Origin of the sequence: Rhodococcus sp. NPDC003318 (assembly GCF_042879035.1) — a bacterium.
GTDB lineage: Bacteria > Actinomycetota > Actinomycetes > Mycobacteriales > Mycobacteriaceae > Rhodococcus_G.
Map to the genome: position 1 here is coordinate 113,553 of NZ_JBIAOU010000001.1, position 230,686 is coordinate 344,238.

Annotated in this window: 175 protein-coding genes, 1 tRNA gene, 4 pseudogenes and 1 riboswitch (2 of these 181 only partly in view); of the genes and pseudogenes, 94 read left to right on the top strand and 86 right to left on the bottom strand. The window is 71.1% G+C overall.

The annotated features are described in order from the left end of the window. The 4 genes in view from pabB to ACFYVR_RS00600 are tightly spaced (at most 29 nt apart) and all read left to right on the top strand, a layout consistent with a single transcriptional unit that may run on beyond the window. Positions 1–1,665 carry the 3' portion of an aminodeoxychorismate synthase component I gene (pabB, locus tag ACFYVR_RS00585; RefSeq protein WP_387468657.1) on the top strand. The gene continues 408 nt to the left of window position 1, outside the view, so only the last 1,665 of its 2,073 coding nucleotides appear in the window; its start codon lies beyond the left edge, outside the window; it ends in the stop codon at positions 1,663–1,665. Then, a complete protein-coding gene (locus tag ACFYVR_RS00590; protein ID WP_387468658.1) occupies positions 1,662–2,534 on the top strand; it encodes a prephenate dehydrogenase/arogenate dehydrogenase family protein in 873 nt (290 codons plus the stop codon). Before pabB ends, ACFYVR_RS00590 begins: the two co-directional genes overlap by 4 nt. Further along, complete coding sequence (locus tag ACFYVR_RS00595) at positions 2,531–3,472, top strand: diiron oxygenase (protein ID WP_387468659.1); 942 nt, start codon at positions 2,531–2,533, stop codon at positions 3,470–3,472. The genes ACFYVR_RS00590 and ACFYVR_RS00595 overlap by 4 nt, the downstream gene beginning before the upstream one ends. 29 nt (positions 3,473–3,501) lie before the next feature. Beyond that, the gene (locus ACFYVR_RS00600; RefSeq protein WP_387468660.1) at positions 3,502–3,753 is read left to right on the top strand and encodes a hypothetical protein; all 252 of its coding nucleotides are present in this window, start codon (positions 3,502–3,504) and stop codon (positions 3,751–3,753) included. A gap of 47 nt (positions 3,754–3,800) precedes the next feature. Here the strand turns inward: ACFYVR_RS00600 and ACFYVR_RS00605 are convergent, their stop codons facing one another. Next, complete coding sequence (locus tag ACFYVR_RS00605; protein WP_387468661.1) at positions 3,801–4,478, bottom strand: PAS and ANTAR domain-containing protein; 678 nt, start codon at positions 4,476–4,478, stop codon at positions 3,801–3,803. A 217-nt stretch (positions 4,479–4,695) separates the two neighbouring features. Between ACFYVR_RS00605 and ACFYVR_RS00610 the strand changes: the two genes are divergently transcribed. Then, positions 4,696–5,046, top strand: a complete 351-nt coding sequence (locus ACFYVR_RS00610; RefSeq protein WP_387468662.1) for an STAS domain-containing protein — start codon at positions 4,696–4,698, stop codon at positions 5,044–5,046. On the opposite strand, the gene ACFYVR_RS00615 is transcribed toward ACFYVR_RS00610, so the two are convergent. Beyond that, positions 5,043–31,799, bottom strand: a complete 26,757-nt coding sequence (locus ACFYVR_RS00615) for a non-ribosomal peptide synthase/polyketide synthase (protein ID WP_387468663.1) — start codon at positions 31,797–31,799, stop codon at positions 5,043–5,045. The two genes, ACFYVR_RS00610 and ACFYVR_RS00615, sit on opposite strands and share 4 nt — an antisense overlap. 170 nt (positions 31,800–31,969) lie before the next feature. Then, positions 31,970–32,302 (bottom strand): hypothetical protein, encoded by a 333-nt coding sequence (locus ACFYVR_RS00620; protein WP_387468664.1) that lies wholly within the window; start codon positions 32,300–32,302, stop codon positions 31,970–31,972. A 138-nt stretch (positions 32,303–32,440) separates the two neighbouring features. Here ACFYVR_RS00620 and ACFYVR_RS00625 point away from each other — a divergent pair, with 138 nt between their 5' ends. Beyond that, positions 32,441–32,779 carry an RNA polymerase-binding protein RbpA gene (locus ACFYVR_RS00625; RefSeq protein ID WP_050064362.1) on the top strand — a complete coding sequence of 113 codons (339 nt, stop codon included), beginning with the start codon at positions 32,441–32,443 and terminating at the stop codon, positions 32,777–32,779. A gap of 59 nt (positions 32,780–32,838) precedes the next feature. Here the strand turns inward: ACFYVR_RS00625 and ACFYVR_RS00630 are convergent, their stop codons facing one another. The 5 genes from ACFYVR_RS00630 to ACFYVR_RS00650 form a co-directional block, all read right to left on the bottom strand. Then, the gene (locus ACFYVR_RS00630; protein WP_387468665.1) at positions 32,839–33,615 is read right to left on the bottom strand and encodes a polyprenol monophosphomannose synthase; all 777 of its coding nucleotides are present in this window, start codon (positions 33,613–33,615) and stop codon (positions 32,839–32,841) included. Further along, positions 33,612–35,234: an apolipoprotein N-acyltransferase gene (gene lnt / locus ACFYVR_RS00635; RefSeq protein ID WP_387468666.1), complete on the bottom strand. Its 1,623-nt coding sequence runs from the start codon at positions 35,232–35,234 to the stop codon at positions 33,612–33,614. The genes ACFYVR_RS00630 and lnt overlap by 4 nt, the downstream gene beginning before the upstream one ends. Next, entirely contained in the window at positions 35,224–36,801 is a 1,578-nt protein-coding gene (locus tag ACFYVR_RS00640) for an amidohydrolase (protein ID WP_387468667.1), read from the bottom strand. Before ACFYVR_RS00640 ends, lnt begins: the two co-directional genes overlap by 11 nt. 6 nt (positions 36,802–36,807) lie before the next feature. Then, a complete protein-coding gene (locus ACFYVR_RS00645) occupies positions 36,808–37,377 on the bottom strand; it encodes an FxsA family protein (protein WP_387468668.1) in 570 nt (189 codons plus the stop codon). 89 nt (positions 37,378–37,466) lie between these two features. Then, complete coding sequence (locus ACFYVR_RS00650) at positions 37,467–38,663, bottom strand: GNAT family N-acetyltransferase (RefSeq protein ID WP_387468669.1); 1,197 nt, start codon at positions 38,661–38,663, stop codon at positions 37,467–37,469. A gap of 65 nt (positions 38,664–38,728) precedes the next feature. Here ACFYVR_RS00650 and ACFYVR_RS00655 point away from each other — a divergent pair, with 65 nt between their 5' ends. From ACFYVR_RS00655 to ACFYVR_RS00675, 5 genes and pseudogenes are all read left to right on the top strand, one after another. Continuing rightward, complete coding sequence (locus ACFYVR_RS00655) at positions 38,729–39,469, top strand: TSUP family transporter (RefSeq protein WP_387468670.1); 741 nt, start codon at positions 38,729–38,731, stop codon at positions 39,467–39,469. Positions 39,470–39,478: 9 nt separating this feature from the next. Then, positions 39,479–40,993, top strand: coding sequence for a TldD/PmbA family protein (locus ACFYVR_RS00660; protein WP_387468671.1), 1,515 nt, complete (start codon positions 39,479–39,481; stop codon positions 40,991–40,993). Next, entirely contained in the window at positions 40,990–42,354 is a 1,365-nt protein-coding gene (locus ACFYVR_RS00665) for a metallopeptidase TldD-related protein (RefSeq protein WP_387468672.1), read from the top strand. The genes ACFYVR_RS00660 and ACFYVR_RS00665 overlap by 4 nt, the downstream gene beginning before the upstream one ends. Continuing rightward, on the top strand, positions 42,351–42,740 hold the full coding sequence (locus ACFYVR_RS00670) for a YchJ family protein (RefSeq protein WP_387468673.1): 390 nt from the start codon (positions 42,351–42,353) through the stop codon (positions 42,738–42,740). Before ACFYVR_RS00665 ends, ACFYVR_RS00670 begins: the two co-directional genes overlap by 4 nt. Positions 42,741–42,820: 80 nt before the next feature. After that, positions 42,821–42,982 (top strand): annotated as a pseudogene (locus tag ACFYVR_RS00675) (alpha/beta hydrolase); the annotation flags it as partial. Between the two features lie 129 nt (positions 42,983–43,111). On the opposite strand, the gene ACFYVR_RS00680 reads toward ACFYVR_RS00675, so the two are convergent. After that, positions 43,112–43,726: a dihydrofolate reductase family protein gene (locus ACFYVR_RS00680; protein WP_387468674.1), complete on the bottom strand. Its 615-nt coding sequence runs from the start codon at positions 43,724–43,726 to the stop codon at positions 43,112–43,114. A gap of 98 nt (positions 43,727–43,824) precedes the next feature. Here ACFYVR_RS00680 and ACFYVR_RS00685 point away from each other — a divergent pair, with 98 nt between their 5' ends. The 3 genes from ACFYVR_RS00685 (at position 43,825) to ACFYVR_RS00695 (ending at position 46,047) form a co-directional block, all read left to right on the top strand. Beyond that, on the top strand, positions 43,825–45,255 hold the full coding sequence (locus tag ACFYVR_RS00685; protein ID WP_387468675.1) for a lipase maturation factor family protein: 1,431 nt from the start codon (positions 43,825–43,827) through the stop codon (positions 45,253–45,255). Positions 45,256–45,273: 18 nt separating this feature from the next. Then, positions 45,274–45,654 carry an RNA-binding S4 domain-containing protein gene (locus tag ACFYVR_RS00690; protein WP_387468676.1) on the top strand — a complete coding sequence of 127 codons (381 nt, stop codon included), beginning with the start codon at positions 45,274–45,276 and terminating at the stop codon, positions 45,652–45,654. Between the two features lie 120 nt (positions 45,655–45,774). Continuing rightward, entirely contained in the window at positions 45,775–46,047 is a 273-nt protein-coding gene (locus ACFYVR_RS00695; RefSeq protein WP_387468677.1) for a hypothetical protein, read from the top strand. Here ACFYVR_RS00695 and ACFYVR_RS00700 read toward each other — a convergent pair. After that, the gene (locus ACFYVR_RS00700; RefSeq protein WP_387468678.1) at positions 46,034–46,414 is read right to left on the bottom strand and encodes a PPOX class F420-dependent oxidoreductase; all 381 of its coding nucleotides are present in this window, start codon (positions 46,412–46,414) and stop codon (positions 46,034–46,036) included. The two genes, ACFYVR_RS00695 and ACFYVR_RS00700, sit on opposite strands and share 14 nt — an antisense overlap. Before the next feature lie 139 nt (positions 46,415–46,553). Here ACFYVR_RS00700 and ACFYVR_RS00705 point away from each other — a divergent pair, with 139 nt between their 5' ends. Beyond that, complete coding sequence (locus ACFYVR_RS00705; protein ID WP_387470248.1) at positions 46,554–47,960, top strand: MFS transporter; 1,407 nt, start codon at positions 46,554–46,556, stop codon at positions 47,958–47,960. On the opposite strand, the gene cobN is transcribed toward ACFYVR_RS00705, so the two are convergent. After that, a complete protein-coding gene (gene cobN, locus ACFYVR_RS00710; protein ID WP_387468679.1) occupies positions 47,957–51,574 on the bottom strand; it encodes a cobaltochelatase subunit CobN in 3,618 nt (1,205 codons plus the stop codon). The two genes, ACFYVR_RS00705 and cobN, sit on opposite strands and share 4 nt — an antisense overlap. A gap of 31 nt (positions 51,575–51,605) precedes the next feature. After that, positions 51,606–51,746: riboswitch (cobalamin riboswitch) on the bottom strand. Between the two features lie 3 nt (positions 51,747–51,749). On the opposite strand from cobN, the gene cobG reads away from it, so the two are divergent. Genes cobG through cobJ form a run of 3 tightly spaced genes read left to right on the top strand, consistent with a single transcriptional unit; the run spans position 51,750 to position 55,039 of the window. Beyond that, entirely contained in the window at positions 51,750–52,907 is a 1,158-nt protein-coding gene (gene cobG, locus ACFYVR_RS00715) for a precorrin-3B synthase (protein ID WP_387468680.1), read from the top strand. Between the two features lie 18 nt (positions 52,908–52,925). Continuing rightward, positions 52,926–53,552 (top strand): precorrin-8X methylmutase, encoded by a 627-nt coding sequence (locus tag ACFYVR_RS00720; protein WP_387468681.1) that lies wholly within the window; start codon positions 52,926–52,928, stop codon positions 53,550–53,552. Beyond that, the gene (cobJ, locus tag ACFYVR_RS00725; protein ID WP_387468682.1) at positions 53,552–55,039 is read left to right on the top strand and encodes a precorrin-3B C(17)-methyltransferase; all 1,488 of its coding nucleotides are present in this window, start codon (positions 53,552–53,554) and stop codon (positions 55,037–55,039) included. Before ACFYVR_RS00720 ends, cobJ begins: the two co-directional genes overlap by 1 nt. 27 nt (positions 55,040–55,066) lie before the next feature. Here the strand turns inward: cobJ and ACFYVR_RS00730 are convergent, their stop codons facing one another. Further along, on the bottom strand, positions 55,067–55,366 hold the full coding sequence (locus ACFYVR_RS00730; RefSeq protein WP_387468683.1) for a hypothetical protein: 300 nt from the start codon (positions 55,364–55,366) through the stop codon (positions 55,067–55,069). A gap of 111 nt (positions 55,367–55,477) precedes the next feature. Further along, positions 55,478–58,762 carry a protein kinase gene (locus ACFYVR_RS00735; protein ID WP_387468684.1) on the bottom strand — a complete coding sequence of 1,095 codons (3,285 nt, stop codon included), beginning with the start codon at positions 58,760–58,762 and terminating at the stop codon, positions 55,478–55,480. A 244-nt stretch (positions 58,763–59,006) separates the two neighbouring features. On the opposite strand from ACFYVR_RS00735, the gene ACFYVR_RS00740 reads away from it, so the two are divergent. After that, positions 59,007–59,363, top strand: a complete 357-nt coding sequence (locus ACFYVR_RS00740) for a YciI family protein (RefSeq protein ID WP_387468685.1) — start codon at positions 59,007–59,009, stop codon at positions 59,361–59,363. A gap of 49 nt (positions 59,364–59,412) precedes the next feature. After that, positions 59,413–60,651 (top strand): RNA polymerase sigma factor, encoded by a 1,239-nt coding sequence (locus tag ACFYVR_RS00745; protein ID WP_387468686.1) that lies wholly within the window; start codon positions 59,413–59,415, stop codon positions 60,649–60,651. On the opposite strand, the gene ACFYVR_RS00750 is transcribed toward ACFYVR_RS00745, so the two are convergent. The 4 genes from ACFYVR_RS00750 to ACFYVR_RS00765 are packed head-to-tail and all read right to left on the bottom strand — an operon-like array spanning position 60,613 to position 64,058. Continuing rightward, positions 60,613–61,359 carry a cobalt-precorrin-6A reductase gene (locus ACFYVR_RS00750; RefSeq protein ID WP_387468687.1) on the bottom strand — a complete coding sequence of 249 codons (747 nt, stop codon included), beginning with the start codon at positions 61,357–61,359 and terminating at the stop codon, positions 60,613–60,615. The genes ACFYVR_RS00745 and ACFYVR_RS00750 overlap by 39 nt on opposite strands. A gap of 1 nt (position 61,360) precedes the next feature. Further along, positions 61,361–62,110, bottom strand: a complete 750-nt coding sequence (gene cobM, locus ACFYVR_RS00755) for a precorrin-4 C(11)-methyltransferase (RefSeq protein WP_387468688.1) — start codon at positions 62,108–62,110, stop codon at positions 61,361–61,363. Further along, entirely contained in the window at positions 62,107–63,321 is a 1,215-nt protein-coding gene (cbiE, locus tag ACFYVR_RS00760; RefSeq protein ID WP_387468689.1) for a precorrin-6y C5,15-methyltransferase (decarboxylating) subunit CbiE, read from the bottom strand. The genes cobM and cbiE overlap by 4 nt, the downstream gene beginning before the upstream one ends. Continuing rightward, complete coding sequence (locus tag ACFYVR_RS00765) at positions 63,321–64,058, bottom strand: SDR family NAD(P)-dependent oxidoreductase (protein ID WP_387468690.1); 738 nt, start codon at positions 64,056–64,058, stop codon at positions 63,321–63,323. The genes cbiE and ACFYVR_RS00765 overlap by 1 nt, the downstream gene beginning before the upstream one ends. Positions 64,059–64,103: 45 nt before the next feature. Between ACFYVR_RS00765 and ACFYVR_RS00770 the strand changes: the two genes are divergently transcribed. Both ACFYVR_RS00770 and ACFYVR_RS00775 read left to right on the top strand, forming a co-directional pair. Then, positions 64,104–64,517, top strand: a complete 414-nt coding sequence (locus tag ACFYVR_RS00770; protein WP_387468691.1) for a pyridoxamine 5'-phosphate oxidase family protein — start codon at positions 64,104–64,106, stop codon at positions 64,515–64,517. A gap of 75 nt (positions 64,518–64,592) precedes the next feature. Then, a complete protein-coding gene (locus ACFYVR_RS00775; protein ID WP_387468692.1) occupies positions 64,593–65,045 on the top strand; it encodes a hypothetical protein in 453 nt (150 codons plus the stop codon). Positions 65,046–65,049: 4 nt separating this feature from the next. Here ACFYVR_RS00775 and ACFYVR_RS00780 read toward each other — a convergent pair whose 3' ends face one another. Together ACFYVR_RS00780 and ACFYVR_RS00785 are read right to left on the bottom strand one after the other, a co-directional pair. Further along, the gene (locus ACFYVR_RS00780) at positions 65,050–66,006 is read right to left on the bottom strand and encodes a R2-like ligand-binding oxidase (RefSeq protein ID WP_387468693.1); all 957 of its coding nucleotides are present in this window, start codon (positions 66,004–66,006) and stop codon (positions 65,050–65,052) included. A gap of 74 nt (positions 66,007–66,080) precedes the next feature. After that, complete coding sequence (locus ACFYVR_RS00785; protein ID WP_387468694.1) at positions 66,081–67,229, bottom strand: M24 family metallopeptidase; 1,149 nt, start codon at positions 67,227–67,229, stop codon at positions 66,081–66,083. A 38-nt stretch (positions 67,230–67,267) separates the two neighbouring features. Here ACFYVR_RS00785 and ACFYVR_RS00790 point away from each other — a divergent pair, with 38 nt between their 5' ends. Further along, positions 67,268–68,212, top strand: a complete 945-nt coding sequence (locus ACFYVR_RS00790) for a 5'-3' exonuclease H3TH domain-containing protein (RefSeq protein ID WP_387468695.1) — start codon at positions 67,268–67,270, stop codon at positions 68,210–68,212. Positions 68,213–68,232: 20 nt separating this feature from the next. Here ACFYVR_RS00790 and ACFYVR_RS00795 read toward each other — a convergent pair whose 3' ends face one another. The 7 genes from ACFYVR_RS00795 to pafA all read right to left on the bottom strand — a co-directional run bounded on the left by ACFYVR_RS00795 (position 68,233) and on the right by pafA (position 76,489). Further along, positions 68,233–68,967 (bottom strand): DUF4333 domain-containing protein, encoded by a 735-nt coding sequence (locus tag ACFYVR_RS00795; protein ID WP_387468696.1) that lies wholly within the window; start codon positions 68,965–68,967, stop codon positions 68,233–68,235. 103 nt (positions 68,968–69,070) lie between these two features. Beyond that, positions 69,071–71,782 (bottom strand): DEAD/DEAH box helicase, encoded by a 2,712-nt coding sequence (locus ACFYVR_RS00800; RefSeq protein ID WP_387468697.1) that lies wholly within the window; start codon positions 71,780–71,782, stop codon positions 69,071–69,073. Positions 71,783–71,827: 45 nt separating this feature from the next. Then, positions 71,828–72,751, bottom strand: a complete 924-nt coding sequence (gene tatC / locus ACFYVR_RS00805) for a twin-arginine translocase subunit TatC (RefSeq protein WP_387468698.1) — start codon at positions 72,749–72,751, stop codon at positions 71,828–71,830. A gap of 74 nt (positions 72,752–72,825) precedes the next feature. Then, positions 72,826–73,080: a Sec-independent protein translocase subunit TatA gene (tatA, locus tag ACFYVR_RS00810; RefSeq protein WP_387468699.1), complete on the bottom strand. Its 255-nt coding sequence runs from the start codon at positions 73,078–73,080 to the stop codon at positions 72,826–72,828. Positions 73,081–73,152: 72 nt separating this feature from the next. Then, complete coding sequence (locus ACFYVR_RS00815; protein WP_387468700.1) at positions 73,153–74,121, bottom strand: helix-turn-helix transcriptional regulator; 969 nt, start codon at positions 74,119–74,121, stop codon at positions 73,153–73,155. Then, positions 74,118–75,104, bottom strand: coding sequence for a helix-turn-helix transcriptional regulator (locus ACFYVR_RS00820; RefSeq protein ID WP_387468701.1), 987 nt, complete (start codon positions 75,102–75,104; stop codon positions 74,118–74,120). Before ACFYVR_RS00820 ends, ACFYVR_RS00815 begins: the two co-directional genes overlap by 4 nt. 26 nt (positions 75,105–75,130) lie before the next feature. Then, on the bottom strand, positions 75,131–76,489 hold the full coding sequence (gene pafA / locus ACFYVR_RS00825) for a Pup--protein ligase (protein ID WP_387468702.1): 1,359 nt from the start codon (positions 76,487–76,489) through the stop codon (positions 75,131–75,133). A gap of 117 nt (positions 76,490–76,606) precedes the next feature. On the opposite strand from pafA, the gene ACFYVR_RS00830 reads away from it, so the two are divergent. Beyond that, positions 76,607–78,022, top strand: a complete 1,416-nt coding sequence (locus ACFYVR_RS00830; RefSeq protein ID WP_387468703.1) for a bifunctional phosphatase PAP2/diacylglycerol kinase family protein — start codon at positions 76,607–76,609, stop codon at positions 78,020–78,022. Here ACFYVR_RS00830 and prcA read toward each other — a convergent pair. From prcA to ACFYVR_RS00855, 5 genes are all read right to left on the bottom strand, one after another. Continuing rightward, on the bottom strand, positions 78,019–78,777 hold the full coding sequence (gene prcA / locus ACFYVR_RS00835) for a proteasome subunit alpha (protein ID WP_387468704.1): 759 nt from the start codon (positions 78,775–78,777) through the stop codon (positions 78,019–78,021). The two genes, ACFYVR_RS00830 and prcA, sit on opposite strands and share 4 nt — an antisense overlap. Beyond that, positions 78,774–79,658, bottom strand: a complete 885-nt coding sequence (gene prcB / locus ACFYVR_RS00840; RefSeq protein ID WP_387468705.1) for a proteasome subunit beta — start codon at positions 79,656–79,658, stop codon at positions 78,774–78,776. Before prcB ends, prcA begins: the two co-directional genes overlap by 4 nt. Next, complete coding sequence (locus ACFYVR_RS00845) at positions 79,655–79,849, bottom strand: ubiquitin-like protein Pup (protein ID WP_387468706.1); 195 nt, start codon at positions 79,847–79,849, stop codon at positions 79,655–79,657. The genes prcB and ACFYVR_RS00845 overlap by 4 nt, the downstream gene beginning before the upstream one ends. A gap of 137 nt (positions 79,850–79,986) precedes the next feature. After that, complete coding sequence (gene dop, locus ACFYVR_RS00850) at positions 79,987–81,486, bottom strand: depupylase/deamidase Dop (RefSeq protein WP_387468707.1); 1,500 nt, start codon at positions 81,484–81,486, stop codon at positions 79,987–79,989. Positions 81,487–81,649: 163 nt separating this feature from the next. Then, positions 81,650–82,030, bottom strand: coding sequence for a nitroreductase family deazaflavin-dependent oxidoreductase (locus ACFYVR_RS00855; RefSeq protein WP_387468708.1), 381 nt, complete (start codon positions 82,028–82,030; stop codon positions 81,650–81,652). A 35-nt stretch (positions 82,031–82,065) separates the two neighbouring features. Between ACFYVR_RS00855 and ACFYVR_RS00860 the strand changes: the two genes are divergently transcribed. Then, complete coding sequence (locus tag ACFYVR_RS00860; protein ID WP_387468709.1) at positions 82,066–82,602, top strand: NUDIX domain-containing protein; 537 nt, start codon at positions 82,066–82,068, stop codon at positions 82,600–82,602. A 57-nt stretch (positions 82,603–82,659) separates the two neighbouring features. Here ACFYVR_RS00860 and arc read toward each other — a convergent pair whose 3' ends face one another. Beyond that, positions 82,660–84,435, bottom strand: a complete 1,776-nt coding sequence (gene arc / locus ACFYVR_RS00865) for a proteasome ATPase (RefSeq protein WP_387468710.1) — start codon at positions 84,433–84,435, stop codon at positions 82,660–82,662. Positions 84,436–84,607: 172 nt separating this feature from the next. On the opposite strand from arc, the gene ACFYVR_RS00870 reads away from it, so the two are divergent. Then, on the top strand, positions 84,608–85,108 hold the full coding sequence (locus ACFYVR_RS00870; RefSeq protein WP_387468711.1) for a nuclear transport factor 2 family protein: 501 nt from the start codon (positions 84,608–84,610) through the stop codon (positions 85,106–85,108). An 18-nt stretch (positions 85,109–85,126) separates the two neighbouring features. Here the strand turns inward: ACFYVR_RS00870 and ACFYVR_RS00875 are convergent, their stop codons facing one another. Then, positions 85,127–85,978 (bottom strand): tRNA (adenine-N1)-methyltransferase, encoded by an 852-nt coding sequence (locus tag ACFYVR_RS00875; protein ID WP_387468712.1) that lies wholly within the window; start codon positions 85,976–85,978, stop codon positions 85,127–85,129. Between the two features lie 88 nt (positions 85,979–86,066). On the opposite strand from ACFYVR_RS00875, the gene ACFYVR_RS00880 reads away from it, so the two are divergent. From ACFYVR_RS00880 to ACFYVR_RS00890, 3 genes are read left to right on the top strand one after another with little or no spacing between them, the layout of a single operon-like run. Beyond that, on the top strand, positions 86,067–86,942 hold the full coding sequence (locus ACFYVR_RS00880; protein ID WP_387468713.1) for a RecB family exonuclease: 876 nt from the start codon (positions 86,067–86,069) through the stop codon (positions 86,940–86,942). Next, the gene (locus tag ACFYVR_RS00885; RefSeq protein WP_387468714.1) at positions 86,939–87,070 is read left to right on the top strand and encodes a hypothetical protein; all 132 of its coding nucleotides are present in this window, start codon (positions 86,939–86,941) and stop codon (positions 87,068–87,070) included. The genes ACFYVR_RS00880 and ACFYVR_RS00885 overlap by 4 nt, the downstream gene beginning before the upstream one ends. After that, positions 87,067–87,795: a thioesterase family protein gene (locus ACFYVR_RS00890; RefSeq protein WP_387468715.1), complete on the top strand. Its 729-nt coding sequence runs from the start codon at positions 87,067–87,069 to the stop codon at positions 87,793–87,795. Before ACFYVR_RS00885 ends, ACFYVR_RS00890 begins: the two co-directional genes overlap by 4 nt. A 52-nt stretch (positions 87,796–87,847) precedes the next feature. On the opposite strand, the gene hisG is transcribed toward ACFYVR_RS00890, so the two are convergent. The 6 genes from hisG to metH all read right to left on the bottom strand — a co-directional run bounded on the left by hisG (position 87,848) and on the right by metH (position 95,201). Then, positions 87,848–88,699 carry an ATP phosphoribosyltransferase gene (gene hisG / locus ACFYVR_RS00895; RefSeq protein ID WP_387468716.1) on the bottom strand — a complete coding sequence of 284 codons (852 nt, stop codon included), beginning with the start codon at positions 88,697–88,699 and terminating at the stop codon, positions 87,848–87,850. Between the two features lie 51 nt (positions 88,700–88,750). Continuing rightward, a complete protein-coding gene (locus tag ACFYVR_RS00900) occupies positions 88,751–89,014 on the bottom strand; it encodes a phosphoribosyl-ATP diphosphatase (protein ID WP_387468717.1) in 264 nt (87 codons plus the stop codon). A 45-nt stretch (positions 89,015–89,059) separates the two neighbouring features. Then, entirely contained in the window at positions 89,060–90,010 is a 951-nt protein-coding gene (locus tag ACFYVR_RS00905; protein ID WP_387468718.1) for a pseudouridine synthase, read from the bottom strand. A gap of 6 nt (positions 90,011–90,016) precedes the next feature. Beyond that, entirely contained in the window at positions 90,017–90,868 is an 852-nt protein-coding gene (locus ACFYVR_RS00910) for a rhodanese-related sulfurtransferase (RefSeq protein ID WP_387468719.1), read from the bottom strand. Positions 90,869–90,943: 75 nt separating this feature from the next. Next, the gene (locus ACFYVR_RS00915; RefSeq protein ID WP_387468720.1) at positions 90,944–91,639 is read right to left on the bottom strand and encodes an HAD family hydrolase; all 696 of its coding nucleotides are present in this window, start codon (positions 91,637–91,639) and stop codon (positions 90,944–90,946) included. Then, positions 91,632–95,201, bottom strand: coding sequence for a methionine synthase (metH, locus tag ACFYVR_RS00920; RefSeq protein ID WP_387468721.1), 3,570 nt, complete (start codon positions 95,199–95,201; stop codon positions 91,632–91,634). The genes ACFYVR_RS00915 and metH overlap by 8 nt, the downstream gene beginning before the upstream one ends. 51 nt (positions 95,202–95,252) lie before the next feature. On the opposite strand from metH, the gene ACFYVR_RS00925 reads away from it, so the two are divergent. The 17 genes from ACFYVR_RS00925 (at position 95,253) to ACFYVR_RS01005 (ending at position 119,690) form a co-directional block, all read left to right on the top strand. After that, complete coding sequence (locus tag ACFYVR_RS00925; protein WP_387468722.1) at positions 95,253–96,185, top strand: PAC2 family protein; 933 nt, start codon at positions 95,253–95,255, stop codon at positions 96,183–96,185. Further along, positions 96,182–97,318: an MFS transporter gene (locus ACFYVR_RS00930; protein ID WP_387468723.1), complete on the top strand. Its 1,137-nt coding sequence runs from the start codon at positions 96,182–96,184 to the stop codon at positions 97,316–97,318. Before ACFYVR_RS00925 ends, ACFYVR_RS00930 begins: the two co-directional genes overlap by 4 nt. A 60-nt stretch (positions 97,319–97,378) precedes the next feature. Continuing rightward, complete coding sequence (locus ACFYVR_RS00935; RefSeq protein ID WP_387468724.1) at positions 97,379–97,939, top strand: STAS domain-containing protein; 561 nt, start codon at positions 97,379–97,381, stop codon at positions 97,937–97,939. A gap of 37 nt (positions 97,940–97,976) precedes the next feature. After that, positions 97,977–98,417, top strand: a complete 441-nt coding sequence (locus tag ACFYVR_RS00940; RefSeq protein ID WP_387468725.1) for a helix-turn-helix transcriptional regulator — start codon at positions 97,977–97,979, stop codon at positions 98,415–98,417. Positions 98,418–98,427: 10 nt separating this feature from the next. Then, the gene (locus ACFYVR_RS00945; protein WP_387468726.1) at positions 98,428–98,841 is read left to right on the top strand and encodes a VOC family protein; all 414 of its coding nucleotides are present in this window, start codon (positions 98,428–98,430) and stop codon (positions 98,839–98,841) included. After that, positions 98,838–99,464, top strand: a complete 627-nt coding sequence (locus ACFYVR_RS00950; RefSeq protein ID WP_387468727.1) for a glyoxalase — start codon at positions 98,838–98,840, stop codon at positions 99,462–99,464. Before ACFYVR_RS00945 ends, ACFYVR_RS00950 begins: the two co-directional genes overlap by 4 nt. Positions 99,465–99,514: 50 nt before the next feature. Beyond that, positions 99,515–101,899 (top strand): ATP-binding cassette domain-containing protein, encoded by a 2,385-nt coding sequence (locus ACFYVR_RS00955; RefSeq protein ID WP_387468728.1) that lies wholly within the window; start codon positions 99,515–99,517, stop codon positions 101,897–101,899. A 123-nt stretch (positions 101,900–102,022) separates the two neighbouring features. Further along, positions 102,023–104,521: a nitrite reductase large subunit NirB gene (nirB, locus tag ACFYVR_RS00960; protein WP_387468729.1), complete on the top strand. Its 2,499-nt coding sequence runs from the start codon at positions 102,023–102,025 to the stop codon at positions 104,519–104,521. After that, positions 104,518–104,838, top strand: a complete 321-nt coding sequence (locus ACFYVR_RS00965) for a Rieske (2Fe-2S) protein (RefSeq protein WP_387468730.1) — start codon at positions 104,518–104,520, stop codon at positions 104,836–104,838. The genes nirB and ACFYVR_RS00965 overlap by 4 nt, the downstream gene beginning before the upstream one ends. 46 nt (positions 104,839–104,884) lie before the next feature. Next, positions 104,885–108,583 carry a nitrate reductase subunit alpha gene (locus ACFYVR_RS00970; protein ID WP_387468731.1) on the top strand — a complete coding sequence of 1,233 codons (3,699 nt, stop codon included), beginning with the start codon at positions 104,885–104,887 and terminating at the stop codon, positions 108,581–108,583. Positions 108,584–108,593: 10 nt separating this feature from the next. Continuing rightward, positions 108,594–110,231 carry a nitrate reductase subunit beta gene (narH, locus tag ACFYVR_RS00975; RefSeq protein WP_387468732.1) on the top strand — a complete coding sequence of 546 codons (1,638 nt, stop codon included), beginning with the start codon at positions 108,594–108,596 and terminating at the stop codon, positions 110,229–110,231. Next, a complete protein-coding gene (narJ, locus tag ACFYVR_RS00980) occupies positions 110,231–110,935 on the top strand; it encodes a nitrate reductase molybdenum cofactor assembly chaperone (RefSeq protein ID WP_387468733.1) in 705 nt (234 codons plus the stop codon). Before narH ends, narJ begins: the two co-directional genes overlap by 1 nt. Continuing rightward, on the top strand, positions 110,932–111,666 hold the full coding sequence (gene narI, locus ACFYVR_RS00985; RefSeq protein WP_387468734.1) for a respiratory nitrate reductase subunit gamma: 735 nt from the start codon (positions 110,932–110,934) through the stop codon (positions 111,664–111,666). Before narJ ends, narI begins: the two co-directional genes overlap by 4 nt. 140 nt (positions 111,667–111,806) lie before the next feature. Continuing rightward, complete coding sequence (locus tag ACFYVR_RS00990) at positions 111,807–112,550, top strand: MspA family porin (RefSeq protein ID WP_387468735.1); 744 nt, start codon at positions 111,807–111,809, stop codon at positions 112,548–112,550. Between the two features lie 156 nt (positions 112,551–112,706). Next, complete coding sequence (locus tag ACFYVR_RS00995) at positions 112,707–114,146, top strand: TIGR02677 family protein (RefSeq protein ID WP_387470250.1); 1,440 nt, start codon at positions 112,707–112,709, stop codon at positions 114,144–114,146. Continuing rightward, on the top strand, positions 114,143–115,513 hold the full coding sequence (locus ACFYVR_RS01000) for a TIGR02678 family protein (protein WP_387468736.1): 1,371 nt from the start codon (positions 114,143–114,145) through the stop codon (positions 115,511–115,513). The genes ACFYVR_RS00995 and ACFYVR_RS01000 overlap by 4 nt, the downstream gene beginning before the upstream one ends. A 13-nt stretch (positions 115,514–115,526) precedes the next feature. After that, positions 115,527–119,690 (top strand): TIGR02680 family protein, encoded by a 4,164-nt coding sequence (locus ACFYVR_RS01005; RefSeq protein WP_387468737.1) that lies wholly within the window; start codon positions 115,527–115,529, stop codon positions 119,688–119,690. Positions 119,691–119,868: 178 nt separating this feature from the next. Here ACFYVR_RS01005 and ACFYVR_RS01010 read toward each other — a convergent pair whose 3' ends face one another. Beyond that, complete coding sequence (locus tag ACFYVR_RS01010) at positions 119,869–120,228, bottom strand: Rv2640c family ArsR-like transcriptional regulator (protein WP_387468738.1); 360 nt, start codon at positions 120,226–120,228, stop codon at positions 119,869–119,871. A gap of 94 nt (positions 120,229–120,322) precedes the next feature. Between ACFYVR_RS01010 and ACFYVR_RS01015 the strand changes: the two genes are divergently transcribed. Continuing rightward, entirely contained in the window at positions 120,323–120,802 is a 480-nt protein-coding gene (locus tag ACFYVR_RS01015) for an ArsI/CadI family heavy metal resistance metalloenzyme (protein ID WP_387468739.1), read from the top strand. A 173-nt stretch (positions 120,803–120,975) separates the two neighbouring features. On the opposite strand, the gene ACFYVR_RS01020 is transcribed toward ACFYVR_RS01015, so the two are convergent. Genes ACFYVR_RS01020 through ACFYVR_RS01030 form a run of 3 tightly spaced genes read right to left on the bottom strand, consistent with a single transcriptional unit; the run spans position 120,976 to position 122,854 of the window. Beyond that, positions 120,976–121,392, bottom strand: a complete 417-nt coding sequence (locus ACFYVR_RS01020) for an arsenate reductase ArsC (protein WP_387468740.1) — start codon at positions 121,390–121,392, stop codon at positions 120,976–120,978. A 2-nt stretch (positions 121,393–121,394) separates the two neighbouring features. Continuing rightward, a complete protein-coding gene (arsB, locus tag ACFYVR_RS01025) occupies positions 121,395–122,471 on the bottom strand; it encodes an ACR3 family arsenite efflux transporter (protein WP_387468741.1) in 1,077 nt (358 codons plus the stop codon). Beyond that, positions 122,468–122,854, bottom strand: a complete 387-nt coding sequence (locus ACFYVR_RS01030) for an ArsR/SmtB family transcription factor (RefSeq protein ID WP_387468742.1) — start codon at positions 122,852–122,854, stop codon at positions 122,468–122,470. Before ACFYVR_RS01030 ends, arsB begins: the two co-directional genes overlap by 4 nt. A gap of 147 nt (positions 122,855–123,001) precedes the next feature. Between ACFYVR_RS01030 and ACFYVR_RS01035 the strand changes: the two genes are divergently transcribed. From ACFYVR_RS01035 to ACFYVR_RS01045, 3 genes are all read left to right on the top strand, one after another. Further along, positions 123,002–125,959 carry an ATP-binding protein gene (locus ACFYVR_RS01035; RefSeq protein WP_387468743.1) on the top strand — a complete coding sequence of 986 codons (2,958 nt, stop codon included), beginning with the start codon at positions 123,002–123,004 and terminating at the stop codon, positions 125,957–125,959. A 91-nt stretch (positions 125,960–126,050) separates the two neighbouring features. Then, positions 126,051–126,473 carry a PPOX class F420-dependent oxidoreductase gene (locus tag ACFYVR_RS01040; RefSeq protein ID WP_387468744.1) on the top strand — a complete coding sequence of 141 codons (423 nt, stop codon included), beginning with the start codon at positions 126,051–126,053 and terminating at the stop codon, positions 126,471–126,473. Positions 126,474–126,587: 114 nt separating this feature from the next. Then, complete coding sequence (locus ACFYVR_RS01045; RefSeq protein ID WP_387468745.1) at positions 126,588–127,979, top strand: FAD-binding oxidoreductase; 1,392 nt, start codon at positions 126,588–126,590, stop codon at positions 127,977–127,979. A gap of 12 nt (positions 127,980–127,991) precedes the next feature. Here the strand turns inward: ACFYVR_RS01045 and ACFYVR_RS01050 are convergent, their stop codons facing one another. Then, a complete protein-coding gene (locus ACFYVR_RS01050) occupies positions 127,992–128,234 on the bottom strand; it encodes a hypothetical protein (RefSeq protein WP_387468746.1) in 243 nt (80 codons plus the stop codon). 158 nt (positions 128,235–128,392) lie between these two features. Between ACFYVR_RS01050 and ACFYVR_RS01055 the strand changes: the two genes are divergently transcribed. The 3 genes from ACFYVR_RS01055 (at position 128,393) to ACFYVR_RS01065 (ending at position 129,945) form a co-directional block, all read left to right on the top strand. Continuing rightward, complete coding sequence (locus tag ACFYVR_RS01055) at positions 128,393–128,836, top strand: DUF4383 domain-containing protein (RefSeq protein ID WP_387468747.1); 444 nt, start codon at positions 128,393–128,395, stop codon at positions 128,834–128,836. Positions 128,837–128,851: 15 nt separating this feature from the next. Continuing rightward, positions 128,852–129,325, top strand: a complete 474-nt coding sequence (locus ACFYVR_RS01060) for a DUF4383 domain-containing protein (protein ID WP_387468748.1) — start codon at positions 128,852–128,854, stop codon at positions 129,323–129,325. 92 nt (positions 129,326–129,417) lie between these two features. Then, entirely contained in the window at positions 129,418–129,945 is a 528-nt protein-coding gene (locus ACFYVR_RS01065) for a hypothetical protein (protein ID WP_387468749.1), read from the top strand. Positions 129,946–130,153: 208 nt separating this feature from the next. Here the strand turns inward: ACFYVR_RS01065 and ACFYVR_RS01070 are convergent, their stop codons facing one another. After that, positions 130,154–130,393, bottom strand: a complete 240-nt coding sequence (locus ACFYVR_RS01070; protein WP_387468750.1) for a hypothetical protein — start codon at positions 130,391–130,393, stop codon at positions 130,154–130,156. Between the two features lie 154 nt (positions 130,394–130,547). Between ACFYVR_RS01070 and ACFYVR_RS01075 the strand changes: the two are divergent. Then, positions 130,548–131,362: pseudogene (locus ACFYVR_RS01075) on the top strand (ornithine decarboxylase); the annotation flags it as partial. A gap of 13 nt (positions 131,363–131,375) precedes the next feature. Here the strand turns inward: ACFYVR_RS01075 and ACFYVR_RS01080 are convergent. Beyond that, complete coding sequence (locus ACFYVR_RS01080) at positions 131,376–131,687, bottom strand: hypothetical protein (protein ID WP_387468751.1); 312 nt, start codon at positions 131,685–131,687, stop codon at positions 131,376–131,378. Positions 131,688–131,853: 166 nt separating this feature from the next. Between ACFYVR_RS01080 and ACFYVR_RS01085 the strand changes: the two genes are divergently transcribed. The 11 genes and pseudogenes from ACFYVR_RS01085 (at position 131,854) to ACFYVR_RS01135 (ending at position 138,110) form a co-directional block, all read left to right on the top strand. After that, positions 131,854–132,600 (top strand): hypothetical protein, encoded by a 747-nt coding sequence (locus ACFYVR_RS01085; protein ID WP_387468752.1) that lies wholly within the window; start codon positions 131,854–131,856, stop codon positions 132,598–132,600. A gap of 5 nt (positions 132,601–132,605) precedes the next feature. Further along, positions 132,606–133,802, top strand: a complete 1,197-nt coding sequence (locus ACFYVR_RS01090; protein ID WP_387468753.1) for an SRPBCC family protein — start codon at positions 132,606–132,608, stop codon at positions 133,800–133,802. Next, the gene (gene gvpJ, locus ACFYVR_RS01095) at positions 133,799–134,203 is read left to right on the top strand and encodes a gas vesicle protein GvpJ (RefSeq protein ID WP_387468754.1); all 405 of its coding nucleotides are present in this window, start codon (positions 133,799–133,801) and stop codon (positions 134,201–134,203) included. The genes ACFYVR_RS01090 and gvpJ (ACFYVR_RS01095) overlap by 4 nt, the downstream gene beginning before the upstream one ends. Next, positions 134,200–135,003 carry a GvpL/GvpF family gas vesicle protein gene (locus ACFYVR_RS01100; RefSeq protein ID WP_387468755.1) on the top strand — a complete coding sequence of 268 codons (804 nt, stop codon included), beginning with the start codon at positions 134,200–134,202 and terminating at the stop codon, positions 135,001–135,003. The genes gvpJ (ACFYVR_RS01095) and ACFYVR_RS01100 overlap by 4 nt, the downstream gene beginning before the upstream one ends. Positions 135,004–135,005: 2 nt before the next feature. Next, on the top strand, positions 135,006–135,152 hold the full coding sequence (locus ACFYVR_RS01105) for a hypothetical protein (RefSeq protein WP_387468756.1): 147 nt from the start codon (positions 135,006–135,008) through the stop codon (positions 135,150–135,152). A gap of 7 nt (positions 135,153–135,159) precedes the next feature. Beyond that, the gene (locus tag ACFYVR_RS01110; protein WP_387468757.1) at positions 135,160–135,486 is read left to right on the top strand and encodes a gas vesicle protein; all 327 of its coding nucleotides are present in this window, start codon (positions 135,160–135,162) and stop codon (positions 135,484–135,486) included. After that, positions 135,483–135,818 (top strand): annotated as a pseudogene (gvpJ, locus tag ACFYVR_RS01115) (gas vesicle protein GvpJ); the annotation flags it as partial. The gene ACFYVR_RS01110 and the pseudogene gvpJ (ACFYVR_RS01115), both read left to right, overlap by 4 nt. A gap of 136 nt (positions 135,819–135,954) precedes the next feature. Then, complete coding sequence (locus ACFYVR_RS01120) at positions 135,955–136,743, top strand: GvpL/GvpF family gas vesicle protein (protein ID WP_387468758.1); 789 nt, start codon at positions 135,955–135,957, stop codon at positions 136,741–136,743. Beyond that, positions 136,740–136,931, top strand: a complete 192-nt coding sequence (locus ACFYVR_RS01125; RefSeq protein WP_387468759.1) for a gas vesicle protein — start codon at positions 136,740–136,742, stop codon at positions 136,929–136,931. The genes ACFYVR_RS01120 and ACFYVR_RS01125 overlap by 4 nt, the downstream gene beginning before the upstream one ends. Beyond that, the gene (locus ACFYVR_RS01130) at positions 136,928–137,227 is read left to right on the top strand and encodes a gas vesicle protein K (RefSeq protein ID WP_387468760.1); all 300 of its coding nucleotides are present in this window, start codon (positions 136,928–136,930) and stop codon (positions 137,225–137,227) included. Before ACFYVR_RS01125 ends, ACFYVR_RS01130 begins: the two co-directional genes overlap by 4 nt. Positions 137,228–137,258: 31 nt before the next feature. Further along, a complete protein-coding gene (locus ACFYVR_RS01135) occupies positions 137,259–138,110 on the top strand; it encodes an SDR family oxidoreductase (RefSeq protein WP_387468761.1) in 852 nt (283 codons plus the stop codon). A gap of 31 nt (positions 138,111–138,141) precedes the next feature. Here the strand turns inward: ACFYVR_RS01135 and ACFYVR_RS01140 are convergent, their stop codons facing one another. Together ACFYVR_RS01140 and ACFYVR_RS01145 are read right to left on the bottom strand one after the other, a co-directional pair. Next, positions 138,142–139,731, bottom strand: coding sequence for a phytoene desaturase family protein (locus ACFYVR_RS01140; protein WP_387468762.1), 1,590 nt, complete (start codon positions 139,729–139,731; stop codon positions 138,142–138,144). Beyond that, a complete protein-coding gene (locus tag ACFYVR_RS01145; protein WP_387468763.1) occupies positions 139,728–140,216 on the bottom strand; it encodes an SRPBCC family protein in 489 nt (162 codons plus the stop codon). The genes ACFYVR_RS01140 and ACFYVR_RS01145 overlap by 4 nt, the downstream gene beginning before the upstream one ends. A 181-nt stretch (positions 140,217–140,397) precedes the next feature. Between ACFYVR_RS01145 and ACFYVR_RS01150 the strand changes: the two genes are divergently transcribed. After that, positions 140,398–140,793, top strand: a complete 396-nt coding sequence (locus ACFYVR_RS01150) for a low affinity iron permease family protein (RefSeq protein ID WP_387468764.1) — start codon at positions 140,398–140,400, stop codon at positions 140,791–140,793. A gap of 10 nt (positions 140,794–140,803) precedes the next feature. Here the strand turns inward: ACFYVR_RS01150 and ACFYVR_RS01155 are convergent. From ACFYVR_RS01155 to ACFYVR_RS01175, 5 genes and pseudogenes are all read right to left on the bottom strand, one after another. Then, positions 140,804–141,071, bottom strand: a pseudogene (locus tag ACFYVR_RS01155) (glutathione-dependent formaldehyde dehydrogenase); the annotation flags it as partial. 279 nt (positions 141,072–141,350) lie between these two features. Continuing rightward, positions 141,351–141,677, bottom strand: coding sequence for a PRC-barrel domain-containing protein (locus ACFYVR_RS01160; RefSeq protein WP_387468765.1), 327 nt, complete (start codon positions 141,675–141,677; stop codon positions 141,351–141,353). Further along, positions 141,664–142,068 carry a hypothetical protein gene (locus ACFYVR_RS01165; RefSeq protein ID WP_387468766.1) on the bottom strand — a complete coding sequence of 135 codons (405 nt, stop codon included), beginning with the start codon at positions 142,066–142,068 and terminating at the stop codon, positions 141,664–141,666. Before ACFYVR_RS01165 ends, ACFYVR_RS01160 begins: the two co-directional genes overlap by 14 nt. Continuing rightward, positions 142,065–143,291: an NRAMP family divalent metal transporter gene (locus ACFYVR_RS01170; RefSeq protein ID WP_387468767.1), complete on the bottom strand. Its 1,227-nt coding sequence runs from the start codon at positions 143,289–143,291 to the stop codon at positions 142,065–142,067. The genes ACFYVR_RS01165 and ACFYVR_RS01170 overlap by 4 nt, the downstream gene beginning before the upstream one ends. Further along, positions 143,288–143,752 (bottom strand): hypothetical protein, encoded by a 465-nt coding sequence (locus tag ACFYVR_RS01175; protein ID WP_387468768.1) that lies wholly within the window; start codon positions 143,750–143,752, stop codon positions 143,288–143,290. The genes ACFYVR_RS01170 and ACFYVR_RS01175 overlap by 4 nt, the downstream gene beginning before the upstream one ends. A gap of 168 nt (positions 143,753–143,920) precedes the next feature. On the opposite strand from ACFYVR_RS01175, the gene ACFYVR_RS01180 reads away from it, so the two are divergent. Continuing rightward, positions 143,921–144,886: an AraC family transcriptional regulator gene (locus ACFYVR_RS01180; RefSeq protein WP_387468769.1), complete on the top strand. Its 966-nt coding sequence runs from the start codon at positions 143,921–143,923 to the stop codon at positions 144,884–144,886. A gap of 140 nt (positions 144,887–145,026) precedes the next feature. Next, positions 145,027–145,407 (top strand): STAS domain-containing protein, encoded by a 381-nt coding sequence (locus ACFYVR_RS01185; RefSeq protein WP_387468770.1) that lies wholly within the window; start codon positions 145,027–145,029, stop codon positions 145,405–145,407. Between the two features lie 336 nt (positions 145,408–145,743). On the opposite strand, the gene ACFYVR_RS01190 is transcribed toward ACFYVR_RS01185, so the two are convergent. From ACFYVR_RS01190 to ACFYVR_RS01215, 6 genes are all read right to left on the bottom strand, one after another. Then, positions 145,744–172,635 carry a non-ribosomal peptide synthase/polyketide synthase gene (locus ACFYVR_RS01190; protein WP_387468771.1) on the bottom strand — a complete coding sequence of 8,964 codons (26,892 nt, stop codon included), beginning with the start codon at positions 172,633–172,635 and terminating at the stop codon, positions 145,744–145,746. A gap of 143 nt (positions 172,636–172,778) precedes the next feature. Continuing rightward, a complete protein-coding gene (mshC, locus tag ACFYVR_RS01195; protein ID WP_387468772.1) occupies positions 172,779–174,020 on the bottom strand; it encodes a cysteine--1-D-myo-inosityl 2-amino-2-deoxy-alpha-D-glucopyranoside ligase in 1,242 nt (413 codons plus the stop codon). 51 nt (positions 174,021–174,071) lie between these two features. After that, the gene (locus ACFYVR_RS01200) at positions 174,072–174,887 is read right to left on the bottom strand and encodes an SCO1664 family protein (protein ID WP_387468773.1); all 816 of its coding nucleotides are present in this window, start codon (positions 174,885–174,887) and stop codon (positions 174,072–174,074) included. A 3-nt stretch (positions 174,888–174,890) separates the two neighbouring features. After that, complete coding sequence (locus ACFYVR_RS01205; RefSeq protein ID WP_387468774.1) at positions 174,891–175,478, bottom strand: DUF3090 domain-containing protein; 588 nt, start codon at positions 175,476–175,478, stop codon at positions 174,891–174,893. A 50-nt stretch (positions 175,479–175,528) separates the two neighbouring features. Then, positions 175,529–176,239, bottom strand: a complete 711-nt coding sequence (locus ACFYVR_RS01210; RefSeq protein ID WP_387468775.1) for a histidine phosphatase family protein — start codon at positions 176,237–176,239, stop codon at positions 175,529–175,531. 9 nt (positions 176,240–176,248) lie between these two features. Then, a complete protein-coding gene (locus ACFYVR_RS01215) occupies positions 176,249–177,082 on the bottom strand; it encodes an undecaprenyl-diphosphate phosphatase (protein ID WP_387468776.1) in 834 nt (277 codons plus the stop codon). 192 nt (positions 177,083–177,274) lie between these two features. Between ACFYVR_RS01215 and ACFYVR_RS01220 the strand changes: the two genes are divergently transcribed. The 6 genes from ACFYVR_RS01220 (at position 177,275) to ACFYVR_RS01245 (ending at position 182,375) form a co-directional block, all read left to right on the top strand. Then, positions 177,275–178,195 carry an aldo/keto reductase gene (locus tag ACFYVR_RS01220; protein WP_387468778.1) on the top strand — a complete coding sequence of 307 codons (921 nt, stop codon included), beginning with the start codon at positions 177,275–177,277 and terminating at the stop codon, positions 178,193–178,195. 84 nt (positions 178,196–178,279) lie between these two features. Then, entirely contained in the window at positions 178,280–178,717 is a 438-nt protein-coding gene (locus tag ACFYVR_RS01225) for a TIGR03668 family PPOX class F420-dependent oxidoreductase (protein ID WP_387468780.1), read from the top strand. 40 nt (positions 178,718–178,757) lie between these two features. Then, positions 178,758–179,441, top strand: a complete 684-nt coding sequence (locus ACFYVR_RS01230) for a heme oxygenase (biliverdin-producing) (protein ID WP_387468782.1) — start codon at positions 178,758–178,760, stop codon at positions 179,439–179,441. Positions 179,442–179,446: 5 nt separating this feature from the next. Continuing rightward, the gene (locus tag ACFYVR_RS01235; protein ID WP_387468784.1) at positions 179,447–180,463 is read left to right on the top strand and encodes a hemin ABC transporter substrate-binding protein; all 1,017 of its coding nucleotides are present in this window, start codon (positions 179,447–179,449) and stop codon (positions 180,461–180,463) included. A gap of 32 nt (positions 180,464–180,495) precedes the next feature. Beyond that, a complete protein-coding gene (locus ACFYVR_RS01240; RefSeq protein ID WP_387470252.1) occupies positions 180,496–181,533 on the top strand; it encodes a FecCD family ABC transporter permease in 1,038 nt (345 codons plus the stop codon). Continuing rightward, positions 181,488–182,375 (top strand): heme ABC transporter ATP-binding protein, encoded by an 888-nt coding sequence (locus tag ACFYVR_RS01245; RefSeq protein WP_387470254.1) that lies wholly within the window; start codon positions 181,488–181,490, stop codon positions 182,373–182,375. The genes ACFYVR_RS01240 and ACFYVR_RS01245 overlap by 46 nt, the downstream gene beginning before the upstream one ends. A gap of 6 nt (positions 182,376–182,381) precedes the next feature. On the opposite strand, the gene ACFYVR_RS01250 is transcribed toward ACFYVR_RS01245, so the two are convergent. Next, a complete protein-coding gene (locus tag ACFYVR_RS01250; protein WP_387468785.1) occupies positions 182,382–182,756 on the bottom strand; it encodes a hypothetical protein in 375 nt (124 codons plus the stop codon). A 196-nt stretch (positions 182,757–182,952) separates the two neighbouring features. Here ACFYVR_RS01250 and ACFYVR_RS01255 point away from each other — a divergent pair, with 196 nt between their 5' ends. Next, positions 182,953–183,963 carry a hypothetical protein gene (locus tag ACFYVR_RS01255; RefSeq protein ID WP_387468787.1) on the top strand — a complete coding sequence of 337 codons (1,011 nt, stop codon included), beginning with the start codon at positions 182,953–182,955 and terminating at the stop codon, positions 183,961–183,963. 51 nt (positions 183,964–184,014) lie between these two features. Then, entirely contained in the window at positions 184,015–185,085 is a 1,071-nt protein-coding gene (locus tag ACFYVR_RS01260; RefSeq protein WP_387468789.1) for a quinone-dependent dihydroorotate dehydrogenase, read from the top strand. 114 nt (positions 185,086–185,199) lie between these two features. Here ACFYVR_RS01260 and ACFYVR_RS01265 read toward each other — a convergent pair whose 3' ends face one another. Both ACFYVR_RS01265 and ACFYVR_RS01270 read right to left on the bottom strand, forming a co-directional pair. Continuing rightward, entirely contained in the window at positions 185,200–185,733 is a 534-nt protein-coding gene (locus ACFYVR_RS01265) for a YbhB/YbcL family Raf kinase inhibitor-like protein (RefSeq protein WP_387468792.1), read from the bottom strand. A 23-nt stretch (positions 185,734–185,756) separates the two neighbouring features. Next, positions 185,757–187,103, bottom strand: a complete 1,347-nt coding sequence (locus ACFYVR_RS01270) for a M20/M25/M40 family metallo-hydrolase (RefSeq protein ID WP_387470256.1) — start codon at positions 187,101–187,103, stop codon at positions 185,757–185,759. A gap of 180 nt (positions 187,104–187,283) precedes the next feature. On the opposite strand from ACFYVR_RS01270, the gene ACFYVR_RS01275 reads away from it, so the two are divergent. Next, positions 187,284–187,369 (top strand) — tRNA-Leu (locus ACFYVR_RS01275). Between the two features lie 105 nt (positions 187,370–187,474). Here the strand turns inward: ACFYVR_RS01275 and ACFYVR_RS01280 are convergent. Further along, complete coding sequence (locus ACFYVR_RS01280) at positions 187,475–188,626, bottom strand: S8 family serine peptidase (protein WP_387468794.1); 1,152 nt, start codon at positions 188,624–188,626, stop codon at positions 187,475–187,477. Between the two features lie 223 nt (positions 188,627–188,849). Here ACFYVR_RS01280 and ACFYVR_RS01285 point away from each other — a divergent pair, with 223 nt between their 5' ends. The 5 genes from ACFYVR_RS01285 (at position 188,850) to ACFYVR_RS01305 (ending at position 195,576) form a co-directional block, all read left to right on the top strand. Next, the gene (locus ACFYVR_RS01285; RefSeq protein WP_387468796.1) at positions 188,850–190,292 is read left to right on the top strand and encodes an SDR family NAD(P)-dependent oxidoreductase; all 1,443 of its coding nucleotides are present in this window, start codon (positions 188,850–188,852) and stop codon (positions 190,290–190,292) included. A 40-nt stretch (positions 190,293–190,332) separates the two neighbouring features. Further along, positions 190,333–191,832, top strand: a complete 1,500-nt coding sequence (locus ACFYVR_RS01290; protein ID WP_387468798.1) for a glutamate-cysteine ligase family protein — start codon at positions 190,333–190,335, stop codon at positions 191,830–191,832. Between the two features lie 31 nt (positions 191,833–191,863). Beyond that, on the top strand, positions 191,864–193,129 hold the full coding sequence (locus ACFYVR_RS01295; protein WP_387468800.1) for a saccharopine dehydrogenase family protein: 1,266 nt from the start codon (positions 191,864–191,866) through the stop codon (positions 193,127–193,129). A 63-nt stretch (positions 193,130–193,192) separates the two neighbouring features. Next, positions 193,193–194,527 carry a CoA transferase gene (locus ACFYVR_RS01300; RefSeq protein WP_387468802.1) on the top strand — a complete coding sequence of 445 codons (1,335 nt, stop codon included), beginning with the start codon at positions 193,193–193,195 and terminating at the stop codon, positions 194,525–194,527. A 23-nt stretch (positions 194,528–194,550) separates the two neighbouring features. Then, positions 194,551–195,576 (top strand): nucleoside hydrolase, encoded by a 1,026-nt coding sequence (locus ACFYVR_RS01305; protein WP_387468804.1) that lies wholly within the window; start codon positions 194,551–194,553, stop codon positions 195,574–195,576. A gap of 63 nt (positions 195,577–195,639) precedes the next feature. Here ACFYVR_RS01305 and meaB read toward each other — a convergent pair whose 3' ends face one another. Genes meaB through ACFYVR_RS01320 form a run of 3 tightly spaced genes read right to left on the bottom strand, consistent with a single transcriptional unit; the run spans position 195,640 to position 200,751 of the window. Beyond that, positions 195,640–196,635 carry a methylmalonyl Co-A mutase-associated GTPase MeaB gene (gene meaB, locus ACFYVR_RS01310; RefSeq protein ID WP_387468806.1) on the bottom strand — a complete coding sequence of 332 codons (996 nt, stop codon included), beginning with the start codon at positions 196,633–196,635 and terminating at the stop codon, positions 195,640–195,642. Continuing rightward, complete coding sequence (scpA, locus tag ACFYVR_RS01315) at positions 196,622–198,874, bottom strand: methylmalonyl-CoA mutase (RefSeq protein WP_387468808.1); 2,253 nt, start codon at positions 198,872–198,874, stop codon at positions 196,622–196,624. The genes meaB and scpA overlap by 14 nt, the downstream gene beginning before the upstream one ends. After that, entirely contained in the window at positions 198,871–200,751 is a 1,881-nt protein-coding gene (locus tag ACFYVR_RS01320; RefSeq protein WP_387468810.1) for a methylmalonyl-CoA mutase family protein, read from the bottom strand. Before ACFYVR_RS01320 ends, scpA begins: the two co-directional genes overlap by 4 nt. Before the next feature lie 125 nt (positions 200,752–200,876). Between ACFYVR_RS01320 and ACFYVR_RS01325 the strand changes: the two genes are divergently transcribed. Genes ACFYVR_RS01325 through ACFYVR_RS01340 form a run of 4 tightly spaced genes read left to right on the top strand, consistent with a single transcriptional unit; the run spans position 200,877 to position 203,510 of the window. Continuing rightward, positions 200,877–201,683, top strand: a complete 807-nt coding sequence (locus ACFYVR_RS01325) for a hotdog fold thioesterase (RefSeq protein WP_387468812.1) — start codon at positions 200,877–200,879, stop codon at positions 201,681–201,683. Further along, complete coding sequence (locus ACFYVR_RS01330) at positions 201,677–202,369, top strand: TVP38/TMEM64 family protein (protein ID WP_387468814.1); 693 nt, start codon at positions 201,677–201,679, stop codon at positions 202,367–202,369. The genes ACFYVR_RS01325 and ACFYVR_RS01330 overlap by 7 nt, the downstream gene beginning before the upstream one ends. Before the next feature lie 59 nt (positions 202,370–202,428). Then, complete coding sequence (locus ACFYVR_RS01335) at positions 202,429–203,004, top strand: hypothetical protein (RefSeq protein ID WP_387468817.1); 576 nt, start codon at positions 202,429–202,431, stop codon at positions 203,002–203,004. Beyond that, positions 203,001–203,510, top strand: a complete 510-nt coding sequence (locus tag ACFYVR_RS01340) for a hypothetical protein (RefSeq protein WP_387468819.1) — start codon at positions 203,001–203,003, stop codon at positions 203,508–203,510. Before ACFYVR_RS01335 ends, ACFYVR_RS01340 begins: the two co-directional genes overlap by 4 nt. Before the next feature lie 13 nt (positions 203,511–203,523). On the opposite strand, the gene ACFYVR_RS01345 is transcribed toward ACFYVR_RS01340, so the two are convergent. Genes ACFYVR_RS01345 through ACFYVR_RS01355 form a run of 3 tightly spaced genes read right to left on the bottom strand, consistent with a single transcriptional unit; the run spans position 203,524 to position 206,050 of the window. Then, positions 203,524–204,699, bottom strand: coding sequence for an SPFH domain-containing protein (locus ACFYVR_RS01345; RefSeq protein ID WP_387468821.1), 1,176 nt, complete (start codon positions 204,697–204,699; stop codon positions 203,524–203,526). Between the two features lie 43 nt (positions 204,700–204,742). Next, complete coding sequence (locus ACFYVR_RS01350) at positions 204,743–205,174, bottom strand: NfeD family protein (protein WP_387468823.1); 432 nt, start codon at positions 205,172–205,174, stop codon at positions 204,743–204,745. 51 nt (positions 205,175–205,225) lie between these two features. Beyond that, entirely contained in the window at positions 205,226–206,050 is an 825-nt protein-coding gene (locus ACFYVR_RS01355; protein WP_387468825.1) for a DUF3097 domain-containing protein, read from the bottom strand. A gap of 67 nt (positions 206,051–206,117) precedes the next feature. On the opposite strand from ACFYVR_RS01355, the gene ACFYVR_RS01360 reads away from it, so the two are divergent. Further along, positions 206,118–206,930: a hypothetical protein gene (locus ACFYVR_RS01360; RefSeq protein ID WP_387468827.1), complete on the top strand. Its 813-nt coding sequence runs from the start codon at positions 206,118–206,120 to the stop codon at positions 206,928–206,930. Between the two features lie 15 nt (positions 206,931–206,945). On the opposite strand, the gene ACFYVR_RS01365 is transcribed toward ACFYVR_RS01360, so the two are convergent. Together ACFYVR_RS01365 and ACFYVR_RS01370 are read right to left on the bottom strand one after the other, a co-directional pair. Next, complete coding sequence (locus ACFYVR_RS01365; RefSeq protein WP_387468829.1) at positions 206,946–207,884, bottom strand: SAM-dependent methyltransferase; 939 nt, start codon at positions 207,882–207,884, stop codon at positions 206,946–206,948. 37 nt (positions 207,885–207,921) lie between these two features. Beyond that, complete coding sequence (locus ACFYVR_RS01370) at positions 207,922–208,707, bottom strand: thioesterase family protein (RefSeq protein ID WP_387468832.1); 786 nt, start codon at positions 208,705–208,707, stop codon at positions 207,922–207,924. A gap of 113 nt (positions 208,708–208,820) precedes the next feature. Here ACFYVR_RS01370 and ACFYVR_RS01375 point away from each other — a divergent pair, with 113 nt between their 5' ends. Further along, entirely contained in the window at positions 208,821–210,122 is a 1,302-nt protein-coding gene (locus ACFYVR_RS01375; protein ID WP_387468834.1) for a glutamine synthetase, read from the top strand. A gap of 10 nt (positions 210,123–210,132) precedes the next feature. Here ACFYVR_RS01375 and ACFYVR_RS01380 read toward each other — a convergent pair whose 3' ends face one another. The 8 genes from ACFYVR_RS01380 to ACFYVR_RS01415 all read right to left on the bottom strand — a co-directional run bounded on the left by ACFYVR_RS01380 (position 210,133) and on the right by ACFYVR_RS01415 (position 216,797). Beyond that, positions 210,133–210,441: a hypothetical protein gene (locus ACFYVR_RS01380; RefSeq protein ID WP_387468836.1), complete on the bottom strand. Its 309-nt coding sequence runs from the start codon at positions 210,439–210,441 to the stop codon at positions 210,133–210,135. 48 nt (positions 210,442–210,489) lie between these two features. Further along, positions 210,490–211,536, bottom strand: coding sequence for a ferrochelatase (locus ACFYVR_RS01385; protein WP_387468838.1), 1,047 nt, complete (start codon positions 211,534–211,536; stop codon positions 210,490–210,492). Positions 211,537–211,546: 10 nt separating this feature from the next. Beyond that, positions 211,547–212,383 (bottom strand): NADH-dependent enoyl-ACP reductase InhA, encoded by an 837-nt coding sequence (gene inhA, locus ACFYVR_RS01390; protein ID WP_387468840.1) that lies wholly within the window; start codon positions 212,381–212,383, stop codon positions 211,547–211,549. Positions 212,384–212,440: 57 nt separating this feature from the next. Continuing rightward, positions 212,441–213,163, bottom strand: coding sequence for a 3-oxoacyl-ACP reductase FabG1 (gene fabG1, locus ACFYVR_RS01395; protein WP_387468842.1), 723 nt, complete (start codon positions 213,161–213,163; stop codon positions 212,441–212,443). Between the two features lie 100 nt (positions 213,164–213,263). Continuing rightward, a complete protein-coding gene (locus ACFYVR_RS01400; protein ID WP_387468845.1) occupies positions 213,264–214,244 on the bottom strand; it encodes a VWA domain-containing protein in 981 nt (326 codons plus the stop codon). Continuing rightward, positions 214,241–215,221 (bottom strand): DUF58 domain-containing protein, encoded by a 981-nt coding sequence (locus tag ACFYVR_RS01405; protein ID WP_387468848.1) that lies wholly within the window; start codon positions 215,219–215,221, stop codon positions 214,241–214,243. Before ACFYVR_RS01405 ends, ACFYVR_RS01400 begins: the two co-directional genes overlap by 4 nt. After that, complete coding sequence (locus tag ACFYVR_RS01410) at positions 215,218–216,357, bottom strand: AAA family ATPase (protein ID WP_387468850.1); 1,140 nt, start codon at positions 216,355–216,357, stop codon at positions 215,218–215,220. Before ACFYVR_RS01410 ends, ACFYVR_RS01405 begins: the two co-directional genes overlap by 4 nt. A 50-nt stretch (positions 216,358–216,407) precedes the next feature. Continuing rightward, positions 216,408–216,797 carry an NlpC/P60 family protein gene (locus ACFYVR_RS01415; protein WP_387470258.1) on the bottom strand — a complete coding sequence of 130 codons (390 nt, stop codon included), beginning with the start codon at positions 216,795–216,797 and terminating at the stop codon, positions 216,408–216,410. On the opposite strand from ACFYVR_RS01415, the gene ACFYVR_RS01420 reads away from it, so the two are divergent. Then, the gene (locus ACFYVR_RS01420; RefSeq protein WP_387470260.1) at positions 216,789–217,640 is read left to right on the top strand and encodes a pentapeptide repeat-containing protein; all 852 of its coding nucleotides are present in this window, start codon (positions 216,789–216,791) and stop codon (positions 217,638–217,640) included. The genes ACFYVR_RS01415 and ACFYVR_RS01420 overlap by 9 nt on opposite strands. A gap of 716 nt (positions 217,641–218,356) precedes the next feature. On the opposite strand, the gene ACFYVR_RS01425 is transcribed toward ACFYVR_RS01420, so the two are convergent. Beyond that, on the bottom strand, positions 218,357–218,863 hold the full coding sequence (locus ACFYVR_RS01425; protein WP_387468853.1) for a DUF6676 family protein: 507 nt from the start codon (positions 218,861–218,863) through the stop codon (positions 218,357–218,359). Positions 218,864–219,265: 402 nt separating this feature from the next. Between ACFYVR_RS01425 and acnA the strand changes: the two genes are divergently transcribed. Together acnA and ACFYVR_RS01435 are read left to right on the top strand one after the other, a co-directional pair. After that, positions 219,266–222,070, top strand: a complete 2,805-nt coding sequence (gene acnA, locus ACFYVR_RS01430) for an aconitate hydratase AcnA (RefSeq protein WP_387468855.1) — start codon at positions 219,266–219,268, stop codon at positions 222,068–222,070. Positions 222,071–222,334: 264 nt separating this feature from the next. Then, on the top strand, positions 222,335–222,901 hold the full coding sequence (locus ACFYVR_RS01435; protein WP_387468856.1) for a TetR/AcrR family transcriptional regulator: 567 nt from the start codon (positions 222,335–222,337) through the stop codon (positions 222,899–222,901). Between the two features lie 29 nt (positions 222,902–222,930). Here the strand turns inward: ACFYVR_RS01435 and ACFYVR_RS01440 are convergent, their stop codons facing one another. The 3 genes from ACFYVR_RS01440 to ACFYVR_RS01450 all read right to left on the bottom strand — a co-directional run bounded on the left by ACFYVR_RS01440 (position 222,931) and on the right by ACFYVR_RS01450 (position 225,277). After that, on the bottom strand, positions 222,931–223,158 hold the full coding sequence (locus ACFYVR_RS01440) for a helix-turn-helix domain-containing protein (protein ID WP_387468859.1): 228 nt from the start codon (positions 223,156–223,158) through the stop codon (positions 222,931–222,933). Between the two features lie 79 nt (positions 223,159–223,237). Further along, positions 223,238–224,869, bottom strand: coding sequence for an ABC-F family ATP-binding cassette domain-containing protein (locus ACFYVR_RS01445; protein WP_387468861.1), 1,632 nt, complete (start codon positions 224,867–224,869; stop codon positions 223,238–223,240). Positions 224,870–224,875: 6 nt separating this feature from the next. Beyond that, complete coding sequence (locus ACFYVR_RS01450; protein ID WP_387468863.1) at positions 224,876–225,277, bottom strand: DUF1622 domain-containing protein; 402 nt, start codon at positions 225,275–225,277, stop codon at positions 224,876–224,878. 65 nt (positions 225,278–225,342) lie between these two features. Between ACFYVR_RS01450 and ACFYVR_RS01455 the strand changes: the two genes are divergently transcribed. Beyond that, positions 225,343–226,470, top strand: coding sequence for a lycopene cyclase family protein (locus tag ACFYVR_RS01455; protein ID WP_387468865.1), 1,128 nt, complete (start codon positions 225,343–225,345; stop codon positions 226,468–226,470). Continuing rightward, a complete protein-coding gene (locus ACFYVR_RS01460; RefSeq protein ID WP_387468867.1) occupies positions 226,467–227,519 on the top strand; it encodes a TIGR03617 family F420-dependent LLM class oxidoreductase in 1,053 nt (350 codons plus the stop codon). The genes ACFYVR_RS01455 and ACFYVR_RS01460 overlap by 4 nt, the downstream gene beginning before the upstream one ends. Here ACFYVR_RS01460 and ACFYVR_RS01465 read toward each other — a convergent pair. Then, positions 227,482–228,291, bottom strand: a complete 810-nt coding sequence (locus ACFYVR_RS01465; RefSeq protein WP_387468869.1) for a metal-dependent hydrolase — start codon at positions 228,289–228,291, stop codon at positions 227,482–227,484. The two genes, ACFYVR_RS01460 and ACFYVR_RS01465, sit on opposite strands and share 38 nt — an antisense overlap. A gap of 123 nt (positions 228,292–228,414) precedes the next feature. Beyond that, entirely contained in the window at positions 228,415–229,077 is a 663-nt protein-coding gene (locus tag ACFYVR_RS01470; RefSeq protein ID WP_387468871.1) for a TetR/AcrR family transcriptional regulator, read from the bottom strand. 350 nt (positions 229,078–229,427) lie between these two features. Here ACFYVR_RS01470 and ACFYVR_RS01475 point away from each other — a divergent pair, with 350 nt between their 5' ends. After that, positions 229,428–230,579, top strand: coding sequence for an acyl-CoA dehydrogenase family protein (locus tag ACFYVR_RS01475; protein WP_387468874.1), 1,152 nt, complete (start codon positions 229,428–229,430; stop codon positions 230,577–230,579). A 31-nt stretch (positions 230,580–230,610) separates the two neighbouring features. On the opposite strand, the gene ACFYVR_RS01480 is transcribed toward ACFYVR_RS01475, so the two are convergent. Continuing rightward, positions 230,611–230,686, bottom strand: partial view of a hypothetical protein gene (locus ACFYVR_RS01480; RefSeq protein ID WP_387468876.1) — the 3' portion only. The gene runs 50 nt beyond the window's last position; the window shows 76 of its 126 coding nt (coding positions 51–126); its start codon lies off the right edge, out of view — the gene reads right to left on this strand; its stop codon occupies positions 230,611–230,613.

Genomic DNA, 230,686 nt, shown 5'->3' on the forward strand with positions numbered 1-230,686 from the left:
CTGCGGGAACCGCTGGACCCGCAGGCATGGGCGGACGACGGCGTGCTGATGGCGGTGCGACACCGGGACCGGCCGATGTGGGGTGTGCAGTTCCACCCCGAGTCGATCTGCACGGAACACGGGCGCCGGTTGCTGGAGAACTTCGCCGCCCTGACCCCGGTGCGCAGGCGGCCGCGACCGCCGGCCGCCCCGCCTGCGTCGCCGCCGGTGACCGAGCCGGTCCACCGGTACCGGGTGCGTCACGTCCGGGTCGACCGGGCGGTCGACCCGACGGTGGTGTACGATACGCTGTTCGCGAACGGCCCCGACAGCTTCTGGCTGGACGGGTCCGCGGCGTCCGACGCCGACGGGCGGTTCTCGGTGATGGGCAACTGTTCGGGGCCGCGCGCGGAGTTCGTCACCTACCGGGTCACCGAGACGACGGTCCGGGTCCGCCGCTCGGACGGATCGACCGAGTCGGTGCGCACCACCCTGTTCGACTATCTGGACGCGCAGCTGCGCGCGCGGGCGGTGCCGCCGCGGTCGGACCTGCCGTTCGGGTTCTGCCTCGGTTACGTCGGTTATCTCGGCTACGAACTCAAGGCCGACACCGGCGGCCAGTTGGCGCATGCATCCGAACAGGCCGATGCCGCAGTCGTTTTCGCCGACCGGGCCCTGGTTGTCGACCACGGCACCGGGTGCTGCCACCTGCTGGCCCTCGACGACGGCACCGACGACCCGGAGACCGTGCGCTGGTTGAGGGAGACCGCGACCGCGTTGCGTGTGCTCGAGGAGACACCGGTACCGCGGCCGGCCGCACCGCCGCTCGTGCCCGGCGCCGCCGACGTCCCGATGGTGTTCCGGCACGACCACGAGGTGTATCTGCGGCTGATCGAACAGTGTCTCGCCGAGATCCGGTCCGGGGAGTCGTACGAGGTGTGCCTGACGAACGCGGCGACGGTTCACCGCAGGCTCGATCCGCTGGCCGGGTACTCGTGCCTGCGGGAGATCAGTCCGATGCCGTACAGCGCCCTGCTGTGCTTCGACGGCATGTCCGTGCTCAGTGCGTCACCGGAGCGGTTCCTGCGGGTCGGCGCGGACCGGGTCGTCGAGTCGAAACCGATCAAGGGGACACGGCCGCGGTCCGGTGATCCGGAGCGCGACCGGGCCCTGCGCCACGACCTGCTGCTCAGCGAGAAGGACCGCGCGGAGAACCTGATGATCGTCGATCTGGTGCGCAACGACCTGTCCCGGGTGTGTGTCCCGGGGTCGGTGCACGTGCCGAAGCTGTTCGCCGTCGAGACCTACGCGCCGGTGCACCAGCTGGTGTCGACGGTGCGGGGCACCTTGCGGGAGGGTGTGTCGGCGGTCGAGTGCGTGCGGGCGGCTTTTCCGGGCGGGTCGATGACCGGGGCCCCGAAGGTCCGCACGATGGAGATCATCGACAAGCTCGAGAACGGTCCCCGCGGGGTGTATTCCGGTGCGATCGGCTACTTCTCGCTGACGGGGACGGCGGACCTGTCGATCGTGATCCGGACGATGGTGGCCACCGCGGACGAGGTCACGTTCGGGGTCGGCGGCGCGATCGTGGCGCTGTCCGACCCGGACGAGGAGTTCGAGGAGACGATGGTCAAGGCGCTGTCGATGCGGCGTTGCCTGTCGGTCGCGAGCGAGCACGAACCGTGACGGAGCAGCTCGCGACCACGGTGCGGTCGGTGGTGGTGGCCGGCGGCGCCGGCGCCGTCGGGTCGATGTTCGCGGACCTGTGGTCCGCTGCCGGCGCGACGGTGACGGCGGCGGACCCGGCCACCGACCCGGCGGGCGACATCCGGGACCCCGGGGACGCGCTGCGGACCGCGATCGGGCACGCCGATGTGGTGATGCTGGCGGTGCCCGAGGACGTGGCGTTGGCGGCGGTGGACGCCCTCCTGCCGCTGCTGCGGGGCGACGCCGTGCTGGTGGAGACGTTGTCGGTGAAGTCTCGGTTCGCGGCCGCGGTCGCGCGGGCGCCGGCCGGTGGACAGGTCGTCGGGGTCAATCCGATGTTCGCTCCCGCGCTCGGGCTGCCGGGGCGGTCGGTGTTGGCGGTGGTCCACCGCGGCGGACCGGACGCCGACGCGGTGCTCGACCGGATGCGGGCGTGGGGTGGCCACGTCGAGGTCACCGGCGCCGACCGTCACGATCGGCTGTGCGCGGCGATGCAGGCCCTCACGCATGCGGCGGTGCTGGCGTTCGGCCTGGCCCTGGCCGACCTCGGGATCGAGTCAGACGACCTCGCTCACCTCGCGCCGCCGCCGCACCGGACCTTGTCGGCGTTGCTGGCGCGGATCACGCTCGGCACCCCGGAGGTGTACCGGGACGTGCAGACCGCGAATCCCTATGCAGCCCAGGCCAGGTCGGCGCTGTCAGAGGCGCTCGCGCGGCTCGACGCGGTGTGCTCCGGCGAGCCCGCCCGGTTCGCGGACCTGCTCGCCGCCGCCCGCGCTCCCCTCGGCGACCGGGCCGACGACGCCGCCGCGCGGTGCGCGAACCTGTTCGAGGGCCTGCTCCGATGACCGTCCGGCTGCCAGAGCACGACCCCACCGACCCGGTGGAGTCGGCGGTGATCCGCGGACTGGTGCGCAGCTGGCCGCGCCGCGCGACGGTCCGCCGCAACGAGGCCGCGCTCGACGGGCCGACGATGGACGACCTGTTCGATCCCGATCACGCCGACTACCCCGAGCAGCTGCTCCCGTTCGCGGGGCATCCCGGGTTCGAGGGGCTAGACGCGACCGTGCGCGCCCGGATCCTGGCGTGGGCGTGGATCGCCTACAACAAGAACGTCGTGGACATCGAGCAGGACGTCGTGACACCCGGTTTCGGTGTGCTCTTCCGCGACGGTCTCGGTGCCGGGCTGTCCGACACGTCGCGGGCGGCGGCGGTGCAGGCGATGGTCGACGAGGAGTACCACACGCTGATGCACCTGAACGCGTCCGCGTTGACCCGCCGTCGGCGCGGTTGGCCGCTGCCCGATGCGGCGTTGCCGGACGGGGTGACGGTCCGGCGCCACCGGGAGGCGGTGGCGGCCGCGGACGGTCCGCGGGCGGCGGCGCTGACGACGGTGGCGTACGCGACGGTCGCGGAGACGTCGATTCCCGACTACCTGGCGCTGATCGCGAACGACGAGTCGATCCAGCCCGTGAACCGCGCGACGGTGGTGTTGCACCGCCGCGACGAGTGCGCGCACGCGTCGGTGGCCGGGGAACTGATCGTCCTGGTCCACGACACGCTCGACGCGCGGGACCGGCGCGTCCTCGAATCCGCCATGCGGGACGGCGCCGACGCGTTCACGGCCACCGACACGGCCGTCTGGTCGGCGATCCTGCGGGCCGAGAACGTCCCGGACGCGGACGCGATCCTGCGTGAGGTCACCGCCGATCCGACCCGCCGCCGCTTCCTGCAGGACTGCAGCGCCGTCGAGCGGCTGTTCGCGCGGTTCGGCGTGGGAGCGTGACGGGAGCCGATTCGGGGTATCCCCGGAGCATGCGACTGGCCGTCCTCGACATCGGTTCCAACTCGGCGCAACTCCAGGTGGTCGACGCCGGCCCCGGCGCGCCCCCGCTGCCGATCCACGGGCTGCGGATCCCGGTCCGGCTCAGCGAGCACATCGAGGACGACGGCTCGATCGGCGAGGGCGGAATCGAACGGGTCGTCGCCGCCGTGGCCAGCGCTGTCGACGCAGCACTGTCGACGTCGCGCTGCAGCAGAACGTCGAACAGTGGTACCCGTCCGTGACGGCCGCGATCCGCGACGCGACGAACGGGGACACCCCGAGAACGCGGTCACGCTGGGCGTTCTGGCCGGATCCGTTCATGCACTGTCAACAGGAGATGGTCGAACAGCGAACGCAGCCCGCTCGGCGCGTTGACCGCCTCGGTGAACTCCGCGACCAGCTGCTGGGCGAGGAGACGCAACTTGACGTTGCTCTCCTGTGAGCGCCAGGTCAGGACGTCGAAGGCGCGGTCCGCGTCGATACCGTACACCAGCATCAACGCCCCCTTGGCCTGTTCGATGGCCGCCCGGGACGCGAGCAGGTCGGCCAGCATCGTCTCGTCCGGGGCCGCCCGGCCGTCGCCGGGGCGCGGCTCGTCCTGGGTGTCGAGTTCGACGTAGAACCCGGCGGTGCCGAGAAGGTCGCCGTGATCGTCGAATTCCCGGTCCGCGACGACCAGGACGTGCCGCGTGCGGCCCGCGGTGTCGACGATGCGATGGCGACTGCAGAACGGTTCACCCTTCTCGACGGTGTCGGCGAGCGCGCCGGACACCCGTTCCCGGTCGGCGGGATGCTTGTGCGAGAGCAGCAGTTCCGTCGTCGGGGTGACCTCGCCGGGTGGGTAGCCGTGCATCGCGGCGACCTCGTCGGACCACTCCCACCGTCGGTCCCGCAGGGTGAACCGGAAACTCCCGACCCGATGGCAGCGACCCGTGCCGAGGACCCGGTCGACGTCCGATGGCTTCACCGCAACCTCCCTTGTCGAGTGGGCGCCGAGACGGCGCTGCCGTCGGAGTACCCAATCGGGGTGCGGTGCACGCGCGGCACGCTGCCACCGTCACCGGGCCGGCTTGCTAGACTGGCAGGTGGTTGAGAACACAGCCGAGCGGCCCTATCGGTCCGGTGGCTCTCGACCGTACCCATGTCGATCCCCCGTCCCGCGGAAGAGACGGAGCGTGTGCGACATGGATTCCACACCCGGCCCCACTCACACCGGCCCCGGAGTGCACCTGGTCGTCGACGTCGAGAAACCCTGCGCGGGATACGCTCTCGTGCGGGTCCTCGGGGATCTCGACGTGACCACCGCGGCGCATCTCGGCTCCCGTCTGGGCGAATGCGTCGTCGATCCGTGCACGATCGTGCTCGACCTGCGTGAGGTACCGTTCGTCGGGTGCGCTGCGCTGTCCGTGATCGACGCCGCCGCCGACTTCCTCCACTCCCGCGGTGAACGGTTGGTCGTGATCTGCGGTCCCCAGGCCCGCCGGGCCCTCGCGGTCAGCGGGGTTGATCGGCGCGTCGCCGTGCTGTCGGTCTAGTGGCTGGTCAGGTACTCGTCGAGCACGGGACCGACGGCGGCGAGGACGTCGGGTTCGATCATCTGGTTGTGCTCACAGTCGATCTCGATCTCGCGGATGCCGCCGGTGACGGCGCCCTCCCACTCCCGCGGGGTGTGCCGGTTCTCGGTGGTGCGTCCGGCGCGGAAGAACAGCATGTCGCCGTCGAAGACGTCGGGGGCGAAACTGCGCATGATCCGCGCGGAGTCGGTGAATCCGGCGTTGATGCGTTGCAGGTGGACGGCGGTCAGGCCGGTGTTCTGGCCGAACGATTCGTCGAGCAGTTCGACGGCCCGGTCGTAGGTGAGGGTCCCCTCGTCGGCGTCGGGTAGGTCGAGGCCGAGCCCGTGCAGCAGTTCGGCGACGGTCAGCGAGTCGGGGGTGTCCTCGTCGAGGTCGACGTAGCTGTCCATCACGGCGAGGGTGGCGACCTGTTCACCCCGCGAGCGCAGTTCGACGGCGATCGCGTGGGCGATGACACCGCCGAGCGACCAGCCGAGCAGGTGGTAGGGGCCGTGCGGCTGCACCGAGACCATCTCCTGGACGTACCGGTGTGCGAGTTGCGTGACGGACGTGAAGCTCGGTCCCCCGCTGATGACGGGCAGTTGCAGTCCGTAGGCGGGGCGGTCGGCGGACAGGTGCCGGATCAGACCGGCGTATCCCCACGACAACCCGATCCCGGGATGGATGCAGAACAACGGGGCCTTGTCACCGCTGGTCCGCAGCGGGATCAGGACGCTCAGCGCCGCGTCGACCGGTGCGGCCCGGCTCGGTTCGTCGACGGCCAGTGCCAGCCCACGCGGGGTCGGGTCGAGGAACACCGCCTGCAGCGGCAGCCGCCGCCCGAGCCGGTCGGCGATCGCGGCGACGAGGCGGGTGGCGACGATGGAGTTGCCGCCGAGGTCGAAGAAGCTGTCGGCGACCCCGACCCGGTCGACGCCGAGCACCTCCTCGAACACCGCGACGACGGCGTGTTCGGTTGCGGTGCGCGGAGGTTGGTAGAGGTCGGCGCGGGTCCCGAAGTCGGGGGCGGGCAGCGCCCGGCGGTCGAGCTTACCGACCGGGGTCATCGGGACGGAGTCCATCACGGTGACCGCGGCGGGCACCATGTGGGCGGGCAGGCGGGCCGCGGCGTAGGCGCGGATCTCCCCCGGGTCCGGGGTGAGTCCGTCGCCGCCGACCACATACGCGGCGAGCAGGGTCGAACCGGACGGCGCGGTGTAGCCGATGGTGGCGGCGAACGTGAGCGCCGGGTGCCCGGCGAGGACCGCGTCGATCTCGCCGAGTTCGATGCGGAAGCCGCGCACCTTGACCTGGAAGTCGCTGCGCCCCAGGTACTCCACGGTGAACCGGCCGTCGCCGGCGCGACGCCACCGCACGACGTCACCGGTGCGGTACATCGTCGTGCCGGGGTCGCCGAACGGGTTGGCGACGAACCGGCCCGCCGTCAGGCCCGGACGGTGGTGGTAGCCGCGCGCGAGTCCCGGCCCCGCGATGTACAGTTCGCCCGGCACCCCCACCGGCACCGGCTGCATCCGGGTGTCGAGGATCATCTCCTCGAATCCGATTGCGGGGCGGCCGATGTCGACGGGTTCGTCGGCGCGCATCGCGTCGCTGACGCTGGCCTGGATGGTCGTCTCCGTCGGCCCGTACCCGTTGAACATGCTGCGCCCGCGTGCCCATTTCGCGACCAGTTCGGGTGGGCAGGCCTCGCCGGCGACCGCGAGCACGGTCAGGTCGTCGAGACCCCGGTCGTCCATCGACGACAGCGCGGTCGGCGTGATGAACGCGTGGGTGACGCGCTCACGGCGCAGCAGGTCGGCCAGCTCGGTGCCGCCGAAGACGGTGGGCGGCACGATCACCACGCGGGCGCCGGCCCCGAACGCCATCATCAGTTCGAACACGGAGGCGTCGAAGCTCGGCGACGCCAGGTGCGAGACCCGCGACTGCGGCGTCACCTTGAACCGGTCGTGTTCCTCCGCGGTGAGGTTCGCGATGCCGCGGTGGGTGATGACGACTCCCTTGGGCAGACCGGTGGAGCCGGACGTGTAGATCAGGTACGCCGGGTGCGCCAGGTGCAGCGGTGTCGTCCGGTCGGCGTCGGTGACCGGTTCGGCGGAGCGCCGGGTGAGTTCGGCGTCCAGGGTGTCGTCGAGGTGGAGCCACGGCACCGTGCCGGGCAGGCGGTCGCGGTGTTCGGCGACGGTCAGTCCGAGGACGGCCGCGGAGTCACGGAGCATGTAGTCGATGCGTTCGCCCGGGTACGTCGGGTCGACCGGGACGAACCCGGCGCCCGCCTTGGCCACCGCCCAGATGGCGAGGATCTCCTCCACCGACCGGGACAGCCCCAACGCGACGAACGTTTCCGGTCCGACGCCGCGCGCGATCAGGGCGCGTGCCAACCGGTTCGAGCGGGCGTCGAGTTCCCGGTAGGTGACCCGGCGGCCCGCGAAGGTCACCGCGACCGCGTCGGGGTCGACCTCGGCCGCCGCCGACAGCAGCTCCGGCCACAGGCGGGGGGTGCCGCCGGCGCGGCCGTGGGCCGGTGCGTACTCGGCGAGTTCGGTGGCGCCGAGGATGCCGATGTCGCCGACGGCGCGGGCCGGGTCGCGGGTGACGGCGCGCAGGATCCGCAGGAACCGTTCGGCGAGGGCGTGCACGGTGCCCGGGTCGAACAGGTCGGTTGCGAAGTCGAACGCGGCGGTCATGCCCGCCGGGTTGCGGTCGTCGTCGAATCGTTCGGCGAGGATCAGCTCGAGGTCCTCCTTCGCAACCCGCGTCGACAGGTCGACGGCCTCGGCGGTCAGTCCGGGCAGGTCGAGCCGCGGCGATTCGGTGTTCTGGAATTCGAGCGAGACCTGGAACAGCGGCGAGTAGGCGGTCGAGCGGGGCGGGTTGAGCTTCTCGACGAGCAGTTCGAACGGCAGGTCGGAGTGGGCGAACGCGTCGAGGTCGACCTCGCGGACGTGGTCGAGCAGTTCGGTGAACGAGGTCGCCGCGTCGATCCGGGTGCGCAGCACCAGGGTGCCGACGAACATGCCGATCATCTCGTCGAGGGCGGGGTCGCCGCGACCGGCGATCGGGGTGCCGATCGCGATGTCGTCGGTGTCGCCGAGCCGGGCGAGCATCAGTGCGTACGCGGCGTGCACGGCCATGAAGACCGTGGCGCCGTGGTCGCGAGCCAGGTCGGTGATCGCGCGGTGCAGGTCCGCGGGGACGGTGAACTCGACGCGGTCGCCGCGCAGCGTCTGCTGCAGCGGACGTGGCCGGTCGGTGGGCAGCGCGATCACGTCGGGCAGCCCGGCCAGGGCGTCACGCCAGTGGTGCCACTGCCGCGCGAGCAGGGACCGCTCGTCGTCCTCGGAGCCGAGCACCCGGTGCTGCCACAGCGTGAAGTCAGCGTACTGCACGGGCAGCGGCGCCCACTGCGGGGTGCGGCCGGCGGCGCGGGCGACGTAGGCGCTCATCACGTCCCGGGCGAGGGTGGCGAGGGAGGCGCCGTCGGCGCTGATGTGGTGTACGACCACGACGAGTGCGTGTTCGCGCGGTGACAGGGTGTACAGGGCCGCGCGGATCGGGGCTCCGGCGGTGACGTCGAAACCGCGGACCGCGAATTCGGTGATCCGGGTGAGCAGTTCCGCCTCGGCGACGTCCTCGATGGCGAACTCCGTGAGGGCCTCGGTGGTCGGGACGACGACCTGGCACGGTTCGCCGTCGACGACGGGGAACTTGGTGCGCAGCGCCTCGTGCCGGTCCAGGACGTCGGCGACCGCGGCGTGCAGAGCGGCCACGTCCAGTTCGCCGGTCAGCCGCACGGCGAGGGGGATGTTGTAGGCCGGGGACGTGGTGTCGAACTGGTTGAGGAACCACATCCGTTGCTGGGCGAGGGAGATCGGGATCCGGTCGGGTCTCGGTCCGGCGGTCAGGGCGAGGCGTTCGATGCCGCGGTCGCTCTCGTCGATGCGGCGGGCGAGGGCACGCACCGTCGGCGCCTCGAACAGGGCCCGGACCCCGACGCTCACGTCGAGTTCGGTGCCGAGGCGGGCGGTGACGCGGGTCGCGACCAGGGAGTTGCCGCCGATCTCGAAGAAGTTGTCGTCGATGCCGATCCGTTCGAGACCGAGGACCTCCGCGAACACGTCGGCGACGGTCCGCTCGAGGTCGGTGCGGGGCGCGGTGTAGGCGGCGGCCACCGGAGCGAACCGCGGGGCGGGCAGGGCCGACCGGTCCAGTTTGCCGACCGCGGTCAGCGGGATCTCGTCGAGCACGGTGATGCTGGTGGGCACCATGTGGGCGGGCAGTCGGCGGGACAGTTCCGCCGTCAGGTCCCCGGGGTCGACGTGGTGGCCGGTCGCGGGCATCACGTATCCGGCCAGTGCGGTGTCGCCGGCCGGGCCGGGGACGGCGAGGGTGACGGCGAAGCCGACGCCGGGATGGGCGGCGATCGCGGTGTCGATCTCGCCGAGTTCGATGCGGAAGCCGCGGATCTTGACCTGGAAATCGCTGCGGCCGAGGTACTCGAGGGTGTACTCACCGCCGTCGCCGTGGGTCCAGCGGACGATGTCGCCGGTGCGGTACATCCGCTCCCCCGGCGCGTACGGGTTGGCGACGAAGCGGGTCGCGGTGAATCCGGGGCGGCGGTGGTAGCCGCGGGCCAGGCCGACGCCGCAGATGTACAGCTCACCGGGCGCCCCGACGGGGACGGGTTGCAGGTGGGTGCCGAGGACCAGTTCCTGCACGCCGCGGACCGGGCCGCCGAGGGTGATCGGCCGGTCCGGCGACATCGGGGTGCTGATGTTCGACATGACCGTCGTCTCGGTGGGCCCGTACGCGTTGTGCAGTTCGCGGCCCGGCGCCCAGCGGGTCACCAGGTCCGGCGGGCAGGCTTCGCCGCCGACCACGACGTGGGTGAACGCGTCGAGACCGGCCGGGTCGACGGTGGCCAGCGCCGCGGTGGTGACGAACGCGTGGGTGACGCCCTCGGCCTTGATCAGGTGCGCGAGTTCGGTGCCGCCGTAGACGGTCGGCGCCGCGAGCACCATCGTGGCGCCCGCGCCGAACGCCTGCAGGTACTCGAACACGGCGCCGTCGAAGCTGGGGGTGGAGAAGTGCAGGGTGCGGGATCCGGGCCGGGCGCCGAAGCGGTCGATCTGGTCGCGGGCGAAGTTGTCGAGGCCGGTGTGGGTGACCACCACCCCCTTCGGGGTTCCGGTCGACCCCGACGTGTAGACGAGGTAGGCGGTGTTGGCGAGGTCGATCGGGGCGAGCCGGTCGGCGTCGGTGACCGGCGCCGAGGACCGGTCGGCGCACCGCTGCGCGAAGTCCGGTGCGTCGAGGTAAAGCCACGGCACCGAGTCGGGCAACCGCCCCCGGTGGGCGGTCGTCGCGAGCCCGACGGTGGCACCGGAATCGGTGAGCATGTGCGCGATCCGGTCGGCCGGATAGTTCGGGTCGACCGGGACGAACGCGGCCCCGGTCTTGGCGACCGCCCACATGCACAGCACCGACGAGACGGACCGGGCGACGCCGACGGCGACGAACGTCTCCGGTCGGGCGCCGAGTTCGATCAGCATGCGCGCCAACCGGTTCGACTCCTCGTCGAGCTGCCGGTAGGTGACCTCGCGGTCGCCCAGTCGCAGCGCGATCGCGTCGGGGTCGATCGCCGCGCCGTCGGTGAGGATCTGCGGCAGGCTGCGGTCGGACCGCCCGTCCGGGCCGGTGACGGGTAGCAGGTCGGCGAGTTCGGTCGCGTCGAGCGCGTGGGTCCGCGCCACCGGGAGGTCGGGCCGGTCGGTCAGCAGCGTGAGCACCCGCCGGACCCGGTCCGCGATCACCGCGACCTCGCCCGCGCCGAAGGCGTCGGAGTACTCGAACTTCAGGTGCAGGCGCGTGTGGCCTTGCTCCGCAACCGATTCCGATGCCACCAGCGCCAACGGGTAGTGCGCCGAGTCGCGTCCGCTGATGCCCGTGACCCGGAGGCCGGCGATGTCGGTGTCCGCGGTGAGGCCGGCACGGTCGACGGGGTACGACTCGAACACGGTCAGGGTGTCGAAGGTGGCGCCGGGGCCGGCGGCCCGCGCGATCGCGGGCAGCCCGAGCAGGTGGTGGTCGAGCAGGGCCGCCTGTTCGGACTGGATCCGGTCGAGGAGGGCGCCGAGCGTCTCGGCGGGGTCGAGGGTGACCCGGACCGGGACCGTCGTGATGAACAGGCCGACCATCTCCTCGATGCCGGGCAGTTGCGGCGGTCGACCGGAGACGGTGGCACCGAACGTGACGTCGCTGCGGCCGGTCAGCGCGCCGAGCACCAGCCCCCACGCCGCCTGGACCACGGTGTTGACGGTGACGCCGCGACTCCGGGCGAGGGCACGCAGGCGCTCGGTGTCCGCACCGGCGAGGGTGACGGCGTACTCGCGGGACCCGGCGGGCGCCGGATCGCCCGGCGCGGTCGGGACGAGCAGGGTCGGGTCCGCCAGGTCGGCGAATCCGGCGCGCCACGCGGCGGCCGATTCCGCGTGGTCGCGGCCGGCGAGCCACTGCAGGTAGTCCCGGTAGGGCCGCACCCGCGGCAGGTTCGAGGAATCCGCGTCGGTCGCGTAGAGGGTGAGCAGGTCCCGCAGGATCAGCGGCGTGGACCAGCCGTCGAGCAGGATGTGGTGGTTCGTCAGCACCAGCCGGTACTCCCCCGGCGCCAGGGTCACGAACAGCATCCGCAGCAGCGGCGGGCGGGTCATGTCGAAACCGGCGGTGCGGTCGGCGTCGAGGAGCGCGGCGAACTCGGCCTCCGCGGCCGCGCGGTCGGTGGCGGTCAGGTCGACCGCCGCCCACGGCAGGGTGGTGTGGCGGGGGATCACCTGGACGTCCGGGTCGTGCAGGAACGCCGCCCGCAGGTTCGGATGCCGGTCCAGCAGCGACTGGCCGGCGCGGCGCAGCCGGTCCGCGTCGACGGCGCCGCCCAGCTCCAGGGTCAGCTGGACGACGTAGGGGTCGACGGTGTGTTCGGCGAGCCGGGTGTGGAACAGCAGACCGGACTGCAGCGGTCCGAGGGACCAGACGTCGGACAGGTCCGGGTAGCGCGCCTCGAGCCGGTCGATCGTCGGCTGGTCGAGGTCGACGAGGTCGAGGTCCGACGGGGTCAGCCCGCCGGCGTCGGGGTCGGCGGCGTGCCGGGCGACGGCGGTGAGCGCGTCGACCCACAGGTCCGCGAGCAGGGTGACCTCCTCGGCGGACAGGACTCCGGTCGGGAAGTCCCAGGTGGCCCGCAGGTGGGGGCCGTCGGGGCCGGTGAGGGTGACGGCGTTGACGTCGAGGACGGTGGCGACGGGCAGATCGGGGCTCGGGGTGTCGTCGAGGTCGATGTCGGAGACGGGCAGCCATCCCGTGCCGGTGTCGGGGACGGAACCGCCGAGCCGGCCCAGGTAGTTGAAGCCGACCTGCGGGCTCCGCAGATCGGACAGCGCCGACTCCCCGGTCGCCGGGTGCCGCAGGAGCCCGAACCCGACGCCGTGGTCCGGGACGGTCAGCAGCTGTTCCTTGACCGCCTTGATCGCGGCGCCCGTGGACGGTCCGGCGTCGAACGCGCGGTCCAGGTCGATGCCCGCGAGGTCGAGCCGGACCGGGTAGAGGGTGGTGAACCAGCCGACGGTGCGGGCCAGGTCGGCGCCCGGCGCCGCGGCCTCCTCCCGGCCGTGGCCTTCGAGCGCGACCAGGGCGTCGGTGTGCGTCTGTCCGCGGTCGGCGCGCCACTGCGTCAACGCCAGCGCCAGCGCGGTCAGCAGGCCGTCGGTGACGGTGCCGTGGAACGATTCCGGCACCGCGGTGAGCAGTTGCTCGGTGACGTCGGCAGGCACCTGAACGCGGACCCGTCCGAGCGTGCCCGCGACGTCCACGGCCGGGTCGAGGGGCCGGCTCCCGAGAACCGGGTCGGGTGCGGCGAGCACCGACCGCCAGTGGTCGAGTTCGGCGCTGCGGTCGGCCGCGGCGAGGGCGTGCGCCCAGGTGCGCATCGAGGTGCCGACCGCGGCGAGGTCGGGGTCGCGGTCCTCCCCGAGGTGGGCCCACGCGATTGCCAGGTCCGGCACGAGGACCCGCCAGGACACACCGTCGACGGCGAGGTGGTGCAGGACGAGCAGCAGACGCCCGGAGCCCCGGGGCGGGTCGAACCACACCGCCTGCAGCACGTTTCCGGCTTCCGGATCGAGCCGGTCGGCGGCCTCGGCGAGCGCGACGGACGCCACCCGCTCGAAGTCGGGGCCGGTCACGGCGCCCACCGACACCCGGGTCAGGACCGCGGCCGGGTCGACGGAGCCGGGCACGGCGACCGTCACGGTCGCGCGGTCGCGGTGCAGCCGGGCCCGCAGCATGTCGTGGCGGTCCAGGACGGCGCCGAGGGTGCGTTCGAGCTGTTCGCGCCGCGCCCCGGCGGGCAGCGTCAGCAGGGCGGACTGCGTGTAGTGCGACAGATCGCCGGCGCCGGCCCGGTCGAGGAACCAGCGGACGATCGGCGTCGCGGGGAACTCCCCCACCCCGCCGCCGGGCAGCTCCGCGAGCACGGGTCCGGTGGCGACGGCGCGTTCGGCGACCGCGGCGAGGGCGGCGACCGACTTGTGTTCGAACACCTGCCGCGGGGTGAGCAGGAGCCCGGCGTCCTTGGCGCGGGCGACCAGCTGGATCGACATGATGCTGTCGCCGCCGAGGGCGAAGAACGAGTCGTCGATGCCGACGTGGTCGATGCCGAGGACCTCCGCGAACAGCGCGGCGAGCACCGTCTCGGTGGCGCTGGCCGGGTCCCGTCCCGCGCCGGCCAGTTCACCGAAGTCCGGTTCCGGCAGCGCGGTGCGGTCCAGTTTCCCGTTCGCGGTCAGCGGCAGCCGGTCGAGTTCGACGAACGTGGCGGGCACCATGTGCGAGGCGAGTTCGCCGGCGAGGTGGTCACGCAGCGCGGCGCGGTCGAGCGCGGCAGCGGGTTCGGGGACCACGTACCCGACCAGCCGGGTCCGTCCCGCGCCGTCCTCGTGGACGGTCGCGACCGCGGCCGCGATCCCGGGGAACCGCAGTGCCGCGGCCTCGATCTCGCCGAGTTCGATGCGGAAGCCGCGGATCTTGACCTGCATGTCGCTGCGGCCGAGGTACTCGAGCCGACCGGCGTGGCTCCAGCGGGCCAGGTCACCGGTCCGGTAGCGGCGCCGGCCGTCCGCGGTGGCGACGAACCGGGCGGCCGTGAGGTCGGGCCGGCCGAGGTAGCCGCGGGAGACCTGGTCGCCGGTGACGTACATCTCCCCGACCACGCCGGGCGGCACCGGCCGCAGGCGCCGGTCGAGGACCGCCACGTGCAGCCCGTCGACGGCCCGGCCCACGACGCTCGCGGAACTCGTCTCCGCGAGCACCGGGTCCAGCGGCAGCCGGGTGACATGGACGGTGGTCTCGGTGATGCCGTACATGTTCACCAGTTCCGGCGCGGACGGGTCGTGGCGGCGGTACCACCGTCCGAGCTGGGCGAAGTCGAGTGCCTCGCCACCGAAGATCACGTACCGCAGGGCCGAGAGCAGGTCCGCGCCACCGGCCGCCCGGTCGGCCTCGGCGAGTTGGTAAAACGCGGTCGGCGTCTGGTTGAGGACGGTGACCCGTTCCCGCTCGAGCAGGTCGAGGAACAGTTCCGGGGACCGGGCGGTGTCGTGGTCGACGACGACGAGGCGACCGCCGTGCAGCAGCGGTCCCCACAGCTCCCACACGGAGAAGTCGAAGGCGTACGAGTGGAACATCGTCCACACGTCCGTGGCGTCGAAGGCGAACGCGTCGCGGGTGTTCTCGAACAGGGTCAGCACGTTCCGGTGCGCGACCTGCACGCCCTTCGGTCGTCCGGTGGACCCGGACGTGTAGATGACGTAGACGACCGCGGCCGGGTCCAGCGGTGCGGTGCGGTCGGCGTCGGTGACGGGATCCGGTGCGGCCGCGCCGATCCGACGGATCACCACCGGGTCGTCGAGGAGCACCGTCGGGACCGCGGAGTGCGGGACCCGATCGGCCTCCGCCGCCACCGTCAGGGTGCACACCGGGTGCGCGTCGGCGAGCATGTACGCGAGCCGGTCGGGTGGGTAGCCGACGTCGAGCGGCAGGTAGCCGGCGCCGGCCTTGATCACCGCGAGCAGCGCGACGATCAGCTCGGCGCTCCGCGGAAGTGCCACTGCCACCAGGGTTTCCGGTCCCGCGCCGCGACCGGCGAGGACCCGGGCGAGCCGGTTGGCGCGGGCGTCGAGCTCGGCGTAGGTCAGCGCAGCATCGGGGGCGGTGACCGCGACGGCGTCCGGGTGGGTGGCCGCCGCGTCGGCGAACAGGTCGGCGAGGGTGCGCGGCGGGGCGACGCGTCCGGGCCGGTTCCACTCGGTGTCCATCACCGCCTGTTCGCCCTCGGTGCACAGGTCGAGGTCGCCGACCGGGCGGTCCGGGTGGGTGGTGAGCGTGCCCAGCAGCCGGCCGAACCGGTCGGCGAGCGACTGGGCGGTGCTCGGGTCGAAGATGTCGGTGGCGTAGGTCAGGGCGCCGCTCATGCCGGCGGGCGCGCCGTCCTCGGTGAACGTCTCCGCCAGGGTCAGTTGCAGGTCGAACTTGGCGACGGGCAGGTCGGGTTCGACCGGGGTCACCGTCAGCCCGGGCAGCCGCAGTACCGGCAGTTCGTTGTTCTGGAACTCGATGAGCACCTGGAACAGCGGGGTGTGGCTGGTCGAGCGGTCGCCGGCGAGGGCGTCGACGAGCACCTCGAACGGCAGGTCGGTGTTCTCGAACGCGGTGACGTCGCGGGCCCGCAGCGCTGCGATCAGGTCCCGGAACGAGTCCTCCGGGGGGACGGGGCTGCGCAGCACGAGGGTGCCGACGAACATGCCGACCATCTCGTCGAGCGCGGCCTCCCCGCGGCCCGCGACCGGGGTGCCGACCGCGAGGTCGTCGACGCCGCTGATCCGGGCCAGCAGCACCACCAGGGCCGCGTGCATCGTCATGAACATCGTCGCGCCGCGGGAGCGGGCCAGGTCCGCGAGCGCGGTGTGGGTGTCGGCGTCGATCCGCAGCGGGATCCGGGCGCCGTGCAGCGACCGCTGCACCGGCCGCGGCCGGTCCGTCGGCAGCGGCAGCACCTCGGGCAGGCCCGCGAGTTCCCGTGTCCAGTGGTCGAGTTGGCGCGCGAACCGGGACCGCGGGTCGTCGGGATCGCCGAGCAGGCGTCGCTGCCACAGCGCGAAGTCGGCGAACTGCACCTCGAGCGGGACGCGTTCGGGGACGCCGCCGAGCCGCCGGATCGCGTAGGCGGCCATCACGTCCCGGGCGAGCGGCGCCATGGAGAAGCCGTCCGCGCAGATGTGGTGCACGACGATCGTGAGGACGTGCTCGCGCGGTCCGGTGGTGAACAGGGCCGTCCGGATCGGCACCGCCGCGGTCACGTCGAAGCCGCCCGACACGAAGTCGGCGAGCCGGTCGGTCAGCTGGTCGTCGGTCACCGGGTGGACCTCGAGACCGACGGTCTCGGGCACCGCCAGGACGACCTGTTCGGGTTCGCCGTCCGGGCCGAGCGGGTAGACGGTCCGCAGCGACTCGTGTCGTTGCGCGACGTCCCGCAGGGCCGCGGCGAGCGCGTCGACGTCCAGGTCGCCGGAGAGCCGGACCGCGAGGGGAATGTTGTAGGCCGGGGATTCGGGGTCGAACTGGTTGAGGAACCACATCCGCTGCTGCGCCGGCGACAGCGGCAGCCGCGCCGGCCGGTCGCCGGCGACGAGCGCGGGCCGGCCGGTGCCCGCGGCGACCCCGGCGGCGTCCCGGGCCACCGCGCGGACGGTCCGCGCCTCGAACAGGGTCCGCACGCCGACGGTGGCACCGAGCGTGGCCCCGAGCCGGGCCGCGACGCGGGTCGCGATCAGCGAGTTGCCGCCGAGGTCGAAGAAGTCGTCGTCCGCGCCGACGCGGTCGACGCCGAGCACCTCGCCGAACAGGTCCGCCACGGTCTGCTCGAGTGGGGTGGCCGGCGGGGTGTACTCCGCGGTGAGGGTCGCGAGGTCCGGGATCGGCAGCGCGGCGCGGTCCAGCTTCCCGACCGGGGTCAGCGGGATCTCGTCGAGGACGGTGACCGTGTCCGGAACCATGTGCCCGGGCAGGCGGTCGCGGACGAACGCGCGGATCGCGGCGGGAGTGGGTCTCGGCTCGCGGGTGGTGACGTAGGCGGCCAGGTGTGTGCTCTCCCCGACCCGGTGCGCGAGGGTGACCGCGAAGTCCACGTCCGGGTGGGCTGCGACGGCCGAGTCGATCTCGCCGAGTTCGATGCGGAAGCCGCGGATCTTGACCTGGAAGTCGCTGCGGCCCAGGTATTCCAGCTCACCCGAGTCGGTCCACCGCACGAGGTCGCCGGTGCGGTACATCCGCTCCCCGGGTTCCCCGAACGGGTTGGCGACGAACCGGCCCGCGGTGAAGCCGGGCCTGCGGTGGTAGCCGCGCGCCAGGCCCGGCCCGCACAGGTACAGCTCGCCGGGTACGCCGGCGGGTACCGGTTGCAGCCGCGGGCCGAGCACCAGTTCCGACGACCCGAGGACCGGACCGCCGATGCTCACCGGTTCACCGGGCGCCAGCGGGTCGCTGATGTCGGCCATGATCGTCGCCTCGGTCGGCCCGTACCCGTTGAAGAACCGGCGCACCGGGTCGGCGGCCCAGCGGGCGACGAGTTCCGGCGGGCACGCCTCGCCGCCGACGAGCACGGCGGTGAACTCGCCGAGCCCGGCCGGGTCGACGGTCTCGAGCCCGGCGGTGGTGACGAACGCGTGCGTGACGTGCTCGGCGGCGATCAGCCCGGCGAGTTCGGCGCCGCCGTACACGGAGGCGGGCGCGATGACCATCGTCGCCCCCGTCCCGAAGGCGAGCAGGTAGTCGAGGACGGCGCCGTCGAAGCTCGGGGACGCGAAGTGCAGTGTGCGACTGTGCCGGTCGGGGCGAAGACGCTGCTCGAGTTCGTGGGCGAAGTTGTCCAGGCCGCGGTGGGTGACGACCACACCCTTGGGTACGCCGGTCGACCCCGACGTGTAGATGACGTACGCGGCGTCGTCGAGACGCAGCGGGGTGCACCGGTCGGCGTCGGTGACCGCGGCGGCCGGGACCGACGCGAGCACGTCGGCGGTGTCGGGGTCGTCGAGGACGAGCCAGATCACCCGGTCCGGCAGGAGTTCCCGGACGGCGCCGACGGTGACGCCCAGGGCCGCACCGGAATCGGTGAGCATGTGCGCGACCCGCTCCGGCGGATAGTGCGGGTCGACGGGCACGAACGCGGCGCCGGACTTGGCGACCGCCCACATCGCGGTGACCGAGTCGATCGACCGGGCCAGGCACAGCGCGACCGCGGTGTCCGGGCCGGCGCCGTGCGCGATCAGCACCCGGGCCAGTCGGGTCGACGTCTCGTCCAGCTCCCGGTAGGTGACCGACCGGTCCCCGTACCGCAGGGCGACGGCCTCCGGGTCGACGGCCGCGGCGTCGGTGAGGATCTGCGGCAGTGTCCGGCGGGGCGTGGCGGCGGCGCCGCGGGCGGGCACGAGATCGGATTCCTCCTCGGCGGACAGCAGGCGCAGCCGCGTCAACGGCAGGTCCGGGTCCTCGACCAGGGTGGTGAGGACCCGCGCGACCCGGTGCGCGAGCCGGCGGGCGTGGTCGGGGTCGAACAGTTCCGGGAAGAACTCGACCTTCAGGGTCAGGGCGTCGTCGTCGGAGGCGATCAACGCCAGCGGGTAGTGCGCCGCGTCGGCGGTGTCGTGGATGCCGGTGACGTGCATGCCGGCGATGTCGGTGTCGGCGGTCAGCGCGGCCCGGTCGATCGGATACGACTCGAACACCGTCAGGGTGTCGAACACGGCGCCGGGGCCGGCGGCCCGCACGATGTCGGAGAGCCCGACGTAGTGGTGGTCGAGCAGCGCCGACTGCTCGCCCTGGAGGCGTTCGAGGAGGCCGACGAGGGTGTCGTGCGGGTTCAGGGTCACCCGGACGGGGAGGGTGTTGATGAACAGCCCGACCATCTGTTCGATACCGGGAATCTGCGGTGGCCGCCCGGCGACGGTGCCGCCGAAGACGACGTCGTCGCGTCCGGTCAGCTCGCCGAGGACGATTCCCCACGCCGCGCGGATCATCGTGGACACCGTCGCGCCGCGGTGGCGGGCCAGGTCGCGCAGCCGCGCGGTGACCTCCGGGCCCAGCTCGACGAGTACCTCGTGCGCGTGGGCACCGGCCGCGGTGCCGTGGTCGAGCAGTGTCGGGTCGGTGACGCCGGCGAGCGCCGACTCCCAGGCGTGGACGGACTCGTCGGCGGGCCGCCCGGCCTGCCACGCCAGGTAGTCCCGGTACGGCTGCACCCGCGGCAGGTCCGACGCGTCCCCGTCGGTGGCGTACAGCGTCAGCAGGTCGCGCAGGACCAGGGGCATCGACCAGCCGTCGAGCAGGATGTGGTGATGGGTGAGCACGACGCGGTGTTCGTCGGGGCCGGTGCGCACCATCGTCATCCGCAGCAGCGGCGGGGTGTCCATGTCGAACCCGCGGGCCCGGTCGTCGTCCATCAGCCGGGCCAGCGCACCGTCCCGGCGCTCGGCGCCGACGTCGGTGAGATCGGTGTACTGCCACGGCAGTTCGACGCCGTCGACGACCACCTGCAGCGGTGCGCCGCGGTCGTCGACGGTGAACGCGGCCCGCAGGTTCGGGTGCCGGTCCAGCAGCGCCTGCCCGGCGCGCCGGATCCGGGCGGGGTCCGCGCCGCGCACCGCGAGTGTCAACTGCACGGTGTAGGAGTCGACGGATCGCTCCGCTCCCCCGTCCAGCGCTACCCCGCCCTGCGCGGCCTCGGCGTGGAAGAGCAGCCCGGACTGCAGCGGCGCCAGGGACCAGACGTCCCGCAGTCCGGGGTAACGCTGCTCGAGCCGGTCGATCGTCGGCTGGTCCAGCTCGACCAGGTCCAGGTCGGAGGGGGTGAGCCCACCGGCGTCGGGGGTGGCGGCGTGCCGGGCCAACGCCGCGAGCGCGTCGGTCCACAGCGCGGCGACGGCGCGGACCTCGTCGGCGGTGACGACGCCCGACGGGAACGCCCAGGTGGCGCGCAGCCGCGGACGGCCGCCGACGAGGGTGGTCACCGCGTTGACGTCGAGGACGGACGCGACCGGCATGTCCCGGTTCTGCACCCGCTCCATGTCGACGTCGGAGGTCGGGGTCCACGCCGCGTCGGCGCCGGCGTCCGCCAGGTCGGTGGCGAATCGGCCCAGGTAGTTGAAACTGACCTGCGGGGCGGGATACGCGGCCAGCTCGTCGCCGGCGTCGCGGTCGAGGTACCGCAGCAGCCCGTAGCCGACCCCGCTGTCGGGGATGGCGAGGAGTTGCTCCTTGACGGCCTTGACGGCGGCGCCGGCCGCGCGGCCGCCCGCGAACGCGTCGTCGAGGTCGATGTCGGGCAGGTGCAGCCGCAGCGGGTGGATCGAGGTGAACCAGCCGACGGTGCGGGACAGGTCGGCACCACCGACCACCTGGTCCTCACGGCCGTGCCCCTCGAGCCCGAGCAGCGTGCCGCCGTCGACCGGTTGGCCGTGGTCGCGCCGCCACCGGGTCAGGGCCAGCGTCAACGCGGTCAGCAGGCCGTCGGCGACGCTGCCGCGGTACTTCTCCGGGATGGCCGTCAGGACACCGTCGCTGACGTCGGCGGGCAGTTCCACCGTCACCCGGTCCACCGTCGACTCGACGTCGACCTCGGGGTCGAGCGGCCGCGACCCGATCAGCGGGTCGTCGCCGGTGTGCACGGCGCGCCACAGGTCGAGCTCGTCGCGCCGGTCCGCGGCGACGTCGGCGAGAGCGTGCGCCCACCGGCGCATCGAGGTCCCCACCGGGGGCAGCGTCGGGGCCCGGCCGGCGGCCACGTGCGCCCACGCGATCGCGAGATCGGGTACCAGTACCCGCCACGACACCCCGTCGACGACCAGGTGGTGGACCACCACCATCAGGCGGTCGTCGCCGGACGTCGAGTTCAGCCACACCACCTGCACCATCACCCCGGCCTCGGGGTCGAGCCGGTCCTGTGCGGCGTCGAGGACGGCCAGCGCGGTCCGCGTGTACTCCCGGCTGCCCGGGGCCGACCGGACCGCGACGCGACGCACGCACGTCGCGGCGTCGACCGCACCCTGGGGGCGTACCTCGAGCACGGCGCCACCGGGCGCGGCCTCGTCGATCCGCAGCCGGGCCCGCAGCATGTCGTGCCGGTCGAGCAGGGCCTGCACGGTGGCGACGAGTGGTTCGAGATCGGTCAGGTCGTGCGGTGCCCGCAGCAGCGTCGGCTGCGACATCCGGCCGAATCGCAGTGTCTGCGTGTCCTCCTCGACGCCGCCGCGCCGCAGCAGCCACTGCACGATCGGTGTCGGCGGCATGTCGCCGACGCCGCCGCCGGGCAGTTCCTCGAGGACCGGCGACTCCGCCTCGCAGGTCCGGGCGACCGCGGCCAGCGCCGCAACGGTCTTGTGTTCGAACACCTCGCGCGGCGAGAGGTGCAGACCGGACGCCTTGGCCCGCGCGACCAGCTGGATCGACATGATGCTGTCGCCGCCGAGCGCGAAGAACGAGTCGTCGACGCCGATCTCGTCGACACCGACGCCGAGGACCTCCGCGAACAGCGCGGCGAGCACGGTTTCCGCGGCACCCGCCGGGGCGCGCCGGATGCCGGTGCGGGGCGTGAAGTCCGGCTCGGGCAGCGCCGTGCGGTCGAGTTTGCCGACGGGGCTGACGGGCAGCTCGGTCAGCACCATCAGCGTGGCGGGCACCATGTAGGGCGCGAGCCGGGCCGCGACGAACGTCAGGACCTCGGCGACGTCGACGGTGGCGATCGAGCCGTCCGCGCGGACCGCCGGCACGACGTACCCGACGAGGCGCGGCCGACCCGATCCGTCGTCGCGGGCGGTGACCACAGCGCGGGCGATCGCGTCGTGCCGCAGCAGGGCCGACTCGATCTCGCCGAGTTCGATCCGGAACCCGCGGATCTTGACCTGGAAGTCGCTGCGCCCGAGGTACTCGAGCTCACCGAGGTCGTTCCACCGCACCAAATCTCCGGTGCGGTACATGCGGCCGCCGGTGAACGGGTCGGCGACGAACCGCTCCGCGGTGGTGCCGGGACGGTTCCGGTAGCCGCGGGCGATGGACGGGCCGGTGACGTACAGTTCGCCGGTCACCCCGACCGGGACCGGGTGCAGCCGGTCGTCGAGGACGGTGACGGCGCAGCCGACCGGTGGGCCGCCGATCGTAACCGGCCGGTCCGGGTCCATCGGGCCGGTCACGGTCGCGACGACCGTCGCCTCGGTGGGGCCGTACGCGTTGAACATCTTCCGGCCCGGACGCACCCACTGCCGGACCAGTTCCGGTGGGCAGGTGTCGCCGCCGGTCGCCACGCACATCAGGTCGGGCAGGTCGTCGGCGGCGACGGAGGCCAGTGCGGCCGGGGTGATGAACGCGTGGGTGACCCGTTCGCGGCGGAGCAGGTCGGCGAGTTCGTCGCCACCGACCAGCTGCGGCGGCGCGATCACCATCGTCGCGCCCGCACCGACGGCGAGGAGCAGTTCGAGGATCGACGCGTCGAAGCTCGGCGACGAGAAGTGCAGGGTCCGGGAGTGTTCGGTGATCGCGTACCGGCGGCGCTCGTCCTCCGCGAGATTCGCCAGGCCGCGGTGCGTGACCACGACCCCCTTCGGGACGCCGGTCGACCCCGAGGTGTAGATCAGGTACGCGGGGTGGTCGAGGCTCAGCGCGCCGGTGCGATCGGGATCGCCGATCGCACCGGCGTCCGCCGCGTCGACGGCCGCCACGGTCCGGGGATCGTCGAGGACGACACCGACGATCCCGTCGGGCACGATGCCGCGGTCCCGGTCGAGGGTGATCGTCAGTGCCGCACCGGAGTCCTCGAGCATGTGCAGGATCCGGTCCTGCGGATACCGCGGGTCGACCGGGACGAACGCGGCCCCGGTCTTGGCGACCGCCCACACCGCCGACACCGACGCCGCCGACCGCGGCAGTGCCACCGCGACCACCGTCTCCGGTCCGGCGCCGAGGCCGGCGAGGATGCGCGCCAGCCGGTTCGAGCGCGCATCGAGGTCGCGGTAGCTGCACCGTCCGTCCTCGGCGACCAGGGCGTCGCTGTCGGGCGCGGCGGCGACCGCCGCGGCCAGCAGCTCCGGCAGGGTGGCCTCGGGCACCGGCGGCGGTCCCCACACCGGCGCCAGCGACGCCGCGGTGTCGGCGTCGAGGACCGTCACGTCCCCGACCGGGAGGTCGGGGTTCGCGGTCACGGCGTCGAGGATCCGCACCAGCCGCCGGGCGAACTCGGCGACCGTGTCCCTGTCGAAAAGGTCGGTGGCGTAGGTTAATCCGGCGGAGATGCCGGCCGGGGCGCCGGCGGTGTCGAATTCCTCCGCGCAGGTCAGCTGCAGGTCGTAGTTCGCGATGTCGGTGCCGAGGTCCAGCGCGGACACCGCCAGGGCCGGCAGTTCCAGCCGGGGCCGTTCGTTGTTGCGGAACTCGAACATCACCTGGAACAGCGGCGAGTGCGCGGTGGTGCGTTGCGGGGCCAGCGCGTCGACGAGCCGTTCGAACGGCAGGTCCGAGCGGTGGAACGCCTCGAGGTCGGTCTCGCGGACGGTGCCGAGCAGCTCGGTGAACGACACCTCCGGCGGTACGTGGCTGCGCAGCACCAGGGTGTTGACGAACATGCCGACCATGTCGTCGAGCTCGGGTTCACCGCGGCCGGCGATCGGGGTGCCGACCGCGATGTCGGTGGTGCCGGACGAGCGGGCCAGCAGCGTCGCGAGAGCGGCGTGCATCGCCATGAACACCGTCGTGCCCCGCTCGCGCGCGGTCGCGACGAGACGGTGGTGCAGGTCGGCGTCGAGGACGAAGGGGTACGCCGCGCCGCGCAGCGACTGCTCGGGTGGACGCGGCCGGTCCGTCGGCAGCGGCAACAGGTCCGGGAGCCCGTCGAGGGCCCGGGTCCAGTAGGCCAACTGTTCGGACATCAGGCTGTCCGGGTCCTCGGTGTCCCCGAGGACCCGGCGCTGCCAGATCGTGAAGTCGGCGTACTGCACCGGCAGCGGCGCCCACTGCGGCACCAGCCCGGCGGTGCGGGCCCCGTACGCCGACATCACGTCCCGGGCCAGCGGCGCCATCGAGAATCCGTCCGCGCAGATGTGGTGGACGACGATCACCAGCACATGGTCGTCGGGGGCGCACTCGAACAGCGCCGCCCGCAGGGGCGCCGCGGCGGTGACGTCGAAACCCGTGCCCGCCAGGTCCGCGATCCGCTCGTGCAGCGTCTCCTCCGGCACCCGGGTCGGCGTCAGGTCGGGGGTCACGTCGTCGACCGCGAGCACCTCCTGCGCGGGCGTTCCCCCGGTGAGCGGGAACCGGGTGCGCAGCGCCTCGTGCCTGCCCAGGACGTCGGCGACCGCGGTCCGCAGGGCGGCGACGTCGAGCGTGCCGGCCAGCCGGATCGCCATCGCGATGTTGTAGGCGGGCGAGGTGGTGTCGAACTGGTTGACGAACCACATCCGCTGCTGCGCCAGCGACAGCGGAATCCGGTCGGGCCGCAGTGCCGGCCGCAGCGGGGGGCGGTCCGCGGCCACCGCGGTCGCCGACTCGACCCGCAGCGCCAACGTCGCGACCGTCGGTGCGTCGAAGATCTCCCGGACCCCGATGCCGCCGCCGAGCGCGGCGTTGGCGCGGGCGACGAGCCGCGCCGCGATCAGCGAGTTGCCGCCGAGGTCGAAGAAGTTGTCGTGCACGCCGACCCGCGGCAGGGACAGCAGGTCCGCCACGATCGAGCAGAGGATCTCCTCCACCGGGTTCCGCGGGGCCACGAACTCCGCCGACGACACCAGGAACTCCGGCTCCGGCAGGGCCCGGCGGTCGAGCTTGCCGGTCGCGCCGAGCGGGAACTCGCCGAGCGCGATGATCTGGGCGGGCACCATGTACGCGGCGAGTTCGGCGGCCGCGGTGGCCCGCACCGCGGCCGGGTCGACCTCGGCCCCGGCCTCCGGGACCACATACCCGATCAGCGACTCGCCGGTGATGTCGTCGCGGTGGACGGTGACCACGGCCTGCGCGACGTGCGGCGCCGCGAGCAGTGCCGCCTCCACCTCGCCCAGCTCGATGCGTTGACCGCGCAGCTTGACCTGGAAGTCGGTGCGGCCCAGGTACTCGAGCACGCCGCTGCTCGGTCGCCCGGGGGCACGGCTGGGCCGCTCGAGCCAGCGCACGACGTCACCGGTGCGGTACATGCGCGCACCGAGCTGGCCCTCCGCGGCGGCGAACGGATCCGCCACGAACCGGTCGGCGGTCAGGTCGGGGCGGGCGACGTAGCCGCGGGCCACCTGCACGCCCGCGAGGTACAGCTCGCCGCGGACCCCGACCGGAACCGGGTGCAGCCGCGAATCGAGAACGTAGAGGCGGGTGTTCCACACCGGGGCACCGATCGGCACGGTCGTCGTGTCGGCCGCGGACGTCTCCCAGGCGGTGACGTCGACCGCGGCCTCGGTGGGGCCGTACAGGTTGTGGAGTGCGGCCCCGCAGAACCGACGGAACGCCTGCGCGGTCGACGGCGGCAGCGCCTCGCCGCTGCAGAACACCCGCAGCAGTCCGGCGCAGTCGTCGGGGCGGGCCGCGGACAGGAACGTCGCCAGCATCGACGGGACGAAGTGCGCGGTGGTCACGTGCTCGGACGCGATGACCCGGGACAGGTAGTCGGGGTCCCGGTGACCGTCCGGGGCGGCGATGACGAGCCGGGCCCCGGTCTGCAACGGCCAGAACAACTCCCACACCGACACGTCGAACGTGACCGGTGTCTTCTGCAGCACCACGTCGGTGGCGTCGAGCGGGTAGCTCGACTGCATCCAGCGCAGCCGGTTGACGATGGCCCGGTGGGTGATCGCCACACCCTTGGGCCGGCCGGTCGAGCCGGAGGTGTAGAGCACGTAGGCGAGCGAATCGGGATGCGGGACAGGAAGTTCCACCTCACCGTCGGCGGTGAGGGAGTCGACCTCGAGCGCCGTCACGTCCTCGGGCAGTGCCGCGCGTTCGGCGGCGGTGCACAGCACGCACACCGGCGACGCGTTGTCCAGGACGTGCCGGATACGGGCGGGCGGGTTGTCGGGGTCGAGCGGCACGTACGCGCCCCCGGCCCGCACGACCGCGTAGATCGCCAGCAGCATGTCGTCGGAGCGGCGCAACGCCACCGCCACCCGGGACTCCGGCCCCACCCCCGCCGCGACCAGCGCGCGGGCCATCTCGTCCACGCGGGCCGCGAACTGCGCGTAGGTCCACCTGCGGTCCCCGAAGGTGACCGCGGGGGCGTCGGGGGTGCGGGCGACCTGATGCGCGAACACCTCCGGCAGCGTCTCACCGGGTAGCGGGACGCCGGTGTCGTTCCAGTCCTGGACGACCCGCCGGTACTCGTCGGCTCCGACGACGGGCAGGTCCCCGACGACGGCGGCAGGGTCGGCGACCACCGACTCGAGGATGCGCACGAACCGGTCCGCCATCGCGGACACCGTCGTGTGCTCGAAAAGGTCCAGGGCATAGGAGAACTGGGTCTCGAGCGGTCCGGGCTCGCCGGCGGCGCCGGTGTGTTCCGTCGCGATGACCTGCAGGTCGAACTTCGCGGTGCCCGTGTCGACGTCCTCGATGTCCGCGGTGACGCCGGGCAGGTCGAGGTGCGCGTCGACGGCGGGCTGGAGCACCAGCATCACCTGGAACAGCGGCGAGTGCGCCGTGGTGCGGGTCGGGTGCATCGCGTCGACGAGCACCTCGAACGGCAGGTCGACCCGGCCCATCGCCGCGAGATCGGCGGTGCGGATGCGGTCGAGCAGGTCCGCGAACGGTTCCGCCGCCTCCACGCGTGACCGCAGGACCAGGGTCCCGACGAACATCCCGACCAGGTCGTCGAGCCCGGCTTCGCCGCGCCCGGACACCGGGGAGCCGACCGAGATGTCGGATTCGCCGCTGGAGCGGGCGAGCAGCACGGCCAGCGCGGCGTGCAGCACCATGAACAGGCTCGTCCCCCGCTCGTGCGCGAGATCCTGCAGCCGCGCGTGCAGCGCCGGGTCGAGGGTGACGTCGACGGTGCCGCCGCGCATCGACGCGTGCGGGGGGCGCGGCCGGTCGGCGGGCAGCGACAGCACCTCGGGGGCGCCGTCGAGCGCGTCGGTCCAGTACCGCAGTTGCCGGGCCATCAGGCTGTCGAGATCGTCGGCGGAGCCGAGCAGCTCCCGCTGCCACAGTGCGTAGTCCGCGTACCGGACCGCCAGCGGCGGCCACTGCGGCACGGTGCCCGCCACACGCGCCGCGTACGCGGTCAGGACGTCCCGCGCGAGCGGGCCCATCGAGAGTCCGTCCGCGGCGATGTGGTGCACGACCAGCACCAGGACGTGGGTGGTCGGCGCGAGTCGGAGCAGGCTCGCCCGCAGCGGGGTGTCGGTCGTGACGTCGAAACCGGCCGTCGCCAGCGCGCGGACCCGCGGCCGCAGCACGTCGACGGGAACGTCGACCGGCCTCAGGTCCGGTGCCGCGTCGGCGACCGCCCGGACCACCTGCACCGGCCCGGTGGGGCTGTTCGGGAACACCGTGCGCAGGGTGTCGTGGCGCTCGAGGACGTCACGCAGCGCGGCGGACAGCGCGGTGACGTCCAGCGCCCCGCCCAGCCGGACCGCGATCGGGATGTTGTAGACCGCGGACGTGGTGTCCAGTTGGTTGACCACCCACATGCGCTGCTGCGCCATCGACACCGGCACCGGTCCGGTGTGTTCGCGCCGGGCCAGGGCGGGCCTGCGGGTCGGCCCGGTGCCGGTGGCGTCGGCGCGCGCCGCGAGCGCGGCCACGGTCGGCGCCTCGAACAGGTCCAGGACTCCGAGGGACGTGCCGAGCGCCGCGTTGGTCCGCGCCACCACCCGTGTCGCGATCAGCGAGTCGCCGCCGAGGTCGAAGAAGCTGTCGTCGGCACCGACGCGGGGCACGGTGAGGACGTCGGCGAACACGGCCGCGACGCGGGCCTCGGTGTCGGTGGACGGCGAACGGTACTCGGTGGCGGCGGTGTCGAAACTCGGTTCCGGCAGCGCCTTGCGGTCCACCTTGCCCGCCGGGGTCAGGGGCACCGCGTCGAGCACGACGATCGCGGACGGCACCATGTGCGCCGGCAGGGACTCGCCGGCGTGCGCCAGCAGGGCCGATTCGGTGACGGTGGCACCCTCGGCGGGCACGACGTATCCGACGAGGGCGACGTCACCGGAGGGACGGGCGCGCCCCGCGGTGACGGCGAACGCCACGTCGGGATGATCCTGCAGCACCGCGTCGACCTCGCCGAGTTCGATCCGGAACCCGCGGATCTTGATCTGGAAGTCGCTGCGCCCGAGGTACTCGAGCTCACCGAGGTCGTTCCACCGCACCAGATCTCCGGTGCGGTACATGCGGCCGCCGGTGAACGGGTCGGCGACGAACCGCTCCGCGGTGGTGCCGGGACGGTTCCGGTAGCCGCGGGCGATGGACGGGCCGGTGACGTACAGTTCGCCGGTCACCCCGACCGGGACCGGGTGCAGCCGGCCGTCGAGGACCATCGACCCGCTGCCCCGGGAGGGCCCGCCGATCGTCACCGGCGAGCCCGGCGCCAGCGGCGAACTGACACCGGCCACGACCGTCGTCTCCGTCGGCCCGTACGCGTTGAACAACCGCCTCCCCTGCCCCCACGTCGCGACCAGGTCGGGCGGGCACACGTCTCCACCGGTGACGACGCAGCGCAGGTCGTCGAGGCCGGTCGGGTTCACCGACGCGAGCGCCGCGGGCGTGATGAACGCGTGGGTGACCCGTTCCCGTCGCAGCAGGTCGGCGAGTTCGGCGCCGCCGTAGATCGTCGGCGGTGCGACCACCATCGTCGCCCCCGCCCGGACGGCCATCAGCGTCTCGAGGATCGACGCGTCGAAGCTCGGCGAGGAGAAGTGCAGGGTGCGGGACCGCTCGGTGATGCCGAAGCGCTCGCGGGTGTCCTCGGCCAGGTTCGCCAGTCCGCGGTGGCCCACCGCCACACCCTTGGGCACGCCGGTCGACCCGGAGGTGTAGATCAGGTAGGCGACGTCGTCGATCCGTGCGGGCCGGGCCGGCGGGGCGTCGCCGTCGAGGTCCCGGTCGAGGTCCAACTCGTCGACGTCGATCCAGTCCACCACGTCGGGAACCTGCTCGCGGTGCGCGCGGACGGTCAGCCCGAGCGCCGCCGACGAGTCGGTCAGCATGTGCTCGATGCGATCGGGCGGGTAGTTCGGATCGACGGGCACGAACGCGGCCCCCGAGCGCACCACGGCCCACATCGCCGTCACCGACTCCAGTGAACGCGCAATGGACAGCGCGACAACGGAATCCGGTCCGACACCGCGCCGGACGAGAAGCTGCGCCAGGGCTGCCGCGCGCCGGTCGAGTTCGCGGTACGTCAGCCGCCGGTCCCCGGCGACGACCGCGTCCCGGTCCCCGCCCGCCGCCACCGTCTCGGCGAAGATCGACGCCAGCGTGCGCGGGGGAACAGCGGGCGCACCCCACACCGGGGTCAGGGCCGCCGCCTCCGCGGGCACGACGACGGGGACGTCGCCGCACGCGATCATGGGGTCGGCGACGACCGCGGCGAGGACCTGCTCGAGCCGCCCGACCAGCGCGGGCACGGCATCCGGCTCGAACACCTCGTTGGCGTGGTGCACGATCACCGCGGGGGCACCGGTGGCGGCGTCGGGACGGAACTGCACGATCAGGTCGGCCTGCGTGGGTTCGGACTCGGCCAGCGGGTCCGAGTCGGGCGCGGCGACGGCGATCGGGACGGTCGGCAGGTCGAGGGTCTGCGCGATCCGGCGGAACGGGGTCCGCGAATGAGCGGCGGCGGCGCGCTCGCGGTCGTCGACACGACGGAGGTGGTCGGCGAAGGTGACGACCGGGTCGATCGTGGTGCGCAGGGGCACCAGGCGGCGGTCCGGGGTGCCGTCGGGGGGCTTGTCCGCCGCGTACGACACCGCCGCGGCGACCTCCACGTCGCCGGAACCGAGCAACCGGCCGACCAGCAGGGTGAGCGCGCCGTGCAGCACGGTCGCGGCGTCCACCCCGAACCGGGTGGCGAGGGCGGCGACGCCCGCCGGCAGTTCCGGCGCCACCACGAATTCTGTTGTGGTGTATCCGGGTTGACGAAGACGAGGATGGGCGCCGGGCAGCGCCGGAGCGGCGGGCACGCCCGACAACTCGGCCCGCCAGAACTCGAGGTCGTCGGCCTCCCGGCGCCGTTCGTCGCCGATCTCGGCGGACGCCCGATGGATCGCGCGGACCGGGGTGTCGGGGTCGGCGGCGAGAAGCTCCTCGGTGAGCGCGACGAACGACTGGTGGTGGTCGCGCAGTTCCTCGGGTCCGTACCGGTTCGGGTTGCCGCGGAAGTCGACGAGGATCTGTGTGGGCGCCCCGCTCTGGTAGATGTTCACCAGCAGGTCCTGGACCGGGCCGGAGGTGACGATGCGGTACTCACCCACCACGGACCCGAGGGTGATCTCCTGACGGAACAGCATCACGTTGACCATCGGGCCCTGCAGACCGTCGCGTGCCCCGGTCAGGCCGGCGTCCCGCCGGATGTCCTCGACGCTGCACCTCTGGTGCCGCAGCGCCCCCATCAGTTCCAGCTGTACGCGTTGGACGAGTTCGCCGATCGTGTCGTCCTCGCCGACGGTGATCCGCAGGGGCGCGACGTTGACGAGCATGCCTCCTGACCGCTGCAGCGGTGCCGTGGTGCGGGCGGACACCGGCAGGTTCACCAGCACGTTGCGGCGGCCCGTCATCCGGGAGAGGTAGCAGGCGAAGCCGGCGATCAGGACGGCGGCCGGCGTTCCGCCGAGCACCTCGTCGGACGACTCGATCCGGTGGTGTGCGGTCGCCGTCAGGGCTGCGCTCTCGAGACGGCTGCGGGCGGCGGCGGGCCCCTCGCGGGTGGCGAGGGTCGATCCGGACTCGATGCCCCTGATGTGCTGCGCCCAGTACTCGCGGTCGGCGGCGAACCGGCTCGACGCCCGGTACTTGACGTCGAGCTCGTACAGGTCGCGCAGGTCCAGCGCGCGGCTCGGCTCCGGCTCGACGCCCTTGGCCGCCGCGGTGTAGAGCGCCGCGATCCGGTTCACCATGGTCATGCCGCTGTAACCGTCGAGCGCGACGTGGTGAATCCTGGTGTACCACAGGTAATCGCGATCGCCGACCTGGAGAATCGTCATGTCGACGAGTCGGTCCCGGGTCAACCGGATCGGCGTCACGTAGTCGGTGTCGATCCAGGCGTGCGCGGCCGCCATCGGGTCACGCTCGGCGCGCAGGTCGATGACCCCGATGCTCGTGTCGATGGACGGATCGACGATCTGCCGTGGCTCGCCGTCGATCTCGACGAGGGTCAGGAACGGGGACTGGTACTCACCCGCCGCGGTGAGGGCGGCCTCGCGCAGCAGTGGGATGTCGATCTCGCCGTGCAACTCGACGTACTGTGCGATGAAGGTGGGGACGGTCGGGCTGAGTTGCTGCGCGAACCACATCGTGCGCTGCACAGCCGACAACGGGAACGGGACAGATGAACCGCTCGGTGTGTCTCCGCTCGGTTTGCTGCCGCCTCCCGGCCGTGTCGTCGTGCCACCTTCGTGTTTCGGATCAACAGAGGAAGAATCCTTCATTGTAATCCTCACGGATGAGATCGGTTCGATGCGGCTCGGCAAGTCGTCACTCGATCTTCAGCGTAATGGCGTCCCCACCCACTGGAGGCCGTTTTGCCGCGTCTGTGCCCTTGTCGGTCAAACGATCGACATCGTTACTCGGTTCACCCGACGGGGGGGTTGCCGGCCGATCACCGCAGGCGTTCGGCGTCGCGCGCCAGCTGCACCAGCGTCGCGCACAGCTCGGCCAGCTCCTCCGGTGACGCCCCCTCCGCCGCGGCCGTGGCGACGTCCTCGGCCGCGCACCGCACCTCGAACATCCGATCCATCGCCGCGGCCGCCTCCGCCGCGGTCAGTACGGTCGAGTCGGGCGCGATGGACGTCCCCTTGACCGACGCCCGCTGCTCGTAGGCACGCTGCCGACACGACTGCCTGCAGTAGCGACGACGGCGGCCGACCCCCACGGCGGGTACCTCGCGGCCACACCACACGCACGATTCCGGTCTGCGTGTCGTTCCAGCCACGGGATCCACCTTACTGGTGCGGCCGGACCCCACCGACCCGGTAGCATCGTTCGGTAACTCTGCGCTGCGCACGGGAACCATTCGAGGTGCCGTGACGTTGAGACGGGTGAGAACGGGCTTGAAGGAGAGGACACCACCATGGCAGATCGCGTACTTCGAGGGAGCCGCCTCGGAGCGGTGAGCTACGAGACGGACCGGGATCACGACCTTGCTCCCCGCCGGATCGCGCGGTACCGCTGCGACAACGGCGAGGAATTCGACGTGCCGTTCGCCGACGAGGCCGAGATCCCGGGTACCTGGCTGTGCAAGAACGGGCTCGAAGGCACCCTCCTCGAGGGCGCGGCCCCCGAGGTCAAGAAGGTCAAGCCGCCGCGCACCCACTGGGACATGCTGCTCGAGCGCCGCTCCGTCGAAGAGCTCGAGGAACTCCTCAAGGAGCGCCTGGACCTCCTCAAGACCAAGCGACGCGGAGCGTAGACAACCGAGAAGAGCCCCGGAGACAGTTCTCCGGGGCTCTTCTCGTATCCGCCTGCTTACTACTTGCCGAACACACCCTCGAGCCGCTCCCAGCGGGCGCGCATGCCCCAGCCGAGGACCTTGGTGAACGCCTCGGTGATGATGTTGCCGGACATCTTCGACTCGCCGAATTCGCGTTCGGTGAAGGTGATCGGCACCTCGACCATCGTGAACCCGGCCTGCAGTGCCCGCCACCCCATGTCGATCTGGAAGCAGTAGCCCGCCGACTCGATGGCACCGAGGTCGAGGGTCTCGAGCACCACGCGGCGGTAGGCGCGGTAGCCGCCGGTGATGTCCTTGATCTTCACGCCGAGCGCGAGCTGGGAGTAGATGTTGCCGCCGCGGGAGAGGATCTCGCGGCGTCGCGGCCAGTTGACGACGCTGCCACCGGGCACGTAGCGGGACCCGGCGACGACGTCGGCACCGGCGTCGATCCTGTCGAGGAGCCGGTGCAGCTGTTCAGGGGCGTGGCTGCCGTCGGCGTCCATCTCGACGACGACCCGGTAGTCGCGTTCGAGCGCCCACCGGAATCCGGCGATGTACGCGGCGCCGAGTCCGTTCTTCTCGGTGCGGTGCATGACGTGGATGCGGCCGTGGGCGTCGTCGGCGGCAAGTTTGTCGGCGATGTCGCCGGTGCCGTCCGGACTGCCGTCGTCGGCGACCAGGACGTGCGTGGTGGGCAGTGCCGCGTGCAGGCGGCCGATGATCAGGGCGATGTTCTCCCGCTCGTTGTACGTCGGAATGATCACCAGCGTGTGGTCGCTCGGCTTGTCCCCTGTCGGCGTGCCCGCGCTCATTCGATCCTCTCCCCCAGCCGAGGCTGGTTCTTCCCGTGAACATCCGCACCGCCAGTCGGGGGCGGGACCGGCCGGCGGCGGCGGGCTGCGGTGCGCAGTCCTGCGGCGGCGACGGCCAGGGCGGCGACGATGCACAGAGCGAACTCCGGAATCGCGCCGAGCCGAGTAGCCAGCGTAGTGGAGGTCCGCAGCGGAACCTGCTTCACCAAGGTCGTGGGGGTGAAAAGTGACGAAGATTCCGCCACCGTCCCGTCCGGTGCCACGATGGCGCTGACCCCGGACGTCGCCGCGACGACGACGGCGCGGCCGTGTTCGACCGCCCGCAGCCGGGACATCGCGAGCTGCTGGTAGGTCATCTCGGTGTCGCCGAACGTGGCGTTGTTGGTGGGCACCGCGATGAGCTGGGCACCGGCGCGGACGGCGTCGGTCAGTGCGCGGTCGAACGCGACCTCGTAGCAGGTGGCGACGCCGACCGGGATTCCCGCGGCGTGGACGACGCCGTCGCCGGTGCCGGGGACGAAGTTGCCGGCCCGGTCGGCGTACTGCGAGAAGTGCCGGAAGAAGTCGCGGTACGGCAGGTATTCGCCGAACGGCTGGATGATCTTCTTGTCGTGCTGTTCGCCGGGCCCCTCGGCGGGGTCCCAGACGATGACCGAGTTGGTGGTGGTGCCGTCGCCGTGCACGAGGACGGTACCGACCAGGATCGGGGCGCCGACGGCGCGCGCGGCGGCCGTGATCGACGCCGCCGCGTCCGCGTTGCGGTACGGGTCGATGTCGGAGGCGTTCTCCGGCCAGATCACGATGTCGGGCTGCGGGACCCGGCCGGCGTCGACGTCGGCGGCGAGGTCGAGGGTTTCGCGGACGTGGTTGTCGAGGACGGCGCGGCGCTGGGCGTTGAAGTCGAGTCCGAGCCGCGGTACGCCGCCCTGGACCGCGGCGACGGTGATGCTGCCGGCATCGGCGGAGTCCATGTCGGGCAGGGTCGGGGTGAGTGCGACCGCCAGCACGGGCATCGCGACGGTCAGTGCGGCGACGCCCGCCCAGTCCCGCGGGCGCCGGCGGCCCCCCGTGGCCAGGGCGGCCAGCCCGGCCCCGGTGAGCGCGACCGCGAAGCTGAGCAGCGGCGCCCCGCCGACGCTCGCGACCGGCAGCAACGCACCGTCGGACTGGCCGAAGGCCAGTCGACCCCACGGGAACCCGCCGAACGGCACCGACGAGCGCAACCACTCGGCCAGCGACCACGTGCACGCGATCCACAGCGGGGCCAACGGCAACCGCGACACCGCGACCGCGAGTGTGCCGAACAGCCCGATGAACAGCGCCTCGACCGCCGACAACGCCAGCCACGGCACCGGACCGACGTACTCGCCGACCCACGGCAGCAGCGGCAGCAGGAACCCGAGACCGGCGAGGTACCCGTACCCGAACCCGGCGCGCAGCCGGAGGGTGCGCCGACCCCAGCCGGTGAGGACGGCGACCAGCAGGCCGACACCGATCGGCGCGAGGAACCACAGCGGCCGGGGCGGGAAACTCGCGACCAGCAGCAGTCCGGCCGCCAGCGCCGCCGACGCGTCCCGCAGCACCGGCAGCGCCCGCCGGCGCAGGCGCTCAGCGCTCATAGACGGTGACGCCGCGGTGAACGGTCCGCAGGCACACCGGGTTCGGTGCGTCGTCGTCGAGGCGGGGCATCGCGGGCACCCGCGAGCGCGGGTCGGTGGACCAGCGCTGCACGGTGTCCTTGGCGGCGGTGACGACGAGCTCACCGGCGTCCCACACGGCGTACGAGGCGGGGGCCCCGGGCACCAGGGTGCCGGCGAGACCGTCCCGGACTCCCCCCGCCCGCCAGGCACCGCGGGTGGCGGCGGCGTAGGCGGCCCGCGGCGAGATCCCGCTGCCGTCGGTGCGGTGGTGGGCGGCGGCGCGCAGCGAGTCCCACGGGCTGAGCGGGGTCACGGGCGCGTCGGATCCGATGGCGAGGGAGACACCGGCCGACGCCATCGCCGCGAACGGGTTCATCGCCGCGGCCCGCTCGGCACCGAGTGCCTGCGCGTACATGCCGTCGACGCCGCCCCACTGGGCGTCGAACCCGGGTTGGACGCTGGCCACGACGCCCCAGGCGGCCAGTTGCGAGGCCTGGTCGGGGCCGATCATCTCGACATGCTCGAGGCGGTGCCCGCAGGACGCCACGGCCGGCCCTCCGAGTTCGGCGACCACCCGGCCGAATCCCTCGACGGCGGCCGCGACCGCACCGTCGCCGATGGCGTGGAATCCGGCCTGGACACCGGCGAGCGTGCAGGCCCGCAGGTGCGCGGTGACGGCGTCCACGTCGAGGTAGCTCGTACCGGAGTGCGGACGGTCGGCGTACGGCTCGGTCAGCCACGCGGTGCGGGACCCGATCGCCCCGTCGATGAACAGGTCGCCGCCGAGGGCGTGCGCGCCGGTCGCGGCGAGCAGCGCCGTCGCCTCCTCGGCGTCGCTCACGGCCTGACCCCAGTAGGCGCGCACCTGCACCCCGTGCCCGGTGGTGAGCAGTTCGGTGAGGTCGACGCGCCCGGCGATGTCCGGTCCGGAACATTCGTGGACCGCGACGATGCCGTGCGCGGCGGCCCGGTCGAGCGCCGCGGTGCGGGCGCGGGCCCGCTGCTCGGTGGTGAGCAGGTCGCGGGCGGCGGCGCGCACCCGATGGTGCTCGTCGGCGGTCACCGCATCCTGGCCGGGCACCCCGGCGGTCGCGCGCAGCCGCGACGAGCAGGCAGCCGAGTGCGCATCGATCCGCGCCAGGTACACGGCCCGGCCGGGCGCCGCGTCGTCGAGTTCGGCGGTGCTCGGTCCGCGGTCGGAGTCGGGCCAGCCGGTCTCGTCCCAGCCCTGCCCCCAGATCACCGCGTCGTCGCGGGTGGCGGCGTACGCGCGGACCAGGTCGAGGCATTCGCGCAACGACCGCGCGCCCGCGACGTCGAGGCCGGTCAGGGTGAGACCGAGCGCGGTCGTGTGGACGTGGGTGTCGACGAATCCGGGTCCGACGAACGCGCCGTCCAGGTCGACGATCTCCGCATCGGGGTGCAGGGCGCGTCCGGGGCGGTCCTCACCGACCCAGACGACGGTCCCGTCGGTGACGGCCATCGAGGTCGCGTCCGGTGCGGCCGGACTGTAGATGCGGCCACCGACCAACAGTTGGGTACTCACGAGGGTTCAGTGTGCCCCGCCGCCTCCCGAACGGGGTGCACCGGGATCGGGAAGCACGACCTCGCCCTCGATCGCGAGTGGTGCCGCCCGCCGCGCCGCGGCGGAGTCGTCGACGGTCACGTCGTCGAGCCACGTTTCCTCCACCACGACCCCGTCGACGACGGTGCCGCCGCGGGTGCGCGAGTACACCCCGGCGCCCGCGGCGCCGGTCGCCGTGACGACCGCGAGCCGTCGGCCACCGAGCAGTACGGCCAGCGGGCGCAGCACCCGCCGGGTCAGCGGCATCAGCATCAGCAGTCCGAGGGCGCTGGTCACCAGGCCGGGCACGATCAGCAGTGCGGTGCCGGCGGCGACGAGGGCTCCGTCCGCGACGGCGCCGCCGACAGCCGCGGAGTTCCGGCCGGCGTCCCGGAACTGCGCGAACACGCGACGGAACTGCGACCGGACCAGCCACAGGCCGACCGCCCACGTGGCGAGGAACAGCAGGATCGTCCAGCCGACACCGATGGCGCTGCCGATCCAGACCACCGCCGCGACCTCGACGACGAGGTACAGCACGAAGAGGGCGGGGATCATGACGGTCCTTTCGCTGGGAGGTACTTGTCTCCTTCAACGTCCGAGACGCCCGATTTTCTCCCGGATGCCGTCGACACCACTGTCGCCCGTCAGAACCAGAACCCGGCAAACGGGGCCCGCGGCCACCCGAACAGGTCGTCCGCGTCCGCGAGGGCGGCCGGGTCGACGACGCGGGCCCGGCCGGAGTCGGCGAGCTGGTGCCAGCGCACGCCGCCGAGCAGGACCGATCCCAGCGCGGCAGCGCCCACCGCGAGCTGCGCGTCGTCGACGGTGGCCGTCGCCCCGTCCGGCGTGATCCGGTACCGGCCGCTGTTCTCGGGCAACAGGTCGTCGACGACCTCCACCACGACGGCGGCACTGCCGCGGTACCGGCGTCCGGCGAGGACTCCGGTCACGTCGAGCGGCCGCAGCCAGGTCTCGTCGCTCACCGACAGTTGCCTGGCTGCGCGCCGGTCGGTGAGCAGCCACGGCAGCGCGGTGTCGACGGGCAGCGCGGTGAACACGAGCCGGTCCACCAGATCGAGGGTGAGCAGGAACCGAAGCAGCGCCGCGAAGGTCGCGGGCGTGTCGGCGACGAGGTCCTCGACGACGACGGTGCGTTGACCGGAGGTGAACCAGGCGCCGGTGTCGACCGGGCGGTACCGGGCGTATCCGGTTTCCGTGCCCGGCTCGCCGCACAGCGCGAGATAACCGGGGTGCTCGCTCCCGTTGCGCCGGCGGAACGCCCACCATTGCGGTGACCGGTCGATCGTGCCGGGCCGCTGCCCCAACGTTTCGGTGTGGATGCGAGCGCACAGGTCGGGGTCGGGTGCGACGAGGCGAACCGGACGGTCGGCGTCGCCGCGCAGGTGCGCACGCCGGGTGATCACTTCCCAGCTCGTCGAGTGACTCGCCACCCCGTACCCGAAACGTTCGTAGATGGTCGCTTCGGACGCCCGCAGTGTGGCGACGACGTCACCGCGGTCGCGGGCGTCGCGCAGCTGCGCGGTCACCAGGGCACGCAGGATGCCGCGCCGGGTGTGCGTGGGCAGCACCCCGATGTGGGTGACCGCCGCATGCGGCACCCTCGCGCCGCCGGGCAGGGTCAGTACACCGCCGGTGGAGTCGGCGGTCCCGACCATCGCACCGTCGTGGAATGCTCCCAGCGTGCGCCCCGGCTCGAGGAGTTCGGTGATCTCCCCCGGCCCGAGGTCGCCGAGGTGTGGCAACCCGACCATCGCGGTGCGGAAGATGTCGTTGGCGCGCAGCAGGTCTGCCTCGTCGTGCAGGATCCGGACATCGGTCATGGCCGGAATGCTACGAGCCGGTGTGGTTGAGTCGGCGGGTGGTGTGGACCGACTGGGGTGTGCTGATGACCGCGGCGTTGGCCGCCGGCTGGGTCGACGCCGTGGTCGGCGGCGGCGGGCTGATCCTGCTGCCCGCGATCCTGCTCACGATGCCGCAGCTGTCGCCGCAGATGGCCCTGGCCACGAACAAGCTGACCGCCGTCACCGGCACCACCGCGGCGGTGGTCACGTTCGCGCGCAGGGTCCGCCTCGAGTGGCGGCTGATGGCGCCGGCGGCGGTGCTCGCCGCGCTGTGCGCGGCGGCCGGCGCGGCCACGGTCTCGCTGATCGACAAGGACCTGTTCGTCCCGATCATCATGGGGCTGCTCGTCGCGGTCGCGGTGTTCGTCACCCTCCGCCCGACGGTCGGCACCACGCTGGCGCATCATCGCCCGACGCGACTGCGCGTGATCACCACGGTGCTCGTCGCGGCGGGGGCACTCGGCTTCTACGACGGACTGTTCGGCCCGGGCACCGGCACGTTCCTGATCATCACGTTCGCGGTGATGCTGGGCACCGAGTTCGTCCGCAGCGCCGCGATGGCGAAGGTGATCAACCTCGGGTCGAACATCGGCGCCCTGACGTTCTTCGCCGTGACCGGCAGCGTGTGGTGGTCGCTCGGCCTGGCGATGGCGGTCTGCAACGTGATCGGCGCCGTCGTCGGAGCGCGGATGGCGTTGGCGAAGGGCGCCGAGTTCATCCGCATCGTGCTGCTGGTGGTGGTCGTGGTCATGGTGATCCGGCTCGGATGGCAGCAATTCGGCTAGGTTGACCGGGTGGGTACACATGCCGTCGATCCGGATTTCCTGGCGCTGCCACTGACGTCGCTCGCCGATGCCGCGTTGTCGGCGGCACGAGCGGCCGGGGCGGGTCACGCCGACGTGCGGGTGCACCGCCTGCTGACCCAGTCGATCCGGCTGCGGGACGGTGCCGTGCAGTCCGTCGTCGACGGCGACGAACTGGGGCTGGCGGTGCGGGTGATCGTCGACGGCACCTGGGGTTTCGCCTCGCACGCGGAGTTGACGCCGGAGACCGCCGCCCGGACCGCGGCACGTGCGGTCGAGGTGGCGCGGGCGCTGCGCGCACTCAACCGCGACCCCGTCGACCTGGCCGAGGAGCCGCGGTATCCGAGCGCGGTGTGGGTGTCGGAGTACGACACCGATCCCTTCGCCGTACCCACCACCGACAAGGTGGAGCTGCTCGGCGAGTACTCGGGCCGGCTGGCGGCCGCGGACGGTGTCGACCACGTCACCGCCGGTGTCCTGCAGGTCAAGGAGCAGACGTTCTACGCCGACCTCGCCGGATCCCGGATCACCCAGCAGCGGGTCCGCCTGCATCCCGAGCTCGAGGCGACCGCGGTCGACGCGGCGGCGGGCAACTTCGAGACGATGCGCACCCTCGCGCCCCCGGTCGGGCGCGGCTGGGAGTACCTCACCGGAACCGGATGGGACTGGGACACCGAACTGACCCGGATACCCGAGTGGCTGGCGGAGAAGGCGAAGGCCCTGTCGGTGACCGCGGGAGCGACGGACCTCGTCATCGACCCGACGAACCTGTGGCTGACGATCCACGAATCCATCGGCCACGCCACCGAATACGATCGCGCGATCGGCTACGAGTCCGCGTACGCGGGCACCTCGTTCGCCACGCCCGACAAGCTCGGCGCTCTGCGCTACGGCACCCCGATCATGCACGTCACCGCCGACCGCACACAGGTACACGGTCTGGCCAGCGTCGGTTACGACGACGACGGGGTGGCCGCGCAGAGTTGGGACCTGGTGCAGGGCGGCGTCCTCGTCGGCTACCAGCTGGACCGGGTGTTCGCGCCGCGGCTCGGCCTGACCCGGTCCAACGGCTGCTCGTACGCCGACTCGCCGCACCACGTGCCGATTCAGCGGATGGCGAACGTGTCGCTGCAACCCGATCCGGTCGACGACGCCTCTACCGAGGACCTGATCTCCCGTGTCAACGACGGCATCTACGTGGTCGGCGACAAGAGCTGGTCGATCGACATGCAGCGCTACAACTTCCAGTTCACCGGGCAGCGGTTCTACCGGATCCGCGGCGGCAAGCTGGACGGGCAGGTGCGCGACGTCGCGTACCAGGCGACCACGACCGACTTCTGGGGTTCGATGGAGGCGGTGGGCGGACCGTCGACGTGGCGGCTCGGCGGCGCGTTCAACTGCGGCAAGGCGCAGCCCGGTCAGGTCGCCGCGGTCAGCCACGGCTGCCCGTCCGCCCTGTTCCGCGGCGTCAACGTTCTCAACACCCGAGAGGAGTCCAGCCGGTGATTCCCGCACAGGACGTGGTCGAGAAGGCACTGTCGCTGGTCACGGTCGACGACGCGATGGTGATCGTCACCGACGCGGCGGAGACGTCCCTGCGGTGGGCGGGCAATTCGATGACCACCAACGGTGATTCCCGGTCCCGCAGCTGGACGGTCGTCGCGGTCGTGCGCGACGGCGACGGCGCCCGGGTCGGCTCGGTGACGTCGTCGAGTGTCGATCCCGACGCGATCACCGGTGTGGTGCGCGCCGCCGAGGACGCGGCCCGCGGCGCCCGCCCCGCCGAGGACGCGATGGACCTGATCACACCGTCCGGCGCCGCCGACCCCGGGTGGTCCGACGGCCCGGCGGAGACCGGGGTCGAGGTGTTCGGCCGACTCGCCGGCGCCCTCTCGGACGGCTTCGACGGCACCGACCGGCTGTACGGGTTCGCGCACCACCAGATGCACACCACCTGGCTGGGCACCACGACCGGGGTGCGGCGCCGGTTCACCCAGCCGACCGGGTCGGTGGAGATCAACGGCAAACGCGGCGACGCGAGCGCCTGGGTCGGCGCCGGCACCCTCGACTTCACCGACGTGGACGTCCCGGACCTGGTGGCGCAGCTGAGCACGCGCCTGGGCTGGGCGGACCGGACGGTGCAACTGCCCGCGGGGCGTTACGAGACACTGCTGCCGCCGTCCGCGGTCGCGGACCTGATGATCTACCTGATGTGGACGATGGAGGGCCGCGGCGCACAGGAGGGGCACACCGCGCTCGCGCGTGCCGGCGGTACCCGGGTCGGTGAGCGGCTCACCGACATCCCGCTCACCCTGTTCTCCGATCCCCGTGCCCCGGGACTCGAGTACGCGCCGTTCGTCTCGACCGCCGCGTCGAGCGAGTCGGTGTCGGTGTTCGACAACGGCATGGACACCGGGCGGGTCGACTGGGTCCGCGACGGTGTCATCACCGCACTCGCCTATCCCCGGCACGCCGCACGCGAATTCGACGTGCCGGTCGCCGTACCCGGCGACAACCTGCTCCTCACCGGTGGCAGCGACACCACCCTCGACGCGATGGTCGCGAACACCGAACGCGGACTGCTGCTGACCACCCTCTGGTACATCCGGGAGGTCGATCCGGCGACGCTGCTGCTGACCGGACTGACCCGCGACGGCGTGTACCTCGTCGAGAACGGTCGGGTCACCGGCGCCGTCAACAACTTCCGGTTCAACGAGAGTCCTCTCGACCTGCTGCGTCGCGTCACCGAAGTCGGGGCCACGCAGCCGACGCTGCCGCGGGAGTGGAAGGACTGGTTCACGCGCACGGCGATGCCACCGGTCCGGATCCCCGACTTCCACATGTCGTCGGTGAGTGCAGCGCAATGACTCTCGCCGACGACGCCCGCTGCCCCTGCCCGAGCGGGGACACCTACGGCAACTGCTGCGGCAGATTCCACTCCGGCGCCGCCGAGGCCCCGACCGCGGAAGCACTGATGCGGTCACGCTATTCGGCGTTCGCGGTCGGTGACGCCGACTACCTGCTGCGCACCTGGCATCGACGTTCCCGCCCGACGTCCCTGGAGCTGGATCCCGAGCAGCAGTGGGTGGGACTCGACATCCTGTCCCGCTCCGGCGGCAGCCCCCTCGAATCCGCCGGCACCGTCGAGTTCGTGGCGCACTATCGGATCGGCCGCCACCGCGACTCCCTCCACGAACACAGCCGCTTCGTCCGCGAACACGGCCGCTGGCTGTACGTGGACGCACTGGGCTGAACGGGTCCGGGCGTGGGGAAAATTGGTTGGACGGTGTTCGATTCGGGTTGGTCGCGTCTGCGCGACCGTGACGGTACACGAGCATGTCCGTCGCCGAGCGCGCCGATCCGGAACGGCAGGCGAGCCTGGACACGCTGCAGGCGCTGCCCGAGATCGGCGCCGCAGCACCGATCGGCTGCGGCGGCGTGATGCTGGGCGTCGCGACCGGGCTGATGTTGACGGCGGTCGAATCCCGGATCGCCGGCGATGGCGATCACGCATACCACCCTAGAACGGTGCGGGTTCGTTCCGACGCTCCCGCCGAGCGTGTCCGTGGCGCTCGGAGCGTTGGTACCCGTCGTCGACGGTGACGGGCACCAACGGTTCCCAGGTCATGGTGCAGCCGGGTACCGCGGCCTTCCTGCCGGCCGGTAGACCTGGATCGTCACGCCGTTCGAGTCGGCCCGGGAGTCGACCAGGTCGAGCGCGATGTCCGGTCCGGTCTCGGGGAACAGTCTCGTGCCCTGGCCGAGAATCACGGGGACGACGAGCAGGATCATCTCGTCGACCAGGTCGTTGTCGAGGAGCCATCGGGTCAGGGTGCCGCTGCCGTGCACCTGCAGTTCCCCCGCAGAGGTGTCTTTCAGCTCTCGCACGGTCGCCGCGAGGTCACCCCGGAGGGCGGTCGTGCCGTGCCACCGTGGTGCGGTGAGCGTGGTCGAGGCGACGTACTTGGGCGTTCGGTTCAGCGTCACACCGATGGGGTGGCTGCGCATGTCGTCGACAGTTCCCCAGGACGCGGCGAAGAGCTCGTAGGTCCGCCGGCCGAACAGGAACCCGTCGGCGCGTCGGTAGGTCTGGGTGATGAACGACCTGGTCTCCTCGTCGCCCGCCCCCATGGCCCATCCGCCGCGTTCGAATCCGTTCCTGCGGTCCTCGTCGGTCGCACCGCCGTTTCCCTGCACCACCCCGTCGACGGTGATCTGCGTGATGGTGGTCAGTTTCACGGCCGCGTTCCCTTCACCGGTGTGGTCCAGCGCTTCGCGTCGTCGAAGGAAGAGTAGCGTCCGAATCGGATGTCCAGGGCGGGTGTCCGCACACGGTGATGGACTGGTTCGGCGTCGGCTACGTCGGCCGGTGGCTCTTCACGGAGGGGCTCGCGGCCGTGTATCTGGTCGCCTTCGTGGCGGCGGCCCGCCAGTTTCGGGCGCTGCTGGGCAGCGACGGGATGTTGCCGATTCCCCGCTATCTGGCGGGTGGGTCGTTCCGTCGGTCGCCGAGCATCTTCCACTGGCACTACTCGGATCGGTTCTTCGCCGCGGTCGCGTGGACGGGCGCCGGGTTGGCGGCGGTCACGGTCGCCGGGGTGACGGCCCGGTTGCCGTTGCCGCTGTGCATGCTGGTGTGGCTGCTGTTGTGGGTGCTGTACCTGTCGATCGTCAACGTCGGTCAGCTCTGGTACGGCTTCGGGTGGGAATCGCTGCTGTTGGAGACCGGCTTCCTCGCGATCTTCGTCGGTAACGCCGACGTCGCGCCTCCACTGGTGATGATGGTGCTGCTCAGGTGGCTGCTGTTCCGGCTCGAGTTCGGCGCCGGGCTGATCAAGATCCGGGGCGATCCGTGCTGGCGGCGGCTGACGTGCCTGTACTTCCACCACGAGACGCAGCCGATGCCGGGCCCGCTGAGCTGGTACTTCCATCACCTGCCGAAGCCACTGCACCGCATCGAGGCGGCGGGGAACCACGCCACGCAGCTGGCGGTGCCGTTCCTGCTGTTCGCGCCGCAGCCGGTGGCCGCGGGCGCGGCGATCGTGATGATCGTGACGCAACTGTGGCTGGTCGCGAGCGGCAACTTCTCGTGGCTGAACTGGCTCGCGATCGTCCTGGCCTGTTCGGTGCTGCCCGATTCGCTGTTCGAGCCCGTTCTGCCGTTCGGGATCCCCGAAACCTCGCCGGCGCCGGTGTGGTTCACGGCCCTGACGCTGGCGGTGGGAGCGGGTGTCGTCGTCCTCAGTTACTGGCCGGTGCGCAACATGCTCGGGCACCACCAGTTGATGAACGCGTCGTTCAACCCGTGGCACCTGGTCAACACGTACGGCGCGTTCGGGACGGTCACCCGGGTCCGGACCGAGATCGTGGTCGAGGGCACCCGGGACGCGGTGCCGACCGCGGCGACGCAGTGGCACGAGTACGAGTTCAGGGGCAAGCCGGGCGACCCGACACGGCGCCCACGTCAGTACGCCCCGTATCACCTCCGTCTGGACTGGTTGATGTGGTTCGCGGCGCTCTCCCCCGGCTACGCGGACCGGTGGTTCGGCGAGTTCGTCCGCAGACTGCTCGAGAACGACCGGGACACTCTGAAACTGCTGCGTCACAATCCGTTTCCCGACGACCCTCCCGCGTGGGTGCGCGCGAGGTTGTACGAGTACCGGTACACCGACCGCGCCACGCGCCGGGCTACCGGACGGTGGTGGGATCGGGACCTGCTCAGTGTGTGCATGCGTCCGGTCAACCTGGCCCGATTCGGGTCGATGTGACGTCGGTAGGGTGGGTGCGTGTCTGAGATCTCGGGTGTGCGACTCGACAGTTGGGTGTGGTCGGTGCGCCTGTTCAAGACCCGCTCCGCCGCCGCCGCGGCCTGCCGTTCCGGGCACGTTCGCGTCAACGGGGTCTCGGCGAAGCCGGCGCACCTGCTGCGCGTCGACGACGAGGTGCGCATGCGGGTCGACGGCCGGGAGCGGATCGTCGTGGTCGCCCGACTGATCCGCAAACGCGTCGGAGCGCCCGAGGCGGCACTGTGCCTGATCGACAAGTCGCCGCCGCCCCCGCCCCGAGAGGTTCTGCTCGCGGTCCCGCAACGCGACCGCGGTGCGGGGCGACCGACGAAGCGTGAACGGCGGGAACTGGATCGGCTGCGCGGATTCAACGAGGACTGACCCGCCCCCGGTTGGACGGATGTCCACGAATTCCGGGTCGCGGCCGGCCGCAGCGTGGCAAGCTACCTGCCGCCGACGGCGTCCGCTTCTGCACGGGGCTCGGGCTGTGAGGGTGAATTCATGGACGGTGGGTACTGGCAGGCGGGTGCGACACGGCTGCGCCGGGCGGTGGGCTTCGCTGCGGCGGTGGGCGTCACGACCGCGACCGCGTTGGCGGCGGGCACCGGGGTTGCGTCGTCGGCCGACTTCTCGGTGGGCTGCGCGCAGTCGGGTCCGTTCGTCACCTGCGGCTACCTGGGCACCCCGGCCTGGACGACCTGGTCGACGGCGGCAGCACCGCACGACTGTTCGCCTCCTGACCCGGACGGGCCGGCGCGGTCTACGGAGCGGTGATCGCCACACCCACCGTGCCGGTCCGCCCGCGGCGCAACAGACTGCCCTTCATCGTGAGCCAGCCGAGGATGCCGTAGCGCTTGACGATGGCATCCCGGGCGTGGTCGCTGCCGGGAAGGTCGAGGATCTCGGCGACCGCGTCGATGGCCTCCCCCTTCGGGTTGCCGCGCGCATCGCAGGCCGCGATCGTCACGCGCGGGTTCCGGCGGATCCGCTTGACCTTCCAGGAGTCGGTGACCGTCCACATCAGCAGCCGGTCACCGTCGGCGGCGGCCCACAGGGGCGTCGGTACCGGTGTCCCGTCCTTGCGGAAAGTCGTCAGCAACACGTACTTGGCGGCGGCGATCTCACCGAGAGTGGAGGTCATGACACGCAGCCTACGTGTGGTCTCGATCACCGGGAGCGCGGCTGCGGACCGGCCGGCCGCGTCGTAGCTTCGGGCGATCCGAGTTCCGGCGGCAGACAGGCATGCAGTGACAGCGACACCCGACATCGGCGCGCAGGACATGCGCATCGGCTCGACCCGATCCGGGCGGTACACCCGTCGACGACCCGTCTGGGTGATCGTCGCGGTCCTCGTGGCCGTCGAGGTCATCAGTGCGTTCGAGACGTCGATGGTCTACGCCGCGATCCCCACGTTCATCGCCGAGTTCCACAGCGACGCGGCCACGGTCGGGTGGGCCGTCACCGCCTTCCTGTTGGTGGCGGCCGCCTCGGCGGCGGTGTGCGGGCGGCTCGGCGACATGTACGGACGCGAGCGCGTCCTGATCGTGCTGCTCGTCGCGGCCGCGACCGGGTCGCTCATCAGCGCCGTCGGCGACAGCATCGGCAGCATCGTCGCCGGTCGCGCCGTCCAGGGCGTCGCGGGCGCCATCCTGCCGCTGTGCATCGGGCTCGCCCGGGAACACCTGCCCGCCGCGAAGGTGCCCGTCGCGGTGGCGGTCATCTCCGGTTCCGCGGTGGCCGCCGGCTCGGCGTCGCTGCTGGTGGCCGGCGTGATGCTCGACCACGCGAGCTGGCACCTGATCTTCGTCGTCGCGGCGGCCTACGCGGTCGGCGCCGTCGCGTTGGTGGCGTTCGTCCTGCCGTGGCGCCCGCCGACGGGCACGACGGAGAAGGTGGACTACCTGGGTGCGGTCGCCTTCGTACCCGCGATCGCGGCGGTGCTGCTCGGCGTCAACAAGTCCACGGCGTGGGGCTGGTCCGACCCGGCCACCCTCGGCCTCGTGCTCGGTGGCCTGGCGGCGCTGGCGCTGTGGGTGCTGTGGGAGCTGCGGGCGACGTCCCCGATCGTGAACGTCCGGCAGTTCCGGGACCGCAAGTTCTCCCTGACCATGCTGGCGACGCTGGCGATCTCGGTCGGTCCCGTCGGCGTGACGACAATGATCGTCCCGATCGTCCTGCAGTCCCCGACCAGCGCTCCGGTCGGTCTGGGACTGACCCCCACCAACGCCGGCTGGCTCTCGTTCGTCGGCTCGATGTTCGGTTTCGTCTGCACCCCGCTCAGCGGTCGCATCGCCGCCACCGTCGGCGCCCGCACGTCGATGCTGATCGGCAGCGCACTGTTCCTCGCAGGCAACGCGCTGTTGCTCGTCGTCCACGACTCCGTCGCCGGGATGATGGTCATGGTGGTCACCGTGTCCGTCGCGACGGCGTTCGCCTACACTGCGCTGCCGAATCTGCTCGTCGAGGCGGTCCCGGAGCGCGCCACCAGCGAGGCCGCGGGCACCAACGCCGTGATCCGCACCGGCGGCAGCGGCATCGGTGTCTCGATCGCGACGATGCTGCTGTCGAGCACGGCCCTGGCCGGGGGCCTGAACACCCTCGGCGGGCTGAACGCGATCGTCGTGATGCTCAGCGTGACCTCGCTGGCGGCGATCGGGTTCACCCTGCTGATCCCGCGCCGGCGCTAACGGTCCTCGAGGTCGCCCTCCGTCTCGAGGTACACCTGCCGCAGGCCGTCGAGGACGTCCGGGGACGGCTCCCCCCACATGTCCCGCTCGGCGGCCTCGAGCAGTCGCTCCGCGATCCCGTGCAGCGCCCACGGATTCGACTTCGTCATGAACTCGCGGTTCTGCTCGTCGAGCACGTACGTCTGCGCGAGCTTCTCGTACATCCAGTCCGCGACGACGTTGGTGGTGGCGTCGTAGCCGAACAGGTAGTCCACCGTCGCGGCCATTTCGAACGCGCCCTTGTAGCCGTGCCTGCGCATCGCCTCGAGCCACCGCGGGTTCACCACCCGGGCCCGGAACACCCGCGACGTCTCCTCCGACAGGGTGCGGGTGCGCACGGCGTCGGGGCGGGTGCTGTCCCCGATGTAGGCCTCGGGGTCCTTGCCGGTCAGCGCGCGCACGGTCGCGACCATGCCGCCGTGGTACTGGAAGTAGTCGTCGGAGTCGGCGATGTCGTGCTCGCGGGTGTCGGTGTTCTTGGCGGCCACCGCGATTCGCTTGTAGGCACTGCGCATGTCGTCGGCGGCCGGCGCCCCGTCGAGTCCGCGGCCGTACGCGTAGCCGCCCCACGTGGTGTACACCTGCGCGAGGTCGGCGTCACCGCGCCACGACTTCGAGTCGATCAGCTGGAGCAGGCCGGCGCCGTACGTGCCGGGCTTGGACCCGAAGATGCGGGTGGTGGCCCGACGTTCGTCGCCGTGGTCGGCGAGGTCGGCCTGCGCGTGGGCGCGGACGAAGTTGCGGTCGGCCGGCTCGTCGAGCGCCGCGACCATCCGGACGGCGTCGTCGAGCAGGGCGAGGACGTGCGGGAACGCGTCGCGGAAGAACCCGGAGATGCGGACCGTGACGTCGACGCGGGGGCGGCCGAGTTCGGCGAGGTCGATCACCTCGAGCGTCGTGACGCGCCGCGACGCCTCGTCCCACACCGGTCGGACACCGAGCAGCGCAAGCACTTCGGCGATGTCGTCGCCCGAGGTGCGCATCGCTGACGTGCCCCACACGCTCAGCCCCACCGACGTCGGGTACTCGCCGTGGTCGGCGAGGTAGCGGGCGAGCAGCGACTCCGCCATCGCCTGCCCGGTCTCCCACGCCAGCCGCGACGGGACGGCCTTCGGGTCGACGGAGTAGAAGTTGCGGCCGGTGGGCAGCACGTTGACCAGGCCGCGCAGCGGCGACCCGCTCGGTCCGGGTTCGACGAACCGGCCGTCCAGGGCGCGCAGCACCTGCTCGATCTCGCGTCCCGTGCCGCGCAGCCGCGGGACCACCTCGGCGGCGGCGAACTCGAGCACCCGGATCACGTCCGATCCGTGGGCGGCCCCGATCTCCGCGGCGGCGGCGGGATCCCAGTCGGCCTTCTGCAGCGCGGCCACCAGGCCGTGTGCGGTCTGCTCGATCTCGTCGACGCGGCCGCGGTTCTCGTCGCCCGCCTCGCTGAGCCCCAAGGCTTCCCGAAGGCCGGGCACGGTGCGCTCGCCGCCCCACATCTGCTTGGCGCGCAGCACCGCGAGCACCAGCTCGACCTCGGCGTCCCCGTCCGGGGCCTGCCCGAGGACGTGCAGTCCGTCGCGGATCTGGACGTCCTTGATCTCGCACAGCCAGCCGTCGACGTGCAGCAGCATGTCGTCGAACACGTCCTCCTCCGGGCGTTCGGCGAGCCCGAGGTCGTGGTCCATCTTGGCCGCGCGCATCAGCGTCCAGATCTGCTGGCGGATCGCGGGCAGCTTCGACGGATCGAGCGCGGAGATGTTCGAGTGCTCGTCGAGCAGCTGCTCGAGCCGGGAGATGTCGCCGTACGACTCGGCCCGCGCCATCGGCGGAATCAGGTGGTCGACGAGGGTGGCGTGGGCGCGGCGCTTGGCCTGGGTGCCCTCGCCGGGGTCGTTGACGAGGAACGGGTAGACCAGGGGCAGCTCCCCGAGCGCGGCGTCGGTGCCGCACGAGGCGGACATGCCGAGGGTCTTGCCGGGCAGCCACTCGAGGTTGCCGTGCTTGCCGAGGTGCACGATCGCGTCGGCACCGAACCCGCCCTGCTCGGTCGCGGCGGCGATCCACCGGTAGGCGGCGAGGTAGTGGTGGCTCGGCGGCAGGTCGGGGTCGTGGTAGATCGCGACCGGGTTCTCCCCGAAGCCGCGGGGCGGTTGGACCATCAGCACGACGTTCCCGACCCGCAGGGCGGCGATGACGATCTCGCCCGCCGGGTCGGCGCTGCGGTCGACGTACAGCTCGCCCGGGGCGGCGCCCCAGTGCTCCTCGACGGCCTCCCGGAAGTCGGCGGGCAGCGTGGCGAACCACTCCCGATAACGTGCCGCGGAGATGCGAATCGGGTTGCCCTCCAACTGTTCCGCGGTCAGCCAGTCCGGGTCCTGACCGCCGGCCGCGATCAGCGCGTGGATCAGCGCGTCACCGTCCCCGGACGCCAGCCCGGGCAGCGCGTCCTCGCCGTCCGCCGGGCCGAGGTCGTAACCGGCGTCCCGCATCGCGGTCAGCAGCGCGATCGCGCTCGCCGGGGTGTCGAGTCCGACGGCGTTGCCGATCCGCGCGTGCTTCGTCGGGTACGCCGACAGCATCAGCGCGATCCGCTTGTCGGGGTTGGCGACGTGACGCAGTCGCGCGTGCCGCACCGCGATCCCGGCGACCCGGGCCGCCCGTTCGGTGTCGGGCACGTAGCTGGTCAGTCCGTCTGCGTCGATCTCCTTGAACGAGAACGGCACCGTGATGATGCGGCCGTCGAACTCCGGCACCGCGACCTGGGTGGCGACGTCCATCGGCGAGAGCCCGTCGTCGTTGGCCTCCCACGCCTCCCGGCTGCTGGTCAGGCACAGGCCCTGCAGGATCGGCACGTCCAGGGCGGCGAGGGCGGTGACGTCCCACGACTCGTCGTCCTCGCCGGCGGACGCGCTCGCCGGCTTCGTGCCGCCGGCCGCGAGGACCGTGACGACCATCGCGTCCACGGTGCCGAGCACGTCGAGCAGTTCGGGTTCCGCGGTGCGCAGAGACGCGCAGAAAATCGGCAGCGGCCGGGCGCCCCGATCCTCGACGGCCCGGCACAGCGCCTCGACGTACGCGGTGTTCCCGGCCAGGTGCTGCGCGCGGTAGTAGAGCACCGCCACCACCGGTGAGTCCTTCCGGTCCGTCTGCGGGCCGGAAGGACTCACGGGGGCGAATCCCCAGGTGGGGGTGTGCACCGGCGGTTCGAACCCGACACCGGTGAGCAGCACCGTGTCGGACAGGAAGCCGTACAGGTTCGTCAGGTTGTCCGCGCCGCCCTCGGCCAGATAGTTGTGGGCCTGCGCCGCGACGTTGCCCGGCACCGTGGACAACTCCATCAGCTCGGCGTCGGGTGCGAGTTCACCACCGAGGACGACGGTGGGTGTGCCCGCTGCCAGCACCGCGTCCAGGCCGTCCTCCCACGCACGACGTCCGCCGAGGATCCGGACGATCACCAGGTCGACGCCGTCGAGGAGGGCCGGCAGGTCGTCGACGAGCAGGCGCGCGGGGTTCGCCCACCGGTAGTCGGCGCCGCTGGCGCGGGCGCTGAGCAGGTCGGTGTCGGACGTCGACAGCAGCAGGATCACGATGCCTCCTCGGGGTTTCGCGCCCCACTCGGTCTGGGACGGCAGCGTCGGAGGGTCTGACTCCCCGGAGTCCGGGTCACAGTGGCGCGACCGCACCGGAATCGCACCGGTTTCCTCTCGAGCTGCCGCAATCGCCGCTGATCGTACCGGTGCCGTCACCGTAGGCTGGAGGGCGATGTCCGATATCGAATCCCCGGCCCCCCGGTCCCGCCCCGACGCGTGCCCCGGCGCGTTGCAGGTGCACGAGGCCGCCGACGGCGCACTGTCCCGGGTCCGACTGCCCGGCGGTGCACTCACCCACGCTCAGCTCCAGGTCCTCGCCGATGCCGCCCGCGACCTGGGCAACGGCGAACTCGAACTGACGTCCCGCGGCAACATCCAGCTTCGGGCCGTGACCGATCCCGCCGCCTTCGCCGACCGGCTCGCCGCGGCGGGACTGCTGCCCTCGCCGACCCACGAACGGGTCCGCAACATCCTCGCCTCCCCGCTGTCGGGTCGGATCGGCGGAATCGCGGACGTCCGCGGGTGGGCCTCGGCTCTCGACGCCGGTCTCATGGCCGATCCCGACCTCGCCGACCTGCCGGGCCGCGTCCTGTTCACCCTCGACGACGGCCGCGGCGACGTGACGGGGCTGCAGGGCGACCTCGGGCTGCACGCCGTCACGGCGACCGAGGTGGCCCTGACACTCGCCGGTGCCGATCACGGCGTCCGGCTGACCGCCGAGGGTGCGGTCGCGACCCTGCTCGACGCGGCCCGGGCGCTGCGCGAGATCCGCGGCACGCAGTGGCGGCTGCAGGAGATCGAGGACGGCCCGCGCCGGGTGCTCGCCCGGTTGGGTGTGACCGCCACGGCGGACCCCGTCGACCTGGCGGCGCCGGAGTCGGCGGGCCCGATCGGGTGGCTCGACCAGCCCGACGGCACGGTCACCCTCGCGGCAGGCCTGAGGTTCGGGGTGCTGCCCGCCCGGCTGGCGGACTTCCTGGTGGCCGTCGAGCATCCGATCACGGTCACTCCCTGGCGGTCGGTGCTGCTGCACGACCTTGACGAGGGCGTCGCCGAACAGGTGGTGCGCATCCTCGCGCCGATGGGGCTGATCTTCGACGCGAACTCCCCGTGGCTGCAGGTCACTGCCTGCACCGGACGTCCCGGCTGCGCGAAGTCCCTCGCCGACGTCCGCGGGGACGCCGTCGCCGCGGTCGAGTCCGGTGCGCTGCCCGCCGACGGCCGCCAGCACTGGGCCGGCTGCGAGCGGCGGTGCGGGCGCCCCCGCGGTGAGGTGACCGATGTGGTCGCCACCGGCGACGGCTACCGGGTGGACCCGCCGACACCCTGACCCCATATCGTTGGGTGCATGACCGACTACATCCGCGACGGCGCCGAGATCTACCGCCAGTCGTTCGCCACGATCCGGGCCGAAGCCGACCTGTCGAGGTTCCCCGCGGACGTTGCCCAGGCGGTCGTCCGGATGATCCACGCGTGCGGCCAGGTCGATCTGACCGACGACGTCGCGTTCAGCCCCGGGGTCGTCTCCGCGGCACGCGCCGCGCTCCGCGACGGGGCGCCGATCTTCTGCGACGCGACGATGGTCGCGTCCGGGGTGACGCGAAAGCGCTTGCCCGCGCACAACGATGTGGTGTGCCTGCTGGGTGACCCGCGCACGCCCGTGATCGCCGAGAAGCTCGGCAACACCCGATCCGCTGCCGCGCTGGAACTGTGGGGTCCGAAGCTCGAGGGTGCCGTCGTCGCGATCGGCAACGCCCCGACCGCGCTGTTCCACCTGCTCGACATGCTCGATCAGGGTGCGCCCCGGCCCGCGGCGATCATCGGCTGCCCGGTCGGGTTCATCGGCGCCGCAGAGTCCAAGGAGGACCTGATCGTTCGCGCCGGCGACATCGACTACCTCGCGGTACGGGGGCGCCGCGGTGGCAGCGCCATCACCGCGGCCGCGCTGAACGCGATCGCGACGGAGGTCGAGTGATGGCGGGCACACTCTGGGGCATCGGACTCGGGCCCGGCGACCCGGAACTGGTCACGGTCAAGGCCGCCCGGATCATCGGCGAGGCGGACGTCGTCGCGTTCCACAGCGCCCGGCACGGCCGCAGCATCTCCCGGGCCGTCGCCGCGCCCTACCTGCGCGAGGGCCAGATCGAGGAACACCTCGTGTACCCGGTGACCACCGAGACGGTCGACCACCCCGGCGGTTACCAGGGCGCGATCGACGACTTCTACGCCGAGGCGTCCGAGACCCTCGCCGCGCACCTCGCCGCAGGTCGGACGGTCGCATTGCTCGCCGCGGGCGATCCGCTGTTCTACAGCTCCTACATGCACATGCACAAGCGGCTGTGCGACCGCTTCGACGCCGAGGTGATTCCCGGGGTGACCTCGATCAGCGCCGCCTCCGCCGCGCTCGGGGTGCCGCTCGTCGAACGCGACGAAGTGCTCACGATCCTGCCCGGCACCCTGCCCGCCGAGGAGCTGACCCGACGACTGCGCGCCACCGACTCCGCCGCGATCCTCAAGCTCGGCCGCACGTTCCCGGCGGTGCGGCAGGCCCTCGCGGACTCCGGTCGACTCGCCGAGGCCTCGTACGTGGAGCGGGCCAGCACCGACAAGCAGCGGGTGCTCGCCGCCGCCGACGTCGACGACGCCGATGTGCCGTACTTCTCCATCGCGATCGTCCCGAGCCCGTCCAACAATCCGGCCGCACAACGAGATTCGGAGCCGGGGTCGGTGACCGTCGTCGGTCTCGGACCCGGCGACGACGCCTGGACCACCTCCGAGGTCCGCGACGAACTGGCCCGCGCCACCGACGTCGTCGGCTACACCACCTACGTCGACCGGGTGCCGGTGCGGCCCGGGCAGAACCGGCATGCCAGCGACAACAAGGTCGAATCCGAGCGCGCCGCAATGGCATTGGATCTCGCCAGGCGCGGTGCCCGCGTCGTCGTGGTGTCCTCCGGCGACCCCGGCGTGTTCGCGATGGCGGCCGCGGTGATCGAGATGGCCGCCGACGAGCAGTGGCGCGACGTGCCGGTGCGTGTCCTGCCGGGCATGACCGCCGCGAACGCCGTCGCCAGCCGAGTCGGCGCACCGCTCGGGCACGACTACGCGATGATCTCGCTCTCCGACCGGCTCAAGCCGTGGGACATCGTCGCCACCCGGATCTCCGCGGTCGCCGCCGCCGACATGGCGATGGCCATCTACAACCCCGCGTCGAAATCGCGCACCTGGCAGGTCGCCGCGATGAAGGAGCTGATCCTCGAGCACCGCTCCCCCGACACCCCGGTCATCGTGGGGCGCGACGTCGCCGGGCCCGAGGAACGGGTCCGGATCGTGCCGCTCGGCGACCTCGAGCCGTCCGAGATCGACATGCGGACACTGCTGATCATCGGCTCGTCACTGACGACCGTGGTCGAATCCGGCGGGGAGCGAAAGGTGTTCACGCCGCGGCGCTACCCGGGCTGACCCCACCGGCACCGCTCCCGGGCGGTGTCAGTGCTCGTCGTAGTGGTCGCCGTGCTCGGCGTGGCGATGCCCGTCGTGGATGTAGTCGACGTGGTCGCCGTGCGGGACGGACACGTGCCCGCACCCCTCGCCGTGGTGGTGGTCGTGGGCGCCGTGTTCCGTGTGCCCCGACGTCTCGCACTCGTCGACGTGGTCGCCGTGCACCTTGTGCAGGTGCCCGTCGTGGACGTAGTCGACGTGGTCGCCGTGTGGCACTGACACGTGCCCGCAGCCCGGTCCGTGAACGTGGGTGTGCTCGGTGTGCGGATGGTGCTCGGTCACCGTCATCGGAACTCTCCCGCCACTTCGTCGGTCGGATCCTGGTGACATCGACGCTAGCCCGGGGCTCCGAGCGCCACAACCGCACCGCGTCGGCCGTCGGTGGACTTCCCGCGCGGGTCAGGCGGATGCGCCGTCCGCCTGCTCGACAACCCAGGCGGCGATCTGCGCCCGCGACGTGAAGCCGAGTTTGGTCAGGATGTGCTCGACGTGGCCCTCGGCGGTGCGCTGCGCTATCACGAGTTGGGCGGCGATCGCCCTGTTGGTCAGTCCTCGGGCCACCAGATCGGCCACCTGCCGTTCACGTTTCGTCAGATTCGATCTGCTGTCGGCGGGGGTCGACGCAGCAGGGGGCGACTCCCGGAGTGCGTAGGTGACCGCGCCGGCGAAATTCAGCGCCCTGCCCGTGCGCTGGGCCGCCTCGAACGCCCGCGTCCCGAGCGCGGCGCGGACCCGACGCTCGCACTGCTCGTGGTGTACGAGCAGGTGCAGGAACAGGAGGGTGGAGCTGCCCACGGCTCGGCGCAGCGACTCGGCTGCTCCCAGGAGCACGGCGGCGCGCTCCGGCTCGCGGCCCTCGCTCTCGATCCACGCCAGTGCCTCCAGATCGGCGGCGGCGATCAGTGCGTCGTCCACCATCCGGGTGAGCCGCAGGCCCTGCTCCAGCAACCGTGCGGCCCGAGTCCGGTCGCCCTGCCTCCACACGGCCACACCCAGCCCCCACAGCGAATACGACCGATACACCGATTCGTGACGCGCCCGGGTCGTTTCGAGCACCTGCTCGTGGCAGGCGGCGGCGCGCGTGGCATCGCCCTGCAGTTCGAGGGTCCACGCGAGCGCTTGCAGGACCGCAACCCCCACCCGGGAGAGCTCGTCCTGTGCGGCGAACCACTCGTGGGCGTCGCTCAGCCGGGTGTGTGCGCGGGGCAGGTCACCGCCGTAGAGCGCCAGCATTCCGTCGCCGCCGGCGATCAGTGCGTAGGCCGCTCGGTCGCCGCCGCGCGCGGCCAGTTCCTGTCCTTCGTCCATGAGAGCCTTCCCGGCGGGCAGGTCGCCCTGCATGCCGGCGAGCACACCGGCGGCGTACAGGGCGCGGATCCGTTCTTCGACCGGCAGCGGTGGTCGACGAGCGAGTGCCCGGCCCAGCCAGTTCCGTCCCTCACTGAGCCGGCCGCGCGCAGCCCAGAACGGAAACAGGCCGACGGCGATCAGCGGCCCGGCCGTGCTCGTCTCGTCCGAGTGGGTCAGGCCGAACTCCATCGCCTCACGTAGGTTCGACTGCTCCCGGTCCAGGCGCTCGATCCACTCCACCTGCCGGGGGCCGATCCAGCCGGCCTCCGCATCCGACACCAGCTGCCGGTACCACTCGTGGTGCCGGCGGTGCAGCGCCCCGAGTTCACCGGCCTGCTCCGCCTTCTCCCGGCCGTAGGCTCGCAGGGTTTCGAGCATCCGGTAGCGCACGGCGTCACCGCTCTGCCCGCGGATCACGATCGACTTGTCGACCAGCGACGCGACGGTGTCCATCACCTCCTCGGGGTCCAGATCTCCCGCGCACACGTCGTGCGCCGCATCGAGTTCGAAGCTGCCGGCGAACACCGCCAGGTGCGCCCACAGCCGTTGGTCCTGCTCGGTGCAGAGCTCGTAACTCCAGTCGACCGACAGCCGCAGCGTCTGCTGGCGCGCCGGCACACCGCGAGGACCGCGGGTCAGCAACCGGTACCGGTCGGACAGTCGCTCCAGGACCTGCTCGGGCGACATCGCCCGCAGTCGCGCCGTCGCCAGCTCGATCGGCAGCGGCAGGCCGTCGAGACGACGGCAGATCTCGGCCACCGTCGCGCGGTTGGCGTCGGTGACCTCGAATCCCGGCACCGCGGCGGCCGCCCGCTCCTCGAACAGCGTGATCGCGTCGTACGCCCGCGCGCCCTGGGCGGAGGGACCGTAGTCCGGGTCGGGAACGGTGAGTGGTGGCACCGCCAACACTGATTCCCCGCCGACGCCCAACGCCTCGCGGCTGGTGGCCAGGATCCGCAGTTCCGGGCAGCTGCGAAGCAGGTTGCCGGCGAGTTCGGCGGCCGCGTCGACCACCTGCTCGCAGTTGTCCAGTACGAGCAGCAGCTGCCGGGAGGCGAGAAACTCCACCACCACGTCCTCGAACGGCCGCGCCGACGGGTTCCGCACTCCGAGCGCGGTGGCGACGACGTGCACGAGCAGCGACCGGTCTCGCAACTCGTCCAGCTCGACCCGGCACACCCCGTCCCGGAATCCGCGTCGCAGGTCCGCCGCGGCGCGGAACGCGAGACGCGTCTTCCCCACCCCGCCGATCCCGGTCAACGTCACCAGACGCGAGGTCGACAGCGTCTCCTTGACCTCGGTCAGTTCACGACGGCGCCCGACGAAGCTGGTGAGCTCGAGTGGCAGCTCGCCGGTCGCGCTCGTCGCGGCGGCGAGCGGGCGCACCGGCGGCGTACCGGGCGGTCGCTCTTCTCGCCGCGGGCTGCCCGGCGCGGGCAGCAGGGCCATGTCGTCGGGAACGAGACCGCGCCCGACCTGGACCCTGCGCAGTTCGTCACCGAGATCCGCGGCGGTGGCCGGACGCCGGTCGGGGTCGGCGGACATCGCCCGCTCGACGACCGCGCTCACGTCGTCGGCGATGCCCCGTTCACGCAGATCCGGGACGGGTTCGGTGGTGATCCGCAGGAACTGCGCCACCACCTGTTCGCCGACGCGGCGTTCGAATGCGGCGTGGCCGGTGAGAACGCTGAACAGGGTCGCGCCGAGACCGTAGACGTCCGATGCGGCGCTCGGCGGATCCCCCTCGAGCACCTCGGGTGCCGTGAACGCCGGGGATCCGGTGACGGTGCCGGTGGCGGTCGTGAACCCGCCGAGGATGTGGGCGATCCCGAAGTCGGTGAGTGCCGGCTCGCCGTAATCGGTCAGCAGGATGTTCGCCGGTTTGACATCGCGGTGGACGACGCCGAGTCGGTGAGCGGTCTCGAGGGCCCCGGCGATCCTCACACCGAGGCGAAGCGTCTCGGCGAGGTCGAGCGGTCCGTCGCGGCGGAGGTGGGCATCCAACGAATCGCGCTCGTGGTACTGCATCACGATGTAGGGGCGACCCCGGTCGGTGGTACCGGCCTGCAGGACACCGACGATGTTCGGATGTCCGGTCAGCCGGCCCATCGCCCGCTGTTCCCGGACGAAGCGCGCCAGCGTCTCCTCGTCGAGGTCGGCCATGAGGACCTTCACGGCCACGGTGCGGTCCAGCGACGGCTGCACGCAGCGGTAGACCACGCCGAATCCCCCGCGCCCGATCTCCTCCGCGTCGTCGAATCCGGCGAGGCTCAGCTCCGCCGCGACCGCGGGGGTCACGGTGCGTTGGGTCCGGAGCGGATCGCTGTCGGCCATCTCACCGCGCCGCCGTGAATCTTCCGGACACCGCATCGGGCGGGCACGGCCCGTACACGTGCACCTGTACTCACCTCGCAAGGACGTGTCATCCAGAGTATCGCCGCCGCGGTCGGGCCCGGATCCCGCGAGTGGTGTGGGCTCCCGGAGAGAAAGTCTCCGGGACGTGTCGATTTCGGGTACGGCCGTTCGACTCACAGGTAGCGGCGGGGAACGGCCCCGCCGGAGAACCCGAGGAGCCGTCATGCCCCGCTACCTTTCCCTGATCAGGGTCGACGAACGTACCGCCCCCGCCGACGGACCGAGCCCCGAACTGATGGAACGGATGGGCGCGCTGCTCGACGAGGTGACCAAGGCCGGTGTCATGCTCGACACGCAGGGCCTGACCCCCAGTTCGGAGGGCACCCGGATCACCTGGTCGGGCGGCGAGCTCAGCTACACCGACGGACCGTTCACCGAGAGCAAGGAGGTGATCGGCGGCTACGCGATCATGCAGTGCAAGGACAAGGCCGAGGCGCTCGAATGGTCCCGGCGGTTCCTGCAGGTGCACGAGGACTACTGGACCGTGACCCTGGAACTGCGTCAGATCGCCGAGGACTGACCACCCGGTGTCCTTGACCCGCCCCCACGGGTTTGCTGTCATCGGACCCGTGGGGACGCAGCCGGTCGACGAGGCGATCGAAACGGTCTTTCGGATCGAATCGCCGCGGATCATCGCGGCCACCACCCGCATCGTCCGCGACATCGGCCTCGCCGAGGAACTCGCGCAGGACGCCCTCGTCGCGGCGCTCGAGCAGTGGCCGCACACCGGCATCCCCGACCGCCCCGGGGCGTGGTTGATCGCGACCGCTCGGCATCGCGCAGTCGACCTGGTGCGTCGTGAACAGACGTACAACCGCAAGCTCGCCGAACTGGGCCGTGACCTGGGAGACGTACCGGCGCCGGACCTGCCGCCGGATCCGGACGACATCGACGACGACCTGCTGCGGCTGATCTTCGTCGCATGCCATCCGGTGCTGTCCACGCCGGCGCGGATCGCGTTGACCCTGCGCCTGCTCGGCGGACTGACGACCGCGGAGATCGCCCGCGCGGTCCTCGCCCCGGAATCGACCGTCGCGCAGCGGATCGTGCGCGCGAAGCGGACACTGGCCGCGAAACAGGTGCCGTTCGAGGTGCCCGTCGGCGCCGACCGCGCGGGTCGGCTGGCGTCCGTGCTCGAGGTCGTCTACCTGATGTTCAACGAGGGCTACTCGGCGACCGCGGGTGACGACCTGCTGCGGCCCGCGCTGTGCGACGAGGCGTTGCGGCTGGCGCGGGTGCTCGCCGCGCTGATGCCCGACGAGCCCGAGGTGCACGGTCTGCTCGCGCTGCTGAGTCTGCAGGCGTCGCGCACCGCCACCCGCGTCGCCGCCGACGGGTCGCCGGTGCTGCTGGCCGACCAGGACCGGGCCCGCTGGAACCGGCTGCTGATCCGGCTCGGTCTCGAGTCACTGCTGCGCGCCGGCACGGGGCCGTACTCGCTGCAGGCCGCGATCGCGGCCTGTCACGCCCGCGCTGCACGGTACGAGGACACCGACTGGGCGGCGATCGCCGCCCTGTACGGCCACCTGTACACGGTGACCCCCTCCCCGGTGGTCGAGCTGAACCGGGCCGTCGCGGTCGCCAAGGCGCAGGGGCCGCAGGCGGCGCTCGTCATTGTCGATTCGCTCACCGAGAACCCGGCACTGCGCGGCTACCACCTGCTGCCGAGCGTCCGCGGCGACCTGCTCGAGCAGCTCGGCCGGCGCGACGACGCGCGCTCGGAGTTCACCCGTGCCGCCGGACTGACCTCGAACCAGCGCGAACGCGAACTACTGCTGCGCCGCGCCGACGCGGTGAACCCAGGCTGACGCCTCGGTGACGGCGCCGACGACGGGCACCCCCGCGGGCAGCGCGGGCCGCTCCACCACGACCACCGGTATCCCCGACTCGCGGGCGGCGACCAGCTTCGCCTCGGTGAGCGGCCCGCCGCTGTTCTTCGTCACGACGACCTCGATGCGGTGGTCGCGGAGCAACGCGATCTCCGACTCGACGGTGAACGGACCGCGATCGAGCAGCAGTTCCGTCTCGGCCGGCAGGGCCCCTTCGGGAGGGTCGATGGCGCGGATCAGGTACCGGCCCGGTGCGTCGGCGAACGCGTCGACGCCCTGCCGTCCGATGGTGAGCAGAATGCGCTCGCCCAGGGTCGGCACCGTGCGCGCGGCCGTCGCCAGGTCCGGAACCGGGTGCCACCGGTCGCCCGCGACCGGAACCCACGCGGGCCGGCGCAGCACCAGCAGCGGTGTCCCCACGCGTGCCGTGGCGGCAGCGGCGTTCGCGGTGATCCGCGCGGCGAACGGATGGGTCGCGTCCACGACGGCGTCGACGCCGTTGTCGCGCAACCACGTCGCGAGCCCGTCGACGCCCCCGAAACCGCCGACGCGGACCTCTCCCGCGGGCAGCCGCGGTTCACGGACCCGGCCCGCCAGCGAGGAGACACACTCGATCCCGGGCTCGTCGACCAGCACGCCGGCCAGTGCACGCGCCTCCGACGTCCCGCCGAGGACCAGCAGACGCACGTCAGTGCGTGATGCGACTGCGCGTCGCCGAGTAGAGGTAGCTGTCCGGGAACCCCTCCGCGGCGAGCACCCGACCCACCACGATCACGGCCGTCTTGGTGACACCGGCGTCGTGGACCTGCGCCGCAATCGAATCCACGGTGCCGCGCAGCACGATCTCGTCGGGACGGCTGGCGTACGCCACGACCGCGACCGGGCAGTCGCCGCCGTACGGGCCGCGCAGCTCGTCCGCGACCTGGTCGATGCGGTGCGCGGCGAGGTGGATCACCACCGTCGCGCCGCTCGCACCGAGCGTGGCCAGGTCCTCGCCCTCGGGCATCGCGGTGGACAGGGTGGACACGCGGGTGAGCACGATCGACTGCGAGACGCCCGGCACAGTCAGCTCCCGGCCCAGGGTCGCCGCGGCCGCCGCGAAGGCCGGGACGCCGGGCACGATCTCGTAGGCGACACCGGCGGCGTCGAGGCGCCGCGCCTGCTCGGCGACCGCACTGTAGATCGACGGGTCGCCGGAGTGCAGTCGCGCCACGTCCTTGCCGGCCCGGTCGGCGGCGACGAGTAGCTCGGTGATCCGATCGAGGTCCAGGCGGGCGGTGTCGACGATCTCGGCCCCCTCGGGGCACAGGTCGAGCAGTTCGGTCGGTACCAGGCTGCCCGCGTACAGGCACACCGGGCTCTGCCCGATGATCCGGGCACCGCGCACGGTGATCAGATCGGCCGCGCCGGGGCCGGCACCGATGAAACGAACGGTCACGGGGTGTTCTCCTTCGTCACGATCCACTGCGAGACCGGCAGTTGGGGGCGCCAGGCGGTGAATCCGCCGAGCGCGCCGCCGCGGTAGATCTGGAACTTGCGCAATGCACCGCCGTGCTCGGCGTGCCAGCGCAGCAGCAGCACCTCGGATTCGGCGGTGACGGCGTTGACGACCATGCGGCCGCCGACGGGCAGCGCGGCCCAGCACGACTCGAAGACACCCGGCACGGTGACGCCGCCGCCGAGGAAGATCGCATCGGGTTCCGGTGCGCCGGACAGCGATTCGGGTGCGGCGCCGCGGACGTCGAGCTGCGGGACACCGAGCCGGGTCGCGTTCGCGGCGATCCGGTCCCGGCGGGTGGCGTCCAGCTCGAACGTGACCGCGCGACAGGTGGGGTCGGCGCGCATCCACTCGATCGCGATGCTGCCCGAACCGCCACCGACGTCCCACAGCAGCTCCCCCGGCTCGGGAGCCAGCGCACCGACGGTGAGGGCGCGGACCTCCTGCTTGGTCAGCTGCCCGTCCGAGTCGAACGCGTCGTCCGGCAGTCCGGGTGTCCTGGTGAGGCGCACCGCGTCCGGCCCGCGTCGGCACTCCAGCGCGAGCAGGTTCAGCGGATCGCCCGCGGTGCGGGACCACTGCGCGGCCGTACCCGAGAAGGTCGACTCGAGCCGGCCGCCGAGCTGCTCGAGCACGGTGACCGTCGTGTCGCCGAAGCCGTGGTTCCGCAACAGTTCCGCGACCAGTGCGGGGGTTCCCGCGTCCCGGGACAGGACCAGCAGCCTGCGACCCTGCGCGAGGTGCGGGAGCAACGTCGCCGCCGGCGCCGTCACCAGCGACACCACCGGCGTCTCGTGCATCGCCCACCCGAGGCGCGCGCACGCGAGCGACGCCGACGACGGCTGCGGCAGCACCCGGACCCGGTCCGCGCCGAGCAGCCGGACGAGCGTCACCCCGATGCCGTGGAACATCGGGTCGCCGCTGGCCAGCACGCAGATGCGGCGGCCGTCGTGCTCGGCGAACAGCGCAGGCAGGGCCGGAACCAGGGGTGTGGGCCACGGCACCCGGACCGCGGACGAGTCGGGTACCAGCGAGAGTTGCCGCGCCGAACCGACGAGTACCTCGGCGTCCTCGACCGCGCGACGCGCGTTGGGCGACAGCCCGTCCCAGCCGTCGGCGCCGATGCCGACGACGGTGACCACACCGCCCATCAGCGGGGCATCCGACGCCAGATCGCCTGCGGCAGCAGCCGCATCACGAAGAACGCCGGGCGCAGCAGCCCCGGAACCCACACCCGCGCGCGTCCCTTGCCGAGCGCGGTGACCACCGCGTCCGCGACCTGACCGGGGGTGCTCGACATCGGCGCCGCAGTCATGCCCTCGGTCATCCGGCCGATCACGAAACCGGGCCGTACCAGCAGCAGCGACACCCCGCTGCCGTGCAGGGCGTCACCGAGTCCGCTGGCGAACCCGTCCAGTCCTGCCTTCGCGGACCCGTACACGTAGTTGGCGCGACGCACCCGGATGCCGGCGACCGACGAGAACACCACGATCCGACCCGACCCCTGCGCTCGCAGCAACTGCGCCAGGTGGGTCAGCACCGACACCTGCGCGACGTAGTCGGTGTGGATGACGTTCACGGCGTGCTGGGCGTCGGTCTCCGCGCGCGTCTGGTCGCCGAGGATCCCGAACGCGAGCACCACGGTGTCGATCGGTCCCAGTTCCACGATCTCCGACAGCACCCGCGCGTGATCGGCGATCCGGTCGGCGTCGAACTCCACGGTGTGCACCTCGGACGCACCGGCGCCGAGGACCGCCGCGCGCTCGGCGTCGAGTCGGTCGCTGCGCCGCGCCGCCAGCACCACGCGGCGACCGGCCGCCAGCCGGGTCGCGACCTCGACACCTATCTCGCTGCGTCCACCGAGGACGACCACCGAACCGACACTCATGTGTCCAGTGTGCCGGGCCCGAACGGCATGTCCTAACGTCGGGTCATGTCCCGCTCCCCCGCCGGCCCCGCCGCCCTGACCGCCGACGCGCTCGCCTTCCTCACCGATCGGCACCTCGCGTCCCTGACGACATTGCGCCGCAACGGCACCCCGCACGTGGTCGCCGTCGGGTTCACGTGGGATCCCGAGCGCGGGCTGGTGCGGGTGATCACCAGTGGCGGCTCGCAGAAGGCACTCAACGCCGCCCGCGGCGGCTACGGTGCGGTGACGCAGATCGACGGTCCGCGCTGGTTGACGCTCGAGGGGCCCGCCCGCGTCAGCGACGATCCCGAGGACGTCGCCGAGGCCGTCGCCCGGTACGCGCGTCGGTACCGGCAACCGCGGGTGAACCCGACTCGCGTGGTCATCGAGATCACCGTGCAACGAGCGTTGGGCGTGGCGGGGCTACTGGGCCGCTGATCGAGCCTCGACTCGACCCCGACCCCGGCGATACTGTGGATTGGATCACGGGGGAACCCGACCGAGGGGTGAGTCATGAGCGTTTCACGCACGACATCTCGAGTTTCGATCCTGGCAGGTGTGGCGGTCGCCGGCCTGCTCGCGGCAGGACCCGCACAGGCGTTGCCGCCACACCCGTTCGGCCCGCCGGCCCTGACCATCGGCTGCCCCAACCAGGGCAGTCTGATGTCGCTGACCGGGGCCACCGGACAGTCCGGTCCCGAACCGGGCATCAACCCGGGCGAGATCCGGTTCCAGACCTTCCCCGCGGCGCCTCCGATCCCGGCCGCAGGTCAGGTGACCGTCGCGTGGATCAACCTCGACACCGGCCAGACCGGGATCGCGAACCTGGAAGGCACGTACCCGTACTACTCCAAGACGGTGTACACCGGGCGCGGCAACGTCATGGCGACGGTGTTCGGGTCGATCAACCTCGGCAGCATGCCGCTGTGTCAGTCGAACCCGACCTTCGGCAACTTCATCGCCTGAGGGGTCACTTCGCGGCGTCCGCGAAGGCCGCCGCGTCCTCCGCTCCGAAGCGGTCCTCGAGCGCCTCGGGGCTGTAGTCGACGTCGATCTCCTCGAGCGGGCGGCCCCGTGCGGACTCGATCGCCCCGAGCCTGCGCTGGGCCCGGTCCGCGGCGTACGCGAGGAACTCGTCGTTGTCCAGGCCGAACGGCTGCACCTCGAACTGGTCGTTGTTCCAGTTGATCAGCCCGAGCGCCAGCGGCATCAGTTCGGCCATCCGCTGCTGGACGACCTCCCAGTTGCGGTCGTCGGCGGCCACGTGCCGACGGCAGGTGAACGTGCCCCACGCCATGTGTCGCCGCTCGTCGGTACCGATCAGCCGGATCAGCTCCTGCATGCCGGGCAGGATCTCCCATTCGGTGCAGACCTTCTGCCAGGCGAAGTACCCCGTCAACGCCAGGCTGCCCTCGATGACGTGGTTGTAGGTGACGGAGGCCCGCACCTGGTTCGACGGGCTCGGATCGGACTCGAGGGTGCGCAGCGAACTGGGCAACTCCTCGTAGAACAGTTGCCGGTACGACGGGTTGTCGGCGACGAAGGCGTGCATGTCGTCCTTCAGACCGACGGCGTCCATCCACAGCCGGAAGATCTGCGTGTGTTTCGCTTCCTCGAAGCAGAACTGCGTCAGGTACATCTCGTCGCCGAGCCGGCCTTCCGCCGACATCGCGCGCATGAACGGCTGGATGTCCTCGGTGACGGCTTCCTCCCCGGCGATGAACTGGGTGCACAGGAGGCTGGCGCTGCGCTGCTGCTCGCTCGTCAGCCCCACCCAGTCCTCGGCGTCCTGGGCGAAGTCCACGTCCGCCGGATCCCAGAAGTGTGCGTTTCCCTTGGCGAACAGGCGCAGCGGGAACGACTGCCAGTTGAGGCCCCCGGACCTGATGGAGCCGAACCCCTGCCTGCCGAGCGCTGAAGCGGTCATGACTGCACGTCCTCACGACGGATTGATGGTGACCTGAGTCACACACTATGCCCGTGCGGGTCTCGCGGGTGCGGTCAATTCGCGGGCAGCACCGTCAACCCGTGCGGACGGGTGTTCATCGGTTCGCATCCGTCCGCCGTCACCACCACGATGTCCTCGATCCGGGCGCCCCAGTCGCCCCGGAAGTAGACGCCCGGCTCGATGCTGAACGCCATCCCCTCCGCGAGTTCGATCCGGTTGCCCGCCACGATGTACGGCTCCTCGTGCACCGACAACCCGATCCCGTGGCCGGTGCGGTGCACGAACACTTGACCGAGGCCCTCCGCGGCGAGCAGATCGCGCGCCGCCGCGTCCACCGACTCGGCCGTCACACCGGGACGCACCGCCTCCACCGCCGCCTGCTGGGCACGCTCGAGCACCGCGAAGGTCGCGGCCACTTCCGGGCTCGGCTCCCCGAGGCTGTAGGTGCGGGTGCTGTCCGAGTTGTAACCCGGCGCGACCGGTCCGCCGATGTCGACGACCACGACATCGCCGGCCTCGATGACCCGCTCCGACACCTCGTGGTGCGGGTCCGCGCCGTGGGGCCCCGATCCGACGATCACGAACTCGGCGCCGGTGTGACCCTCCTCGACGATCGCCGCGGCGATGTCGGCCGCGACCTCCGCCTCCGTGCGGCCGGGACGCAGCCACTCACCCATCCGCGCGTGCACGCGGTCGATGGCCGCCCCGGCGCGACGCAACGCCTCGATCTCGGCCTGGTCCTTGACCATTCGCAGTTCCCGGAGCACACCGGTGGCGAGCACCGGCGGAGCGCCGAGCGCCGCGGTCAGCGGGATCACGTGCAGCGCGGGCATCGCCTCGGCGACCGCGGTCCGTCCCGGTGTCGGCAGCAGCGAGCCGACGACGGCGTACGGGTCGACACCGTCCACCCAATCCCGCACCGTCAGACCGAGATCGGCGATCGCGGACTCCCCCAGACCGGCCAACTCCAGGGTCGGGACCACCACCGACGGGGTCGCGCCGTCCGCCGGGACGACCAGACACGTGAGCCGCTCGAACGACGCCGCGCCGGACCCGACCAGATACTTCAGGTCCGGGCCGGGCGTGATCAGCAGCGCGTCCAACCCGGAGGCCGCGGTCAGCTCGGCGGCGCGGCGCAGACGGTCGGCGTAGACGGCGGTGGGGAAACGCGCGGCGGAATCGGACTCGCTGTGTGCACTCATGTCACCAGAGGCTAATCCGGTTTGGCAGGATGAGCGGTATGACCGGCCCACTGCTTCTCCTCGACGGCGCGAGCCTGTGGTTCCGCGCGTATTACGCGCTCCCCGAATCGTTCACGGCCCGCGACGGGAGGCCGGTCAACGCGGTGCGCGGGTTCACCGACATGGTGGCCTCGCTGATCACCCGGCACCAACCGGGCCGCCTGGTCGTGTGCCTCGATCTGGACTGGCGGCCCCAGTTCCGCGTCGACCTGGTGCCGTCCTACAAGGCCCACCGCGTCGCCGAGGAGCACGAGGCCGGTCCCGACGTCGAAGAGGTTCCCGACACCCTCACCCCGCAGGTCGACATGATCATGGACGTACTCACCGCGGCGGGCATCGCCACCGCGGGCGCCGTCGGATTCGAGGCCGACGACGTACTCGGCACCCTGGCCGCCCGCGAACGCGAGGACACCGCCGTCGTCGTCAGCGGCGACCGCGACCTGCTGCAGGTCGTCAGCGACGACCCCGTCCCGGTACGCGTGCTGTACGTCGGGCGCGGACTGTCGAAGGCAGAACTGTTCGGTCCCGCCGAGGTGGCCCAGAAGTACGGAGTCCCCACCGACCGGCCGGGCCCCGGCTACGCGGAACTGGCACTACTGCGCGGCGACCCGTCCGACGGCCTGCCCGGCGTCAAGGGGGTCGGAGAGAAGACCGCGTCCACCCTGCTCCTCCAGTACGGTTCCGTCGAGAACCTGCGCGCGGCGGCACTCGACCCAGAATCGGCTCTCGCCAAGGGTGTTCGGAGCAAGCTCGCCGCCGCGGCCGACTACCTCGACGCGGCGCTGCCGGTCGTACGGGTCGCCGTCGACGCACCCGTCGAACTGTCCGGACCCGACAAGCTCCCCACCACCCCGCACGACCCCGACCGGCTCGCGGCCCTCGCCGAGGAGCTCAACATCGGCGCGTCCGTGGGACGACTGACGGTGGCGCTGGCCTCCCGCTGAGCCGGTGACGGACCGGCCGATCAACGCGAGGTCGGCCGGCTCACCTCGTACTTGCCCTCGGAGTCGGTGAACGTCGCGGTCACCGACTGCGGCTTCCCGTTCACCGTCAGGGTGCAGGTGAACGTCGCCCCCTGCTCGACCTTCCGGCCCGCCGGGCAGCTGACGTCGTCGATGCCGGTGATGCCGTACGACCCGGTCAGCACCTGCTCGACGCCGCGCTCGGCCGCCGCCTGGTCCAAGGTGGTGTCGCCCCCGACGAGGACGACGGCGAGGATCACGCCGATCACCAGGACCGCCGCCGCGCCGAGGCCGATCCAGAGCGGGGTCTTCGACGTCGGCGCGGCCCCGGCGGGCGGCGCGTACTGCGGGTAGGGTTGCTGACCGTACTGCGCCTGACCGTACTGCGGCTGGCCGTACGGCGAGTAGGGCTGCTGCGGGTACTGGGCCGCCGGGAACTGTCCGGTCGGACCCTGAGCCGGGTACTGGTACTGCTGCCCCTGAGCCGGGTACTGGTACTGCTGCCCCTGAGGCGGGTACTGGTACTGCGGTTGCTGCGGATAGGCCTGGGGGTACTGGCCCTGCTGCGGATACTGCTGGTACTGCTGCGGGTACGGCTGCGGCTGCGCGCTCCACGCCTGCTGTCCCCACTGCTGGGGGTTCGACTGCTGCTGCGGGATCGCGGTCGTCGGCTGGGGCGCTCCCGGGGGCGTCACCTGCTCGCCGGTGCCGTTCGATCGGTCATCGGGGCCGCTCATCCTTGCCTCCACTCACCCTCCGGTGCCGTCCTCGTGTCGCCCCCGTCCCAGGTCCCCCCTGAAGTCCGGCAGAGCGTCAGCCATCCAATCACACAACCACCGCTCAAGCCGCGTCCACCGCCACCACGCCACGCCGGATGGCCCCGACCGCCTTCGCCGCCGCCGACCGCGTCTCGCTGTCGGGAGCGGTCTGGTGAACCTGATCCAGCAGGTCGATCACCTGACGGCACCAGCGCACGAAATCGCCGGCGGACAGCGCCTGGCCCCGGTCGCCCGCCGCGACCAGCGCATCGACCAGAGGCTCACCACGCGCCCACTTGTGGATCGCGGTCACGAACCCGAAGTCGGGCTCCCGCGTCAACGCCAGTTTGTGCCGAACCTCGTCCGTCCGCAGCGCCGACCACAACTGCACCGTCTCGCCGAGCGCATGCCGGACCGGCGCGGTCGGACCGCGGTCGGCGACCGATGCGTCCTGACGGGACTCGAACACCAGCGCCGAGACGACCGCCGCCAACTCTGCCGGCGCCAACCCCTTCCACGTTCCGCGGCGCAGGCATTCGGCGACGAGCAGATCGCTTTCCGAGTACAGCCGCATCAACCGGCGGCCGTCGTCGGTCACCGCGCCCGCGGCATCCGTGTACCCGCGCTCGGCGAGAAGCTTCAGGATCCGGTCGAACGTGCGGGCCAGCGAGTTGGTGGTCGCCGCGACCTTCTGCCGTTTCGAGTCCGTCTCCCGCGACAACCGGTTGTACTTCTCCCCGATCCGGCTGAGCCGGTCCCGATCCGGATCGGTGTGGCAGGGATGCGACCGCAGTGCACGCCGCAGCGACGCCAGTTCGCGATCGCTCGCCGCCGGTGACTTGCGCTTCGAGTAACGGCCGGGCGCGACGATCCCGGTGCTGCGCAGCGCCGACGCCAGGTCGCGGCGGGTGCGAGCGGTGCGGTGTTCGATGTGTCGTGGCAGCCGCATCGTGCCGAGCGCTTTCGCCGGACTGGGGAAATCGGCCGCCGAGATCCGCCCCGCCCACTTGTCCTCGGTCAACACGAGAGGACGCGGATCGGTCGGGTCGGTGTCGGTCTCGAGCACCACCGCCAGCCCGGACCGCCGGCCCGTCGGGATGGCGATGACGTCGCCGCGTCGCAGGGCGGTCAGCGCGGACACCGAGTCGTTGCGCCGGTCGGTGCGGCCCTGACGTTCCAGCTGGCGCTCCCGTTCCCGCAGCCGCTCCCGCAACCGCGCGTACTCGAAGAACTCGCTGTCCTCACCACCGAGCTGCTCGAGCAGCTCGGCGATCGCCTTCTCGTCCTTGTCGATCGAACGCACGAGCCCGACCACCGACCGGTCCGCCTGGAACTGCGCGAACGACCGCTCGAGGAGCGAGCGGGACTCGGCGGCACCCATCCGGTCGATCAGGTTGATGGACATGTTGTAGGACGGCCGGAACGAGCTGCGCAGGGGGAAGGTGCGCGTCGACGCGAGGCCCGCGACCTCGGTGGCCTCGACACCCGGCTGCCACAGCACCACGGCGTGCCCCTCGACGTCGATCCCGCGCCGGCCCGCGCGGCCGGTGAGCTGCGTGTACTCGCCCGGCGTCAACTCGGCGTGGGTCTCCCCGTTGAACTTGACCAGCCGTTCGAGCACCACCGTCCGGGCCGGCATGTTGATGCCGAGCGCGAGGGTTTCCGTCGCGAAGACCGCCCGTACCAGACCCTTGACGAACAGTTCCTCGACCGTGTGCCGGAACGCGGGCAGCATCCCCGCGTGGTGGCCGGCGATACCCCGCTCGAGGCCTTCGCGCCACTCCCAGTACCCCAGAACCGCCAGGTCCTGTTTCGGCAGATCGCCGGTGTGCTTCTCGATGATCTCGGCGATCTCGTCGGCCTGGTCCTCGGTGGTCAGCTGCAGCCGCGACCGCAGACACTGGGTGACCGCGGCGTCGCAGCCCGCGCGGCTGAAGATGAAGGTGATCGCCGGGAGCAACCCCTCGGCGTCGAGGCGGGCGATCACCTCGGGGCGCGGCAGCGGACGGTTCGCCGCACTCGGGGGCCGGCCGCCGCCGCGCCCTCGGCCGCGCGGCTGCCAGGTCTCGAACCTGTCGAGGGCCTGACGTTCCTTCAGGTGCCGGACCAGGTTGCGATCGACGACCAGTCGGGCCGACGGGTCCGCGTCCTGCGCGGAGGTGTCGAACAGGTCGAACATGCGCTTGCCGACCATCACGTGCTGCCACAACGGGACGGGACGGACCTCGTCGACGATGACCTTCGTGTCGCCGCGGACGGTCCCCATCCAGGAGCCGAACTCCTCGGCGTTGCTGACCGTCGCGGACAGGCTGACCAGCCGGACGTCCTCGGGCAGGTGCAGGATCACCTCTTCCCACACCGCGCCGCGGAAGCGGTCGGCGAGGAAGTGCACCTCGTCCATCACCACGTGCGACAGTCCGCGCAGCGTCGGCGAGTTCGCGTACAGCATGTTCCGCAGGACCTCGGTGGTCATCACCACGACGGGGGCGTCGGAGTTGATGCTCACGTCACCGGTGAGCAGCCCCACCGACGCCTTGCCGTACCGCTCGACCAGGTCGGCGTACTTCTGGTTGCTCAGCGCCTTGATCGGGGTCGTGTAGAAGCACTTGTGTCCGGACACCAGCGCGAGGTGAACGGCGAATTCCCCGATCACCGTCTTGCCCGCACCCGTCGGTGCGCACACCAGGACACCGTGTCCGGATTCCAGGGCGCGGCACGCCTCCACCTGGAACCCGTCCAGGGGAAAGCTCAACTGCGCGGCGAAGAGGTCGAGTTCCACAGCGTGAGGATCCACACCCCCAAGGCTATCGACACCGTCGGACAGTCGACGCCCCGCGGCCTAGAGCGTGTCCGAGTAGTCCTCGACGCGCCCCGGTCGGTCGATGTCGGTGACATCGTCGAGCGGGGACGCCTCGTCGTCGCTGAGCGCACCCCACCCCTCGGACTCCTTGCGGGCCTTGCGCTTGTCGTGGAGTCGGGCGGCCTGGATCGCGACCTCGAGCAGCACGGTGAGGGCAACCGCGAGCACGAGCATCGAGAACGGATCCTGGCCCGGGGTCGCGATCGCCGCGAACACGAACATGCCCATCACGAGGCCACGCCGCCACGCCTTGAGCTTCTCGTAGGACAGGATGCCCACGGAGTTCAACGCGACAATGAGCAGGGGGATCTCGAAGCTGACACCGAAGATGACGAGCAGGTTGATCACGAAGCCGAAGTACTCGGCGCCGCTGAGCGCGGTGACCTGGACGTCGCCACCGATGGTCAGGAGGAAGTGCAACGCCTTGGACACGACGAGGTAGGCGAGGACGGCACCGGCGACGAACAGTGCCGCCGCGGAACACACGAATCCGATCGCGTAGCGGCGTTCCTTGGCGTACAGGCCGGGAGTGATGAAGGCCCACAGTTGGTACAGCCAGACCGGGCACGCGAGGACGATGCCCGCGGTCAGCGACACCTTGAAGCGCAGCATGAACTGCTCGAACGGCGCCGTCGCGAGGAGGCGACACGAGCCGTCGGAGGTGAGGTCGGCCCGCGATTCCGGTGGCAGCGAGCAGTACGGTCCGCGAAGGATCTCACCGAGACTTTCGAGGCCGAAGATCTGGTGCGAGTACCAGAAGAAGCCGAACGCGGTGGTCACCACGATCGCCAGCAGCGACCACAGCAACCGCGTCCGCAGCTCGTACAGATGGTCGACCAACGACATCGTGCCGTCGGGATTGACCCGGCGCCTGCTGCGCCGCGGGTCGAAGGGGATACGCACTGATTCGGGCCCTGCTTCTGGTCAGCCGTGATCCGGGGCGCTCACCGCACCCCGAACTCACCTGGTCGTTCTGGCTACGACGCCTTCGTCTCGGTCTGCGGGGTCTCGGCGACGGTGGCCTGGACCTCCGGCGTGGTGGGGAGCTGCGCCGGCTGTGCGGGCGCGGCAGCGGACGAGCCGCCGTCGGTCTGCATTTCCTTCATCTCGCTCTTGAAGATCCGCAGCGACCGGCCGAGTCCGCGGGCCGCGTCGGGAAGCTTCTTGGAACCGAACAGAATCACGACAACCAGCGCCACAATGGCCCAGTGCCAGGGGCTCATTGCACCCATGTCAACCTCCAGAGATCAGTTGGCTCGATGCTACCGGACCAGGACGGCACGGGCAGGGCCGATTGCTGGGAGTCAGCTGCCGACCTGCTGGTGGTACATCTCCAGGGCGGCCCGCGCCCGACTCCGGACCGACTCGGACAATTCCGGTGGCCCCAACACCTGCACCCCGATCCCGAACCCGGCCATCAACCGGGCCATCCAGTCGAGTGTCGCAAATCTCATCGACGCCTCGACCGACCCGTCCGCGCGGACCACCACGTCCGTCATCGGGTAGTAGTCCATCACCCACACGTGATCCGCGGCGATCAGCAGCCGGGCCTGCGGCAGCGTGTCGTCGTCGTGGAACAGGTCCAGCGAGGACGACTCGGTCAGAGCGTCCTCCGGGGGCCGCGACGGCTCGTCCAGTTCGACCGCCGCGTCGATCCGGTCGTATCGGAACAGCCGTACGCCACCGGCGAGCCGGCACCACGCCTGCAGGTAGCTGTGGTTGTCCACCAGGACCACCCGGACCGGGTCGACGACCCGCCGGGTCACCGCGTCCCGCGACGCGGAGAAGTAGGTGATGTCGAGCGCGTTCCCGTGCCGGACCGCCGACCGCACGGCCCTGACCGCCGGGCTCTCCGGCCCCGGATCGGCGCTCGCCGGGGTGACCACGCCGCCGGCGGCGACTCCGGCGGCCGATTCGATCTTCGCGATCGCGCCCCGCACCGACGACGGGTCCGCCGTGCCGGGCAGTTCGACCAGCGCGCGCAGGGCGATGAGCAGGGACATGGCCTCGGTCGAGGTGAGCCGCAACGGTCGGTCGATTCCGGCCGAGAAGCTGACCTGAACGGTCTCCTCCTCGAACGACAGGTCGATCAGGTCGCCCGGGCCGTATCCGGGCAACCCGCACACCCACAGCTGATTCAGGTCGGTGGTCAGCTGCGTCTCGGTGACTCCGAGTTCCGCCGCCGCCTCCGCCTTCGTGATACCGGGGTTGGCGACGAAGTACGGGACCATGTTCAGCAACCGGGACAGCCTCTGGGACAGTCGCTGGCTCATCTGTCCTCCCCTGCCGCGACGGTCAACCGCGTCACGACGTCCTCGACGAGTTCCGGTGGGGTGAGCGCGACGGCGTCCTCGCCGTATCCGGCGATCAGCCGCGACAACCAGGGCCGGGATCGCACCGGAACCTCGAGAACCGTTCCCGCTCGCCCACCGACGGTGGCGGCACGGTCCTCCCGGCCGAGCCGCCGCAGTTCCTGCGCCCGGCCGTCCCGTACCCACACGGTCGCGGTGCCGGTGACATCCCTGGTTCCGACCACCCTCCGGACGATCGCGCGCAGGTCCGTTCCCGCCGGTTTGTGGACGGCGCCGCGCTCACCGACGGCGGTCACCTCGCCACCGATGCGGGACAGCCGGAACGTGCGGACGGCGCCCCGGTCGGTGTCGTGACCGACCAGGTACCACCGGCCGTCGTGGGTGACGACACCCCACGGCTCGACGTTCCGGGTGACGAACGGGGCGTTGGGCGCCGACCGATGCTCGAACCGGACGGCCTGGCCCGCTTCGATCGCGGCGAGAACCTGCTCGAGCGCGGGCTCGGATCCCCGAACCCGGGCGGGCAGCGCGGTGAACAACGCCGACGCGGATTCCTGGTCGACCGCGATCCCGGCGGCGCGAAGCTTCAACACCGCGCCCTGCGCGGCCGACGTGAGCTCCGGCGACTCCAGCAACCTCACAGCGATCGCCACGGCGCCGGATTCCTCACTGGTCAGGTCGATCTCCGGCAGCGCGTACGCCTCCGGGCTGATGCGGTATCCCTCGACCGATCCGTACCGCGACGCCTGCCCGGTCTCCAGCGGCACACCGAGGTCACGCAGTTCGTTCTTGTCCCGCTCGAACATCCGGCTGAACGCCTCGTCGCTCGCCGACTCGTCGTAGCCCGCAACGCTGCGGCGGATCTTGTCCGCGGTCAGGAACTGCCGGGTCGAGAGCAGGCAGATGACGAGATTCATCAGCCGCTCGACTTTGCTGGTCGCCACGAATCAGCAGCCTAACGGCACCGCCGTCACATCGACGCGATGAGCCTCTCGACGCGTTCGTCCACAGCCCGGAAGGGGTCCTTGCACAGCACCGTCCGCTGCGCCTGGTCGTTCAGCTTGAGGTGAACCCAGTCGACGGTGAAGTCGCGGCCCGCGTCCTGCGCGGCGGCGATGAAGTCGCCCCGCAACTTCGCCCGCGTGGTCTGCGGCGGGGTGTTCACCGCAGCGTCGATCTGCTCGTCCTCGGTGACACGCTTGGCGAGCCCCTTGCGCTGCAACAGGTCGAAGACCCCACGACCACGTTTGATGTCGTGGTAGGCCAGGTCGAGTTGCGCGATCTTCGGATCCGACAGCTCCAGGTTGTGCTTGTCCTGGTAGCGCTGGAACAGCTTGCGCTTGATCACCCAGTCGACCTCCGTGTCGACCTTCGCGAAGTCCTGCGACTCGACGGCGTCGAGCACCCGCCCCCACAGTTCGACGACATGCGCGACCTGGGGGTCCGGCTCCCGATTGTGAAGGTGTTCGACGGCGCGGGCGTGGTATTCGCGCTGAATGTCGAGTGCGCTCGCCTGGCGTCCGCCCGCCAACCGCACGGGCCGTCGGCCGGTCAGGTCGTGGCTGACCTCACGGATCGCGCGGATCGGGTTGTCGAGCGCGAAGTCGCGGAACGACACGCCGGCTTCGATCATCTCGAGAACGAGCGACGCGGTGCCGACCTTGAGCATCGTGGTGGTCTCGGACATGTTCGAGTCGCCGACGATGACGTGCAGCCGGCGGTACTTCTCGGCGTCCGCGTGCGGCTCGTCGCGGGTGTTGATGATCGGGCGGGACCGCGTGGTCGCGGAGGACACACCCTCCCAGATGTGCTCGGCCCGCTGCGACAGGCAGAACGTCGCCGACTTCGGGGTCTGGAGTACCTTGCCCGCGCCGCAGATCAGCTGCCGGGTGACGAGGAACGGGAGCAGTACGTCCGAGATGCGGGAGAACTCGCCCGCCCGTACGACGAGGAAGTTCTCGTGGCAGCCGTACGAATTGCCGGCGGAGTCGGTGTTGTTCTTGAACAGGTAGATGTCGCCGCCGATGCCCTCCTCGGCGAGCCGCTGCTCGGCGTCGATCAGGAGGTCCTCGAGGACGCGCTCACCCGCGCGGTCGTGGGTGACGAGCTGGACCAGGCCGTCGCACTCGGCCGTCGCGTACTCGGGGTGCGAACCGACGTCGAGGTACAGCCGGGCCCCGTTCCGCAGGAACACGTTGGAGCTGCGACCCCACGACACCACCCGGCGGAACAGGTACCGGGCCACCTCGTCAGGGCTCAGTCGCCTGTGACCGTGGAAGGTGCAGGTCACACCGAACTCGGTCTCAATTCCCATGATTCGTCGCTGCACACTTCGACAGTACAACGCCGGACGGCTTTGCCACCCGGTTCACGACGCGCCTCCGGGCTCTACTGTGGGAACGTGGCCGAAGTGAGACTTTTTCCCGAGAAAACCGACCGTGCGGTCATGCGGCTGAGCGCCGAGCTGCCACCGTCCCAACTGGACGGGGCCCTGCGCGCGCTGAGCAACGCGGCGAACCACAGCGCAGTGTGGATGGGGGTGTCCGTCGGGCTCGGTCTGGCCGGCGGACGCGCCCGACGCGCCGCGGTCCGCGGCATGCTGTCGGTCGCCGCGGCCAGTGCCCTGTCGAACGCGGTGCTCAAACCGTTGCTGCCGCGGCGGCGGCCACCGGCGGGGACACCGGAGTTCCACAGTCGACGCGGGCTGCCCGCGCCGCGCTCGTCGTCGTTCCCGTCCGGACACTCCGCGTCGGCCGCGGCGTTCGCCACGGGTGTCGCGCTCGAGTACCCGGTGGCAGGAGCCGCGATCGCCCCGCTCGCTGCCGCCGTCGCCTACTCACGTGTCCACACCGGCGTGCACTGGCCCTCGGATGTCGCGGTCGGTCTCGCGGTCGGCAGCGCGATCGCCCTGTCGACCCGACGCTGGTGGGCCCTGCGGACCGAGGAGCCCGCGACGCTCGGCCCGGACCATCCCGCCCAGGCCCTGCCCGACGGCGACGGCATGGTCGTGTTCGTCAATCCCGACTCCGGCGCCGACGACGGCACCCGCGCGGAAGTCGAAGCGGCGCTGACCAGGGCACGCGTGGTCGAGTTCGACGCCGAGCGGGACTTCGGCGAGCAGATCGACGACGTCGTCACCACCCTGTCCCCGAAGGCCCTCGGCGTGTGCGGCGGCGACGGAACGGTCGTGACAGTGGCCGCGGCCGCGGCGCGGCACGACCTGCCGCTGGCCGTCTTCCCGGGCGGCACTCTCAACCACTTCGCCCGCGACGCCGGGGTCGGGGACATCGCATCGACGGCCGGTGCGATCGGCGACGGCAGCGCCGAACTCGTCGATCTCGGCACGGTCGCCGTGGACGGCGAGCCGCCGTTGACGTTCGTCAACACGGCGAGCCTCGGCGGCTACCCGGACTCCGTCCGGTTGCGCGAACACTGGGAACCCCGGCTGGGCAAGTGGCCGGCGGCCGCGCTGGCGATGGCCCGGGTCCTGGCCTCGGCGACGCCGCTCCCCGTCACCATCGACGGCGAACACCACTCGGTGTGGATGCTGTTCGTCGGCAACGGCCGCTACTCCCCCGCCGACCAGGTCCCGATGTCACGCCCGGAGATCCACCGCGGCACCATCGACGTGCGGTATCTGCTGGCCGACCGACGCTTCTCCCGGCTGCGCCTGGTGGCCGCGGCCGCCACCGGCACACTCGGATCGTCGCCGACGTACGTCCAGAAGAACACTCGGTCCGTCACCGTCGAGATCGACGGCGAGTCGATCGCGCTGGCGACCGACGGCGAGGTCATCGCCGACGGTCGCCGCTTCGACTTCCGGAGCGAGCCCCAGCAGGTGGCGCTCTATCGCGCGACCTAGGCGGGGTCTCCGGACTGCGGGGCCGCCTCCCCGGGCTCCGGGACGGCCGGCAGGAGCGCCTCGAGCGCGGCACCGGTGATCCGGCGGAACGCCCGACGTGGACGGGACTGGTCGAGCACCGCGACCTCGAGGCTGGACACGCCCAGCGCACGACGCTCCGCCTCCCCGTTCCCGGTGGGTGTTCCGTCCTGGAGTGCCGCAATCGCGACTGCCACGGCGGAGCCGAGATCCATTCCCGGCCGGTACGACTCTCGCAACGCGGTGAGAATCGGCTCGGTCGCCCCGCCCATCACCACGAACTGCTGCTCGTCGACGATCGAGCCGTCGTAGGTGATCCGATACAACTGCGCATGGTGCGGCTGATCGCTGCGTCCCACCTCGGCGACACACAACTCGACCTCGTACGGCTTCGGCTGCTCGGTGAAGATCGTGCCGAGCGTCTGCGCGTACGCATTGGCCAGCGACCGGCCGGTGACGTCGCGGCGATCGTACGAGTACCCGCGCATGTCGGCGTGCATGATGCCCGACCGGCGCAGGTTCTCGAACTCGTTGTACTTCCCGACGGCCGCGAAACCGAGCCGGTCGTACAGCTCACTGACCTTGTGCAGCGACGACGACGGGTTCTCCGCCACGAACAGCACCCCGTCCGCGTACGTCAGCGCGATCACGCTGCGGCCACGGGCAATTCCCTTGCGCGCCAACTCCGAGCGATCCCGCATGATCTGCTCGGCGGAGGCGTAGTAAGGCATCGTCACGGCGTGTCACCTGCCTTCCCCGTGCGGTCCGCGATCACGGCGCGGGCGATCTCGGCAAGCCTGTCCTCCGGCATCTCCACGGCGCCGGCATCGGTGATCACGACCGCGGTGGGATAGATGCCCCGCGTCAGATCCGGTCCGCCGGTCGCGGAGTCGTCGTCGGCAGCGTCGTACAGCGCCTCCACGGCGGCCCGGAGAGCACCCGTTTCGTCGGCCGACGCATCGTAGATCTTCTTCAGCGCCGACTTCGCGAACAGCGAACCCGAACCGACCGCGTGGTACCCGGATCGCTCCTCGTACCGGCCACCGACCACGTCGTAGGACACGATCCGGCCGGCCTGCGCGGGCCCGGCGGCGTCCAGGTCGTAGCCGACGAGCAGCGGGACCACCGCGAGGCCCTGCATCGCGGCCCCCAGGTTGCCGCGCACCATCGACGAGAGCCGGTTGGCCTTGCCGTCGAAGGTGAGCGGGACGCCCTCGATCTTCTCGTAGTGCTCGAGTTCCACCGCGAACAGACGGACCAGTTCGATCGCGACGCCCGCAGTGCCCGCGATTCCGGCAGCCGAGTAGTCGTCGGTGACGTAGACCTTCTCGACGTCCCTGCTGGCGATCAGGTTGCCCATCGTCGCGCGGCGATCGCCGGCGAGCACGACACCCTCCGCGAAGGTCAACGCGACGATCGTGGTGCCGTGCGGGGCGATGTCGGAGCGGCCGTGCATCGGCTCACCCCGACCCACGGGCGAGGCGAAGTCGAAACGGTTCTCCGGCAGCAGTTCCGGCGCGTGCGCACGCAGATGCTCGGTGAACGAGGACAGCCGCGAATCGAACCGCAGCAGCTCGCCACCCATCACCGAACGCGACGCCGGGGAATCGGCCGTCACTGGCCGCCCTTTTGCACGTACGCGCGCACGAAGTCCTCGGCGTTCTCTTCCAACACGTCGTCGATCTCGTCGAGCAGGTCGTCGGTCTCCTCCGCGAGCTTCTCCCGACGTTCCTGCCCCGCACCACCGTCACCGGTGATCGCATCGTCGTCGTCGCCACCGCCGCCGCGTTTGGTCTGCTCCTGCGCCATAGCCGCCGACCTCCTCGTTCTCTTGCACTGCTACCCGCACACCAGTGTGCGCTCGTGCGTGGACCTTCACCCTACCGATCACAGTCGACACCCGGATGATTCACGTTCGTGGCGGACGCGAACGTGTCGTGCCCCGGTCAGGTGGTCAGCTGGTCGACCAGGTCGGACGCCGACTCCGCCGCCTCCAGCAACGCACCGACGTGCGCCTTGCTGCCGCGCAGCGGCTCCAGCGTCGGAATCCGGACCAGGGAGTCGCGACCGAGGTCGAAGATCACCGAGTCCCAGCTCGCGGCCGCGATGTCGGCGCCGAACCGGCGCAGGCACTCGCCCCGGAAGTAGGCGCGGGTGTCCGTCGGCGGGTTGGCGATCGCGTCGAGCACCTCCTGCTCGGTGACCAGACGCTCGATCGAGCCACGGGCGACCAGCCGGTTGTACAACCCCTTGTCGAGCCGGACGTCCGAGTACTGCAGGTCGAGCATGTGGAGCTTCGGCGCCGACCAGGCGAGACCCTCCCGATTGCGGAAGCCCTCGAGAATCCGCAGTTTCGCCGGCCAGTCCAGCAGGTGCGCGCACTCGAGCGGGTCCCGCTCGAGGAGGTCGAGAACGAGCGCCCACTTGTCGAGGATGTCCGCGACCCGCGGATCGTCGTTGCCGTTGCGCTCCGCGAACGCAGCCGCCCGTTCGTGATAGATCCGTTGCAGCGCGAGCCCGGTGAGCTCGCGTCCGTCGGCCAGCGCCACGGTCTGACGCAGGGTCGGGTCGTGACTGATCAGGTGGACCGCCGTCACGGGCCGGGCCAACTGCAGATCCGTCAGGTCGACGCCGGCCTCGATCAGGTCGAGAACCAGAGCGGTCGTCCCGACCTTCAGGTACGTCGACCACTCGGCGAGATTGGCGTCGCCGATGATCACGTGCAGCCGGCGGTACTTCTCGGCGTCGGCGTGCGGCTCGTCGCGCGTGTTGATGATCCCGCGCTTGAGCGTGGTCTCGAGTCCGACCTCCACCTCGATGTAGTCGGCGCGCTGCGACAACTGGAAACCGGCCTCGTCACCGGACTGCCCGATCCCGACGCGGCCGGACCCGGTGATCACCTGCCGGGACGCGAAGAAGGGCGTCAGGCCGGCGATGATCGCGGAGAACGGCGTCTCGCGGGAGCACAGGTAGTTTTCGTGCGTGCCGTACGACGCGCCCTTGCCGTCGACGTTGTTCTTGTACAGCTGCAGCCGGGGCGCTCCGGGGACGCTCGACGCGTGCCGGGCCGCGGCCTCCATGACCCGCTCCCCCGCCTTGTCCCAGATCACGGCGTCCATCGGGTCGGTCACCTCGGGCGCGGAGTACTCCGGGTGCGCGTGGTCGACGTACAGACGGGCGCCGTTGGTCAGGATCATGTTGGCGGCGCCGACCTCGTCGGCGTCGATCACCGGGGCGGGGCCGTTGAACCTGCCCAGGTCGAACCCTCGGGCGTCCCTCAAGGGCGACTCCACCTCGTAGTCCCACCGGGTCCGCTTCGCCCGTGGCACTCCTGCTGCCGCCGCGTACGCCAACACCGCCTGCGTGGAGGTCAGGATGGGGTTCGCCGTCGGCTCCGACGGGGACGAAATCCCGTACTCGACCTCGATACCGATGATCCGCTGCATGGCGTCGAGGGTAGATCCTCCAGGCCGCGCACCGGCGCATGCCCGGCTCCGGCGCCGGCTCGTTGCTGTCGTGCAGGTCCGGAGGGTGGCGATCTTGCCGGAACCGAACCTAATTGCCGATAAGTTGCGTTATGACATTATTGCAGTACACCGGAACGCCGGGTCACTCCGAGATCCGGCACTGCAGAAAGCCGCTCGCACCGATCTTCGTCAGGATCCAGCGCATCGGTACGTGCGCCCACGTCGCACCTCGGTCCTCCCCCACCACCGGCTCGGTGAGCGTGACGAGCCTCCCTCGTGTGGCGATGTCGACATGCCCCGCCGCAACGACGTTGCGCACCCAGTCGCTCTCCCGCCCGTAGGTGAGCGCGAAGCGGTAACCAGGGCCGTACCGGAAGCAGCTGACCGGTGTCCGGTACAGCCGGCCGGAGCGCCGACCACGATGCAGCACGATCGCGAACCCCGGAAGCCAACCCGCGACCGGGAGCGCGATGCGGTTGGTCACCACCCTGTTGAACCGTGCGAGTCGTCTCGGAAGGGGCACCCTGCCACGGTAGCCCCGCGTGACACGATGGCGGGATGACTCCTCCGCCCGACCCCGGCGCCCCCTCCGACGAGATCGTCACCGTCTACGACGAGGTGGGTACCGCGATCGGAACCGCGCCGCGCTCGCGGGTGTACGCGGAGGGCCTGTGGCACGCCAGCGCCGGGGTGCTCGTGCGGTCGGGTGACGGGCAGCGGATCTACGTCCACCGCCGCTCCCCCGGCAAGGCGGTGTTCGGCGGCATGCACGACTGCCTCGCCGGCGGCGTCGTCGACCCGGGCGAGACACCCGCCGACACCGCGGTACGCGAACTCGAGGAGGAACTCGGGATCCGAGGAGCACCCCTCGAGTCACTCGCGAAAGCCTCCTGGGACGGCGAGTGGGCCGGGAAACCGTTGCGCTGCCATCTGTTTGCGTTCGAGTGCCGATGGGACGGGCCGATCGTGCATCAACCCAGCGAGATCGTCGACGGGTGGTGGTGGACCGACGAGCAACTGCGGACCCACCTCGCCGACCCCGGCTGGCCGTTCGTCCCCGACACGCGGGCGCTGCTCACCGGCACCGTGTGGTGACGAGGCGGCGGTGGGGCGGTGCACGAAGACCGCACCGCCCCACCGCCGTCAACTGTTCTACAGGTACTGACCGGTGTTCGACTCGGTGTCGATCGCACGGCTGGCACTGGCGTTCTTGCCGGTGACCAGGGTGCGGATGTACACGATCCGCTCCCCCTTCTTGCCCGAGATCCGGGCCCAGTCATCTGGATTGGTGGTGTTGGGCAGGTCCTCGTTCTCCGAGAACTCGTCGACGATGGAGTCGAAGAGGTGCTGCACCCGCAGACCGGGCGCCCCGGTTTCCAGCACCGCCTTGATCGCGTACTTCTTCGACCGGTCGACGATGTTCTGGATCATCGCTCCGGAGTTGAAGTCCTTGAAGTACAGGACCTCCTTGTCACCGTTGGCGTACGTGACCTCGAGGAATCGGTTCTCGTCGCTCTCGGCGTACATCCGGTCCACGACCCGCTCGATCATCGCCTTGATGCACGCGGTCCGGTCGCCACGGAACTCGGCGAGGTCGTCGGCGTGCACCGGCAGCGTCTCCGTCAGGTACTTGGAGAAGATGTCCTGCGCGGACTCCGCGTCCGGGCGTTCGATCTTGATCTTCACGTCGAGGCGCCCGGGACGCAGGATCGCGGGGTCGATCATGTCCTCGCGGTTCGACGCACCGATCACGATGACGTTCTCGAGACCCTCCACACCGTCGATCTCGCTGAGCAGCTGCGGCACGACGGTGGTCTCGACGTCGGACGAGACACCGGACCCGCGGGTACGGAAGATCGAGTCCATCTCGTCGAAGAACACGATCACCGGGGTGCCCTCGGACGCCTTCTCGCGCGCCCGCTGGAAGATCATCCGGATGTGCCGCTCGGTTTCACCGACGAACTTGTTGAGCAGCTCCGGACCCTTGATGTTGAGGAAGTACGACTTCGCCTCCTTTGCATCCTGGCCCCTGGCCTCCGCGATCTTCTTCGCGAGCGAGTTCGCGACCGCCTTCGCGATGAGCGTCTTGCCACACCCGGGTGGGCCGTACAGCAGAACACCCTTCGGCGGCCGCAGCGCGTATTCGTGGAAGAGATCCTTGTGCAGGAAGGGCAGCTCCACGGCGTCGCGAATCTGCTCGATCTGCCTGCCGAGGCCACCGATGTCGCCGTAGTCGACGTCCGGGACCTCCTCGAGGACGAGATCCTCGACCTCCGCCTTCGGGATGCGTTCGAATGCGTAGCCGGCCTTGGTGTCGACCAACAGGGAATCGCCGGGCCGCAGCTTCCGGGTCGGCGAGTCGATGTCCTCGTCGTCCGGATGCAACGTCGCTTCCGACGCGGCGACCGCCAGCGGATGTGCGAGCCACACCACCCGCTCCTCGTCCGCATGCCCGACCACCAGTGCGCGTTCGCCGTCGTCGAGCACCTCGCGGAGCGAGCAGATCTCACCGATCCGCTCGAACGCCCCCGCCTCGACCACGGTGAGCGCCTCGTTCAGGCGGACCGTCTGGCCCGGTTTGAGGGTTTCCGCGTCGACGTTCGGAGAGCACGTCAACCGCATCTTGCGTCCAGAAGTGAACACGTCGACGGTCTGGTCCTCGTGCGCGAGGATCAGCACGCCGTAGCCACTGGGGGGCTGGCCGAGCCGGTCGACCTCCTCCCGGAGTGCGATCAACTGCTGGCGGGCCTCCTTGAGAGTGTCCATCAGCTTCGAGTTCCGGATGGAGAGGGAATCCACCCGCGACTCGAGTTCACGCACCTGTTCAGGTGACTGGGCAAGTTGTCGCCGCAGGGCCGCGGCCTCGAGCTTGAGAGCCTCGAGTTCCGCCCTGGCAGCCTGCGAGTCCGGATTCTCAGTTGCGCTCATGTGCGACTCCTCCCAGTTCGATCCATCAACGCTACCGCCGTACGACCGAAAGTGCGTTGTGACACTTGAGAGATCGCACACTGTGGGAAGTCCCGGCGACCCGAGACCCGCCTCTACTCATGTTAGCCTCACCTACATTCGATTCGGACTTCCAGAAAGGCCCCCCGTGATCATGCGCACGCCACTCGTCGCCGCCGGAGCCGTCGCACTCGCCCTCGGCGTCGCCGCGTGCGGCTCGGACGACGCCGACGACACGACCCCCGCGACGACCACGACTGCCGCGGCAGCGGCGACGACCAGCACGAATGCGTCCACCACCGCCGCGAGCGCGGCCGGCGCACCCGACGCGGCAACGCTCGACGCCACGCTGACCAAGTTCTTCGACCCCGCCGTTCCCACGGCAGAGAAGGTCCTCCTGATCGAGGACGGACAGAAGCAGGCCACCGCGATCGACCAGTTCAACGGCGTGCTCCAGGGCTACCCCCTCACCGCCGACGTCACCGCTGTCACGCCGGTCGACCCCGACACCGTCACCGCGACCACCACCATCGCCGGCCCACACGGCGGAGCACCGGTTCCCGTCACCTTCGACGAGGAGGACGGTGCCTGGGTCGTCTCCACCGAGTCCGTCTGCTCGATCCTCGGCATGGGGCAGCTGGCCTGCGTGCAGTAGCCGGCCCGCAGCGCCGGGTCAGCCCTTCCCGGCGCGGCGCTGCGGCTTGGGGGTGACGGTGCCCTCGGCGAGACGCCGGGCACTGACCAGGAACGCCGTGTGGCCCTGCATGCGGTGCTCGGGCCGCACGGCCAGTCCCACCACGTGCCAGCCGCGCACGATCGACTCCCAGGACCGCGGTTCGGTCCAGCACTCCTGCGCCCGGAGCGCCTCGACGACCGTCGACAGCTGCGTCGTCGTCGCGACGTAGACGATGAGCACACCCCCGGGCACCAGCGCCTTCGACACCGCGGGCAGGACGTCCCACGGCGCCAGCATGTCGAGCACGACACGGTCGACCTGACCGTGGACGTCGGAGTCGTAGTCGGCCAGGTCGCCGATGGTCAGGTTCCAGTTGTCGGGGCGCTCACCGAAGAAGGTCTCCACGTTCCGCACGGCGTGCTCGGCGTGGTCCTCGCGCACCTCCCACGAGGTCACCTTGCCCTCCGGTCCGACAGCCCGCAGCAGCGAGCAGGTCAGTGCACCGGACCCGGCGCCGGCCTCGAGCACCCGTGCCCCGGGGAAGACGTCACCCTCGTGCACGATCTGCGCGGCGTCCTTCGGATAGATCACCTGGGCACCGCGCGGCATCGAGAGCACGTAGTCGGTCAGCAGGGGCCGCAACGCGAGGTAGGGGGTGCCGTTCGTGGAGGTGACGACGCTGCCCTCGGCGGTGCCGATCAGGTCGTCGTGAAGGATGCCGCCGCGGTGGGTGTGGAACTCCTTGCCCGGCTCGAGCACCACCGTGTACTTGCGCGCCTTCGCGTCGGTGAGCTGGACGCGATCCCCGACCCGGAACGGACCGCTGGGTCGAGTCTGCAACGCTGACATCTGTTCGGTACTCCTCTGGTGTTGTGCCCGGCGACCGGTGCGCCGGCCCCGCTCGGTGGTGTCGGGCCCTGCGCATACCCTGCCAGGTGTGAGCAGCACCCCGACGACGCACCCCACCGAATCGACCGGCGCCGTCGACGGGCCGAGACCCCGGTCGCGGCCCGCGCTGTCCCCGTCGCGGGCGGGCGACTTCAAGCAGTGCCCCCTGCTGTACCGCTTCCGGGCGGTCGACCGCTTGCCGGAGGCGGTGACCAGAGCCCAGGTCCGGGGCACGGTGGTCCACGCGGCGCTGGAGGCCCTCTACGCCCTGCCCGCGGCGCAGCGGGGAGTGGATTCGGCGCTCACACTGGTCGAACCGGCGTGGGAACGGATCCGGGCGGAGGCGCCGGTCGTCTCGGACACCGTCCCCGAGGCGGACCTCGGGGGTTTCCTCGCCGAGGCGAGGCGTCTCGTCGAGCGCTACTACCGGCTCGAGAACCCCGCCGGCTTCGATCCGGAGTCGTGCGAGTTGCGCATCGAGACCGAACTCGACGACGGTGTCCCGCTGCGCGGTTTCGTGGACCGGATCGATGTGGCACCGACCGGCGAGGTCCGGGTGGTCGACTACAAGACCGGACGCGCACCGCGTGCGGGGTTCGAGCAGTCGGCCCTGTTCCAGATGAAGTTCTACGCACTGATGGTGCTGCGGACCCGGGGCGTGGTGCCGGCCCAACTCCGTCTGCTGTACCTCGCCGAGGAGCAGATCCTCACGTACGTACCGGATCAGGACGAGCTCCGCCGCTTCGAGCGGACACTGAGCGCGATGTGGCGGGCGATCCTCGCGGCGGCCACCACCGGCGAGTTCACACCGAATCCCGGCCGCATGTGCGGGTTCTGCGACCACAAACGACTGTGCCCCGCGTTCGGCGGCACACCGCCGCCCTATCCGGGTTGGCCCGACCACATCGAGGAACACCGACCGTGACCGACGCCGCCCCCACCGTCCCGGACGATGTCACCGTCTCGGACGATGTCACGGTTCAGGCCTATTTCGTTCCGCTGGAACCACTTCCGGACGGCACACTTCGGTTCGGGCCGACCCCCACACCGTGAGCACCTGGTCGGACGACATGCAGCACGGGTCTCCACCGTCGGCGCTCCTGGCCTGGGTGTTGCGCCGCTGCGAGCAGCGACCGGACACCCGGGTGACGCGCGTCGTGATCGAGCTACTCGGGGCGGTACCGCTGACGGAGATCCGGGTGCGATCGTGGGTGGAACGGCCGGGACGGCGCATCGAACTCGTCGTCGCCGAGTTGAGTGCGTGCGGACCCGACGGTACGTGGCGGGCCGTCGCCCGCGGCACGGCGTGGCGGCTGCAGACCGCGGACACCTCCGCGATCGCCCACGCCGCCGACCCGGCGCTGCCTCCGCGGACCACGTCCGAACCGCTCCCCGAGGGTGGTTTCTGGCACTCCGGCTTCATCGACACCGTGGACTGGAACTGGCTCACCCCGCTCGGCGCACCGGGCGTCTCCCACGCCTGGGGTAAGCCGAATCCCGTTCTGGTGGAAGGCCATCCCATCGACGCGGTGGACCGCCTCTTCCTGATCGCGGACACCGCGAACGGCGTGGGCACCAAGCTCGATCCGCGGGAGTGGACGTTCCTCAACACCGACGTCACGGTGCACATCTTCCGGGAGCCGGAAGGCGAGTGGATCGGGGTGTCGGCGGAGACCTCCTACGGCCCGGACGGCGTCGCGATGTCCTCCGGCGTGCTGCACGACGACTCGGGTCCGGTGGCTCGCGTCACCCAGACGGTGCAGGTTCGGGCCCGCTGACCGACCGCGGCCCCTCGCACGAGGTGCGAGGGGCCGCGCGAAGGTTCGGGTGTCAGAACGCCCGGCAGGTGCGGATGTCGGTGGCGAGGATCGCCTTGGCGCCGATCTCGGCGAGCTGGTCCATCACGTCGTTGCTGCCCTTGCGCGGCACCATCGACCGGATCGCCACCCACTCCTCGTCGGCGAGCGGCGCGACCGTCGGCGACTCCAGCCCGGGGGTGATCGCCACGGCCTCGGACAGCCGCGAGCGCGGGCAGTCGTAGTCGAGCATCACGTACTGCTGCGCGCGCACCACGCCCTGGACGCGGGCGATCAGCTGGTTGCGGGCACGGTCGTCCCGGTCGGACCCCTCCCGCTCGATCAGGACACCCTCCGAGTCGCACAGCGACTCGCCGAACGCGACGAGGTTGTGCTGACGCAAGGTGCGACCGGAGCCGACGACGTCGGCGATGGCGTCGGCGACCCCGAGCTGGATGGAGATCTCGACGGCGCCGTCGAGCCGGATCACGGTCGCGTCGACGCCCCGGCGGGCCAGGTCGGTGCGCACCAGGTTCGGGTACGACGTCGCGATCCGCAGTCCGGCGAGGTCGTCGGGCGACCACGCCTTGCCCGCGGGTGCGGCGTAGCGGAACGACGACCGGCCGAAGCCGAGCGACAGGCGCTCGGACACCGGCGCGCCGGAGTCGAGGGCCAGGTCGCGCCCGGTGATGCCGAGATCCAGTTCACCGGATCCGACGTAGATGGCGATGTCCTTCGGCCGCAGGAAGAAGAACTCCACCTGGTTCGACGGGTCGAGGACGGTCAGGTCTCGGGAATCGGTCCGGCGACGGTAGCCGGCTTCGCTGAGGATCTCGGCGGCGGACTCGGACAGGGAACCCTTGTTGGGCACTGCAACGCGCAGCATCGGTACTTCCTTCGAAGGCGAGGGGTGTCGGGGAGTCGAGGTGGGGACGACTCACAGATGTCGGTAGACGTCCTCGAGCTTCAGTCCGCGGCCGATCATCAGGACCTGCACCCAGTACAGCAACTGCGAGATCTCCTCGGACAGTTCCTCGTCGCTCTGGTACTCGGCGGCGATCCACACCTCGCCTGCCTCTTCGATCACCTTCTTGCCCTGGGCATGGACGCCGGCATCCAGCGCGGCCACGGTGCCGGAGCCCTCGGGGCGGGTGGCGGCACGGTCGGACAGCTCGGCGAACAGCGAGTCGAAGGTCTTCACGAGTCGCCATTGTTTCACAGGACCCGACGGGTCCCGCCCTCGCACTCAGCCTGCCGGCCGGGTGAAGTCGAGATCGTCGGGCCGCGGGGGCTCACCGGACAGCGTCCTGCGGCTGGTGAACACGCGCAGGTCCCCGGTGATCGGGTCGGTGTAGCGCACACTGCGTGCCAGGAGGCGGAGCGGGTCGGTGAAGTCGTCCGGGGCGCGGTGCCGCAGTGTGGGATAGAAGTCGTCACCGAGTATCGGCAGCCCGAGCGACGCCATGTGCAGGCGCAACTGGTGGGTGCGTCCGGTGACCGGGCGCAGCCGGTAGCGGGCGTGGTCGCCTTCCGCCTCGATCACGTCGATCTCGGTGTGCGCGTTCGGCTCTCCGGGCACCTCGCGGGCCGTCGGTTCGCCGTGCCGCTTGTCGATGCGGCTGCGCACCGTGCACGGGAACGTCCGGTCCGGTACGTACGGCGCCACGGCCTCGTACTCCTTGACCACCCCGCGCTGTTCGAACAGCTGCTGGTACGGCCGCCGCAGCGCCGGATCGGTCGTGCACACCAGGACACCCGCGGTCATCCGGTCCAGGCGGTGGACCGGCACCAGGTCGGGCAGGTCCAGCGCGCGACGCATCCGCACGACGACGGATTCGCGGATGTGCCGTCCCCGCGGAATCGTCGCGAGGAAGTGCGGCTTGTCGACGACCAGCAGTCCGTCGCCGTGATGCAGGACGTCCACCTCGAACGGCACCGCGGTCTCCGCGGGCGGCTCCCGGTAGAAGTGGACGACGAGGCCGGGGCGGTACGGCGTGTCGGCGGCGACCGGCGCACCGGACCGGTCCACCACCTCGCCGGCCGCGAACCGGCCGTCCCAGTCGTCCTCGGGCGCCACACCCGTCAGGTATGCGCCCACCGTGGCGACCGGGTGCCCCGCCGGCAGCTGCAGCCGGTCTGGGCCGAGGCCGTCGCGCAGCGGCAGGGGTGGACGGGTCGCCGTCCGCCGGCGTGCCATCGCCGGTCAGGCGTCCGGTGCGCAGGCGGTGCACAGCAGGATCTGCGCGCGGCCCTCGCTGGTGCTGTGGTCGACGTACCGCGACGTCGGGGTCCCGCAGGTGGCGCAGGCACCGAGAACCGCGGCGCCCGCGGAGAAGTCGACCTTCCGGCGGCCGTCGAAGACGTACAGCGAACCGTCCCACAGGCCGTCGTCGCCGAACGTCTCGCCGTATCGGACGATGCCGCCGTCGAGTTGGTAGACCTCCTCGAACCCGCGTCGACGCATCAGTGCCGACAGCACCTCGCAGCGCACACCGCCGGTGCAGTAGGTGACGACGGGCTTCGACTTGAGGTGGTCGTAGCGCCCGCTGTCGAGTTCGGCGACGAAGTCGCGGGTGGTCGCGACGTCGGGGACGACGGCGCCGCGGAAACGACCGATCTCCGCTTCGAACGCGTTGCGCCCGTCGAAGAACACCACCTCGTCGCCACGCCGGTCGACGAGCTCGTGCAGATCGGTCGGCGACAGGTGGGTACCGCCGTCCACGACGCCGTCGGCGTCGACCGTCAGCTCGTCGGGCGCGCCGAAGGTGACGATCTCCGGACGCACCTTCACCGACAGCCGCGGGAAGTCGTCGCCGGTGCCGTCGGACCACTTGATGTCGGCGTCCGCGAACGGCGCGTACTCCCGGGTCCCCCGGACGTACCGCTTGACGGCCGTGACGTCACCGCCGACCGTCGCGTTGATCCCGTGCTCCGACACAAGGATTCGGCCGGTGAGCCCGTTCGCGGAGGCCAGTGCGTGCTGCCACAGCCGGATCGCCTCCGGATCCGCGAGCGGCGTGAACCGGTAGAACAGGACGATCTTCGGGATGGACACGGGGCGTGTCTCCTAATCCTTCTCGGATGCATCTGGGCGCCAGAGGCGCCGGTACGGAGATTCGGAGGCACGCCCTCAGACGGTGACGAGCGAGTACAGCGAGGGCAGGTCGGCCGCGGTGAGCCCGACGAGGGTGTCGCGGAAAACCCGCCGGGGCCCGGCCGGCACCACGACCAGCGACGGCACCACGAGGACGGTGCAGCCGGCGGCCTCCGCGGACGCCGCACCGGTCGGCGAGTCCTCGACCGCCAGGCAGCGCCCGGGGTCGACGTCGAGCAGTTCCGCGGCTCGCAGGTAGGGCGCGGGATCGGGCTTGCCCGCGGGGACCTCGTCGCCGCACACCGAGTGGTCGAAGTGCTCGCGGCCGAGGATGCCGAGCGCGAAGTCGCACAGTTCCCGTTCGGTGTTGGTGACGAGCACCGACCCGAGGCCGAGAGACCGCACGAGTCCCAGTGCCTCGCGGGCCCCCGGCCGCCACGGCAGACCGGCCGCGAACATCTCCCCCATCAGCGAGTACAACCAGGTCCGGGCCTCCGCCAGCGCCTGGGGGGTGCGGACGAGGCCCAGCGAGTCGAAGACCGTGGCGAGCGCGAACGGCGTCGACGATCCGATGGTCGCCTCCCGCGTCTCCTCGGTCATCGGTCCCCCGAGGTGCTCGGAGAGCCTCCGCAGACCGGTGTCCCACAGGTTCTCGGACTCGAGCAACGTGCCGTCCATGTCCCACAGCACGGCCTGCAACCCGGAGCCGGTGATCGTGTCGATGTCAGACATTGAAGTACTTGGCCTCCGGGTGGTGCAGCACGAACGCGTCGGTCGACTGCTCGGGGTGCAGCTGGACCTCCTCCGAGAGTTCGACACCGATGCGTCCCGGTTCGAGAAGGGCGACGAGCTTGCGTCGGTCCTCGAGGTCGGGGCAGGCACCGTATCCGAACGAGTAACGCGCGCCGCGGTATTCGAGTTTGAAGTAGGCCTCGACGTTCGCCGGATCCTGCTCGGCGAGGGTGTGCCCGTCCGGGAGCGTCAGCTCCTCGCGGACGCGGCGGTGCCAGTACTCGGCCAGTGCCTCGGTGAGCTGCACGCCGATGCCGTGCACCTCGAGGTAGTCGCGGTAGGAGTTCTCCGCGAACAGTTCGTTGGCGAAGTCCGCGATCGGCTGCCCCATCGTGACCAGGTTCATCGGCAGCACGTCGACCCGGCCGTCCCTCCGGGCGTCCTCGCGGGAGCGCACGAAGTCGGCGATGCACAGGAACCGGTCCCGCTGCTGACGGGGGAAGGTGAACCGGAAACGTTCCGCGGCATCGGGTTCGGGCGATTCGAGGACCACGACGTCGTCGCCCTCGGAGACCGCCGGGAAGTACCCGTAGACGACGGACGCGTGGTGCAGGATGCCCTCGGTGCTGAGCCGGTCGAGCCAGTACCGCAGACGCGGACGGCCTTCCGTCTCCACCAGCTCCTCGTAGGTGGGGCCGTCACCGGCGCGCTGCCCGCGCAGCCCCCACTGCCCGAGGAACAGGGCCCGCTCGTCGAGCAGGCCCGAGTACTCGGCCAGCGCGATGCCCTTGACGACGCGGGTGCCCCAGAAGGGCGGCGTCGGGACGGCGACGTCGGTGGCGACGTCGGAGCGATCGGGAACCTCGACGGGTGTCGCGGCGGCCTTGCGCTGCTCGGCGATCCGCCTGGACCGCTCGTGGCGGGCCTTGCGCTCGGCCGCCTTCTCCTTGGCCGCCAACGCTTCCGGGCTGTCGGGTGCCGGCCCCTCGCCGCGCTTGGTGGCCATGATGGAGTCCATCAGGTGCAGGCCCTCGAACGCGTCGCGGGCGTACGACACCTCGCCCTCGTAGATCTCGGCGAGGTCGTTCTCGACGTACGAGCGGGTCAGTGCGGCACCACCGAGGAGCACCGGGAACTGCGCGGCGACGCCCTTGGCGTTGAGCTCCTCGAGGTTCTCCTTCATCACCACGGTCGACTTCACCAGCAGACCCGACATGCCGATGACGTCGGCGCGCTTGTCCAACGCGACGTCGAGGATCGTCGCGATCGGCTGCTTGATGCCGATGTTGACGACCTCGTAGCCGTTGTTGGACAGGATGATGTCGACGAGGTTCTTGCCGATGTCGTGGACGTCGCCCTTGACGGTGGCGAGCACGATCCGGCCCTTGCCGGCCTCGTCGGTGGCCTCCATGTGCGGCTCGAGGTACGCGACGGCGGCCTTCATCACCTCCGCGGACTGCAGCACGAACGGCAACTGCATCTGGCCGGAGCCGAAGAGCTCACCGACCGTCTTCATGCCGGACAGCAGCGTCTCGTTGATGATCTCGAGCGGCGGACGTTCGAGCATCGCGGCGTCGAGGTCGGCGTCGAGACCGGCCCGTTCGCCGTCGACGATGCGCCGCTCGAGCCGCTCGAACAGCGGCAGTGCGGCCAGCTCCTCGGCCCGCGACTCGCGCGCCGACGCCGCGGACACGCCCTCGAACAGTTCCATCAGCTTCTGCAGCGGGTCGTAGCCCTCGTGGCGGCGGTCGTAGACCAGGTCGAGGGCCGTCTGCCGCTGCTCCTCGGGGATCCGGGCCATCGGCAGGATCTTCGACGCGTGCACGATGGCCGTGTCCAGCCCGGCTTCGGTGCACTCGTGGAGGAACACCGAGTTCAGCACCTGACGGGCCGCCGCGTTGAGTCCGAACGAGATGTTCGAGATGCCGAGGGTGAAGTGGACGTCGGGGTGCCTGCGCTTGATCTCGCGGATCGCCTCGATCGTCTCGATGCCGTCGCGCCGCACCTCCTCCTGACCGGTGGAGATCGGGAACGTCAACGCGTCGATGATGATGTCGGACTCCGCCAGACCCCACGTCGTGGTGATGTCCTCGATGAGACGCTCCGCGATCCGCACCTTGTGTTCGGCGGTGCGGGCCTGCCCCTCCTCGTCGATGGTGAGAGCGACGACCGCGGCGCCGTGCTCCTTGACCAGCCGCATGATCCGCTGGTACCGCGAGTCGGGGCCGTCGCCGTCCTCGTAGTTGACGGAGTTGACGGCGCAGCGGCCACCGAGGTGTTCGAGGCCGGCGCGCAGCACGTCCGGTTCGGTCGAGTCGAGCATGATCGGCAGCGTCGACGCCGTCGCGAAGCGGCTCGCGAGCGCCGCCATGTCCGCAGCCCCGTCCCGGCCCACGTAGTCGACGTTGAGGTCGAGCATGTGCGCGCCGTCGCGGGTCTGGTCCTTCGCGATGTCGATGCACTTCTGGTAGTCCTCGGCGAGCATCGCCTCACGGAACGCCTTGGAGCCGTTGGAGTTCGTCCGCTCGCCGATCATCAGGATCGACGCGTCCTGATCGAACGGCACGGAAGCGTACAGCGACGAGGTCCCCTCCTCGGGCCGCGGATCGCGCTGCGCCTTCTCCACGAGCCGGACCGCGTCCGCGACCTGCCGGATGTGCTCCGGCGTGGTGCCACAGCATCCGCCGACCAGGGACAGACCGAACTCCGTCACGAAACCGGACAGCGCGGCGGCCAGTTCCTCGGCGGTGAGCGGGTACTCGGCGCCGTTCGGCCCGAGTTGCGGCAGCCCGGCGTTCGGCATCACCGACACCGGCAGCACCGAGTGCTTCGACAGGTGCCGCAGGTGCTCGCTCATCTCGTCGGGACCGGTGGCGCAGTTCAGGCCGATCATGTCGATGCCGAGCGGTTCGAGGGCGGTCAGCGCCGCCCCGATCTCGCTGCCGAGCAGCATGGTGCCGGTGGTCTCGACGGTGACGTGGGCGATGATCGGAATCCGGCGTCCGGCGCGGTCCATCGCGTGCTGGCTGCCGATGATCGCGGCCTTGACCTGCAGCAGGTCCTGGCAGGTCTCCACGAGGATCGCGTCGGCACCGCCGTCGATCATACCCAGCGCGGACTCGGTGTAGGCGTCCCGCAGGACGGCGAACGGGGCGTGCCCGAGCGTCGGCAGCTTGGTGCCCGGCCCCATCGAGCCGAGGACGAAGCGCGCCATCCCGTCTCGTCCCGGCCCCATCTCGTCGGCGACGTCGCGGGCGATCCGGGTACCGCGTTCCGAGAGATCCCGGATGCGGTGGGAGATGTCGTAGTCCGCGAGGTTCGGCAGGTTGCAGCCGAAGGTGTTGGTCTCGACGGCATCGGCACCGGCCTCGAAGTACGCGGCGTGGATGTCGCGCAGCACGTCGGGGCGGGTCTCGTTGAGGATCTCGTTGCAGCCCTCGAGGCCGAGGAAGTCGTCGAGGGTGAGGTTGGCGGCCTGCAGCATCGTTCCCATGGCACCGTCGCCGATCACAACACGCTGTGAGAGCGCATCCAACAGGGCGGAATGGAATGGGGCAGACATGCCGTCCAGAGTAGTGGGCGGCTCGGACCACCCTGGCCTTAGGCTGGGCAGGTGAGTCCAAGCGAACACCCCGACGTCCCCGATGCGGCGGAGCCCGATGCCGTCGACACCGAGGGGAGCGATGACGTTCTCGTCCTCCGCGACCCCATCCTGGTGGCCGCGTTCGAGGGCTGGAACGACGCAGGAGACGCCGCGAGCGGCGCCGTCGAGCACCTCGAACTGATCTGGGATGCCCGCCCGCTGGCCGAACTGGACTCCGAGGACTACTACGACTACCAGGTCAATCGGCCGCAGGTGCGGCAGGTCGAGGGCGTCACCCGGGAGATCCAGTGGCCCGCGACGCGGATCTCGGTGTGCTCACCTCCCGGCAGCGAACGCGACGTCCTGCTGCTGCGCGGCATCGAACCGAACATGCGGTGGCGCAGCTTCTGCGACGACCTGCTCGAGATCATCGAAGAGCTCGGCGTCACGACCGTGGTGATCCTCGGTGCCCTGCTCGCCGACACCCCGCACACCCGTCCCGTCCCCGTCACCGGCACCGCGTACAGCACCGAGTCCGCCCAACAGTTCAACCTCCAGCAGACCCGCTACGAGGGACCGACCGGGATCACCGGCGTCCTGCAGGACGAGTGCGTCAAGGCCGGTGTCCCTGCCATCTCGTTCTGGGCGGCGGTGCCCCACTACGTGTCGCAGCCGCCGAACCCGAAGGCGACGGTCGCGCTGCTCCAGCGCGTCGAGGACGTCCTCGACGTCGAGGTTCCGCTCGGCGAACTCCCGAGCCAGGCCGAGGACTGGGAGCAGTCGGTGACCGAGATGACCGAGGAGGACGAGGAGATCTCCGAGTACGTCCGTTCCCTCGAGGAACGCGGCGACGCGGAGGTCGACATCTCCGAGGCGATCTCCAAGATCGACGGTGACGCGATCGCCGCCGAGTTCGAGCGGTACCTGCGTCGACGCGGCCCCGGGAGCTTCGGCGGCCTGTGAGCACGCGTGACCGGCTGCAGCGCGGTGCGCTGTACTCCGGCGGATTCCTGGGCCCGTTCGGTGGCGGCGTGGTCACGTCGATGCTCCCCGAACTCGGCGACTCGCTGGGGGTGAGCACCGCGCAGGCCGCGTCGTCACTGACCTCGTACCTGCTCCCGTTCGCGACGTTGATGCTGGTGTCCGGGACGTACGGAGCCCGGTGGGGCGGGTTGCGGACCGTGCGGGTCGCGTACGGCGTCTACGCGGCGGCCGCGCTGGTGTCGACGCTGGCGCCGACCTTCGCACTGTTCCAGGTCGGACGCGTGCTGCAGGGATGCGCGAACGCGTTCACGACACCCCTGCTGCTCGGCGCGCTCGCGGCCGTCACTCCGGCGGCCCGGCTCGGGCGGGCACTCGGCGCGTTCGGTGCGCTGCAGGCGGCCGGTCAGACCACCGCGCCATTGATCGGCGGCATCACCGCGGAGGCGAACTGGCGGATCGCGTTCGCGATCATCGCGGCCGTCGCCCTCGCACTCGGGGCGCTCGGCCTGCCCCGAACCGCCACTCCCGCCGAGTCGGGGGCACCACCCCGGCTGCGGGACGCCATGCAGCCCGCGGTCCTGCGAGTGGGCCTCGTCGCGCTGCTGGGCTGGGGCGCGCTCGGCGGGCTCGGGTTCCTCGTCGCATTCCGGGCCGAGGACGAGCTCGGCCTCGACTCCGCGCACCGCGGCCTGCTGCTGACCGGCTTCGGCCTGGCGGGCATGCTCGCCGCCCGGCCCGTCGGCGCGGCGATCGACCGCTGGGGCGCCCGCGCCGCCGTCCTCACCGGAGCCGTCGGCGGCGCGGTGCTGGTCGCGGCGACCGGGCTGCTCGGCACCGTCGGGGCGGTCGCGGTCGCGTGGGCGCTGGCCGGTGTCGCCGGCCAACTGGTGCTCGTCGGCGTCAACTCGGCGATCCTGACGTCGGCGGGCGCGAACCGCAGCGGTGCCGTTTCCGTCGTGCAGGCCCTGCGGTTCGGCGGCACCGCGCTCGCACCCCTGGCTCTGACCCCGCTGTACGCGGTGAACCCGGTGGCGGCGTTCGTCGTCCCGACGACGATGCTCGCCGTCGCGGCGCCCCTGTTGATGCCGCGCACACCGGCCCGCACGGACTGACCCGGCCCGTACTGGACGCCCGGTCCGTGCGTTCGGGGCCCGAACCTGATAGACCGAAAGGTGGGTTCGACCCTGACACCGATTGCCCAGACCCTGCTGTCGGTCCGCCCGAATTCTCCCGCACTCGTCCGGTTGCGGTTCGGACGGCGCTCGAGTCACGGCGACATCGGCATCGGGGGTCTCCAGATGCGCATCCACATTCACTGTCTCGATTCATCGCTCGTCGGCCCAGTCGCGTTCCCGGGCGTGTCCCGTGGCATCGGGCCGGGTCCCACGGTCGCATCGGTCACCGGTGATCTCGACATCGCCGCCATCCCGCAGTTCGAGGACGGGATCGACAGTGCGATCGACGCCACAGGTCGAACACTGGTCGTCGACCTCACGCGTGTGGGGTTCGTCAGTGTCTCCGGGGTCCAGGCCCTGGCCGCGGCGCAGTTGCGCGCCGACCACAACGGTGTGGCGATGCTGCTCGTGGCGCGCCGGGGAACCGCGACCCGCGCACTCCACGCGACCGGGCTGACGAGCCGGTTCCAGTGCTTCCCGTCCGTCCGGGCAGCGGTGGACACCCGACGGGAGGAACTCGCCGCCCACATCGGACTGGACTACGTCATCGGCCAATAGCGGTAGGACACGGTCCCGGTGTGGCACCATTCGGGGAGTGACCAGCAGAGCCGAGCAACCCGAGCGGCTGCGTGATCTCGCGTTGCTGCGGCGGGTACGCGACCGGATCGACCGGGAGTACGCGCAGCCGCTGGATGTCGAGGCACTTGCGCGTGGTGTACACATGTCCGCCGGACACCTCAGCCGGCAGTTCAAACTCGCCTACGGGGAACCTCCGTACGCCTACCTGATGACGCGGCGCATCGAGCGCGCGATGGCGCTGTTGCGGCGCGGCGACGTCAGCGTCACCGAGGTGTGTTTCGCGGTCGGCTGCTCGTCGCTCGGCACGTTCAGCACCCGCTTCACCGAACTGGTCGGTGTCCCGCCGAGCGTGTATCGGGACCAGGTGCGCCCGCCGACCGAGATGCCGTCGTGCGTCACCAAGCAGGTGACCAGACCGATCAGGAATCGAGAAGCGCCCGCCGCGAGCCGCGCCTAGCGTGATCGACATGGACATCACCATTCACTCGGCATTCCTCCCCCACGACGACCGCGACGCCGCGCTGACCTTCTACCGGGACCTCCTCGGGTTCGAGGTCCGCAAGGAGGTCGGCTACAACGGGCTGTACTGGATCACCGTCGGACACCCGGACCAGCCCGACACCTCGCTGGTCCTGCACCCCCCGGCCGCCGATCCCGGCATCACCGACGACGAGCGCCGCACGATCACCGAGATGATGGCCAAGGGCACGTACGCCATCCTCACCCTGGCCACCCCCGACCTCGACGCCACCTTCGCGAAGCTCGAGGCCGACGGCGCGGACATCGTCCAGGAACCGATCGAGCAGCCGTACGGCATCCGCGACTGCGCCGTACGCGACCCTGCCGGCAACCTGCTCCGCATCAACGAGGTGATCCGATGACGACCACGGGCCAGACCACCGTCTCGTCGGTGATCCTCGACGTGCCCGACGTCGCGGCCGCGGAGGACTTCTACGCCGAGCTCGGGGTCGGGTCCCGGATCGGTGTGCGGGCCGCGCAGGAGCCGTCCAGCGGTTTCCGCGGTTACACGCTCTCGCTCGTGGTCTCGCAGCCGGGCAACGTCGACGCGTACGTCGCCGCTGCCCGGGGCGCAGGTGCGACGGAACTGAAGCCGGCCCGCAAGAGCCTGTGGGGGTACGGCGCTGCAGTGCAGGCACCGGACGGCGCGATCTGGACGATCGCCAGCTCGTCGAAGAAGGACACCGGGCCGGCGACCCGGCAGTTCGACGAACTGGTCCTGCTTCTCGGCGTGGAGGACGTCAAGGCGAGCAAGGAGTTCTACGTCGATCACGGACTGGTGGTGGAGAAGAGCTTCGGTCGCAAGTACGTTCAGTTCGCGGGCTCGGCGACCGGTGTCACCCTGGCACTGAACGGGCGCCGGGCACTGGCGAAGAACGCGGGGGTCTCCCCGGATGGCACCGGAGCGCACCGGATCACGATCGGCTCGAACGCCGGGCAGTTCACCGATCCCGACGGATTCGTGTGGGATGCCGCGGCCGGATGACGGGCCGTCTCGGGTGGACAGGAAAGCCGAACGCGACAGAGGGAGACCAGATGACCAAGGCCGCGAGCACGACGTCACCGCCGTCACACGCCGCCGACAGCCACGACCTGATCCGCGTGCACGGTGCGCGCGAGAACAACCTCAAGAACATCGACGTGGAGATCCCGAAGCGCAGGCTGACGGTGTTCACCGGAGTCTCCGGATCGGGGAAGAGTTCTCTGGTGTTCGCCACGATCGCCGCGGAGTCGCAGCGGATGATCAACGAGACGTACAGCGCGTTCGTGCAGGGTTTCATGCCGACCCTCGCCCGTCCCGACGTCGACGTGCTCGAGGGTCTGACGACGGCGATCATCGTCGACCAGGAGCGGATGGGCGCCAACCCGCGGTCGACCGTGGGCACGGCCACCGACGCGAACGCGATGCTGCGCATCCTGTTCAGCCGGCTCGGTAAACCGTACATCGGTTCCGCCCAGGCCTTTTCGTTCAACGTCGCCTCCGTCAGCGGTGCCGGTGCGATCACCACGGCCAAGGGCGGGCGGGAGGTGAAGGAGCGGCGCAGCTTCAGCGTCACCGGCGGCATGTGTCTGCGGTGCGAGGGCCGAGGCAGCGTCTCCGACTTCGACCTGACCGCCCTGTACGACGCCGACAAGTCCCTCAACGAGGGGGCGCTGACGATCCCCGGCTACAGCATGGAGGGCTGGTACGGGCGCATCTACCGCGGTTGCGGCTTCTTCGATCCCGACAAGCCGATCGCGACGTTCACGAAGAAGCAGTTGAACGATCTGCTGTACAAGGAACCGACGAAAGTCAAGGTCGAGGGCGTCAACGTCACGTTCGAAGGCTTGATCCCGAAGATCCAGAAGTCGTTCCTGTCCAAGGACCGTGAGGCGATGCAGCCGCACATCCGGGCGTTCGTCGATCGCGCGATCACCTTCCAGACGTGCCCCGACTGCGAGGGCACGCGACTCAGCGCGGAGGCCCGGTCGTCGAAGATCAAGGGGCTCAGCATCGCCGACGTCTGCGCGATGCAGATCAGCGATCTCTCGGCGTGGGTGCGCGGGCTGGACGAACCGTCGGCGGCGCCGCTGCTGAAGTCGCTGAGCGAGACCCTCGACTCGTTCGTCGACATCGGGTTGGGCTACCTGAGCCTGGACCGGCCGGCGGGAACACTGTCCGGTGGCGAGGCGCAGCGCACGAAGCTGATCCGCCACCTGGGGTCGTCGCTCACCGACGTCACGTACGTGTTCGACGAGCCGACGATCGGTCTGCACCCGCACGACATCGACCGGATGAACGATCTGCTGCTGCAGTTGCGCGACAAGGGCAACACCGTGCTCGTCGTCGAGCACAAGCCGGAGGCGATCGCGATCGCCGATCATGTCGTCGACCTGGGGCCGCGCGCGGGCAGCGAGGGCGGCGAGGTGGTCTTCGAGGGCACCGTGGACGGCCTGCGCACCAGCGGCACCATCACCGGCAAGCATCTCGACGACCGCGCCGCGGTGAAGGCGTCGGTACGGACCTCGTCCGGTGTGTTGGCGGTGCGCGGTGCGAACACCCACAACCTGCAGGACGTGGACGTCGACATCCCGCTCGGTGTGCTCACGGTGGTGACCGGGGTCGCGGGCTCGGGAAAGAGTTCGCTGATCCACGGGTCGGTGTCGACGCGCGACGGTGTCGTCGCCATCGACCAGGGGGCGATCAAGGGGTCGCGGCGCAGCAATCCCGCGACGTACACCGGGCTGCTCGAGCCGATCCGCAAGGCGTTCGCGAAGGCCAACGGCGTCAAACCGGGTCTGTTCAGCGCGAACTCCGAGGGTGCGTGCCCGAACTGCAACGGCGCCGGTGTGGTCTACTCCGACCTGGCGATGATGGCCGGCGTGTCCACTCCGTGCGAGGTGTGCGAAGGCAAACGGTTCCAGGCCGAGGTGCTCGACTACACGTTCGGCGGCAGGAACATCGACGAGGTGCTCACGATGTCGGTCGCCGAGGCCGAGGAGTTCTTCGGCGCGGGCGACGGCAGGATCCCGGCGGCGCACAGGATCCTGGTGCGGCTGCACGATGTCGGGTTGGGGTACGTCAAGATCGGTCAGCCCCTGACCACGCTGTCCGGAGGTGAGCGTCAGCGTCTCAAGCTCGCCACCCACATGGGCGAGAACGGCGACGTCTACGTCCTGGACGAGCCGACCACCGGTCTGCATCTCGCCGACGTCGAGAACCTGCTCGGTCTGCTGGACCGGCTCGTGGACTCCGGCAAGTCCGTGATCGTCATCGAGCACCATCAGGCGGTGATGGCCCACGCCGACTGGATCGTCGATCTCGGGCCGGGTGCGGGCCACGACGGCGGCCGTGTCGTCTTCGAGGGCACCCCCGCGGATCTCGTCGCCGCCCGATCCACGCTGACCGGCGAGCACCTCGCGTCCTACGTGGGCGCGTGACCGGGCCGGACCGGGCCCGAAGCGAAAAGCTGACAACGGCCCGGTCCGGACGGTGAGCACTTCCTGATTGCCGCGTAACGTCCCGGCAGCGGACTCGTCACCGCCACGCCGCACTCTCGTCGCATGGGAAGTACAGGGGACGCCAAGAAGCGGCTGCTCGTGGTCGGCAACGGCATGGCCGGCGCCCGCACGGTCGAGGAGATCCTGGCCCGCGGCGGACGGGACATGTTCGACATCACCATGATCGGTGACGAGCCGTACGGGAACTACAACCGCATCATGCTCTCCCATGTCCTCGCCGGCGAGGCCGCCGCGGACGACGAGGAGATCATCCTCAACCCGATGAGCTGGTACCGGGAGAACGGTGTCGCACTGTACGCGGGCGACCGGGCGGTGCGCCTGGACCGGTTCGCCAAGACCGTCACCTGCGAGAGCGACCGGGTCGTCGAGTACGACATCCTCGTCGTCGCCACCGGCTCGAACACCTTCTTCCCCAACATGGACGGCCTGCGCGAGCCCGACGGCAGGCTCGGCCGGGGCGTCTTCGGCTTCCGCACCATCGCGGACACCAACGGCATGCTGCAGATGGCGCAGTCCCGCGACGGCGTCACCGCCGTCGTGATCGGCGGCGGTCTGCTCGGGCTCGAGGCGGCGTACGGGCTGCGTGAACAGGGACTGACGGTCAACGTCGTGCACTCCCCCGGCCACCTGATGAACCAGCAGCTCGACGAGCGCGGCGGGCAGCTGCTGCGCGCCAAGATCGAGGGTCTCGGCGTCGGTGTGCACACCGCGATGCGCACCACCGAGGTGGTCCGGGACGAGTCGGGCAACGTCACCGCGGTCGGGTTCACCGACGGCACCAGCCTGCCCGCCGACATGGTCGTCGTCACCGCGGGCATCCGGCCCAACACCGAGTTCGCCCGCGCCGGTGGCCTGCTCGTCGAGCGTGGCATCGTCGTCGACGACCAGATGCGCTGCGAGGACGAGGGATCGGTGTACGCGGTCGGCGAGTGCGCCCAGCACCGCGGCGAGCTGTACGGCCTGGTGGCCCCCGTCTGGGAGCAGGCGGTCGTCCTCGCCGAGCACCTGACGGGCTCCAATCCCGCTGCCGCGTACGTGGGTTCGAGTTCGACCACGAAGCTCAAGGTCGCCGGACTCGACGTCGCCGCGATGGGACTGAAGTCACCCGAGCTGGCCACCGACGAGTTCGTCCAGTTCTACGACTCGCGCACCGGCGTCTACAAGAACGTCGTGATCCGCGACGGCAAGCTGGTCGGCGCGACGCTGATGGGCGAGACCGGCAAGGCCGCCCTGCTGACGCAGGTGTTCGACGGGAAGGTCGAGCTGCCCGAGGACCGCCTGTCGTTGCTGTTCGACCTCGCGGGCGCGGCCGAGACGACCTCGGCTGCCGACCTTCCCGAGGACACCCAGGTCTGCAACTGCAACGGCGTCACCAAGGGCGATCTCGTCGCGTGCGTGCACTCGGGTGCGCAGACGCTGACCGAGGTGTGCGCGAAGACCCGCGCCGGCAAGGGCTGCGGATCGTGCAAGGGTCTCGTCGCCGACATCGTCGCCTGCGCCGCGGGCGGGGGGCTGAAGGCGGACCCGGCCGCCGACTGGTACGTGCCGTGCATCCCGATGACGAAGGCGGAACTGATCGCCACGATCCGCGAGCGGGACCTGCGCGCGGTGTCACAGGTGTTCACGGAACTCGCCGAGGGCGGGCGCGAGGAGGCCACCGCGAAGATGCCCCTCGCGTCGCTGCTGAGGATGGTCTGGGGTCCGGACTGGGTGGACGAGCGCGGCGCCCTGTTCATCAACGACCGGGTCCACGCGAACATCCAGCGCGACGGCACCTTCTCCGTGGTTCCGCAGATGAAGGGCGGTGTCACCACGCCGGATCAGTTGCGGCGCATCGCCGACGTCGCCGACAAGTACTCGGTGCCGCTGGTCAAGGTCACCGGCGGTCAGCGCATCGACCTCCTCGGCATCAGGAAGGAGGACCTGCCGAAGGTGTGGGGCGATCTGGACATGCCGTCCGGCTACGCCTACGGCAAGAGCATGCGCACCGTGAAAACCTGTGTCGGGAGCGACTTCTGCCGCTTCGGGCTCGGCGACTCGACGAACCTCGGCATCGCACTCGAGGAGCGCTTCCAGGGCCTCGAGACCCCGGCGAAGCTCAAGCTCGCGGTCGCCGGATGCCCCCGGAACTGCTCGGAGGCGCTGTGCAAGGACCTCGGTGTCGTCGCGGTCGGCGACGGCCGCTGGGAGGTCTACGTCGGCGGCGCCGCGGGTGCGCACATCCGCAAGGGCGATCTGCTGGCCACGGTCGAGTCCGGCGAGGCGGTGATCGAGCTCGCGGGCCGGTTCGTCCAGCACTACCGGGAGGACGCGAAGTGGCTCGAGCGCACCTACGACTGGGTGCCGCGGGTCGGCCTGGAACGACTGCAGGCGTTGCTGGTTCGAGACGAGGAGGGCATCGTGGCGGGACTGGACGAGCGGATGGCGACCGCGGTCGCCGGCTACCGCGACCCGTGGCGTGAGCGCAGCGCCCCGAAGTCGCCGGCGCAGTTCGCGCCGTCGCTGCCGCTGCTCCCGCTGCCCCAGGTGCCGGTCCGATGACCGCGGTGGTGGACGGGCAGGTGACGGTCGGATCCGTCACCGACCTCACCCCCGGCGAGGGCCGCACCTACGTCGTGAACGGCAGGCAGATCGCGGTGTTCCTGCTGGCCGACGGCACGGTCCGCGCGATGGACGCGGTGTGCCCGCACAAGGCGGGTCCGCTGGCCGACGGCCAGATCGACGGCGCCGTCGTGACCTGCCCGCTGCACCAGTACGCCTTCCGGTTCGACACCGGGGCCTGCACCACCGACACCGTCGCACCGGTCCGGGTGTATCCGGCCGCCGTGCAGGGCGGCGATGTCGTCGTCCGTCTCTGAGTGCGCCGTCAGCCCCTGTCGCACTTCCCCTTTCCGAGAGGTATTCATGTCCCAGAGCACCGGCAAACTGGACGCGGACGCGCTCCTGCGGTTCGGCAAGCACTTCCAACGCGGCGAGGCGTCACCCGACCTGCGCACCCTGCACCAGATCGGGGGCCGCACCTCCGACGACTTCTACCGGGACCGGATGTCCTACGACAAGGTCGTGCGCTCGACCCACGGCGTGAACTGCACCGGATCCTGTTCGTGGAAGATCTACGTCAAGGACGGCGTCATCACCTGGGAGGCGCAGCAGACCGACTACCCGTCGATCGGTCCCGACAAGCCGGAGTACGAACCGCGCGGGTGCCCCCGCGGCGCGTCCTTCTCCTGGTACACGTACTCGCCGTCGCGGGTCCGCTACCCGTACGTGCGCGGCGTGCTGCTCGAGATGTACCGCGACGCCAAGCAGCGGCTCAAGGACCCGGTGCTGGCGTGGGCGGACATCGCCGACGACCCGGAGAAGTCGAAGACCTACAAGGCCGCCCGCGGCAAGGGCGGCTTCGTGCGCGCCGAGTGGTGGGAGGCCGCCGAGATCGTCGCCGCGGCGCACGTCCACACCATCAAGCGGTACGGCCCCGACCGGGTCGCCGGGTTCTCCCCGATCCCGGCGATGTCGATGGTCAGTCACGCGATCGGCGCCCGGTTCATCTCGATGCTCGGCGGCGCGATGCTCTCGTTCTACGACTGGTACGCCGACCTACCGGAGGCGTCCCCGCAGGTGTTCGGCGACCAGACGGACGTCCCGGAGTCGGCGGACTGGTTCGACGCCGGCTACCTGATCATGTGGGGCTCGAACGTGCCGGTGACCCGGACCCCGGACGCGCACTACATGACCGAGGCCCGGTACCGCGGGCAGAAGGTCGTCGTGGTCTCCCCCGACTACGCCGACAACACCAAGTTCGCCGACCAGTGGCTGCCCGCCCGCCCCGGCACCGACGGCGCCCTCGCGATGGCGATGGGCCACGTGATCCTGACCGAGTTCTTCGTCCGCAAGCAGGTGCCGCGGTTCCTGGACTACGTGAAGAAGTACACGGACCTGCCGTACCTGGTGACGCTCGAACCGCGCCGACCCGACGCGTCGACGAACGGCCACGGCCCGTCGTACGTGCCCGGCAAGTTCCTCACCGCGGCCGACCTCGGCGACACCGGTGAGGGCGCGCTGCACAAGACGGTGCTCCTCGACTCGGCGACCGGCGAACCGGTCGTCCCGAACGGCTCCCTCGGTGACCGGTTCACCGAGTCCGGCAAGGGCAAGTGGAACCTCGACCTCGGTGGCGTGGAGCCGCAATTGAGCCTGCACGGAGAAGCGGCAGTCGAGATCGACCTCCCCCGTTACGACACCAACACCCCCGGCGTCCTGCGCCGCGGCGTGCCGGTGCGCACGGTCGCGGGCCGACTGGTCACCACGGTGTTCGACCTGATGCTCGCCCAGTACGGCGTCGCACGCGACGGCCTGCCGGGCACCTGGCCGACCGGCTACGACGACGCCGACGAGCCGTACACCCCTGCCTGGCAGGAGGGCATCACCGGTGTCCCCGCCGCGTCCGCGGCCCGGGTGGCCCGCGAGTTCGCCGACAACGCCGACCGGTCCGGCGGCCGGTCGATGATCCTGATGGGTGCGGGCACCAACCACTGGTTCCACTCCGACCAGATCTACCGGTCGTTCCTGACGCTGACGCTGCTCACGGGCTGCCAGGGCGTGAACGGCGGTGGCTGGGCGCACTACGTCGGGCAGGAGAAGTGCCGGCCCGTCACCGGCTGGTCGACGCTGGCCTTCGGTTCGGACTGGGCGCGGCCGGCCCGGCAGATGCAGGGCACCGTGTTCTGGTACCTGGCGACGGACCAGTGGCGCTACGACCCGTTCACGTCGGAGGCGATGGCGTCCCCGCTGGCGCAGGGCGCGTTCGCCGGCCGCACCGCCGCCGACAACATCGCGCTCGCGTCGCGGCTCGGCTGGATGCCGAGCTACCCGACGTTCAACCGCAATCCGCTCGACCTGGCGGACGAGGCGGAGCGGCTCGGCAAGGACGCCGCCGAGCACGTCGTCGACGGGCTCAAGACCGGGCACCTGCAGTTCGCGGTGGAGGACCCGGACGCGCCGGAGAACTTCCCCCGCACACTGATCGTGTGGCGGTCGAACCTGCTCGGATCGTCCGCGAAGGGCAACGAGTACTTCCTGCAGCACCTGCTCGGCGCCGGGTCGAACCTGCAGGCGTCGGATTCGACGGGCGTGCACCCGGAGGAACTGGTGTGGCGCGACGAGGCACCGAACGGCAAGCTCGACCTGCTGACCACCCTGGACTTCCGGATGACCAGCACCACCCTGTTCTCCGACGTCGTGCTGCCCGCGGCGACGTGGTACGAGAAGCACGACCTGTCGAGCACGGACATGCACCCGTTCGTGCACGCCTTCTCCCCCGCGATCTCGCCACCGTGGGAGTCGAAGACCGACTTCGAGGCGTTCCACCGCATCGCCCGCGGCTTCAGCTGGCTCGCCGAGAAACACCTCGGCACCCGGCGCGACATCGTGGCGGTCCCGCTGCTGCACGACACCGCCGACGCGACGGCGCAGCCCGGCGGGAAGGTGCTCGACTGGAAACGCGGTGAGTGCGAGCCGATCCCGGGGAAGACGATGCCGAAACTGGTTGTCGTCGAACGGGATTACACGACCATCGCGGAGCGGATGGGCGCGCTCGGCCCGCTGGTGGAGGAGCTGGGCCTGACGACCAAGGGCGTCACCACGTTCCCGACCGAGGAGGTCGAGTACCTGCGGGCCGTCAACGGCACCGTCGCCACCGGCCCGGCGGCGGGACGCCCGTCGCTGGCGAAGGACCGGCACGCCGCGGAGGCGATCCTGGCGCTGTCCGGCACCACCAACGGCCGGCTCGCCACCCAGGGGTTCGAGCACCTGCAGGAGCGCACCGGCACCCAGCTCGTCGACCTCGCCGCGGAGAACGAGGGCACCCGGATCCGCTTCTCGGACACCCAGGCCCGCCCGGTGCCCGTCATCACCTCGCCCGAGTGGTCGGGCAGTGAGACCGGCGGCCGCCGCTACTCGCCGTTCACGATCAACACCGAACGGCTCAAGCCGTGGCACACGCTGACCGGGCGCCAGCACTTCTACCTCGACCACGACTGGATGGCCGAACTCGGCGAGCAACTGCCGATCTTCCGGCCCCCGCTGGACATGACGGCGCTGTTCGCCGAACCCGCGGTCGGCGAGACACACGGCCACGGCGTCGGCGGCAGCGTCACGGTGCGCTACCTGACCCCGCACAGCAAGTGGTCGATCCACTCGGCGTACCAGGACAACCTGCACATGCTCACCCTGTCCCGGGGCGGTCAGACGATCTGGATGTCGGACGTGGACGCCGCGAAGATCGGTGTCGCGGACAACGACTGGATCGAGGCGACGAACCGCAACGGCATCGTCGTGGCCCGCGCGATCGTCAGCCACCGGATGCCCGAGGGCACGGTGTTCATGTACCACGCCCAGGACCGCGCGGTGGACGTTCCCCGCACCGAGAAGACCGGCAAGCGCGGCGGCATCCACAACGCGTTGACCCGCGTGATGATCAAGCCGTCGCACCTGATCGGCGGGTACGCGCAGCAGTCCTTCGCCCTGAACTACCACGGCCCCACCGGAAACCAGCGCGACGAGGTCACCACGATCCGCCGCCGCAACCAGGAAGTGACGTACTGACATGAGGGTTATGGCGCAGATGGCCATGGTGATGAACCTGGACAAGTGCATCGGCTGTCACACCTGCAGCGTCACCTGCAAGCAGGCCTGGACCAATCGCGGCGGCGTCGAGTACGCGTGGTTCAACAACGTGGAAACCCGCCCGGGTCAGGGCTATCCGCGGCAGTACCAGGATCAGGAGAAGTGGAAGGGCGGGTGGACGCTGAACAAGCGCGGCAAGCTCACCCTGAAGTCGGGGTCGCGCATGAAGCGACTGCTCAACATCTTCGCGAACCCGGACCTGCCGACGATCGACGACTACTACGAGCCGTGGACGTACGACTACGACAACCTGCTGGCATCCGCCCCCACGGACACCACCCCGGTGGCGCGCCCGAAGTCGCTGCTCACCGGCGAGGACACCAAGGTCACGTGGGGCGCGAACTGGGACGACGACCTCGGGTCCGGGCCGGAGCAGGTCGGGAAGGACCCGCTGCTGGCGAAGGTCTCGGACAAGGTGAAGCTCGAGTTCGAGCAGACGTTCATGTTCTACCTGCCGCGGATCTGCGAGCACTGCCTGAACCCCGCGTGCGCGGCGTCGTGCCCGTCGGGCGCGATCTACAAGCGTTCCGAGGACGGCATCGTGCTCGTCGACCAGGACAAGTGCCGGGGCTGGCGGCAGTGCGTCACCGGGTGCCCGTACAAGAAGATCTACTTCAACCACAAGACGGGCAAGGCCGAGAAGTGCACGTTCTGCTACCCGCGGATCGAGGTCGGGATCCCGACGATCTGCTCGGAGACGTGCGTCGGGCGCCTGCGCTACATCGGTGTGATGCTCTACGACGCCGATGCCGTCCTCGACGCGGCCGCGGTCACCGAGGACGCCGACCTCTACCCGTCCCAGCTCGGTGTGTTCCTCAACCCGCACGATCCGCGGGTGATCGCGGAGGCCGAACGGGCGGGTATCTCCTCGGAGTTCATCGAGGCCGCGCAGAATTCGCCGGTCTACAAGCTGATCGTCGACTACCAGGTGGCGCTGCCGCTTCATCCGGAGTACCGGACGATGCCGATGGTCTGGTACATCCCGCCGCTGTCCCCGATGGTCGAGGCGCTCTCGGACACCGGGCACGACGGCGAGTCGGCCGACAACCTGTTCGGCGCAATCGACTCGCTGCGGATCCCGATCGAGTACCTCGCCGAACTGTTCACCGCCGGTGAGGTCGGGCCGGTGCGGGCGTCCCTGCAGCGGTTGGCCGCGATGCGCGCCCACATGCGTCAGGTCAATCTCGGCGAGTCGATCAAACCGGAGGTCGCGCAGGCGGTGCGCCTGACGCCGGACGAGTTGACGGCGATGTACCGGCTGCTCGCGCTCGCGAAGTACGAGGACAGGTACGTGATCCCGACCGGCGCCGGATCGGATGCGCACCGTCTCGACGCGCTCGCCACGGGCTGCAGCCTCGACGACGACGGTGGTCCGGGCATGGGGGGGCCCGGTGCGAGCGGTCCCGGCATGACCGCGTTCGACGTCGTCGCCGACAAGTTCCACCTGGTCGGGGAGGACACCAACGGCGCGGCACCGGAGAACAAGGAGCGCCGGATCAACCTGCTCAACTGGGACGGCAGGACCACCGACGGCCTCGTGCCGGTCGGTTCGCGGGAGGAGTCCTGATGGGCGTGCTGAACCTGCGCCGTAACCGGCGCACCGCACCGGCCGCCGAGTCGCTGACGCAGACCCAGCAGCGGCTGGTGTGGCGGATCGCGGCACTGGTCCTCGACTATCCGCACCAGTCGACGCTGGACCTCCTCGGCGACCTGCACGCCGCGGCGGCGGACATCCCGGCCCCCGCGGGACCGGATCTCGTCGCGTGCATCGACCACATGCGCGAGCAGGACCCGATCGCCCTCGCGGCCCGGTACGTCGAGACGTTCGACCTGCGCCGGCGGTCGAGTCTGCACCTGTCGTACTACGCGTACGGCGACACCCGCAATCGCGGCATGGCGTTGCTGCGGTTCAAGACCGCGTACCGCAACGCGGGCCTCGAACTCGGCGACCACGAACTGCCGGACTTCCTACCGGTGGTCCTCGAATTCGCCGCGACCACCGACCCGCAGCGCGGGTGGCGGCTGCTGACCACCCACCGAGCGGTCGTCGAGGTGCTGCGGCTGTCCCTGCACGACAGCGGCTCCCCGTACGCGGGCGTGCTCGACGCCCTGTGCTCGACGCTGCCCGAACTCGACACCGAGGACCGCGCGCAGGTGGTGAAGCTGGCCGCGGAGGGACCGCCCGAGGACACCGTCGGCCTCGACACCTACGCGCTGGACCCGGCGCTGCACCCGCACATCGACGAATACCCGATCGGAGCCACCCGGTGAGCACCCTGCTCTGGCTGACCCTGCCGTACATCGCACTGACCTCGTTCGTGGTCGGGCACGTGTGGCGCTACCGCAAGGACCAGTTCGGCTGGACCACCCGCTCGTCGCAGATGTACGAGTCGCGGCTGCTGCGTCTGGGCAGCCCGCTGTTCCACTTCGGCATCCTCGCGGTGCTCGCCGGCCACGTCGGCGGTGTGCTGATTCCGGCGAGTTGGACCGAGGCGCTGGGGATTTCCGATCACACCTACCACATCGTCGCGGTCGGGCTGGGGGTGCCCGCCGGAATCGCCACCGTCGTGGGCCTGTCGATCCTGGTGTACCGGCGGATCTCGGTGCCGAGCGTCCGCAAGGCCAGCACCACGGGCGACAAGATCATGTACGTGATCTTCATCGCGGTGATCGCGACCGGCATGTACAACACATTGGGCGAGAACCTGATCCTCGGCGACTACGACTACCGCTCCACGGTGTCGCCGTGGTTCCGGAGTCTGTTCTCACTCAGCCCGCAACCGGAGCTGATGGTCGGGGTTCCGTGGAGCTTCCGGCTGCACGGGTTGACGGTGCTGGCCCTGCTCGCGATCTGGCCGTACACCCGGCTCGTGCACGTGTTCAGCGCGCCGCTCGGCTACCTGGGCCGGCCGTACGTCGTATACCGCAGCAAGGACGTGCGCAGGCCGGGCGGCAACCGCTACGACCGCGCGTGGGAGACGGCCAACCGAAGCCGAGCGTGAACAGGAGATTTCGACACGGCAGAAATCGGCTCATGTGCTGGTCGGATCCACTAGCGTCATACCCGGTTCGGGGAAGTCGCCCACGCCGATTACCGGGTGCGGGCCCGCATCCGGTATCGACCCAACGGACGAGGTGTTGCATGCACGTCAGTCGCTCGAAACGTCGGAATCGAACAAGTAGCCCCACGTCGGCCGGGCCTGCCCGTCGACATCTCACGCGGGCACTGGCGGTCGCCGGTGCCGCAGCCCTCGGTCTGTGTCTGGGCACCGGCCCCGCGAACGCCGCCGTCGACAACGCCAGCAGCATCGTCGACGGCGGTGACAACCTCGTCGAGGTCATCCAGGGCGACACGTCCATCGTCGGCGTGCCGCCGCTCGACTCCTCGCCGCTGAGCCGGGAGTTCTTCCACAGCGGATATGCCGAGGCGAGGATCAGTGGCCCGGGCGCCGACTCGATGGCGGGCAGCAGGATCTCGTTCGGCTATCAGGTCGGCTATCCGATCGCCCTGACCGGCGCCTCGATCCAGCTGAACACGCCGGGTCTGGGCTGGGAACTCGAGAACACGGGCAACCTGGACCTGATCGGGTTCCTGCCCGGCGGTGACGCGCCGGACATCATCATCGGCACCGAGAACCGGGGGAAGCTGGCCGGGGACATCATCCCGCAGCAGAACCTGACGTTCGACCTCGCGCCCGGCGGCATCACCGACGTGCCGGTCGTCCAGGACAAGGAGTTCGACGGGCCGGGTGCGCGCATCCGGATCGGCAACATCCACGGCAGCGTCTCGGGAGCGATCGGCCCGGTGACCCTGCGCCCGTACGCCAGGGTGGAGTTGGCGTCGGGTGACATCGTGATGACGTACGGCGCGCCCGTACCGATCTGAGCCCGATCCGGGGGAGACGGTTCGGTGCGTCGTGTCCGAGGCAACTCGGGCGCGACGCACCCAACCCGCCGGTGTCACACCGGTGCGGCGCTCCCCTACCCTGTCACAGTGAACTCTTCCGGTCCGGTGCCCGACGACTTCGTCTCAGCTGATCGGCTGCGGTTGTTCGCGTTCGCCACCGCGGAGAAACGCGCCGACTACCTGTCGGTGCTGCGGGCGTTCGACCACGCCCGCGCCAGCTACGTGGTCCTGCTGCACGCCGCGGAGGTCTCGCAGACCGTCCAGCGGCTCGGCCACCCCGCGCTCACTCCGGCGGAGGTCACCCCGCTGCTCGATCAGCTGCACCAGTGGGGACTGCTCGAACGCAGCTACGACGGCTCCCGCGCCGCGACCCTCGCCGAGTACCGCAACCGGCACTTCGTCTACCAATTCAGTCAGCTCGGATATCAGGCGTTCCGCGCGGTCGAGGACGTGCTCGGCGCCCGCCTCGACGACGCGGCGCTGTCCCGGTTGGCGTTGCCGGACCTGCTGGCCGACCTGACTGAGCTGGCCGAGGCGAACCGGGTCGGGGACGGTGAGCTGATCTACCGCAAGCTGCGCCGTCTCGACGACACCCTCTCGGACATGGCGTCGCGGGCAGCGCAGTTCTACCTCACCCTCGGCGATCTGGTCCGCATCACCGAGATCACGCCGGAGGTGTTCCTCGTCCACAAGGACGCACTGCTCACCCACATGCGTGAGTTCAGTTCCGATCTGGCGCGGTACGCGCCGAAGCTGACCGCGGCGATCACCGCGGTCGAGCGGACCGGCGTGCCGCTGCTGCTGGCGCGGGCCGCCGACGCCGACGAGCGGCTGTTCCTCACGCCGGCCGAACGGGAGGCCGACTGGACGGCCCGTTGGGCGGGTCTGACGCAGTGGTTCGTCGGCACGGACGGCGGCGTCAGCGAGTCGGAGAGGCTGCGGGAAGGGACGATGAGCGCGATCGCGGCGGTGCTGTCGCTGCTGCGGCGGGTGACCGAGACGCGGCGCGGCGGGGTCAGCCGGGAGAGCCAGCTGCGGCACCTGGCCGGCTGGTTCGCGGCCGCACCCACCGAGGACGCCGCGCACGCGCTGTTCCAGGCGGTGTTCGACCTCGGGCGTCCGCGGCACCTGTCGATGGTGCATCCGGACGCCGACATCATCCCCGATTCGCGGTCGTGGTGGGATGCGCCGCCGGTGGAGATCTCCCGCACCCTCGCCGAGACGGGACGCAACGCGGCGGTCGGCGCGCCGAGCCGGGTGCAGCGCAACGACGCCAGCATCCGCCGGTTGCGTGACGCGCAGCTCAGCGCGCAGCGGGCCCGCGCCGAGGCCGCCCGTTCCCTGGCCGCGGGCAGCGCCTACGACCGTGTCCTCGACGATCAGGAGACCGATGTGCTGCTGAGTCTGCTCACCGCGGCGCTGACCGCGCGGGTCGCGGTCAGCGGCACCGTCCGCGGGTCCACCGGTTCCGAGAACGGTGTCCGGCTGACCCTGGAACCGAATCCGGTGTCGACGACCGTGGAGACGGTGCGCGGCCGTCTGCACCTGGACCGGCTGCGGGTGAGCGTGCAGTGAAGGCACGGGAGATCTCCCCGCTGATGCTCGAGTCCTATCAGCGGGCGGCCCGGGTGATCCTTGCCAACCATCTGGTCACCACCACCTATCCGGACGCGCTGGCGTTGCCGCTGCTGCGGCGGTGGACCACCGAGCTGCGCGACGACCTGCTCGAGCTGTTCGGCTACCGGCTCGAGGTCACCGAGACCACGGCCCGGTTGTTCACCGCGGCGGACCGACTCGACCCGACGACCCCGGCGCGGACCGTCGGCGACCGCGCGTTCGACCGCCGCCGCTACGCCTACCTGGCGTTGGCGCTGGCGGCGCTCGGGCGGGCGGGCAACCAGGTCACGCTGTCCGAGCTGGCCGAGCACGTCGCCGCGGAGGCGTCGCAGGTTCCGTCGGTCGAGTTGTCCACCGAGCGCGCCGCGGACCGGGACGCGTTCGTCGACGCCGTCGGCTGGCTCGCGGCACGCGGTGCGATCACCCTCGCGGACGGCGACGCGTCGGGGTGGGCGTCGAACCCCGATGCGGGAGAGGCGCTCTACGACATCGACCGGTCCGTGGTGATCGCCCTGTTCCGGCCGCCGCGGGCGCTGCAGCACCTGTCCTCGGTCCGCGGTCTGCTCGCCGCACCGACCGAGGAGACCGCGACGCGGGAGACGACGCGGCGGGTGCGCCGGGCCCTGGTCCAGCAGCCCGTCGTCTACGCCGACGAGCTCGACGACGACGAGCGTCTGCAGTTGGCGCTGCCGCGCACCGCGGCCGATGTCGAACGGCTCACCGGACTGGTCGCCGAACGCCGCGCCGAGGGCATCGCCCTGATCGACCCGTCCGGCCGGCTCTCGGACGTGAGGTTCCCGAGCACGGGCACCGTGGCGCAGGTGGCGTTGCTGCTGGCCGGGGAGATCGCGGACCGGATCCTCGACCCCGACGCCCCCGAGCCGCTGCGGTTGCCGCTGCCGTCGCCGACGACGACCGATCTCGTCGCGCAGCTGGACTCGGCGATCCCGCAGGCGACGGTGCTGCGCGAACTCGCCGACGCTCCCGACGAGCCGGCCGAGACCGCCGCCCCCGTCGAGCCTCCGCCGGTGTACCCGTTCGTGGAGGACAGCTGGATCGAGGCCACCGTCACCGAACTCGTCGACCGGTTCGGCCGTACCTTCGCGGCGCAGTGGCAGGCCGACACCGCCGGACTGCGGCGCCGCGCCGTCGACCTGCTCGACGGGCAGCGGCTGCTGCGCCGCACCGACGGCGGTGTCCTGGTACTGCCCGCGCTCGCGCGGTATCGCGGGGTCGTGGTCACCGTCCGCGAACGCGCCCCCGAACCGGACCTGCTGAGCCACCCCGACACACCGTCCCCCGCCGTTCCGTCCCGAGAGAAGTAGAGGCCGACTTCACATGGCAAGTGCGCGTTTTCGACCGACCCGCGCCGGGATCGTCAACCTGTGGGACTACCGCGACCAGGAGTTCTCCTTCGCCGACGGGCGTCTGGTGCTGCGCGGCCCCAACGGTTCCGGCAAGACGAAGGCGCTCGAGGTGTTGTTCCCGTTCGTCCTCGACGGCCGGATCGAGCCGCGCCGCCTCAACCCGTTCGCGGGTGAGGAACGGACGATGAAGTCGAATCTGCTCTACCGGGGCGACGAGAGTGTCCACGCCTACGTGTGGATGGAGTTCGCGCGCGGCGACGCCGACGACCCCGAGGCGGTGACCGTCGGCATCGGGATGCGCGCCAGCCGGCAGAACGACAAGCTCACGCGCTGGCACTTCGTCGCGGACGGCCGTGTCGGCGTGGACTTCTCACTGCTCGGGGCCGGCGATCAGCCGGTGACGAAGAAGCAGTTGGCCGAGCAGATCGGCGGGGACGCGATCACGGACCGGCCGATCGACTACCGGGCGGCGATCGACGCCCGCCTGTTCGGGCTCGGTGCGCAGCGCTACGACCAGCTGATCACGCTGATCCTGACGCTGCGGCGGCCGCAGCTGGCGAAGAACCTCGACCCGAAGGGGTTGTCGCAGGCCCTGACCGACGGCCTGCGACCCCTCGACGACCACCTGGTGCTCGAGGCGGCGCGCTCGTTCAGCGACATGGAGGAGGTCGGCCGCGCCCTCGAGGGGCTGACCGCCGCCGACCAGGCGACGCAGTCGTTCGTCGGGGTGTACACGAAATACCTTCGGCAGCAGGCACGTACGGACGTCGAGCAGGTGTCCCGCCGGTTCGAGGCGGTCACCGCGGCCACCACGGCGCTCGGGGAGGCGGTCGCCGGTCGGACCCGCCGTCAGCGTGAGCGGGTCGAGGCGGAGGAGCGTCTCGTCGCCGCCGAACGCGCCCTGGACCTGGCCCGCGCGGGGCTCGAGACCCTGCAGCGGTCGAGTGCCTACGAGGGCAAGCAACAGTTGGACGACCTCGCGGCCGTCGTCGCGGACCTGCGCAAGTCCACCGACCAGCAGGTGGACAAGGCCCGCAAGTCGGAGGCGAGCCTGGCTCAGCGGACCGAGGAGGCGGCGCAGTCCGCGACCCGGGTCACCCACGCGATCGAGGCGGTCGCCCGTGCCGAGGACGATCTGCGGGCGGCTGCGGACGACGCGGGCATCGTGTGGACGTCCCTGCCCGACACCGCGCGGGGCGACCAGATCACCGCCGCGGTCCGCGGGCACGCCGAGGAACGGTCCGGCGACGTGCGCGCCGTCCGTGACGCACTCACGGCTGTCGAGCGGGCATCGGCGGAGCGGCACCGCGCGGAGCGGGCCGGGGATCGCTCCCGCGAACTCCTCGACTCCGCGACGGCCGCCGTCAAGGAGGCGGAGGCCGGTGCCGCTCTCGCCCGCTCCGAGTGTGCGACCGCGGTACGGCGCTGGTGGTCGACGCACTCGTCGCTGTACGCGACGGTGGGCGTGTCGAGCGACCTGTTCGTGGCGTTGCACGAGTCGGTGGCGACGATCGGTGACGAGCAGACCCCCGGCTTCGGGGAGATCCTCGCCGACCACGCCGACGGACCGCTCGACACCGTCCGGGCCCGGCGTGCCCGTGCGGAGTCGGTCGCCGAGCAGACCGCCGCGGCGATCGCCGAACTCACGGCGGACCGGGACCGGGTCGCGGCCGAGCACGACGACGCGCCGCCACCGCACGCCGCCCGCACCGGCGACCGATCGGATCTGGCGGGTGCGCCGCTGTGGCGGCTGGTGCGGTTCGCCGACGGCGTGTCCGCCGGGGACGCCGCGGGCATCGAGGCGGCCCTCGCCGCGGCGAACCTGCTCGACGGGTGGGTGCTGCCCGCGGACGGCGCTCTGCCGGAGCAGGAGTCGGAGCAGTTCCTGGTCCCACTGCCCGCGGAGCAGCGACCCACGGGTGCCACCCTGGCGGACGTGCTCGTCGCGGAACCGGACACGGCCGTCCCCGAAGAGCGGGTCGCGGCGTTGTTGGCGTCGATCGCGCTGGACCGGCACGCCGACGCCCGCGTGGCGGTCGGGGTGGACGGCCGGTTCCGGCAGGGCGTCCAGACAGGTCGACACACCAAGACCGACGCCGAGTACATCGGTGCGACGGCCCGCGAGCGGCGCCGCGAGCAGCGACTGCGCGAGCTCGACGCCGCGATCGAGCAGGCCGGGCACGAGCACGACGCAGCGGTCGCCGACGGCGCGAGCGCCACGGAACTGGTCGCGGCGCTGACCGCGGCGGGCAAGGCGTTGCCGCGAGCGTCGGCGGTGCTGACCGCGCTGCGGGCGGTGTCGGAGGCCGCCGGTGCGCTGCGCAGCCGGGACGACGCGGCCGCGACCGCGCAACGCGAACTCGACCAGGCGATCGCCGATCTCGCCGTCCAGGACCGCAAGCTGCGCGAGGCCGCGGCCCGGCACCGTGTCCCCGCACCGGAACGCGGCCTGGACGCCCTCGCCGCCGCGATCCGGCACTTCGAGACGCGGGGCGACCTGGTGGTGCGCTGCCGCCGCGACCGGGAGAAGGAGAACGAGCGCCGGCGCGAGACCGACGACCGGCTCGCCGAGGCCCGCGACGTCGCGGAGGAATTGGCCGAGGAAGCTGCGGTCGCGCAGGAGAAGCTCACGCTGCAGGTGCAGGGGCTCGAGACACTGCGTGAGGCGCTCGGTGCGGGCGCGGACGAGATCGACGCCGACATCGAGCGGGCCCGCGCCCGCATCGAGGCGGCGACGGCGGAGCAGCGCGCCGCCCGCAAGGCGCACGACGCGGCGGTCGAGGCGATCGGCAAGGCCGAGGGCGCGCACGGGGCGTCGGTGGAGTCGCTGCGCGCGGCGCTGACCGAAACCCGTTCCGATGCACAGCGACTCGCCCCCTACGCGCGCCGGGACCTGCTGGTGCTTCTCGGCGTCGGGGAACCGCACAGCTGGCCGGCGTCGGACGCCGCGTGGCTGACCACCGACCAGCTCGTGTACCGGTTGGAGACGGAACCGGACCAGCCGGCGCCGGTGGTGCCCGGCGAGGTCACCGCGCTGCACGCGGCGCTCGATGCCGCGACGGCGGCGGTGAGGGTGTCGGAGGCGGCGGGCAAGTCCACCCGGTCCGCGCTGACGTCGGCGTTGCAGGACTTCGATGCGCGTCTCGCGTCCGCCGGTCAGGACTACCGCCTGCGCTGGGATGCGGCGGACGGCCTGACCACCGTGACGGTGCAGCACGACCAGGGGCACTCCTCCGTCGGTGATTTCGCGGAGATGATCGCCCGTGCCCGCGACGACCAGCAGCAACTGTTGACGGACTCCGAGCGTCGGATCCTCGAGGACGCGCTGCTGACCGGTCTCGGCCAGCAGATCCACGAACGCACCGTCGACGCCCGCGACCTGATCGCGCAGATGTCCTCCGAGATGCGGGAGCGCCGGATGTCGTCGGGCAACACGATCGGTGTGCACTGGGTGCTCGCCGACAACCTCGACGAGCCGGCGCGTGCGGTGTCGAAGCTGCTGGACCGGGACGCGTCCGCGCTCGGACCCGACGAACTGGCCACGATCCGAGCACATTTCGCGACCCGGATCCGGGCGCTGCGTGCCGCGCACCCCGAACGTGCGTACCCGGAGATCCTCGCCGAGGCGTTGGACTACCGGCGGTGGCGGGTGTTCTCGCTGTCCCTGATCTCCGGTGACGGCACCGAGGAGCGACTGACCACCGCCCGGCACGGCGCGCTGTCGGGTGGCGAGCAGTCGGTGTCGCTGCACCTGCCACTGTTCGCGGCGGCGCACGCGATGTTGTCGTCCGCGGATCCGCACGCACCGCGACTGCTCGGACTCGACGAGGCGTTCGCCGGGGTCGACGACAACGGCCGCAGCGAACTGCTCGGGCTCAGCGTGCAGTTCGACCTCGACCTGTTCATGACCGGCTACGACCTGTGGGTGACGTACCCCGACGTGCCCGGATGCGCCCACTACGACCTCTCGCACTCGACACCCGAACACTCGGTGAGCGCGACCCTGATGGTGTGGGACGGCGGCATGTTGATGTCCGAACACGACGGCACCGACCTCGCGAGGGCACTCGGCTCGCCCCTGCGCCGGCGGGTGCTCGAACCGGTGGAGGGCGGACTCGACTTCGCTGAGGTGTGATCGTGGAACCGTGGCACGACAGCCCCGATGGCCGTCGACCATGCCCGCTTCCCACTGCCACGAGTCACGTTCGAGTGCGTTGCGCGGCAGGGAGTCACGGCCGGTCCGGCCATCCCGGCAGATCCCCTGAGGCTTCAGCCGCCGGAAACCCCTGCCGGATGAGTCGCGGACGGCGGGTCTACTTGCAGCAGTTGGGGTTCAGGACGAGACGCAGTGCGTCGAGGGCCTCGGTGCGGGCGCGGTGGAAGACGTTCATGCCGCGGCGTTCGGAGGTGACCATGCCGGCCTTGCGGAGCTGGCCGAGGTGATGGCTGACGGTCGATTCCGCGACGTCGACACCGCTGGCCAGATCGCAGGTGCAGACCTCGCCGTCGTCGGCAGCGAGCAGGATCGACACGAGCTTGATCCGGATCGGGTCCGCCAGAGCCTTCAGACGTAGCGCGACCTCGAGCGCGGCGTCGTCGGACATCGGTCCGGCCGAGACCGGGGCGCAGCAGATCGGCGCGGAGACATCGATGACGGGCAGCGTCTTGGGCATGAATCCATCCTACCGACCCTGTTGACTTATGTCGAAAAGGTGGGACCCTGAAGTGGTCACTAATTCGACATATGTCACATACGTGGAGGATGTCATGTCACGCGCCCAACTCGCACTCAACGTCGACGACCTACAGGAGGCCGTCACGTTCTACTCGAAACTGTTCGGCGCCGCGCCGGCGAAACTCGAGCCCGGCTACGCGAACTTCGCCGTCGCCGAGCCACCGCTGAAGCTGGTCCTGCTCGAGAATCCCGGTCAGGGCGGCACCGTCAACCACCTCGGGGTCGAGGTGGAGTCGTCGGAGAAGGTGCACTCCGAAATCGTCCGCCTGACCGGTGAGGGCCTGTTCACCGACGAGGAGATCGGCACCACCTGTTGCTACGCCACCCAGGACAAGGTGTGGGTCACCGGCCCGGCCGGGGAGAGGTGGGAGGTCTACACCGTTCTCGCCGACTCGGAGACGTTCGGATCCAGCCCGCAGCATCCGGGCGACGAGTCCGCCACCGAGGGTGGGGTGTGCTGCGGCACCGCCGCCGCGGGCGAGAAGGCGACCGCCGACACGTCCTGCTGCTGACCACCCCGGGACACGGGGCGGCCGACAATCCGTCCACCGACCCCGTTCTCACGGCCGCAGCGAGAGTGCTGCCCGCGCCAGTGGGCCCGGAGCCGACGACGGCCGGTTCGTGAACCGAGGTGCTCGCCCTGGTCCGGAGGTCCTTCGGGAGGCGGGATCCCGGGCGCGGGTCGTCAGCGGGCGACAGGTCGGGCGGTGAGCTCGGCGATCAGCGCCTCGACCCTGGTCTTGATCTCGTCGCGGATCGGCCGGACCGCGCCCACACCCTGGCCGGCCGGATCGTCGAGGACCCAGTCGCGGTAGCTCTTGCCGGGGAAGACCGGGCAGGTGTCACCACAGCCCATGGTGATCACCACGTCGGAGGCCTGCACCGCGTCGACGGTGAGGATCTTCGGGTTCTCGGCGGAGATGTCGATCCCGACCTCCGCCATCGCCGCCACCGCAGCGGGATTGACCTGCTCGGCGGGCGCGGAGCCTGCGGAGCGGACCTCGATCCGATCCCCGGCCAGCGCGGTGAGGAAGCCCGCGGCCATCTGGGAGCGGCCCGCGTTGTGGACGCAGACGAACAGCACACTCGGTGGTGCGGACACGGTCAGGACTCCTTCGTGGACGTGAAGCGACTGCGGAGGGCGAGGGACACGTAGACGAGGCCGACGAGGACGGGCACCTCGATCAGCGGCCCGACGACTCCGGCGAGGGCCTGTCCGGAGGTGGCGCCGTAGGTGGCGATCGCGACCGCGATCGCGAGTTCGAAGTTGTTGCCCGCGGCGGTGAACGCCAGTGTGGTGGTGCGCTCGTACCCGAGGCCCGTGACGGCGCCGAGGGCGTAGCCGCCGCCCCACATGATCGCGAAATACGCCAGCAGCGGGATGGCGATCCGGACGACGTCCCACGGGTGGGAGGTGATCTGGTGACCCTGCAGCGCGAAGAGGATCACGATGGTGAAGAGCAGTCCGTACAGCGCCCATGGCCCGATCCGCGGCAGGAACCGCTCCTCGTACCACTCGCGGCCCTTGGCTTTCTCGCCGTTGCGGCGGGTCAGGTAGCCGGCGAGCAGCGGGATGCCGAGGAAGATGAGTACCGATTTGGCGATCTGCCATGGTGAGGTGTCGATCGTGGTCTGCTCGAGCCCCAGCCAGCCGGGCAGGACGGAGAGGTAGAACCAGCCGAGTGCGGCGAACATGAGCACCTGGAACACCGAGTTGATCGCGACCAGGACGGCGGCGGCCTCGCGGTCGCCGCAGGCGAGGTCGTTCCAGATGACCACCATCGCGATGCAGCGGGCCAGGCCGACGATGATCAGCCCGGTCCGGTATGCGGGCAGGTCGGCCAGGAAGATCCAGGCGAGGGCGAACATCAGGGCCGGGCCGAGCACCCAGTTCAGCACCAGCGACCCGACCAGGAGTTTCCGGTCGCCGGTGACGGTGTCGAGGCGGTCGTAGCGGACCTTCGCCAGGACCGGGTACATCATGATCAGCAGGCCGAGGGCGATCGGCAGGGAGATGCCGTCGATCTCCACCGCGGACAGGACGTCCCCGAGTCCGGGGATCAGTCGGCCGAGCAGCAGGCCCGCGACCATCGCGACGCCGATCCACACCGGCAGGAACCGATCGAGGGTCGACAGCTTCCCGACGACGGCAGAGTGATCCGTGGTGGCGGTCTCGCTCATGCCGGTACCTCCGCGCACTGCGCCGACGGCACTGCGGGCGCGCTCTCGGTCAGCAGAACCGCCGAGAGTTGCCGCAGCGCGGACGGGATCACCCAGTAGTAGACCCAGGTGCCGCGGCGTTCGCAGTCCAACAGACCGGCCTCGCGCAGCACCTTCAGGTGATGGGAGATCGTCGGCTGCGACAGGTCGAACGACCCGGAGATGTCGCACACGCACGCCTCGCCGCCGGCGTGGGAGGCGACCAGCGAGAGCAGACGCAGGCGCACCGGATCCCCCAGCGCCTTGAACATCCGGGCCAGATCCCCCGCCCAGTCCTCGGTCAGGGGCTCACGCACCAGCGGCGAGCAGCACGCACCGTCATCCTGCGGACCTTGATTCGACATTGGTCAATATTGACATCTGTCGAAGCAAGCGGCAACCGCGGATCGGACGGGCCGGCGACGGATGCTGATGGCCTCGGTGAGGACGCTGCACGAGCACTCCCCGCCGCCGACGTGCCGGTCTACCCTGGCTTCTCAGGAGGCCACACCATGCTGCAGGTTGCTCTCCTCGGCGAACAGGCGATCATCGACACGGAGACCGGGGACGCCGCGACCCGGTCGCCGCGGTCGGTGGCGTTGCTCGCCTTCCTCGTCGCGCACGCCGGGGTGCCGCAGCCGCGGCAGCGGATCGCGGCGACGTTCTGGCCCGATTCCCCGGATGGGCAGGCGTTGACCAATCTGCGCCGCGAGCTGCACCATCTGCGCCGCGCGGTACGCGATTCACCGTCACTGGTGGTGAGGGCGACGGACCTGTGTTGGCGCGACGGCGACGACGTGGAGGTCGACGCCCGCGTCTTCCAGCTCGAGGGTGAGCGCGCCCGTGCGGCTGCGGACCGCGGTGACCACGACGCCGCGAGCGCCCATGCCTCGGTGGCGCTGCCCGTCTACCGCGGACCTTTCCTGCCGGGCAGTGACGACGAGTGGGCCGCCACCGTCCGGGCGGACCTCGAGCAGCGATGCGTGGACCTGTGCGACCTGCTGGTCGTCGTCCGTGGCCTGACCGGTGACGCCGCCGGCGCCTCCGAGGCCGCTCGCCGCCGGGTCGCGCTGCGGCCCCTCGAGGAGGTGGGATACCGGGCGCTGATGGGGCTGCAGGTCGATCTGGGCGACCGGGCGGGCGCGGTGCGTACCTACCACCGCTGCGCGGCGATCCTGGACCGCGAGCTCGGGGTCCAACCCGATCGCGTGACGCGGCAGGCGTTCGAACGACTCCTCGATGACGAAAGATCCAGTGCTCGACGGTCGCTCGGTGTGCGCACACCGGCTGCGCCGCTGGTCGGACGGGAGGCGGAACTGGCGACACTCACGGCGTTGTGGCGACATGCCGGTGCCGGAGCCGCCGCGGTCGTCCTCGTCCGCGGCGACGCGGGGGTCGGGAAGACCCGCCTCGTCGACGAGTTCACGCGCCGGACACGCTGCCCCCGAGCGGCCCACAGTCGTTGTTTCGCGGCGGCGGGACGCCTTCCGTTCGCGCCGATCGCCGAGTGGCTCCGTCACCCCGCGATCGCCGACGGCGCGAGAACCCTCGCGCCGCCGTGGCAGGTGGAGGTCGAGCGCCTGACCGCCCTCGATCCCGGCAACACCGACCGCCGGGCGCAGACGCCGGGCGGACTGGGAATGGCGGACGCGTGGCAGCGTCACCGCTTCGTGGAGGGCCTGGCCCGGGCGCTGCTCGCCGGAGGTCGACCCACCGTCCTCGTCCTCGACGACCTGCAGTGGTGCGACCCGGAGACGCTCGAGTTCCTCGGCTACCTCGTCCGCACGTTCCCCCGAGCACCACTGCTGATCGCGGCGACGATGCGTGGCGACGGACCGGACGTCGCGCGACTGATCGGGCGGCCGAGTGCGGGTGGACCCGTCACCGAACTCGTGGTCGCACCGCTCGACCCCGCCGCCACCGCCCGGCTGGGCGACGCGGTCGCGCGCCGGAGGTTGTCGGACCGGGAGCACGCTCTGCTGCACGCGGGGACCGGCGGCTTCCCGCTGTATGTCGTGGAGGCGGTGCGGTCGGCGGACGGACACCCGCTGGCCGCCGACCGCCTGCGGGACGTCCTCGGAGCCCGGCTGGCGACCGCAGGCCCGGACGCGGACACCGTCGCCGGACTCGTCGCCGCCGCGGGCCGCGACGTCACCCTCGACCTGCTCGTCGAAGCCGGCGATCTCGAACCTCTCGCGGTGGTCCGGGCCGTCGACACCCTGTGGCGTCAACGCATCCTGCGCGAGACGGGCCGCGGCTACGACTTCGCCCACGACCTGTTGCGCGAGGCCGCCTACGCGCGGATCGACTCCCCGCACCGCTGGCTGCTGCACCGCCGCCTGGCGCAGGGACTCGCGCTGCTGCACGCCGACGACCTCGATCCGTTCTGCGCGCAACTCGCCCGCCAGTACGATCGCGGCGGCCGACCCGACCGCGCCGTCCCCCACTACCTGCGTGCCGCCGAGATCGCCTCGGCCACATTCGGATACGACGAGGCCACCCGGCTGCATCGGGCCGCCCTCGTCGCGGTCCGGAAGGGACCGGCCAGCGCCGAGTCGCGGCGACGCGAACTGGCCGTGCTCGAGGCGTCGGCAGCGCCACTGACCGCGTCCCGCGGGTACGCGTCGCCCGACCTGCAGGAAGTGCTCGAACGGGCCGTCGACCTCGCCGAGCAGCTCGGGCGGCGGAAGTCGCTGGTCGCGGGCCTGGTCGGCCTGTGGTCGTCACGGTTCGTGCAGGGCCGCAACCTCGACGCCGAACGGGTCGCGGCCCGGGCACTGGCCGTCGCGGAGGCCGACGGCGACGCCGACGCCGTCGGGGCGGCGCATTTCGCGTGCGGCGGTTCGGCGGTCAGCCTCGCGGAACCCGATGCCGCACTGCGGCATTTCGCGGCCGCCGACGACCTGACCGGCGGCACCCGCAACCTGTGGGTCGGTGCCCGCTACGACGTCCACGGGCGCGCCTGGTCCGCGCACGCACTGTGGCTGCGGAACCGCCCCGACGACGCACGCGTCGCCGCGGAATCGGCGGTCGCTCTCGCCCGCGAGGCCGACCAGCCGTACAGCCTCGCCGTCGCGCTGGCCTACGGGGCGATCACCGACCAGCTCCGCGGCGACACCGACGCACTGCACCGGACGGTCACCGAGCTGCGGGCACTGTGCGGCCGGTACGGGTTCGCGTACTACCGGGAGTGGGCCCTGGTCCTCGACGGCTGGGCGCGCTCCCGCATCGACCTCGCCACCGCGGGAGTCGACCGGCTCCGGGCGACGGGATCGTTCGCGCGCATGCCGTACTGGCTGATCCTGCTCGCCGACGTGCACGCCCGGGCCGGGCACATCGCCACCGCCCGCGCGATCGTCGACGCCGCGTTGACCTCGGCCCGCACCCACAGCGACCTGTGGTGGCTGCCCGAGGTGCTGCGGCGTCGCGCAGACCTCGCTAGCGTCGAGGATGTGTCCCAGGACACCTGAGGGCGCCGTGGTCCGACGGTTCGTGCCCTCGGACGCCACGGTTCCCTCGGCCGCCGCAGTGCCCTCGGCCGCTACGAGTGAGGAGTCCCTGATGTCCCGACCACCGCTGCCGGCGAACGCGATCGAGGTGCTCGCCCGTGCCAATCCGGCCGTGATCACCACCCTGCGGTCGGACGGCGCTCCGGTCTCGGCCGCCACCTGGTACCTGTGGGAGGACGGGCGGATCCTGGTCAACATGGACGACGGGCGGGTGCGCCTGCGGCACCTGCGGCGCGATCCGCGGGTGACGCTGACGGTTCTCGACTCCGGCAGCTGGTACACCCACGTCACCCTCCTCGGCCGCGTCACCGAGATGTACCCCGACGAGGAGCTCACCGACATCGACCGGCTCTCCCAGCACTATGCGGGCAACTCGTATCCGGACCGGGTGCGGGGCCGGACGAGTGCCTGGATCGAGGTCGACCGGTGGCACGGGTGGGGTGCGGCGAAGGACAGCGACCAGGCGTCGCCCTGACCGTTCGCGCACGGTCCTCGTGGGCGAACGCTGCGCGAACGGTCGCTGCCTAGCGTCGGACCCGACGACGGCCGAACCGCGGTCGTCGACGATCCGACCGGAGGACCGATCCCCATGACCGCCCTGCCAGCCCTCGACCACACCGAGTTGGTCGCCGCACTGCGTGGCCGCCTCGTCACCCCCACCGATCCCGACTACGACGCCTCCCGCGCGGTCTACAACGCGATGATCGACCGCCGCCCCGCCGCGATTGCGTACTGCCGCGACGCCGCCGACGTCGTCGCGTGCGTCCGGTTCGCCCGCGAGCACGGCGTCACCGTCGCCGTCCGGGGCGGCGGCCACAACGCGGCCGGCCTCGGCATCTGGGAGGACGCCCTCGTGATCGACCTGTCCGAGATGCACAGTGTCACCGTCGATCCGGACCGGCGCACCGTACGCGTCGACGGCGGCTGCGTGTGGCGCGACGTCGACCACGCCACCGTCGGGTTCGGGATGGCCACCCCGTCCGGATTCCTCGCCTCCACCGGGGTGGGAGGCCTCACTCTCGGCGGCGGTATCGGATACCTGTCACGGCGATTCGGTCTGACGGTGGACAACCTGCTGGGCGCGGACGTGGTCCTCGCCGACGGCAGTTTCGTCCACGCCGACACCGACCAGCACCCGGACCTGTTCTGGGCGCTGCGCGGAGGCGGCGGCAACTTCGGGATCGTCACCTCGTTCACGTTCCGGTGCCACGACATCGGCGAACACGGCGTCGTGATCGGCGGGCCGGTGCTCTACGACATCGCCGACACCGACGCGGTGATGCGCTGGTACCGGGACCTGCTGCCCGCGCTGCCGGAGGAACTGAGCGGGTGGATCGGACTGTTGACGGTGCCGCCGGCACCGCCGTTCCCGGAGGAGCTGTGGGGCAGGAAGGCGTGCGGCATCGTGTGGTGCTACACCGGACCCCACGACCGGGCCGACGCGATCCTCGAACCGATCCGCAGCTTCGGCGAGCCGATGCTCGTCGGCGTTCACGACCTGCCGTTCACGGCGCTGCAGAGCGCCTTCGACGCACTGTACCCCGCAGGGCTGCAATGGTATTGGCGGGCGGACTTCTTCGAGGAGATCTCCGACACCGCGATCGGTGTCCACGAACGGTTCGGCGCGGCACTGCCGACCGGTCACTCCACGATGCACATGTACCCGATCGACGGTGCCGCTGCCCGGGTGTCCGACACGGACACCGCCTTCGCGTACCGGGACGGCGGGTGGGCCGGCGTGATCGTCGGCGTCGATCCGGACCCCGGTAACGCCGACGTCATCACCGCCTGGGCGAAGGACTACTGGACCGACCTGCATCCCACGTCGGCGGGCGGCGCGTACGTCAACTTCCTGATGGACGAGGGCCGGGACCGGGTGCGCGACGCCTACCGCGGCAACTACGACCGGCTCGCCCGGATCAAGCGTCACTACGACCCCGACAACTTCTTCCACGTCAACCAGAACATCGCGCCGGCGTGACCGGCTCACGCGTCAGCGCACACGCCGATGCTCGGCAACGACACCCGCGACGCCTGCCGCCAGGACGAGCACCCCCGCCACTCCGGTGATCCACGCCCAGCCCTCGAACCCGTATCCCGCGGCCGCGAGGCAGGCGGCGACGAGTACCAACCCCACGAGCACCGCGCCGTATCCGAACCAGTTGCGCGCATCCCGCACCGATTCACCCGCCGCGGGGCGGGCGGTGCGGGCGGTGTCGCGCGGATCGTCGCTCATCATCGGCCTCCCAGTCGATCGTCGTCCGGTCTGTCCCGTGGGTCTGCCCCTGCGGCAGTGAGCCCAAACCGCGTTTGGCGGCGCCGCGCGCGGGCACCCCGGCACTGTCACCAGACAGAAGGAGGCGGTTGACAATGCAAGCGCAAGAGAGGGCCCCGATGACCCGGTCACCGGTTCAGGTCGCCGCCCTGATCGTGGGTGCGGTGTTCCTGGTGGTCGGCGTACTGGGGTTCATTCCGGGAATCACCACCAACTACGAGTCGATGGAGTTCGCCGGCCACGAATCCGAGGCGGCGCTCTTCGGGGTGTTCACGGTGTCGATCCTGCACAACATCGTGCACCTGGCCTTCGGTGTCGCCGGGATCGCGATGGCGCGCACAGTCAATGCCGCCCAGTGGTTCCTGATCGGCGGCGGCATCATCTACCTGGCGCTGTGGGTGTACGGGATGATCGTCGACGAGCACTCCACCGCCAACTTCGTTCCGGTGAACACCGCCGACAACTGGCTGCACTTCGGCCTCGGACTCGGCATGGTCGTCGTCGGTCTCGTCCTGGGACGGGTGACAGCGCCGGCCGGGACGTACCGAGCGCGGCACGCCTGACCCGGCCCGACTCGGATGGACCGGCTGCTTCGCACCCGGGTGGGTGCGCGGGACCCCGTTCGCCGGGTGGCCTTCGCCGCGGGGATCGTGTTCCTGGTCGTCGGAGCCCTGGGATTCGTTCCCGGGGTGACGACGGGCTGGGACACGATCGAGCCCGCCGGACACTCGTCGCACGCGATGCTGCTCGGCATGTTCGCAACCTCCGTGCTGCACAACGTCATTCACCTCACCTTCGGAGTCCTCGGGCTCGTCGCATCGCGAACCGCCCGGGGCTCCGCGCTGTTCCTGGCACTCGGCGGTGTCGCGTACCTGCTCCTGTGGGCCTACGGGCTGGCGACACCCGACGAGTCGGCACTCAACGCGCTCCCGGTCAACGCTGCCGACGACTGGCTGCACCTCGCCCTCGGCGTCGCCATGATCACGGCGCTGTTGGTCACCCGTCGGCCCGAACCGCGGCACGCGCGCGCCGCACCACCACCACCCGGCTGACGCCGCCGCGCCGGACGTTTCGGCACGCGACGCCTGGGGCACGCCTCGTGCGAGGCTCCGCGGCTGCGGGGCCGGCAAACGAGGAGTCCGACATGAGCACCCAAACCATTGTGTGGATCATCGTGGCCGTCCTCGCCGTGCTCATCGTGGCGCTGGTGGTCGTCGAACTGCTGCGCCGACGGACCGCACGGCGGCGGGACGAAGCCGAACAGCTCCGCACCGACGCCCGGCAGAAGTCCTTCGACGTGGGTCGCCAGGAAGCCCTCGCCGAGAAGACCGCGGCCGAGGCCCGCGTCGCCGCCGCGGAGGCCGATGCGAAGAAGGCGGAGGCCGATCGCCTGCGGAACCAGGCCGGCGCCGTCGGAGCCGAGGCCGCGTCCGCACGCGCGGACGTCGACGCACGGTGGGAGCGGGCCGACACGCTCGATCCGGACACACGCGAGCGGTCCGACACCGCAGACACGCGCGAGCGAGCCGAGACCACGGACACCGGCGAGCACGTGGGTACCGGCGACACCCGCGGGCACGCCGAGACCACTGCGACGGGCACCGATCCGAGCGCGACGTCGGACGAGTTGCCCAGGCACCGTCAGACGGTCGAGCACCGCGACGACAGGTGAGGCTCCGCCACAGCGCGCCGCTCACTGCGCGCCGGCGGCCGTCCGCAGATCGTGCACGAGGGCGTCACGGGCATCCTGACGTCACGGCATCCTGACGGTCCTCGCGATCCCGGGCTGCTCCCCCACCAGCAGATCCCGGGCTGCTCCCCCACCAGCATCAGGTCGGCGTCGCTGTCGGGTACGAAGATCTCGGCGCCGGGCGTCCGCGTCAGGCGTCACCGCGGTCCACGAGCTCGTCGTGTCCGGCCTTGCGCGCACAGTGTGCGCAGCAGTAGACGCTGTCGCCGGATTCCACGCCGTGTCCGAGTATTCGACACCGGCAGTGGGCACACACCGGGGCCATCTCCTGGATCGCGCACTCGAAACTGTCGAAGGTTCCGGTCCGGCCGTCCATCGTCATGGTGAACGCCTTGTCGTAGTCGTTTCCGCATGTCGTGCAGGTCGCCATCGCACTGCGCCTCCTCGTCCGTCGATTCGGTTACCTGGCGAACGGGTACCCGGGTCCCGCGCCGGGCAATCCGGGTTTCGGCACCTCCCGGGGTGGGCACGAAGTGTGGATGGACCAGAGCAGGGCACCGCTCCTCGATGCACTCGCCGACTATGCGGACGTGTGCGTCGCCGGCATCCACAAGATGGGCGCCGGCTTCGAGCAGGGATCGGTCTTCCACGGTCAGGGCGACCTCGTCGACCACTCCCGCCTCGCGCAGTGCGCGGATCTCCTGATGACGACGAGCCCGACCGTGATGGTCTACGGCGCGATCGACGGCTGGCGCAGGCACATGGTCGCCGATGGCGAGGCGATCCTCGGGCGGGCGCTGGCGTTGGCCCGCAGCGTCCGCCGCGAGATCGAACGGATACCCGGCCTGCACGTGATGCAGGACGAACTACTCGGTGCCCAGGCCTCCCACGGCCTCGACCGCCTGCAGGTCCTCGTCGACGTGTCCGACCTCGGAGTCAGCGGCTGTCAGTGCGCCGACTGGCTACGCGAACACCGACATCTCGACGTCGGGCTCAGCGACCACCGGCGGATCCTGCCGACGATGTCCCTCGCGGACGACGACAGCACCGCCGAACTGTTGCTGTCCTCGCTGCGGGCACTGACCGAGGCGGCGCCCTCGTTCACGCCGCCGTCGCCCGTCCGTCTGCTCGCTCCCGCGGAGAGGGAACTGGAGTCGGTGACGGCGCCGCGCGAGGCGTTCTTCGGTGACGTCGAGACCGTTGCGCACGACAAGGCCGCGGGACGCGTTGCGCGGAACAGATCACGCCGTATCCGCCCGGGATTCCCGCGGTGGTACCCGGCGAGGAGCTCACCGACGAGATGATCGAGTACCTGCGGTCGGGTCTCGCCGCCGGGATGACGCTTCCCGACTGCGCCGACCCGAAGCTGGACACGATCCGAGTGGTCTCCCGGCGGTGAGAGCGTCGCCTGCTCAGGAGGAGTGATGGTCTCCGCGGTGCGGGACGTGTTCACCGGCGTACTTCTCCGCGCGGTGAGCGGTGTCCACCGCCGCCTTCTCGGCGCGTCGCGCGCTCTCGGCGACGGCGTGCCCCGCGTGCTTGCCGACCTCCATCATGTGCGAATCCGCGACGGTGCCCGCCAGACGTGTAGCCGCGTCGTGGGCCCGACCGCCGTAGTTCGCCTCCTGAATCCTGCGGCCTGCGCCGAACATCCCGTTGGCAACTGCTCCCACCACGGCGCCGGTGAGTGCTCCGATGACCAGTCCGAACCACACATTCCTCATGCAGCCCGGAGTACCCGGCGTTCGGAGCGCGAAACCCGCCTCGTCCGGATGCAGACATGTTCCGGGAATCGCGTTTGGGCGGCACCGGCCGGGGAACTTCTGTGCGCGTGGTCGGACTCGAGGGCGTGGCGTCCGACCCCCGACAGGTGAGGAATGAGGAATGACCATGAAGTCCACGACGAAGACCGCCCTCGCACTGGGAGTCGGGGCCGGGTACGTACTGGGCCGCACCCACAAGATGAAACTCGCCATGATGCTCGCGGCCGGAAGTATGACCGGCCGGCTGCCGGGTTCGCCGCGTGAGTTCCTCCGGCAGGCCGCCGACGCACTCGGAACGTCGGGCGAGTTGGGGAAGATCGGCGAGTCCGTCCGCAGCGACCTCGCCGGCGCAGCCCGCGCCGCCGCGATCACCGCGGCAGCCAACCGGATCGACGCACTGACGCACCGACTCCAGTCGACCGGAACCTCCGCGGAGGGCGAGGACGAGGGCGAGGGCGAGGTGCCCGCCCGGGACACCACGAAGCCGAGCCGGCGACGGACACGCCGCGACACCGAACCCCGCGACGAAGCCGAACCCGAGGACGAGGGCGAACTCGAGGACCAGGCCGAACCCGAGGACGAGGGCGAACTCGACGACACCGGCGAGGGCGAGGCCGACTACGAGGGCGACGAGGAGCCCGAGGACGAAGCCGACTACGACGACGAGGACGACCTCGAGGACCGGGGCGGCGACGAGGACGGCGACGGCAGCGACGATCGCCGCTCATCCACCCGGTCGCGCGGCAGCCGCACGGCCGACCGCGACACCGGGGCGGCGCGGCGACCTCGCCGGACGCGGTCCGACGAACCGTCCCGCACCCGGACCAAGCAACGGGCCAGCGCGAAGGCGCCGGTCCGGCGGACGGGGAGTTGAGTCCCGTGGTGAACGTAACCGAACGCGCCGTCGACAAGCTCCGGTCGACTGTCGACAAGGCGGGATCCGCCGTCTCCGGTGCCGGATCGACGGCCACCGAGGCCGGCAGGAAGGCAACCGGCACGGCGGCGGAACTCACGCCACTGCAACAGTCACTCCAGCATCTGACCGGTGCGCTGGCCGAGCGTGCCGTGAGCGCCGTCGCCGACAAGGTGGGCGGAACCGCGGAACGGCTCACCGACTACGCCGAAGGCGGCGGGGGAAGTCTCCTCGGTGCCGTCACCGGGAGAGTCGTCGGTGGCGAGTCACCCCTGAAAGCGGCAATGGGAGCCGGACTGTCGAACGTCAAGGACCTCGCGCTCGAGAAGTTCGACGCCGTCAAGGAGTCCTTCACGGGCGGCAAGGGGAAGAAGGGCAAGGGCGGAAAGAAGATCAAGCTCACCAACATCGTCGAGCAGATCGACGTCGGCGTGCCCGTGCAGGTGGCGTACGACCAGTGGACACAGTTCGGTCAGTTCCCGACCTTCATGAAGAAGGTCGAGCAGGTCGAGCAGAAGTCCGACGAGAAACTCGCCTGGACGGCCAAGATCTTCTGGTCGCGCCGGACCTGGGAATCCACCATCGTCGATCAGGTGCCTGACGAGCACATCGTGTGGAAGTCCAAGGGCGCCAAGGGTTTCATCGACGGCGCCGTCACATTCCACGAGCTCGGGCCGTCACTCACCCGCATCATTCTGGTGCTCGAGTACCACCCCCACGGCATGTTCGAGAGGACAGGAAACCTCTGGCGCGCCCAGGGCCGCCGTGCACGCCTGGAACTCAAGCACTTCCAGCGCCACGTGATGACCCACAGCACCCTGCACCCCGACGACGTCGAGGGCTGGCGCGGCGAGATCCACGACGGAAAGGTCGTCGAGGAGACCGACCGCGACACCGAAGACCTCGACACCGAAGACGAGGAACGCTCCGACGACGAACGGGACGAATCCGAGGACACGCCCGAGAACGGGGACGAGTCCGAGCACGGGGACGAGTCCGAGCACGGGGAAGAACCCGAGGACAGGGACGAGTCCCGGCCCAGGAAGCGCGCCGCCACATCGGAGGATGCGGAATCCACCGACCGCCCGGCACCACGCCGGCGACGGCGGGCGGCGTCCGCGTCGACACCATCCCGTAAGCAGAAGCAGGAGTCCCGACAATGACCATTGCCACACAGGGCGGCGGCGGTGGAGGGCTCTCCCGGCCGAGCTCCTCCGGACTGGCCGACGTCATCGACACCATCCTCGACAAGGGCCTCGTGATCGACGCGTTCGTGCGGGCATCGCTGGTCGGCATCGAACTGGTCACCATCGATGCACGCATCGTCGTGGCCAGCGTCGACACCTACCTGCGGTTCGCCCAGGCCGTGAACCGCATGGAGATCTCGCAGAGTGAACCGGTCGGGCTCCCCGGACTCGTCGGCGACATCACCCAGGGCGGATCCAAACAGAAGACGAAGGGCGCATTGGAAGCGGCGGGCGAGACCGTGTCCGACTTCCTCGGTGAGATCCAGGATGCGCGCCGGGACAAGGCAGACCGGTCACGGAAGCAGGAGGAACGATGATGGCGGCACCGGAAGACACCCGAACCGAGGAAGCCCGAACCGAAACCGCCGTGTACGTCTACGGAATCGTGCCCGCCGACGTCGAGGCCGAACCCGACGCCACCGGTGTCGGCGATCCCCCTTCCGGTGTGGACACCGTGCGACACGAGGACATCGCGGCCCTGGTGAGCGAGGTGCGGATCGACCGGCCACTGGGACGCCCGGAGGACCTCGAGGCCCACGCCCACCTGCTCGACGGTGCCGCCGCGGTCGTCCCCGTCCTGCCGCTGAAGTTCGGTGCCGTCGTGACGGACACCGACGCCGTCACCGACGAACTTCTGGCCCCGCATCACGACGAGTTTCGTACCGCACTCGATCAGGTGGAGGGCAAGGCGCAGTACGTGGTCAAGGGCCGCTACGACGAATCCGCCGTGCTCCAGGAGATTCTCTCCGAGAACGAGGACGCGGCGCGACTGCGGGACGAGATCCGGGAGGTATCCGAGGACGCCGGCCGCGACGCCCGCATCGCCCTCGGTGAACTCGTCTCGAATGCGGTGACCGCGAAGCGTGATGCGGACACCGCGACCGTGGTCGAGGCGGTCCGATCGGTCACCGACGACGTCCGGGTCCGGCCCCCCACCCACGACCTCGACGCGGTGCACCTGGCGGTGCTGATCAAGCTGGACGCGGAGGAGGACCTGGGGTCCGCGCTGTCGCCGGTCGCGGACGATTGGTCGGAGCGCGTCGAACTGCGCGTGGTGGGTCCGATGGCGGCCTACGACTTCGTCGCCGCCCCTGCACCGGACGAGGCCGAGGCGTGACGATGACGGGCCTGCTCTCGACGATCGCGGGTCTCTCGCTCGCTCCGGTCCGCGAGCGGACCACCGTGACCGCCGACCTCCCCGACACCGACCGTGACACCGACACCGACACCGACCGTGACGACCGCCGCGGCCCGCCGAAGGGGTGACCGAGCCGTGAGCAAGGGTTCACGAATCGGCGACGACGTCGACGATCGAGATTCCGAACCGACCTCGCTGTCGGCCGCCGAGGCCGCAGGGGTCGCGATCCGGCACATCTCCGAGCTCACGACCCGCGAGCCGGTCGGGGCGACCTCGGTGTCCCCGACCGACGACGGGTGGCTCGTCGAGGTCGAGGTCGTCGAGGACCGACGGATCCCGACGTCCGCGGACATGCTCGCGCTGTACGAGGTGGAGATCGACCTCGGTGGCGAACTGCTGTCCTACAGCCGCACCCGTCGCTACGCGCGGGGTGCCAGCGATCCGGGCCGGGGTACATCGTGACCGTCATGGGCGGCGGTGGCGTCGCACCGGAACCCTACGGCGGCGGACATCACTCGACGAATCTGGGTGACATCCTCGAACGGGTTCTCGACAAGGGCCTCGTCATCGCCGGCGACATCCAGGTGAACCTGCTCGACATCGAGCTGCTCACCATCAAGTTGCGTCTGGTCATCGCCTCGCTCGAGACGGCCAAGGCCGTCGGAATCAACTGGTGGGAACACGATCCGTGGCTCAGCGGTACGAGTGAGGACCTCGAACTCGAGAACCGTCGGCTCCGCGAACGGGTCGCCGAACTCGAATCGGGTGAGGGCACCCCCGCCGTCGACGCGTCCGGTGCACAGGCCGAACCGGTGTCGCGGACGGCGTCGTCACGAAAGGCGGTGTCGTCGAAGGCGGTGTCGTCGAAGGCGGCGGCGTCACCGAAGGCGAAGTCACCGAGGGAGAAGACACCGGTGGAGGACGAGGGCGATGACGGCTGAGGACACGGGGGTGTGGGTCTACGCCGTCACCGCGTCCCCCCGCGAACCCGCAACGCTGCCGGTCGGAGTCGCCGGTGAACCGGTACGCACCGTGAACTCCGAGGGCCTGATCGCGTTCGTGGGCACCGTCGGCCTCGACGAGTTCGGTACGGCCGCGCTGCATCGGCACCTCGAGGACCTCGACTGGCTGGAAGTCGTGGCCCGGGCGCACGACGCCGTCGTCGCCGCGGTCGCTCACGGCACCGCGACGATTCCGCTGCGACTGGCGACGGTGTGCTCGGACGACAACCGGGTCCTGACACTGCTCGAGCAGCACCGTGCCGAATTCGACGCCGCGCTGCGTCGCGTCGCCGGGCGCGCGGAATGGGGTGTGCGCGCGTACGCCGATCCCGACAGACAGTCGGCCGAGGACGACGAGTCCGGCGCGGCGGGCGGGCCGGGAGCCCGCTATCTGGCGCGGCGGCGGCACGCACTGACCGCGCGGGAGGCCTTCGCCCAGGCGGTCGCCGGCGATGCGGACGAGGTGCACACCGTGCTGATGCGGGTGGCCGCCGCGGCGAGGCGCCAGCCGCCCACGTCGCCGGTACTGACCGGAACCCGCGAGTGGATGCCCCTGAACGGCACGTACCTCGTCGACGAGGAGCGGACGGCGGAGTTCACCGATGCGGTGACGGACTCGGACCGCGCCCACGACCGTCTGCGGCTCGAACTCTCCGGCCCCTGGCCCCCGTACTCGTTCACCGGGATGGCCGAGAACGGTCAGGAGGAAACGCCGTGAACGTCCCTGCTCCGGCGCCCGAACGCCGAATCGCGCTCGTCGATCTCCTCGACCGGGTCCTCGCCGGCGGGGTCGTCGTCGCGGGCGACATCACCCTGTCCATCGCCGACGTCGACCTGGTCCGGATCTCCCTCCGCACCCTGATCTCGTCGGTGCGGGTTGCCGCCCGGACGGACGACGAAGCATGAGCGAACCGCAGCCCCACGGTCTCTCGCAGCGGATCGACTCGGACCCGGAATCCGTCGAGCGCGGCCTCGTCGCCCTCGTCCTGACCCTCGTCGAACTGCTCAGGCAACTGATGGAACGGCAGGCACTGCGACGTGTCGACCAGGGCGATCTCACCGACGACCAGGTGGAGCGGATCGGCCTGACGCTGATGCGGCTCGAATCGAAGATGGACGAACTGCGCGACCATTTCGGACTCACACCCGAGGACCTCAACATCGACCTGGGACCGCTGGGGACCCTGCTGCCGCGGGACTGACCACTCCCGGACGACGACGGACGGAGGAACCATGAGCGACCGGCACCAGCCACACACCATCGACTACCCGGGTTCCACCTCGGAGATGGCGGAGGAACCCCGCGACGAGATGCGCGACTACCGGGGGCGCGGCCTGCTCGACGGGCGGAAGGCACTCGTCACCGGCGGCGACTCCGGCATAGGCCGCGCGGTGGCCGTCGCCTTCGCCAAGGAAGGTGCCGACGTCGCGATCGCCTACCTCAGCGAGGAGGACGACGCCGAGCACACCGCCGAACTCGTTCGCGCCGAGGGCAGGCAGTGCCTCACCCTGCCCGGCGACCTCGCCGACCCCGCGCACTGCCGCACCGTCGTCGAGCGGACCGTCACCGAACTCGGCGGACTGCACGTCCTCGTGAACAACGTCGCCTACCAGAATCCGGTCGACGATCTGACCGAACTCGACGACGCGCAGTGGCGCCGCACCTTCGCCGTCAACATCGACAGCTTCTTCCACGTCACCAAGGCAGCACTGCGGCATCTGGACCGCGGATGCTCGATCGTGAACACCGCCTCGATCAACGGGCTGCGCGGCAACAAGACGCTGATCGACTACTCGGCCACCAAGGGCGCCGTCATCGCGCTCACGTACTCGCTGGCCCAGTCGTTGACGGAACGGGGAATCCGGGTGAACTGCGTGGCACCGGGGCCGGTGTGGACGCCGCTCATCCCCGCCACGATGGGCCCCGAGAGGGTTGCGTCCTTCGGTACCCAGGCCCCGTTCGGGCGCGAGGCGCAACCGGACGAGATCGCCCCCTCCTACGTGTTCTTCGCGTCGGAAACCATGTCGTCGTACTATTCGGGCGAAGTGCTCGCGCCGATCGGCGGCGAAACCCTGCCCGGCTGAAGCCGCACCGGGAGCAGCTCGTTCCGCCGCATCACCACGACCGCAGGACCGAACGTCCGCGCGTGCGGAGCCGACCGGCGACCGTGGCGTCGGTCAACGCCGCCGACGCTGCGTGCGCACCGCACATTCCGTGGACGCCGCCGCCCGGGTGGATCGCGGCACTGGCCAGGTAGAGGCCGTCGACCGGGGTGCGCGCCCCCGCGACGCCGGGGATCGGCCGGAACACCAGCTGCTGGTGCAGTTGCGAAGTCCCTCCGTTGACCGCGCCACCGACGAGGTTCGCATCCGCCGCCTCGAGATCGCCGGGCCGCTGGACACCCCGGTACACCACGCGGTCGAGGACACCGGGAGCGTGCGCGGTCAGCACCTCGTCGATCCGCCGGGCGAGCAGGTCGGCGGCCGCGTCGTGCGTCACTCCCCGCGGGAGATGACTGTAGGCCCAGGCACTCTCGGTACCCTCGGGAGATCTGCCCGGGTCCGCGGTGGTCATCTGGCCCACGATCACGAACGGCTCGCGGGGCACCGTGCCCGTCTCCAGGTCGGCTCCCCACCGGACCAGGCCGTCACCGTCCGCGCCGAGATGCACTGCGCCGCAACCGGACAGGGTCGGTGATCGCCACGGGATCGGGCCGGACAGGGCGTAGTCGACCTTGACCACCGGCGTGTCCCACTCGAAGCGGCCCAGATCCGCCAGCACCCGCCCCGGAACGATCCCGTCGGGCAGCAGCCGACGGTACAGCGCGGGCGCCGAGACGTCCGCGAGCACGGCCCGGCGGACCCGGACCCGGGTGCCGCCGGCCGTGACCACCGCGTGTGCCCGACCACCGGACACCTCGACTCCGGTGACCTCCTGACCGCACCGGACCCGGCAACCGGCGGCTTCGGCGCGCCGCACCAGTGCCCGGGTCAGGGCTCCGGCACCGCCGACCGGTGCCGGGAACCCGAGGTCCTGGGCGAGCATCGTCAGCAGGTAGCCCATCAGACCGCTACCCGCCGACGTCACGGGCACGTCGGCGTGTGCCGCGTTGCCGGCCAGCAGCAGCCGCGCGCCCTCGCCCGCGAACAGCTCCTCCCCCAACCGTCGGACGGGCAGGGCCAGCATCCGCGCGACGCGCAGGGCCTCGGCGCCGCCGATCCTGCGCAGCGCCGTCAGCGGTGCGCGCAGCGGCGGAAACGGGCCGAGAAGTGCCCGCAGCAAAGGTTCCCGCAGCGCCCCCCACTGGGCGTGCAGGCGCAGCCACGCCTCGCCGTCGCCGGCGCACCGGCGTTCGAGATCGGCGGCCGTGTCCGCGGCGTCGGGCCGCATCGTCACCGCGTCCCCGTCGGTGGGCCCGGTCGGGTGCCCGTACGCGAACGGGGCGCGAGCCCACGACAGTCCGTGAGAACGCAGATCGAGCTCCTCGAACACCGGCGACGCGGCGGCGAGCGGGTGAAAGGCGCTGAACAGGTCCATCCGGAATCCGGGATGCAGCTCGGCCGTGCGCGCGGCACCACCCGGTTCCGGCTGGGCCTCGAGCACCACGACGTCCCAGCCGGCGGCGGCGAGGAGAGCGGCCGCGGTGAGGCCGTTCGGGCCGGCGCCGATCACCGCACAGTCGACCGTTTCGGCGTTCCCGCTCACGGGCGGCCCGTTCGGGCACCGGTCGCGCTCTCCGCGATCAGAACCAGTCCGCGCAGGCACTCCCGGTTGCGGGGCAGCACGGCCGTCTCCTGGATCCGGTCGGGAATCCACCGGGTGGGCGCGGTGACCGCATGCTCGAGCAGCTCGACGGTGGACCCGTCCCCGTCCGTGTCGATCCTGATCGCGACCTCCGCGACACCGAAGGGCCAGGCCCGGGCGTGCAGCACCAGTTCCTGCTCCGGAACCGACTTCTCGACCCGGGTCACGTCGTCGAGGAGCAGTGGCCACAACCCGACCGAATGATGAAGGCAGGTACCCACCGCGGGCCGGCCCGGTTCCACCGCGCGGATCCGGGACGCCCCGACCACCCAGCTCGGAAGGCTCCACCCGTCGGCGAGCACGTCCCACACCCGCGCCGGCGTCGCCGCCCGGTCGCAGTCCAGCACGGGGGTCGTGTACGCGAGATCGATCCAGCTGCCTCGCACCGGCCGGCGGGACCGGGCGCGCCACCGCGAGGAGTTCGTGCTCCGCCCGCGCTGCCAGGACGGTCAGCAGCGCGGTGCCGACATTGCCGCTCGCCCCGGTGACCACGATCCTCATGCCGCGGCCCACGGGTGTTCCGATCGAATCGGTTTGCCCGCCTTCGGTTTCGGGTAACCACCGGTGATGCGGTGGTTTCGCGCCGTCGAGGTCCGTCTCGCCGGCGCCTCGACGGTGACCTCCCGCGTCGCCGGCTCGGCGTGGGCACCGACCGTGGCGGCCGGTGCGATCGTCGTCCTCCTCGCGATCGGTGGCCTGCTCGGGTTCTCCCCGGGCTGGGCGTATTTCGTCCACACGATCGGAGCGTTGGTGAGCGTGTTCATGCTGTTCGTCGTGCAGCACTCCACCCGCCGGGAGTCCAATGCGATCCTCCTCAAACTGGACGAGCTGATCCACTCGTCGCAGGAGGCGCACGACGAACTGCTCGACGTCGAGGACCAGGAGGTGCGTGAGCAGGAAATCCTGCACGACGCACTGCACCACGACGACGCCGGCGACGGCGCCGACCGGCACCGGGAGTGAGACGGATCTCTCACGGCACCAGGGAGATCTTGATCGCGCCGTCGCGTTTGGCCTGGAACATCTCGTAGGCACCGGGAGCCTCGGCCAACGGCAGGGTGTGGGTGGCGAACGTGTCCACGCCGAGCGGATCTCCATCGGTGAGCAGCGGCATGATCTGCGGAACCCACCGGTTGACGTTGGCCTGGCCCATCCTGATGGTGACCTGCTTGTCGAACAGGGTCAGCATCGGCAGCGGATCGGTCATGCCGCCGTACCACGCCGATCACCGAGTCGGTTCCGCGGCCGTGCGTCCGGTCCCGGATCGCCGCACCGATGTCGTCGACCTCGGTCAGGTCGAGCACGCGCCAGCACCTCGTACAGGTGCAGGTCCGACCCGCAGATGTTCGTCGTCGTGACCTTCACGATCGCGTCGGTCGGTTCCTCGATCTTCGGCTCGGGAACCGTGTCGACGCTGACCTTCCGCTTTCCCTGCCATGTCACCGCGCCCTCCCTTCGTCGACGACTCCGCACCGATTCGATTCCGCACCGTTCGGTGGCCTACCCCGCACGGCTCCGGCTCAACCGGGTGACGCCAGCACCGGCGAGTACCGGGTGTAGCCCTCACGCAGGGTGACGCAGCCGTCCGCGACTCGGTGCACGTCGCGCCACAGCACCAGGAAGGCCCCCCGTTCGCGCCACCGGAGGAACTGGGCGATCGGCGCCGGCGACCGCACCCGCCGACGCTCGTAACCCAGGAACGATCCGCCGAACCGGGGGCCGACGAGAACGCCGACGACGGTCGGCGGGCCCGCGTCCCCGATCTCGAAGCGGACGTCGACGACCGTGCCGATCCGGGTGCCCGACCCGTCCACGGTGGCGGCGCCGATCAGGTCACTCAGGCGCATGCCGGCCTCCGGGGATCCGTCCGATCAGGTGGTCGCGCACCCACCGTTCGACCCACAGGTGGTCGAGCGACTCACCACTGACGTTCAGGTGCACCGCGACGTCGATCCGGTCGACGTGGGACCAGCGGATCTCGTCGAGGCGTGATCGCGGCGGACGACCCCCGAAAATCCTGGTGGGCAGGGCGTTTCCGCTGAGGATGGTGTCCAGCCGCGGTGCGGGCGAGTCGACGTCGATGTCCGCTCCCGCGTCGAGTCCTGTCAATTCCATGTCGTCGACCACGGTCACCGGGGAGCCGTCGACGTCGACGACCAGGCGGTCGAGCAGGTGCAGACGGGCATCGACCAGGCGTCCGCGGATCGGCGCGGCGGGAAGTGTGTCACGGTGGTTCACGATCCGGCTCCCGTCATGATCAGCAGGGGAATCGCGGCGATCGCCGCGGCGGCGATGAGCGGCGCGTACGCGACCGCGAAGAAGTTCACCACCCGGCCGTTCACGTGCTCGCCCATGTATTCGGGGTCGTTGGCGACGATCAGGATCGGCAGGTACGTCAGCGGCAGGGCGACCGCGGAGAAGACCACCGACACCTCGGTGACCAGGATCGGATCGACCCCGGTGATCAGGATCGCCACACCGACCGTCAGCGCGATCATCATCGACAGGTGGAAGCGGGCGGCGTCGGCGGGCCTGCGGAACTTGCCCCACGTCCAACCGAAGTACTGGGCGAGGGTGTATCCGCCCGACAGCGTCGTCTCGAGCGCCGCACCGAACGTCGCCGCGACCAGACCGACGATCAGAAACGCGAGTGCGAGTTTTCCGCCCGCCGCGGTGACGGTCAGCGCGACCTCGGACAGCGACGTGACCTCGATCGATCGCGGTAGCAGCACCACGGCCGCGCAGCCGGCGATGGCGATCGACAGGACACCGCCGAGGGGGAAACCGATCAGAACGTTCACACGGGAACGGGCTAGGTCCCGCACCGTCCAGCCCTCCTCGACCGCGCCGGAGGAGAAGAAGAAGACCTCGTAGGGCGTCATCGCGGCACCGAACAGCGCGACCGCGTAGAACCAGTACGTCGAGACCGACTCGGTGTCCGGAACGGACGGAACCGCCTGCCCGGCCAGCTCGCCCCAGTTCGGGCCGAGCAGGAACAGTGCAACCGCGAACACGATCAGGCACAGTCCCAGCAACCCGGTGACGTCCTCCATCAGCGAGAACCGCACCCGCCAGACGACCAGCCACACCGCGAACGCGGCGACCGGGAACCACATCAGCGGGCCGACACCCGAGGCCAGCTGCAGCGCCAGGGCGACACCTCCGACCTCGGCCGTCAGGGTGAGCAGGTTGATCAGGAACGACGCCGCCAGATTCGCCAGCGCGGCCCGGGGACCGAGCCGTTCCCGGATGATCTCGAACGTGGCCCGTCCGCTCGCCGCGGCCACTCGGCCCGCCATGTTGGCGTACAGGCAGATGCCGCCGACGCCGAGGACGACGACCCACGCCAGACCGAGACCGAACCGCGACCCCACCACGGCGTTGGTGACGAGGTCCCCGATGTCGAGGAATCCCCCTATCGCGGTGAGGATTCCGAGCGCTACACCGAGCACCTTCGTCATCGCGCGCCGTCCGCGAACTCGGCGAGGAGGCCGGTCAGCGCGGCCAGGTCCGCGTCGAGCGTCGCTGCGTCGGGCGCCGTGGCCGGCCCGTCGACGTGGGACCGGGCGGCGGCGAGGACGGCGGTGGCATCGGCGAGCCGGTCCAGCAGCACGGTGCGGTGCGCCGACTCGTCGACCGTTGCGACCTCGAGTTCCGCCACGGTGTCGTACGAGCCGAGCACCTCCTTCACGGCGTCGGAGACCACGGTGACCGCGTGGTTGCCCGTGGTGTCTCCTCCGCCGTGCTGCTGCAGCGCGAGTCGGGCGGCGGACAGCGCGGACGCCGAGTCGCCCGCCGCCCGGGAGAGGTCCCCCTCTGCCCCTCCCGGGACGCCGGCGCAGGCGACGACAGCCGCGGTACAGGCCACGAACCCCCATCGGCCCGACAGCGGACCGCGGTGCGGGCCCCGATGCCGACCCATGTCGGCTCCTCCGTCCGGAACCGGCGCATCGAAGCCGGTTTTCGTACACCGGACTACCCGGGCGGGTGAAGTCCAAACCACCCCGCGGGGCAGCGGGGTCACGTGGCACCGCCGCGGTGACGTGGTTACCCTCGGTAATCATCCCCGTCAGTTCCTCGTGCTCGAAGGATGGCCACGCTGACCGTCGATCCGTACTCCGACCGGTTCGAGACCCGCGACCCGGAACACGCTCACGCGTTCCTGCGCGAGCGCTACTCCGACAACGCGATGCGAATCAGGGGCAGCCGCGAGGGATTCCGGATGCGGCACCGTCACCTCGAATGCGGCCCGCTGTCACTGGCGTCGCTGGTGCACACGATGTCGGTCGAACACCACGTCGAGCCGTTGGGGCGCTGGCTGCTCGCTCGGAACCGGGGCGACCGACTCGAGCGGCGCACCGACGGCGGCTGGGTGCGATCGAAGCGGGGCGACCTGTTCCTCGTCGCCGCACCGGACCGTCCGTACGTCTCCGGGTGGGACACCGGCGACATCCAGCTGATCGGCATCGACCAGCACGTCCTGAACTGCGTCGCCGGCGTTGCCGAGGGCGGCGCCGACGTCCGCTTCACGGGTCTCGACGTTCCCGGCCCGGCGGGACGCATGCTGGCCCGGGTCGTCGACTTCCTGCTCGAGGACATCGCTTCGGACCGGTCCGCACACGCTCATCCTCTCGTCGTCGGCAACGCCGCACGGATGTTCGCAGCGGCCCTGCTCGCGAGCTTCCCGAACACCTCGACCTCCGACACCGACGTCGTCCGCGACACCACCGGTTCGGAGGTTCTCCGCAGATCTGTCGACTTCGTCGAGGCCAATGCCGACCTCGACATCGGAGTCACCGACATCGCGCGCGCCGCGTCGTCGAGCGTGCGGGCGGTGCAGCTCGCGTTCCGCCGCGAACTCGACACGACACCGACGCGGCACCTGCGGCAGGTGCGCCTGGAACGGGCCCGCAGGCAACTCCGGGACGCCGAACCCGGTGACGGCACGACCGTGACATCCGTCGCCATGCGATGGGGCTTCTCCCGGACGAGCCGGTTCAGCGAGCAGTACCGGGCCGCGTTCGGCGAGGCACCGAGCAGCACCCTGCTCAGCTGAGCGGGCACCCACGGTCTCAAACTGTTCGTTTCCGTCGGGTCACCCGTTCGTTTCGTGGGTCGCCCGTTCGACCCACATCGCGGTCGGATTGAGCGGTCCACCCGCGAGACCTGCATCTCCTGACGACAACGAGGTCGGCCATGCCGCTGCACACCCTGATCCAGACCCGGCATCCGCTACTCGGACCGCCCACCGTCACCGTCGTCCGCGCGATCGGAGCCCTCGACGCCGCGGGTGTCGACGACTTCGCCGCCGCTGTCGACACGGCGGTCCGCCTGGGCTGTCCCCGGTTGGTGGTGGACCTGTCGGAGGTGGACTTCCTCGCGATCAGCGGAGCTGCCGCGCTGTCGGACGCACGCGCCCGCACCACCCTCGCCGGGATCGAGATGGTTCTCGTGGTGACCTCACCGTGGGTCGAGCACACCATCGTCGTCACCGGCGTCTCGTCGTACCTGCCCCGGTTCGGGACGATGCTCCAGGCGTTCGACGCGGTGGACGCGAGCGCCGACCCATCCCGCTGACCGAAACGCCTTTCGCACACAACGGATTCCGCGTGCACTGCGGAGAACTCGCGGTGCGGGGAGATCAGGTCGCTGCCGCCGCCCTGATCGTGCCACGAGGCGGAGGCGGCCGCGCACCTGTTCCCGGTCGGCGGCGGAATCATCCACCTGGCGCCCGTGGGTACACGGCACGGTCGTCGACGAGCACACTGCGAACGTCGTTCCGGTGAACGCCGCCGACAACTGGCCGCACGTCGACCTCGGTCTCGGCATGATCGCCGTCGATCTCGTGCCGGGCCGCGGGACCGCACCCGTGAACACGTACCGGGCTCGGCACACCTGCGCCGGCGGTAGCCGTCAGCTCCCCAGGTGGGCGGCGAGCACCGGACCGATCACGGCCCACGACGACGGTTCGATCATCTCGTTGTGCCCGCAGTCGACGGGGTGGTCCGCGATGCGACCGGTGACGAGGGGGCGCCACTCCTGCGGCGACCGGTCGGTTCCCCCGTCCTGCCCGCGCTGCGCCGGGAACGCCAGTAGGTCACCGTCGAACACACCGGGCTCGAAGCGGTGCACCAGCAGCCGCGAGTGCGCGTAGCCGTCGTTGATCCGCTCGAGGTGCGCCGCCGTGATCCCCCCGCTGCCGAGGAACTCGCCCAGCATCCTCGCAGCGGAATCATAGGTCAGATCCGGATGCCGGTCGGGCACACCGATGTCGAGTCCGAGACCGCGCAGCAGGTCCGCGAGCTCCAGCCGTCCGAGAAGGGGGTCCGAGCCGTTGTCCGGGTAACTGTCCATGACCGCCAGGGTCGAGACGGACTCACCCCGACCCTGCAACTCGACGGCCATCGCATGTGCGAGGACGCCGCCGAGGGACCAGCCGAGCAGGTCGTACGGCCCCTCGGGTGCGATCGCGCGGATCTCGTCGACATAGCGCCCGGCGAGCTCCTCGATCGATCCGTACCCCGGACCGCCGGTGATCGCGGGCAGCTGCAGGCCGAACACGGGTCGGTCGGCGGGGAGGTACCGGACCAGCCCGGTGTATCCCCACGACAACCCGATTCCGGGGTGGACGCAGAACAGTGGCCTGCCGGATCCGCTGCCGCGCAGCGGGATCACGACCCGGAGCGCGTCCTCGGCACCGGCGGCGGCCGGGGCGCCGATCCGGCCGGCCATCCCGGCGGGTGTCGGATCGAGGAAGAGCATCTGCAACGAGACCTCCGGTCCGAGCCGCTCGTGGAGTTCCGTGACCACGCGGGTCGCCAGCAGCGAGTTGCCGCCGCGGTCGAAGAAGCTGTCGTCGGCGCCGATCCGCTCGACCCCGAGCACCGAGGCGAACGCGCTCGCGACCGCCGACTCCAGCGGACCGGTGGGTTCCCGGAACACGGCCGACGCGAACTCCGGCGTCGGCAGCGCGTCCCGGTCGAGTTTGCCGGTCGGGGTGGACGGGATCCGGTCGAGGACCGTCACCGACGCCGGGACCAGGTGGCTCGGGAGCTGCTGCGCCGCGGCACGGCGGAGCTCTCCGGGCGCGAGGTGCGTATCCCCGGCGGCACGCACGTACGAGCACAGCAGCGTGTCGCCCGCAGGCCCGGTACGCGCGAGCGTCACCGCGAACCCGACGCCCGGCTGCGCGGCGAGCACGGCGTCGATCTCGGCGGGCTCGACGCGGAAGCCGCGGACCTTGACCTGGAAGTCGCTGCGGCCGACGTACTCGAACGTGCCGTCGGTCCGTCGACGGACCAGGTCGCCGGTGCGGTAGATCCTTTCGCCCGGCCTGCCGAACGGGTTCGCGACGAAGCGCTCGGCGGTCAGCGCGGGCCGCCGGTGGTAGCCCCGGGCGAGGGCCGAACCCGCGACGTACAGCTCCCCCACCACCCCGGGTGCCACCGAGTGCAGGCGCGCATCGAGCACCAGCTCGGACACGCCGCGGATCGGTCCACCGAACGTGATCGGGGCACCCGCGGCCAACGGGGCGCTGATGTTCGACATGATCGTGGTTTCGGTGGGGCCGTACGCGTTGACCATCGTGCGGCCGGGTGCCCACCGCGCCACCAGGTCCGCGGGGCACGGTTCACCGGCGACGACGAGTGTCCGGAGTGCGTCGAGCCCGGCCGGATCCACCGACGCCAACGCGGTCGGGGTTACGAAGCCGTGTGTGACGCAACCAGTTTCGAGGGCCGCGGCCAGATCCGCGCCCCCGACCACGCATGGCGGGACGACCACCATGGTCGCGCCCGCACTCGACGCCATCACCATCTCGAAGACCGATGCGTCGAAGCTCGGGGACGCGAAGTGCAGGGTGCGTGCATCCGGGGTGACGTCGAGGCGGGTGCGCTCCTCGGCGGCGAGGTTCGCCAGACCCCGATGGGTGAGGACGACGCCCTTCGGGACACCGGTCGAGCCGGACGTGTAGATCAGGTACGCGGGGTGGTCGACGCGGAGGGGGCGGATCCGCTCGGCGTCGCCGATCGCCGTGTCCGACATGACCGCGACCACCTCGGCGGTGTCGGGATCGTCGAGCACCACCCAGTCGACATGGTCGGGCAGACGATTGCGAACCTGGTCGACGGTCAGCCCCAGCGTCACACCCGAGTCACCGAGCATGTGCTCGATCCGCCCGGCCGGGTGGTCCGGGTCGACCGGCAGGAACGCCGCCCCGGTCTTCGCCACCGCCCACACTGCGAGCACCGATTCGAGCGACCGCGACAGCGCGAGGGCGACGGAGCGCTCCGGCCCGGCTCCGCGGCCGATCAGCAGCCGTGCCAGCCGGTTCGACCGCCGATCGAGCTGGCCGTACGAGACCTCGATGCCGTCACCGGCGACCGCGACGGCCTCCGGGTCGTGGGCGGCGTGGGCCAACAGCGCGGGCAGGAGCAACTCCGGGGCGTCGGGGCCGCCGCGGGCCGGAGCGAGGTCGCGCAGTTCGTCGTCACGCAGGATCGCGAGGTCGCCGACCGCGGCGCTCGGATCGGCGAGCGCGGAGTCGAGGATCCGGAGGAACCGATCCGCGACACCGCGCACCGTGTCGTCGTCGAACAGATCCGTCGCGTACTCGATGCTCCCGGCGATGCCGGCCGGGGCGCCCGCTCCGTTGAACTGCTCCGCGAGCACGAATTCGAGATCCTCCTTCACCACACCGGAGGGCACGGCGAGGCCCTCGACCGTCAGGCCCGGCAGGTCGAGGCGGGCCCGCGTGTCGTTCTGGAACTCCAACGCCACCTGGAAGATCGGCGAGTACGCCGTCGAGCGCGGCGGGTCGAGCGCCTCGACCACCCGCTCGAACGGGAGGTCGGCATGCGCGAAGGCACCGAGGTCCACCTCCCGCACGGCGGCCAGCAGATCCGCGAACGACTGGGCGGGATCGATCCGGGTGCGCAGCGCCAGCGTTCCGACGAACATGCCGACCAGGTCGTCGAGCGCCGGTTCTCCCCGGCCCGCGACCGGCGTGCCGATCACGATGTCATCGGTGTCGCCGAGGTGGCTCAGCAGCACCGCGAGCGCGGCGTGCACGGTCATGAACATGCTCGTCCCGTGCCGCCGGGCGAACTCCTCGAGCCTGCGGTGCAGCTGCGGTTCGATCGCGAAACCCGCTCGCGCGCCGCGGAACGACTGCTGGGACGGGCGCGGTCGATCCGTCGGCAGACCAAGCAGGTCCGGCGCCCCCGCGAGTGTCGACGTCCAGTAGTCGAGCTGCCGGGCGGCCACCGACCCCGGATCGTCCGCGTCACCGAGGAGGCGGCGCTGCCACAGCGTGTAGTCGACGTACTGCACCGCGAGGGGTGACCATACGGGCGCGCGGCCCGCCGCCCTCGCCGCGTACGCGCGGACCAGGTCCCGGGACAGCGGGACCGTCGAGAGCCCGTCGACCGAGATGTGGTGCGCCACCAGTACCAGTACGTGGTCGTCGGCACCGAGCTCGAACAGGGCGCCGCGGGCCGGCACCCGGGCGGAGACGTCGAATCCGGCGGACACCTCGGCGTGGATCCGCCGGGCCAGTTCGTGCTCGTCCGGAATCGGCACCGGCCGCAGGTCGGGTACCGCCTCGGCCGCCGGCCGAATCTGCTGCACGGGGCCGTCGCGTCCGGTCGGGTAGACGGTCCGCAGCGACTCGTGCCGGTCGACGACGTCGGTCAGTGCGGCGCCGAGGGCCAGTGCGTCGAGGGCACCCTTCAGACGCACCACCAGCGGGACGTTGTAGGCGGGAGACGCCGTGTCGAACTGATTGATGAACCACATCCGTTGCTGCGCCGCCGACAGCGGAATCTCGTCCGGCCGATCGGCCGGCTCGAGAGTCGGACGACCTGAGGCTCCCGCTTCCGAGTGCTCGATACGCTCGGCGAGTGCCGCCGCCGTCGGTGCCGCGAAGAGCGCACGGACCCCCAGTTCGATGCCGAGGGTTTCCCGGAGTCGGGCGACGACGCGCGTCGCGGACAGTGAATTTCCGCCGAGTTCGAAGAAGTCGTCGTCGGTGCCGGCGCGGTCCACGCCGAGCACGGTCGCGAACACCTCGGTCACCGCCTCCTCCACAGGGTTGGTCGGCGCCCGGAACGATGTCGGGGTGCGGCCGAACCCGGGGTCCGGCAGCGCGCGACGGTCCAGCTTTCCGGTCGGGCCGAGCGGGATCTCGTCGAGCACGACGATCGACGCGGGCACCATGTAGTCGGGGACCCTCGCGGACAGCCTGGCCCGGAGGTCGTCGACAACGATGTCCCGGCCGTCGACCGCGGCCACGTAGGAGACCAGCACGGTGTCGCCACCCGGACCGGGACGGCCGAGGGTGGCCGCGAACCGCACGTCGGGATGTGCGGCGAGTACGGCGTCGATCTCGCCGAGTTCGATGCGGAAACCCCGGACCTTGACCTGGAAGTCGCTGCGCCCGCGGTATTCGAGCTTCCCGTCCCGGGTCCACACCCCTACGTCGCCGGTGCGGTACATCCGCTCGCCGGGCGCGCCGAACGGGTCGGCGACGAATCGTCCCGCGGTGGTGCCTCCCCTGCGGTGGTAGCCGCGGGCCAGACCGGGACCGGCGATGTAGACCTCGCCCTCGACGCCCACGGGCACCGGCTGCAGTCGCGCGTCGAGGACCGTCTCGGCAACCCCACGGATCGGGCCGCCCAGGGGAATCGGCACGACGCCCGGCACACAGTCTTCGATGTTCACCACGATCGTGGTCTCCGTCGGCCCGTACACGTTGACCATGCGGCGCTGCGGCATCCAGTCCGCGATCAGATCCGGCGGCCAGGACTCCCCTCCCACCATCACGCACTGCAGGTCGTCGAGCCCGGTCGGGTCGATCGAGGCGAGGGCTGCCGGCGTGATGAAGGCGTGGGTGACGCGCTGGTTCCTCAGCACCGCGGCCAGATCCGTGCCGCCGTAGACGGTGCGGGGCGCGATCACCATCGTCGCGCCGGCGGCGAAGCACAGCAGGTACTCGAGCAGCGAGACGTCGAAGCTGGGCGACGAGAAGTGCAACGTCCTGGAGTCCGCGGTCACCGCGCACCGGTCCCGCTGCTCGTCGGCGTAGTTCCCCAGGCCCCGGTGGGTCAGGGTGACCGCCTTCGGCCTGCCGGTGGAGCCGGAGGTGTAGATCAGGTACGCGGGATTGTCGATCCGAAGGGGTGCCGTGCGCTCGGCGTCGGTCACCACCGCCGCCGATCGGGACGCACAGTCCGCGGCGAATCCGGGGTCGTCGAGTGTCAGCCACGGCACCGTGTCGGGCAACCGGTGCCGATGCGCGGCGACGGTGAGCCCGACGCCGGCACCGGAGTCGGCGAGCATGTGCCCGACCCGCTCCGCCGGATAGTCCGGGTCGACCGGGACGAACGCGGCCCCGGTCTTCGCCACCGCCCACATCGCGAGAACCGATTCGACGGACCGTGGAATGCCGAGCGCCACGTAGGTTTCCGGACCCGCACCGTGGTCGATCAGTGCCCGCGCCAGGCGAGAGGACCGGGCGTCGAGGTCCCGGTACGTGACCGCGTGCGCGCCGGCGACCAGTGCGACCGCCTCCGGATCGTGGGCGGCCGCCTCCGCCAGGATCTCGGGGAGCGTGCGGGCGGCACTGCCCGGACCTCCCCGAACCGGCGCCAGCATCCGGCGTTCGTCCGCGGTCAACAGGTCGAGTCCGGCCAGGGGCCGTTCCGGGTCGTCACCGATCGCGTGCAGCACGTGCAGCAGCCGGCGGGCGGCGTCGTCGACCGCGGTCCGGTCGACGAGGTCCGGGTGGAACTTCATCGTCAGGCGCAGACGGTCGGTCGCGGATGCGACCACGCTCAGCGGGTAGTGGGCGGCGTCGCGGACCTCGACGCCCTGCAGCCGCATCCCCGCGATGTCGGTGTCCGCGGACAGCGCGCTGCGCACGGGATAGGACTCGAAGACGGTGAGCGTGTCGAAGCCCGCGGCCGGTCCCGCGGCGCGCTGGACATCGGTCAGTCCGACGTGGTGATGATCGAGCAGCGCCGCCTGCTCCGCCTGCACCCGATCCAGCAACGCACCAAGGGTCTCCGCGGCATCGAGGCGGACCCGGACCGGCACGGTGTTGATGAACAGTCCGATCATCGTTTCGATGCCGGGCACGTGCGGGGGCCGACCGGACACGGTGGCGCCGAACACCACGTCGTCGCGACCGGTGAGGAGCCCGAGGACGATCGCCCACCCGACCGAGACGACGGTGTTGAGCGTCAGTCCGCGCTCGTGCGCGACTGCGCGCAGTCGTTCGGTGGCCGCGTCGTCCAACTCGTATCGCAGGTCCCGCGACGGCGCGGACCGCGCTGTGGTGGTGGACCCGTCGCGGACCAGCAGGGTCGGCTCGTCCGTCCCGTCGAAGGCATCGGCCCACGCGCGCAGCGCCGCCGGCCGGTCCTGCGCCGCGAGCCATGCGAGAAGGTCGCGGTACGGGCGCACCCGCGGCAGCGCGGAGTCGTCGCCGCCGGTCGCGTAGAGGACGACCAACTCCTCGAGCAGCAGCGGCGTCGACCACCCGTCGAGCAGGATGTGGTGGTTGGTCAGGATCAGCCGGCTCGTGCCGTCGGGCATGCGCACCAGGCCGATCCGCAGCAGTGGCGGCGATGCCATGTCGAACGGGTGGGTGCGGTCATCGGCCAGGATCTCACCGAGCTGCTCCGATGCCGCCGGTTCGGCGAACCCGCGCAGGTCGGTCTCCGTCCACGGCGCGGCCACCTCGCCGGTGACGATCCGTACGGCCTCCCCGTCCGGCGCGCGCACGAACGCCGTGCGCAGATTCGCATGCCGGTCGAGCAAACCCTGGACCGCACGGTGCATACGCAGCGAGTCCACCTCGCCGCCCAGCGTGAGGATCAGCTGCACCAGGTACGCATCCACCGAGGCGCCCGCGAGTTCGGCATGGAAGAACATGCCGCGCTGTATCGGTGTCAGTGGCCACACGTCGGACAGCGACGGGAACCGGGCCTCGAACCGCTCGACGGCCGCCTGGTCCAGGTGCACCAGACCCAGATCCGACGGGGTCCGCCCGCCCGCACCCGGCGCGCTCGCCCGCTCGACCACCGCCCGCGCGGCGACGATCCACTCCTGCGCCAGGCGTCCGACGTCCCCGGCATCGAGCACGCGACGCGGGAAGTCCCAGGTCGTCCTGATCCGCGGGCCGTCCGGACCGGACACCGTCACCGCGTTGACGTCGAGCGCGAACGCCACCGGCACGGTCGCCGCGACCGCATCGCGCAGGCCGGATTCCGTGACCGGACGCCAACTTCCGTCATCGGAATCGGATCCGGCATCGAATCGACCGAGGTAGTTGAAGCTGATCTCCGGTTCGGGGAGTCCGCGCAGCGCGGACCGGGTCTCGTCGTTCAGGTACCGGAGCAGGCCGTACCCGATCCCGTGGTCGGGCGCCGCGCGCAGCTGCTCCTTGACCGCTTTCACCGCCACGTCGGCGGCGGCGCCACCGCCGAGGGCCTCGTCCACGTCCACACCCCACAGATCCAGCCGCACCGGGTGGATCGACGTGAACCACCCCACGGTGCGGGACAGGTCGGCGCCCGGCACCGCCTGGGACTCCCGGCCGTGGCCCTCGACCACCACCGCGACGCGGCCGGCGTCGACGCCCCGGCCGCGCCGCCAGGCCGCGAGCGCGAGCGCCAACGCGGTGAGCAGTCCGTCCTCCACGGACCCGTGGTAGACGCGCGGCACCGTCGTCGTCAGGCCACGGGTCACGTCGGCCGGCAGCTCCACCTCGACTCGCTCGACGGTGCCCGCGACGTCGACCGACGGATCCAGCTCGGGCACAGCGCGTCCCGCCGACGCGACCATCGACCGCCACAGGTCCAGCTCGACGGCCCGGCCACGCGCCGCCTGCACGAGCCCGTCCGCCCAGGTCCGCATCGAGGTACCGACCGCGGGTAGGTCCGGCTGCGCGCCGGCCGCGGCCTGCGCGGCGGCGAGCGCGAGGTCGGGAATCAGGATCCGCCACGAGACCCCGTCGATCACGAGATGGTGGGCGACGACCAGCAGCCGGGCCGCGTCGGCACCGACGAAGTGCACGAACTGGATCATGGTGCCGGACTCCGGGTCCAGCCGGTCGACCGCCGCCTCCAATTCGTCCTGGGCCACGCGGTCCGCCCCGGCGACGGAGTCGACCGGGAGCCGCCGCACGATCGTGTCGACAGGCACCGCCCCCGGCGGTCTCACCTCGAGCCGCCATCCGAACTCGGAGCGGGCGTCCCGGCGCAGCCGCGACCGCAGCATGTCATGCCGGTCCAGGACCGCGCCCACCGCACCCGTGAGGGTGTCGCCGTCGAGTCCGTCGGGAACCGCGAGCAGGACCGACTGCGACACCCGGCGGAAGTCGCCGCCACTGTGCGCACCGGCACGCTCGATCATCCAGCGCATGATCGGGGTGAGCGGAACGTCACCGACACCGCAACCCGGCAGTTCCGGCAGTACCACGACGCCCTCGGGACCGGTGAGGTCGGCGACCTCGGCGAGGCCGGCGACGGTGCGGCGCTCGAAGACGTCACGTGGCGTGAACGTCACGCCTGCCGCCTTCGCCCGCGACGCCAGTTGGATGGACATGATGGAGTCGCCGCCGAGCCCGAAGAACGAGTCGTCGACACCGACCGTCTCGACCCCGAGCAGCTCCGCGAACAGTCTCGCCAGCAGGAGTTCGGTCCCGGTGCCGGGTGCTCTCCCGCCCACCGCGTCGGGGCGCGGTTCCGGGAGTGCGGCGCGGTCGATCTTGCCGTGCGCGGTGATCGGGAACTCCGCGAGGACCGTCGTCACGGACGGCACCAGGTATCCGGGCAACCGACGGGCGACGGCCTCCGTGACGGACGCCGAATCGAGGTCGGCGCCGAACTCGGGGACCACGTAGGCCACCAGACGCGTGGCGCCGTCGACCGGCCCTGGTCGCGCGAGCACGACCGCGGACGCGACGCCAGGAACCGCGGTGAGCGCAGACTCGACTTCCCCCGGCTCCACCCGGAATCCGCGGATCTGGACCTGGGAGTCGCTGCGCCCCAGGAACTCGAGTTCGCCGTCCGAAGTCCAGCGGGCCCGATCGCCGGTCCGGTACATCCGCCCCGCTGGACCGAGTGGGTCGGCGACGAAGCGTCCCGCGGTCAGCCCGGGCCGTCCCCGGTATCCCCGCGCCACCTGCGCGCCCGACACATACAGCTCGCCCGCCACCCCGAGCGGTGCGGGACGCAGCCGCTCGTCGAGCACCCATACCCGCACACCCGGTAGCCCACGACCGATCACCGATCCGGTGTGACGCGGGCCGACGACTGTCTCGTCGTCGATCACCCGCCATGTCACGTGCACGCAGGTCTCGGTGATTCCGAACATGTTCACCAGGGCCGGCGCGGTGACGCCGTGCCGCTCGACCCATCCCGCCAGCCGGGCCGTGTCCAGTGCCTCGCCGCCGAACACCACCCAGCGCAACGCGAGGGTTCCGCCCTCGGCCGCAGCATCGGCCTGCGCGAACTGGTGGAAAGCCGACGGCGTCTGACTCAGCATCGTCACCGACTCGGCCACCAGCAGGTTCCGCAGCTCGTCCGGGGAACGCGCGGTGTCGTGCCCGACGACGACCAGCCGGCCGCCGAACGCCAGGGCCCCCCACAGTTCCCACACCGCGAAGTCGAACGCGAACGAGTGGAACATCGTCCACACGTCGCCCGGGCCGAAGCCGAGGACGGCGCGGGCGCCGGTCAGCAACGTCACCGCGTTCCGGTGCGTCACCGCGACGCCCTTGGGCCTCCCGGTCGAACCGGACGTGTAGATCACGTACGCAACGCAGTCCGCGTGCAGCGGACCGGTGCGATCGGCGTCGGTGACCGGCGCGGTGTCCCGGGTTTCGAGCTCGGCGCGCATGTCGGGACTGTCGAGCCGGACCACCGGTGCGCAATCGAGGAGGTCCCCCGGCACGCTCGCGTCGACCAGTACGCAGGCCGGGGCCGCATCGCCCAGCAGGAACCCGATCCGCGCCGCCGGGTACGACGGGTCCACCGGCAGGTAGGCCGCGCCCGACCGCGTGACCCCGACGAGCGCGGTCACCAGATCCGCCGACCTGTGCATCATCACCGCGACCACCGATTCCGGACCGATGCCGTGGTCGATCAGCCAGCGCGCACACCGGTTCGAACGCTCGTCGAGTTCGCGGTAGGTGATCCGCGTGTCCCCGGCGACCACCGCGACCGCGTCCGGATCGGCCGCGACAGCCGCGGCGAACAGGTCCGGCAATGTCGCGTCCACCGATGTGGTCCGCACTGGTCCGGACGCGAGTTCCGCCGCCTCCTCTCGCGCGGACCCCCCCACGACGTCGATGTCGCCGACCGCGGCGGACGGATCGGCCGCGACGGCCCCGAGCACGCGGCCGAACATGTCCGCGAGCGTCGTCGCGGTGGAACTGTCGAACACGTCGGTTGCGAACAGCAGCTCGCCCGCCAACCCCGCCGGGGCCCCGGCTGGGTCGAACCGCTCGCCGATCCCGAACTGGAGGTCGTACTTCGCCTCGCCCAGCTCCACGTCGAACATCTCGACCGACAGTGACGGCAGCCGGACGCGAGGGCGTTCGACGTTGCGGAACTCGAGCATCACCTGGAACAGCGGGGTGTGCGATGTGGACCGCGCGGACGCCGACCGCTCCACGAGTTGCTCGAACGGCATGTCGGCGTGCGCGAAGGCATCCACGTCCGCGTCTCGCGTCCCGGCGAGCACCGCCGCGAAGGAATCCCCCGGGTCGACCGCGGTGCGCAGCACCAGGGTGTTGACGAACATGCCGACCACGTCGTCCAGCTCGGCCTCACCGCGCCCGGCGACCGGGGTTCCGACCACGGCGTCCCGGCCGGCTCCCACCCGGGACAGCAGCACCGCGAGCGCGGCGTGGACCACCATGAACACCGTCGCATCGTGCCGGCGGGCGAGGTCGACGAGGCCGCGGTGGACGCCGGGATCCACCGCGAGCGGCACCCGGCCGCCGCGGGTCGAGCGCCGGACCTCGCGCGGGCGGTCCAACGGCAGCGCGGTCACCGGAGGCGCCCCCGCCAATCGGCCCTCCCACCAGGCGAGTTCGCGTGCGACGCGCGAGTCCGGGTCGTCCCGGGAGCCCAACAGGGCGTGCTGCCACACGGCGAAGTCCGCGAACTGGACGGGCAGCGGCGCCCAGTTCGGTGCACTGCCGCCGACCCGCGCCGTGTACGCCGTCGCGACGTCCCGGGCCAGGGGGCCGATCGAGAATCCGTCGGCCACGATGTGATGAACCACCAGCACGAGGATGTGGTCGTCCGCCGCGGTGCGCAGCAGCCGTACCCGCACCGGAACCTCCTGCGCCACATCGAATCCCTCGTGCACGATCTCGGCGACGGTGGCAGGTACCCGGTCCGCGGCGACCGGCTCCGGCGTGAGCTCGCCGACCACGCCGGCCGCCGGCACCGTCACCTGCGCCGGCCCGGCGGCCGGCTGGGACGGGCCGGCAGCCGGCGATGGGAACACCGTCCGCAGCGACTCCTGACGCTCCACCACGTCGATCAATGCCCGCCGCAGGGCCGGCGCGTCGAGGCTGCCGGACAACCGCAACACCATCGGCACGTTGTACGCGGCCGACGCCGGATCGAACTGGTTGACGAACCACATGCGTTCCTGTGCCGGCGACAGCGGAATCCGGTCGGGCCGGGTGCCCGTGCGCAACTCGTCGCCGGGCGGCGCGGCGGCCCGCACACACCGGGGCGCGAGCGCCGCCGCGGTCGGGCATTCGAACAGGTCACGTACCCCGATCCGGCTGCCGCGCGCCCGGTTGATCCGGGCCACGGCGCGCGTCGCGCTCAGGGAATTGCCGCCGAGGGCGAAGAAGTCGTCGTCGACACCCACCCGGTCGACGCCGGTCACCTCGGCGAACACGGTGACCAGATCAGCTTCGGTGGAATTGCCGGCCCTCCGGAATCGCGGTGTCAGCGAGGCGAAGTCCGGTTCGGGCAGCGCGGCACGGTCCAGTTTGCCGACCGGGGTGAGCGGCACCGCGCCCAGCACCGTCACCGCTGCCGGCACCATGTGGGTCGGCAGGAGCCGACCTGCGTGGTCCGTCACGGCGTCGATGTCGACGCCGTCCGCGGACTTCGGCACCACGTACGTCACCAGCAACGGGTCGCCGGCGTCGCGTGGCCACGCAACCGTGACGGCGAACCCGACCGCCGGGTGCGCGGCGACCACCGCGTCGATCTCCCCGAGCTCGACGCGCAGTCCCCGCACCTTGACCTGGAAATCGCTGCGGCCCAGGTAGTCGAGCGTTCCCTCCGGCCGCCACCGGACGACGTCACCGGTGCGGTACATCCGGTCGCCGGGCGTGCCGCGCGGGGCGGGCACGAATCGCGTGGCCGTCAAGGCGGCCCGGCGGTGGTAGCCGCGGGCCAGCCCCGCTCCCGCGATGTACAGCTCTCCCGGCACACCGGCCGGGACCGGCCGAAGGAAGCGATCGAGGACGAACAGGTCGGTGCCGCGCACCGGATCGCCGATCGGCACCCGCGCCCCGGGCTCCAGGGGTGCGCTGATCGTCGTCAGGACGGTCGACTCGGTCGGCCCGTATCCGTTGAGCATCGTTCGTCCCGGCGCCCAGTCGGCCACCAGGTCCGGACCGACGGCGTCGCCGGCGACGACCAGCACGTCGAGGGCGTCGACACGATCGGGATCGAGGGTGGCGAGGGCGGCAGGTGTGATGCAGGCGTGGGTGATCCGCTCGCGGCGCAGGAGTACGCCGAGTTCGGCGCCTCCGTACACACCCGGCGGCGCGATCACCAGGGTCGCGCCCACAGTCGCGGCCTGCAGCAGCTCGAGGACCGAGACGTCGAAACTCGGCGAGCACACGTGCAGGCACCGCGCGGTCGCCGGGATCGCGTAACGGTCGCGCTGTGCGGCGAGCAGGCTCGACAGGCCGCGATGGGTGACGCTCACTCCCTTGGGCCGGCCCGTCGACCCCGACGTGTAGATCAGGTACGCCACGTCGTCGATGTGCAGGGGACTCGGCCGCTCGTCGACGGCATCCGCCGGGTGCGCGGCCGCGTCCGCGGCGCATGCCGGGTCGTCGAGTAGGAGCCAGCGCACAGTGTCTGGCAGATTGTCGCGATCGGGGGTGAGCGCCAGCCCCACTACGGCACCGGAGTCGGTGAGCATGTGCCGGACCCGGTCGCGCGGGTACGTCGGGTCGACCGGGACGAACGCCGCACCGGTCTTCGCCACCGCCCACACGGCCGTCACCGACCACGCGGACCGCGGCAGCGCGATCGCCACCGTCGCTCCCGGCCGCGCCCCCGCACCGATCAGGTACCGCGCCAACCGATTCGACTCCGTGTCGAGCTCCCGGTACGACAGCCGGGTGTCCCCCGACTCCACCGCGATGTTCTCGGGCCCGGTCGCGGCCCCGGCGACCAGGATCTCGGGCAACAGGCGGGGCATGCTCGGCGCGCCGCCCCGAATCGGCGCCGCCGTCTCCCGCTCGTCCGCGGAGAGCAGGTCGACCCGGGCCACGGGACACGCCGGATCGTGGGTCACGGCCGCGAACGCACACCGCATGCGGTCGGTGATCGAGTCCACCTCGGTCGGGTCGAACCGGTCCGGCCGGTACTTCAGAGTCAGGTGCAGGCCGTCGTCCAACCGCGCCAGCACGGTCAGCGGGTAGTGCGTGGCGTCGAATCCCTCGACACCCGTCACCCGCAGTCCGGCGATGTCCGCGCCGCGCGCCAGCGCCGAGCGGTCGACGGGGTACGACTCGAAGACGGTCAGGGTGTCGAACGTCGCCGCCCGACCCGCCTCCCGCGCGACCTCGGCGAGCCCGATGTGGTGGTGGTCGAGCATCGTCGCCTGCTCCGACTGCACCCGGCCGAGCAGTTCGCCGACCGTTTCCCGGGGGTCGAACGCGATCCGCACCGGAACAGTGTTGACGAACAGTCCGATCATCGACTCTATCCCGGTCACCTGCGGCGGACGACCAGACACCGTCGCACCGAACACGACATCGGTTCGCCCGGTCAGCATGCCCAGTACCAGCGCCCAGGCGACCTGCACGACGGTGTTGACCGTCACCCCGCGGTCCCGGGCCGCCGCCACCAGCGCGGCGGTCTCCTCGGCGGACAGTGTCAGCGTCACCTCCCCCGGTTCGGCGACCGGCACGACGTCGTCGATCTGCGATGCCAGCAGGGTCGGACCGTCGGCGCCGTCGAGGGCCCGGCGCCAGGCCTCGACGGCGGAGGTGTGATCCTGCGCGGTCAGCCACGCCAGGTAGTCGCGGTACTCGCCCCCGGGAGCTGCCGGCGTCTCCCGGTCGGCCGCATAGAGCGTGAGCAACTCCGCGAGCAGCAGCGGCGTCGACCAGCCGTCCAGCAGGATGTGGTGGTGGGTGAGCAGCAGCCGGTACTCGTGCGCACCCGTTCGGATCAGGGTGAAGCGCAGCAGCGGTGCACGGTCCATCACGAACGGAGTTGCCCGGTCCGCAGCGAGCAGCTCACGCAGGTGTCCGGTGCCCGCCGCCGCGTCGTGGCAGGTCAGGTCGATCTCACTCCACGGCACCGGAATCCGGCCCTCGACGATCTGGTACGTCTCGCCCGTGTCATCCTCCACGAAGCATGCCCGCAGGTTCGGGTGGCGATCGAGCAGCGCCTGCGCAGCGCGGCGCATCCGCTCCCGCGACGGTCGTCCGTGCAGCTCGACGACGAGCTGGACGGTGTAGGCGTCCAGCGAACGCTCCGCGAGGCGGGCGTGGAACAGCAGTCCCGACTGCAGCGGGGTCAGCGGCCACACGTCGGTGAGCCCGGGTCGCCGTGCCTCGAGGGCGTCGATCGCCGCCTGGTCGAGCGGCACGAGATCGACGTCCGACGGGGTCAGCCCGCCCGCGCCCGGTGTACGGGCGTACGCGGCGAGCGCACCCAGCGCCCCCTGCCACAGGTCGACGAGGCGGCGCACGTCGTCCGCATCGAGCACCCCGGCAGGGAACGTCCAGGAGGACTGCAGAACGGCTCCTTCCGGCCGCGCCACGATCCCGGCCGCGACGTCGATGACGGCGGTCGCCGGCATCCGCGGATCGCGAGCGCCACCGAGGCCGTGCCGCGGAGTGGGCAGCCACGCCTGCGGATCGTCACGGGCGGTGCCGGTGATCAGGCCCTGGCCGGCGGTGCCGGTGATCAGGCCCTGGCCGGCGGTGCCGGTGATCAGGCCCTGGCCGGCGGTGCCGGTGATCAGGCCCTGGCCTGCGGTGATCCTGCCCAGGTAGTTGAACACGATCTGGGGGTCGCGCCACCCACGCACCCGCGCGCCGGGCTCCCCGGCGAGCCCGCGGAGCAGCCCGTACCCGATACCCCGATCCGGGATCGCCCGCAACCGCTCCTTCACGAGTTTGACAGCGGCGCCCGCCGCCGCGCCGCCGGCAAACGCCTCGCCGAGGTCGATCGACGACAGGTCCGGGCGCACCGGCGACAGCGTCGTGAACCAGCCGACCGTGCGGGTCAGGTCCGCACCGGGGACCGCCGACTCCTCCCGCCCGTGCCCCTCGACGCCGAGCAGAACGTCGGACCGCTCGCCGCCCCGCTCTCGCCGCCAGCGGACCACCGCCATCGCGAGAGCGGTGAGCAGCCCGTCCAGGACGTCGGCATGCAACGATTCCGGGAGGGCGGTGAGTACGGCCGCCGTGACGTCGGGCGATTCCTCGCTCGTCACCACCTCGGTGGTGGCCGAGATGTCGCGCACCGGATCCAGTGGTCGCGACCCGAGCGTCGGGTCGTCGCCGGCCAGGATCCGCTCCCACATCGGGAGTTCGCCGATGCGCTGCGGGGCAACGTCTTCCAGTGCGCGCGCCCAGCGGCGCATCGACGTGCCCACCGGGGGCAGATCGGGCACCCGCCCCTCCGACGCCTGCGCCCATGCCGACGCGAGGTCCGGCACGAGCACTCGCCACGACACACCGTCGACGACGGTGTGGTGGACGACCAGCAGCAGCCGTCCGGTGCCGGACGGTCCGTCGAACCACACGATCTGCACCATCGTGCCTGCGGCCGGGTCCAGGCGGTCGGCCGCGGCGTCCGCGGCCGCGGAGGCGCGGACGTCGAACGCCGCGTCGTCCACCGACTCCACCTCGACCCGCGTCAGCACGTCCCGGGCGGCGACACAGCCGACGCCGGGCACCGTCATGCGCCAACCACTCTCACCGGCATCGTCCCGAACCAGCCTGGCCCGGAGGGTGTCGTGTGTGTCGAGGACGGCCTGCACCGCGATCTCGAGCGTGGCCCGGTCGACTCCGGCCGGCAGCGCCAGCAGCACCGACTGGGAGAACCGGTCGATCCGGCCGGCGCTGCGGTCGAGCATCCACGCGAGGACCGGGGTGAGCGGCACCTCCCCGACACCGCCGCCGGGCGACTCCTCGAGCTTCGGCGGGCGGGACGCGACGCGTGCGTCTGCTACCGCGGCGAGGCCGGCGACGGTCGGGTGGTCGAACACGTCCCGCGGTGCGAGGGAGAGCCCCGCCGTCTTCGCCCGGGCCACCAACTGGATCGACAGGATGCTGTCGCCGCCCAGGGCGAAGAACGAGTCGTCCGTCCCGACCGCGCCCAGGCCGAGCACCTCCGCGAACAGTCGTTCCAGGTTCTCCTCCGCTGCACTCGACGGCGCCCTGCCCGCCGACACCTGCACCTCGGGCGTCGGCAGCGCCGCCCGATCGAGTTTGCCGTGCACGGTCGTCGGCAGCGCGGGAAGCACCACCAGGTGCGCGGGGACCAGGTAGCCGGGTAGCCGCGCCGAGAGTGCCTCGTGCAGGCGTGCCGTGTCCAGCACCGCTCCGGAAGTCGGCACCACGTACCCGATCAGCCGGTCTCCCCCGCCCCCGACCGCTCGCACGTCGGCCACCGCTTGACCGACGGAACCGTCTGCCGTCAGGCAGGATTCGACCTCGCCGAGCTCGATCCGGAAGCCGTGCACCTTGACCTGCCGGTCGCCGCGACCCAGGCAGACCAGCCGGCCGTCGCGGGTCCAACGCACGACGTCCCCGGTCCGGTACATCCGGTGGCCTGGGTCCCCGCCGGGTTCGGCGACGAATCGGCCGGCCGTCAGTGCCGGACGCCGGTGGTAGCCGCGGGCCAGTGCCGGGCCCGCGAGGTACAGCTCGCCGGGCACCCCGACCGGCACCGGCTGCAGTCTGCGATCGAGCACGCGCACACGGAAACCCGGTCCCGGGCCGCCGATCGTGACGGTGTCGCCCGGGATGAGCTGGTCGCTGATGCTCGCGGCGACGGTCGCCTCCGTCGGACCGTAGGCGTTGTACATCCGCCGTCCCGGGGCCCAGCGGGCCACCACGTCGGGCCGGCACGCCTCGCCGCCCGACAGCACACACAGGAGGTCGTCGAGGCCGGCCGGATCCGTCGCGGCGAGCGCCGTCGGCGTGAGCATGCAGTGCGTCACCCGCTCGGCCGCGAGAAGCTGCCTCAGCTCGTCGCCGCCGTACACGGCGGGCGGCGCGATCACCATCGTCGCGCCCGCGCCGAATGCGAGGAGGAATTCGAGGACCGACGCGTCGAAGCTCGGTGACGAGCAGTGCAGGGTACGGGAGCGGGAAGTCGTCCGGCACCGCCACTGCAGATGGTCGGCGAACGCCGCGAGCCCGCGGTGAGTGACCGTCACGCCCTTCGGAATTCCCGTGGACCCGGAGGTGTAGATCAGGTAGGCCTCCTGGTCGAGCCGTAGCGGGGCGGTCCGATCGGCATCCCGGATCGGTGGGACGGCCGTGGCATCGCTGGTGAGCCGGTCGGCGGCGACCACCCACCAGCGCGGCTCGCCGGGCAGGGAGTTCCGGGACTGCGGGACGGTCAGCCCGAGTTCCGCACCCGAATCGCGCAGCATGAAGGCGATCCGGTCCGCCGGGTGCGCCGGGTCGATCGGGACGAAGGCGGCCCCGGTCTTCGCAACGGCCCACACGCCGATCACGTACTCGACGCCGCGGGGCATGCCCAGCGCGACCACCGACCCGGGTCCGATGCCCGCGTCGATCAGGCTGCGGGCGAGCCGGGTCGACGCCCGGTCGACGTCGCGGTAGGAGATCTCGTGTCCGTCGAACCGGATCGCCGGTGCTCGCGGATCGATCGCCGCGCCCGCCTCGAGCAGCGCGGCCAGCGTGCGCGGCGGCCCGCCCGGTCGACCCGGCACCGCGGTCAGCGCGACCCGCTCCACTCGGTCGAGAATGTCGATGTCCGCCACCGGCAGGTCCGGGTCCTCGGCCACCGCCTCCAGGATCCTCAGGAACCGGTCGCAGAAGGTCCGCACGGTGGCCTCGTCGAACATGTCGGTGGCGTACACCAGGCCGGCGGCCAGTCCGGCCGGTCCGCCTGCGGCGTCGAATTCCTCGGCCACGGTGAGTTGCAAGTCGAAGTTGGCGGCCACGTCGTCGGAATCGAGCGCCTCCACCCGCAGATCCGGCAGCGCGAGATCCGGCCGTGCGATGGACCGGAACTCGAGCATCACCTGGAACAACGGCGTGTGCGCCTGCGAGCGGGGCGGATCCAGCGCCTCCACGACCTGCTCGAACGGGATGTCCGCGTGCATGAACGCGCCGAGGTCCGTCTCCCGGACCCGGTGCAGCAGTTCACCGAACGAGCACGCGCCCCCGACATCGCTGCGCAGCACGAGGGTGCCCACGAACATGCCGACCAGGTCGTCGAGGGCGGCGGCGCCGCGGCCGGCGATCGGGGTGCCGACCGCGATGTCGTCGGTGCCGGACAGCCGGGACAGCAGGGCGGCCAGTGCCGTGTGCGCCACCATGAACACGCTCGCGTCGTGCCGGTGGGCGAGTGCCACCAGGCTCCGGTGCAGCCGCTCGTCCACCGTGAACTCCACGCGCCCACCCGACTGCGAGCGGACCGCCGGGCGGGTCCGGTCACTCGGCAGGTCCAGCACCTCGGGCAGGCCCGCCAGGGTGGCCGTCCAGTAGTCCAGCTGGCGGGCGAGCGGGGACGATGCGTCGTCCCCGCTGCCCAGCCAATCGTGCTGCCACAGTGTGTAGTCCGCGTACTGGACGGCCAGGGCAGACCACTTCGGCGCGCTGCCACTCCGTCGCGCCGCGTACGCGGCGGCCACGTCCCGCGCCAACGGGTTCAGGGAGAAGCCGTCCGCGAGAATGTGATGCAACTCCACGGTGAGCACATGGTTCGTCTCGTCGACCCGGAAGAGGCTCGCCCGCAACGGAACCTGCTCCGCGACGTCGAAACCCCGCGCCGTCGTCTCCCGCACCCGGACGCGCAGATCGTCGGCATCGCGGACCCGGGTGATCTCGAGTCGGGGCGCGGCGAGTTCGGCGGGGAGAATCTTCTGGCACGGCCCGTCGTCGGTGAGCGGGTAGACCGTGCGCAGGGATTCGTGCCGGGCGACGACGTCGCCGAGCGCGGCCTGCAGTGCCGGGACGTCGAGGTCACCCGACAGCCGCAGCGAGAACGAGATGGTGTAGGCCGGTGACTGCGGATCGAACTGGTTGACGAACCACATCCGCTGCTGTGCCGGGGACAACGGGATCCGGCCCGGCCGGGTACGCGGGCCGAGTGGAGGCCGGCGCACCCCGCTGCCGTCCCCGCCGACCCGCCGGGCGAGCTCGGCGACGGTGGGGCCGTCGAACACGTCCCGAATGCCGAGCGCGGCGCCGGTCGCGTCGTTGATGCGGGCGACCAGTTGCGCAGACACCAGCGAGTTGCCCCCGAGAGCGAAGAATCCGTCGTCCACGCCGACCCGGTCGACCCCGAGCAGATCGGTGACAACCCCCGCCAGGATCTCCTCGACGGGGTTCCGCGGGGCGATGTACCCGTCCGCGGCGAGCCCCGGGTCCGGCAGGCTCGCGCGATCGAGTTTGCCGTGCGCGGTGACCGGGAGGCGGTCCAGGATCATCACCGTCGAGGGCACCATGTAGCCCGGAAGCGTCCGGGCAACGGACGCTCTCACATCCTCCGGATCGAGGACGGTACCGGCGTCCGGCGCCGCGTATCCCAGCAGCCGGATCCCGACGGGTCCCTCGTCCGCAACCACCGCCGCGGACGACACCCCCGGCACCGCCGCGAGCGCCGCCTCCACCTCGCCCAGCTCCACCCGGTATCCGCGCACCTGCACCTGGTGGTCCGCGCGGCCCGCGTACTCGAGCGTGCCGTCCGGCCGCCACCGGCCCAGATCGCCGGTGCGGTACATCCGTGCGCCCGCGCCGGACGGGTCTGCGACGAACCGCGCCGAGGTCTCCCCGGCGAGGTGCGGATAGCCCCGCGCCAGCTGCACTCCCGACACGTACAACTCGCCCGTCACGCCGGGCGGAACGACGTGCAGTCGCTCGTCGAGCACGCGCACGCGCAGCCCCGGGAGTGCGCGGCCGATCGGCGACCCCCGACCGGAGGAGCCCGATGTGCGGGTCAGCGGGCCGTGCGTCACGTGGACACACGTCTCGGTGATCCCGTACATGTTCACCAACTGCGGCGCCGAATCCCCTCGGCGAGCGAACCATCCGGTGAGACGCCCGGGATCCAACGACTCGCCGCCGAAGATCACGTACCGCAGCCGCAGCGCTGCGGCGTCTCCGTCGTCGGTGCGAGCCCGGTCGGCGTCGGCCAGCTGGTAGAAGGCGCTCGGGGTCTGGCACAGGACGGTGACCGCCTCGTCCTGCAGCAACTGCAGCAGGTGCCCCGGCGAGCGGGCGGTGGTGGGGTCGACCAGCACCACGGTGCCGCCGTGGATCAGCGCCCCCCACAGCTCCCACACCGCGAAATCGAAGGCGTACGAATGGAACATCGTCCAGACGTCGTCGCCGCCGAAGCGGAACAACTCCTGCGCGTCGGCGAACAACGCGGTCACGCTGCGGTGGGAGACCGCAACTCCCTTGGGTCGTCCGGTGGACCCGGACGTGTAGATCACGTACGCGAGCGAGTCCGGGTGCAGCGGCGCGTTTCGGTCGGCGTCGGTCACCAGCTCCGGCGACAGCTCGTCGAGCGCGCCGACCACCGCGGGGTCGCCGAGGTCGATGACCGGAATGCCGTTGTCCCGCAGGGACGGAGAGCTCGCCGCGCCGTCAGCCAGGACGCACACCGGGGACGCGTCGGCGAGCACGTGGGCGATGCGTTCCTCCGGATACTCCGCGTCCACGGGGACGTACGCGGCGCCCGCCGTGAGGACCGCGAGCAACGCGACGGGCAGCTCGTCCGACCTCGCCATCGCGACCGCCACCAGCGACGACGGTCCCACACCGTGAGCGATCAGCAGACGGGCCACCCTGTTGGCGCGCGCCGCCAGGTCGGCGTACCGGATGCGGGTGTCCCCGGAGACGACCGCGCACGCGTGCGGGCTGCGGTCCGCGGCGCTCGCGAACAGTTCCGGCAGGGTGGCCGGCGGCGCCACGCGCGGTGTGGCCGACAGCCCCGCGCGACCGGGCCGTTCCCCGGCGGCCAGTGCCCGCTCCCGCTCGTCGGTGAGGACGATGTCGCCCACCACTGCGGTCGGATCGGTGGCCACCGCGATGATGATCCGCACCAAGCGGTCGCCGATCGCGGCCACCGTGGTGCGGTCGAACAGGTCCGTCACGAACCGCAGGGTCGCGGACAGGCCGGCGGCGCGCCCCGACTCGTCGAACCGTTCCCGTACTCCCAGTTGCAGGTCGAACTTGGCGACACCCGGGTCCACTTCGGCCGCCTCGGCGGACAGTCCCGGCATCGCCACCGCCGTGGGCTCGCCGTGCTGAAACTCCAGCAGTACCTGCACCAGCGGCGCGTGCATGGGTGATCGGTCCGAGGCGAACTCGTCGACCAGTCGCTCGAACGGCAGGTCGGCGTGGGCGAACGCTCCCAGGTCGGTCTCTCGCACCTGGGCGAGCAGGTCGGCGAACGTGGTCTCGGGCCGGACCGTGGTGCGCAGGACGAGGGTGTTGACGAACATGCCGACGAGGTCGTCCAGTTCGGGCTCACCGCGGCCGGCGACAGGTGTGCCCACTGCGACGTCGGGCCCGGCGCCGAGCCTGGCGAGCAGCACCGCGAGCGCGGCGTGCAGGGCCATGAACAGCGTGCAGCCGTGCTCGCGCGCGATCCGGACGAGGTCCTGGTGGATCCCGGCCCCGACGTCGAACTCGATCCGGCCGCCGGACGCGGTCGTGCGTGTCGACCGGGGACGGTCGTGCGGCAGCGGGATCGCCGCCGGAAGCTCGGCGAGCCGGTCACTCCAGTAGGCGAGTTGCCGGGCCGCGAGCGACTGCGGATCGTCCTCGGGGCCGAGCAGTTCGCGCTGCCACAGGGCGTAGTCGGCGTACTGCAGCGGCAGCGGATCCCAATCGGGTTCGCGCCCGGCCACCCGCGCGGCGTACGCCGCCGCCACGTCCCGGGCCAGCAGCGCGACGGACTGCCCGTCAGCCGAGATGTGGTGCAGCACGACGGCCAGGACGTGTCGCCGCGGCCCGGTCCGGAACAGCACCATGCGCAGCGGAACACCCTCGCGCACATCGAAACCTGCGGCGGTCGTCGCGTCGACCGACTCCCCGACCCGTTCCGGGTCCACGACGACGGGTGTCAGGTCCACCGCCACGTTCGGCGCAGGCAGGATCACCTGGTACGGCCCCCGCGCATCGGCCGGGAACACCGTCCGCAGGGCCTCGTGCCTGCCGATCACGTCACCCAGCGCGGTCTGCAGGGCCGCACGATCGAGGTCCCCCGTGAACGTCACGGCGAAGGGAATGTTGTAGGCAGGCGACGCGGTGTCGAACTGGTTCACCAGCCACATCCGTTGCTGCGCCGGGGACAGCGGAAGCCGGTCCGGGCGGTCCCGCGCGACCAGTGCGGGCCGATCCCGTTCCGGCCGGACGGGATCCGCGTTCTCGAGAATCCGGTCGACGTGCTGCGCCAGTCCCGCCACCGTCGGTTCCGCGAACAGGTCACGCACGCTCAGGTGCACCGGCAGCGCCGCATTCACCCGTCCGATCACCCGCGTGGCGACCAGGGACTCGCCGCCGAGGTCGAAGAAGCTGTCGTCGGCACCGACCCGGCGCTGCCCGAGCAGGTCCGCGAACACCGCCGCGACCGTCCCCTCCGTCGAGGTGCGTGGTGCCCGGTACTCGGCGGTGGTCCCGCCCCAACGGGGTTCCGGCAACGCCCCCCGGTCCAGCTTGCCCGCCGGGGTCAACGGCACTCGGTCGAGAATGACGAGGGCCGCGGGCACCATGTGCGCGGGCAGTGACTCCGCGGCGTGCGCGAGGAGGTCGCCTTCGTCGATGGCGGCGCCGGCCCCGGGCAGGACGTAGCCGACCAGCACGACGTCGCCCGAGGGGCCGGCGCGCCCGACGGTCGCCGCGAACGCGACCGTCGGATGCGCCCGGAGCACGGCGTCGACCTCACCGAGCTCGATGCGAAAGCCACGGACCTTGATCTGGAAGTCGCTGCGACCGAGATATTGGAGTTCGCGCACGGTCGTGCTCGCCGGGCCGCCGCCCGCGCGAGCATGCCACCGCACCAGGTCGCCGGTCCGGTACATCCGCCCGCCGGTGGTGCTGAACGGGTCCGCCACGAAGTGGCCCGCGGTCTGCCCAGGCCGACGGCGGTAGCCGCGGGCGAGCCCGTCCCCCGTGACGTACAGCTCCCCCACCGCACCCTCGGGCACCGGCTGCAGCCGTCGGTCCAGCACCATTTCACCGCACCCGCGGGACGGCCCGCCGATCGTGACGGCGTCGCCGGGGCGCAGCGCGGCGCTGATGCCGGCGACGACGGTGGTCTCGGTCGGGCCGTAGGCATTGAACATCCGGCGGCCTGCTCCAGCCCACTGCCGGACCAGCGCGGGCGGGCACACGTCACCACCGGTGACCACGCACTCGAGCCGATCGAGTCGGGCGGGGTCGACGGACGCCAGCGCCGCGGGGGTGACGAACGCGTGTGTAACCCGCTCGCTGCGCAGGATGTCCGCCAGTTCCACGCCGCCGTACACGTGCGGCGGGGCGACGACCATCGTTGCCCCGGCCCCTGCGGCCATCAACAGTTCGAGCACGGACGCGTCGAAGCTCGGCGACGCGAAGTGCAGGGTGCGGGAGTCCGGGGTGATCGCGAACCGTTCGCGTTCCTCCGCGGCGAGGTTCGCCAGCCCACGATGGGTGACCACCACGCCTTTGGGCAGGCCCGTCGATCCGGACGTGTAGATCAGGTAGGCCGCGTCGTCGAGATGCACCGGGCGGGTCGCCGCTGCAAGACCGACCCGTGGCGGGTCCGGTTCCGCGGTCGGGTCGTCGAGAACCAGCCACGTGGTGGTGTCGGGCAACTCGTTGCGGTGCCCGCGGACGGTCAGGCCGAGTGCGGCGCCGGAGTCGGAGAGCATGTGCGTGATCCGGTCCGCCGGGTAGTCCGGGTCCACGGGCAGGAAGGCAGCCCCGGCGCGAGCGACCGCCCAGACCGCGGCCACCGACTCGACCGAACGCGCAATGGCCAGGGCCACAACGGAATCCGGCCCGATCCCGTGTGCGGACAAGCGTCCGGCCAGCCTGTCGGCCCGTTCGTCGAGTTCACGGTAGGTCAGGCTGCGCCCGTCGGCCACGACCGCCTCGTGGTCGGGATCGACGGCCACGGCATCGGCAAGGATCCGGTCGAGGGTCCGCGGGGCGACGGCGCCCTCGCCCGTCACCGGTGTCAGCGCCGCGGTTTCCGCGGCGCCCAGGATGGGCACGTCCCCCACCGGCCGTTCGGGATCCTCGGCGACCCCGGCGAGCAGTCGCTCGAACCGATCGATCAGGGCGGTCACGGTGTCAACGTCGAGCGCGGTGTTGTCGAAGGTCAACCGCACGTCGATACCGGCGGGCGCGCCCCGTGCGGTGAAACGTTCGGTGAGGTCGACCGTGAGCTCGGTGGCCGCCGGAGCGATCGGGGCGGAGTCGGCGGTGTGAACGTCGAACGTCACGCGCGGACGGGAGGCGCCGAGCGTCTCGACGACCCGCTCGAACGGGGTCTCCGGGTGGGCGAAGGCGCGGCGCTCGCACTCGCCGGTCTCGCGGGCCAGGTCGGCGAAGGGGGCGGACGGATCGATCGGAGTACGCAGGGCGACGGTGTTCCGGCGGGCTGTGGTGGCGGATCCGGACGGCATCGCCTCGGGCGACCGGAGCGGCACCGGAGCGGCGACGACGATGTCGTCGGTGTCGGTGAGCCTGCTCAGGACCGCGGCCAGTGCGGTGTGCAGCATGGTGAACTGCCCGATGCCGAGGCCGTGGGCGGTCGCTGTGGCCGCGCTGTGCAGCGTGCGGCCGAGCACATGCGTGACCGAGCCCCGTCCGGTCCCGACGGGTGGCGCTGGGCCGGCGCGCGGCAACACCGCAGACTCCGGCTGCCCGGCCAGCTCCTGCGTCCAGAACGCCAGCTCGGCACTCTCGCGCAGCATGCGCGCACCGATCCGAGACGACTCGGGGTGGATGTCCGCCAGCACGGTGGTCGGCTCGGCGGCGAGCAGGGCCTCCACGAGGTCGACGAAGCGCCGGTGATGCGTGCGCAGCTCGTCCTCGCCGTACCGGTTGGGGTTGCCGCGGAAATCGACGAGCGTCCGGGCCGGCGTACCGCTCTGGTAGATGTTGACCAGCAGGTCCTGCACGGGTCCGGAGGTCACGATGTGGTACTCGCCGACGATCGGTCCGAGCGTGATCTCCTGACGGAAGAGCATCACGTTGACCATCGGCCCCGCCAGCCCGTGCCGGGCACCGGTCAGGCCGGCGTCACGCCGGATGTCCTCGAGACTGCACCGCTGGTGACGCAGCGCGCCCATCAGTTCCAGCTGCACCCGCCGGACGAGGTCGGCGACGGTGTCGTCGGCGTGGACGGTGATCCGGAGCGGGGCGACGTTGACGAGCATGCCGCCGGAGCGCTGCAGCGGCGCGGTGGTGCGCGCGGACACCGGCACGTTCACCAGCACGTCGCGGGTGCCCGTCATTCTCGACAGGTAGCAGGCGAAGCCGGAGATCAGCAGTGCCGCGGGCGTCGCGCCGACCCGGGCGCCGGAGGAGTCGAGCCGATCGAGCGCCTCGTCGGTCAGTTGCGCGCTCTCCACCCGGCTCCGAGCCGCGGCGGGGCCACCCCGGTGCGCGAGCGTGGAGCCGGCCTCGATGCCTCGCACGTGCTCGGCCCAGTACTCCCGGTCCGTGTCGAACCGGCTCGACGAGCGGTACCGCTGATCCAGCTCGTAGAGAGTGCGCAGGTCGAGAGCCCGGTTCGGCTCCGGATCGACGCCGGCCGCCGCTGCGGTGTAGAGCGCCGCGATGCGGTTCACCATCGTCATCCCGCTGTAGCCGTCGAGCGCGACGTGGTGAATTCGCGTATACCACAGGTAGTCCCTGTCACCGACCTGGAGGATGGTCATCTCCACCAGTCGGTCCCGCGTCAGTTGGATCGGAGTGACGTAGTCGTGGTCGATCCACGCGTGCACGGCAGCGCGCGGATCCTTCTCCTGCCGGAAGTCGAACACCGCGATCGACGTGTCGATCGAGGGGTCGACCATCTGACGCGGCTCCCCGCCGGTGTCCACCAACCGCAGGAACGGCGACTGGAACTCGCGGGCCGCGGTCACCGCCGAGGCACGTAGCAGGTCGAGGTCCACGTCGCCGTGCAGATCCACGTACTGCGCGATGAAGATCGGCGTCGTCGGACCGAGTTGCTGCCCGAACCACACGCTGTGCTGGACCGCAGACAGCGGAAAGGCCGTCGGCGAACCCTCCGGTTCGTCGGCGGCGACCTGCGACTGCGCGCTGTGCTGGTGTGGATCGGCCGATGGGAATTCCTGCATCCGAATCCTCACGCGGGAAGCGTGGCTTCGTCGTCGCGTGACGCGACGTGTGATTCAGCCTATCGGGAGTCCCCGGCCGTCGCGAGCAAACCGCGCGATGCGCAGAGCCGACACCGTGGCGGTGCGGCGACCGCGCGGTCGGTTCAGCGCAGCGACACACCCAGCAGCGCGTCGACCGCGTCGGAGAACAGTCCCGGCGCGGCGGCGTCGTGGCCGCCGTGGTCGACGGCCCGGCGGGCCCAGCCGTCGAGGGCGTCGAGGGCCTTCGGGGTGTCGAGGTCGTCGGCCAGGTGCTGACGAAGCCGGGCGACGGTGTCGTCGACGTTCTGGGCGGTGGGCAACGCGGCCGCGCGCCGCCACAGCGCGACGCGCTGCTCGGCGACAGCGAGCACCTCGGTGGTCCAGGGCCGGTCCGCGCGGTAGTGCCCGGACAGCAGGCCGAGCCGGATCGCCATCGGATCGACCCCCTCGCCGCGCAGTTTGGACACGAACACCAGGTTGCCGCGGCTCTTCGACATCTTCTCGCCGTCCAGCCCGATCATCCCGGTGTGCACGTAGTGCCGAGCGAAACGCCGTTCGCACACAACAGATTCCGCGTGCGCCGCGGAGAACTCGTGGTGCGGGAAGATCAGGTCACTGCCACCGCCCTGCACGTCGAAACCGGACCCGATCCGGTTCAGCGCGATCGCCGAGCACTCGATGTGCCAGCCGGGACGTCCCGGCCCGAACGGGGACGGCCACGACGGCTCACCGGGCCGGTTCGCCCGCCACACCAGGGCGTCGAGGCGGTCCTGCTTGCCCGGGCGATCCGGGTCGCCGCCGCGCTCGGCGAAGAACTTCTCCATCGTCTCGCGGTCGTAGCCGGACTCGTACCCGAACTGCTCCGTGGCGTCCACCCGGAAGTACACGTCGGGGAACTCCGGGTCGTCGACGACGTAGGCGGCGCCCGCGGCGAGCATCTTGCCGACCATCTCGACGACCTCGTTCACCGACTCCACCGCGCCGATGTAGTCGCGCGGCGGCAGCACCCGCAGCGCCTCCATGTCCTCGCGGAACAGGGCGGTCTCCCGCATGCCGAGCACCACCCAGTCCTCACCGTCGCGCTCGGCCCGCTCGAACAGTGGGTCGTCGACGTCCGTCACGTTCTGCACGTAGTGCACGTCGTGCCCCGCGTCGCGCCACAGTCGGTGCACCAGATCGAACGCGAGATACGTGGCCGCGTGGCCGAGGTGCGTCGCGTCGTACGGCGTGATGCCGCAGACGTACATCGTCGCCGTGCGGCCCGGCGTGACCGGGCGTACGCGCCGATCTGCGGTGTCGTACAGCCGCAGGGGCGGGCCCTGTCCGGGGACGGGCGGAACGGCGATCTCGGACCACGACTGCATGCCTTCGAGCGTATCGGAACCGCTGTGCGGCACCTTCGGAGAGGCCTCGGATCAGAAGGCGGGCCACGGGATCGGTCGATGGCTGCTCGGCTGCGGCATCACCGGGTCGGCGAGCAGGTCCCGGGTGCGGCGCCGCAACGCGTCCACCTCCGCTGGGGTGACCAGTTCGGCCAGCCGGTCCGCCAGGTCGGCGTGCAGGGCCTTCTCGAACGCCTCGATGTCGGCGAGCAGTGCGCCCCCGACACGCTGCCCCGCCCAGCCCCACAGCACCGTGCGGAGCTTGTTCTCCGAGTGCAGGCAGATGCCGTGATCGACGCCGTACACCGATCCGTCGACACCCTCGAGCGCGTGCCCGCCCTTGCGGTCCGCGTTGTTGAGCAGCACGTCGAGGACCGCCATCCGCTGCAGCCGCGGATCGTCGGCGTGGATCAGCGCGACCTCCTCGCCCTCCCCGTCGTAGGCGCGCAGGATCTCGAACCATCCCTCCGGCACACGGTCGGGCGGACAGATGTCGACGAGGTCGAGACGTTCGCCGCGCTCGCCGGCGGTCTCCGGGGTCGATACCCAGCGCTGCACCATGCCCGGCCCGTAGGGGCCGTCGCGCAGGATGGTGCGCGGGATCACACCCCACCCCAGTGCCTCCGAGATCAGGTAGGACGCGACCTCGCGACCCGCGAGGGTGCCGTCGGGGAAGTCCCACAGCGGCTGCTCACCGCGGACCGGCTTGTAGACGCACCGCTCGGTGCGGCCGTCGATCTCGGCCTCGCACACCAGGGTGGCGTTGCTGGCCGACACGATCCGGCCCAGCACGGTGAGGTCACCGGTGGCGAGCACGTCCACGTCGTCGTCCGGGTACGGGGCGGCCAACGGTCAGCTCTCGTTCTCGTCGGGACGCCCGAAGGTGGCGCCCCGCCGGTAGCCGTTGGTCCGTACGCACACATGCCCCTCCGGCGCCAGCGGTTCGCCGCACAGCGGGCACGGCGCCCGACCCGCGGAGATCACCCGCTCCGACCTGACCGCGAACTCGCGCGCCTGCTCGGGCGTCAGGAAGACCCGCACCGCGTCGGGCCCGTCCTCGACGTCGTCGAGCACCACCGACTCGTCGACCTCCGACTCGGACACCGCGAGCAGTTCCACCACCACCGCGCCCGCATCGGAATCCCACCCGAGTCCCATCGTCCCGACCCGGAACTCGGCGTCGATCGGCGTCACGAGCGGGCTGACATCCGTCAACTCGGCCTCGTGGGGCGGCACCGCCGTGCCGAACCGGCGATGGACCTCGTCGAGGAGCAACCCCATCCGATCCGCGAGGACCTGCACCTGCTGCTTCTCGAGCAGCACGCTCACCACCCGCGCGGCGTGGACCGCCTGCAGGTAGAAGGCGCGGTCACCCGGTTCACCGACGGTCCCCGCGACGAAGCGGTCCGGGGTGCGAAAAACGTGAATCGCTCGGGCCATTCAGCACCTCCACCTGTTCGGACCGCCACTGCAGGTTCTACCCGGTCCCATTATCCGCCCTTTCCGTCGGTTCCCACCTCACCGCCGGGGACCGCCTCCGACGCACCGACGCCCGCCGGCTTCGCGTCGGCGGCGGTGTTCAGTGCGGACAGGTCCGCACCGGTGTCGTTCACCCTCAGCACGAACGGGCGGGTCGGGGTGTAGCGGATGACGCTGACCGAGGCGGGGTCGACGACGATCCGCTGGAACGCGTCGAGGTGGGCACCGAGCGCGTCCGCCAGGACCGACTTGATCACGTCACCGTGACTGCACGCGACCCACAGGACGTCGCGGCCGTGTTCGGCGGCCAGCCGCGCGTCGTGCGCCCGCACCGCCGCGACCGACCGTGCCTGCACCTGCGCCAGACCTTCCCCACCGGGGAACAGGGCCGCCGAGGGATGCTGCTGCACCACTTTCCACAGCGGCTCCTGCAGGAGTTCCTTGATCGGCCGGCCGGTCCACTGCCCGTAGTCGACCTCGACGAGGGCGTCGTCGACGGTCGGCGTGAGGTCGATCTTCTCCGCGAGCGGCGCGACGGTCCTCTCGCAGCGCAGCAGCGGCGAACGCACGATCGCGACGACGTCGAGGCCGGCCAGCCGACCGACCAGACCCTCCGCCTGTTCGCGTCCGCGGTCGTCGAGATCGACGCCGGCACTGCGGCCCGCGAGGGTGCCCGACGTGTTGGACGTCGATCGGCCGTGCCGGAGCAGGATCACCGTCATGGGATCAGACTAGCCAGTCGCGGAGACGACGCCCGTGCCGAGCAGCACCAGCAGGACGATGCCGAGGATGATCCGGTAGCCGACGAACCAGTACATGGAGTGGCTGACGACGAACCGCAGCAGCCAGGCGATGGTGGCGTAGCCGATCGCGAAGGCGATGGCCGTCGCGACGATCAACTGCGCCCCACTCGCATCGAGGCCCTCCCCTGCCGGCGCGAACGCGTCGGGCAGGGAGAACAGTCCGGCCGCGGTGACCGCGGGAATCGCGAGCAGGAACGAGTACCGCGCCGCGGCCTCGCGGGTGAGCCCGAGGAACAGCCCGGCGCTGATGGTGCCACCGGATCGGGACACGCCCGGGATCAGGGCCAGCGACTGCGCCGTGCCCATCAGCACACCGTCCTTGAGGGTCAGCTTCTCGATCGGCCGTGTCTTGCGCCCGTAGTGCTCGGCGGCGGCGATCACGAGCGCGAAGACGATGAGCATCGCCGCGACCAGCCACAGATTGCGGGCGGCGGTGCGGACCTGGTCCTTGAACAGGAACCCGAGGACGCCCACCGGGATGGTGCCGATGATCACGTACCAGCCCATCTTGTAATCGTGGCCACGTGCAGCGGGATTGCGCAGTCCGCGCAGCCAGGCCATGACGATCCGGCCGATGTCGCGGGCGAAGTAGACGAGCACGGCCGCCTCGGTACCGAGTTGGGTGACCGCGGTGAACGAGGCGCCCGCGTCGGTCTCCCAGAACAGTTCCGAGACGATCCGCAGGTGTCCGGACGAGGAGATCGGCAGGAATTCCGTGAGGCCCTGCACGATTCCGAGGACGATCGCCTGCAGCCAGGTCATCGACTCTCCGGTCACCGCGCGGTCACCCCGCCGTCGCCGGGAGGTGCAGTGGGCGGGGAGGCCATCGACGTGGCAGAGGCGCGCATCACGGAGTGCACCGTACCCGGCGCTCGCCGACGCGGCGCGTCGGCGAGTCCCCCACCCGCGCACCGCGGTGCGGCACTACGCTTTCGGACTTGTGGTGAGCGAACGATGAAGCAGCGCACGGTCGGGGACAGTGGGTTACGGGTGTCACGGATCGGCCTCGGCACCCTGACGTGGGGTCGGGACACCGACGGCGACGAGGCCGCGGCGCAACTGCTCGGGTTCGTGGAAGCCGGTGGGACGCTGGTGGATTCGTCACCGTTCTACGGTGGCGGCGCGGCGCAGCGGGTGCTGGCGGAACTGCTCGACGACGTGATCCCGCGGCGCGACCTGGTGATCAGCAGCAGCGGCGGCATCCATCCGGGGGGCGTCGACTGTTCGCGCCGAGCGCTGCTGGCGCAGCTCGACAACACGCTGCGCGACCTCGGGACCGACCATCTGGACCTGTGGCAGGTCGCGACGTGGGATCCGCTGACCCCCGTCGACGAGGTGGCGGCAGCGCTCGCGCACGCCGTCGACACCGGTCGGGTGCGGTACGTCGGCGCCCGCGGGCACCTCGGATGGCAGCTCGCCACGGCCGCCGCGTCCGCGTCGGCGTCCCCTCTGGTCGCCACGCAGGCCGAGTACTCGCTGCTGGCACGCGGCGCCGAGGACGAACTGCTGCCCGCGGCGCAGCACCACGGCGTCGGGCTGCTCGCCGCGGTCCCCCTGGCGGGCGGCGTCCTGACCGGCAAGTACCGCAACGGCGTCCCCGCCGACTCGCGCGGCGCGTCGGAGTCCGGGGCGCACACCGTCGCCGGTTACCTGACCCTCGAGGCCGCGCGGGTGGTCGACGCGGTCGTCACCGCCGCCGACGGGCTCGGCGCATCCCCGCTCGCGGTGGCACTGGCCTGGGTCCGGGACCGCCCCGGGGTGGCCAGCGCGATCGTCGGCGCCCGCGACTACGCGCAGCACACCGGCGTCCTGGCGGCCGAGGAACTCGAACTGCCCGCCGCCATCGCCGCCGCGCTCGACGACGTCAGCGCCTGAGTGCACCGCGCTCGACGACGTCAGCGCCTGAGTGCACCGCGCTCGACGACGTCAGCGTCTGCCGCACGCTTGTAGCCTGATCGAGTGGATCAACAGGAGGCCACACGGCGCTTCGCCGATGCCCGCGTCGCGACCCTCGGCACGGTGACCGCGGCCGGGTTGCCGCACCTGGTGCCGGTGGTGTTCGCACTCGTCGACGACCTCGTGGTCACGGCCGTCGACGACAAACCGAAGTCCACGCGCGCGCTGCGCCGCCTCGACAACATCCGGTCGAGTGGTCGGGCCGTCGTCCTCGTCGACGAGTACGACGAGGACTGGACCGAACTCTGGTGGGTCCGGGCCGAGGGTCCGGCCGAGGTGGTGGACGCCACCTCCTCGGCCGGGGCCGCGGGACTGCGGGCGCTGGCGGCGAAGTACCCGCAGTACCACGAGCACACGCCGCCCGGGCCGGTGATCGTCGTCCGGCCACAGCGGTGGGTGTCGTGGGCAGCACGCGAACCTTCCGAGGGAAGGTCAGGCTAACCTGGATTCGACGACGGTCTCTCGAGAACAAGGGGTAGTGATGGCAGCGCTCGACACGGCAGCGGAGACCGCACCCGAACTCGGCTTCGCCGAGCGGATCAGGACACAGACCGACGCCGCCCACCGGCGCACCGAGCAGTCCCGGTTCGTCGGCGAACTCCTCGCGGGCAATCTCTCCAGCGCCGCGCACGCCGCGCTGATCGGGCAGACCTACCTTGTGTACCGGACCCTCGAGGACGCCGGTCGCAGCCACGCGAACCACCCCGTCGTCGCGCCGTTCCTCGGCGACGAGCTGCTGCGGACACCCGCCCTCGAAGCCGACCTCGAGTTCCTGCTCGGTGGGCAGTGGCGCGAGCGGGTCACGCCCTCGCCCGCCACCGCCCGCTACATCGACCGGCTCGAGGAGGTCGCGTTCGACTGGCCCGCCGGGTTCGTCGCGCACCACTACATCCGGTACCTCGGGGACCTGTCCGGCGGCCAGATCATCCGCCGGATGCTCGAGCGCGCCTACGGCTACGAGACCGACGGCCTGCGCTTCTACATCTTCGACCGGATCGAGAAGCCGAAACTGTACAAGGACGCGTACCGCGCCAAACTCGACGAGGCCCCGCTCTCCGCCGAGGAGCAGCAGCGGCTGATCGACGAGGTCAACCTTGCCTACGACCTCAACGGCGCGCTGTTCGCCGATCTCGAAGCCGACCTCGACACCTACCTGGTCAAGTGATCCGCTTGCGCAGTCGTTCCGCCCTCGCCGCCACCGCAGTCCTGATCACCCTCGTCACCGCGGGGTGCGGCAGCGGATCCGACACCGCCGAGAGCGGCGAGCAGTCCGGTCACACCACCGCCACGCTCGACAGCCTCGACCCGACCCCGATCGCGGACGACCCGACCCCGGTGCTGCCGGTGACCGTCCGCGGGTTCGACGGCGTCGACGTCACGATCACCGACACCAGCCGCATCGTCGCGGCCGACCAGTACGGCACCCTGACCGAGACGGTCTACGCGCTCGGACTCGGCGACCACCTCGTCGGACGCGACACCGCCGCGAAGTTCCCCGCGGTCGAGGGCGTCGCCGACGTCACCCCCTCCGGGCACACGATGTCCGCGGAGGCCGTCCTCGACCTGAACCCGACGGTCGTGCTGACCGACACCAGCATCGGTCCGCGGACCGTGCAGGACCAGTTGCGCGCGGCCGGGATTCCGGTGGTCTTCTTCGATCCGACCCGCACCCTCGACGGGGTGCCGGGCCAGATCGAGGCCGTCGCCGCCGCGCTCGGCGTCCCGGAGCAGGGCAGGGCGCTCGCGGACCGCACCACCGACCGGATCGACGCCGCGACGGCGCTCGCCCCGCCCGACGGCACCGGACCGAAGATCGCGTTCGTCTACATGCGCGGCACCGCGATCACGATGCTCGCCGGGCCGGGTTCCGGGGCGGACTCGTTGATCACGGCGCTCGGTGGAGTGGACGCGGGCACCGCGTCGGGTCTGTCGCAGCAGTTCACGCCGATCACCAGCGAGGCGATGATCGCCGCGGCACCGGACGTGTTCCTGATGATGACGAAGGGACTCGACTCGATCGGCGGCATCGAGGGTCTCGAGAAGATCCCCGGCGTGGCGCAGACCCCGGCCGGCCGGAACCAGCGCGTCGTCGACATGGAGGACGGTGTGCTGCTCGGCTTCGGTCCGCGCACCGGTGACGTCCTGCAGGCCCTCGCCGTCGCCCTGTACGGCACCGACACGCAGTGACCACGCCGCCCGACGTCGACACCGTCCCCGGGATCCGGCGACCCCGTCCCGCGGTAGTGCTGACGGCACTCGCGCTCGGCCTGCTCGTTCTCGCGCTGGTCTCGGCGTGCGTCGGTCAGGTTCCGACGACACCGGCCGAGGTCCTCGGATCGATCGCGCACCGGATCGGCCTCGACATCGGCCCGATGCCCGCGCATCCGAGCGGTGAGGTCACGCTGTGGCAGGTGCGTTTCCCGCGCGTCGTGCTGGCGATCGTCGTCGGCGCCGGACTCGCGTGCGCCGGGGCGCTGCTGCAGGGCGTGTTCGCGAACCCGCTCGCCGAGCCCGGCGTAATCGGGGTGTCGTCCGGTGCGGCGGTCGGGGCGTGCGCCGTGATCCTCACCGGCGGCGCCTTCGTCGCGGGCACCGCGGTCGCGGCCGCCGCCTTCGTCGCGGGCCTCGTCACGACCGTCCTGGTGTACCTCCTGGCCCGGTCCGAGGGCCGCACCGAGGTCGTCACCCTGGTCCTCACCGGTGTCGCGATCAACGCGTTCGCCGGTGGTCTCATCGCCTTCTTCACCTTCGCGGCGGACCCCGCGGCCCGCGACCAGATCGTCTTCTGGCAGCTCGGGAGCCTCAACGGTGCCACCTGGAACGCCGTCGCCGTGGTCACGCCGATGGCGGTGATCGGCATCGCGGTGACGATGGCGATCGCGCACCGACTCGACCTGCTCGCGCTCGGAGAATCCGCGGCCGCGCACCTCGGTGTCGACGTCGAGCGGCTGCGGCAGATCGCGATCCTGGTGGTGGCGCTCCTGGTGTCGGCGTCCGTGGCGTTCACCGGCATCATCCTGTTCGTCGGCCTGGTGGTTCCGCATCTGATGCGGATGGTCGTCGGGCCCGGCCACCGGCTGCTGATCCCGGCGTCCGTGCTGTGCGGCGCGATCGTCCTGCTCGCGGCCGATCTCGGGGCCCGAACCCTGGTTCCCAACGCGGACCTGCCGCTCGGGATGCTCACGTCCCTGATCGGCGGCCCGTTCTTCTTCTGGATGCTGCGCCGCACCCGCAGGCAGCAGGGAGGCTGGGCGTGACGATCTCGACACGCGTGCGTGACCTGCTGGCCCGCGACCTGCCCGTGCCCGAACGGCCCGAGCCCGGTGCCGTGACGATGCGGGCCGTCGACGTCAGCGTCGACCGCGGCGGGCGCCGTGTTCTCCACACGGTCTCGATCGACGTCCGGGCCGGTGAGGTGCTCGCGCTGGTCGGACCGAACGGTGCGGGCAAGTCCACCCTGCTGGCCGCGCTGTCCGGCGACTGCGACGTCAGCGCCGGGCACGTCGAACTCGACGGCCACCCGCTCGACGACTGGACCGGATCCGAGATGGCACGGCGTCGCGCGGTGCTGCCGCAGCAACACACCGTCGGCTTCTCCTTCACCGCGCGCGAGGTGGTCCGGATGGGGCGCACCCCGTGGGCGCGGACCGTCGCCCGCGAGGACGACGGGGTCGCCGTCGCCGAGGCGATGGACGCGTGCGACGTCGAGCGGTTCGCGGGGCGCCCCTTCGCCGCCCTGTCCGGCGGTGAGAAGGCCCGCGTCGCGCTCGCCCGGGTGCTCTGCCAGCGCACCGCGACCCTGCTGCTCGACGAGCCGACCGCCGCGCTGGACCTCGGGCACCAGGAGGCGGTGATGCGCCTGGCCGCCGAGCGGGCGCGGGCCGGCGCCGCCGTGGTGGTGGTGTTGCACGACCTCGCGCTGGCCGCCGCGTACGCCGACAGCGTCGCAGTCCTCGCCGACGGCGGCCTCGCCGCCCACGGAACGCCCCGCGAGGTCCTCGCCGAGGACCTGCTCGGCCGGGTCTACGGCCACCCCGTCGAGGTGCTCACCCATCCGCGCACCGGTGCACAGCTGGTGCTGCCCCGCCGCGACGACTGACGGCGCTCAGAGGGTGTCGGCGATGTTGTCGATCGCGGACCCGATCCGATTCAGCAGCGCTCGCAGAGTCAGCCCCTCGGCGCCCCGATCGACCGGCTCCGCGGCCTCGAGGGTGTCCCGGACGAACGCGGACACGCTCCGCTCGTCGTCGAGATCGAGGTCGTTGACGGCACGCTCCCCGACCGCGACGACGTCGGCGCGCTCCGGCACGTCCACGTCGAGATCCGCGCGGTACACCTCCACCCGGAGCGTGCTGCCACGGACCCGGAACGCGAAGGTCTGGCCCGCCTCGGTGAGCCCGAACCCGTGTGCATGGGTTCCGACCGTCAGGTCCTCGAGCACGAAGCGCGCCGTGCTGTTCCGCGTGTCGTCCGCGTCCATCACTGCCTTCCCGTGACGAAGTCACCAGCCGTCACCCACGGTAACCCGCAATTTGCCCCGGTGTGTGACCCTGCCCCGATCCCGGCCCGTCGAGTCCGGGGTCGAATTCGGGATGTGGACGGCGATCGTGAATGCTGGAAGCCGATCGCGATCGCATCACCGCCGCGAACGCGAACGACATCAGGAGGAGACACTCATGCCGGGACCCGCCGCACGCGCTGCAACGGCGCTGACCGGGGCACTGTTACTGCTGGTCACCGGCTGTTCCACGGACTCCGACACCGACAAGATCCAGACCATCGAGGCGGCCACGGCGGCAGTCTCGCCCGCCGTGTCGAACGTACCCGCCGGCACCGTGATTCCGGTCTCGGATGCGGTCGTGGCCACGGTGTTCGACACGGCGACCGACACGGTGGCCATGCTCACATCGGACGCCGGACGGCTCCTGCTCGTCCCCGGCGCCGACCCGGCCGCGCCTCCCCGCGAGGTCACGCTGCCCGGTGGCACCGCGGCCCTGTCGGCGCCCCGCGACGGTGTCGTCGCCGTGCCCGCCGGACGCGCGGTGGCCCGGGTCGACCTCGCCGACGGGAAGGTCACGACGCTGCCCGTCGACGCCGAGGTCCGTTCCGTCCTCCTCCTCGACGGGGACCGCACCGTCGTCGGCACCGCCGACGGCACCATCGTCGAACTGGACGCGGCGGGAACGCAGACGCACAGCGTCGACGGCCTGGTCTCCGTCGACGCCCTCGGGGCCACCGGTGACGCGGTCACCGCCCTGGACCGCCGCCAGACGTCGGTGACGGAGATCGACCTCGCCGACGGCGACCTCGGCCTGGCGTTGCGTGCCGGTGAGGGCGCGACGAACCTGGCCACCGACGGCTTCGGTCGCGTCCTGGTCACCGACACCACCGGCGGTGAACTGCTCGCCCTGACCACCGATCCGCTGATGATGCACCAGCGGTACCCGGTGCCGGACTCGCCGTTCGGTGTCGCCGTCGACGAGAAGACCGGCCTGGTGTGGGTGACGGTCACCGGAACCAACGAGGTCGTCGGATACGACCTGTCGACCGGCATCCCGGTCGAGAAGCACCGCTTCCCGACCGTTCGCCAGCCGAACGCCGTCGCCGTCGACCCCGACTCGGGCGTGGTGTTCGTCACCTCGGCCACCGGCGACGGGCTGCAGCGCATCGACGTCACCGGACACTGACCGGGTTTCGAACCCACCGATCAGGTTTCGAACACAGAGGAGAGATTTTCCGTGTACCACCTGCTGCTGCGACTGATGTTCCTGATTCCGCCGGAACGGGTGCACCACCTCGCCTTCCGGGCGATGCGCCTCGTGACGTTCTTCGGCCCGGTGCGGTCGCTCGTCGCCCGCGTCCTGACGGTGCCCGACCCGGTGCTGCGCAGCCGTGTGTTCGGTGTCGACTTCCCCGCCCCCCTCGGCCTGGCAGCCGGGTTCGACAAGGACGCGACCGGTGTGAACGTCTGGGGTGCACTGGGATTCGGGTTCGCCGAGGTCGGAACGGTGACCGCGCAGGCGCAGCCCGGCAACCCCGCACCGCGACTGTTCCGCCTGCCCGAGGACCGGGCACTGCTCAACCGGATGGGCTTCAACAACCACGGCGCCGGGCACGCGGCGAACCAGCTGCGACTGCGCCGCACCGGGCTGCCGATCGGCGCGAACATCGGCAAGACGAAGGTCGTCGCGGCCGAGGACGCCGCCGCCGACTACGCCGCGAGCGCGCGGCTGCTCGGGCCGCTCGCGGACTTCCTGGTCGTGAACGTGAGCTCCCCGAACACACCCGGACTGCGGGACCTGCAGGCCGTCGAGTCGCTTCGCCCGATCCTGACCGCGGTCCTCGAGTGCGCCGATGCCCCGGTACTGGTGAAGATCGCGCCCGACCTGTCGGACGAGGACGTCGACGCGGTCGCGGACCTGGCGGTCGAGCTGGGCCTGGCGGGCATCGTGGCCACCAACACCACCATCTCGCGTGCGGGGCTGAGAACCCCGGCCGACGAGGTGTCCGCGCTCGGGGCGGGCGGTATCTCCGGAGCGCCGGTCGCGGATCGGTCGGTCGAGGTGCTGCGCCGGCTCTACGCGCGGGTCGGCGACCGGCTGGCGCTGATCTCGGTGGGCGGCATCGAGACCGTCGACCAGGCGTGGGAGCGAATCCTGGCCGGCGCCTCTCTGATCCAGGGCTACACCGGGTTCATCTACGGCGGACCGTTCTGGATGAAGAAGATCAACAAGGGGCTCGGGCGGAAGCTGCGCGAGGGCGGCTACCGCGACCTCGCCGACGCCGTGGGCGCGGCCACCCGCGCCTGACACCCACCCACCCCGCCACCCCGCCACACCCACCCACGATCGGCTGAAGGCCCCCTTCACGCGGATGATCCGCGTGAAGGGGGCCTTCAGCCGCTGCGGGCGAGGGGCGAGCTCTCAGTGACCGAAGGTCACCGTCAGCAGGGCGCGCGCGATGCCGTGCCCGAACAGGTTGAAGCCGAGGAACGCGGGGGTCGAGTCGGCGGTGAGGCCGTCGATCTTCTCGACGTCGAGCGCGGTCACCGCGTAGATGTAGCGGTGATCCCCGTGGCCCTTCGGCGGGGCGGCGCCGAGGAAGCGGTGTCCGCCGCCGTCGTGACGCAGGGTGATCGCGGTGTCTGGCAGACCCGGGCCGCCCTCGTCGCCCGCGTTCTCGGGCAGCGACGTCACCGACGCGGGGATGTTCGCGACCGCCCAGTGCCAGAAACCGGAACCGGTCGGCGCATCGGGATCGAACATCGTCACCGCGAAACTCTTGGTCTCCGGCGGGAACCCGGACCACGACAGCTGCGGGGAGACGTCCTCGCCACCCGGCACGCCGAAGATGCCGCTCAACCCGACGGTGGGAACCGTGCCGCCGTCGGTGACGGACTCGGACGTCAGTGTGAAGGTCGGCAGGTCCGGCAGATCGGCATAGGGGTCGTACGCCATGAAATGTCCTCTCGTGGTCGAAGTCAGCTGTTCAACAGGAAGTGCTCGAGTACGCGCGTGCCGAACTCTAGTGCGTCCACCGGAACTCGCTCGTCGACACCATGGAACAACGCGGTGAAGTCCAGTTCCGCGGGCAGTTGCAGCGGCGCGAATCCGAAGCAGCGAATCCCCAACGTCGCGAAGGCCTTTGCGTCGGTACCACCGGAGAGCATGTACGGCACCGTGCGTCCGTTGGGGTCGTGCGCGAGGATCGCGTCGTTCATCGCGTCGACCAGGTGCCCGTCGAACGTGGTCTCGTAGGAGTCGAGCTTGGTGATCCACTCGCGGGTGACGTCCGGGCCGATCAGTTGGTCGACCTCCCGCTCGAACTCCGCCTGCCTACCCGGCAGGACGCGGCAGTCCACGACCGCGGTCGCGGTCTGCGGGATGACGTTCGCCTTGTAGCCCGCATCCAGCATCGTCGGGTTCGCGGTGTCCCGCAGCGTCGCACCGATGATCCGGGAGATGGTGCCCAGCTTCTCGAGCGCGGTGTCGATGTCGGGTGAACCGGGGTCGAAGTCGAGACCGGTCTCGCTCGACACGGCACCGAGGAACTCCGCGACCGAGTCGGGGACGACGAGCGGGAAGGTGTGGCGGCCGAGCCGCGCGACCGCCTCCGACAGGATCGTGACGGCGTTGTCCTCGTGCAGGAACGAGCCGTGCCCCGCGCGTGCCTTCGCGGTCAGACGCATCCAGCCGAGGCCCTTCTCGGCGGTCTCGACCAGGTACAGCCGCGCGTCGCTGCCGTCCGGGCGGGGCACCGACAGGGAGAAGCCCCCGACCTCGCCGACGGCCTCGGTGATCCCCTCGAACAGGTCGGGCCGGTTCTTCACCAGCCACTGTGACCCCCACGTACCGCCGGCCTCCTCGTCGGCGAGGAACGCGAACACCAGATCACGCGGCGGCACCGTGCCCTCCGCCTTGAACTGACGGGCCAACGCGAGGGTCATGCCCACCATGTCCTTCATGTCGATCGCGCCGCGACCCCACACGTAGCCGTCCTCGACGGCGCCGGAGAAGGGATGCACGCTCCAGTCCGCCGGCTCGGCGGGCACGACGTCGAGGTGGCCGTGGATGAGCAGTGCACCCCGGGTCGGGTCGGCTCCGGGCAGCCGCGCGAAGACGTTGCCGCGGCCCGGCTGCCCCGACTCGACATACACGGTCTCGTAGCCGACCTCCTCGAGCTTGGCCGCCACCCACTGTGCGCACTCGCGCTCCCCCTTGGTGGTGGCGAGCTCACCGGTGTTGGAGGTGTCGAAACGGATCAGGGCGCTGACGAGGTCCACGACCTCGGATTCGGCGCGGCTGCGGGCAGGTCGGGGGGATTCGATGTGCGACACCACCCTTTCCTACCACCGCGATACCCCTCCCGAACGGTCCTCGAGCCCGGCCGGCGCGTCGCGGCACCCCATTTGACCTGCGGAAACGAGGCGATTTTGGCCTTTGGGTCTTGCTGGGTTAATCTTTTCCAGCACGCAGCGAGAGCGGCGAGCGAAACAAAGAGTGTGCAAGCGCGAGTGGCGGAATGGCAGACGCGCTAGCTTGAGGTGCTAGTGTCCTACTAATGGACGTGGGGGTTCAAGTCCCCCCTCGCGCACTCTGAGTTGAGACAGACGACGAAAGCCCCGAACTCCGGTTCGGGGCTTTCGTCGTCTCGGAGGGTTACCGTGCGGCCCACCAGTTCAGCTCGCGGCCCGACGGTTCAGGATTGCTCGCCGGCAATCAGTTCGTGGATCGCGAGTTCCTTCGCACAGGCGAACAGCGACCCCGCCGCGCCCAGCCGCGCGAACGTCAGCCCGGTGTGTCCGACGTTGTCGTGCTCGTCGTCGCCGTCGTAGACGACCGTGGCGCCTCGGACCAGCCACCGCCGCACGTCCGCGACGGTGGGCAGCTCCCCCGTGGTGCGCAGGAAGTAGGACTGCAACAGCAACACGATCCCGGTGGCGACCGCCGTCGCGCGGCTGGTCCCCAGTTGCAGCGACTCGCCGGTGTCGTTGCGTACACCGGTCGAGGTCACCGGAGACCCCGGCGCGAAGATGTCGGTGGCGCACGGGCCGCCGACCTTGTGGTGCAGTCGCTGCGAGAACGGCGTCATGCGGTCCGGGGCCGTCGAGAACGCCTTCGCGCCGTCCGGGTAGCGGAACGGCCCCTCGTCCGCGTCGTACACCGCCCCGACACTGATGCACTGGCGGAAGATCGCCGGATAGCTCATTCCCTGCACACCGCCGTGCGCGTAGTACTCGTTCCCGGATCCCACCAGGCAGGCGATGCCGCGGGCGGTGAGTTCCTGCAGGAGTCTTCCGATCTCGTCGCCCGCCAGGTCGCTGTCGCTGGTGCGGTTGTCGGACGCGCCGAACGGCATGCACACCACCGAGATTCCCAGTTGCGCCCAGTGCCCCAGGACCCAGTCGAGTCCGTCACGGACGTGCGCGAAGGTGCCGGTCCCGTCGTCGCCGAGCACCTTCACCGGGACGATCCGGGCGTTCGGTGCGATACCGGTGTGGATGCGGCCCGCGCAGGCGATGCCGCCGACGCTGGTGCCGTGCCCGTGCCGGTCGGTGGTGTCCTCCGGGTCGCCGCCGGTGCAGTTGCGGCCCGGAAGCACCCGGCCCGCGAAATCCACGTGGGTCGAGCGCAGCCCGGTGTCGAGGACCGCGACGGTCACCCCGGAACCGGAGACGTTGAAGTCGCGGCGGGCCTCGGGCGCGCGCACGAGTTGGTCGATGTCGGTCAGTTCGGGCAGATAGGGCCCGTCCTTCTGGACCGGCCTCTCCACCGGTACGACGGTCGCCGCCCCGAGGGTCGCAGTGTCACGTCGATCGGCCTTGCGTTCGGGATGTGGCAATGCGGTCATGGCGCCGGCCTTTCGTGTGGTCGGGCGCGCCGGCCCGACGAATCCCCCACCTCAGTCCCCGACACCGGCCATTTTCCTCGCGACGCAACCGAATGTCACCACCGGCGTCAACGCCCGAAATCGGCTGGTCGTGCGCGGGTCGGTAGACTCTTCGGCGACCGTACGGTCAGACTTTGCCCGGCTCGCCGGGGTGACGACGAGATCAGGACTGGGCAGCGCACCGATGGCACAACCGACGACAGGTATCGATCCCGCGGACCTGGAGACCTGTCTGAGGGTCCTCGCCGCGGCGGGTGAACTCGACTCCGAGCACCCCGACTCCATCGCACTGCAGCGGGCCAGCGGCAAGATGTTCAAGCGTCTCAAGCGCCGCAAGCGGATCGAGGTGCGCGACGCCAAGTCGGCCGCCGACCGCGCAGTCGTCTCCGCCACCGCGACCGGGTCCCCGAACCGGATCGACGACGAGACCGCCGGCGTGCTGATCTCGTCGCCGACCGTCGGCGCCACCGCCGGCACCCTGATCCGGCCGCGCCCCTGCTACATCTGCAAGCAGCGCTACACCGTCGTCGACGCCTTCTACCATCAGCTCTGCCCCGAGTGCGCGGCGCGCAGCCACGCCAAGCGCGACGCCAGCACCGATCTGGGCGGCAGGCGCGCCCTGCTCACCGGTGGCCGCGCGAAGATCGGCATGTACATCGCGCTGCGACTGCTGCGCGACGGCGCGCACCTGACGATCACCACCCGCTTCCCGAACGACGCGATCCGTCGCTTCACCGCGATGGAGGACAGCGCCGACTGGATCCACCGGCTGCGGGTCGTCGGCATCGACCTGCGTGATCCGGCCCAGGTGGTCGCGCTGGCCGAGGACGTCGCCGCGCAGGGCCCGCTGGACATCCTGATCAACAACGCGGCGCAGACCGTGCGCCGCTCCCCCGGCGCCTACTCGGCGCTCGCGGAGGCGGAGTCGGGCCCGCTGCCGGCGGGTGAGCTGCCCGACGTCGTGACGTTCGGCAAGACCAGCGACGCCCACCCCGCCGCACTGGCGAGTTCGCTCCCGGCGGCGACGCAGTCGATCGTCCACCAGGTCAGCGAGCTGGCCCTGGTCGCGGGATCGGCGACGCCGGAACGCATTTCGCAGGGCATCGCGATCGACGCCGGCGGTCTCGTTCCCGACCTCGCGCACACCAACAGCTGGGTGCAGGCCGTCGGCGAGGTCGATCCGATCGAGCTGCTCGAGGTGCAGCTGTGCAACTCGGTCGCACCGTTCATCCTCGTCGACCGGCTCCGGCCGGCGATGGCGGCCGCCTCGGCTCGCCGCAAGTACGTCGTCAACGTCTCCGCGATGGAGGGCCAGTTCTCGCGCAAGTACAAGGGCCCCGGCCATCCACACACCAACATGGCGAAGGCCGCGCTCAACATGCTCACGCGCACCAGCGCGAAGGAGATGCTCGAACAGGACGGGATCCTGATGACGGCCGTCGACACCGGCTGGATCACCGACGAACGCCCGCACTACACCAAGATCCGGCTCGCCGACGAGGGCTTCCACGCACCCCTCGACCTGGTCGACGGCGCGGCCCGCGTCTACGACCCGATCGTCCAGGGTGAGGCGGGCGTCGACCTGTACGGCTGTTTCCTCAAGGATTACGAACCGTCTCCCTGGTGAATACTGGCTGCACGCATCGCGACGAGCGAGGGAGGCGTGCATGGGCCGCGAGGTCACCCGGCTGGTGTTCACCCGCAAGGACCGACAGGTGTTCCGCGAGAAGGTTCACGACTGCCTCGACGCCCTCGCGGACCTGCTCGCCGGGGAGACCGGCACGACCAGCGATCCGACGGTCGGGCTCGAGCTCGAGCTGAACCTCGTCGACGCGGGCCACGAGCCCGCGATGGTCAACGCATCGGTACTCGACGCGATCGCCGACCCGGCCTACCAGACCGAACTGGGCCAGTTCAACATCGAGGTGAACGTCGCGCCGCGCCGGCTCGACGGAGACAACCTCGAGGACCTCGAGCGGGAAATGCGCGAGACATTGAACCGGGCGAACAACCGCGCCGGCGCGGGGGGCGGCCGGCTGGCCATGATCGGGATCCTGCCCACCCTGCGCAAACGGCACCTCGACCAGCGATGGATGTCGTCCGATCCCCGATACACCGCGCTCGACCAGCAGATCTTCGCCGCCCGCGGCGAGGACATCGAACTCGACATCACCGGCGTGCCACTGCCGGACCGCACGGACGTGGAACACCTGAGGACCCTGACCGACACCATCCTCGCCGAGGCCGCGTGCACGTCCACGCAGCTGCACCTGCAGGTGTCGCCGCGCGAGTTCGGTGCGCACTGGAACTCCGCGCAGATGCTGGCGGGCGTACAGGTGGCGATCGCGGCGAACTCGCCGTTCTTCGCCGGTCGCGCGCTCTGGCACGAGACCCGCATCCCCCTGTTCGAGCAGGCCACGGACACCCGGCCGCCGGAGCTCCGGAACCAGGGGGTGCGGCCCCGGGTCTGGTTCGGCGAACGGTGGATCTCGTCGATCTTCGACCTGTTCGAGGAGAATTCGCGCTACTTCCCCGCGCTGCTGCCCGAGTGCACGGACGAGGACCCCCGGGCCGTCGTCGACGCCGGCGGCGTCCCGGAGCTGGCCGAGCTGCGCATGCACAACGGCACCATCTACCGGTGGAATCGGCCGATCTACGACACCACCGACACCGATCACCACCTGCGTCTGGAGAACCGGGTGCTGCCGTCGGGACCGACGGTGAGCGACACGGTCGCCGACGCCGCGTTCTACTACGGTGCGCTGCGCTCGCTGGCGACGGCGGAGCGGCCGGCGTGGTCGCGGATGCCGTTCGAGGCGGCCGCCGCGAATCTGCGGTCGGGTGCGCGACGCGGCTTCGACGCCCGGCTGTACTGGCCCGACGACGGCTGGCACACTCCCCGTGATCTCGTGCTGCGGATCCTGTTGCCGCTCGCGCACCGGGGACTCGACTCGCTCGGCGTCGACCCCGGTGTCCGGGACCACTACCTGGGGATCATCGAGGCACGGTGCGAGTCGGGCCGCAGCGGAGCGGTGTGGCAGCGGGAGGCGGTCGCCGCGCGGGAGGCGGCGGGTCAGAGCCGGGACACGGCGCTGGCCGCGATGGTCGGTGACTACCTGGACCGCATGCACCTCTCGGAACCCGTTCACACCTGGGATCTGCCGTGAAAGCCCCGACCGCCGAGTAGGGTTGCGGCCCATGACCGGGAACCACGAGTCTGGGACACCTGCCCGCACCCGCGACCTCGACGTCGTCGTCTACGGCGCCACCGGCTTCGTCGGCAGGCTCACTGCCGAGTACCTGGCCCGGCACGCGCCCGACGGCACGCGAATCGGCCTCGCGGGTCGCTCGCGCGAGCGGCTCGAGCGGGTCCGGGAGCAGATCCCCGGCGCGTCGCAGTGGCCCGTTCTCGTCGCGTCCGCCGACGATCCCGCCTCCCTCGACGCCCTCGCCGCCGCAACCCGTGTGGTGGTGACGACCGTCGGCCCGTACGCCCGGTACGGCATCGACCTGGTGCGCGCCTGCGCGGAGGCGGGCACCGACTACGCCGACCTCACCGGCGAGGTGCCGTTCGTGCGCGAGTCGATCGACCGCTACCACGACGCCGCGACGGCGTCCGGGGCCAGGATCGTGCACTCGTGCGGATTCGACTCCATCCCTTCTGATCTCGGAGTCCACGTGCTGCACGAGCAGGTGGCGGCCGACGGCGAGGGCACCCTCCTCGACACCACGATGGTCGTCACGTCGTTCCGCGGCGGCGTGAGCGGCGGAACCGTCGACTCGATGCGCGGCCTCGTGGACGCCGCGAAGGCGGACAAGCACATCCGCACCGTCATGGCGCAGCCCTACTCCCTCAGCCCCGATGCCGCTGCCGAACCGAACGTCGGACGCCAACCCGATGCCGCACTGGTCAAGGGTTCCGACATCGCGCCCGGACTGAAGGGTGTCACGGCACCGTTCGCGATGGGACCGGTGAACACTCGGGTGGTGCGGCGCAGCAACGCCCTCCGCGGCTGGGCGTACGGCCGCAGGTTCCGGTACCGGGAGGTGATGAGTGTCGGACAGTCGCCGCTCTCACCGGTGCTCGCCGCCGGGGTCGCGGCGGGGCTCGGTGGACTGATCGCGGGCCTGTCGTTCCCCCCGACCCGTGCACTGCTCGACCGCGTGCTGCCCAAGCCCGGCGAGGGACCGAGCGAGAAGACCCGCACCACCGGGCATTTCACGACCGACGTGTACACGACCACGACCACCGGGGTGCGCTACACGTCGCGGATGCACGCCAAGGGCGACCCCGGGTACGCCGCCACCTCGGTGATGCTCGGCGAGTCGGCGCTCGCGCTGGCCCTCGACCGGGACACGCTGCCCGCCACGGCGGGGGTGCTGACGCCCGCGACGGCGATCGGCGACCGCCTCGTCGAACGGCTGCGGGACGCGGGCTTCGAGATCACCGTCCGGAGGACGTAACCACCACACGGGTTGCGGTGCCGGATCACCGGAACATCGTGGACGGCGGGGTACGGTGCAGTGGTGGCGTCGCCGAAGCTGATCCACGACGAGTACGAGCGCGGTTGCGCGCTGCCCGCGGACCCGGGGTCGGTGCGGTATCCGGCGCCGTCGGGCCATCTGTCGTCGCGGCTGCCCGCGGCCGCGCTGGCCGCGGGGGCGGTGGGGGCGCTCGCGTCGGCGGTGAATCGGCTGCTGGTCTCCCGTGGGCGCGACCCGCACACCTGGCTCCTCGATCCCGAGCGGATCGCCGCGTCGTTCGCCGCGGACCGGGTGATGCGCATCGACGGCGATCCGGTGTCCGGGTTCGCCCCGATGTCGGGATTCTTCGCGGCGTCGGACGGCTGGGTGCGCACCCACGCGAACTATCCGCATCACCGGACCCGGCTGCTGACAGCCCTCGATCTGCCTGCCGATGCCGATCCGGGCATGCTCTCGGTCCGGGTCGGCGAACTCGCGGCACAGGACGTCGAGGACCGCTGCGCCGAGGCGGACGCGGTCGCGGCGCGGGTCCGCACCGAGGAGGAGTGGGCGGCGCACCCGCAGTCGCTCGCGACGTCCACGGGTCCGCTGGTGGCGATGACGCCCACCGACGGATACACGGGGGTGACGCTGTCGGTGGCGGATCCGGTGCACCCGCTCGCGGGTCTGCGGGTGCTGGATCTGACGCGGGTGCTGGCGGGCCCGGTCGCCGCGCGCGCGTTGGCGCTGCTCGGCGCGCAGGTGCTGCGGGTCGATCCCCCACAGCTGCACGAGATCGACTGGCAACACCGCGACACCGGCCAGGGCAAGCGGTCGACCCTGCTCGACCTGACCGCCGCCGCGGATCTGGACACGATGCGGGGCCTGATCGCAACCGCGGACGTCCTCGTCACCGGGTACCGGCCGGGCAGTCTCGACCGCTTCGAACTGTCCTCGGACGCACCGGGACTGGTGCGGGCGTCGGTCAGCGCATGGGGTGACCGCGGTCCGTGGTCGGGCCGCCGCGGATTCGACAGCATCGTGCAGGCGGCGTCCGGGATCGCACTCGTCGAGGGCGGTGAGCATCCGGGGGCGCTGCCCGCGCAGGTGCTCGACCACGCCAGCGGATACCTCCTCGCGGCAGGCGTCGTGGACGCGGTGACGCTCCGCTGCGCCGACCGTCGCGGCCGCGACGTGTCGGTGTCTCTGGCCCGCACGGCGCGGACGCTGCTCGATCTGCCGGGCCGTCTCACCGCGCCCGCAGAGTCCCTGGATCCCGGTCCGGCGGCCGGCGTCACGCACGGCGCGATCACGACCGCCAGGCCCGCGCTCCCCGGATATCCCGAATACCCGTTCCCCGCGCACGACTGGGGTGCCGACGCACCACACTGGGTGTGAAAGGCGTCTGAGAGGATGGGCCGGTGCCGGCCTCCGTACCCCTGATCGTCGACGTGGACACCGGGATCGACGACACCGTTGCCCTGGTCTACCTGCTGTCCAGTCCGGAGGCCGACATCCTCTCGGTCGCCAGTACCGCGGGGAACGTACCCGCCGCCCAGGTCGCCGCGAACAACCTCGCGCTGCTCGACCTGTGCGGCCGACCCGACATCGAGGTGACCCTCGGTTCCCCCGTGCCACTGAGCGACGACCTGCGCACGACCGAGGACACGCACGGGCCCCGGGGCATGGGGCACGCGGAACTGCCGCGGTCGCCGCGGGAGCTGTCCTACCGGGATTCCGCTCAGGCGTGGGTGGACCTGGCCCGCTCCCGGCCCGGCGAGATCACCGGGCTGGTGACCGGCCCGCTGACGAACCTCGCGTTGGCGCTGCGTCGCGAACCGGAGTTGCCGCGACTGCTCCGCCGACTCGTCGTGATGGGCGGCGCGTTCAACCATCCCGGCAACACGACGCCGAAGTCGGAGTGGAACATCTCGGTCGATCCCGAAGCGGCCAAGGAGGTCTTCGACGCGTTCTCCGCCGCTCCCGCGGACCGACGACCCCTGGTGTGCCCCCTCGACATCACCGAGACCCTCGAGATGACACCGGACCACCTGCGCCGGTTGGCCAGTGCGGCGGGCAGCGAGCCGGCCGAACTGATCGCGGAGACCGATCCCGCCGGAACCCGTTCCCGGGCAAGCAATCCGGTCGTCCGCGTGCTGTTCGACGCGATCCGCTTCTACCTCGATTTCCACCGCGCGCACGGGCAGGGCTTCATCGCGCACATGCACGACCCGTTCGCCGCGGCCCTGGCCCTGGACCCGTCGATCGCCCGGACCCGCCCGGCGACCGTCGACGTCGAACTGACCGGCACCCTGACTCGGGGGTGCACGGTCGCCGACTGGCACGGCATGTGGGGGCGGGAACCGAACGCCGACATCGCGGTCGGCACCGACCCGGAGGCGTTCTTCGACCACCTGATCTCACGGATCGGATCCCACCTGCGCTGACGCGCAGTGGTGCACTTCCGGACGGCCGCGCATCCGAAAGTGCACCACTGCGGCGCAGCCGCACTACTTGTCGAACGCGTCCAGGATGCGGTGCGCCGCCAACGCGGCCGTGAGCGACCCGTCCCGCACCTGCTGCTCGACGTCGCCGCGGACGGCCTTGACCTCCGGATCGGTGTCGAGGCGGCGCAGCAGCTGGTCGTGGACCATCGACCACGTCCAGTCGACCTGCTGCTGATGCCGTTTGCGTTCGAGTTCGCCGGCGTCGCCGAGGACCTTGCGGTGCCGCAGCACCTCGTCCCAGAACTTGTCGACTCCGACGTTCTCGAGCGCGCTCATCGTCAGGACCGGCGGCTTCCACAGCGCGTCGTGCGGGTAGATCAACCGCAGCGCGCCGGCCAGCTCGCGGGCCGCGGCCTTGGCCTCGCGCTCGTGCTTGCCGTCGGCCTTGTTGACGGTGACGATGTCCGCGAGTTCGAGCACGCCCTTCTTGATGCCCTGCAGCTGGTCTCCGGTGCGGGCCAACGTCAGGAACGTGAAGGTGTCGACCATGTTCGCGACGGTGACCTCGGACTGCCCGACGCCGACCGTCTCGACGAGGATCACGTCGTAGCCGGCGGCCTCGATCAGCACCATCGTCTCGCGGGTCGCCTTCGCGACACCGCCGAGCGTGCCCGACGTCGGGGACGGCCGGATGAACGCGTTCGGCTCGACCGACAGGTTCTGCATCCGGGTCTTGTCGCCCAGGATCGAGCCGCCCGTCCGGGTGGAGGACGGGTCGACCGCGAGGACGGCGACCTTGTGCCCCAACGAGATCAGATACATCCCGAGGGCTTCGATGGTGGTCGACTTCCCGACTCCGGGGACGCCGGTGATGCCGACGCGGATCGCGCCCCCGGCGTGCGGGAGCAGGCGGAGCAGCAACTGCTGCGCCTGCTCCCGGTGGTCCGTCCGGGTGGATTCGACAAGGGTGATCGCTTTTGCGATCTCCCCCCGCCGACCGGCCAGGACCGCGTCGCCGAGGGCGGTCAGATCCAGGGGCGGACGACTAGTCGGCGACAACCGAATCGTGTCCCAACTGTTCCGACAGCTTCTGCAGCAGCCCGATCGCGGCGTCCGCGAGGACCGTGCCGGGCGGGAAGATCGCCGCGGCGCCGGCCTGGTACAGCTCCTCGAAGTCGCCGGGCGGGATGACGCCGCCGACCACGACCATGATGTCGGGGCGGCCCACCGCGGCAAGAGCCTCCCGCAGCGCAGGCACCAGGGTGAGGTGGCCGGCGGCGAGGGAGGACACGCCGACGATGTGCACGTCGGCGTCGGCCGCCTGCTGGGCGACCTCCTCGGGGGTCTGGAACAGCGGTCCCACGTCGACGTCGAATCCGAGGTCCGCGAAGCCGGTGGAGATCACCTTCTGGCCTCGGTCGTGCCCGTCCTGACCCATCTTCGCGACGAGGATGCGGGGACGGCGACCCTCGGCCTCAGCGAACTTCTCGACGAGTTCGGTTGCGTTGGAAATGTTCTCCGACTTTCCGGCCTCGTCCCGGTACACCCCGCTGATGGTCCGGATCTCGGCCTGGTGACGCCCGTACACCGTCTCCAGCGCGTCGGAGATCTCCCCGACGGTGGCCTTGGCGCGGGCCGCGTTCACGGCCAGGGCGAGCAGGTTGTTCTCCATGCCGCCCTCGGTGGACGCCGCGGCGCGGGTGAGCTCGGCGAGGGCGGCCTGCGTGGCGGCCTCGTCGCGCTCGGCACGCAGCTGCTGCAGCTTCGCGAGCTGCTCCGCGCGCACCTTGGTGTTGTCGACCTTGAGCACCTCGATGCTGTCCGGCTCGTCCGGCACGTACTTGTTGACGCCGATCAGCGGCTGACGGCCGGAGTCGATGCGGGCCTGGGTGCGGGCCGCGGCCTCCTCGATGCGCAGCTTCGGGATGCCCTCGGAGATGGCCTGCGCCATACCGCCGGCCTCCTCGACCTCCGCGATGTGCGCCCGGGCCCGGTTGGCCAGCTCGTTGGTGAGCCACTCGACGTAGTGCGAACCGCCCCACGGGTCGATCGGCCGGGTCGTGCCCGACTCCTGCTGCAGCAGGAGCTGGGTGTTGCGGGCGATGCGGGCCGAGAAGTCGGTCGGCAGCGCGATCGCCTCGTCGAGGGCGTTGGTGTGCAGCGACTGGGTGTGCCCCTGGGTCGCGGCCATCGCCTCGACGCAGGTGCGCGCGACGTTGTTGAACACGTCCTGCGCGGTGAGCGACCAGCCGGAGGTCTGCGAGTGGGTACGCAGCGACAGCGACTTGCTGGACTTCGGGTCGAACTTCGCGACCAGCTCGCTCCACAGCAGACGCCCGGCGCGCAGCTTGGCGACCTCCATGAAGAAGTTCATGCCGATCGCCCAGAAGAACGACAGGCGGGGCGCGAACTTGTCGATGTCCATGCCCGCGTCGAGGCCGGCGCGGATGTACTCCACACCGTCGGCGAGGGTGTACGCCAGCTCCAGGTCGGCCGTGGCACCGGCCTCCTGGATGTGGTAGCCGGAGATGGAGATCGAGTTGAACTTCGGCATCTTCGCGCTGGTGAACGCGAAGATGTCGGAGATGATCCGCATCGACGGCTTCGGCGGGTAGATGTAGGTGTTGCGGACCATGAACTCCTTCAGAATGTCGTTCTGAATGGTTCCGGCCAGCTGCTCGGGCGTGACGCCCTGCTCCTCCGCGGCCACGACGTACAGCGCCAGGATCGGCAGCACCGCGCCGTTCATCGTCATCGACACCGACACCTGCGACAGGTCGATGCCGTCGAACAGCTGCCGCATGTCGAGGATCGAGTCGATCGCCACACCGGCCATGCCGACGTCACCCTGCACGCGCGGGTGGTCGGAGTCGTAGCCGCGGTGCGTCGCGAGGTCGAACGCGACCGACAGGCCCTTCTGACCGGACGCGAGGTTGCGGCGGTAGAAGGCGTTGGACTCGGCGGCGGTGGAGAAGCCGGCGTACTGCCGGATGGTCCACGGCTGGTTGACGTACATCGTCGGGTACGGCCCGCGCAGGAACGGAGCGGCACCGGGGAAGCTGTCGAGCGGGTAGCCCGCCGCCTCGGCGGCGTCCCGGTCGGCCTTCGTGTAGACCGGCTTGACGTCGATGCCCTCGGGCGTCGACCAGACGACGTCCTCGGCGGCGTAGTTGTTGGCCTTGGCGGCCTCTTCGATGTGCGCGGTGACCTCGGCCTCGGTCGGCGCGGCGGGTGCCGGGACGTCCGGGTCGGTCAGCGGCACGTCGGCGAAGCTGCCGATCTCGTGCTTGATGCTCATTTCGCTCCCAGGGTGTCGAGCAGACCGGTCAGCGCCGACACTGCGTCAATACGAGCGGTCAGGAAGCCGTCCGGCCGGTCCGCGCCCTGCGCGTCCGCGAACGTCTTCTCCGGTCCCGCGAGGAGGACGGTCTCGATGCCTGCGGCGCGCAGTGCGTCGACCGCGGGCACACCGTCGGTGCCGTACCGCTTGTCGGTGCCGCACAGGACCGCGATGGTGGTCTCCGACTCCTTCACGATTCCGGCGACGGTGGCCAGGTCGAGGGTGCCGGGGTTGACCGCCTCGATGCCGCCGGAGGCGAGCAGGTTCGCGGCGAATGTGGTGCGGCCGTTGTGTTCCGCGACCGGACCGAGTGCCGCGAGCAGCACCTTGGGCCGGTGGCCGCGCTCGGCGAGGAAGCGGTCCGAGCGGTCCCGCAGTGCCTCGAACGCGGCACCGTAGCGGGCGACGCCGGCGAGCGGCGCGGGGCCCTCCGCGAGCGGCGCCTCGGCCAGGTTCGGGAACTCGTTGACACCGGTGACCGCGGTGGTGCGGTGCGCGATGTCGGACTCACGCTTGGCGCGGGTGGCGGCGACGCGGTCGGCGATCACACCGGATTCGAGCGCGGCGGCGTACCCGCCCGCGGCCTCGATCTGCTGCACGAATTCCCACGCCCTGGCCGCGACCTGTGCGGTGAGGTCCTCGACGTACCAGGAACCGGCACCCGGATCGAGCACGCGCCCGAGGTTCGACTCCTCGAGCAGCAGCAGCTGGGTGTTGCGGGCGATGCGGGCCGCGAACGACTTCGACGTCTCCACGCTGCCCTCGGGCAACGCGACGTCGAACGGCAGCACCGTCACCGAGTCGGCGCCGCCGACGCCCGCGCCGAACGCGGCGAGGGTGGTGCGGAGCATGTTCACCCACGGGTCGCGCTGCGCCATCATCGCGGCGGAGGTGACCGCGTGCTGCGGTGCCCCGCCGAAGTCGCCGGCCCCGCACACCTGCGCGACACGCGCCCACAGCTGCCGGCCGGCGCGGAACTTGGCAATGGTCTGGAACTGGTCGTCGGTGGCGGCGAGGCGGAACTCGATCTGCCCCAACGCCTTCGCGATCGTGACATCCGAGCCGGCGAGCGCACGCAGGTATTCCAGTCCGGCCGCGACCGCGGCACCCAGCTCCTCCGCGTCCGAGGCGCCCGCGTTGTGGAACGCGGTCCCGTCGACGGTGATCGCGCGGACGGTCTCCGCCCGGGCGGCCGCGGCGACGGCCAGCGCCACCGCCCCGGTCACATCCACCCCGTCGCGACCGGCGAACGCGTCGGTGAGGGGGGACGCTCCGAGCGCCACGGTGATCGCGGCGCGGTCGGTGACCCCGTCGCCCGCGGCGGCGCGCGCGTCGATCAGCGCGTAGAGCCGCTCGGCGGCCGTGGCGACGTCGGCCCCGGCGTCGAGGGTCAGCGGCGCGAGGTCGAGCAGCACGCCGTCCAGCGCGACGTCCAGCGCGTCGGCCGACAGCCCGCCGCCGCCCACGCTCAGCCAGATCGCGCTGACACCGTTCTCCAGACCGTCCAGGACGGTCTCGTTGACCTTCTTCGGATCGCTCTCCTGAGCACCGAACGCGGCACTGACCAGCCAGCCGCTGTTGACGTCCCGGTGGGCGTCACGCCCGCGGACGAACGGGAAGACGCCGGGGAGGGGGTTCTCGGCGGCCTCGACACGTCGGGTGTAGAGCGGCGTCACGGTCACGCCGTCGTACGTGGTGGTGTCGAGAAGGTGCTCGGGATCGGCGGGCAACTCGGAGACGTCGACCCTGCGCGCCTTCGCGAGCACCGCGGCCACCGCGCGCTGCCATTCCCCGTAGCCGCGGGCAGCCTCCTCGGCCTGTGAAGCGTGTGACACTGGAGCTTGTGACACGGTGTCGGCTTCCTCTCGGTATTCGGACTCAGTCATTTGTTGCTGTGATGCTAGCCGGACCCCGCGGAGCCCTGTCCGCTGGATCACTTGACGTTCGGTAACCTCGCGGTATGAGCGTGACGACCGAGCTGCGGTGGACCCCCCAGACACTGTTCCGAGTCAGTCCACCGGCCCGGATCGGCGACGCCAACCAGACGGTCATGACCATCGATTCCGGCACTCCTCCCGGCACCGCGGCGCTCGGGGTCCTGCTCGACGATCTTCTCGGATTCACACTGTACGACCGGCGCGGTGACCGGGCCGGTCTGGTCACCGCCGAACTGTCCGTCGACGTCGTGCGTCCCGCGGCCTGGCAGGGGCCGCACCTGACGGCCGAGAGCCGGCTCGAGGCACTCGACCGGGACGGGGGGCTGAGCTCGGCTCGGGTGCAGGACTCCGCAGGTGCGCTCGTCGCGATCGCCACCCTCCGCGGCAACTTCGTCGACGACGTGAGCCCGCAGCGCACGGTGGTGACCGCCCCCGGCCCCGACCCGCAACCGCTGGTCGGCGGCCTGGCGGGGTCGCCGATCGACCTGCTCGGCGGGGTCCTCGAGGCGACCGGTTCGGGTGTGCGGCTGACGGTGCCCGGGCAGGAACAACTCGCGAACGCCAACGGGGTGATGCACGGCGGTGTCATCACGTGCGCGCACGACCTCGCGGGCACCGCCGCAGCCGCCGCCGGGGACATCCCGATGCGGGCCGGCTCGTTGCGGGTGAACTTCTTCCGGGCCGTGCCGGTGGACGGTCCCGTCGTGTTCGACGCGGAGACGGTGCGGGCCGGACGTCGGGTGGCGGTGACACGGGTCACCGCACGCGATCATCTCGGTCGCACGTGTTCGGTCGCCACCGTCACCTGTCGGCGCGACCCCGCGTGCTGAGGGGTGCGGTCCGGCGCCTGTGGACACCGCGGGCACTCGGTCTGATCGCGCTGCTGCTCGCGCTCGCGGCGGTCGCGCTGTTCGTCCCGCATCCGTCTATCGAGCAGTTGCGCGAGTGGTCCGCGTCGCTCGGCCCGCTGTTCCCGATCGCGTTCTTCCTGTTGCACGCGGTCGTGACGGTGGCCCCGTTCCCCCGTACCGTCTTCACCCTCGCGGCCGGGGTGCTGTTCGGCGCCGTCGCCGGGATAGCGATTGCGGTCGCGGCCTCCACCGTCAGTGCGGCCATCGCACTGGTGCTCGTGCGTGTCGTCGGCCGTGACGCGGTGGCCGCCCGGATGACGCATCCGGCCGTTCAGAAGATCGACGACCGCCTGGCCCGCCGCGGCTGGCTCGCGGTCGGTTCGCTGCGGCTGATCGCGCCGGTGCCGTTCTCGATCACCAACTACTGCGCCGCGCTGTCCTCGATCCGGTTCGCTCCGTACATCCTGGCCACCCTGGTCGGGATCGTGCCGGGCACGATCGGCGTCGTCCTGCTCGGCGACGCGATCGGAGGCGACACCTCGCCCGCGTTGCTCGCGGTGTCGGCGGTGTTCCTGGCTGTGGGTGTGGTAGGGCTCGTGATCGATGCCCGGCTCGGCGTTCCGGCGGGCCCCGAACAGACCATGGCGACAAGCTCCCGAACCTGACTCGCCGAAGTCAAGCCTGATACCTTGAAATGATGAAATCTAGGCTGTAACCTTGACGAATGTTCGTCATGACGGTGGACCAACGTCGCAGTCGACGCGACCACGACCGGGTTCCCGCCCTGCTCGACCACTTCTCGGGCGCCGCGCTGCTGCGCCCGTTCGAACGCACCGCCGGCGACGAGGTGCAGGCCGTCAGCGCCGACGCCGACCAGGTCGTCGACATCGCGCTCGACCTCGCCGCGACCGGAGCGTGGAGCGTCGGCATCGGCGTGGGCCCGGTCGAGACCCCGCTGCCCGAGAGCACCCGCGCCGGCCGCGGGCCCGCTTTCGAAGCGGCCCGCACCGCCGTCGAGCGCGCGAAGAACCTGCCCGGATCGATCGCCGTCGGCGGCCGGTCCGCCGCCGCGGACGCCGAGGCCGCGCTGATGCTGCTGGCCCTGACGGTGTCCCGCCGATCGGAGGCCGGCCGGGCCGCGGTGGCGGCCGCCCGCTCCGGGCTCACCCAGGCCGAGACCGCCGAACGGCTCGGCATCAGCAAACAGGCCGTCTCGCAACGACTGTCGGTGGCAGGCTGGCAGGCCGAACAGGCGGGACGACGACTCGCCACCCGACTGCTCGAGGACGCCGACCGATGACCGCACTGTCCCTGATCCTGCTCGGCGTCGCCGCCGCCGCCCCGATCCTGCTGTCCTCGAAGCGGATCCCCCACCCGGTCGCACCCGCGGTCACCGTGCTCGCGCTCGGCGGCGCCGCCCTGGCGGCCACCGCCACCCGCCCGGTCACCGGCTTCGCGTTGGGGGCCACGCTGGTGCTGGCGGTCCTCGCCGCCGCGACCGGCGGCGGTCCCCTGGTGCGCGCCGCGTTCCGCATCGCCGTGCGGCGGGACGACTCCCGTCCCCAGCCCGACGCCGGCCCGTTGCGCGGCGGTCGGACCATCGGCGTGCTCGAACGGATCGCCGTGGCCGTGGCCATCCTCGCCGGCTGGCCCGAGGGACTGGCCGTCGTCCTGGCCGTCAAGGGCCTGGCCCGCTACCCCGAGCTCCGCGAACCCCACGCCTCCGAACAGTTCATCATCGGCACGTTCACGTCGGTGCTGTGGGCGATCGCGGTCAGCGGTGTCGCGCAGGCGCTCGTCACCTGACGCCGAGAGACCCCTAACGCGGCTCGCCCCACTGCTGCGACGGCAGTTCCGGCGGCAGCGCGTGCTGGCCGGGCAGTTCGTGTTCGGGCAGCAGCGACGTCTCGACGGGCTTGCGGGCGACCGCTTCGGCGGCCGCCACGGCCTCGGCGACGGCGGGATCGGTCGTGGATTCGAACCAGTCGGCGACCTCGTCGGAGTCGTCGACCGGCGCGGACGGTTCCTCGGTGCTCGGTTCGTAGCGGAACACGCCGTCATCCCCGGGGGCACCGAGCGTCTTCGCGAAGCCCTTCAACGCGTCACCGAAGTCGCTCGGCACCAACCACACCTTGTTCGCGTCGCCCTGCGCCATCTGCGGCAGCGTCTGAAGATACTGGTACGCAAGCAGTTCCGGGGTCGGCTTCCCGGACTTGATGGCCGCGAACACCTTCTCGATGGCCTTGGCCTGGCCCTGTGCCTGCAGGTACTTCGCGGCGCGTTCACCCTGCGCGCGCAGGATCCGTGACTGCCGCTCACCCTCCGCGGTGAGGATCGCGGCCTGCTTGGCGCCCTCCGCGGACAGGATCTGGCTCTGCTTGGCGCCCTCGGCCGTCTTGATGGCGGATTCCCGGTTGCCCTCGGCGGTGAGGATCATCGCCCGCTTCTCCCGGTCCGCCTTCATCTGCTTCTCCATCGACTCCTGGATCGACGGCGGCGGATCGATGCTCTTGAGTTCGACGCGGGCGACGCGCAGACCCCAGCGACCGGTGGCCTCGTCCAGCACCCCGCGCAGCTGCCCGTTGATCGAGTCGCGGGAGGTGAGCGTCTCCTCGAGGGTCATGCCGCCGACGACGTTGCGCAGTGTCGTGGTGGTCAGCTGCTCGACACCGACGATGTAGTTGTTGATCTCGTACACCGCTGCCTGCGGGTTCGTCACCTGGAAGTAGACGACGGTGTCGATGTTGAGCGTCAGGTTGTCCTGGGTGATCACCGGCTGCGGCGGGAAGGACACGACCCGCTCCCGCAGGTCGACCTTCGCGCGGATCTTGTCCACGAACGGCACCAGGAACGTCAGCTGTCCCGACACGGTGCGCTGGTAGCGGCCGAGGCGTTCGATCACCGCGGCCTCCGCCTGCGGCACCAGGGCCACCGACTTGGCGACGACGATCACCACCAGAACGACGAGCACGGCGAGCACGATCAGCGCGGCCATACGAGCTTCCTTCCCCTGTCTGCGTGTCCTACGGGCCCGTGTCCTACGGGCCGCGCCACACGACGGCGGTCGCGCCGTCGATCTCCATGACGGTGACGGTGGTACCCGGCGAGTACACCTCGGTGTGGTCGAGCGGGCGGGCGGTCCACACCTCGCCGTCGAGTTTGACCCGGCCGTGGTGCTGGGAGACCTCCTCGAGCACCAGCGCGTGCTTGCCCGGCAGAGCCGCGGTGTTGGTCGGCAGCAGCGGCGGCTTCGAGAACCGCCGCACCAGTGCCGGACGCACCGCGAGGACGAGGGTCAGCGAGACCACCGCGAACACCACCGCGTCGATCCACACGGGCAGATCGGTCGCTGCACTGAAGCCGGCCGTCACGAGGGCTCCCCCGGCGAGCATGAGCAGGAAGAAGTCGCCCGTCGCTGCCTCCGCAGCGGCGAGCAGAACGCCTCCCACCAACCAGATCAGCGGTGCCACGCCCCCATCCAACCACAGTCGAGCGCACGGAGCCGGGCCGCGAGAGCCCGGTCAGTCGACGGTGACGAAGTCGACGAGGCGTTCGACCGCACCGATCAGCGGCGCCTCGAGATCGCGGAAACTCGACACCGCGCCGTACACCCGACGCCAGCCGTCCTGCGTTGTGCCCCAACCGAGTTCGCGGCACACACCGGTCTTCCAGTCCTGTCCGCGCGGGACGGTCGGCCAGGCGGCGATGCCCACGGCCTTGGGTCGCACCGCTTCCCAGACGTCGATGTACGGATGGCCGGTCACCATCACGTACGGGCCGAGGCCCCGGGTCAACGCGGTCTCCTTCGAGCCCTCGACGAGGTGGTCGGCCAGAACACCGACCTTGCGACCGGGTCCGGGACCGAACTCGGCGAGCCGCTCCGGCAGGTTGTCGAGGCCTTCGAGCTGTTCGACGACGACGCCCTCGACCCGCAGGTCGTGGCCCCAGACCCGTTCGACGATCGCGGCGTCGTGCACACCCTCCACCCAGATCCGGCTGGGCAGCGCCGTGCGGGCCTTCAGCCCCTCCACGCGGGTCGAGCCCGACGCGGAGCGGGTCGGCGCGGCAGCCTTCTTCGCGGTCGGGCGGGTCAGGGTGACGGGTTTGCCGTCGATGAGGAACGCGGCCTCCCGCATCGCGAACAGCCGGGTCTGCTTGCGCGCGTCCTCGAGCCGGACGTAGTCACCGTCGTACGTCTTCTCCATGCCGACGACCGCGCCGCACCATCCGGTGGCGGCGTCCTCGACGACCAGCCCCCGGTCCGCGGGTACCTTCGGGTACTCGCGCGCCCGGCGCCGGGTGTGCCCGTCGAAGATGTTGCCGCCGTACATGTCGCGTCCACTCACGACGGTCCAGGCTAGGGCACCGGTGTGCGCTGTCGCGGGCCGCCACGCCGTCCTAAGCTTGGTAACCGTGTCCTGTCCCAGCATCACCCTGACCCTGTGGTCCGCGTCGTGGCTCGCCGGCGCCTGTTCGCCCGACGACGTGATCGACGCGATCCGGGCCTGGGCGCCGATGCACCTCGTCGACGCCGCGGACGCCGAGGTCGCGTTGCGCTGGGACCTGCCGTGGCCGGACCCGGCCGACGTCGGGCCGGTGGCGCTGCTCAAGGCGATGCGCGGGGTCACCGCCGCCGACCCCGCGGCCGTGCCCGCCCTGACGCTGCCCGCCGCCGGGGACGTACGCGGACTGCCCGTGGGCACCGCCTTCGCCGCGGCGGCACTCGATGCGGGTCAGGGCGTGCTGGTCGGGACGCCCGGCGGTCCCGGTATCGGCATCGTGCCCCGGGTCGAGGGTCCGGACGTGCTGCGCTGGACGGTCTTCGGGGTACCCGCGGTGCCCCGGGCCGACGGACAACCCGGGCTCGGCGAGGTCGAGTACACCCTCCGCGAGGCCGTGCGCGACGCCGCCGACGCGTTGTCGTCGATGCACGGCGGCTTCGACGCCGGTGGCGGCGATCCGCGGGCCCGGATCGCCGAGGCTCTCGCCGACGTCTCCCGGCACACCACGCCCGACGGGACGCCCGCGCGGGCACTGCGGATCCTCGACACCGCCGACCAGGTCGCGACGATCCTCACCGTCGCGGGCGAATCCTCGGGCCGTGCGCAGACCGCCACCGGCGCCGCCGCCCGCGACGACACGTTGCGCCCCCTGTGGACGGCCGTGCGTGCCGCCCGGGTCGCCGCGGTGGCCTCCTGTGTGCGCAGCCACCAGCCGCGGACCTGAACACCGGGCTCGCCGTCACGCCGACCCACCAGCGGCCGGCTCACCAGCGGCCGGCTCACCAGGAGCCGACTCCCCCTTCCACCCCGTCAGGTACGCCGGGGCGTACGCGATCTCGGCGAGATCGTCGGGAAGGTCGGGAACCTGCACGCCGTAGGTGGTGGCGAGCTCGGCCGGGCTCGACTGCTCCACCGTCCAGCCGTGATCGGTCAGCCACCGGGCCGGGTCGGCACGTTCGTCCTCGTACAACAGCGAGGTGACGTCGACATCACCGAACAGCGCGTTCCCGAAGTACTTGTCCCGCATCGCAACGAAGCGCCGCGGGTCGTTCTCGGCGCCGAACCCGTCGAGCGCGACGCGGCTACCCGGGGCCGACAGCGCGTCGATCCGTGCGAACAGGGCGTCGTGCGCCGCCCCGGGCAGGTAGGGCAGCAGCCCCTCCGCCGACCAGGCAGTCGGCCGACCGGAGTCGAGGCCCGCGGCCCCCAGGGCCGCGGGCCAGTCCTCCCTCAGGTCCACGGCGACGGCCCGGCGATCCACCCGCGGCGTCACCGCGTGCGCCGCCAGGACCGCCGCCTTGAAGTCGAGCACCGGTTCGCGGTCGACCTCGAACACCGTCGTGCCCGCGGGCCAGTCGAGTCGGTAGGCACGCGCGTCGAGTCCCGCGGCGAGGATCACCGCCTGCGTTGTCCCGGACGCGGCGAAGTACTCGTCGAAGAACCGGGTCCGGACCCCCATGAAGCCGGGGAAGAAGAACGGCAGGGCTTCGAGCGGCGACGGGTCGGTGAGCAACCCGATGAAGTGGGGGTCGCCCGCGGCCTCGACGAACCACCGTGCGCAGCGGTCCTCGATCAGGGGGTCGGGGCGTTCGGTCTCGAGCGCGCGGAACGTCGCCACACCCAGTGCGGTGCGGCCCACGCTGCTCACGATGTCCCAGGAGTCTCCGTCGCTGCGCATCCGATCACCGTGTCGAACACTACGCCGACGACCTCCGTCAGCCCAGGGGGCGGACGGTGAGGATCTGGTTGGCCTGACCGATCGGACCGTCCAGGTCGTGGAGGACGCTCGTCGTCAGGCCGTGTCCGTCCGGGCCGAAGGTGACGGTGGTGTCGAGACCGACCCAGTCGCCGCTGGGCTGGCGCGCGAGGTGGATGGTCAGGTCGAGATTGGGGAACATCCACTCCGTCGGTTTCCTGCGCACCGCGATGCCGTTGGCGGTGTCGACCAGCGCGACGTACCGCGCGAGGGGGCCGGTCTCCTCCCCCGCGACGAGCGCGGTCTGCGTCGAGAGCCAGGCCGTGGTGCGTCCCGGCTGCGGCGGCGTGACCGGTCGCACGTCGAGGGAGGCGATGTAGCCGCCGGGCCACAGCTCCGACATCGGCCACGTCGACAGCCCGTCCGGCGGGGCGAGGCGGTCGGCGGGGCCGCCCGCCACGGAGGAGGTGTCGGCGCCACTCATCCGCCACACCCTCGCACGGACGGCCGGACGCCCGGCGGCGGTGACGGTCACCTCGAGCAGTTCGATGGTGCGTCCGGGGCGCACCACGTCGACCTCGACGTCGAACTCCTCGATCGCGAGGACCCCGAGGATGTCGATGCTGATCCGGCTGATCACCAGGTCGTCCGTGCCGCGTGCAGCGACGAACCGGTCCACCGCGTGCACGATCAGGCCGTTGAGCGGGCTGATGTGCTGTTCGGCCTCCGTCCAGGCTCCCCCCGTCAGGTCCGTCGGGAGGTAACGGCGGTCGTCGACACGAACGAAATAGCTACCTTTGCTCACGACCCCATTGTGACGGGGACCTCGACGGCGCCGGCAACCGGCCGCCGCAATCCGCGCGAGCGGCCGTCGAGCGGTGCACACTGATTACCGTTGCCGCGTGAATCGAGGGAGCCATGACCGCGACGCCGTCCGGCGTGATCGTCGGTTCGGTCGTGGACATGGCCGGGGTGTCCCGCGCGAAGATGATGCCCGCCGAGCGGCTCGACGCCTTCGTCTCGGCGGGCGCAGGGGCGTCGACGTCCTGGATGGTGTTCTGCGTGGACGACCACATCGCCTTCACCGACGCCCTGTCCGCGGTCGGTGACCTGCGACTGCGGATCGACCCCGCGGATCTGCGGGACCTCGGCGACGGCACCCGATGGGCGCCGGCCGATCTGACCTGCCAGGACGGCACGCCGTGGCCGGGGTGCCCGCGCGCGGCGCTGCGCAGCGCGGTCGACGCTCTCGCCGACATCGGAGTCGAGGTCCGCGTGGGTCACGAACTCGAGTTCACCCTGTTCGACGCGGCCGGGCCGACGCCGGGGTGGTCGGCGTACGGACTCGGCTCCGCACTGCGCCGACGGAAGTTCGTCACCGACCTGCTCGCCGCGGCGGGCCGCGCCGGCCTGACGGTGGAGCAGGTGCACGCGGAGTACGGCACCGACCAGTTCGAGATCTCCCTCGCTCCGGCCGACCCGGTGACGGCAGCGGACAACGCGGTCCTGGCGCGGACGCTGATCGGCGGTGCCGCGCGCGCCCACGCGACGACCGCGTCCTTCTCCCCGTTGCCGGTCGCCGGGGGCGCCGGAAACGGTGCCCACCAACATCTTTCGTTGCTCCGCGGCGAGCGGCCGCTGCTGTCGGACGGAGACGGACCGCACGGACTGACACCCGAAGGCGGTCACGCCGTCGCCGGCCTGCTGGCGGCACTGCCCGACGCCACGCTCCTGCTCGCGGGCTCGGCACTCTCGCACCTGCGCCTGTCGCCGGACAACTGGGCCGGCGCCTACTGCTGCTGGGGGCTCGAGAACCGGGAGGCCGCGATCCGTCTGTGCGCCGACACCCCCGGCAACCCGTACGGCGCGAACGTCGAGGTCAAGCCGATCGACCCGTCCGCGAACCCGTATCTGGTGACCGCGGTGCTGCTGCGCGCGGTGCACGCGGGCATCGACGGGAGACTGCCTCTGGCCGCGGAGGTCACGGTGAACCCGTCGCGGTTGACCGCGGCCGAACGCGAATCCGCCGGGGTCTTCCGGATGCCCACCGAACCGGCGGACCTGCTGCGCCGATTCGCGGACTCACCCCTGATCCGGACGGCGTTCACGCCCCTGCTCCGGGAGGCCGTCGACGCCGTGCGCGGGTACGAGCTCGCGGAGTACACGCACCGTCCGGTCGAGGAGGTAGCCGATCTGCTGCGCTTCGCCTGGACGATCTGAGCCGGGAGCGCTACGCGACGCGGAACGTGTAGATGCGGCAGCCCCGCATGTTGGCGGCGCCCACCACCTGCTCGGCGCGGTCCCGGTCCCCCTGTCGGTCGAGATTGTTCGCGAGCTGCGCCTCCCCGGCGCAGTAGTCCGCGATCCCCGGGTCGTCGGTCGGATTGCTCACGTAGCGGTCCGGCGGATCGCTCGGGGTGGACGGGACCGCCTCCGCCGCCACCGGGGTGACGAGCAGGACGAGGATCGCGACACAGGTCGCGACGTGACGGTGGATCATGGACAACGCTCCGGCGCTGGTGAGGTACGACACCACCATCGTGCATCGTCGCGACGAAGTGCACCACCATACGGCGTCCAACGCCGATCAGCGCGACGGCCTCCGCGGCGGCTCGCAACAGCCGACGGCGCAGAGCGCACCGTTCGTGCCCGCGCCGTACAGCGGTTCGGTGCCGAGCCTGCGGGCCGGCGCACCGGTCAGTTGCTCGGCCACCAGCTCCGCGACCAGTTGCGCGAACCGCGGGTCGGTGCCGGGGGTGCCGACCCGGACGTAGCCGAGTCCGAGTGCGGCCGCCCGGTCCCGCGCCTCGGTGTCGAGGTCCCAGATCACCTCGAGATGGTCGGAGACGAAACCGACGGGGCACACGATCACCGCCGGGGCGCCCGCCTCGGCAAGGGCGTCGAGGTGGTCGCAGATGTCGGGTTCGAGCCACGGAATGTGCGGCGGCCCGGACCGCGACTGCCACACCACGTCGTACTCGTCGATCCCGGCCGCCGCGGCCACCAGCCGGGCGGACTCGGCCACCTGCCGGCTGTAGAGCCGGCCGCCGTCCGCGGGCGGCCCTGCCGACGCGTCCGCGGACACCGGTACCGAGTGCGCGGTGAACACGAGCCGGGCGTCGTCTCGCACGGCTGCCGGCAGTTCCGCACGCGCCGCGGTGATCGCGTCCACGAACGCCGCGACCATCAGCGGGTGATCGTGGTACTGACGCAGTTTCGTCAGATCCGGTGCACCCTCGACCGCGGCGCGGGCGCGCGCGACGTCCTCGTGGTACTGCCTGCACCCCGAGTACCCGCCCCACGCCGACGTCGGGAACACCAGCGCCGAGCGGACACCGTCGTCGCGCATGCGGGCGACGGTGTCCTCGACCGTCGGGTGCCAGTTCCGGTTACCGAAGTACACCGGCAGTTCGGTTCCCGCCGAAGCGAACTCGGCTTCCACCGCGGCGATGATGTCGCGGTTCAACCGGTTGATCGGCGACACCCCACCGAAGTGCAGGTAGTGCTCGACCACCTCGTCGAGGCGTTCGGGCGGCACCCCCCTGCCGCGGGTGACGTTCTCGAGGAACGGCCGCACGTCGGCGGGCTTCTCGGGCCCGCCGAACGACAGCAGGAGCAGGGCGTCGTACGTCATCGGGCTCGGCTCAGGCGGTCGGCAGGTTCTCGGGCAGCCAGGTGTTGTGGCTGGCGCCGCCGTCGACGTACACGATGGAGCCGGTGGTCGCGGGCAGCCAGTCGGACAGCAGCACGACCACCGACTTCGCGACGGCGGTCGGGTCGTCGAAGTTCCAGCCGATCGGGGACGCGGCGTCCCAGTACACGTTGAGCTGGGCCATCTTCGCGGCGTCATCGGTGGCGGTACCCGCGATCGCCTTCGCCGCGAGGGTCCGGATGGGACCGGCGGCAACGAGATTCGAGCGGACCTTCTTGGCCTCGCCGACTTCCCGTGCGACGTACCGGTTCACCGACTCGAGCGCGGCCTTGGCCACACCCATCCAGTTGTAGTACGGCATCGCGGTGCGCGGGTCGAAGTTCATGCCGACGATGGAGCCACCCTCGTTCATGACCGGCAGCACGGCGCGGGCGAGGGACGCGTAGCTCCATGCGGAGATCTCGAACGCCTTCGCCGCGTCCGGGCCGGGTCCGTCGAGGAAGGGCTTCGCGTCGGGTCCCATCAGCGTCTTGGGGGCGAACGCGATCGAGTGCAGGACGCCGTCGACACCCTCGGGCGCGTGCTCACGGACGCGGTCGGCGAGGGTGGCGAGGTCGTCCTCGCTGGTGATGTCGAGTCCGATCGCGGGCGGCACCTCCTGCGGCAGCCGCTTGGCGATCCGGTCGATCAGCCGCAGCCGCTCGGGGATGCCGGTGATGATCACCTTCGCGCCCTGCTCCTGCGCGACCTTGGCCGCATGGAACGCGATCGACGCGTCGGTGATGATGCCGGTGACGAGGATGGTCTTGCCTTCGAGCAGTCCGCCCATGGTTGTGCTCCTCCTTCAGATGGAAGTCGTGGTGTGCGAGGGGTCCCGAGCTCCCGGTCAGTGACCCATGCCCATGCCGCCGTCGACGGGGATCACGGCACCGGAGACGTACGCGGAGTCCTCGGACGCCAGGAAACTGACCACGGCGGCCACGTCCTCCGGCCGCCCGAGGCGCTGCAGCGGAATGAACTTCTTGGCGGTGTCACGAAGGTCCTCGGAGAGCTCCGCGGTCATGTCCGTCTCGATGAAGCCGGGCGCGACGACGTTGGCGGTGATCGAGCGCGACCCGAGCTCCCGGGTGACCGAACGCGCCAGACCGATCACGCCGGCCTTGGACGACGCGTAGTTGATCTGACCGGCCTGGCCCGCGAGCCCGACCACGGAACCGAGGAAGATCATCCGGCCCCAGCGGCCGCGCAACATCGCACGGTTCGCCCGCTTGGCGCACCGGAACGCACCCGTCAGGTTGGCGTCGATGACAGTGGTGAACTGCTCCTCGGTCATCCGCATGAGCAGTGTGTCGTCGGTGATACCCGCGTTCGCGACCAGCACCTCCACCGCACCCTGGTGTTCCTCGACCTCGGTGAACGCCCGGTCCACCGACTCCGAGTCCGTGACGTCGCACTGCACACCGAACAGTCCGTCGGGCACACCCGACCCGCGATGGGTGACCGCCACCTTGTGACCGTCCGCGGCGAGACGCTGGGCCACCGCGAGGCCGATGCCGCGGTTGCCTCCGGTCACGAGCACGGAGCGGGACGGGGTGGACGCATTCGTCATTCGATCAACCTATCTGTTGTGGTTCAGGGGTGATGCGGCAGCACGGTGTGACGGACCGTGCGTGCGGGACGGCCGCGTCATTCTGACAGCCGCCGTGTCGTCACGGCAGACGTTGGCGCAGGACGAGCGCGGCGGCCAGGCCCGCAGTGGCGCAGAGCACGCCGAGCACCAGCCACGCCCGGCTGGCGTCGCCGCGGGTGGTCTCGAACCCGATCTGCTCCTCGAGGGTGTCGTAGACGCGGTTCAGTTCCTCGAGGCTGGATGCGGTGAAGAACGTGCCCCCCGAGAGGTTCGCGATCTCCCGCAGCGACGGGTCGTCCACGGGCACCGCGATGCGGTCCTCCCCGATGTCCACGGTGCCGTAGGAGGTGCCGAACGAGATCGTCGAGATCGGCACGTTCTCCTCCTTCGCCTGCCGGGCCGCGGTGTAGCCACCGCGCGGGTCGTCCGGGCTGTCGGGCACGGTCTGCTTGCCGTCGGAGAGCAGCACGATCCGCGCCGGCGGCACCTGGTCGCCGCCGCCGAGCACCGCACCGAGGGTGTGGATCGACTGCAGTGCCGTGAAGATGGCCTCGCCCGTCGCGGTCCGCTCCGCCAGGGTGAGGTGGTCGATCGCGGCCTTGGTCTCCTCGCGGTTGACGGTCGGCGACACCAGCACCGACGCCGTCCCGGCGAACGCGACGAGGCCGAGGTTGATGCCGGGGGTCAACCCGTCCGCGAACTGCTTGGCGGCCTCCTGCGCGGCGGCGAGCCGGGTGGGAGCGACGTCGGTGGACTTCATCGACAGCGACACGTCGATGACCAGCATCACCGTCGCCCGGTTCCGCGGCACCCGCTTCTCCGAGGTCGGGCCGGCCAGGGCGACCGTCAGCAACAGCAATCCGACGAGAATCAGTGCGGTCGGCAGGTGCCGCAGCCGTCCCGGACGCGCCGGCGCCACCTTCTCGAGCATCTCGAGGTTCGAGAACCGCAGCAGGTGTTTCTGCCTGCGGCGCTGCGCCAGCACGTAACCGACCGCCAGTGCCGCGACCACGACGAGGAACGCCAGCCACCACGGGGAGGCGAACTGGGTGAGACTCACTGGCGGCCCACTCGATTCACCCGAGAACCATAACTGTGCCGCCTCGCGGCGACGAACCGCACGACGTCGGCGATCCAGTCCCGGTCGGTGCGCAGACCGAGCACGGGTGCACCGCACCGGCGCAGGGTCTGCTCGACCCGGGCGCGGTGTTCCTGCGCGGCCGCCGCGTAGTCGGCGCGCAGTTGCGCAGTGGTGGTGAACTCGCGGGTGCGCCCGGTCTCGGGGTCGTGGAGCACGACCTCGCCGAGATCGGGAAGTTCGAGGTCGCGCGGGTCGAGCACCTCGACGCCGAGCAGGTCGTGCCTGCCGGACACCGCGCGCAGTGACCGCTCCCAGTCCAGTGGCCCGAGGAAGTCGCTGATCACCACCGCGAGACCGCGCCGACGCTGGGGGCGGCGCAGCGACTCGATCGCCCCCCGCAGGTCTCCCCGCACCCCGTCCGGCGCGTGCGGCGTGGTCGCGATGGTCCGGAGCATGGCCTGCGCATGCAGCCGCCCGCCCCGAGCCGGGATCCGCACGCTGTGGTGGCCGGTCGCCACGATCGCCCCGATCCGGTTACCGCCACCGCTGGTGAGGTAGGTGATCGCGGCGGCCGCTGCGACGGCGAGGTCCCTCTTCTCGGCGCCGACGGTCCCGAAGTCGAGGCTCGCCGAGAGGTCGACGACGAGCCAGGTCTCGAGCTCGCGGTCGGCGACGGACTGCCGCACGTGCGGATGGGTCGTACGGGCGGTGACCGACCAGTCCATCTGCCGGACGTCGTCACCGGGCTGGTACATCCGGGCGTCGCCGGGTTCGGTGCCGGGACCCGGGATCAACCCGAGGTGCTCGCCGTGCAGCACACCGTCGAGCCGGCGTCGCACCGTGAGCTCGAGGGTGCGCAGTGCGGCCGCGAGTTCGGGGTCGCGCAGCTGCCCGGAACGCAGGGTCGGCAGCGGCGAACCGGACGGGGACGCCCCGGCGGAGCCGGCGGTCGTCACCGCGGTGCGCCGCCGACCGGAGCCGCCGGCGCGGTCGCGGGCTGGGTCTGCGTGGCAACCGGCGCCACCGGCTGCGCGGCCACCTGCGGCAGACCGACCGTCTGCAGTACCCGGGTGATGACGTCGTCGGGGCTGATCTCGTCGGCGAGTGCGTCGTACGACAGCACCAGGCGGTGCCGCAGCACGTCGGGCATCACGTCCAGGATGTCCTGCGGCACCACGTAGTCACGCCCCCGCACCATGGCAAGGGCGCGGGAGGCGGAGATGATGCCGAGGGTGGCGCGCGGCGAGGCGCCGTAGGAGATCCAGCCCGCGACCTCCGGGAGACCGAACTGGTCGGGTGTGCGGGTCGCCGCGATCACCCGGACCACGTAGTCGACGAGCGCGTGGTGCACGAACACGCCACCGGCCGTCTTCTGCAGCCGGATCAGGTCGTCCGGACCGAGTACCTGTCGCGGTTCGGGAGCCCCGACACCCATCCGGTAGACGATCTCGCGTTCCTCCTCGACCGACGGGTAGTCGACGAGCACCTTGAACAGGAAGCGGTCGCGTTGCGCCTCGGGCAGCGGGTAGACGCCCTCGTTCTCGATCGGGTTCTGGGTGGCCATGACGAGGAAGGGCTCGGGCATCGGGAACGTCTTGCCACCGATGGTGACGTGCCGCTCGGCCATCACCTCGAGCAGCGCCGACTGCACCTTCGCGGGCGCCCGGTTGATCTCGTCGGCGAGCACGAAGTTCGCGACGACGGGACCGAGCTCGATGTCGAACGCCTCCCGGCCCTGCCGGTAGATGCGGGTGCCGACGAGGTCGGTGGGCACCAGGTCCGGGGTGAACTGGACACGCGAGAACGAGCCGCCGACGACGGTCGCGAACGTCTCGACGGCCAGGGTCTTCGCAACGCCGGGAACACCCTCGAGCAGCACGTGTCCCTTCGCCAGCAGGCCGACGAGGATGCGTTCGACCAACCGATCCTGGCCGACGATGACGCGCTTGACCTCGTAGATCACCTTCTCGAGCAGTTGCGCGTCGGAGTGCACCGCGCTGGCAGTGCCGGCCGGACCGGAGTTGGCCGAGGCCCCCGTTCCGGAGCCCGAGTCCTGTCCCGACCCACTGCCGGTCGCGTCCGCTGACGTCACCAAGAATCCACCGCTTTCACTCGCGCCCCGGACCGACTCGCCGAGTCGGGTCAGGACACCATCCGGACCACGTACGGGGTCATGCCGTCCCAGCGCAGCGGCGAGACCTTGACCACCGATCCCGACTGCGGAGCTTCGATCATCTCCCCGTTGCCAAGGTACAGCGCCACGTGCTGGCTGGCATTGGGCCCGTAGAAGACCATGTCGCCGCGTTTCATCTGCGAACTCGGTACCTGCTCTCCGGCGGTGTACTGGTAGCCGGTGTAGTGCGGCAACGAGATCCCGATGCCCGCGAACGCGTAGATCATCAGCCCCGAGCAGTCGAACCCGACCTTGTTGTAGTCGCCGTAACTGTCGGCGACACCGCCGTCGCGGATACCGAGGGTGGGCCCGTTCTCGTCGCCGCCGCCCCACGCGTAGGTGACACCGAGCTGGGACATCGCGCGGTCGACGACCGTCTCGATCGCGGCGGTGCCGGTGACCGACGGTTTCGTCGGCTTCGGCGTACTCGGTTTCGTCGTGCTCGGTTTCGTCGTGCTCGGCTTCGGCGTACTCGGTTTCGTCGTGCTCGGTTTCGATGTGCTCGGCTGGGGTTTCGCGGTCGTGGTGGGCGCGGACCCGGTCTCGTCGGTACCCGATTCGTCGGTACCCGATTCGTCGCCGGGCTCGGCTGCGCTCGTGTCGCCGGGGTCGTCCTCGATCCGGGTGTGGCTTCGCTGCCCCTCGGCCAGCTCCCGGGCGCGGTCCCGCGCGGCTTGGTCGGCGGCGACCCGGGCGGCGGCCTGCGCGGCGGCCTCCTTCGCCGCCTCCGCGGCCGCGGCGGCAGCGGCCTGCTCAGCGGCCCGCTGCAGGTCCCAGTTGACGAAGGCCTGGCGCTGGCTCTGCAGCCCGGCGACGTTGTCGCGCGCGGCGGCGAGCTGAGCCTCCGCCGACGCCTTCTGCGCTTCGACGGCCGACTTCTTCCCGGCCTGCTCGGCGAGCGCGGCGCGCGCAACGACGATGGCGTTCTCCGCGTCCGCCTTGCGCGCCTCCGCGGCGGCGGCCGCCTCGTCGGCCTGCTGTTTCGCCTCGCGGGCGGCGGAGTTCTTGTTGGCCTCGACCGTCCGGGCCCGCTGCAGCGCGTCGAGGACGGCGTCCTTGTTGGTGGCGAGAATGCGCATCACCTGGGCGCGGTCGAGGATGTCGTTCGGGCCCTGCGATCCGATGAACGAGGCGATGGAACTGACGCCGGTGCCCTGCCGGTAGGTGTTGGCGGCGAACTCGTCGAACCGCACCTGGGCTAGGTCGATCTGCGCGCCGGCGTCCCGCAGCGCCTGGAGTGTCGTTCCGACGGCGCCGGCCGCCACACTCGCGGCGTCGCGCGCGTTCTGCAGGTCGACCAGCGCCTTGTTGACGTCCTCACGTTTGATTGCGACCGCGTCGTCGAGCGCGCGCAGTTGCTGGTCCGCCGCGGCGACCGCGTTGATCAGTGCACCGACCTCACCGACCCGGGCGGCGACACCCTCGTCGGCCTGCTGCAGGTCCGCGTCGCTCGGGTTCGGCGGTGGCGGAGGGACCGCGGCCGCGATGCCGGGACTGCTCGCGACGAGCGAGACGACGATGCCGAGCCCCACGAGCAGGGACGTGCCGCGGGATCTCCTGCGCGAGGATCCGCGCGGTGTCCTTCGCATCACTGTGCTCTCCCTCGGTTCGCGACCGGCAGGGGAAGGGGTGCGCGCCGAAGTAGAGCCACGGGTGCACTCACTCGTGAACTCCGGTGGACACAGGCCACTCGGACGACCGGCCTGCCCACAGCGACACTTCTTCCCCAAAAGCGCCAATGGCACCGTACGACACTTCGCGCACTGATGAAACTCCAGTCACAAATGACACATCGGTAATTACACCGCACTCACCCCACGTGTACAGGGAGTAGCTTCAGATGAGGCGAAAGATATTTTCCGACTTGATTTTTCGTCCGACACGCCGGACGGCCGTGCGGCGGGAAGTCGGCGCGGGTTCAGGAACCGTCGCGCGCCTGCCGACGTGAGCGCAGAGCCCACGTCACTCCGGCCGCACCGGCGACCACCGCGACCAGGCCGACCGTGATCAGACCGTAGGGCGGGTCCGGGCGGACCACCGCGTCGAGGAATCCGCTCGCGGAATCGACCACATCTCCCGTGTAGGCATGGTCCTGCGCGTCCTCGATCGTGACCCGCGCCAGCGAATCGCTGTACGTCCCCACCCAATTCGGACTCAGCACGAGCACGGTGCCGCCGTCCTCGACGCCCACGTCGGTAGCGATGTCACGCAGCTGCGAATCCCGCCCCGGGTTCTCGTCGAGGACCACGACCTTCAGTTCGATGCCGTTCTCGCGCGCCCGGGCGACCACGGTCTCGAGGGCGGAGACGTCACCGGCCGGCGCGGACACGCCGTCGTCGGCCAGGTCGGCGAGAACGGTGTCCATGTCGACCGACGGCGGAATGTCGGCCGCAGCGGGGAGGAACAGGGCGTGGGCAGCAGGCATCTCTCATCCGTCGGACTCGGTGTGTGGTTGTCGGCCGACCGCGTCGGGCCCCGTCGAACTCCCCACAGTTCGACGGACGAGCGCGTGCGTGAGGCCGCTCCGCACACTACGGGACGGCGAGCGCCACGGATCCGAACCCGCCCTGGTTTGCGAAGACCGCGGGCGACGAGAAGGATCGCTGCTGTGCGGCCCGAGGACACACCGCTGTCCCGCGAGCCTCACAGGACAAGCGTACTGTTAGACTTGCCGCGAGGTGCTTCGGCGCGACCCACCCGGTCGGTTCGGCACGAGTCGGTTTCGGCGTGATTCGACCGTCCGGCTCGTTCCCGGTCGCCGCGATGACCTCGCTTGCCGTCGACACAGCCCCGTCGACGGCGAACATCGAAGACGAGTGGAGCTGACGTGAGCACCAGTATTGATTCGTTCGGCGCCAAGGGAACCCTCGAGGTCGGTGAGAACTCCTACGAGATCTTCCGACTGAAGGCCGTACCCGGCACCGAGAAGTTGCCCTACGCACTGAAGGTTCTGGCAGAGAATCTGCTGCGCACCGAGGACGGTGCGAACATCACCGCCGACCACATCCGCGCGATCGCGAACTGGGACCCCTCGGCCGAGCCGAGCGTCGAGATCCAGTTCACCCCGGCCCGCGTCATCATGCAGGACTTCACCGGCGTGCCCTGCGTGGTCGACCTCGCCACCATGCGTGAGGCCGTCTCCACCCTCGGTGGCGACCCGAACAAGGTCAACCCGCTCTCCCCCGCCGACATGGTCATCGACCACTCGGTCATCCTCGACGTATTCGGCCGCGCCGACGCCCTCGAGCGCAACGTCGACCTCGAGTACCAGCGCAACGGCGAGCGTTACCAGTTCCTGCGCTGGGGCCAGGGCGCGTTCGACGACTTCAAGGTCGTCCCCCCGGGGATGGGCATCGTCCACCAGGTCAACATCGAGTACCTGGCTCCCACCGTCATGACCCGCAACGGCCAGGCGTACCCGGACACGTGTGTCGGCACCGACTCGCACACCACGATGGTCAACGGCCTCGGCGTGCTCGGCTGGGGCGTCGGCGGCATCGAGGCCGAGGCCGCGATGCTGGGCCAGCCGGTCTCCATGCTGATCCCCCGCGTCGTCGGCTTCAAGCTGACCGGTGAGATCCAGCCCGGGGTGACCGCCACCGACGTCGTGCTCACCGTCACCGACATGCTCCGCAAGCACGGTGTCGTCGGCAAGTTCGTCGAGTTCTACGGCGCCGGCGTCGCCGAGGTCCCCCTCGCCAACCGCGCCACCCTCGGCAACATGAGCCCCGAGTTCGGTTCCACCGCAGCGATCTTCCCGATCGACGGCGAGACCATCAACTACCTGCGCCTGACCGGCCGCAGCGACGAGCAGCTCGCGCTCGTCGAGGCGTACGCCAAGGAACAGGGCATGTGGCACGACGCCGCGCACGAGCCCGCCTACTCCGAGTACCTCGAGCTGGACCTCGGCACCGTCGTGCCCTCGATCGCAGGCCCGAAGCGTCCGCAGGACCGCATCCTGCTGTCGGACTCGAAGAACGCGTTCCGTCGGGACATCCACACCTACGTGGAGGACCACAACCCGGCCGATCACAGCCAGCTGGACGAGGCCGTCGAGGAATCGTTCCCCGCGTCCGATCCCGCCGCGCTCTCCTTCGCGGATGACGCTGCAGGAGCCGTGGCCTCGGCTGCGAACGGCGCCGAGGGCCGCCCGACCAAGCCGGTCAAGGTCACCACCGACGAGCAGGGCGACTTCATCCTCGACCACGGCGCCGTGGTCGTCGCGGGCATCACGTCCTGCACCAACACGTCCAACCCGTCCGTCATGCTGGGCGCCGCTCTCCTCGCCCGCAACGCGGTCGAGAAGGGCCTGTCCACCAAGCCGTGGGTCAAGACCAACATGGCTCCGGGCTCGCAGGTCGTCAACGACTACTACGAGAAGGCCGGCCTGTGGCCGTACCTCGAGAAGCTCGGCTACTACCTGGGCGGCTTCGGCTGCACCACCTGCATCGGCAACACGGGCCCGCTGCCCGAGCCGATCTCGAAGGCCATCAACGACAACGACCTCTCCGTCACCGCGGTACTCTCCGGCAACCGCAACTTCGAAGGCCGTATCTCCCCCGACGTCAAGATGAACTACCTGGCGTCCCCGCCGCTGGTCATCGCCTACGGCCTCGCGGGCACCATGGACTTCGACTTCGAGACCGACGCCCTGGGCCAGGACACCGACGGCAACGACGTGTTCCTCAAGGACATCTGGCCGTCCGCGCAGGAGATCGACGACACCATCAAGTCGGCGATCAGCCAGGACATGTTCCGCAAGTCCTACGCCACCGTCTTCGCCGGTGACGAGCGCTGGCAGGGCCTCAGCACCCCCGAGGGCGACACCTTCGCGTGGGACGACAACTCCACCTACGTCCGCAAGGCTCCGTACTTCGACGGCATGACCATGGACCCGGCTCCGGTCACCGACATCTCCGGCGCCCGCGTCCTCGCGCTGCTCGGCGACTCGGTCACCACCGACCACATCAGCCCGGCAGGCCCGATCAAGCCCGGCACCCCCGCCGCGCAGTACCTCGACTCGCACGGCGTCGAGCGCAAGGACTACAACTCCCTCGGCTCGCGTCGTGGCAACCACGAGGTGATGATCCGCGGCACGTTCGCGAACATCCGCCTGCAGAACCAGCTCCTCGACGGCGTCTCCGGCGGCTACACCCGCGACTTCACCCTCGAAGGCGCACCGCAGTCGTTCATCTACGACGCGTCGCAGAACTACCAGGCAGCCGGCATCCCGCTGGTCGTCCTGGGCGGCAAGGAGTACGGCTCCGGCTCGTCGCGTGACTGGGCGGCCAAGGGCACCAGCCTGCTCGGCGTCAAGGCCGTCATCACCGAGTCGTTCGAGCGCATCCACCGTTCCAACCTGATCGGCATGGGCGTCATCCCGCTGCAGTTCCCGGCGGGCGAGTCGGCCGGATCCCTCGGCCTCGACGGCACCGAGGTGTTCGACATCGCGGGCATCGAGGAGCTCAACGCGGGCACCACGCCGCGCACCGTGAAGGTCACCGCCACCAAGGGCGACGGCAGCACGGTCGAGTTCGACGCGGTCGTCCGCATCGACACCCCCGGCGAGGCGGACTACTACCGCAACGGCGGCATCCTGCAGTACGTGCTGCGCAACATGATCCGCGGCTAGGCGAGTGGCGCCCGAGCGTGCCTTCGGCATTCTCGGGTGCCACCCACTTGTGCGCGTTTTCGGCACCAGGGCGCACAAAGCGCGCACGACCATCCGTGCAGTTCCGGCAGGTTCGATCGGATGTGGTCGTGCGCGCTTTGCGCATTGGCGAGGTGACTCGCGAAGGCCGAGAACGCGCACACGTGACCGACGCAGGAGGCCGTGTGTCTGTGGCGACCGACGAAGGAGGTTGCCGCACACACACGGACGACAAGGAGGAAGCCTGTGCCCAAGGTCAGTGAGGACCATCTCGTCGCCCGACGGAGGCAGATTCTCGACGGTGCCCGCCGCTGCTTCGCGGAGTACGGCTACGAGGGCGCCACGGTGCGGCGGCTCGAGGATGCGACAGGGCTGTCGCGGGGTGCGATCTTCCACCACTTCAAGGACAAGGACGGTCTGTTTCTCGCACTCGCCCACGAGGATGCGACGCGGATGGCGGACGTCGCCGCGGAGGAGGGTCTCGTGCAGGTGATGCGGGACATGCTGGCGCAGCCGGACCAGTTCGACTGGCTGGCAACGCGTGTCGAGATCTCACGGCGTCTGCGCACCGATCCGGAGTTCGCGCGTGAGTGGAGTGAGCGCGGTGTCGAACTCACCGAGGCGACCGTGGCCCGCCTGGAGCGGCAGAAGGAGGCCGGGCGGCTGCGCGACGACCTGCCGACCGGCGTCCTGGTCAGCTACCTGGACCTGGTGCTGGACGGGCTGATCGCCCGCATCGCGTCCGGCCACGGTGGCGAAAACCTTTCCGCCGTCCTCGATCTCGTCGAGGAGTCGGTGCGGCGGCAGGACTGACGGACCGCGCGCCGTCCCGGGGTGCGGAATCAGGCTCCGTGGACGGCGCGACGGCGGTTGGGTCCGCCGCGGCCGCGCAGCTCGACTCCCGCCTCGGTGAGCAGGGTGCGGATGAAGCCGTAGGACCTGCCGGTGGTTTCGGCGAGCGAGCGGATGCTGGCGCCACTGAGGTATCGGTCGCGCAGCTCCGACTGCATCTCGTCGCGGTCCCCGCCGGACACGCGGACACCCTTGCGGACCGGCCCCAGTTGCGCCATCGCCAACCCTCCACCATGTGACCCAGATCACGTCCGTGGTCCAGGCTAGTACGAATCCGCGGCGGGTGCGGGCGAGATGTCAGGCCAGCTGGATGAGCTCCAGGTACTCCTGCGACCAGTGGTCCTCGGTGCCGTCCGGGAGCAGGATGACCCGCTCCGGGTTGAGGGCCTCGGCGGCGCCGGGGTCGTGGGTGACGAGGACGACGGCGCCCTTGTAGCTGCGCAGCGCGTCGAGCACCTGCTCGCGGGAGATCGGGTCGAGGTTGTTGGTCGGCTCGTCGAGCAGCAGCACGTTCGCCGCCGACGACACCAGCCCGGCGAGGGCGAGGCGGGTCTTCTCACCGCCGGACAGGGTGCCCGCGGGCTGGTCGAGCTGCGGCCCTGTGAACATGAACGCCCCGAGCAGCCCCCGCAGGTCCTGCTCCCCCGCGTCGGGTGCGGCGTGCCGGATGTTCTCCCACACACTCGCGTTGTCGTCGAGGGTGTCGTGTTCCTGGGCGAAGTAACCGACCTTGAGCCCGTGACCGGGAACCAGTTCGCCGAGGTCCGGCTTCTCCGCGCCCGCAAGCAGTCTCAGCAGTGTCGTCTTGCCGGCGCCGTTGAGGCCGAGGATGACGACGCGGCTGCCGCGGTCGATGGCGAGGTCGACGCCGGTGAAGATCTCGAGCGATCCGTACACCTTCGTCAGGTCCTTCGCCATCAGCGGAGTCTTGCCGCAGGGCGCCGGCTCCGGGAACCGGATGTGTGCGACCTTGTCGGCGACCCGCACGTCGTCGAGGTCCGCGATCAGCTTGTCGGCACGCTTGGCCATGTTCTGGGCAGCCGTCGCCTTGGTCGCCTTCGCCCCGAGCTTCGCGGCCTGCTGACGCAGCGCGGACGCCTTCTTCTCCGCGTTCGCGCGCTCACGGCGCCGGCGCTGCTCGTCGGTGGCGCGGGCGTCGAGGTACTTCTTCCAGCCCATGTTGTAGATGTCGGCCTCACCGCGCACCGCGTCGAGGAACCACACCTTGTTCACCACGTCGTTGAGGAGATCCACGTCGTGGCTGATCACGATCAGTCCGCCGTCGTGGTTCTGCAGGAAGCCACGCAGCCAGGTGATGGAGTCGGCGTCGAGGTGGTTGGTCGGTTCGTCGAGCAGCAGCGTGGTGTTCGACTTGCCGCCGGAACCGTCGGAGGCGGCGAACAGGATCCGCGCGAGTTCCACCCGACGACGCTGACCACCGGAGAGGGTGCGCAGGGGTTGTGCGAGGACGCGGTCGGGCAGGCCGAGGCTGCTGCAGATCCGCGCGGCCTCCGACTCGGCCTCGTAGCCGCCGAGCGCACCGAAGCGGTCCTCGAGCGACCCGTACTTGCGTACGGCCTTGTCGCGGGTCGCGTCGTCGGCGGCCTCGGCCATGATGGCCTGCTGCTTCTCCATGCTGCGGATGATCTCGTCGAGACCGCGGGCGGACAGGACGCGATCCTTCGCGAGGACGTCGAGGTTGCCCTCCTTGGGGTCCTGCGGCAGGTAGCCGAGGTCGCCGCTGCGCACGACGGCGCCGGCGTACGGCTCGCCCTCACCGGCGAGAATGCGCAACGTCGTGGTCTTGCCCGCGCCGTTTCGGCCGACGAGACCGATACGGTCGCCGGCCTGCACGCGCAGGGCGGATCCGGGTGCCGAGAGGAGGGTTCGCACACCGGCACGAACTTCGAGGTCGGTGGCGGTAATCACGACGGTTCAGCTTACCGGAGTTACCGGCCCGTCTCCGCCGGGGTGCGTCACAGCCGTCCCGACGGGATGCTCGCCCTCCTGCCACGGCCACCGCCCGCTTATCTCGAGTTGGAGCGACCAGCTCAGGAAGGTCCGGATGAGGACGATCAGCGCCAGGACGCCGACGGAGGTGAAGGTGGGCGTCACCGCGACGGTCTTGATGATGTCGGCCGCCACCAGGAACTCCAGTCCGAGCAGGATCGACCGCCCCAGGTTGCGCCGGTAGGGCACGTACACCGGCGCGCCCGGCCGGGTTCGGCTCGTGGACAGGGCGATCCAGCTCGCCACCGCGCCGCCGACGACGATCACGGCCACACCGACGAGGTCCACGACGGACCCCACGGTGGACATCACGGACTCCAGGTGCATGCGGCCCTGCCTTTCCCTGTCGCTGGCAACAGCGTCGCAGGTTTGCGGCACTAGCGTGGAACTCCATGAGCGACGGACATGTCCCCGACCTCGCCGTGGTCGGTCTCGGTCCGGCGGGACGGGCCCTGGCGCACCGCGCCGCCGCGGCCGGCCTCGACGTCGTGGCGGTCGACCCGGCGTCGGCTCGGCCCTGGACCCCGACCTACGCCGCCTGGGCGGACGAACTGCCGCGCTGGCTCGGCACCGGCGTGGTCGCGGCGCGGGTCGCCCGTCCGCGGGCGCGTGGCAGCCGCGACCACGTACTGGACCGGGAGTACGTCGTGCTCGACAACACCGCTCTGCGCGTTGACCTCGCCGGCGTACGCGTCGTCACCGGCCGGGCCGCGCACCTCGCCGACCACACGGTCACCCTCGACGACGGCGTCACGCTGCCGGCCCGCCGGGTCGTCGACGCCCGGGGCGTTCGTCCTGCGCCCGCGCTCGCCGAGCAGACCGCGTACGGCCTGGTCGTGCCGCCCGCGGTGGCGGCACCCGCGCTCGCGGACGCGGAAGCGTTGTTCATGGACTGGACCCCCGACAACGGTGCCGACCCGGACGCGCCGCCGTCCTTCCTCTACGCGGTCCCGCTCGACGCCGACCGTGTCCTGCTGGAGGAGACGTGCCTGGTCGGCAGGCCCGCGCTGGGGACCGCCGCGCTGCGCGAGCGGCTCCTGACCCGCCTTGACGCGCGGGGCGTCCGCCCACCCGCCGACGCCGCGGTCGAGCGCGTGCGGTTCCCGGTCCAGGCACCGCCGACCCCGACCTTCGCGTTCGGCGCCCGCGGCGGCATGACGCATCCCGGCACCGGCTACAGCCTCGCCGCGTCCCTCGCCGCCGTCGACACCGTCGTCGACGCGCTCGTGGTGGGGTCCGACCCGGCGGGGGCGCTGTGGACTCGCCGCGCCCGAGCCGTCCGGGCGCTGCGCGCGGTCGGGTCGAGGGCACTGCTCGCGCTGCCGCCCGCCCGGGTCCCCGGCTTCTTCGACGAGTTCTTCGAGCTTCCCCCGGAACTGCAGCGCGCGTACCTGTCCGCCCGGGACCGCCCGCGCGACGTCTCGGCCGCGATGTGGTCGCTGTTTCGCCACGCGTCGATGCCGGTGCGGCGCACACTGATCGGCGCCGCGCTGCCCGCACGCAGGAGAGGACACCGATGAAGGTCGAGATCCAGCTCGACGCCGCACCCGCCGACGCCGCCGTCCGCGCCGCCGAACTGGCGGGCACCGGCATCGCCGGACTGTTCACGTTCGAGGGACCGCACGACGTCTTCTTCCCGCTGGTCGCGGCCGCACCGGTGGTGAACGTGGACCTGGCGACGAACGTGGCGATCGCGCTGCCGCGCAGCCCGGTGCACCTCGCGCACGCGGCCTGGGACCTGCAGTCGCTCAGCGGCGGCCGCTTCCGGCTCGGGCTCGGGTCGCAGATCCGCCCACACATCGAGAAGCGTTACGCGGCGACGTGGTCGCGGCCCGCCGCCCGGATGCGCGAGACGGTGCTCGCCGTGCGGGCCGTCCTCGATTCGTGGCAGGACGGCACGCGACTCGACTTCCGCGGCGAGTTCTTCACGCACACGCTGATGCCACCGGCCTTCGTCCCGGGCCCGAACCCGTTCGACACGCCGCCGATCCTCCTCGGCGCACTGGGCCCGGTGATGACCCGCACCGCCGCCGAGGTCGCGGACGGACTGCTCGTCATGCCGTTCAACAGCGAGCGGCACTTCCGTGAACGCACGCTGCCCGCAATACAACTCGGCCTCGACCGGGCGGGGCGCGAGCGCACCGATCTCGAGGTGGTGCCGCAGGTGATCGTGGCGACGGGACGCACCGAGGCCGAGTTGTCCGCGGCGACGACGGGCGTGCGGGGCCTGCTCGCGTTCTACGGATCCACTCCCGCGTACCGTCCGGTGCTCGAGGTGGAGGGCTGGGCCGACCGGCAGGAGCCGCTGAACGCCCTGTCGAAGCGAGGTGCGATCGCCGAGATGATCGACCTGGTCGACGAGACGATGGTGGACACGCTCGCCGTCCGCGGTACGCCGGAACAGTGTGCCGCGCAGATCGCGCGTCGCTTCGGCGCCCACGCCGACCGGGTGTGCTGCTACTTCCCCGGGTACGACGTGGACCTGGCGCACGTCCGCGATCTGGTGGATGCGCTCGGCAACGTGCCCGCCGCTACCCGCGGGTCTGCCACTGCGCCAGCGCGTCGCTGACCGCGGCGGGGACACCGTCGAGCGCCCACAACGCCAGCCCGACCGCCGCGAGGGTGAGCAGCGGCCCGAGGATGGCACGCTCGAACGGCCCGCCCGCCCGGATGGACAACGCCGACGGCAGTTGCAGTTCCCACCAGCGGCGGCCACCCCACGGCAGCAGCGGCGCGAGAAACGGCACCCCCTCCTTGGTGATCGCGTCACCGAGGCAGTGCACGGCGCACCCGAGTCCGACCGCGACCCCGAGTGCCCGCGATCCGACCTCGTCGGGGTACCAGGTCCAGGTGAGCGCGGACAGGACACCGGCGACCATCGTCACGCCGACCCAGCCGTAGCGCTTCGCCCAGCCTCCGGCGAGCCCCCGCAGCGCCAAGCCGAGGGTGAGGAACAGCGTCCCGATGATCGCCGGCTGACCGAACGCGACGATCAGTGCCGACACCCCCGCACTCACCGCGATCGCGAACAGTGCTGTGTGGGTGAGTGTTCGGTGCCCACCGTTGCGCTTCGGGTCCCGGCGGCCGCGGGTCAGCCGGTAGTACCACAGCGACACCTCGTCGACGACCTTGGCGAGGATCCAGCTGGCCGGGCCGAACGATCGGGCAACCGTCGACTGCGTGGTGTCGAGATCGGGCAGCAGCGCGGCCCCGGCGCACACGCCCGCGAACGTGAACACCTCGGCCGTGGAGGTGGGCCCGCCCCACTCGGGTGGAAGCACCTGGGCGGCGAGCAGACCGGCGACAGCTCCGGAGACGGCGTGGGTGGCACCCATCACCATGACGGCATCATCACGAACGCGAAACCCTTTCGGACAGCGGAGGATAGGGCGCTGCCCGAGTCGGACCGCCCACTGGGCACCGACAGTATCAACCCCCACCGACGCGGCGGCGAGGCCGTGCGTTCACTCCGTGAGGTACCGGTACGACTCCCGGCGTGCGGGCGCGACGATCGTGTCGAGCACGAAACGCAGTTGCGCGCGGATGTACGCGTCCGCGGTGAACTTCGGCGCGAAATGCCAGTGTTTGAGCGCCCATCCGTGCGCGATCATCATCAGGTCGAACACCATCAGGTCCACGTCGATGTCGTTCATCACCCCCGCGGCGATGCCGTCCTCGAGCGCGGCCGACAGCGGAGCCGAGGTGGCCACCTCGAGTTCCTTGAGGGTGTCGCGTCCCTGCTGGTCGAGCGTGCGACTCTCCCGGTAGGTGAGCGCGACGGCGTCGAGGTTCCCGTCGACGATCTCCACGTAGCGGCGGAAGCCGGCGACGAACCGTTCCACCGGGTCGTCGCCGGCGGCGTCGATCGCCGGCTGGATCTGGTCCCGGAACTCCTCGAGGATGTTCACGATCGTCGCCAGCAGGATCTCCTCCTTGCCGCCGAAGTACTTGTAGATCAGCCCGACGCTGACGTTGGCCTCCTCGGCGAGTGCCTGCATCGACATCTGGTGGAATCCGGTGCGCTGCATGACCACGACGGCCGCGTCGAGCACCTGCCGCCTCCGCGAGCTGGCCCGGACGGCACGTACCGCCTCCTCGACCTGCATTCCCGCACTGTCCTTGGCCACCTCGACTCCTCTCGGCCAGCGGCGTACACCGTTGTCCTCCACCGTAGGGCACCGAACCGGGACACCGGCCACCGCAGGTCCGCGACCCCGCGCGTCCGCTCGGGCGTGGCCCCCCACCACACCCTTGACATCTTCGCGGGCGTCGCCCTGCTCGGCGCGTGCCTCACGGCACTCGTACCCACGCGACCCGCGGCAGCCACGAGCCGACCGAGCTCCGAACGGACCTTGACACCCCACGGAAGCGAATCTACATTCATCTTGAGTGAATGACAATTCATTCTCATTCCGTATTCGCAACCCCGCGCACCCGGCCTCAGCGCACCAGCGGTGCCCCCCAGCAAGGAGTCGACATGGATCTGGCACTGACGGAGGAGCAGCAGAGCTTCCGGCAACTCGCGCGTGACTTCCTCGACAAGGAGGTGGTCCCGCACCGTGCCGCCTGGGACCGCGCCGAATCGGTGGACATCTCGATCGTGCCCAAGCTCGCCGAGATCGGATTCTTCGGGTTGACCATTCCCGAGGAGTACGGCGGCATGGGAGGTGACTACATCACCTACTGCATCGGCATGGAGGAACTCGGACGTGCCGACTCGGCGGTGCGAGGCATCGTGTCCGTCTCGATGGGCCTCGTGGGCAAGGTGATCCTCTCCCACGGCACCGAGGACCAGAAGCACGAGTGGCTGCCCCGCATCGCGTCGGGCGAGGCGCTGGCCTGCTTCGGTCTCACCGAACCCGACAACGGTTCCGACCCGGGACATCTCAAGACCCGCGCGGTGCGCGACGGCGACCACTACGTGATCAACGGATCGAAGATCTTCATCACCAACGGGACCTGGGCGAACCTCTGCCTGGTCTTCGCCCGCACCGGGGGCCCCGGCCCGAAGGGGATCTCCGCGTTCCTGGTTCCCACGGACACCCCGGGCTTCGAGTCCCGCGAGATCCACGGCAAGCTCGGCCTGCGCGGCCAGGCGACGGCGGAGCTGTACTTCACCGACGTGAAGGTGCCGGCGAGCGCGATGCTCGGCGCGGAGGGCGAAGGCTTCTCGATCGCCATGCACTCCCTAGACAAGGGGCGGGTCTCGGTCGGCGCGGGGTGCGTCGGCATCATCGCGGGCTGCCTCGAGGCAGCGGTGGACTACGCCACCAACCGCAAGCAGTTCGACCGTCCGATCGCGTCGTACCAGCTGATCCAGGACATGATCGCGGACATGTCCGTCGATGCCGATGCCGGCCGGTTGCTGACCTGGCGGGCCGCCGACCTCATCGAACGTGGTGAGCCGTTCGGCACCGCCGCGTCCAAGGCGAAGTACTTCTGCAGCGAGGCCGCGGTGCGCGCCGCCAACAACGCGATTCAGCTCTTCGGCGGTTACGGCTACGTCGACGAGTACCCGGTTGCCAAGTACATGCGCGACGCGCGCGTGATGACGCTGTACGAGGGCACGAGTCAGATCCAGAAGCTGCTGATCGGTCGTGCCGAGACCGGTGTCAGCGCGTTCCTGTAGACCCACGAACCACCACGGCAGGGCCCCGGTGTCACGTCGACACCGGGGCCCTGCCGTGCGCGCCCTCGGGTCGCAACGCCTCCACGGCCAGGGACACGCCCTGGCCG

Coding starts and splice junctions, on each gene's coding strand:
- ACFYVR_RS00595 (WP_387468659.1), top strand. CDS start 2,531: ATGACCGTCCGGCTGCCAGAGCACGACCCCACCGACCCGGTGGAGTCG.
- ACFYVR_RS00600 (WP_387468660.1), top strand. CDS start 3,502: ATGCGACTGGCCGTCCTCGACATCGGTTCCAACTCGGCGCAACTCCAG.
- ACFYVR_RS00610 (WP_387468662.1), top strand. CDS start 4,696: ATGGATTCCACACCCGGCCCCACTCACACCGGCCCCGGAGTGCACCTG.
- ACFYVR_RS00615 (WP_387468663.1), bottom strand. CDS start 31,799: ATGAAGGATTCTTCCTCTGTTGATCCGAAACACGAAGGTGGCACGACG.
- ACFYVR_RS00625 (WP_050064362.1), top strand. CDS start 32,441: ATGGCAGATCGCGTACTTCGAGGGAGCCGCCTCGGAGCGGTGAGCTAC.
- ACFYVR_RS00630 (WP_387468665.1), bottom strand. CDS start 33,615: ATGAGCGCGGGCACGCCGACAGGGGACAAGCCGAGCGACCACACGCTG.
- lnt (WP_387468666.1), bottom strand. CDS start 35,234: ATGAGCGCTGAGCGCCTGCGCCGGCGGGCGCTGCCGGTGCTGCGGGAC.
- ACFYVR_RS00645 (WP_387468668.1), bottom strand. CDS start 37,377: ATGATCCCCGCCCTCTTCGTGCTGTACCTCGTCGTCGAGGTCGCGGCG.
- ACFYVR_RS00650 (WP_387468669.1), bottom strand. CDS start 38,663: ATGACCGATGTCCGGATCCTGCACGACGAGGCAGACCTGCTGCGCGCC.
- ACFYVR_RS00655 (WP_387468670.1), top strand. CDS start 38,729: ATGACCGCGGCGTTGGCCGCCGGCTGGGTCGACGCCGTGGTCGGCGGC.
- ACFYVR_RS00670 (WP_387468673.1), top strand. CDS start 42,351: ATGACTCTCGCCGACGACGCCCGCTGCCCCTGCCCGAGCGGGGACACC.
- ACFYVR_RS00685 (WP_387468675.1), top strand. CDS start 43,825: ATGGACTGGTTCGGCGTCGGCTACGTCGGCCGGTGGCTCTTCACGGAG.
- ACFYVR_RS00695 (WP_387468677.1), top strand. CDS start 45,775: ATGGACGGTGGGTACTGGCAGGCGGGTGCGACACGGCTGCGCCGGGCG.
- ACFYVR_RS00700 (WP_387468678.1), bottom strand. CDS start 46,414: ATGACCTCCACTCTCGGTGAGATCGCCGCCGCCAAGTACGTGTTGCTG.
- ACFYVR_RS00705 (WP_387470248.1), top strand. CDS start 46,554: ATGCGCATCGGCTCGACCCGATCCGGGCGGTACACCCGTCGACGACCC.
- cobG (WP_387468680.1), top strand. CDS start 51,750: ATGTCCGATATCGAATCCCCGGCCCCCCGGTCCCGCCCCGACGCGTGC.
- ACFYVR_RS00720 (WP_387468681.1), top strand. CDS start 52,926: ATGACCGACTACATCCGCGACGGCGCCGAGATCTACCGCCAGTCGTTC.
- cobJ (WP_387468682.1), top strand. CDS start 53,552: ATGGCGGGCACACTCTGGGGCATCGGACTCGGGCCCGGCGACCCGGAA.
- ACFYVR_RS00730 (WP_387468683.1), bottom strand. CDS start 55,366: ATGACGGTGACCGAGCACCATCCGCACACCGAGCACACCCACGTTCAC.
- ACFYVR_RS00735 (WP_387468684.1), bottom strand. CDS start 58,762: ATGGCCGACAGCGATCCGCTCCGGACCCAACGCACCGTGACCCCCGCG.
- ACFYVR_RS00740 (WP_387468685.1), top strand. CDS start 59,007: ATGCCCCGCTACCTTTCCCTGATCAGGGTCGACGAACGTACCGCCCCC.
- cbiE (WP_387468689.1), bottom strand. CDS start 63,321: ATGGGCGGTGTGGTCACCGTCGTCGGCATCGGCGCCGACGGCTGGGAC.
- ACFYVR_RS00765 (WP_387468690.1), bottom strand. CDS start 64,058: ATGAGTGTCGGTTCGGTGGTCGTCCTCGGTGGACGCAGCGAGATAGGT.
- ACFYVR_RS00770 (WP_387468691.1), top strand. CDS start 64,104: ATGTCCCGCTCCCCCGCCGGCCCCGCCGCCCTGACCGCCGACGCGCTC.
- ACFYVR_RS00775 (WP_387468692.1), top strand. CDS start 64,593: ATGAGCGTTTCACGCACGACATCTCGAGTTTCGATCCTGGCAGGTGTG.
- ACFYVR_RS00780 (WP_387468693.1), bottom strand. CDS start 66,006: ATGACCGCTTCAGCGCTCGGCAGGCAGGGGTTCGGCTCCATCAGGTCC.
- ACFYVR_RS00785 (WP_387468694.1), bottom strand. CDS start 67,229: ATGAGTGCACACAGCGAGTCCGATTCCGCCGCGCGTTTCCCCACCGCC.
- ACFYVR_RS00790 (WP_387468695.1), top strand. CDS start 67,268: ATGACCGGCCCACTGCTTCTCCTCGACGGCGCGAGCCTGTGGTTCCGC.
- ACFYVR_RS00795 (WP_387468696.1), bottom strand. CDS start 68,967: ATGAGCGGCCCCGATGACCGATCGAACGGCACCGGCGAGCAGGTGACG.
- tatA (WP_387468699.1), bottom strand. CDS start 73,080: ATGGGTGCAATGAGCCCCTGGCACTGGGCCATTGTGGCGCTGGTTGTC.
- ACFYVR_RS00815 (WP_387468700.1), bottom strand. CDS start 74,121: ATGAGCCAGCGACTGTCCCAGAGGCTGTCCCGGTTGCTGAACATGGTC.
- ACFYVR_RS00830 (WP_387468703.1), top strand. CDS start 76,607: ATGCGGCTGAGCGCCGAGCTGCCACCGTCCCAACTGGACGGGGCCCTG.
- ACFYVR_RS00845 (WP_387468706.1), bottom strand. CDS start 79,849: ATGGCGCAGGAGCAGACCAAACGCGGCGGCGGTGGCGACGACGACGAT.
- dop (WP_387468707.1), bottom strand. CDS start 81,486: ATGCAGCGGATCATCGGTATCGAGGTCGAGTACGGGATTTCGTCCCCG.
- ACFYVR_RS00860 (WP_387468709.1), top strand. CDS start 82,066: ATGACTCCTCCGCCCGACCCCGGCGCCCCCTCCGACGAGATCGTCACC.
- arc (WP_387468710.1), bottom strand. CDS start 84,435: ATGAGCGCAACTGAGAATCCGGACTCGCAGGCTGCCAGGGCGGAACTC.
- ACFYVR_RS00870 (WP_387468711.1), top strand. CDS start 84,608: ATGCGCACGCCACTCGTCGCCGCCGGAGCCGTCGCACTCGCCCTCGGC.
- ACFYVR_RS00875 (WP_387468712.1), bottom strand. CDS start 85,978: ATGTCAGCGTTGCAGACTCGACCCAGCGGTCCGTTCCGGGTCGGGGAT.
- hisG (WP_387468716.1), bottom strand. CDS start 88,699: ATGCTGCGCGTTGCAGTGCCCAACAAGGGTTCCCTGTCCGAGTCCGCC.
- ACFYVR_RS00905 (WP_387468718.1), bottom strand. CDS start 90,010: ATGGCACGCCGGCGGACGGCGACCCGTCCACCCCTGCCGCTGCGCGAC.
- ACFYVR_RS00915 (WP_387468720.1), bottom strand. CDS start 91,639: ATGTCTGACATCGACACGATCACCGGCTCCGGGTTGCAGGCCGTGCTG.
- metH (WP_387468721.1), bottom strand. CDS start 95,201: ATGTCTGCCCCATTCCATTCCGCCCTGTTGGATGCGCTCTCACAGCGT.
- ACFYVR_RS00945 (WP_387468726.1), top strand. CDS start 98,428: ATGGACATCACCATTCACTCGGCATTCCTCCCCCACGACGACCGCGAC.
- ACFYVR_RS00950 (WP_387468727.1), top strand. CDS start 98,838: ATGACGACCACGGGCCAGACCACCGTCTCGTCGGTGATCCTCGACGTG.
- ACFYVR_RS00955 (WP_387468728.1), top strand. CDS start 99,515: ATGACCAAGGCCGCGAGCACGACGTCACCGCCGTCACACGCCGCCGAC.
- nirB (WP_387468729.1), top strand. CDS start 102,023: ATGGGAAGTACAGGGGACGCCAAGAAGCGGCTGCTCGTGGTCGGCAAC.
- ACFYVR_RS00965 (WP_387468730.1), top strand. CDS start 104,518: ATGACCGCGGTGGTGGACGGGCAGGTGACGGTCGGATCCGTCACCGAC.
- ACFYVR_RS00970 (WP_387468731.1), top strand. CDS start 104,885: ATGTCCCAGAGCACCGGCAAACTGGACGCGGACGCGCTCCTGCGGTTC.
- narH (WP_387468732.1), top strand. CDS start 108,594: ATGGCGCAGATGGCCATGGTGATGAACCTGGACAAGTGCATCGGCTGT.
- narJ (WP_387468733.1), top strand. CDS start 110,231: ATGGGCGTGCTGAACCTGCGCCGTAACCGGCGCACCGCACCGGCCGCC.
- ACFYVR_RS00990 (WP_387468735.1), top strand. CDS start 111,807: ATGCACGTCAGTCGCTCGAAACGTCGGAATCGAACAAGTAGCCCCACG.
- ACFYVR_RS01005 (WP_387468737.1), top strand. CDS start 115,527: ATGGCAAGTGCGCGTTTTCGACCGACCCGCGCCGGGATCGTCAACCTG.
- ACFYVR_RS01010 (WP_387468738.1), bottom strand. CDS start 120,228: ATGCCCAAGACGCTGCCCGTCATCGATGTCTCCGCGCCGATCTGCTGC.
- ACFYVR_RS01015 (WP_387468739.1), top strand. CDS start 120,323: ATGTCACGCGCCCAACTCGCACTCAACGTCGACGACCTACAGGAGGCC.
- arsB (WP_387468741.1), bottom strand. CDS start 122,471: ATGAGCGAGACCGCCACCACGGATCACTCTGCCGTCGTCGGGAAGCTG.
- ACFYVR_RS01030 (WP_387468742.1), bottom strand. CDS start 122,854: ATGTCGAATCAAGGTCCGCAGGATGACGGTGCGTGCTGCTCGCCGCTG.
- ACFYVR_RS01035 (WP_387468743.1), top strand. CDS start 123,002: ATGCTGCAGGTTGCTCTCCTCGGCGAACAGGCGATCATCGACACGGAG.
- ACFYVR_RS01040 (WP_387468744.1), top strand. CDS start 126,051: ATGTCCCGACCACCGCTGCCGGCGAACGCGATCGAGGTGCTCGCCCGT.
- ACFYVR_RS01045 (WP_387468745.1), top strand. CDS start 126,588: ATGACCGCCCTGCCAGCCCTCGACCACACCGAGTTGGTCGCCGCACTG.
- ACFYVR_RS01050 (WP_387468746.1), bottom strand. CDS start 128,234: ATGAGCGACGATCCGCGCGACACCGCCCGCACCGCCCGCCCCGCGGCG.
- ACFYVR_RS01055 (WP_387468747.1), top strand. CDS start 128,393: ATGACCCGGTCACCGGTTCAGGTCGCCGCCCTGATCGTGGGTGCGGTG.
- ACFYVR_RS01060 (WP_387468748.1), top strand. CDS start 128,852: ATGGACCGGCTGCTTCGCACCCGGGTGGGTGCGCGGGACCCCGTTCGC.
- ACFYVR_RS01065 (WP_387468749.1), top strand. CDS start 129,418: ATGAGCACCCAAACCATTGTGTGGATCATCGTGGCCGTCCTCGCCGTG.
- ACFYVR_RS01070 (WP_387468750.1), bottom strand. CDS start 130,393: ATGGCGACCTGCACGACATGCGGAAACGACTACGACAAGGCGTTCACC.
- ACFYVR_RS01080 (WP_387468751.1), bottom strand. CDS start 131,687: ATGAGGAATGTGTGGTTCGGACTGGTCATCGGAGCACTCACCGGCGCC.
- ACFYVR_RS01085 (WP_387468752.1), top strand. CDS start 131,854: ATGAAGTCCACGACGAAGACCGCCCTCGCACTGGGAGTCGGGGCCGGG.
- gvpJ (WP_387468754.1), top strand. CDS start 133,799: ATGACCATTGCCACACAGGGCGGCGGCGGTGGAGGGCTCTCCCGGCCG.
- ACFYVR_RS01100 (WP_387468755.1), top strand. CDS start 134,200: ATGATGGCGGCACCGGAAGACACCCGAACCGAGGAAGCCCGAACCGAA.
- ACFYVR_RS01105 (WP_387468756.1), top strand. CDS start 135,006: ATGACGGGCCTGCTCTCGACGATCGCGGGTCTCTCGCTCGCTCCGGTC.
- ACFYVR_RS01120 (WP_387468758.1), top strand. CDS start 135,955: ATGACGGCTGAGGACACGGGGGTGTGGGTCTACGCCGTCACCGCGTCC.
- ACFYVR_RS01130 (WP_387468760.1), top strand. CDS start 136,928: ATGAGCGAACCGCAGCCCCACGGTCTCTCGCAGCGGATCGACTCGGAC.
- ACFYVR_RS01135 (WP_387468761.1), top strand. CDS start 137,259: ATGAGCGACCGGCACCAGCCACACACCATCGACTACCCGGGTTCCACC.
- ACFYVR_RS01150 (WP_387468764.1), top strand. CDS start 140,398: ATGCGGTGGTTTCGCGCCGTCGAGGTCCGTCTCGCCGGCGCCTCGACG.
- ACFYVR_RS01160 (WP_387468765.1), bottom strand. CDS start 141,677: ATGCGCCTGAGTGACCTGATCGGCGCCGCCACCGTGGACGGGTCGGGC.
- ACFYVR_RS01170 (WP_387468767.1), bottom strand. CDS start 143,291: ATGACGAAGGTGCTCGGTGTAGCGCTCGGAATCCTCACCGCGATAGGG.
- ACFYVR_RS01175 (WP_387468768.1), bottom strand. CDS start 143,752: ATGGGTCGGCATCGGGGCCCGCACCGCGGTCCGCTGTCGGGCCGATGG.
- ACFYVR_RS01180 (WP_387468769.1), top strand. CDS start 143,921: ATGGCCACGCTGACCGTCGATCCGTACTCCGACCGGTTCGAGACCCGC.
- ACFYVR_RS01185 (WP_387468770.1), top strand. CDS start 145,027: ATGCCGCTGCACACCCTGATCCAGACCCGGCATCCGCTACTCGGACCG.
- ACFYVR_RS01190 (WP_387468771.1), bottom strand. CDS start 172,635: ATGCAGGAATTCCCATCGGCCGATCCACACCAGCACAGCGCGCAGTCG.
- mshC (WP_387468772.1), bottom strand. CDS start 174,020: ATGCAGTCGTGGTCCGAGATCGCCGTTCCGCCCGTCCCCGGACAGGGC.
- ACFYVR_RS01205 (WP_387468774.1), bottom strand. CDS start 175,478: ATGGCCCGAGCGATTCACGTTTTTCGCACCCCGGACCGCTTCGTCGCG.
- ACFYVR_RS01210 (WP_387468775.1), bottom strand. CDS start 176,239: ATGACGGTGATCCTGCTCCGGCACGGCCGATCGACGTCCAACACGTCG.
- ACFYVR_RS01215 (WP_387468776.1), bottom strand. CDS start 177,082: ATGACCTGGCTGCAGGCGATCGTCCTCGGAATCGTGCAGGGCCTCACG.
- ACFYVR_RS01220 (WP_387468778.1), top strand. CDS start 177,275: ATGAAGCAGCGCACGGTCGGGGACAGTGGGTTACGGGTGTCACGGATC.
- ACFYVR_RS01230 (WP_387468782.1), top strand. CDS start 178,758: ATGGCAGCGCTCGACACGGCAGCGGAGACCGCACCCGAACTCGGCTTC.
- ACFYVR_RS01250 (WP_387468785.1), bottom strand. CDS start 182,756: ATGGACGCGGACGACACGCGGAACAGCACGGCGCGCTTCGTGCTCGAG.
- ACFYVR_RS01255 (WP_387468787.1), top strand. CDS start 182,953: ATGCCGGGACCCGCCGCACGCGCTGCAACGGCGCTGACCGGGGCACTG.
- ACFYVR_RS01265 (WP_387468792.1), bottom strand. CDS start 185,733: ATGGCGTACGACCCCTATGCCGATCTGCCGGACCTGCCGACCTTCACA.
- ACFYVR_RS01280 (WP_387468794.1), bottom strand. CDS start 188,626: ATGACCGCATTGCCACATCCCGAACGCAAGGCCGATCGACGTGACACT.
- ACFYVR_RS01285 (WP_387468796.1), top strand. CDS start 188,850: ATGGCACAACCGACGACAGGTATCGATCCCGCGGACCTGGAGACCTGT.
- ACFYVR_RS01290 (WP_387468798.1), top strand. CDS start 190,333: ATGGGCCGCGAGGTCACCCGGCTGGTGTTCACCCGCAAGGACCGACAG.
- ACFYVR_RS01295 (WP_387468800.1), top strand. CDS start 191,864: ATGACCGGGAACCACGAGTCTGGGACACCTGCCCGCACCCGCGACCTC.
- scpA (WP_387468808.1), bottom strand. CDS start 198,874: ATGAGCATCAAGCACGAGATCGGCAGCTTCGCCGACGTGCCGCTGACC.
- ACFYVR_RS01325 (WP_387468812.1), top strand. CDS start 200,877: ATGAGCGTGACGACCGAGCTGCGGTGGACCCCCCAGACACTGTTCCGA.
- ACFYVR_RS01335 (WP_387468817.1), top strand. CDS start 202,429: ATGTTCGTCATGACGGTGGACCAACGTCGCAGTCGACGCGACCACGAC.
- ACFYVR_RS01340 (WP_387468819.1), top strand. CDS start 203,001: ATGACCGCACTGTCCCTGATCCTGCTCGGCGTCGCCGCCGCCGCCCCG.
- ACFYVR_RS01345 (WP_387468821.1), bottom strand. CDS start 204,699: ATGGCCGCGCTGATCGTGCTCGCCGTGCTCGTCGTTCTGGTGGTGATC.
- ACFYVR_RS01365 (WP_387468829.1), bottom strand. CDS start 207,884: ATGCGCAGCGACGGAGACTCCTGGGACATCGTGAGCAGCGTGGGCCGC.
- ACFYVR_RS01375 (WP_387468834.1), top strand. CDS start 208,821: ATGACCGCGACGCCGTCCGGCGTGATCGTCGGTTCGGTCGTGGACATG.
- ACFYVR_RS01380 (WP_387468836.1), bottom strand. CDS start 210,441: ATGGTGGTGTCGTACCTCACCAGCGCCGGAGCGTTGTCCATGATCCAC.
- ACFYVR_RS01385 (WP_387468838.1), bottom strand. CDS start 211,536: ATGACGTACGACGCCCTGCTCCTGCTGTCGTTCGGCGGGCCCGAGAAG.
- inhA (WP_387468840.1), bottom strand. CDS start 212,383: ATGGGCGGACTGCTCGAAGGCAAGACCATCCTCGTCACCGGCATCATC.
- fabG1 (WP_387468842.1), bottom strand. CDS start 213,163: ATGACGAATGCGTCCACCCCGTCCCGCTCCGTGCTCGTGACCGGAGGC.
- ACFYVR_RS01415 (WP_387470258.1), bottom strand. CDS start 216,797: ATGTCCCAGCTCGGTGTCACCTACGCGTGGGGCGGCGGCGACGAGAAC.
- ACFYVR_RS01425 (WP_387468853.1), bottom strand. CDS start 218,863: ATGCCTGCTGCCCACGCCCTGTTCCTCCCCGCTGCGGCCGACATTCCG.
- ACFYVR_RS01440 (WP_387468859.1), bottom strand. CDS start 223,158: ATGGCGCAACTGGGGCCGGTCCGCAAGGGTGTCCGCGTGTCCGGCGGG.
- ACFYVR_RS01450 (WP_387468863.1), bottom strand. CDS start 225,277: ATGCACCTGGAGTCCGTGATGTCCACCGTGGGGTCCGTCGTGGACCTC.
- ACFYVR_RS01455 (WP_387468865.1), top strand. CDS start 225,343: ATGAGCGACGGACATGTCCCCGACCTCGCCGTGGTCGGTCTCGGTCCG.
- ACFYVR_RS01460 (WP_387468867.1), top strand. CDS start 226,467: ATGAAGGTCGAGATCCAGCTCGACGCCGCACCCGCCGACGCCGCCGTC.
- ACFYVR_RS01465 (WP_387468869.1), bottom strand. CDS start 228,291: ATGGTGATGGGTGCCACCCACGCCGTCTCCGGAGCTGTCGCCGGTCTG.
- ACFYVR_RS01475 (WP_387468874.1), top strand. CDS start 229,428: ATGGATCTGGCACTGACGGAGGAGCAGCAGAGCTTCCGGCAACTCGCG.